Origin of the sequence: Microbacterium sp. UFMG61 (assembly GCF_015354505.1) — a bacterium.
In the GTDB taxonomy this organism is placed as follows: Bacteria; Actinomycetota; Actinomycetes; order Actinomycetales; family Microbacteriaceae; genus Microbacterium.
In genome coordinates, this window is sequence record NZ_JACAFP010000003.1 from 55,356 (window position 1) to 280,723 (window position 225,368).

The 225,368-nt window shown below is 67.9% G+C and carries 219 protein-coding genes and 2 pseudogenes (2 of these 221 cut by a window edge); 123 read left to right on the plus strand and 98 right to left on the minus strand.

The annotated features are described in order from the left end of the window. On the plus strand, positions 1 to 885 hold the 3' portion of the coding sequence (locus tag IXW21_RS03990) for a MalY/PatB family protein (protein ID WP_194762977.1). Its footprint begins 312 nt before the window's first position; 885 of the gene's 1,197 nt are visible here — the last part of the coding sequence; its start codon lies beyond the left edge, outside the window; the stop codon is at positions 883 to 885. 23 nt (positions 886 to 908) lie between these two features. On the opposite strand, the gene IXW21_RS03995 is transcribed toward IXW21_RS03990, so the two are convergent. The 3 genes from IXW21_RS03995 to IXW21_RS04005 form a co-directional block, all read right to left on the minus strand. Continuing rightward, on the minus strand, positions 909 to 1,295 hold the full coding sequence (locus IXW21_RS03995; RefSeq protein ID WP_194762978.1) for a type II toxin-antitoxin system VapC family toxin: 387 nt from the start codon (positions 1,293 to 1,295) through the stop codon (positions 909 to 911). Then, on the minus strand, positions 1,292 to 1,555 hold the full coding sequence (locus tag IXW21_RS04000; RefSeq protein WP_194762979.1) for a type II toxin-antitoxin system Phd/YefM family antitoxin: 264 nt from the start codon (positions 1,553 to 1,555) through the stop codon (positions 1,292 to 1,294). The genes IXW21_RS03995 and IXW21_RS04000 overlap by 4 nt, the downstream gene beginning before the upstream one ends. A gap of 360 nt (positions 1,556 to 1,915) precedes the next feature. Next, complete coding sequence (locus tag IXW21_RS04005) at positions 1,916 to 2,935, minus strand: G5 domain-containing protein (RefSeq protein ID WP_194762980.1); 1,020 nt, start codon at positions 2,933 to 2,935, stop codon at positions 1,916 to 1,918. Between the two features lie 320 nt (positions 2,936 to 3,255). On the opposite strand from IXW21_RS04005, the gene IXW21_RS04010 reads away from it, so the two are divergent. Genes IXW21_RS04010 through IXW21_RS04025 form a run of 4 tightly spaced genes read left to right on the plus strand, consistent with a single transcriptional unit; the run spans position 3,256 to position 6,152 of the window. Beyond that, positions 3,256 to 4,221, plus strand: coding sequence for a hypothetical protein (locus IXW21_RS04010; protein ID WP_194762981.1), 966 nt, complete (start codon positions 3,256 to 3,258; stop codon positions 4,219 to 4,221). A gap of 47 nt (positions 4,222 to 4,268) precedes the next feature. Beyond that, positions 4,269 to 4,814 (plus strand): hypothetical protein, encoded by a 546-nt coding sequence (locus tag IXW21_RS04015; RefSeq protein ID WP_194762982.1) that lies wholly within the window; start codon positions 4,269 to 4,271, stop codon positions 4,812 to 4,814. A gap of 52 nt (positions 4,815 to 4,866) precedes the next feature. Continuing rightward, positions 4,867 to 5,394 carry a PadR family transcriptional regulator gene (locus tag IXW21_RS04020; protein ID WP_194762983.1) on the plus strand — a complete coding sequence of 176 codons (528 nt, stop codon included), beginning with the start codon at positions 4,867 to 4,869 and terminating at the stop codon, positions 5,392 to 5,394. Next, a complete protein-coding gene (locus IXW21_RS04025; protein ID WP_194762984.1) occupies positions 5,394 to 6,152 on the plus strand; it encodes an alpha/beta fold hydrolase in 759 nt (252 codons plus the stop codon). The genes IXW21_RS04020 and IXW21_RS04025 overlap by 1 nt, the downstream gene beginning before the upstream one ends. 159 nt (positions 6,153 to 6,311) lie before the next feature. On the opposite strand, the gene IXW21_RS04030 is transcribed toward IXW21_RS04025, so the two are convergent. Beyond that, complete coding sequence (locus IXW21_RS04030) at positions 6,312 to 7,499, minus strand: MalY/PatB family protein (RefSeq protein WP_194762985.1); 1,188 nt, start codon at positions 7,497 to 7,499, stop codon at positions 6,312 to 6,314. A 162-nt stretch (positions 7,500 to 7,661) separates the two neighbouring features. On the opposite strand from IXW21_RS04030, the gene IXW21_RS04035 reads away from it, so the two are divergent. The 3 genes from IXW21_RS04035 to IXW21_RS04045 all read left to right on the plus strand — a co-directional run bounded on the left by IXW21_RS04035 (position 7,662) and on the right by IXW21_RS04045 (position 10,321). After that, complete coding sequence (locus IXW21_RS04035) at positions 7,662 to 8,390, plus strand: hypothetical protein (protein WP_194762986.1); 729 nt, start codon at positions 7,662 to 7,664, stop codon at positions 8,388 to 8,390. Positions 8,391 to 8,608: 218 nt separating this feature from the next. Further along, complete coding sequence (gnd, locus tag IXW21_RS04040; RefSeq protein WP_194762987.1) at positions 8,609 to 9,664, plus strand: phosphogluconate dehydrogenase (NAD(+)-dependent, decarboxylating); 1,056 nt, start codon at positions 8,609 to 8,611, stop codon at positions 9,662 to 9,664. A 198-nt stretch (positions 9,665 to 9,862) separates the two neighbouring features. Further along, on the plus strand, positions 9,863 to 10,321 hold the full coding sequence (locus tag IXW21_RS04045; protein ID WP_194762988.1) for a GNAT family N-acetyltransferase: 459 nt from the start codon (positions 9,863 to 9,865) through the stop codon (positions 10,319 to 10,321). A gap of 169 nt (positions 10,322 to 10,490) precedes the next feature. Here IXW21_RS04045 and IXW21_RS04050 read toward each other — a convergent pair whose 3' ends face one another. The 7 genes from IXW21_RS04050 to IXW21_RS04080 form a co-directional block, all read right to left on the minus strand. Further along, positions 10,491 to 11,297: an ABC transporter ATP-binding protein gene (locus IXW21_RS04050; protein WP_194762989.1), complete on the minus strand. Its 807-nt coding sequence runs from the start codon at positions 11,295 to 11,297 to the stop codon at positions 10,491 to 10,493. Positions 11,298 to 11,305: 8 nt separating this feature from the next. Further along, positions 11,306 to 12,193 carry an ABC transporter permease gene (locus IXW21_RS18520; protein ID WP_323742160.1) on the minus strand — a complete coding sequence of 296 codons (888 nt, stop codon included), beginning with the start codon at positions 12,191 to 12,193 and terminating at the stop codon, positions 11,306 to 11,308. A gap of 2 nt (positions 12,194 to 12,195) precedes the next feature. Further along, positions 12,196 to 13,200 carry an ABC transporter substrate-binding protein gene (locus tag IXW21_RS04060; RefSeq protein ID WP_194762990.1) on the minus strand — a complete coding sequence of 335 codons (1,005 nt, stop codon included), beginning with the start codon at positions 13,198 to 13,200 and terminating at the stop codon, positions 12,196 to 12,198. 63 nt (positions 13,201 to 13,263) lie between these two features. Then, on the minus strand, positions 13,264 to 14,985 hold the full coding sequence (atzF, locus tag IXW21_RS04065) for an allophanate hydrolase (RefSeq protein WP_194762991.1): 1,722 nt from the start codon (positions 14,983 to 14,985) through the stop codon (positions 13,264 to 13,266). Continuing rightward, entirely contained in the window at positions 14,982 to 15,713 is a 732-nt protein-coding gene (locus tag IXW21_RS04070) for a GntR family transcriptional regulator (RefSeq protein ID WP_194762992.1), read from the minus strand. Before IXW21_RS04070 ends, atzF begins: the two co-directional genes overlap by 4 nt. Positions 15,714 to 15,916: 203 nt before the next feature. Then, positions 15,917 to 16,717, minus strand: a complete 801-nt coding sequence (locus IXW21_RS04075; RefSeq protein ID WP_194762993.1) for a MerR family transcriptional regulator — start codon at positions 16,715 to 16,717, stop codon at positions 15,917 to 15,919. 26 nt (positions 16,718 to 16,743) lie between these two features. Then, entirely contained in the window at positions 16,744 to 17,664 is a 921-nt protein-coding gene (locus tag IXW21_RS04080) for a DUF2268 domain-containing protein (RefSeq protein WP_194762994.1), read from the minus strand. Positions 17,665 to 17,731: 67 nt separating this feature from the next. On the opposite strand from IXW21_RS04080, the gene IXW21_RS04085 reads away from it, so the two are divergent. Next, positions 17,732 to 18,280, plus strand: a complete 549-nt coding sequence (locus tag IXW21_RS04085) for an AAA family ATPase (protein ID WP_194762995.1) — start codon at positions 17,732 to 17,734, stop codon at positions 18,278 to 18,280. 15 nt (positions 18,281 to 18,295) lie between these two features. Here IXW21_RS04085 and IXW21_RS04090 read toward each other — a convergent pair whose 3' ends face one another. Together IXW21_RS04090 and IXW21_RS04095 are read right to left on the minus strand one after the other, a co-directional pair. After that, the gene (locus IXW21_RS04090; RefSeq protein WP_194762996.1) at positions 18,296 to 18,724 is read right to left on the minus strand and encodes a cytotoxic translational repressor of toxin-antitoxin stability system; all 429 of its coding nucleotides are present in this window, start codon (positions 18,722 to 18,724) and stop codon (positions 18,296 to 18,298) included. Further along, a complete protein-coding gene (locus tag IXW21_RS04095; RefSeq protein ID WP_194762997.1) occupies positions 18,717 to 19,142 on the minus strand; it encodes a type II toxin-antitoxin system prevent-host-death family antitoxin in 426 nt (141 codons plus the stop codon). Before IXW21_RS04095 ends, IXW21_RS04090 begins: the two co-directional genes overlap by 8 nt. A 157-nt stretch (positions 19,143 to 19,299) precedes the next feature. Here IXW21_RS04095 and IXW21_RS04100 point away from each other — a divergent pair, with 157 nt between their 5' ends. Beyond that, on the plus strand, positions 19,300 to 19,866 hold the full coding sequence (locus tag IXW21_RS04100; RefSeq protein ID WP_194762998.1) for a dihydrofolate reductase family protein: 567 nt from the start codon (positions 19,300 to 19,302) through the stop codon (positions 19,864 to 19,866). On the opposite strand, the gene IXW21_RS04105 is transcribed toward IXW21_RS04100, so the two are convergent. The 3 genes from IXW21_RS04105 to IXW21_RS04115 form a co-directional block, all read right to left on the minus strand. Beyond that, positions 19,842 to 20,261 (minus strand): FAD-dependent monooxygenase, encoded by a 420-nt coding sequence (locus tag IXW21_RS04105; protein WP_194762999.1) that lies wholly within the window; start codon positions 20,259 to 20,261, stop codon positions 19,842 to 19,844. The genes IXW21_RS04100 and IXW21_RS04105 overlap by 25 nt on opposite strands. Then, a complete protein-coding gene (locus tag IXW21_RS04110; RefSeq protein WP_194763000.1) occupies positions 20,242 to 20,991 on the minus strand; it encodes an FAD-dependent oxidoreductase in 750 nt (249 codons plus the stop codon). The genes IXW21_RS04105 and IXW21_RS04110 overlap by 20 nt, the downstream gene beginning before the upstream one ends. A 333-nt stretch (positions 20,992 to 21,324) precedes the next feature. Next, positions 21,325 to 22,473 (minus strand): nucleotidyltransferase family protein, encoded by a 1,149-nt coding sequence (locus IXW21_RS04115; protein WP_194763001.1) that lies wholly within the window; start codon positions 22,471 to 22,473, stop codon positions 21,325 to 21,327. Positions 22,474 to 22,963: 490 nt separating this feature from the next. Here IXW21_RS04115 and IXW21_RS04120 point away from each other — a divergent pair, with 490 nt between their 5' ends. Together IXW21_RS04120 and IXW21_RS04125 are read left to right on the plus strand one after the other, a co-directional pair. Then, positions 22,964 to 23,533 carry a TetR/AcrR family transcriptional regulator gene (locus IXW21_RS04120; RefSeq protein ID WP_228528158.1) on the plus strand — a complete coding sequence of 190 codons (570 nt, stop codon included), beginning with the start codon at positions 22,964 to 22,966 and terminating at the stop codon, positions 23,531 to 23,533. Positions 23,534 to 23,606: 73 nt separating this feature from the next. After that, a complete protein-coding gene (locus IXW21_RS04125; protein ID WP_194763002.1) occupies positions 23,607 to 24,017 on the plus strand; it encodes a DUF1428 domain-containing protein in 411 nt (136 codons plus the stop codon). Positions 24,018 to 24,023: 6 nt separating this feature from the next. On the opposite strand, the gene IXW21_RS04130 is transcribed toward IXW21_RS04125, so the two are convergent. Continuing rightward, positions 24,024 to 24,398, minus strand: coding sequence for a hypothetical protein (locus IXW21_RS04130; protein ID WP_194763003.1), 375 nt, complete (start codon positions 24,396 to 24,398; stop codon positions 24,024 to 24,026). A 32-nt stretch (positions 24,399 to 24,430) separates the two neighbouring features. Beyond that, complete coding sequence (locus tag IXW21_RS04135; RefSeq protein WP_194763004.1) at positions 24,431 to 24,742, minus strand: hypothetical protein; 312 nt, start codon at positions 24,740 to 24,742, stop codon at positions 24,431 to 24,433. Between the two features lie 59 nt (positions 24,743 to 24,801). Here IXW21_RS04135 and IXW21_RS04140 point away from each other — a divergent pair, with 59 nt between their 5' ends. Continuing rightward, positions 24,802 to 25,077: a hypothetical protein gene (locus IXW21_RS04140; RefSeq protein WP_194763005.1), complete on the plus strand. Its 276-nt coding sequence runs from the start codon at positions 24,802 to 24,804 to the stop codon at positions 25,075 to 25,077. 5 nt (positions 25,078 to 25,082) lie between these two features. On the opposite strand, the pseudogene IXW21_RS18645 reads toward IXW21_RS04140, so the two are convergent. The 6 genes and pseudogenes from IXW21_RS18645 to IXW21_RS18530 all read right to left on the minus strand — a co-directional run. Continuing rightward, a pseudogene (locus tag IXW21_RS18645) lies at positions 25,083 to 25,178 on the minus strand (short-chain dehydrogenase); the annotation flags it as partial. Between the two features lie 106 nt (positions 25,179 to 25,284). Continuing rightward, positions 25,285 to 28,080, minus strand: a complete 2,796-nt coding sequence (locus IXW21_RS04145) for a hypothetical protein (protein WP_194763006.1) — start codon at positions 28,078 to 28,080, stop codon at positions 25,285 to 25,287. 522 nt (positions 28,081 to 28,602) lie between these two features. Beyond that, positions 28,603 to 29,604: an SDR family NAD(P)-dependent oxidoreductase gene (locus tag IXW21_RS04150; RefSeq protein ID WP_194763007.1), complete on the minus strand. Its 1,002-nt coding sequence runs from the start codon at positions 29,602 to 29,604 to the stop codon at positions 28,603 to 28,605. A gap of 487 nt (positions 29,605 to 30,091) precedes the next feature. Next, positions 30,092 to 33,064 carry a Z1 domain-containing protein gene (locus IXW21_RS18525; protein ID WP_194763009.1) on the minus strand — a complete coding sequence of 991 codons (2,973 nt, stop codon included), beginning with the start codon at positions 33,062 to 33,064 and terminating at the stop codon, positions 30,092 to 30,094. Beyond that, on the minus strand, positions 33,061 to 34,038 hold the full coding sequence (locus IXW21_RS04165) for a PD-(D/E)XK motif protein (RefSeq protein WP_194763010.1): 978 nt from the start codon (positions 34,036 to 34,038) through the stop codon (positions 33,061 to 33,063). The genes IXW21_RS18525 and IXW21_RS04165 overlap by 4 nt, the downstream gene beginning before the upstream one ends. Positions 34,039 to 34,235: 197 nt before the next feature. After that, positions 34,236 to 34,394, minus strand: coding sequence for a DUF1156 domain-containing protein (locus IXW21_RS18530; RefSeq protein WP_323742161.1), 159 nt, complete (start codon positions 34,392 to 34,394; stop codon positions 34,236 to 34,238). Between the two features lie 99 nt (positions 34,395 to 34,493). Between IXW21_RS18530 and IXW21_RS04175 the strand changes: the two genes are divergently transcribed. From IXW21_RS04175 to IXW21_RS04200, 6 genes are all read left to right on the plus strand, one after another. Next, positions 34,494 to 37,556: a sigma-70 family RNA polymerase sigma factor gene (locus IXW21_RS04175; protein ID WP_194763011.1), complete on the plus strand. Its 3,063-nt coding sequence runs from the start codon at positions 34,494 to 34,496 to the stop codon at positions 37,554 to 37,556. Between the two features lie 24 nt (positions 37,557 to 37,580). Further along, positions 37,581 to 38,660 carry a DNA cytosine methyltransferase gene (locus IXW21_RS04180; protein WP_194763012.1) on the plus strand — a complete coding sequence of 360 codons (1,080 nt, stop codon included), beginning with the start codon at positions 37,581 to 37,583 and terminating at the stop codon, positions 38,658 to 38,660. Positions 38,661 to 38,682: 22 nt separating this feature from the next. After that, entirely contained in the window at positions 38,683 to 38,994 is a 312-nt protein-coding gene (locus IXW21_RS04185) for a hypothetical protein (RefSeq protein ID WP_228528159.1), read from the plus strand. Between the two features lie 4 nt (positions 38,995 to 38,998). Then, positions 38,999 to 39,310: a winged helix-turn-helix domain-containing protein gene (locus IXW21_RS18650; RefSeq protein WP_194763013.1), complete on the plus strand. Its 312-nt coding sequence runs from the start codon at positions 38,999 to 39,001 to the stop codon at positions 39,308 to 39,310. 63 nt (positions 39,311 to 39,373) lie between these two features. Beyond that, positions 39,374 to 39,511 carry a hypothetical protein gene (locus IXW21_RS04195; RefSeq protein ID WP_194763014.1) on the plus strand — a complete coding sequence of 46 codons (138 nt, stop codon included), beginning with the start codon at positions 39,374 to 39,376 and terminating at the stop codon, positions 39,509 to 39,511. After that, the gene (locus IXW21_RS04200) at positions 39,504 to 40,739 is read left to right on the plus strand and encodes a hypothetical protein (RefSeq protein ID WP_194763015.1); all 1,236 of its coding nucleotides are present in this window, start codon (positions 39,504 to 39,506) and stop codon (positions 40,737 to 40,739) included. The genes IXW21_RS04195 and IXW21_RS04200 overlap by 8 nt, the downstream gene beginning before the upstream one ends. Before the next feature lie 221 nt (positions 40,740 to 40,960). On the opposite strand, the gene IXW21_RS04205 is transcribed toward IXW21_RS04200, so the two are convergent. Next, positions 40,961 to 41,467 (minus strand): MarR family winged helix-turn-helix transcriptional regulator, encoded by a 507-nt coding sequence (locus IXW21_RS04205; protein WP_194763016.1) that lies wholly within the window; start codon positions 41,465 to 41,467, stop codon positions 40,961 to 40,963. A 90-nt stretch (positions 41,468 to 41,557) separates the two neighbouring features. Between IXW21_RS04205 and IXW21_RS04210 the strand changes: the two genes are divergently transcribed. The 3 genes from IXW21_RS04210 to IXW21_RS04220 all read left to right on the plus strand — a co-directional run bounded on the left by IXW21_RS04210 (position 41,558) and on the right by IXW21_RS04220 (position 43,560). Continuing rightward, positions 41,558 to 42,487 carry an NADP-dependent oxidoreductase gene (locus IXW21_RS04210; RefSeq protein ID WP_194763203.1) on the plus strand — a complete coding sequence of 310 codons (930 nt, stop codon included), beginning with the start codon at positions 41,558 to 41,560 and terminating at the stop codon, positions 42,485 to 42,487. 149 nt (positions 42,488 to 42,636) lie between these two features. Continuing rightward, positions 42,637 to 43,080, plus strand: coding sequence for a hypothetical protein (locus tag IXW21_RS04215; RefSeq protein ID WP_194763017.1), 444 nt, complete (start codon positions 42,637 to 42,639; stop codon positions 43,078 to 43,080). Positions 43,081 to 43,083: 3 nt separating this feature from the next. Then, positions 43,084 to 43,560 carry a hypothetical protein gene (locus IXW21_RS04220; protein WP_194763018.1) on the plus strand — a complete coding sequence of 159 codons (477 nt, stop codon included), beginning with the start codon at positions 43,084 to 43,086 and terminating at the stop codon, positions 43,558 to 43,560. Positions 43,561 to 43,628: 68 nt separating this feature from the next. Here IXW21_RS04220 and IXW21_RS04225 read toward each other — a convergent pair whose 3' ends face one another. Then, complete coding sequence (locus IXW21_RS04225) at positions 43,629 to 44,861, minus strand: McrC family protein (RefSeq protein WP_194763019.1); 1,233 nt, start codon at positions 44,859 to 44,861, stop codon at positions 43,629 to 43,631. Further along, positions 44,858 to 46,987, minus strand: coding sequence for an McrB family protein (locus tag IXW21_RS04230; RefSeq protein WP_194763020.1), 2,130 nt, complete (start codon positions 46,985 to 46,987; stop codon positions 44,858 to 44,860). The genes IXW21_RS04225 and IXW21_RS04230 overlap by 4 nt, the downstream gene beginning before the upstream one ends. 272 nt (positions 46,988 to 47,259) lie before the next feature. On the opposite strand from IXW21_RS04230, the pseudogene IXW21_RS18535 reads away from it, so the two are divergent. The 3 genes and pseudogenes from IXW21_RS18535 to IXW21_RS04240 form a co-directional block, all read left to right on the plus strand. Further along, a pseudogene (locus tag IXW21_RS18535) lies at positions 47,260 to 47,421 on the plus strand (DUF2510 domain-containing protein); the annotation flags it as partial. Positions 47,422 to 47,508: 87 nt separating this feature from the next. Beyond that, positions 47,509 to 48,123, plus strand: a complete 615-nt coding sequence (locus tag IXW21_RS04235) for a hypothetical protein (RefSeq protein WP_323742173.1) — start codon at positions 47,509 to 47,511, stop codon at positions 48,121 to 48,123. Between the two features lie 145 nt (positions 48,124 to 48,268). Then, positions 48,269 to 49,270: an Ltp family lipoprotein gene (locus tag IXW21_RS04240; RefSeq protein WP_194763022.1), complete on the plus strand. Its 1,002-nt coding sequence runs from the start codon at positions 48,269 to 48,271 to the stop codon at positions 49,268 to 49,270. Between the two features lie 60 nt (positions 49,271 to 49,330). On the opposite strand, the gene IXW21_RS04245 is transcribed toward IXW21_RS04240, so the two are convergent. After that, positions 49,331 to 49,702, minus strand: coding sequence for a PH domain-containing protein (locus tag IXW21_RS04245; RefSeq protein ID WP_194763023.1), 372 nt, complete (start codon positions 49,700 to 49,702; stop codon positions 49,331 to 49,333). A gap of 279 nt (positions 49,703 to 49,981) precedes the next feature. Further along, complete coding sequence (locus IXW21_RS18540) at positions 49,982 to 50,656, minus strand: DUF433 domain-containing protein (RefSeq protein WP_323742162.1); 675 nt, start codon at positions 50,654 to 50,656, stop codon at positions 49,982 to 49,984. 114 nt (positions 50,657 to 50,770) lie between these two features. Here IXW21_RS18540 and IXW21_RS04255 point away from each other — a divergent pair, with 114 nt between their 5' ends. Beyond that, a complete protein-coding gene (locus IXW21_RS04255) occupies positions 50,771 to 51,007 on the plus strand; it encodes a hypothetical protein (protein ID WP_194763025.1) in 237 nt (78 codons plus the stop codon). A 154-nt stretch (positions 51,008 to 51,161) separates the two neighbouring features. Here the strand turns inward: IXW21_RS04255 and IXW21_RS04260 are convergent, their stop codons facing one another. The 5 genes from IXW21_RS04260 to IXW21_RS04280 are packed head-to-tail and all read right to left on the minus strand — an operon-like array spanning position 51,162 to position 57,134. Continuing rightward, entirely contained in the window at positions 51,162 to 52,046 is an 885-nt protein-coding gene (locus tag IXW21_RS04260) for a metallophosphoesterase (RefSeq protein WP_194763026.1), read from the minus strand. Between the two features lie 37 nt (positions 52,047 to 52,083). Then, complete coding sequence (locus IXW21_RS04265; protein ID WP_194763027.1) at positions 52,084 to 53,106, minus strand: LacI family DNA-binding transcriptional regulator; 1,023 nt, start codon at positions 53,104 to 53,106, stop codon at positions 52,084 to 52,086. Beyond that, positions 53,103 to 54,986, minus strand: coding sequence for an iron ABC transporter permease (locus IXW21_RS04270; RefSeq protein ID WP_323742163.1), 1,884 nt, complete (start codon positions 54,984 to 54,986; stop codon positions 53,103 to 53,105). The genes IXW21_RS04265 and IXW21_RS04270 overlap by 4 nt, the downstream gene beginning before the upstream one ends. A 1-nt stretch (position 54,987) precedes the next feature. Further along, entirely contained in the window at positions 54,988 to 56,004 is a 1,017-nt protein-coding gene (locus IXW21_RS04275) for an ABC transporter ATP-binding protein (protein ID WP_194763028.1), read from the minus strand. Between the two features lie 41 nt (positions 56,005 to 56,045). Beyond that, complete coding sequence (locus tag IXW21_RS04280) at positions 56,046 to 57,134, minus strand: extracellular solute-binding protein (protein WP_194763029.1); 1,089 nt, start codon at positions 57,132 to 57,134, stop codon at positions 56,046 to 56,048. 343 nt (positions 57,135 to 57,477) lie between these two features. Here IXW21_RS04280 and IXW21_RS04285 point away from each other — a divergent pair, with 343 nt between their 5' ends. The 18 genes from IXW21_RS04285 to IXW21_RS04370 all read left to right on the plus strand — a co-directional run bounded on the left by IXW21_RS04285 (position 57,478) and on the right by IXW21_RS04370 (position 78,447). Beyond that, entirely contained in the window at positions 57,478 to 58,230 is a 753-nt protein-coding gene (locus IXW21_RS04285) for a DUF433 domain-containing protein (protein ID WP_194763030.1), read from the plus strand. Continuing rightward, positions 58,230 to 58,646, plus strand: coding sequence for a hypothetical protein (locus IXW21_RS04290; RefSeq protein WP_194763031.1), 417 nt, complete (start codon positions 58,230 to 58,232; stop codon positions 58,644 to 58,646). Before IXW21_RS04285 ends, IXW21_RS04290 begins: the two co-directional genes overlap by 1 nt. Positions 58,647 to 59,065: 419 nt before the next feature. Beyond that, complete coding sequence (locus IXW21_RS04295; protein WP_323742164.1) at positions 59,066 to 60,766, plus strand: ABC transporter substrate-binding protein; 1,701 nt, start codon at positions 59,066 to 59,068, stop codon at positions 60,764 to 60,766. A gap of 2 nt (positions 60,767 to 60,768) precedes the next feature. Then, on the plus strand, positions 60,769 to 61,743 hold the full coding sequence (locus IXW21_RS04300) for an ABC transporter permease (protein WP_194763033.1): 975 nt from the start codon (positions 60,769 to 60,771) through the stop codon (positions 61,741 to 61,743). After that, positions 61,740 to 62,738 (plus strand): ABC transporter permease, encoded by a 999-nt coding sequence (locus IXW21_RS04305; protein ID WP_194763034.1) that lies wholly within the window; start codon positions 61,740 to 61,742, stop codon positions 62,736 to 62,738. Before IXW21_RS04300 ends, IXW21_RS04305 begins: the two co-directional genes overlap by 4 nt. After that, a complete protein-coding gene (locus IXW21_RS04310) occupies positions 62,735 to 63,610 on the plus strand; it encodes an ABC transporter ATP-binding protein (RefSeq protein WP_194763035.1) in 876 nt (291 codons plus the stop codon). The genes IXW21_RS04305 and IXW21_RS04310 overlap by 4 nt, the downstream gene beginning before the upstream one ends. Then, the gene (locus IXW21_RS04315; RefSeq protein WP_194763036.1) at positions 63,607 to 64,503 is read left to right on the plus strand and encodes an ATP-binding cassette domain-containing protein; all 897 of its coding nucleotides are present in this window, start codon (positions 63,607 to 63,609) and stop codon (positions 64,501 to 64,503) included. Before IXW21_RS04310 ends, IXW21_RS04315 begins: the two co-directional genes overlap by 4 nt. Further along, entirely contained in the window at positions 64,500 to 65,807 is a 1,308-nt protein-coding gene (locus IXW21_RS04320) for an alpha/beta fold hydrolase (protein WP_194763037.1), read from the plus strand. The genes IXW21_RS04315 and IXW21_RS04320 overlap by 4 nt, the downstream gene beginning before the upstream one ends. Next, positions 65,804 to 67,246, plus strand: coding sequence for an aminopeptidase P family protein (locus IXW21_RS04325; protein WP_194763038.1), 1,443 nt, complete (start codon positions 65,804 to 65,806; stop codon positions 67,244 to 67,246). The genes IXW21_RS04320 and IXW21_RS04325 overlap by 4 nt, the downstream gene beginning before the upstream one ends. After that, on the plus strand, positions 67,243 to 70,152 hold the full coding sequence (locus IXW21_RS04330) for a beta-L-arabinofuranosidase domain-containing protein (RefSeq protein ID WP_228528160.1): 2,910 nt from the start codon (positions 67,243 to 67,245) through the stop codon (positions 70,150 to 70,152). The genes IXW21_RS04325 and IXW21_RS04330 overlap by 4 nt, the downstream gene beginning before the upstream one ends. Positions 70,153 to 70,261: 109 nt before the next feature. After that, positions 70,262 to 71,170 (plus strand): dihydrodipicolinate synthase family protein, encoded by a 909-nt coding sequence (locus IXW21_RS04335; RefSeq protein ID WP_194763039.1) that lies wholly within the window; start codon positions 70,262 to 70,264, stop codon positions 71,168 to 71,170. Positions 71,171 to 71,186: 16 nt separating this feature from the next. After that, positions 71,187 to 72,188 carry a proline racemase family protein gene (locus IXW21_RS04340; RefSeq protein WP_194763040.1) on the plus strand — a complete coding sequence of 334 codons (1,002 nt, stop codon included), beginning with the start codon at positions 71,187 to 71,189 and terminating at the stop codon, positions 72,186 to 72,188. Next, entirely contained in the window at positions 72,185 to 73,180 is a 996-nt protein-coding gene (locus IXW21_RS04345; RefSeq protein WP_194763041.1) for an ornithine cyclodeaminase family protein, read from the plus strand. Before IXW21_RS04340 ends, IXW21_RS04345 begins: the two co-directional genes overlap by 4 nt. Continuing rightward, entirely contained in the window at positions 73,167 to 73,871 is a 705-nt protein-coding gene (locus IXW21_RS04350) for a GntR family transcriptional regulator (protein WP_194763042.1), read from the plus strand. The genes IXW21_RS04345 and IXW21_RS04350 overlap by 14 nt, the downstream gene beginning before the upstream one ends. Beyond that, positions 73,871 to 75,037: an NAD(P)/FAD-dependent oxidoreductase gene (locus tag IXW21_RS04355; protein WP_194763043.1), complete on the plus strand. Its 1,167-nt coding sequence runs from the start codon at positions 73,871 to 73,873 to the stop codon at positions 75,035 to 75,037. The genes IXW21_RS04350 and IXW21_RS04355 overlap by 1 nt, the downstream gene beginning before the upstream one ends. Continuing rightward, positions 75,034 to 75,495 carry a (2Fe-2S)-binding protein gene (locus tag IXW21_RS18545; RefSeq protein WP_194763044.1) on the plus strand — a complete coding sequence of 154 codons (462 nt, stop codon included), beginning with the start codon at positions 75,034 to 75,036 and terminating at the stop codon, positions 75,493 to 75,495. Before IXW21_RS04355 ends, IXW21_RS18545 begins: the two co-directional genes overlap by 4 nt. Beyond that, entirely contained in the window at positions 75,488 to 76,987 is a 1,500-nt protein-coding gene (locus tag IXW21_RS04365) for an NAD(P)/FAD-dependent oxidoreductase (RefSeq protein WP_194763045.1), read from the plus strand. Before IXW21_RS18545 ends, IXW21_RS04365 begins: the two co-directional genes overlap by 8 nt. After that, positions 76,984 to 78,447 (plus strand): aldehyde dehydrogenase (NADP(+)), encoded by a 1,464-nt coding sequence (locus IXW21_RS04370; RefSeq protein ID WP_228528162.1) that lies wholly within the window; start codon positions 76,984 to 76,986, stop codon positions 78,445 to 78,447. Before IXW21_RS04365 ends, IXW21_RS04370 begins: the two co-directional genes overlap by 4 nt. Positions 78,448 to 78,783: 336 nt before the next feature. Here IXW21_RS04370 and IXW21_RS04375 read toward each other — a convergent pair whose 3' ends face one another. Further along, complete coding sequence (locus IXW21_RS04375) at positions 78,784 to 80,748, minus strand: glycoside hydrolase family 127 protein (protein ID WP_194763046.1); 1,965 nt, start codon at positions 80,746 to 80,748, stop codon at positions 78,784 to 78,786. 162 nt (positions 80,749 to 80,910) lie between these two features. Between IXW21_RS04375 and IXW21_RS04380 the strand changes: the two genes are divergently transcribed. After that, a complete protein-coding gene (locus tag IXW21_RS04380) occupies positions 80,911 to 81,429 on the plus strand; it encodes a hypothetical protein (protein ID WP_194763047.1) in 519 nt (172 codons plus the stop codon). A gap of 208 nt (positions 81,430 to 81,637) precedes the next feature. Here IXW21_RS04380 and IXW21_RS04385 read toward each other — a convergent pair whose 3' ends face one another. Then, positions 81,638 to 83,134, minus strand: coding sequence for a SulP family inorganic anion transporter (locus IXW21_RS04385; protein ID WP_194763048.1), 1,497 nt, complete (start codon positions 83,132 to 83,134; stop codon positions 81,638 to 81,640). An 85-nt stretch (positions 83,135 to 83,219) separates the two neighbouring features. Beyond that, a complete protein-coding gene (locus tag IXW21_RS04390) occupies positions 83,220 to 84,293 on the minus strand; it encodes a hypothetical protein (protein ID WP_194763049.1) in 1,074 nt (357 codons plus the stop codon). Between the two features lie 180 nt (positions 84,294 to 84,473). Between IXW21_RS04390 and IXW21_RS04395 the strand changes: the two genes are divergently transcribed. The 5 genes from IXW21_RS04395 (at position 84,474) to IXW21_RS04415 (ending at position 89,504) form a co-directional block, all read left to right on the plus strand. Then, a complete protein-coding gene (locus IXW21_RS04395) occupies positions 84,474 to 85,739 on the plus strand; it encodes a hypothetical protein (protein ID WP_194763050.1) in 1,266 nt (421 codons plus the stop codon). A 135-nt stretch (positions 85,740 to 85,874) separates the two neighbouring features. Next, positions 85,875 to 86,615, plus strand: a complete 741-nt coding sequence (locus IXW21_RS04400) for a Rossmann-like and DUF2520 domain-containing protein (RefSeq protein WP_194763051.1) — start codon at positions 85,875 to 85,877, stop codon at positions 86,613 to 86,615. Continuing rightward, positions 86,612 to 87,466, plus strand: coding sequence for a pantoate--beta-alanine ligase (panC, locus tag IXW21_RS04405; RefSeq protein WP_194763052.1), 855 nt, complete (start codon positions 86,612 to 86,614; stop codon positions 87,464 to 87,466). The genes IXW21_RS04400 and panC overlap by 4 nt, the downstream gene beginning before the upstream one ends. Beyond that, entirely contained in the window at positions 87,463 to 88,332 is an 870-nt protein-coding gene (panB, locus tag IXW21_RS04410; protein ID WP_194763053.1) for a 3-methyl-2-oxobutanoate hydroxymethyltransferase, read from the plus strand. Before panC ends, panB begins: the two co-directional genes overlap by 4 nt. Before the next feature lie 200 nt (positions 88,333 to 88,532). Then, positions 88,533 to 89,504: a hypothetical protein gene (locus tag IXW21_RS04415; RefSeq protein WP_194763054.1), complete on the plus strand. Its 972-nt coding sequence runs from the start codon at positions 88,533 to 88,535 to the stop codon at positions 89,502 to 89,504. A 503-nt stretch (positions 89,505 to 90,007) separates the two neighbouring features. Here IXW21_RS04415 and IXW21_RS04420 read toward each other — a convergent pair. Then, positions 90,008 to 91,216 (minus strand): MFS transporter, encoded by a 1,209-nt coding sequence (locus IXW21_RS04420; protein ID WP_194763055.1) that lies wholly within the window; start codon positions 91,214 to 91,216, stop codon positions 90,008 to 90,010. A 94-nt stretch (positions 91,217 to 91,310) separates the two neighbouring features. Between IXW21_RS04420 and IXW21_RS04425 the strand changes: the two genes are divergently transcribed. Together IXW21_RS04425 and IXW21_RS04430 are read left to right on the plus strand one after the other, a co-directional pair. Next, positions 91,311 to 91,616 carry an ArsR/SmtB family transcription factor gene (locus IXW21_RS04425; RefSeq protein WP_194763056.1) on the plus strand — a complete coding sequence of 102 codons (306 nt, stop codon included), beginning with the start codon at positions 91,311 to 91,313 and terminating at the stop codon, positions 91,614 to 91,616. 157 nt (positions 91,617 to 91,773) lie between these two features. Then, positions 91,774 to 93,117, plus strand: a complete 1,344-nt coding sequence (locus IXW21_RS04430) for an HNH endonuclease signature motif containing protein (protein ID WP_194763057.1) — start codon at positions 91,774 to 91,776, stop codon at positions 93,115 to 93,117. A gap of 20 nt (positions 93,118 to 93,137) precedes the next feature. On the opposite strand, the gene IXW21_RS04435 is transcribed toward IXW21_RS04430, so the two are convergent. Both IXW21_RS04435 and IXW21_RS04440 read right to left on the minus strand, forming a co-directional pair. Beyond that, positions 93,138 to 93,896 (minus strand): SDR family NAD(P)-dependent oxidoreductase, encoded by a 759-nt coding sequence (locus IXW21_RS04435; RefSeq protein WP_194763058.1) that lies wholly within the window; start codon positions 93,894 to 93,896, stop codon positions 93,138 to 93,140. Between the two features lies 1 nt (position 93,897). Beyond that, positions 93,898 to 94,173: a helix-turn-helix domain-containing protein gene (locus IXW21_RS04440; RefSeq protein WP_194763207.1), complete on the minus strand. Its 276-nt coding sequence runs from the start codon at positions 94,171 to 94,173 to the stop codon at positions 93,898 to 93,900. Positions 94,174 to 94,211: 38 nt separating this feature from the next. Here IXW21_RS04440 and map point away from each other — a divergent pair, with 38 nt between their 5' ends. Then, a complete protein-coding gene (gene map / locus IXW21_RS04445) occupies positions 94,212 to 94,982 on the plus strand; it encodes a type I methionyl aminopeptidase (protein ID WP_194763059.1) in 771 nt (256 codons plus the stop codon). A 52-nt stretch (positions 94,983 to 95,034) separates the two neighbouring features. On the opposite strand, the gene IXW21_RS04450 is transcribed toward map, so the two are convergent. Then, entirely contained in the window at positions 95,035 to 96,579 is a 1,545-nt protein-coding gene (locus tag IXW21_RS04450) for a glycosyltransferase family 2 protein (RefSeq protein WP_194763060.1), read from the minus strand. Positions 96,580 to 96,722: 143 nt separating this feature from the next. On the opposite strand from IXW21_RS04450, the gene IXW21_RS04455 reads away from it, so the two are divergent. The 3 genes from IXW21_RS04455 (at position 96,723) to IXW21_RS04465 (ending at position 101,251) form a co-directional block, all read left to right on the plus strand. Continuing rightward, positions 96,723 to 97,322, plus strand: a complete 600-nt coding sequence (locus IXW21_RS04455; protein WP_194763061.1) for a PadR family transcriptional regulator — start codon at positions 96,723 to 96,725, stop codon at positions 97,320 to 97,322. A gap of 24 nt (positions 97,323 to 97,346) precedes the next feature. Then, positions 97,347 to 99,035 (plus strand): ABC1 kinase family protein, encoded by a 1,689-nt coding sequence (locus tag IXW21_RS04460; RefSeq protein WP_194763062.1) that lies wholly within the window; start codon positions 97,347 to 97,349, stop codon positions 99,033 to 99,035. 140 nt (positions 99,036 to 99,175) lie between these two features. Beyond that, positions 99,176 to 101,251, plus strand: coding sequence for a BCCT family transporter (locus tag IXW21_RS04465; protein ID WP_228528163.1), 2,076 nt, complete (start codon positions 99,176 to 99,178; stop codon positions 101,249 to 101,251). On the opposite strand, the gene IXW21_RS04470 is transcribed toward IXW21_RS04465, so the two are convergent. Further along, positions 101,244 to 102,866, minus strand: a complete 1,623-nt coding sequence (locus tag IXW21_RS04470; protein ID WP_194763063.1) for an SDR family oxidoreductase — start codon at positions 102,864 to 102,866, stop codon at positions 101,244 to 101,246. The two genes, IXW21_RS04465 and IXW21_RS04470, sit on opposite strands and share 8 nt — an antisense overlap. A 92-nt stretch (positions 102,867 to 102,958) precedes the next feature. Here IXW21_RS04470 and IXW21_RS04475 point away from each other — a divergent pair, with 92 nt between their 5' ends. From IXW21_RS04475 to IXW21_RS04485, 3 genes are all read left to right on the plus strand, one after another. Next, a complete protein-coding gene (locus IXW21_RS04475) occupies positions 102,959 to 103,210 on the plus strand; it encodes a hypothetical protein (protein WP_194763064.1) in 252 nt (83 codons plus the stop codon). A 59-nt stretch (positions 103,211 to 103,269) separates the two neighbouring features. Next, the gene (locus IXW21_RS04480) at positions 103,270 to 103,440 is read left to right on the plus strand and encodes a CsbD family protein (protein WP_194763065.1); all 171 of its coding nucleotides are present in this window, start codon (positions 103,270 to 103,272) and stop codon (positions 103,438 to 103,440) included. Positions 103,441 to 103,543: 103 nt separating this feature from the next. Beyond that, the gene (locus tag IXW21_RS04485; RefSeq protein ID WP_194763066.1) at positions 103,544 to 105,145 is read left to right on the plus strand and encodes an MFS transporter; all 1,602 of its coding nucleotides are present in this window, start codon (positions 103,544 to 103,546) and stop codon (positions 105,143 to 105,145) included. Between the two features lie 44 nt (positions 105,146 to 105,189). On the opposite strand, the gene IXW21_RS04490 is transcribed toward IXW21_RS04485, so the two are convergent. After that, positions 105,190 to 105,747, minus strand: a complete 558-nt coding sequence (locus tag IXW21_RS04490; protein WP_194763067.1) for a MarR family winged helix-turn-helix transcriptional regulator — start codon at positions 105,745 to 105,747, stop codon at positions 105,190 to 105,192. Further along, positions 105,747 to 105,989, minus strand: a complete 243-nt coding sequence (locus tag IXW21_RS04495) for a hypothetical protein (protein ID WP_194763068.1) — start codon at positions 105,987 to 105,989, stop codon at positions 105,747 to 105,749. The genes IXW21_RS04490 and IXW21_RS04495 overlap by 1 nt, the downstream gene beginning before the upstream one ends. A gap of 119 nt (positions 105,990 to 106,108) precedes the next feature. Here IXW21_RS04495 and IXW21_RS04500 point away from each other — a divergent pair, with 119 nt between their 5' ends. The 4 genes from IXW21_RS04500 to IXW21_RS04515 all read left to right on the plus strand — a co-directional run bounded on the left by IXW21_RS04500 (position 106,109) and on the right by IXW21_RS04515 (position 108,669). Beyond that, positions 106,109 to 106,564: a MarR family winged helix-turn-helix transcriptional regulator gene (locus tag IXW21_RS04500; RefSeq protein ID WP_194763069.1), complete on the plus strand. Its 456-nt coding sequence runs from the start codon at positions 106,109 to 106,111 to the stop codon at positions 106,562 to 106,564. Between the two features lie 119 nt (positions 106,565 to 106,683). Further along, positions 106,684 to 107,016 carry a hypothetical protein gene (locus IXW21_RS04505; RefSeq protein ID WP_194763070.1) on the plus strand — a complete coding sequence of 111 codons (333 nt, stop codon included), beginning with the start codon at positions 106,684 to 106,686 and terminating at the stop codon, positions 107,014 to 107,016. Positions 107,017 to 107,019: 3 nt separating this feature from the next. Further along, positions 107,020 to 107,316, plus strand: coding sequence for a hypothetical protein (locus IXW21_RS04510; RefSeq protein WP_194763071.1), 297 nt, complete (start codon positions 107,020 to 107,022; stop codon positions 107,314 to 107,316). Positions 107,317 to 107,445: 129 nt separating this feature from the next. Beyond that, the gene (locus IXW21_RS04515; protein WP_194763072.1) at positions 107,446 to 108,669 is read left to right on the plus strand and encodes an MFS transporter; all 1,224 of its coding nucleotides are present in this window, start codon (positions 107,446 to 107,448) and stop codon (positions 108,667 to 108,669) included. Between the two features lie 116 nt (positions 108,670 to 108,785). Here the strand turns inward: IXW21_RS04515 and IXW21_RS04520 are convergent, their stop codons facing one another. Both IXW21_RS04520 and IXW21_RS04525 read right to left on the minus strand, forming a co-directional pair. Then, complete coding sequence (locus IXW21_RS04520) at positions 108,786 to 109,538, minus strand: SDR family NAD(P)-dependent oxidoreductase (RefSeq protein ID WP_194763073.1); 753 nt, start codon at positions 109,536 to 109,538, stop codon at positions 108,786 to 108,788. A gap of 127 nt (positions 109,539 to 109,665) precedes the next feature. Continuing rightward, positions 109,666 to 110,880: a trans-sulfuration enzyme family protein gene (locus IXW21_RS04525; RefSeq protein WP_194763074.1), complete on the minus strand. Its 1,215-nt coding sequence runs from the start codon at positions 110,878 to 110,880 to the stop codon at positions 109,666 to 109,668. 113 nt (positions 110,881 to 110,993) lie between these two features. Between IXW21_RS04525 and IXW21_RS04530 the strand changes: the two genes are divergently transcribed. After that, entirely contained in the window at positions 110,994 to 111,437 is a 444-nt protein-coding gene (locus IXW21_RS04530; protein WP_194763075.1) for an Lrp/AsnC family transcriptional regulator, read from the plus strand. A gap of 55 nt (positions 111,438 to 111,492) precedes the next feature. On the opposite strand, the gene IXW21_RS04535 is transcribed toward IXW21_RS04530, so the two are convergent. Together IXW21_RS04535 and IXW21_RS04540 are read right to left on the minus strand one after the other, a co-directional pair. Further along, positions 111,493 to 112,902 (minus strand): aldehyde dehydrogenase family protein, encoded by a 1,410-nt coding sequence (locus tag IXW21_RS04535; RefSeq protein WP_228528164.1) that lies wholly within the window; start codon positions 112,900 to 112,902, stop codon positions 111,493 to 111,495. Continuing rightward, entirely contained in the window at positions 112,902 to 113,954 is a 1,053-nt protein-coding gene (locus tag IXW21_RS04540; protein WP_194763076.1) for a homoserine dehydrogenase, read from the minus strand. The genes IXW21_RS04535 and IXW21_RS04540 overlap by 1 nt, the downstream gene beginning before the upstream one ends. Positions 113,955 to 114,243: 289 nt before the next feature. On the opposite strand from IXW21_RS04540, the gene IXW21_RS04545 reads away from it, so the two are divergent. The 3 genes from IXW21_RS04545 to IXW21_RS04555 are packed head-to-tail and all read left to right on the plus strand — an operon-like array spanning position 114,244 to position 117,660. Next, entirely contained in the window at positions 114,244 to 115,722 is a 1,479-nt protein-coding gene (locus IXW21_RS04545; RefSeq protein ID WP_194763077.1) for an amino acid permease, read from the plus strand. Beyond that, positions 115,719 to 116,849, plus strand: a complete 1,131-nt coding sequence (gene alr / locus IXW21_RS04550) for an alanine racemase (protein WP_194763078.1) — start codon at positions 115,719 to 115,721, stop codon at positions 116,847 to 116,849. Before IXW21_RS04545 ends, alr begins: the two co-directional genes overlap by 4 nt. A 37-nt stretch (positions 116,850 to 116,886) precedes the next feature. Continuing rightward, positions 116,887 to 117,660 (plus strand): IclR family transcriptional regulator domain-containing protein, encoded by a 774-nt coding sequence (locus IXW21_RS04555; RefSeq protein ID WP_056310396.1) that lies wholly within the window; start codon positions 116,887 to 116,889, stop codon positions 117,658 to 117,660. Here the strand turns inward: IXW21_RS04555 and IXW21_RS04560 are convergent. Both IXW21_RS04560 and IXW21_RS04565 read right to left on the minus strand, forming a co-directional pair. Next, positions 117,643 to 118,434 (minus strand): IclR family transcriptional regulator, encoded by a 792-nt coding sequence (locus tag IXW21_RS04560; protein WP_194763079.1) that lies wholly within the window; start codon positions 118,432 to 118,434, stop codon positions 117,643 to 117,645. The two genes, IXW21_RS04555 and IXW21_RS04560, sit on opposite strands and share 18 nt — an antisense overlap. 22 nt (positions 118,435 to 118,456) lie before the next feature. Continuing rightward, positions 118,457 to 119,482 carry a LacI family DNA-binding transcriptional regulator gene (locus tag IXW21_RS04565; protein ID WP_194763080.1) on the minus strand — a complete coding sequence of 342 codons (1,026 nt, stop codon included), beginning with the start codon at positions 119,480 to 119,482 and terminating at the stop codon, positions 118,457 to 118,459. A 196-nt stretch (positions 119,483 to 119,678) separates the two neighbouring features. On the opposite strand from IXW21_RS04565, the gene IXW21_RS04570 reads away from it, so the two are divergent. From IXW21_RS04570 to IXW21_RS04610, 9 genes are all read left to right on the plus strand, one after another. Then, positions 119,679 to 121,061 (plus strand): extracellular solute-binding protein, encoded by a 1,383-nt coding sequence (locus tag IXW21_RS04570; RefSeq protein ID WP_194763081.1) that lies wholly within the window; start codon positions 119,679 to 119,681, stop codon positions 121,059 to 121,061. Next, on the plus strand, positions 121,061 to 121,999 hold the full coding sequence (locus IXW21_RS04575) for a carbohydrate ABC transporter permease (protein WP_228528165.1): 939 nt from the start codon (positions 121,061 to 121,063) through the stop codon (positions 121,997 to 121,999). Before IXW21_RS04570 ends, IXW21_RS04575 begins: the two co-directional genes overlap by 1 nt. Before the next feature lie 8 nt (positions 122,000 to 122,007). Next, positions 122,008 to 122,841, plus strand: coding sequence for a carbohydrate ABC transporter permease (locus IXW21_RS04580; protein ID WP_194763082.1), 834 nt, complete (start codon positions 122,008 to 122,010; stop codon positions 122,839 to 122,841). 36 nt (positions 122,842 to 122,877) lie between these two features. Next, positions 122,878 to 124,386, plus strand: coding sequence for a glycoside hydrolase family 32 protein (locus tag IXW21_RS04585; RefSeq protein ID WP_194763083.1), 1,509 nt, complete (start codon positions 122,878 to 122,880; stop codon positions 124,384 to 124,386). A 135-nt stretch (positions 124,387 to 124,521) separates the two neighbouring features. Continuing rightward, positions 124,522 to 124,734 carry a heavy-metal-associated domain-containing protein gene (locus IXW21_RS04590; protein ID WP_079113876.1) on the plus strand — a complete coding sequence of 71 codons (213 nt, stop codon included), beginning with the start codon at positions 124,522 to 124,524 and terminating at the stop codon, positions 124,732 to 124,734. Further along, positions 124,731 to 125,693 (plus strand): heavy-metal-associated domain-containing protein, encoded by a 963-nt coding sequence (locus IXW21_RS04595; RefSeq protein ID WP_194763084.1) that lies wholly within the window; start codon positions 124,731 to 124,733, stop codon positions 125,691 to 125,693. Before IXW21_RS04590 ends, IXW21_RS04595 begins: the two co-directional genes overlap by 4 nt. A 69-nt stretch (positions 125,694 to 125,762) precedes the next feature. After that, complete coding sequence (locus IXW21_RS04600; protein WP_194763085.1) at positions 125,763 to 128,030, plus strand: heavy metal translocating P-type ATPase; 2,268 nt, start codon at positions 125,763 to 125,765, stop codon at positions 128,028 to 128,030. 70 nt (positions 128,031 to 128,100) lie between these two features. Then, the gene (locus tag IXW21_RS04605) at positions 128,101 to 130,221 is read left to right on the plus strand and encodes a heavy metal translocating P-type ATPase (RefSeq protein ID WP_194763210.1); all 2,121 of its coding nucleotides are present in this window, start codon (positions 128,101 to 128,103) and stop codon (positions 130,219 to 130,221) included. 152 nt (positions 130,222 to 130,373) lie between these two features. Further along, positions 130,374 to 131,858 (plus strand): radical SAM domain-containing protein, encoded by a 1,485-nt coding sequence (locus IXW21_RS04610; protein WP_194763086.1) that lies wholly within the window; start codon positions 130,374 to 130,376, stop codon positions 131,856 to 131,858. 109 nt (positions 131,859 to 131,967) lie between these two features. On the opposite strand, the gene IXW21_RS04615 is transcribed toward IXW21_RS04610, so the two are convergent. Genes IXW21_RS04615 through IXW21_RS04630 form a run of 4 tightly spaced genes read right to left on the minus strand, consistent with a single transcriptional unit; the run spans position 131,968 to position 136,067 of the window. Further along, a complete protein-coding gene (locus IXW21_RS04615; RefSeq protein ID WP_194763087.1) occupies positions 131,968 to 133,017 on the minus strand; it encodes an ABC transporter ATP-binding protein in 1,050 nt (349 codons plus the stop codon). Further along, positions 133,014 to 133,949: an ABC transporter permease gene (locus IXW21_RS04620; protein ID WP_194763088.1), complete on the minus strand. Its 936-nt coding sequence runs from the start codon at positions 133,947 to 133,949 to the stop codon at positions 133,014 to 133,016. The genes IXW21_RS04615 and IXW21_RS04620 overlap by 4 nt, the downstream gene beginning before the upstream one ends. Before the next feature lie 4 nt (positions 133,950 to 133,953). Then, positions 133,954 to 134,829 carry an ABC transporter permease gene (locus IXW21_RS04625; RefSeq protein WP_194763089.1) on the minus strand — a complete coding sequence of 292 codons (876 nt, stop codon included), beginning with the start codon at positions 134,827 to 134,829 and terminating at the stop codon, positions 133,954 to 133,956. Beyond that, a complete protein-coding gene (locus tag IXW21_RS04630; RefSeq protein ID WP_194763090.1) occupies positions 134,826 to 136,067 on the minus strand; it encodes an ABC transporter substrate-binding protein in 1,242 nt (413 codons plus the stop codon). Before IXW21_RS04630 ends, IXW21_RS04625 begins: the two co-directional genes overlap by 4 nt. 138 nt (positions 136,068 to 136,205) lie before the next feature. Between IXW21_RS04630 and IXW21_RS04635 the strand changes: the two genes are divergently transcribed. Together IXW21_RS04635 and IXW21_RS04640 are read left to right on the plus strand one after the other, a co-directional pair. Beyond that, positions 136,206 to 136,862, plus strand: a complete 657-nt coding sequence (locus IXW21_RS04635) for a TVP38/TMEM64 family protein (RefSeq protein ID WP_323742165.1) — start codon at positions 136,206 to 136,208, stop codon at positions 136,860 to 136,862. Further along, positions 136,855 to 137,496: a CDP-alcohol phosphatidyltransferase family protein gene (locus tag IXW21_RS04640; RefSeq protein ID WP_194763092.1), complete on the plus strand. Its 642-nt coding sequence runs from the start codon at positions 136,855 to 136,857 to the stop codon at positions 137,494 to 137,496. Before IXW21_RS04635 ends, IXW21_RS04640 begins: the two co-directional genes overlap by 8 nt. Before the next feature lie 31 nt (positions 137,497 to 137,527). Here the strand turns inward: IXW21_RS04640 and IXW21_RS04645 are convergent, their stop codons facing one another. After that, positions 137,528 to 139,018: a dihydrolipoyl dehydrogenase family protein gene (locus tag IXW21_RS04645; RefSeq protein ID WP_194763093.1), complete on the minus strand. Its 1,491-nt coding sequence runs from the start codon at positions 139,016 to 139,018 to the stop codon at positions 137,528 to 137,530. Between the two features lie 38 nt (positions 139,019 to 139,056). On the opposite strand from IXW21_RS04645, the gene IXW21_RS04650 reads away from it, so the two are divergent. Beyond that, positions 139,057 to 139,740 (plus strand): class I SAM-dependent methyltransferase, encoded by a 684-nt coding sequence (locus IXW21_RS04650; RefSeq protein ID WP_228528166.1) that lies wholly within the window; start codon positions 139,057 to 139,059, stop codon positions 139,738 to 139,740. 63 nt (positions 139,741 to 139,803) lie between these two features. Here IXW21_RS04650 and IXW21_RS04655 read toward each other — a convergent pair whose 3' ends face one another. The 3 genes from IXW21_RS04655 to IXW21_RS04665 all read right to left on the minus strand — a co-directional run bounded on the left by IXW21_RS04655 (position 139,804) and on the right by IXW21_RS04665 (position 143,213). Then, entirely contained in the window at positions 139,804 to 140,850 is a 1,047-nt protein-coding gene (locus IXW21_RS04655; RefSeq protein WP_194763094.1) for an NAD(P)-dependent alcohol dehydrogenase, read from the minus strand. Positions 140,851 to 141,025: 175 nt separating this feature from the next. Then, positions 141,026 to 141,463, minus strand: a complete 438-nt coding sequence (locus IXW21_RS04660; RefSeq protein ID WP_194763095.1) for a hypothetical protein — start codon at positions 141,461 to 141,463, stop codon at positions 141,026 to 141,028. Between the two features lie 421 nt (positions 141,464 to 141,884). After that, a complete protein-coding gene (locus tag IXW21_RS04665) occupies positions 141,885 to 143,213 on the minus strand; it encodes a DUF1254 domain-containing protein (protein ID WP_194763096.1) in 1,329 nt (442 codons plus the stop codon). A gap of 931 nt (positions 143,214 to 144,144) precedes the next feature. On the opposite strand from IXW21_RS04665, the gene IXW21_RS04670 reads away from it, so the two are divergent. The 3 genes from IXW21_RS04670 to IXW21_RS04680 all read left to right on the plus strand — a co-directional run bounded on the left by IXW21_RS04670 (position 144,145) and on the right by IXW21_RS04680 (position 146,415). Beyond that, entirely contained in the window at positions 144,145 to 144,738 is a 594-nt protein-coding gene (locus tag IXW21_RS04670; RefSeq protein WP_323742167.1) for an RNA polymerase sigma factor, read from the plus strand. Continuing rightward, positions 144,704 to 145,849 (plus strand): CU044_5270 family protein, encoded by a 1,146-nt coding sequence (locus IXW21_RS04675; protein ID WP_194763097.1) that lies wholly within the window; start codon positions 144,704 to 144,706, stop codon positions 145,847 to 145,849. The genes IXW21_RS04670 and IXW21_RS04675 overlap by 35 nt, the downstream gene beginning before the upstream one ends. Positions 145,850 to 146,016: 167 nt before the next feature. Continuing rightward, a complete protein-coding gene (locus IXW21_RS04680) occupies positions 146,017 to 146,415 on the plus strand; it encodes a hypothetical protein (RefSeq protein WP_228528167.1) in 399 nt (132 codons plus the stop codon). 300 nt (positions 146,416 to 146,715) lie between these two features. On the opposite strand, the gene IXW21_RS04685 is transcribed toward IXW21_RS04680, so the two are convergent. Next, complete coding sequence (locus IXW21_RS04685) at positions 146,716 to 146,979, minus strand: hypothetical protein (RefSeq protein WP_194763098.1); 264 nt, start codon at positions 146,977 to 146,979, stop codon at positions 146,716 to 146,718. A gap of 117 nt (positions 146,980 to 147,096) precedes the next feature. Here IXW21_RS04685 and IXW21_RS04690 point away from each other — a divergent pair, with 117 nt between their 5' ends. Both IXW21_RS04690 and IXW21_RS04695 read left to right on the plus strand, forming a co-directional pair. Then, positions 147,097 to 147,402, plus strand: a complete 306-nt coding sequence (locus IXW21_RS04690) for a hypothetical protein (protein ID WP_194763099.1) — start codon at positions 147,097 to 147,099, stop codon at positions 147,400 to 147,402. Between the two features lie 55 nt (positions 147,403 to 147,457). Continuing rightward, on the plus strand, positions 147,458 to 148,102 hold the full coding sequence (locus tag IXW21_RS04695) for a hypothetical protein (RefSeq protein ID WP_194763100.1): 645 nt from the start codon (positions 147,458 to 147,460) through the stop codon (positions 148,100 to 148,102). 62 nt (positions 148,103 to 148,164) lie between these two features. On the opposite strand, the gene IXW21_RS04700 is transcribed toward IXW21_RS04695, so the two are convergent. Beyond that, positions 148,165 to 148,728 (minus strand): hypothetical protein, encoded by a 564-nt coding sequence (locus IXW21_RS04700; protein ID WP_194763101.1) that lies wholly within the window; start codon positions 148,726 to 148,728, stop codon positions 148,165 to 148,167. 286 nt (positions 148,729 to 149,014) lie between these two features. Between IXW21_RS04700 and IXW21_RS04705 the strand changes: the two genes are divergently transcribed. From IXW21_RS04705 to IXW21_RS04715, 3 genes are all read left to right on the plus strand, one after another. Next, positions 149,015 to 149,899: a phosphotransferase gene (locus IXW21_RS04705; RefSeq protein WP_194763102.1), complete on the plus strand. Its 885-nt coding sequence runs from the start codon at positions 149,015 to 149,017 to the stop codon at positions 149,897 to 149,899. Between the two features lie 426 nt (positions 149,900 to 150,325). Then, positions 150,326 to 150,757: an ArsR/SmtB family transcription factor gene (locus tag IXW21_RS04710; protein WP_228528168.1), complete on the plus strand. Its 432-nt coding sequence runs from the start codon at positions 150,326 to 150,328 to the stop codon at positions 150,755 to 150,757. 2 nt (positions 150,758 to 150,759) lie between these two features. Further along, a complete protein-coding gene (locus IXW21_RS04715; RefSeq protein WP_194763103.1) occupies positions 150,760 to 151,737 on the plus strand; it encodes an SRPBCC family protein in 978 nt (325 codons plus the stop codon). Positions 151,738 to 151,841: 104 nt separating this feature from the next. Here the strand turns inward: IXW21_RS04715 and IXW21_RS04720 are convergent, their stop codons facing one another. Next, complete coding sequence (locus IXW21_RS04720) at positions 151,842 to 152,258, minus strand: DoxX family membrane protein (RefSeq protein WP_194763104.1); 417 nt, start codon at positions 152,256 to 152,258, stop codon at positions 151,842 to 151,844. A 46-nt stretch (positions 152,259 to 152,304) separates the two neighbouring features. Further along, entirely contained in the window at positions 152,305 to 153,051 is a 747-nt protein-coding gene (locus IXW21_RS04725; RefSeq protein WP_194763105.1) for a ribonuclease H family protein, read from the minus strand. 81 nt (positions 153,052 to 153,132) lie between these two features. On the opposite strand from IXW21_RS04725, the gene IXW21_RS04730 reads away from it, so the two are divergent. After that, positions 153,133 to 154,185: a mechanosensitive ion channel family protein gene (locus IXW21_RS04730; RefSeq protein WP_194763106.1), complete on the plus strand. Its 1,053-nt coding sequence runs from the start codon at positions 153,133 to 153,135 to the stop codon at positions 154,183 to 154,185. A 92-nt stretch (positions 154,186 to 154,277) separates the two neighbouring features. On the opposite strand, the gene IXW21_RS04735 is transcribed toward IXW21_RS04730, so the two are convergent. From IXW21_RS04735 to IXW21_RS04755, 5 genes are all read right to left on the minus strand, one after another. Beyond that, entirely contained in the window at positions 154,278 to 154,493 is a 216-nt protein-coding gene (locus tag IXW21_RS04735) for a hypothetical protein (RefSeq protein WP_194763107.1), read from the minus strand. A gap of 191 nt (positions 154,494 to 154,684) precedes the next feature. Beyond that, positions 154,685 to 155,014 (minus strand): hypothetical protein, encoded by a 330-nt coding sequence (locus IXW21_RS04740; protein WP_194763108.1) that lies wholly within the window; start codon positions 155,012 to 155,014, stop codon positions 154,685 to 154,687. Positions 155,015 to 155,066: 52 nt separating this feature from the next. Continuing rightward, complete coding sequence (locus IXW21_RS04745) at positions 155,067 to 155,390, minus strand: protealysin inhibitor emfourin (RefSeq protein ID WP_194763109.1); 324 nt, start codon at positions 155,388 to 155,390, stop codon at positions 155,067 to 155,069. Further along, entirely contained in the window at positions 155,365 to 156,429 is a 1,065-nt protein-coding gene (locus IXW21_RS04750) for a M4 family metallopeptidase (RefSeq protein WP_194763110.1), read from the minus strand. The genes IXW21_RS04745 and IXW21_RS04750 overlap by 26 nt, the downstream gene beginning before the upstream one ends. A gap of 60 nt (positions 156,430 to 156,489) precedes the next feature. After that, positions 156,490 to 156,963, minus strand: a complete 474-nt coding sequence (locus IXW21_RS04755) for a hypothetical protein (protein WP_194763111.1) — start codon at positions 156,961 to 156,963, stop codon at positions 156,490 to 156,492. Between the two features lie 100 nt (positions 156,964 to 157,063). Between IXW21_RS04755 and IXW21_RS04760 the strand changes: the two genes are divergently transcribed. After that, positions 157,064 to 158,581, plus strand: a complete 1,518-nt coding sequence (locus tag IXW21_RS04760) for an SDR family NAD(P)-dependent oxidoreductase (protein WP_194763112.1) — start codon at positions 157,064 to 157,066, stop codon at positions 158,579 to 158,581. Between the two features lie 385 nt (positions 158,582 to 158,966). On the opposite strand, the gene IXW21_RS04765 is transcribed toward IXW21_RS04760, so the two are convergent. After that, positions 158,967 to 159,305 (minus strand): winged helix-turn-helix transcriptional regulator, encoded by a 339-nt coding sequence (locus IXW21_RS04765; RefSeq protein WP_194763113.1) that lies wholly within the window; start codon positions 159,303 to 159,305, stop codon positions 158,967 to 158,969. 91 nt (positions 159,306 to 159,396) lie between these two features. Between IXW21_RS04765 and IXW21_RS04770 the strand changes: the two genes are divergently transcribed. Continuing rightward, positions 159,397 to 160,053 (plus strand): FMN-dependent NADH-azoreductase, encoded by a 657-nt coding sequence (locus IXW21_RS04770; protein ID WP_194763114.1) that lies wholly within the window; start codon positions 159,397 to 159,399, stop codon positions 160,051 to 160,053. A gap of 175 nt (positions 160,054 to 160,228) precedes the next feature. Here IXW21_RS04770 and IXW21_RS04775 read toward each other — a convergent pair whose 3' ends face one another. After that, positions 160,229 to 161,311 carry a sensor histidine kinase gene (locus IXW21_RS04775; protein ID WP_194763214.1) on the minus strand — a complete coding sequence of 361 codons (1,083 nt, stop codon included), beginning with the start codon at positions 161,309 to 161,311 and terminating at the stop codon, positions 160,229 to 160,231. Between the two features lie 28 nt (positions 161,312 to 161,339). Beyond that, complete coding sequence (locus IXW21_RS04780; RefSeq protein ID WP_194763115.1) at positions 161,340 to 162,089, minus strand: response regulator transcription factor; 750 nt, start codon at positions 162,087 to 162,089, stop codon at positions 161,340 to 161,342. 102 nt (positions 162,090 to 162,191) lie between these two features. Here IXW21_RS04780 and IXW21_RS04785 point away from each other — a divergent pair, with 102 nt between their 5' ends. Further along, on the plus strand, positions 162,192 to 162,794 hold the full coding sequence (locus tag IXW21_RS04785) for a M15 family metallopeptidase (protein WP_228528170.1): 603 nt from the start codon (positions 162,192 to 162,194) through the stop codon (positions 162,792 to 162,794). A gap of 54 nt (positions 162,795 to 162,848) precedes the next feature. On the opposite strand, the gene IXW21_RS04790 is transcribed toward IXW21_RS04785, so the two are convergent. Genes IXW21_RS04790 through IXW21_RS04805 form a run of 4 tightly spaced genes read right to left on the minus strand, consistent with a single transcriptional unit; the run spans position 162,849 to position 167,051 of the window. Continuing rightward, positions 162,849 to 163,673 (minus strand): glycosyltransferase family 2 protein, encoded by an 825-nt coding sequence (locus IXW21_RS04790; protein WP_194763116.1) that lies wholly within the window; start codon positions 163,671 to 163,673, stop codon positions 162,849 to 162,851. Beyond that, positions 163,670 to 164,683, minus strand: coding sequence for a hypothetical protein (locus IXW21_RS04795; RefSeq protein WP_194763117.1), 1,014 nt, complete (start codon positions 164,681 to 164,683; stop codon positions 163,670 to 163,672). The genes IXW21_RS04790 and IXW21_RS04795 overlap by 4 nt, the downstream gene beginning before the upstream one ends. Then, on the minus strand, positions 164,680 to 165,828 hold the full coding sequence (locus tag IXW21_RS04800; RefSeq protein ID WP_194763118.1) for a glycosyltransferase: 1,149 nt from the start codon (positions 165,826 to 165,828) through the stop codon (positions 164,680 to 164,682). The genes IXW21_RS04795 and IXW21_RS04800 overlap by 4 nt, the downstream gene beginning before the upstream one ends. Next, a complete protein-coding gene (locus IXW21_RS04805; protein WP_323742168.1) occupies positions 165,825 to 167,051 on the minus strand; it encodes a glycosyltransferase in 1,227 nt (408 codons plus the stop codon). The genes IXW21_RS04800 and IXW21_RS04805 overlap by 4 nt, the downstream gene beginning before the upstream one ends. On the opposite strand from IXW21_RS04805, the gene IXW21_RS04810 reads away from it, so the two are divergent. From IXW21_RS04810 to IXW21_RS04820, 3 genes are read left to right on the plus strand one after another with little or no spacing between them, the layout of a single operon-like run. Next, positions 167,020 to 167,949 (plus strand): WcbI family polysaccharide biosynthesis putative acetyltransferase, encoded by a 930-nt coding sequence (locus IXW21_RS04810; RefSeq protein WP_194763120.1) that lies wholly within the window; start codon positions 167,020 to 167,022, stop codon positions 167,947 to 167,949. The genes IXW21_RS04805 and IXW21_RS04810 overlap by 32 nt on opposite strands. Beyond that, on the plus strand, positions 167,946 to 168,917 hold the full coding sequence (locus IXW21_RS04815) for a hypothetical protein (RefSeq protein WP_194763121.1): 972 nt from the start codon (positions 167,946 to 167,948) through the stop codon (positions 168,915 to 168,917). The genes IXW21_RS04810 and IXW21_RS04815 overlap by 4 nt, the downstream gene beginning before the upstream one ends. After that, entirely contained in the window at positions 168,914 to 170,212 is a 1,299-nt protein-coding gene (locus tag IXW21_RS04820; RefSeq protein ID WP_323742169.1) for a glycosyltransferase family 2 protein, read from the plus strand. The genes IXW21_RS04815 and IXW21_RS04820 overlap by 4 nt, the downstream gene beginning before the upstream one ends. Before the next feature lie 21 nt (positions 170,213 to 170,233). Here the strand turns inward: IXW21_RS04820 and IXW21_RS04825 are convergent, their stop codons facing one another. From IXW21_RS04825 to IXW21_RS04835, 3 genes are all read right to left on the minus strand, one after another. Next, positions 170,234 to 172,780, minus strand: a complete 2,547-nt coding sequence (locus IXW21_RS04825; protein ID WP_194763123.1) for a DEAD/DEAH box helicase — start codon at positions 172,778 to 172,780, stop codon at positions 170,234 to 170,236. Between the two features lie 127 nt (positions 172,781 to 172,907). Beyond that, complete coding sequence (deoD, locus tag IXW21_RS04830; protein ID WP_194763124.1) at positions 172,908 to 173,621, minus strand: purine-nucleoside phosphorylase; 714 nt, start codon at positions 173,619 to 173,621, stop codon at positions 172,908 to 172,910. Positions 173,622 to 173,666: 45 nt separating this feature from the next. Then, on the minus strand, positions 173,667 to 174,335 hold the full coding sequence (locus IXW21_RS04835; RefSeq protein WP_194763125.1) for a DNA alkylation repair protein: 669 nt from the start codon (positions 174,333 to 174,335) through the stop codon (positions 173,667 to 173,669). Positions 174,336 to 174,438: 103 nt separating this feature from the next. Here IXW21_RS04835 and IXW21_RS04840 point away from each other — a divergent pair, with 103 nt between their 5' ends. Further along, the gene (locus tag IXW21_RS04840; protein WP_194763126.1) at positions 174,439 to 174,606 is read left to right on the plus strand and encodes a hypothetical protein; all 168 of its coding nucleotides are present in this window, start codon (positions 174,439 to 174,441) and stop codon (positions 174,604 to 174,606) included. Positions 174,607 to 174,621: 15 nt separating this feature from the next. On the opposite strand, the gene IXW21_RS04845 is transcribed toward IXW21_RS04840, so the two are convergent. After that, positions 174,622 to 175,656 (minus strand): FUSC family protein, encoded by a 1,035-nt coding sequence (locus IXW21_RS04845; RefSeq protein WP_194763127.1) that lies wholly within the window; start codon positions 175,654 to 175,656, stop codon positions 174,622 to 174,624. A 130-nt stretch (positions 175,657 to 175,786) separates the two neighbouring features. Here IXW21_RS04845 and IXW21_RS04850 point away from each other — a divergent pair, with 130 nt between their 5' ends. From IXW21_RS04850 to IXW21_RS04865, 4 genes are all read left to right on the plus strand, one after another. Next, entirely contained in the window at positions 175,787 to 176,242 is a 456-nt protein-coding gene (locus IXW21_RS04850; protein WP_194763128.1) for an SRPBCC family protein, read from the plus strand. Between the two features lie 175 nt (positions 176,243 to 176,417). Then, complete coding sequence (locus IXW21_RS04855) at positions 176,418 to 176,726, plus strand: hypothetical protein (protein WP_194763129.1); 309 nt, start codon at positions 176,418 to 176,420, stop codon at positions 176,724 to 176,726. Between the two features lie 68 nt (positions 176,727 to 176,794). Next, entirely contained in the window at positions 176,795 to 179,674 is a 2,880-nt protein-coding gene (locus IXW21_RS04860) for a helix-turn-helix transcriptional regulator (protein ID WP_194763130.1), read from the plus strand. A 77-nt stretch (positions 179,675 to 179,751) separates the two neighbouring features. Continuing rightward, entirely contained in the window at positions 179,752 to 179,955 is a 204-nt protein-coding gene (locus IXW21_RS04865) for a cold-shock protein (protein ID WP_056310329.1), read from the plus strand. Positions 179,956 to 180,154: 199 nt separating this feature from the next. Here IXW21_RS04865 and IXW21_RS04870 read toward each other — a convergent pair whose 3' ends face one another. From IXW21_RS04870 to IXW21_RS04890, 5 genes are all read right to left on the minus strand, one after another. Continuing rightward, positions 180,155 to 180,931 (minus strand): hypothetical protein, encoded by a 777-nt coding sequence (locus IXW21_RS04870; protein ID WP_194763131.1) that lies wholly within the window; start codon positions 180,929 to 180,931, stop codon positions 180,155 to 180,157. After that, a complete protein-coding gene (locus tag IXW21_RS04875; protein WP_194763132.1) occupies positions 180,928 to 181,602 on the minus strand; it encodes a hypothetical protein in 675 nt (224 codons plus the stop codon). The genes IXW21_RS04870 and IXW21_RS04875 overlap by 4 nt, the downstream gene beginning before the upstream one ends. Positions 181,603 to 181,705: 103 nt before the next feature. Beyond that, a complete protein-coding gene (locus IXW21_RS04880) occupies positions 181,706 to 182,887 on the minus strand; it encodes a hypothetical protein (protein ID WP_194763133.1) in 1,182 nt (393 codons plus the stop codon). Further along, the gene (locus IXW21_RS04885) at positions 182,884 to 183,180 is read right to left on the minus strand and encodes a hypothetical protein (protein WP_194763134.1); all 297 of its coding nucleotides are present in this window, start codon (positions 183,178 to 183,180) and stop codon (positions 182,884 to 182,886) included. The genes IXW21_RS04880 and IXW21_RS04885 overlap by 4 nt, the downstream gene beginning before the upstream one ends. Next, on the minus strand, positions 183,177 to 183,464 hold the full coding sequence (locus IXW21_RS04890; RefSeq protein WP_194763135.1) for an SAV_915 family protein: 288 nt from the start codon (positions 183,462 to 183,464) through the stop codon (positions 183,177 to 183,179). Before IXW21_RS04890 ends, IXW21_RS04885 begins: the two co-directional genes overlap by 4 nt. Before the next feature lie 186 nt (positions 183,465 to 183,650). Between IXW21_RS04890 and IXW21_RS04895 the strand changes: the two genes are divergently transcribed. From IXW21_RS04895 to IXW21_RS04920, 6 genes are all read left to right on the plus strand, one after another. Continuing rightward, positions 183,651 to 184,685, plus strand: a complete 1,035-nt coding sequence (locus IXW21_RS04895; RefSeq protein WP_194763136.1) for an iron-siderophore ABC transporter substrate-binding protein — start codon at positions 183,651 to 183,653, stop codon at positions 184,683 to 184,685. Positions 184,686 to 184,717: 32 nt separating this feature from the next. Further along, on the plus strand, positions 184,718 to 185,761 hold the full coding sequence (locus tag IXW21_RS04900; RefSeq protein WP_194763137.1) for a FecCD family ABC transporter permease: 1,044 nt from the start codon (positions 184,718 to 184,720) through the stop codon (positions 185,759 to 185,761). Between the two features lie 5 nt (positions 185,762 to 185,766). Further along, the gene (locus IXW21_RS04905) at positions 185,767 to 186,840 is read left to right on the plus strand and encodes a FecCD family ABC transporter permease (protein ID WP_228528172.1); all 1,074 of its coding nucleotides are present in this window, start codon (positions 185,767 to 185,769) and stop codon (positions 186,838 to 186,840) included. Next, positions 186,837 to 187,637: an ABC transporter ATP-binding protein gene (locus IXW21_RS04910; protein WP_194763138.1), complete on the plus strand. Its 801-nt coding sequence runs from the start codon at positions 186,837 to 186,839 to the stop codon at positions 187,635 to 187,637. The genes IXW21_RS04905 and IXW21_RS04910 overlap by 4 nt, the downstream gene beginning before the upstream one ends. Then, positions 187,627 to 188,583, plus strand: a complete 957-nt coding sequence (locus IXW21_RS04915; RefSeq protein WP_194763139.1) for a siderophore-interacting protein — start codon at positions 187,627 to 187,629, stop codon at positions 188,581 to 188,583. The genes IXW21_RS04910 and IXW21_RS04915 overlap by 11 nt, the downstream gene beginning before the upstream one ends. A 300-nt stretch (positions 188,584 to 188,883) precedes the next feature. Continuing rightward, positions 188,884 to 189,750, plus strand: a complete 867-nt coding sequence (locus tag IXW21_RS04920) for an alpha/beta fold hydrolase (protein ID WP_194763140.1) — start codon at positions 188,884 to 188,886, stop codon at positions 189,748 to 189,750. Positions 189,751 to 189,885: 135 nt separating this feature from the next. Here the strand turns inward: IXW21_RS04920 and IXW21_RS04925 are convergent, their stop codons facing one another. Then, positions 189,886 to 190,893, minus strand: coding sequence for a LacI family DNA-binding transcriptional regulator (locus tag IXW21_RS04925; RefSeq protein WP_194763141.1), 1,008 nt, complete (start codon positions 190,891 to 190,893; stop codon positions 189,886 to 189,888). 214 nt (positions 190,894 to 191,107) lie between these two features. On the opposite strand from IXW21_RS04925, the gene IXW21_RS04930 reads away from it, so the two are divergent. The 5 genes from IXW21_RS04930 (at position 191,108) to IXW21_RS04950 (ending at position 199,932) form a co-directional block, all read left to right on the plus strand. Beyond that, on the plus strand, positions 191,108 to 193,129 hold the full coding sequence (locus IXW21_RS04930; RefSeq protein WP_194763142.1) for a beta-galactosidase: 2,022 nt from the start codon (positions 191,108 to 191,110) through the stop codon (positions 193,127 to 193,129). A 166-nt stretch (positions 193,130 to 193,295) separates the two neighbouring features. Then, positions 193,296 to 194,522: a sugar ABC transporter substrate-binding protein gene (locus IXW21_RS04935; protein WP_194763143.1), complete on the plus strand. Its 1,227-nt coding sequence runs from the start codon at positions 193,296 to 193,298 to the stop codon at positions 194,520 to 194,522. A gap of 64 nt (positions 194,523 to 194,586) precedes the next feature. Next, a complete protein-coding gene (locus IXW21_RS04940) occupies positions 194,587 to 196,209 on the plus strand; it encodes an ABC transporter permease subunit (protein ID WP_194763144.1) in 1,623 nt (540 codons plus the stop codon). After that, positions 196,209 to 197,120, plus strand: a complete 912-nt coding sequence (locus IXW21_RS04945) for a sugar ABC transporter permease (RefSeq protein ID WP_194763145.1) — start codon at positions 196,209 to 196,211, stop codon at positions 197,118 to 197,120. The genes IXW21_RS04940 and IXW21_RS04945 overlap by 1 nt, the downstream gene beginning before the upstream one ends. Before the next feature lie 55 nt (positions 197,121 to 197,175). Continuing rightward, positions 197,176 to 199,932, plus strand: coding sequence for a glycosyl hydrolase 53 family protein (locus tag IXW21_RS04950; RefSeq protein ID WP_194763146.1), 2,757 nt, complete (start codon positions 197,176 to 197,178; stop codon positions 199,930 to 199,932). Positions 199,933 to 200,342: 410 nt separating this feature from the next. Here IXW21_RS04950 and IXW21_RS04955 read toward each other — a convergent pair whose 3' ends face one another. Both IXW21_RS04955 and IXW21_RS04960 read right to left on the minus strand, forming a co-directional pair. Continuing rightward, a complete protein-coding gene (locus tag IXW21_RS04955; RefSeq protein WP_194763147.1) occupies positions 200,343 to 200,945 on the minus strand; it encodes a GrpB family protein in 603 nt (200 codons plus the stop codon). 190 nt (positions 200,946 to 201,135) lie between these two features. After that, positions 201,136 to 201,978 (minus strand): alpha/beta fold hydrolase, encoded by an 843-nt coding sequence (locus tag IXW21_RS04960; protein WP_194763148.1) that lies wholly within the window; start codon positions 201,976 to 201,978, stop codon positions 201,136 to 201,138. Between the two features lie 95 nt (positions 201,979 to 202,073). On the opposite strand from IXW21_RS04960, the gene IXW21_RS04965 reads away from it, so the two are divergent. From IXW21_RS04965 to IXW21_RS04975, 3 genes are all read left to right on the plus strand, one after another. Then, complete coding sequence (locus IXW21_RS04965; RefSeq protein WP_194763149.1) at positions 202,074 to 202,637, plus strand: TetR/AcrR family transcriptional regulator; 564 nt, start codon at positions 202,074 to 202,076, stop codon at positions 202,635 to 202,637. Between the two features lie 423 nt (positions 202,638 to 203,060). After that, positions 203,061 to 203,855: a TspO/MBR family protein gene (locus tag IXW21_RS04970; protein WP_194763150.1), complete on the plus strand. Its 795-nt coding sequence runs from the start codon at positions 203,061 to 203,063 to the stop codon at positions 203,853 to 203,855. 31 nt (positions 203,856 to 203,886) lie between these two features. Further along, positions 203,887 to 204,159, plus strand: a complete 273-nt coding sequence (locus tag IXW21_RS04975) for a DUF1905 domain-containing protein (RefSeq protein ID WP_194763151.1) — start codon at positions 203,887 to 203,889, stop codon at positions 204,157 to 204,159. Positions 204,160 to 204,275: 116 nt separating this feature from the next. Here the strand turns inward: IXW21_RS04975 and IXW21_RS04980 are convergent, their stop codons facing one another. From IXW21_RS04980 to IXW21_RS05010, 7 genes are all read right to left on the minus strand, one after another. Beyond that, positions 204,276 to 204,947 (minus strand): response regulator, encoded by a 672-nt coding sequence (locus tag IXW21_RS04980; protein ID WP_194763152.1) that lies wholly within the window; start codon positions 204,945 to 204,947, stop codon positions 204,276 to 204,278. Next, the gene (locus tag IXW21_RS04985; protein WP_194763153.1) at positions 204,944 to 207,478 is read right to left on the minus strand and encodes an ATP-binding protein; all 2,535 of its coding nucleotides are present in this window, start codon (positions 207,476 to 207,478) and stop codon (positions 204,944 to 204,946) included. The genes IXW21_RS04980 and IXW21_RS04985 overlap by 4 nt, the downstream gene beginning before the upstream one ends. Continuing rightward, positions 207,475 to 208,122, minus strand: coding sequence for a K(+)-transporting ATPase subunit C (gene kdpC, locus IXW21_RS04990; RefSeq protein ID WP_194763154.1), 648 nt, complete (start codon positions 208,120 to 208,122; stop codon positions 207,475 to 207,477). Before kdpC ends, IXW21_RS04985 begins: the two co-directional genes overlap by 4 nt. An 84-nt stretch (positions 208,123 to 208,206) precedes the next feature. After that, a complete protein-coding gene (gene kdpB, locus IXW21_RS04995; protein ID WP_194763155.1) occupies positions 208,207 to 210,669 on the minus strand; it encodes a potassium-transporting ATPase subunit KdpB in 2,463 nt (820 codons plus the stop codon). A 1-nt stretch (position 210,670) separates the two neighbouring features. Next, positions 210,671 to 212,350, minus strand: a complete 1,680-nt coding sequence (gene kdpA / locus IXW21_RS05000; protein ID WP_194763156.1) for a potassium-transporting ATPase subunit KdpA — start codon at positions 212,348 to 212,350, stop codon at positions 210,671 to 210,673. After that, positions 212,350 to 212,439 carry a potassium-transporting ATPase subunit F gene (locus IXW21_RS05005; protein ID WP_056276367.1) on the minus strand — a complete coding sequence of 30 codons (90 nt, stop codon included), beginning with the start codon at positions 212,437 to 212,439 and terminating at the stop codon, positions 212,350 to 212,352. Before IXW21_RS05005 ends, kdpA begins: the two co-directional genes overlap by 1 nt. After that, positions 212,436 to 212,597, minus strand: coding sequence for a hypothetical protein (locus IXW21_RS05010; RefSeq protein ID WP_194763157.1), 162 nt, complete (start codon positions 212,595 to 212,597; stop codon positions 212,436 to 212,438). The genes IXW21_RS05005 and IXW21_RS05010 overlap by 4 nt, the downstream gene beginning before the upstream one ends. Before the next feature lie 315 nt (positions 212,598 to 212,912). On the opposite strand from IXW21_RS05010, the gene IXW21_RS05015 reads away from it, so the two are divergent. The 5 genes from IXW21_RS05015 (at position 212,913) to IXW21_RS05035 (ending at position 217,547) form a co-directional block, all read left to right on the plus strand. Continuing rightward, positions 212,913 to 214,286: an RNA polymerase sigma factor gene (locus tag IXW21_RS05015; RefSeq protein ID WP_323742171.1), complete on the plus strand. Its 1,374-nt coding sequence runs from the start codon at positions 212,913 to 212,915 to the stop codon at positions 214,284 to 214,286. Further along, complete coding sequence (locus tag IXW21_RS05020) at positions 214,283 to 214,639, plus strand: YciI family protein (RefSeq protein WP_194763158.1); 357 nt, start codon at positions 214,283 to 214,285, stop codon at positions 214,637 to 214,639. Before IXW21_RS05015 ends, IXW21_RS05020 begins: the two co-directional genes overlap by 4 nt. A gap of 127 nt (positions 214,640 to 214,766) precedes the next feature. Beyond that, positions 214,767 to 215,945 (plus strand): SLC13 family permease, encoded by a 1,179-nt coding sequence (locus IXW21_RS05025; protein WP_323742172.1) that lies wholly within the window; start codon positions 214,767 to 214,769, stop codon positions 215,943 to 215,945. Positions 215,946 to 216,159: 214 nt separating this feature from the next. Further along, positions 216,160 to 216,843, plus strand: coding sequence for a GntR family transcriptional regulator (locus tag IXW21_RS05030; protein WP_194763159.1), 684 nt, complete (start codon positions 216,160 to 216,162; stop codon positions 216,841 to 216,843). 2 nt (positions 216,844 to 216,845) lie between these two features. Then, positions 216,846 to 217,547: a GntR family transcriptional regulator gene (locus tag IXW21_RS05035; RefSeq protein ID WP_194763160.1), complete on the plus strand. Its 702-nt coding sequence runs from the start codon at positions 216,846 to 216,848 to the stop codon at positions 217,545 to 217,547. Positions 217,548 to 217,567: 20 nt separating this feature from the next. Here IXW21_RS05035 and IXW21_RS05040 read toward each other — a convergent pair whose 3' ends face one another. From IXW21_RS05040 to IXW21_RS05050, 3 genes are all read right to left on the minus strand, one after another. Continuing rightward, the gene (locus tag IXW21_RS05040; RefSeq protein ID WP_194763161.1) at positions 217,568 to 218,155 is read right to left on the minus strand and encodes a GNAT family N-acetyltransferase; all 588 of its coding nucleotides are present in this window, start codon (positions 218,153 to 218,155) and stop codon (positions 217,568 to 217,570) included. Positions 218,156 to 218,380: 225 nt separating this feature from the next. Further along, a complete protein-coding gene (locus tag IXW21_RS05045) occupies positions 218,381 to 220,345 on the minus strand; it encodes an APC family permease (RefSeq protein WP_228528200.1) in 1,965 nt (654 codons plus the stop codon). A 214-nt stretch (positions 220,346 to 220,559) separates the two neighbouring features. Next, positions 220,560 to 220,919, minus strand: coding sequence for a nuclear transport factor 2 family protein (locus IXW21_RS05050; protein ID WP_194763163.1), 360 nt, complete (start codon positions 220,917 to 220,919; stop codon positions 220,560 to 220,562). Positions 220,920 to 221,018: 99 nt separating this feature from the next. Here IXW21_RS05050 and IXW21_RS05055 point away from each other — a divergent pair, with 99 nt between their 5' ends. The 5 genes from IXW21_RS05055 (at position 221,019) to IXW21_RS05075 (ending at position 224,873) form a co-directional block, all read left to right on the plus strand. Continuing rightward, complete coding sequence (locus tag IXW21_RS05055; protein WP_194763164.1) at positions 221,019 to 221,717, plus strand: GTP pyrophosphokinase; 699 nt, start codon at positions 221,019 to 221,021, stop codon at positions 221,715 to 221,717. 166 nt (positions 221,718 to 221,883) lie between these two features. Beyond that, positions 221,884 to 222,159 carry a hypothetical protein gene (locus tag IXW21_RS05060; RefSeq protein ID WP_194763165.1) on the plus strand — a complete coding sequence of 92 codons (276 nt, stop codon included), beginning with the start codon at positions 221,884 to 221,886 and terminating at the stop codon, positions 222,157 to 222,159. Positions 222,160 to 222,292: 133 nt separating this feature from the next. After that, on the plus strand, positions 222,293 to 223,909 hold the full coding sequence (locus IXW21_RS05065) for a molybdopterin-dependent oxidoreductase (RefSeq protein WP_194763166.1): 1,617 nt from the start codon (positions 222,293 to 222,295) through the stop codon (positions 223,907 to 223,909). A gap of 38 nt (positions 223,910 to 223,947) precedes the next feature. Further along, on the plus strand, positions 223,948 to 224,436 hold the full coding sequence (locus IXW21_RS05070; protein ID WP_194763167.1) for a MogA/MoaB family molybdenum cofactor biosynthesis protein: 489 nt from the start codon (positions 223,948 to 223,950) through the stop codon (positions 224,434 to 224,436). Next, a complete protein-coding gene (locus IXW21_RS05075) occupies positions 224,433 to 224,873 on the plus strand; it encodes a molybdenum cofactor biosynthesis protein MoaE (RefSeq protein ID WP_194763168.1) in 441 nt (146 codons plus the stop codon). Before IXW21_RS05070 ends, IXW21_RS05075 begins: the two co-directional genes overlap by 4 nt. Positions 224,874 to 224,931: 58 nt before the next feature. On the opposite strand, the gene IXW21_RS05080 is transcribed toward IXW21_RS05075, so the two are convergent. After that, on the minus strand, positions 224,932 to 225,165 hold the full coding sequence (locus tag IXW21_RS05080) for a MoaD/ThiS family protein (RefSeq protein WP_194763169.1): 234 nt from the start codon (positions 225,163 to 225,165) through the stop codon (positions 224,932 to 224,934). Then, positions 225,162 to 225,368: the 3' portion of a cyclic pyranopterin monophosphate synthase MoaC gene (gene moaC, locus IXW21_RS05085; protein ID WP_194763170.1), read on the minus strand. Its footprint extends 273 nt past the window's final position; 207 of the gene's 480 nt are visible here — the last part of the coding sequence; its start codon lies beyond the right edge, outside the window; the stop codon is at positions 225,162 to 225,164. Before moaC ends, IXW21_RS05080 begins: the two co-directional genes overlap by 4 nt.

Below are 225,368 nucleotides of genomic sequence, written 5' to 3' on the forward strand. Positions count from 1 at the left end.
CTGCGTGTCGCCGTCGAGGAGTATGCGCCTGCGGGGTCGCCCGTGATCGTGCCGACTCCGGCATATATGCCGTTTCTGACATATCTTCCAGCCATCGGGCATCCGGTCATCGAGGTGCCCGGGGTCGAGGTCCAGGATCCGAGCGGTCGAGTGCGCTGGCATCATGACGTGCAGCGCATCGACGAGGCATTCGCCGCCGGTGCTCGCACCCTCGTGCTCTGCAACCCGCACAATCCGACCGGAACCGTCGTCGAGCGATCCGAACTCGAGGCGCTCGCCGAGATCGTCGAGCGGCACGGCGGGCGCGTGTTCGCCGACGAGATCCACGCGCCGCTGCGCTTCGACGGCCGCCCCTTCATCCCGTACGCCTCGCTGTCGCAGGCGACAGCCGCGCACACCGTCACCGGCACGAGCGCCTCGAAGGCGTGGAACATCCCGGGGCTCAAGACCGCCCAGCTGATCACCTCGAACGACGCCGATCAGCAGCTCTACCGTCGCTTCGGGTTCTCGGTGCAGCACGGCGCCGCGACGCTCGGCGTGGTCGCCTCGACGGCCGCGTATCGCGAGGGCAAGCCGTGGCTCGACGGTGTGCTCGACTACCTGTCGGAGTCGCGACGCACGCTCGGTGCGCTGGTCGCCGAGCATCTGCCCGGCGCGGTGTACCGGGAGCCGGAGGCCACCTACATCGGCTGGATCGACACGAGTGCGCTCGAGATCGACGGACCGCCAGCCGCGTTCTTCCGCGAGCACGCGGGTGTCGTGCTCACCGAGGGGGCGCTGCTCGGGCGTGGGTACGAGGACTTCGTGCGAGTCGTGTTCGCGACGCCGCGGCCGATCTTGCGCGAAGCATTCGCCGCGATGGGGGATGCGCTCGCGTCGCGCTGAGGTCGCTCAGGCCGACGGAGTCGCTACGCCGGAACGCGAGACGATGCCGGGATGCCGAGTCGAGTCGCTGCCGCGGCGAACTCGACATCGAACGTGAGGATGCTCGAGAGCGCGTCTCCGATCTCGATCGCTGTCGCGAGATGCAGCGCATCGAGGGTGCGCAGACCGCTGTGCATGTCCACCGCGCGTGTGAGGGTGTCGTCGGCGAGCGAGACAAGAGCGACCCTGTCGAGGAGTTCCTGCGCCGCTTCGGCACTGACCGAGCGGCGGTCGGCGACGGCGTGCAGCTCTACGGCCAGGAGTCGTGATGAGACGAAGGGGACGCCGTCGGCAAAGGCTTGGCGCACCGCATCGCTTCCGTCCTCCTCGATGAGTGCTTTGGCTGCTGCGGACGTGTCGAGATAGATCAAAGGCGATCGCTCCGGAGATCGTGCAGGATCTCTCGGGTGGTGCGGTCGGCGGTCGTCGGGGGCGTCAGGGGCGCGCCGGTCTTCGTCGGCAGAGAGACGCGACCGGATGACACGAGCCGCTCCCACGGGTTCTGCGACGGGGGGCTCAACTCGGCGATCGGGCGGCCCCGATCGGTGATGGTCAGGCGTTCGCCCGCGGCCACGCGAGCGAGGACCTTCGCGGTCTGCTGGTTCAGCTCAGTCTTCGACACCGTGGCCATTCTCCGATTCTACGCTCGAACTAGTAGAAGTAGTAGATCAACCACCGGCTTCGCGTCATTCGCTGACCACGACCGATGTCAACGGTGAATGGAGTGGGTTTCGGCTGATGCCGGAACCCACTCGGCATCCGGAATCGCCCTCACCCCGGGGTGATGATTCGTGCGAGGTCGATGAAGTACCGCATCCGGCCGTTGGCGGTGCGTTATCGACCCCGCACGCCCGCGAGGGTGCGCTTGTGGCCACGCATGGTGTCGGCGGTGCATCTTTGGCCTACGCGTGACGACCTGATCCCCGTGCCCCGTACTGCACCGCATCACTCTGCCCGCACCGCACCGCAGGGTGCGTCTCGGTATCCGCCGTCACTTGTCGCAGGCGATGCCGTCTCCGTCGCGGTCGAGGTCGTAGATGTCTGACCCGACGATCCGCACCGGTCCCTGCACGTACGCGGGACCGTCACCGCTGCCGCCCGCGCAGTCCACGTCGCTCGCGACGGGCACGCAGGCGTCCGCGTAATTCGGGTCGCATCCACCGGGCTGGGGCACCGCCGGGACCGGGGCGGCCGGAACCGGGGCCGCAGGAACGGTCTCGGGTGCCGGTGCCGGTGCCGACGCGACGGGCGCAGGAGCGGGCGCCTTGCTGCCGATCGCCGTGACCTCGTTCACCGGTGCGGTCTGCATGACCTCGCTGACGATCTCGCGCGCGGTCTCGACGCCGTCCACGACGGTCACACGGTAGGTGATGACCTTTAGCCCGTCGACGCCGGCGGCGACCAGTGCCGTCGCGCCCTGGTCGAGGTTCGGATCGTCGGTGGTGGTCGCCTCGAACGGCACGAGCACCTCTTCGGTCGCCGTCTGGAAGGTCGTCGGAATGGGAGTCGGCGTCGGGGAGGTCGAGGGCGTCGCGGTGGCGGTGGCCGTCGGCAGCGTCGCGAACGTCTGAGCCTCGGATGCCGTGGGCGTCGCCGTGCCCGTGCTGGCGCTCGCGATGCCGCCGCTGGTCACGAGCAGCGCGGCGACGGCGAGAGCGACGAATCCCGACGAGCGCGACCGCAGTCCGAGGGCGGGAGCCGGCCTGACCAGCAGCACGAACAGCGCCACGATGATCGCCGCGACGATTGCGAAGATCATCACGACGGGAGCGAATCGCCCGAGAATGCTGCCGACCACGAGCGATCCCGCGATGACCCCGGCGATGCGCCATCCGGTGCGGCGCTTCACGGGAGTCAGTTCAGCGGCGGGCGCAGGATGCTGATGCAGCTGCGACGTCGCCGCCGCCGCAGGTGACGGCGCGGTGGCTGCGCTCCACTGATGTCCGTCCCACCAGCGCAGCTGGTTCGGGTTCTCGGGATCGGGATGCCACGCGGCAGGCGGCTGAGACATGAAGGTTCCCCTCGACGATGAGGCGACGAATCGCCGGCGCCCCCAGAGCGCCTCGACCTGTATATCGGTTACGAGACGCACCGGACAAGTAACGATTCAATCGCGCTGGGCGTGACTGGTCATGCGTGCGGGGGCGATGAACCACCGGAATGGGCCTGTAGCGGTGCGCTAGTGACCCCGCACAGATGGGCCGGTGCGTTTGTGGCCCCGGCTTACCGCGCCTCGCGCCGGGAGAGGGGCCTCGATCCGGCTCCCGGCCCGCGACACGACCCGCTCGCGGTTCACCGCCGCATCCGGCATCCTGTGCCAGCCTGACTGTCATGACTGCCGACACCGCCGCCCACGCGGCGACGCCGCCCTCACGCTTGCTGCCGTTCCTCATCGGGGTCGGCGGCGGCGTCTTGGGACTCCTGCCGTGGATCCTCGGCGGGGCCCGACTGCCGCTGCAGAACCTCTGGGTGCTCTCGACCATGCCCGACGACATGCCGCTGGTGCTGCTGCCGGTGAGTCAGTACTACGTGATCGTGCTGTTCTCCATCGTGCTGCTCGGGGGCGTCTTCGCGGGCCTCACGCTGCGCATCGCCGCGCGCAGTCGCACGATCGCCGCATGGCCCGCAGCCCTCGGGGTGCTGGCGGTGCACGTGCTCGCGATCGTCGAGAGCTTCGGCATGACGGCATCCGGACTCGCCCTCGGCTCCGACCCCCAGGCCGTCATCTACCTCGCCGGACTGCTCGGCGGCACAGTCGTCGTCGCGGCCCTCGCCCAGCTCGCGTTCTGGATGACCTCACACCGGTCTGCGGGCGTCGCCGCCTTCGGCGTCGCGCTCGCCGCAGTGCCCTTCGGCGAATGGATCGGACGGTGGTTCCTCGCGTTCACGGGCGAAGTCTTCCCGCCGGTGTTCCTTCCTGCCGTGGTGCAGTGGGTTCCCGCGATCGTGGTCGGCCTCGCGCTCGTCTGGTGCGGAGTGCGTCCGCTCCCGCGACTCCTCGTCTGGGCGGCGTCGCTGCTGGTTCTGTGGCTGCTGCCGGCGGTGCTGATGTCGATCCTGTCGGCGCTCGGGTTCCGGCTGATCCTGGGCGACTTCCCCGAGATGGTCGCCCAGGGCGTCGGGATCTTCCCGGCACTGCTCGCAGAAGACGGCGTGCTGACGGTCGTCGTTGCGCTGGCGATCGCGATCGCCGGCACGATCGTGCGGATGCTGGTCGGGCGGAACGGCCGACGCGAGGTCGAGCGAGGGCATCCGGCCTCCGTTCCGCAGCGCGCGACCGGCCGCGAATCCGCATGAGCGCGCCCATCGCAGCGCGCGGAAGTACCTCCTGCCAGGATCAGACCATGCAAAGTTCTTCGCGTGGTTGGGTCGCCGTTCTCGGCGCCGCCCTGATCGTGTCCGTCTCGGCGGCCTGCACGCCGACCGGCGAGGCTGGTCCGCCGCAACCGCCGTCGCCGAGTCCGGCTCAGGTCACTTCCACTCCGTCCGCTCCCTCGAATGACGGGTCGACGTCGAACGCCTATCGCGATTCGCGGTGGCCCGGCGCGATCACGGATTTTCCCTACGAGATGCCGGCGGGGTACGGGTTCCCCGCGGAGGCTCCGGAAACGGGATTCGCGATGAGCACCTCATGGGGAGACGATGTCGCTTACGCATGGTGGGGATGCGCCGTGCTGCTGTCCGCGTGGTCGGCGGTCGACGCCGGCGATGTCGCCCAGGCGGATCACCTGCTCGCGCGCGTGAACGAGGCCGTGGCCGAGCGACCCGAGATGTTCCCCGGCTGGAGCTCTCCCCTCTCTCTCGACTGGGAGGATCCGGTCTTCCGAGAGGCCGGAGAGTCCGGTCTCTGTGCGGCGTGGTTCGAGCGCGAGGAGTCCGCTGAGGACTGAAACCCGCTCTTCATACTTGCATCGTCCTATATATGTGTGGTCATATATAACCATGCAGCTCCGTCACGCCGTGCTCGGCCTTCTCGACATCGCTCCGCAGAGCGGATACGACCTCGGTCGGGCGTTCGACGGGTCTGTCGCTCACTTCTGGAATGCCGACCAGTCGCAGATCTATCGCACGCTCGACCGGCTCGAGGCCGACGGTGCGATCGAGACCGAGACCATCCCGCAGCAGGGCAAGCCCGATCGGCGCGTGCACTCGCTGACCGACGGCGGGCGGGCGGAGCTGGCCGAGTGGCTGGGCACGCCGCTCGAGGTGCTGAAGCCCAAGGAGCCGTTCCTCGCTCGGCTGTTCTTCGCCGCTCCGCTCGGCGTCGAGGGCGTTCTGCAGCTGCTCGACGAGCGAGAGGCGGCGGTGCGCGCCGCCCTCGACCAGCTCCGCGCACTGCCGGCGGCGAGCGGAGACCTGGGGGCGGTGCTGCGCGCGGCGACGCTGGATGCCGGCATCCGGCAGGGCGAGGCGGAGTTGGCCTGGCTCCGCGCGACGCGCGCATCGGTCTCGGACCTCGAGGGCTCGTGATGAACCTCGACTACCCGATCGAGCACGGCGAGCGTGCGGGGGAATCGATCATCCTGCTACACGGCGGCAACGTCGGCAGCTGGATGTGGGAGCCGCAGGTCGCACGCCTCGCGGGTCGCCACGTGATCACGCCGAACATCATCGGCTTCGACGCGCGATCCGATGAGGCCTGGCCGGGCCTGGCGGGAGCCGCCGACGACATCGCGTCGATCATCCGCGAGCGGGCCGTCGACGGTCGGGCCCACGTCGTCGGTCTGTCGATGGGTGCGGTCATCGCGGTGCATCTGGTTGCGCGGCATCCCGATCTCGTGCGCTCATGCATGGTCACCGGAGCGATGATGGTGGGCGTCGACGGCATGCAGCGCCGTGTGGCCGAGCTGCAGTTGCGTGCCTGGGACCGGCGATGGTTCTGGCGGATGCAGGCGGCGATGTTCCGGATCCCCGCCGACGCGCGCGAGCAGTTCATCGCCGCCGGCATGGGCGTGAGCGCGCAGACGGCGCACGCGATGTACGGGGAGATCTTCGACGGGTCGATGCCTCCGGGCCGGTTCGACTACGCCGGGCCGATGCTCGCGATCGCGGGCGAGCGGGAGCCCCGGGATGTCGCACGGGCGTTCCCGGCGCTCACCCTGGCGATGCCGCAGACCCGCACCTGGATCGCTCCGCGGATGCGGCACGTGTGGAGCATCCAGGATGCCGATCTGTTCACGCGGACGATCGTCGACTTCGTCGACCGGGATGCGGTGCCGTCGGTCTGACGCCGGCTCGTGGGGTGAGCCGGGCGGGGTCGCTTTCGCACCGCACACGGCTGATTCGGGTGCGGAACTGGCCCCGCTCGGGGCCGCGGGTGCGGAACTGGCCCCGCTCGGCGGGCACGCGGGTAGAGAATCGACCCCGCAGGGGCCGTGGCGCGGGAGCTACGCCACGGGTGACGCGGCGACAGCCCGTTCGCCCAGCGCTCGGGCGATGCGCTCGACCGCCTCGATCATGACCGGCCGCGGCAGCGCGAACACGAAGCGCGTGTATCCGATCGCGGCCTCGCCGCACGCGGCGCCGTCCGTCATCGCGACGCCCGCGTGCTCACGGAACCACTCACCGAGGTCACCCGTGAGTCCCGTCTCGCGGAAGTCGAGCAGCGCGATGTAGCTGCCCTCCGGCACGATCATCCGCACGCCCGGCAGATTCTCGTCGACCAGCTGCGCCAGCATCCGCCGGTTGCCGTCGAGGTAGTCGACGACCCCGTCGAGCCAGTCGCGTCCGCCCGTGTAGGCCGCGATGTTGGCGATCACGCCGAGCGTCGAGGTGCCGTGTCCTGCCCAGAACCCGAGGCTCTCCCAGAGCTCGGCATCCGCGTCGTTCGACAGGATGACCTGCGCGCACTTGAGGCCGGCGAGGTTCCAGGCCTTCGAGGCCGAAGTCGCGGTGAGGGTGTGCGAGGCAGCATCCGCAGACACCGACGCGTAGGGGATGTGCTGAGCCGGCGCGTAGACGATGGGCGCGTGGATCTCGTCGGAGAACACCCGGCCGCCGGCGTCCGTCACGACCGCCGCGATTGCGAGCAGCTCGTCGCGGGTGGCCACGGTACCGAGCGGGTTGTGCGGGTTGCAGAGCACCAGCATCTCGCCGCCGTCGCGGAGCGCCTGCGCCACGGCATCCAGGTCCATGACCCAGCGGCCGTCGACCTCGATGCTCGGCACCTCGATGACCCGGCGGTCGTGCATGGGCGGCACGATCAGGAATGGCATGTAGGCGGGAGTCGGCACGATCACGGCGGACCCCGGAGTCGTGAAGTTCTCGATCGCCAGCTCGAACGCGGCGATCACATCGGGAACGTGGTGGATGCGGTCGGCGGGCACTTCCCATCCGTACGAGTCGGAGTACCAGCGCGATGCCGCTGCGGAGAGGTCCTTCGCGAGCTTCTCGGGCAGGTAGCCGGTGACGCCCAGGTCGAGAGCATCCTTCAGTGCCCCGCTGATCGCGGGCGCGAGGCCGAAGTCCATCTCGGCGACGAAAGCCCCGATCATGTCGGGGAAGGTGGTCCATTTGAGGCTGCCGGCGTTTCGCAGGTCCTGTTCGGTCAGCTGGTCGAAGGCGCCGGATGTCATGACTCAATCCTTTCACCCGGTGGGGTGTCGAGGCCCGCACCTGCATGCCCCGATCACACACGCATGCCGAGAACGGCGGATCGGGCCTGCATCCGTGATCTGAGCCTGCACCTGTCGCGCCCCGCCGAGAAACCGGCGGGATCGCGTCGATACGATGGGGCGATGGCGGATGCGTATACCGGCGACGAGCTCTCGGCCCGACTTCCCGCGGCACTCGCACGGCTGAGCGAGGTTGCCGAATACGACATCGAGCGGATGCGGGCGATCGCCCTCGAAGAGGGGCTGGAGCACTCTCCCCGCCCGCGGGCCGACGACCTGAGATCGCTGCGACTTCAGCACTCCGAGGACTCCGCCCGATTGGGCCGGCAGCTGCGCACAGTGATCTCGAGGACGCTCGGAAAGCCCACGGGCACCGACAAGGCCTACAGCTCGGGTCCGTTCATCTGCGAGCTGCGTGTCGACGACATCGTCACGGTGACGGCTCGCCCGCAGCGGTCCCTCGAATCCGTCGGCGCAGCAGTCGTCGCCTGGATGTCGGGTGTGCCGTTCGCGGATTGGGCCGCAGGGGACGGAGCAGGCATCATGCATCCGACCGAGCGGCTGATCCGGACGCCGCTCGTGCACGAGCGTCCGGGTCGCATCTCATTCGCCGTCGACCTGGGCGCGGGACTTCATCCTGCCGGTGTCGTCGTGAACGATCTGCCGCAGCGGCGCGCAGTGCTCGCCGAGTACTTCTCAGGACTGCTCGGCGAGGCCGAGGTTCCGCCGTACATCACCGAACGCAAGGCGTGGATGCGCGGCGCGCGCCAGCTGATGCTGGCCGGCTATCGCAGCGGGGGCAACCACTCGCTGACATTCATCCACGACGACAGCGGCACTGTCGCCTGGTAGTCGGATGCCGGGCTTCGGATGCCCGGCGCGCCCACATCGGGCGCGGGATGCGTGCGGGGCCGTTTCGGCATCCGGGGCCGGCTGTGGGGGTGCGCAATTGACCCCGCATCGGGGGGGCGGCATGGGGGCACACCCGCGCCACACCATTGAGCCGTCTCCGCACGCGTGCCAGGATTGCCCCGACTCGGCTCACCGGGGGCGGGGACGAAGGGAATCTCATGCAGCTGGCGATGATCGGACTCGGCCGGATGGGCGCCAACATCGTGCGCCGCCTCATGCGCGACGGACACGAATGCGTCGTCTACGACGTGAATGCGGATGCCGTGCAGGCGCTGGTCGCCGAGGGAGCCACCGGCGCGAGCACCATGGCCGACCTCGCGTCGAAGCTCGAGGCGCCTCGGGCCGTCTGGATGATGGTGCCCGCCTCGCTCACCGGAACCGTCGCCGACCAGGTCGCGGAGGTGCTCGACGAGGGCGACATCCTCATCGACGGCGGCAACTCGAACTACCGCGACGATGTGCGGCGGGCGAAGGCGTTCCGGGAGCGCGGCATCCACTACGTCGACGTCGGCACGAGCGGCGGGGTCTTCGGACTCGACCGCGGATACTGCCTGATGGTCGGCGGACCGGATGAAGCCGTGCAGCGCATCGAGCCGGTGCTGAAGACGATCGCTCCGGGTGTCGGCGAGATCGAGCGCACGCCCGGTCGCACAGGGGACCTCACGCCGGAGGAGCAGGGCTACCTGCACTGCGGTCCGTCGGGCGCGGGGCACTTCGTGAAGATGGTGCACAACGGCATCGAGTACGGCATCATGGCGTCGATCGCCGAGGGCCTCAATCTGCTGCACAACGCGGATGCCGGGGTGCGCGAGGCCGAGCATTCCGCCGAGATCGCCCCGCTCGAAGAGCCGGAGTTCTACCAGTTCCCCATCGACACGTCGAAGGTCGCCGAGCTGTGGCGCCGGGGTTCGGTGATCTCGTCGTGGCTGCTCGACCTGACCGCCGCCGCGCTGGCCGAGAACCCGCAGCTCGACGGTCTCGCCGGTCGGGTGTCCGACTCGGGCGAGGGTCGCTGGACGGTCAAGGCCGCGGTCGACGTGGGCGTGCCGGTTCCGGTGCTCGCGGCGTCGCTGTTCGAGCGCTTCGCCTCGCGCGACGAAGATCACTTCGCGAACCAGGTGCTGTCGGCGATGCGCCTGCAGTTCGGCGGACACCAGGAGCTGCCCGCCGGAGACGTGCTGGAAGCGGGTGCGCGCAAGGCGGAGTCCGACTGACCGAGTTGTCCCGGTCCGCCGAGCGAGGTCCGCGGAGATCCGCGTTCACAACTCAGCAAGAATCGGATGAGGCCGTGGGCTCGGCCCCGGAATCCCGCGGGACCGATGCGTCGGCCGACCCGTTCGTCCTGAGTTGTGAACCGGTCGACCCGCCGCCGCCGGCCCCAGACGAAGCCCCGGCCCGAGAAAGGCATCAATATGACCACCGTCACCCGTCGAGCCACCCCGCACGACGCCGCCTCTCTCGCCGAGATGCTGCACGCCTTCAACACCGAGTTCGACACCGAGACGCCGGGGGTCGAGACTCTCGAACCGCGGCTGCGGACCCTGCTGGCCGGACCAGCGACCTTCGCCGTGCTCGCCGACGACCCCGCCGCCGGTCTCGCGCTCGTGACCCTGCGCCCGAACGTCTGGTCCGACGGACCGGTGGCGCTGCTCGACGAGATGTACGTCGCTCCGGCGCAGCGCGGCAGCGGCGTCGGCAGCGCGATCCTGCAGCACATGGTCGAGATCTGCCGGGAGCTCGGCGTCGCGGCGATCGAGATCAACGTCGACGAGTCGGATGCCGGAGCGATGCGCTTCTACGAACGGCACGGCTTCAGCAACGGTGACCCGGACACTGGTGAGAAGGCGTTCTACTTCTACAGGTCGCTCTGAGACGAATTCGTCCGGCGGAGCCGAGCGAGACGAAACGTGGTGACGTGCCGAAGTCGGCTCGCCACGTTTCGTCTCAGTCGCCTGCGTCGTCTTCGGTCAACGGACGTCGGTCACTCATGACCGGCAGTCGCTGGACGAGCGGCAGGCACTCAACGACCGGGCACCGAACTCAGACGAGCGCAGCATCCACCCTGCGATCGTTGCCGACGTGCACGAGGGCGTCGATCCGGCGCTCGATCGCGTTGAACTCCGGTGAGTTCACGTCGCGCTCGCCGGGGAGGTCGACCGTCACGATCTCCCGCACGTGCCCCGAGTTGCCGTGGGCCGTGCCGCCCGCCATGACGAGCACGCGGTCACCGAGGTACACGGCCTCCTCGATGCTGTGCGTCACGAACAGCACGGTGATGCCGGCATCCCGCTGGATGCGCTGCAGCTCGTGCTGCATCTCGGTGCGCGTGAGCGCGTCGAGAGCGCCGAACGGTTCGTCCATGAGCATCACCGACGGAGTGTTCGCGAGCAGTCGCGCGATCGCGACGCGCTGCTGCATGCCGCCCGAGAGCTGGTGCGGGAAGGATGCCGCGACGCGGCTGAGTCCGACGGAGTCCAGCGCCGCGGTCGCCCGCTCCTTCACGACTGCGCGGGGGAGGCGGGCCTGCCGCGGGCCGTACTCGATGTTCTCGCGCACCGTCAGCCAGGGGAACAGCCCGTAGTCCTGGAAGACGACGCCCCGGTCGGGCCCGGGGCCGGTCACCTCCTTCCCGGCAACCGTCAACGACCCCTCGGTGATCGTCTCGAAGCCTGCGACCATGCGCAGCAGCGTCGACTTGCCGCATCCTGAGGCGCCGACGATGCAGACCACCTCGCCGGCCGCGACGGTGATGTCGACACCGTCGACGGCGGCGATCGGCGATCCGGGGTACCGCTTGCCCACACCGGTCATGACGATGTCGGCGGCGTGCTGGGGAGGAATGCTCATGCGATCTCTCACTTCTGGATCGGTCGGCGCCCGAAGGCGATGGCGAAGATGAGCGTGAGCAGGCGGTCGGCGATGAAGCCGGCCAGGCCGATGACGACCATGCCCACGATGATGAGGTCGGTGCGCGACTGCTCCCGGGCCTGGGTGATGAGCGCGCCGAGCCCGGTGCTGATGCCCACCGTCTCGCCGACGACGAGGATCACCCACGAGAGTCCCATCGCGATGCGCATGCCGCTGATGATCTGCGGCGCGGCAGCCGGGATGACGACCTTGTAGAGCGACTGCAGGCGGGGCGTGCCCAGCATCGCGGCGGCTTCGAGAAGGCGCCCCGGCACCTGGTGGACTCCGCTGATGGTGTTCAGCAGGATGGGGAACACCGCGGCGATGAACACGAGGAACACCGTGGAGCGGTCGCCGAAGCCGATGATCAGCAGGGTCAGCGGCGCCCAGGCTGTGACGGGGATCGGGCGGACGAGGTTGACGGTCGGCTCCAGCATGCGGAACAGGAGCTTCGACCGGCCCATCAGCACGCCGAGCGGCACGGCGATGACGACCGCGAGGCCGAAGCCCTGCAGCACGCGCAGCGCCGAGGCCCCGAGGTGGCCCCAGAGCGTGCCGCTGAACGAGTCGTCGTAGATGCCGCCGAAGGCGAAGTCCACACCCCTCACCGCGACCTCTCCGGGGGTGGGCAGGAACGTCATCTTGATGTCGAACGGCAGCGTCCAGGCGTTCTGCACGCCCAGGTGCCAGCCGATCAGCAGGAGGATCGGAACGGGAAGCGCGATGGCCCATCCGAGCGACACACGGCGGCGCGGCCGAGAGGTGCGGATGCCGTCGGGCTGCGTCTCGGTGGTCGCGACGCCCTGGGGCGGATCGGCGAGTGCGGTGGTCGTCACGATCACTCCGTCCGTGCGGTCTCGACGAAGCTGACGTCGGTGAGGAGGTCCTGGTCGGCCTCGGCCGAGACCTGGTCGAAGGCGAGCATCTCCTCGCTCATCGCGGCCAGCGTCGAGAGGTAGTCGGCGTCGAGGTCCCAGCGGGGCCAGATGTTCTCGATCGCCAGGTCGACGATCGCGGGGTTCAGGGCGAACTCCTCGACGAGGCCGTCGGCCCAGGCGGCGGTGTCGTCCGCCATGTGCTCGACCGCCGCGATGTGGGTGTCGACGACGGATTGCACGAGCTCGGGGTCGGACTCGATCAGGCTGTTGCTCGTGGCGAGCACGATGTTCGTCTGGCCGATCGGGGTGTCGTAGGCCGACATCAGCTCGTGAGCACCGCCCTCGATCGCGATCGACGGGCCGACCTCGGCCGAGATGAACGCGTCGATCTGTCCGGAGGCGAACGCGGTGGCCATGTCGGCGAAGGGCAGGTTGACGAGCTCGACGTCGCTCGCGGGGTCGATGCCCTGTGCCTCGAGCGTGCGCTTGAGGAGGATCTCCTGGGTGGCGCCCATCGGGAAGCCGACCTTCGCACCCTTGAGGTCATCCGGCGTCTCGATGTCTTTTGTGGCGACGATGCGGGTGCCGCCGTCGGCAGCGGAGGCGACGATGCGCACATCCTGCTTCTCGGCGACGCCGGCGATGACCGATGCCGCACCAGTCACGCCGAAGTCGACGGAGCCCGAGACGATCGCGTTCTTGATGTCGCTGGAGGTGTCGAAGAGCACGATCTCGACGTCGATGCCCTCCTCGGCGACCTCTTCGTAGAAGAAGGGGCTGAAGAGGTGGGGCTGCGCACGCAGCGTGCCGATGGTGACGGACTGTCCGCCGCCGTCGCCGCTCTCGGAGTCGGCGGACGAGGGCGACGCGGAGCAGCCGGCGAGCACGAGCGTCGCGGCGGCGAGCGAGGCGACGGCGAGCGACGGCGTGCGGAAGGACGAGCGGGAGGGGGTGCGGAAGGTCATGTGTTCTCCTGGTGGGGGCGAGGCCAGGACGGCTGGTGCAGGGACAGGGGCAGCGGGTCGGGGTCAGGCGTTGGCGGGGACGACGGATGCTGCGCGGTAGGCGCGCCAGCCGCCGAAGTCGGTGATGTCTCGTTCGGTGAGGTCGACGGATGCGGTGAAGCCGAGCACCGACGAGCCGTCGGAGAGCTCGATCTCGCCGAGTGCGAGAGGAGCGGCGATGCTGCGCAGCAGCGTCGACAGCGCGAGGGGCGACAGGCGCCACAGCTCTCCGGGGAGCTTGGCGCCCTCGGTGGAGCGGATGACCGCCGGGCGGTCGACCGCGCCTTCGACCAGCAGCATCCGGAACCTGTCCGAGGTGCGAACCTCGCCGACGAGCCGGGCGCCGAGCGCCTGCAGCTGCGGGTTGAGCGGTTCGCCGCTGAGGTGCGCGCCGAAGACGGCGACGTCGACGCCCGGGGCGTCGAGCGTGGCATCCGGCTCCGATTCGCCGAGCAGGCGGGCCGCGAGATCGAGCGCGACCTGGTCGTGGAACGTCGGCGTCACGATCGAGACGCCGAAGTGGCCCTCGCCTGCGACCTCACCCGTCGGCACGGCGACGGCGGCCATGTCCATGAGGTTCACGAAGTTCGTGAAGGTGCCGACGGTGCTGTTCACGCCGAGCGGGTCGGTCGCGACCTCGGCGACGGTCGGGTGGATCGGCGCGGTCGGGATGATCAGGGCATCCGTGCCGTCGAGCACGTCCCGAGCGAGCAGTGTCGCGGCGGCGACGGCCTGCTGGGCATCGATCACCGTCGTGCCGTCGATCTCTGAGGCGCGGGCGGCGATCGCGGCGACCGAGGGATCGGCATCCTCCGGGTGTGCCGCGAGGAAGGCGCCGTACGACCAGGCCCGCTCGCTGACCAGTCCGCCGCCGTAGAGCAGGCGGGCGGTGGCGAGGAACGGCGAGATGTCGATCGTGCGGGTCTCGGCGCCCAGCGCTTCGAAGCGGGCGATCGTCTCGTCGAACGCGGCCAGGACCGCCGGCGAGAGCGACGCGAGGTCGGCGCGTCGGGGCACGGCGATCACCGGTCGCGGCGGGGCCGCCTGCGGGGCGTCGAGCGCCCACGGTCGGCTCTTCGGGTCGGTCGTCGACGGGCCGGCGACGACCGACATCACCCGAGCGGCGAGGCCGGTGGTGCGGGTGAAGACCGAGACGGTGTCGTACGAGGGAGAGGCGGGGAGCACCCCGTCGAGCGGCAGCAGTCCGAGGGTGGGCTTCACACCGAGGATGCCGTTGAAGGCGGCCGGAACCCGCCCGGAGCCCGCGGTGTCGGTGCCGAGCGAGAAGTCGACGAGGTCGTGCCCGACGGCGGCGCCGGATCCCGAGCTCGATCCGCCCGAGACGCGCTGGGGGTCGAGCGCGCTCGTGACGACGCCGTAGGGGCTGCGTGTGCCGACGAGTCCGGTGGCGAACTGATCCATGTTGGTCTTGCCCACGAGGACGGCGCCCGCGTCGAGCAGCCGCGTGACGACGGTCGCGCTCTTCGCGGGGACCCGGGCGAAGGCGGGGTGTGCGGCGGTGGTCGGAAGGCCGGCCACGTCGATGTTGTCCTTGACGGCGAACGTCAGCCCGGCGAGGGGGAGGGATGCTCCCGCGGCGACGCGGGCGCGCACGCTCTCGGCATCCGCCTGGATCTGCTCGGCGCTGCGACGGGTGATCCAGATGCTGGCGGGCGCGGCGTCCAGCGCGGTCTCGAGCGCCGCGACGCTGGCTGCGACGGACTCGGAAGAGGAGAGGGAGATCATCGGTGCGGGTCCAATCCGTGGTTCATGTGGGAGATCTGCATGGCGCGAGCTGCGCGGGCCTCGACGATCGACTGCGACTGGCCGACGTGCGTGCGCAGGAAGTCGCGGGCTTCGCGGAGGCGCCCGGTGAGCACGAGCTCGAGGATCTCGAGGTGCTCGCTGATGGTCGCGTCGACCCGGTCCTGGGTGAGGTAGTCGTGCATGCGGATCGGGCGGATGCGGCGGTTCACGCGCTCGAGCGCTCCGACCAGCTCGCGGTTGCCCGCCGCTCCCAGGAGCGCGAGGTGGAAGTGCTCGTCGGCGTCGACGAAACCGGGATCGGGGGTGATGCCGGCCTCAAGTCGAGAGATCCAGAGGTCCTGCTCGGCGGTGAGCTGGGCACGCTCATGCGTGATCGTCGGGTCGGCGATGGCGCGATCGATGCCCTGCGACTCCAGCAGGATGCGCAGCTCATAGAGGTCGGTGAACTCTTCGAGCGTGGGCATGTAGCGGAACAGCGCACCGTCGCGCTTGACGAGGAGGCCGTCTGCTTCGAGCCGCGCCAGCGCGTCACGCACCGGTGTGCGGGAGAGCTCGAAACGCTCGGCGACGTTCTCCTCGGTGAAGCGGTGGAAGGGCGAGTACGCCGCGGTCAGCAGCTCGGCCCGTAGCTGCTCATAGACGCGGATGCGGGCGGGACGCCGGCGCTCGGAGCCCGGATCCTGCGATGTGGCCAATGATGTATCCATTGCTGGACATCGTTCGGTATCCATGTTTCGGCGGTGTATCTGCGTCGTACTCCCCGCGTTACGTTCTTCTCACATCCGGGGGCGTCCCCGGTCGTTGAGCGAGGCCCGCGGAGCAGTCTCCGTCCTGGGTCGTTGAGCGAGGCCCGCGGAGCGGCCCGAGTCGAAACGTGGTGAGTTTCCGAGATCGACTCCCGACGTTCGTCTCAGTCGACTGCGTCGTCTTCGCTCAACGACCGTGCGCTACCCGTGTCGAGCGCCCGGCGCAGCGCCTCCGCCGCGAACCGTGCCGCTGCGGCCGTCCCGAAGGTGACGTGGAACGCGGGGTCGCTCTCGTAGATGTCGGCCATGCCGAGAACCATCGCCCGAGAGTTCTCGGCATCCCCGGCGTGCGTGGGCGTTCCGGGGATCTCGGCGAACCAGCGCAGGTGCACTGCCGCATGCTCGCGAGCAGCCGGAGCATCCGGTTCGTGTCCTGCCTCGTGCAGCTCTCGCCACCGCGCGACGAGCGCCTCGGTGCGCTGTTTCCATTCGCGCTGCGCACGCAGCGACTTCTCGTGCCACCACTGGTTCGACGCGTCGAAGGCATCGCGCCCCCACCGCTCGACGACCTCCGATTCGTAGTCGTCGTTGAATCCCTGCAGCATCACGTCCATGCGCGGCTCGAGCCCCTGTTCGCGCATCGTCAGAGTGTGCTCGACCGCGGCGATGCGGCGGTCGACCGCATCCCGTTCCGCCGTCAGCTGGGCCAGGTGCGAGCGCAGTGCGGCGACTTCGCTCGTCGGCTGCGCCGGTGCGTCGAGCACCGCGGCGATCTCGGCAAGGCCCATGCCGGTGTCTCGCAGCAGCAGGATGCGCTGCAGCCGCGCGACCGCAGCAGGACCGTAGTAGCGGTAGCCGTTCGATCCGATGCGGTCGGGAGGCAGAAGCCCGATGCGGTGATAGTGCCGCAGGGTACGGTCGGTGATGCCCGCCCGTTCGGCGAGTTCGTTGACGGTCCACTCCATCGAGCGCTCCAAGGATCGGAAGGTGGTCAGGTGGTGCTCGGGTTCACCAACCCGAGCCGAGGCAGAGCGGTGGCCAGGATCTCGGATGCCGAAACGCGCACCGCCTCGGCCGCGCTGCGTCCCGTCGCGTCGCGGTACGCCTCGACGATCCGTGCGCCCGCCGCATACCCCGCACCGGTCGGCAGCCCGACGGGGGTGGAACCGAACAAGCGGGCGGTGGCGTCACCCAGCACCCACGCGGCGAAGTCCTGCATGCCGGTGATGTCGAGTCCGCTCGCGACCTTCGCCAGCACGGCATCGTCGGTGCGGGTCTTCTCGGCGACGAAGTGGGTATAGCCGGCATCGCCGTAGAGCTCGGTCGCGAACACGTCGGCAAGCCCCTCGGACACGACGTGCTCGCCGACCGTCACGGTCGCCGGATTCCACACGACCCCGCCGGGCGAGTAGCGCACGTTGTGGTGCAGCTCGTGCACCGCGATCGCTTCGAGTCGGTCGAGGACCTGAGGGGTGGGCCACAGGGTCAGGCTGATGTATCCGCTGATGCCGCCGAAGCCCGAGAGACCCTGCACCTCATCGATGAAGTGCCGGTTCGTCGGGTCGCCCAGCACCAACAGCACGGTCAAGTCGGGGACGGTCAGGTCGGGGACGGATGCCTCGAGCACGGCGACGCTGTCGTGCAACGCTGTCTCGACCCGACGCCAGGCCTCGGCCGCGATGAGAGCATTCAGCCCGTCGCGCAGCTGATCGATTCCGTCGTCGTCGTCGGCATCAGCATCGAACCCGAAGCTCTGGCGGTGCACGGCCGCCAGGTCGGGCCCGCCGGGGATGAAGTGGTACATGCCGGCCATCGGCTGCCACATCTCGCGGACGAGGTCGTCGCGTGACTCCGGGGGTGCGTCGAGAATGCGGGCGGTCGCTGTCGCGCTGTCGATCAGGGTGAGGGTCATGTCGATCGAGCGTAAACACTGACGCAGGGGCAGGGTCAACCCGTGGGGAGTGACGGACAATGAATCCATGCTGATCGCGATGGCCGGGCTGCCCGGCGCGGGTAAGAGTGCGGTGGCCGGCGAGGTCGCCCGTGCCCTCGGCTGCGCGCTGCTGTCGGTCGACCCGATCGAGGCGGCGATGTGGCGCGCGGGCATCGCCAGAGACCAGCCCACGGGACTCGCGGCATACGTCGTGGCCGAGGATCTTGCGCGCGAGCAGTTGTCGATCGGCAACGACGTCGTCGTTGACGCGGTCAACGACGTCGAAGCGGCGCGCGGTCAGTGGGTGTCACTGGCCGCAGAGCTCGGCCAGCCTCTGGTGTTCATCGAGGTCTTCTGCAGCGACGTTGATGAGCACCGTCGACGGCTTGAGGGCCGTCACCGCGGAATCGTCGGGTTCGCGGAGCCGACGTGGGAGTCGGTCGTCGAACGCCGGGTGGGCTTCGAGACCTGGACCGATGCTCGTCTGCGCGTCGATTCGATGAGGCCGTTGGAGGCGGGCGTCGCGGAAGTGCTCAAGTATGTCGCGAGGGTCGGTCGCGGTGAGCCGATCGCGGCGACCGGGAACGACCGGTAGACGGGCCGCGCGCGGTCAGCCCGCCAGGAGGTCTGCGTACAGCTGGGCAGCCCCCGCAGCATCCAGGGTGAGGATCTTCTCTTCCGCAACGCCCAGCCGGCTCAGTTCGCGCACGAGGTGGAGCGGCACCGTTTTGCGCGGCGCGACGATCTCGGGTGCTCCTCGGTCGGGAACGACGCTGTCGCGGGCGCAGCTCCAGAACTCGTTCGGGGTGACTTCGAGCTGCTGGCGCAGGATGTGCGCCCACATGCGTGCGGAGTAGTCCGTCCTGTCGATCGGGCGCGAGATGCGAGTGCGGAGGATGCGCCCATCCCACAGCCCGAGCTCGTATGTCCGGTGATGGGTGACCGGCTTGCCGGTGGACCCGCGAACGAGGTCCCACTTCTCGGTCGTGCAGAAGTCGTCGTGGTCTTCCCTCGTCGGGGTCGGATGCTTCTCACTCACCGCCGCGCTCGAACCACTCGAGGAGCTCGTCGTCGGAGGAGAGTTTGACGAGCTGCACCAGCGCCCAGTTGTCACGATGGTTGGGCGCGTGCTGCAGGCGGACCTCCCAATCCTCCGCGTACTCACGCAGCGAGTCCGCGAGGTCTGCGAGTGCATCGTCGACCGATGCACCCTCGGAGACGAACGGGCGACCCGACATCAGTGCGATGACGCGTCCGTCCTCCTCGGCGATCTCCACTCGCGGAGTCACCGAGCGGAAGAAGAACTCTCGAAGCCGGTCGGCCTGCATGACCACCGACACGGTGCCGTCGCGCGAGACGGTGACCGATCGACCGCGCTCTGCGGCGTCGAGCACGTCTTTGAAGTGCGTGCGGGCGCTCGAATAGCTGGGGTAGTCGACGACTGCGGGCTGACTCATGAGTTCTTTTCCGGTCACGGTCTGAGGTGAGCGTACGTCACGTACGTGACGTACGCAGTACGATACCCGACGCGGAACACGGAGATCCGGAGGAGGATGCAACTGTGCACAACTCGGCGGGATCCACCCACCGCCCGCATCGAAGGAGATCGGCGAGATGAGACCACTGCGCTATGCGATCAACGTCACGCTCGACGGCTGCGTCCACCACGAGGCAGGCGTTGCCCCCGACGAAGAGCTGATGCAGTTCTGGACGGCCGAGATGCAGCGGGCGGATGCCGTGGTCTACGGCAGAACCACCTACGAGATGATGCAGTCGGCCTGGCGCCGCCCGGCATCCGGGGTGTGGCCCGACTGGATGGAGTCGTGGGAGCATCCGTTCGCGGATGCCCTCGACCGCATCCCGAAGCACGTCGTGTCGAGCACGCTGGATTCCGTCGACTGGAACGCCGAGCTGGTACGCGGCGACCTCGGTGAGGCGGTGCGCGCCCTCAAGGCGCAGCCGGGTGAGGGGCTGTCGGTGGGCGGCGTGACGCTTCCTCTCGCGCTCGCCGAGTGGGGATTGATCGACGAGTACACGTTCGTCGTGCATCCGGTCATCGCGGGGCATGGGCCGCGGTTGCTCGATGGGCTGAGTGAACGGATGCGGTTGGAGTTGGTCGAGCGGCGAGAGTTCGGGTCAGGGGCCGTCGCGAACACCTACCGGACGGACCGGTCGGCCTGACTGCGGCGATACCGTCCGGCTCCGATCCACCCCGCGATGCTCAGCAGCGGGCCTGCGGCGAGCTGAGCCACCGGGTTGCCGAGCGCCTGGATTGCCCGCACCGGACCGAGCGACTCCTCGATCGCCGGCACAGCCCACTCATCGACTCGGGCTTGGTATCGCGCCACGGCCGAGTCGATGTCGGGCTCGGCGATCAGGGCGTCGGCGAGGGCTCCGGCTGAGCGGATGGCGGTCGACCCGGCGCGGCCGCCTGTGGGCGGCATCGCATGAACGGCGTCGCCGATCGCTGTGATGCGGCAGGGCCTCCACGGAAACCGCGGTGCCTCCGGATCGGCGGCGCGGAACGAGACCGCGGCCGTGCGGTCAGGGTCGGTGTCACGGATGACATCCGCCATCCACGGTGTCCACCGGTCGACGAGCGGCAAGGCCATGGCAGCGAGTTCGCCGGACGTGCCGGTCGATGGCGAGTGCGGGTCCGTGCAGCAGGTAGCGCGGGAACCCGGTGCGCCTCGTCAGTGGTGTCGACGCGGCGATGCCGACGAGGCCGGTGTCCGAGCTGGTGTCAGGGGCGAAGGATTGCAGGGTCGCCGAGCGCGCGCCGTCGGCCGCGACGACCAGGTCCGCGTCGACGCGCGATCCGTCCGCGAGAGTCACGGTCGCTCCGCCGCCATGGGTCTGCGCCGACACCACGGTCGACGAGAACCGTACGCGCTCGCCGAGGCCCTCGCTGGGGATCTGACGCAGGGCGCGGCGCTGGCACAGCATTCGGTCCTGTCCGGGTGGTTCGGGCGCCACGACGATCGGCCGCAGGTGCGAATCGGCGATGGTGAACTGCGAGAACGTCTCGGCGCCGTCGGAGACCGAACGGATGCGGTCGACCAGCGGCGCGGGAACGTGCCGCTCGATCACGGCGACCGCCTCGGGCGTGAAGACGATGCGGTAGCCGCCCGTGTCGGCCGAGTTCGCGTCGCGGTCGAGCACGATGACGTCGGCGTGGTCGCGCAGGGCCTGGGCGAGCACGAGTCCGCCGAGGCCGGCCCGCTCACGACGATGCGCATGAGTCCAGCTCGGCAAAGGATCCGCCGTGGAGCGACGCTCCGCCTCCGGCTGTTCGAATGCCAGCATCTAATTGAGAACTCGACCTCTCTCGCCCGGCTGCCTTTTCGCGTTGACGCCCTGCTCAGCGTCGAGGTGGTCGGTCCTGGTTCCGTTGGTCCTGGGCATCGTCGGCTCAGTCGCCCGCAAGCTCGTGCCGAGCCGACCGACGGGTGCTGAACAGCAATCAGTGCCACCAAAGGACGGATAGTGCGGGCCGACATGTGAGCACGCCACTCTTCGAGGCTAGGTGATCAATGCGCTAGTCGGCTGTAGCCGTCGTCCGAAGTGCCGTTTCGCCGTTGCGTGGCCCTCAGGCGCGACTCGCTGTCGTGACGACATATCTAACGATCAGTCGCACGCTTATCGCTGTCGTGTTCTCAATCGCCCGAGGATTTTGTGTGCGAATGTTCTCTCTTGAGGTAGATGGATCTTGAGGCCAGGCCAACGGCCATTGCGCTCTACCTTGGTGACTCTGCGCATGAAGACCTTTGGATCGCCGCGCGGGTTTAACCGTAGGCGCATCTCCATCAAGTCGGTCAGGCCCATGGGGGCGAGGACGCGTAGAGTTCCGCGATCCAGCTGCACGGCGACGGTGCTGGCCGTCTCGGGTGCTCGAGATATCGCCTCCGCAATATCGGCATATGGCGCGTGACCGTTCGGTATGTGCATGCGCGCCTGGTTCTTGATCGACCAGTCCAGATTATTGGCGACCCGAGCCAAGCGCTCGCGGGTCATCTGTTCGGAAGACCCACGAAGGTCATGAGGGTCGAAATAGATGACATCGATCTCACGGAGAGGGCTGAAAGTCTTGAACCCCTGCTTTGAGTCCCACACTGCCTCTCGAACGAAGCTTCCGACAATCCAATATTCTGGCCCAAGGATTGCGCTCACGGTCTGGAGTGCCGCAAGCCGTGTGGTGTCATATTGGAGTATCATGGCAAGCTCGGAAGCGTGTAGAGGAGACGAATCCGAGCTGCTCCCGAAGGAGAGTTCACCGCGCAGTCGCAATGGTAGGCGCCGATCACGCCCCGCCTCATGCTCTTTCTTCTTCTTGGCGTCGTCTTTCGCCTTGCGGTACTCGCGGTCCGTGTTAGGCGGGAGTGCGCCAAGAATTCCTTTGTAACGCTCGCCTGCCAATGCGAGATCATGGTGATCAAGTGTTGCGACTCCTGCATCGTGCAGGGCAACCGCGTCTTCCCAGTCGCGGATGAACTCGGTCAATACCTCGACGGACCTGAAGTGGCGATTTGCACGTTCGCCGTAGCGATAGATCAGGCCGAGGAGCGTCAGAACGAGAATCAGGAGCACGGCCAGGTTGAAAAGCATTTCAAGGATGGTCGTGTTTTCCATGCCTGGGATTAATTCCTTGCGCAGAAAAGGGGCGAGTTTTGATGGCCCCGCAAACCCGAGCACGGTTACGACCGTCGCCACCACCACGGTGACGATCAGGTATGCAATCTCCGCTCGTTGAGTTCGTGATGCCTTGTTCCCGTGAATCTGGCGCAGCACCTGAGATCTTCGCACATACTCAGCCACGCGCTGGCGGGGCACATCTTGACCATCAGCGACGCCGCGCCCGTCAACAACCAATGTCGGAGACCCATCCCTTGTGCATGCTCCGACTCTAGCGGCGCAGCACACGGGGGCTACGGGCTTCTCCGGCGGAGCTGCAGTCGAAAGTAGCATTGAGTGATACTGTCGAGCCCGCGGCAAAGGGTGGGCAGCGACGGCGCACGCGACCTTCAGTGACGGAGGCCGGCAGCCCATCCGTTCATACCTCGAGCCATTGAGCCATTGAGTTTGCTGTCCGCCAACGCACCAGCAGGCATCGAGCGCGGAGTCTTCAACGCCGACGGGCCCAGCGACTGATCTCGCCAGCCTCTTCGCGCAATCGCCCGTCGAGGCAGAGAGGAAAGTTGAGTCCGCGATTGGCGCGGGGCGGCAGGCGAGAACGCCGTCGCATACGACAGGGGATGCAAGGGTCGATACCCTTATCCTCATGCCCCGTCCCCGAAGTGAAGCCGCGCGCCAGTCCGTGCTCGAGGCGATGCGCGCCGCCGTCGTGGGTGGCTCGTACGAGGCTGTGACGATCGAGGGGCTCGCGGAGTCGGCCGGAGTCTCGAAGCAGACGATCTACCGGTGGTGGCCGTCGAAGGCGGCGATCCTCGGTGAGGCGCTGCTCGAAGGTGAGGTGCCTCTCGCGGATGCATCCGTTGCGACGAGCGACGACATCCGAGCCGACCTGCACTCCTGGTTCTCGGCCATGTCTGCCGGACTCGCGCGGCCCGAGGGGGTGGCGCTCGCCCGGGCGCTGATCGCGGTGACCGCGACCGACCATGAACTCGGGCTCGCGCTCAACGAGCGGCTCGCGGCGCCTATTCGCACGTGGGTCGCCGAACGTATCGCGCGCGGACAGGCCGACGGGCAGGTGCGGGCAGACGTGGATGCCGACGCGATCGCCGACCAGCTCATCGCCATGGCCTCGTATGCGGCGCTGATCGGTCAGCCGTTGAGTGCAGAGCGGGTCGAGGAGACGGTGACGCGGTTGCTGCGGGGGATTGCGCGGTAGGGAACGTCTGGTCGGGCGGGGTCGGCGATGGATGCCCTTGCCGTGTACTCGACGCCGAGGACGGGAGCTGAAGATGACATTCGCTGATATCACCGTCGTTCCGGTGGCGACCGAACGCAAGGCCGCGTACCTGGACTTCTCGAAGCGCATGGCCGAGGTGTATCGCGATCATGGGGCGATCAGCGTCGTCGACTACTGGCAGTCGAGCGAGTCAGCCGACCAGTCCGACTTTCACGCGGAGGGGGCGTCGTACGAATCGGGCGAGCTCAGGAGCATCGCCGAGCTGGCGGGCGCGAGCGCTGCGGAGTCGGTCGTGGTCACGGTGACGACCTGGCCGTCGCGCGAGACGCGTGAACGAGGGACCGCTGCCGTCACGCGGGATCCACGCGTGACCGAGACGCTCGATGAGGACCCCGTGTTCGACGGCGGGCGCGTGATCGCTGACAGCTTCGAGATCGCGATGAGCGTTCAACAGAGCGAGTGACGGGCGTCAGTTAGGGGTGCAGTGGGCGACCATCGCGTCGGTCGCCGTGCGCAACTGGGCGGAGGCCGCATCCATGCCGCTGACGTCGCCCGCGACGGCCTTCTCGCCTGCGGCGGCGAACGCGTCGATGCTGGTCGCCCAGTCGTCGCGAAGCGTGACGAACTCTGCGGGACCGTCGATGCCGCGGATCTTCTCGGCCACGGCTCTGACCTCGCCGAGCGCCGCCTGCGCGGCTTCGGGCGTCGGCGAGCTGAAGCTCTCGAGCACACCCGCCACCTGCACCGCCTGACCGGCGACCTGGCCACAGGCCGCGAGGGTCGACGCCTGCGAGCATCCGGAGAGCAGCAGGATGCCGACGGCGAGCGCGGGGAGCTTCTTCATGGGAGTCAGGGTAGCGAGGGGAGATGTGAGGTCTACTGCGAGCCGTGGACCACCCCGACGAAGGTGATGGGCTTGCCCGCGGCCTCTGCGTAGACGATCTCGCGGAGGGTGGATTCGCCGAAGTGCTCGCCGCGGTTCACGACTTCGACGCGGTCGGCCCGGTCGATCCGGCGCAGGTGCAGCTCGCTGAGCGCGGCCTTCTGCTCGTCGGTGATCGGGGTGTCGATTTCGGTCGGCATGAGGACGATGAAGCCGGCGCGTGTCAGTAACTGACTCAGCGCGCGCATGTCGTCGGCGTATTGCATGGAGCCGCAGATGCAGACGATCTCGGGGCGGGTGGGCATGGGGTCAGTCTGTCATCCGCTTCGTGGGTGCCGGGGGACCCGCGGTCTAGGCTCGGCTCATGAGCGAGCCCAGTGCGGAGTCGTCCCTGATCCAGCAGCGCATGGCATTACAGCGCCGCAAGAACTTCGCGCTCTACACGATCGTGTTCTCAACGGTCATGCTCGCAGGATGGGGCGTCGCGATCGCACTCGATCCGAGCGCGCTCTACCGATGGATAAGCCTGGTCATCTTCGGAGCAGGAGTGGGAGTCGGGATCTTCGAGCTGCGCAAGGCGCGTAGAGGGATAGAGGAGTTCGAAGGCCGGCATGGTCGCCATGCCGGCCTCCAAGACTGAGGTGCTTACTGCACCGACCATCCTCCGTCGGATGCGAGCACCGCACCGTTGATGTTCACGGCGTCGTCCGACAGTAGGAAAGCGAACGATGCGGCAGCCTCTCTTCGTGCAATTCACTTGGACTGGCTCCGCCTGACCCCTTAGGAACTGAGCTAGCCCGCCGACTCAATGGAGGTGTGGGATATCTAAAGACCACCTGGGCGACATCTAGAAGTACTCAGGAAATCGCGGATCTGCAATCGCCACATCCTCAGCTGTGTACCCGAGGAGGCCTGCGAGCACAGAGTTCGCGACCCCGCCGCCTGTTCGAGTGACAGCTGAGGCATTCTCGATGCCCGCCGCAGCGAGTTCCTCGGCGGTCGCAAACATCGGCGGTGGCTCCTGGTTTTCCGGGAGCACACGCACACAAACCTGAGCTCGCCCATCGCGGATCCAAAAGGTCGACGCGCCCCATGGGTACCAGCGATCGCTGGACGGTTTCCCCGAATTCAAGAGCACGAGCAATGAGTCGTCCCGATCTCCGAGGCTTTGCTCGAGCAGCCCACCGCGGACTAGCTCGTCCTCAAGATTACGAGCCGTTGTCATTTCGTTCTGAATTCGTTCGGCTAACTCTTTCTCGTCCAGAGGTATCGGAACGCGTGGGAGATCCTTATTGAACTGGCGTCCCTGCTTGATCAGGTCATCGATCGTCTCGACAACGGCCTCGTCGAGTTGAGTTACATCTAGGTGGGCTGTCCACCCAGCTAGTCGCTCCTCGGCCGAGATCAGACCCTGCGCACGCAAGCGCAACTCGATGAGCGGGTCCTCGAACAGCGGGACTTCCGATGCGACCGTGGCAACTACCGTGCGTGCGACGTGAGAGGTGGATATCTCGAAGACGACCGCTTCCATTCGCTCTCCACGAATGTCGACAATGAAACGTCGTCGTCGTTCGATTCCGAGTGCCGCCGCTTCATAGTCGCTCATGGATGACGCCAACCGGTCGGCGGAGACAGCACGTTCGTACAAGAGATCCGCGAACTCGGCCTGGCTCCGGATCATGACGGTTCGACGCTGGCGTTGACGATCCATGATGAGATTCTCAAGGCGAGCGTAGGGGACTCGCGACGCGGGCAGATCTTCGATCCGTTCTACCTGGATGTGATTTCGTGCAGAGGAGGACCGAATCCCCTCCAGGAGCGACGAACGGGCGGCGGTTCGCTCCGTAGCGTCATCAAAGTGCGCGACGACGGAGACAGGCTGATCATCGATTACGAGTACGATTCCTAGCCCGACCTTAGATTGGCTCCGCTGCGAATCCTCGTTCTTGGCGACAGAGTCTCGGAAAGTCGAAGCCAGCTCGGACAGCGTCGATCTCTGCAGAAATACCACTGCGCTGTCGAACCGCCCGAGGATTGGCTTGATGAAAGCCTCGAACGATCTCAAAGCGCGCCCCGGGACAAGCTCCAATCCGAATCGATGCTGGATCTCACCGATCAGCGTGGCGTAAGCGAAACCGCGCGGGATGACCGGTGCGGCAACCGAGACGTATGCATTCGAAGCAAGCTCGATCATGCCGCTGGCCCTCAACGCCTCAAGGTCGGCGATCGGGTCTCCGGTGTAAGAAAACCTGATTGCGGCGTGTGCCGCAATCTCGCGAGTGTGCGCAGCCGGATTTTGATCGGGTTCAATGAGTTCAATCATCGACGCGAGGAGGGCCAATTCATTGGTTTCCGTATTCAGAACACGGGAAACATCTGGATCTAGGTCTTCAGTACCGGCTGCGGCGAGGACCGCGGGTGTGCTCAGGGCGAGCCAAGACTCGACGCCCGACTGTTCGCGCAGACGTTCTTGGAGTGAGTCGAGCACCGTGATCGCAACGGCCTGCCGTTGTTTCGCGGTGAGGCGACTATTCCACAGATAGGCCCGGCGTCGGTCATGAAACCAGGCGACGCCGTCGGGGCGTCGGATGAAGACGCCCTCGTCGACAAGCTTCTGCTCGAAGACCGTTAGCTCCAGACTTGAGAGGCCAAGGAGCCCGGCGAGGTAGTCGTCAGGAGGCGGATCGCTGAATGCTGCGATCTGAATGATTCGCGACTGGAGGCCTGCGCCTACCCGGCGAAACGATTGTTCAAAGACAGACTGGAAGCTCCTCGGCGTTTCGATTGACGAGAGCGAGATGCCTGCCTTCACCAACCGGATCGCATCCTGAACGAACAGCGGGTATCCGTCCGAAATGCGGATCACCTGCGACCATTGGTTTCTCATGACGTTTTCGGCGATGAGCCACGCTTCAACATCTTCACGAGGCAGCGGGCCGAGCTCGTGAGGTTCCGCGTTTCGTCCTTCGAGTAGTCGCTGAAGCTCCTGCCCTTCGGGGTGTTGATCATTCGCAGTGACCACCATGCGGACGTTGCCACCGAGCTCGGTGGCCAACTCCACGAGCAGGTCACGGTCGTCCCGCCCCAGGCGCTCTGCGGCATCCATCCGAAGAACCAGCGTTCTCTCAGTAGCTACTGCGACATCTTGGACTAGGCGCCCGATTTCCTCAGCTGCATCAGCAATCGCGAACGCGGAGAGTTGGTCCTCGAGCAACGCGCGCGGAGAGAGCAGTAATTCGTCGACCACGCTACGAATCAGCGACGTAGCGTCTTTGCCAATCTTGGCCTCAATAATTTCGGTGGCCCTCGAGACGAGCAAACGACCGAGCTCTTTCTTCGCCCCGGTAGCGGCGCGAAGAACAGAGCCCTTCACGCTCTCCCAAACAAGGCGTTGGCGGGTCTCGTCTTCTGAGCTTTGCAGCAGACAGTCCCCTAGAGCACTTGCGATCGCATTCTGCAAAGAGCCAGCGGTGCTTCGAAGAACTTGCACGTCAGAAACCAGCTCAGCTTGTGAGGGAACCGCGCTCAAGCTCTCAAGGAAGGTGGACTTTCCGATTCCAGAGTCGCCGCGGACGAGGACAACACCGGTGCAAGACGACACAGCATCTCGATCCAACTGTCGACCATGTAGCTGCGCGGTCATATGCGAATCCGCCCAGGCGCACCGCCGGTGAGGCCGGGAGTCAATGTCGCTGGTGTGTCTCGGCCACTCGCGAGCGAGCGAGTCCGGGACTGTCCCCCGCTGCCCGAACTGGGCTGGCTCCTGACAGCCTTCTGTGCGCCGCGCACGAGTGCGACACAGGTACGCTTCCTGAGCCCTTCGATGCGGAAGTCGCCGAAACCGGCAACCAAATCTCTGACCATGTCTTCAACCGTAGAGGCGAGAGCAACGAAACCGACAGCACCTATATGAGGAGCTACATCATCGCTCGAAGGAAGGAGCGGGGTGTCCGAGCGTGAGCGGATTATCGAGGACCGCGGTGGTCCCTCGGAGTGTAGTCCGCAACACGAGGTTCGGACTCAAGGGTGTCGTTGTTCAGTTGCAGAAACCCCGAGCCAGGGGAATGCGGCGGATACTGAGGCGGTAATGCGCACGTGATCGCGGTCGGCCTGACTGGAAGATCGCCCCCGCCGTTCGGGCGGCAGGGGCGTAGTCATCGGGCACTCACTGCACCGACCATCCACCATCCGATGCCAGCACCGCACCGTTGATGTTCACCGCGTCGTCCGACAGCAGGAACGTGATCGATGCGGCGAGGTGCTCGGCGGTCGCGACCGTCGGGATCGCCTGCTGGAACGGGGCCAGTCGACCCGAGCCGTACTCCGACATGTTCGGGGGCATCGGGATGCCGGTGGCGACGCCGCCCGGTGCGACGGAGTTCACGCGGATGCCCTTCGGGCCGTACATGAACGCCGCGGACTTCGTGACACCGATGATGCCGTGCTTGCTGGCCGTGTAGGCGTTGCCCGACGCGTTGCCGCGCAGGCCCGCTTCGCTGGCGACGTTGAGGATCGAGCCGCGGCCGGCCTTCTCCATGATCGGAAGCACCGCGCGCATGAGCTTGAACGGGGCGGTTAGGTTGATGGCGATGACGCGGTCCCAGACGGCATCCGTCGTCTCGCCCGCGGGGGAGAAGTCGTCGTTGATGCCAGCGACGTTCGCGAGTGCGTCGATGCGGTCGCCCGCGGCGGTGATGACGGCGTCGATGGCGTCTTGCTTGGTCAGGTCGCCGGCGACGGTGGTGATGTCGGCATCCGGTAGCTCGGCCTTCAGTGAATCGAGCTTGTCGGCGGCGATGTCAGAGGCGATGACACGTCCGCCTTCACGGGCGATGCGGGATGCGGTGGCCTTGCCGATTCCGGATGCTGCGCCAGTGACGATCACGGTCTTGCCGGCGAAGCGTCCGGTGGTGGGCTTCTCGGTCCAGCCCTCGGACTCGTCGGCCTCGGGGATCTCGCCGCCGTTGGCTGCGCGGACGAGGTCGTCGACGACCGACTGCGGGAGTGCGCCCTGGCTCATCGCGACGAGCTGCTGCAGCGGTAGTCCGAGCACGGGGGTGAGGAGCTCGGGGTCGGCACCCGTCTGCTCGAAGAGTGCGCGGATGAGTGGCCCGCCGGTCGGGTCGTTCAGCCAGTCGCCGATGGTGGAGTGTGCGGTGAGGGCCATGAGGTGCTCCTTGAGGCTTGGTTTCGCAACGGTGCGTCTACTTACGGGTAAGCATACGCCTGAGTACGCTCGGAGGGTGCCTCGTCCGCACAGTGAGAAAGCCCGCAGGGCCGTCCTCGACGCGCCGCATACCGCACCCGCCTCCCGCGGATTCGAGTAGCGCAACTGCCTGGAAATCACGAGCCTGATTCCGCAGCAGCTTCGGCTCCCGATACGAAGGTTTGCGAACAAGTATCGTCGCGAACAGTAGACATTCATGCCAGAAGCAGCCATCGATGAGCACAGCCAGCCGCACCTTGGTGAAGGCGATGTCGGCGCGTTTTCGCGCGACGAGCACGCGGGCTCGAAGACGACGCGATATCGATAGCCATCCGGATAAAGCCGTCGACATATCCGGAGATCGGGCTTTGTGCTGGCGCGTTTGTTCGACCTCATTGGAGGTGAGACACCGTCCTAGGAAGCCCTGAAATCGGCTCGCCGTGCGGAGTCAGCTGGCGTCGATGATCGCCTCATTCTCCCGGCCATGATCGAGGACGCGAAAACCGATCCTTCCACGCGGTGCTGATGCGTACGGCATCGCAAGGGAAAAGAGCGTCGCCACGTCGCCCGGATCGAGAGGCGGAGCAGTCTTCGCGGTGTCCATAGCGAAGGTAAGAAGCATCGCCCCACGAGTCGGTGTGCTCATGCGTGCGGCCTCGGAGCCGCCCGGGGCCTTCTTGTTCCCCGCAATCCGTTCGATTGCTGCACGCTGACGGAAGGAGCTGCCCGAGAACCCTCCACGTTCGCGGCGGCTGCGCTTGATGAGCTGAAGCTCATGTCCGTCGATCATCGTCGTTCCGACACCCTTGAGCTCGGGAATAAGGACCATCCAGTCGTGAAGCTTGTCGGTGAGGATGGATTGCCGCATAAATTCCAATGTCGGCTCGAACGAGTAGTTTGGCGTCCATTCGAACTCGCTCAGAGCAGCAATCATCTCCGCGGCGCTGATGAGCGCGGTGCGCCCTTGGAATGTCCTCGTCTTAGGCTCGTCGCCAGCACGGCTTTCGACATACTCAAACTCGATCAGCTCGCTGAGGTTGGCGAGCCACGGCCGTACTGCTTCGAAATGCTTGGCATTGCGCGTAGAAGTACGCTCTGCCTGACGCGGGAAATCCTTCAGCTGGCCGCCATCCCCCTCGAAGTCCAGAACAGCGTTGTACATCTTGTTGGCACCGGTGGGTTTGAGCCAGGGAAGCTGCTGGAACACCAGAGGGGGAACGTCGATCGGCCTGACGAGCGGCCGACCATCCGCATCGGTCCCGGAGAATCGACGCAGTTGATCGCGGAATGCCTCCTCGTCCTGCACGATCGCAGTGAAAGCCTCGTACAGGTCATAATTCTTGCCGCGGGCGTCGGTGATGTTCCGTGCGATGTACAGTCGGACGAGATCCCGGTAACCCTTGCGGTAACCGAACCAGCGGCCCATCTGCATGAGCGTGTCGGCGGCCATCGCGCGGCGCCGATAATACGAGATGGTGAGCCCCTCAACTGTGAAGCCGCGGCTCAGTTTCGCGCCGCCGACCATGACTCGCCAGTAGCGCCCGGAGTTGAAGTCAGCGGCCTTGTACTCGCTGTCCTTGGCGCCGTTGACGATGACGACTGGGCTGCCCTTCGCGGTGATGAGATTGATCGCATCACCGATGTGCCTGGACTTCAGATCGTCGAACGACGACGGAAGCCCAGCGTCCCACTCACTGCGACTCGCATGTACCCGCGCGAAATCGTCTGTGTAGAGTCGACGCAAGCGCGCGAGGCCAGCTGGGCTGCTGTACTCCGCGGATTGCCATACGTCTTCGATCAGTCCGGCGAGCTCGGTGTGGTCGGCCTGCGCGACCGACGAATGGACGAGCATGGTGTGGTGGCGAAATTCAGTGCCAGGGACAGTCTCGCCTCGCCAAAGCTTGATCGCACCACTCAGCACAAATGCGTCGAGCGCGTCTCGGATTTCGCTGCGTTCCTCCTCTTCCGTCGTAGCCTTGAGGTTGCGTACGAAGGCCACTTCATTCGAGTTGGCCGCGGAGGCGATTTCGTCCTCTGGCAGCGGATCCAGATCGTGGAACGCCTTACCGCCCATGTAGGCAGGCGGAGGCTCCAGAGCGATGATGAAATCACTCGGGAAGATATCTTGGCTGTCCTCCGGGGAGACGAATACGTTGGCGAACGGTGTTGCGGTGTACCCGATGTACTGGGCGCGAGGCATCTCTGAGATGATCCGCGAGATCAGTCCGTTGATCGCAGTGCGGTCCTTCTCTTCCTTCGATTTAGATCTCTTTGGATTGGTGGTGTTCACCGAGGCCTGATCCGCCTCATCATCAATGATGAGAACCGGAATCTCCTTGAGGGAGGTGTGGACATCGTGAATATCGCGGAGGAGCTTCTCAAGGACCGACTTGTTCTTCTTCACCACGGCGAGACGAATATCCGTGCTGAAGAGGTTTACCGGGTCGAACAACGGCTTCGTGGGATCCTTCAACTCATTCGAGCTGCGGAAGTCGAGGGTATCGAGACCGGCTTTCAGCAGCTTGTAGTCGCCGGACGCTGAAGTCAGGCGCTTGATCGCGGGAATGTCCGGCCGACGGCTGATGTCGACGCCGTGACGGAGGAACTTGCCGTCCCGCCAATCATCATCGCCGGTTCCGATGTAGTCGACATCGCGGATGGCGTTCGCATCGTGTCGATCGCGCCCTCCGAGGATGTTTTCTTCCCCGACGAGCTCCTTGTCGATGCGGCGCTGGGTCTGTCCACGGAGCAGCTCGAGGGTCCCCGTCAGGACGATCACAAGACGATAGCCCGCATCCATTGCCTTTGCGACGATCCCTGTGAAGTTTGCAGTCTTCCCGCTCTGCACGTATCCGACGACGAGGCCCTTCGACTGGTATGACTGCGCGCCAGCGGGGTCAGCGAGCCTTCCCACGATGTCGTTGGTCGATTCGTCCAGATTCGCGATCGACTCCGGAGCCCAATTGTTCGAGGCGAGGACGCCCCGGTATGCATCCCAGTAGAAGCGGTGGGCGTCCCGGCGCTCCTGCGTGTACCAGGGTTCCCATGGTCCCGGGTTCTCGATCACGATGTCCTTTTGCGCGATGGTCGGGAACTGCTCGTTTAGGCTCTTTCCGGCATCTGCGCCGATACCGAGCCGTGTATATACGAGGATCCTGCGCGCTTCGCTCTTTGAGGGGGTGTCGTCGGTCCAATGCGCCTCGCCGACTGCATCCCATTGCGCGAGGCATGTGTGGGCCGACTTGCGAGCAGGAGCGTTTCCGTCCGCACCGACGATCGCGTCTATGATGGCTGCTTCGTCGGCGCTTTCATCAACGTCATCGAGCCAGGCGTTCACCTTTGAGAGCAGTTTCGACGGCCCCACGTCCCGCATGCCGTCGAAAACGGCGCGGACCGCCTGTTGCAGATTCTGATCGGTCACTTCGTTTCGTTCCTCTCACAGAGATCGCCCAGAGGGGCGGGGGCCGTTGACCATTTGAGATGGCTCACGTCGATACGGTACGACACGCCGCCGACCAGGCTTCTCTGTGGGACGACGGCGTCGAGCATCGTGGATGTGATCGCGGGGAAGTCGTTTTCGACGGCATAGGCCCGAGGAGTACTGCGCAGCTCGAATCTGTCCGTGTAGAGGTCGGCGGCGTCATCCGTCCAACCTGCGCTGAGCAGAGCCCGATCGAACGCCCGACGTCCGAGGTCGAGTCGCGTGCGGATCCGTCCGATCGCGTCGGGGAGCGTGAACGCTGCCGAAGAATCACCAGCGAGCGTGATCTGGATCGAAATGAGGAAGAGTGGACGCTCGAGACTTGGCTGCAGCTGAGTCTCGCTCCCAATAACGTGTACTCGTGCTTCTGATCGCGTCGTCTTCACCTCGGCCTCAAAATGTTCGAGGCCGAAATCGTGTTCCTCGGCCAACGGACCCAACCACGACGTGATCGCGGTGTCCTCGTCGGCGTTGAGCAGGAGATGTTCGAGCACGAGAAGCTCGCCGATGAGCCCGGCTTCTTTTTCGGCGGTGAGACGACGGCGTCCGCTGAGCAGTTCCCTTAGCCCTTCGAGTGATTCGTTCACAGCCATCTGGAACGAGACCCCGCCATCGAGCTGATCGACGATCGACACTATGAGCCCGTAGGCCTCGTAGTGCATATCCCGTGCGTCGATCGTCAGCCGGTACCAGTCGCCGCCGTGCCCGATGATGTTGATGCGCTCGACACCGATCCGTTCGTACCGAGTCACATCCGGTTCCGCCCCGGTCGCCGGACAGATGAGCCGGAGCTGCTGCCGGTTCGGATCGATTTCCAGGGTCGCCCCACGCGAAGTCCCGATGGGAAAGGCTACCTCGGCGCCAGCCGCGAAGTAGTCCTCGATCGTGTCTCGAGTCAGCTCGGGATCAGACATCATCGTCCCTCAGTTCCTTTTCTTGTCGTGCCGTCTCATCGCGCATTGCGGTGGTCAGTAGCTGGTTCCAGGTGTCGATCTCGGCCTTCTCGCGCGCGCCGAACTACGAACCCTCGAAGTAAGTCGAGTAGTGCATCAGCAGCAAAAAGCTGCGCGAAGCGCACGGCGGGGGCCGTCGCCAGCAGTCGGCGAGCCCACTAAAGATGCAGGGCCGACGGATGTACATGCCGAATCGACTTCTCGCGCGCGGACGGCGCATTGATGGCGTCGAGGGGCGGAGCGACCTCGATGAGCTTCTTCTTCGACACGACGCCCCCCTGTAGTGCGGAGGTCGCGGCGCGCGTTCGTTCGCGCACTTCCCCCTGTTGATGTTCCCTTTCTAGCCTATGGCTGAGTCCTTGACTAACGGTCGCAGCCTGAACCGAATGTCGTGCCCGTTCAGTACGATCAGCGGCATGGACGACTTCACCACGGCGGACGGATCAGCACCGGAACGAGTCGTGCTGCAACCGGACGCGTCCGTGCTCGATGCGGTGGGCCGTGGACACACTCTTACATCCGCACTCGCGGATCTGATCGACAACAGCATCGACGCGGGTGCTGGCTCGATCTCCATTATGTTCGTCGTGAAGGACTCGAAGATCCGGTCCATCCGCATCGCCGACGACGGCTGCGGGATGACGGCCGGCCAGCTCGCCGATGCCATGACCATCGGGCGGCGCAGGGAATACGGGACGACGTCGCTCGGTCATTTCGGAGTCGGTCTGAAGGGTGCGTCGTTCAGCCAGGCAAAAGTCCTTTCCGTGTATTCAGCGTCTGGCCACACGCCGCCAGCGGGGATGCGGCTGGCGAAGGGGCAGAGCGGGAACGGCATCGTCGCGGACATCATCGATGCTGAGTCTGCGGCCGGGATACTCCGACGCCGTGGCGTCGGTGCGCCAGGCACACTCGTCGAATGGACGCACCTCGAATCTGTATCCATAGCGACGAACATCCAGGAACGGAGGCGTTGGATCGAAAGGACTATTCTGCAGGTTCGCGATGAACTCGGACTGACCTTCCATCGCCTGCTGGAGGATGGCCGGGTACGGATCGAACTCGTAGAGATGGACGAAGACAGCGGTGAAACTGGTGCCCCTCGCCGAGTCAGGCCGATAGATCCATTTGACTTCGACCGCTGGGGCAGCAACGGTTATCCGCGTCGGCTGAGTGTGCAGTTGCAGGGCGGAGTCGTGATCCACGCGGATCTTTTCGTCCTGGCCCCAGGAGTCGAGAGCGGTCTTATCGGCAGATCGCGCCGCGAAGCACAAGGCTTGTACATCTACCGCCATGGGCGCTTGTTGCAGTCGGGCGGTTGGGGTGGCTTCCGCTTAGACCTCCCTCCGGACCTGCAGTTGGCGAGGATCGCGATCGACCTGGCGGAGGATGCGCTCGACGCGTTCGTCATAAACCCGGAGAAGCGTGGCGTCATCCTCCGCCCGAGCATCGTGCAGGGGCTGGAGCGAGCGGTCACCGACGGGGTGACCTTGCGGGCGTTCTGGGATGCGTGCCGTGATGCATGGACGCAGTCGAAGCGCCGAGAGATCAGGGCCAGACCCTTCGCCCAGCTTGGAGAAGGGGTCCCTTCGGCGCTCAGCGGGATCGTCGAGCAGACCGTAGGAGTGCGCGAGGACGACGACGCTGCCGTGTCGTTCGATTGGAAGCTGCTGGACCATGAACAGCTGTTCGTCTTCGACCCGCCCACCGGGATCATCTGGTTGAACGAGCGGCATCGAACTCGCCTGGAACAGGACGAGGGGAATCTCTCACTAATTAAGACGAGTCTGTTCTTCCTGCTGGAACCGCACGCCGGCAAGGAACGGCTTGCGGCGGCTACTGCGGAGCGGCTCGATGCGATGCAGGCCGGAATGGCTGCGAACGTGATCCCGCAGCGCGAAGCTCAGGAGGGTACGCGCGTGGATCTGCCGATAATCGGCGGCGATCCGGGATTACCGCGAGCGGTGGTCGAGCGCGCTGATCCGGACGAACCCTTGGCAGACCCGCGGGTAGCTCACGTGTACGTGTCGGGCGAAGCCTTGGACGACTTCATGAGAGGTGTTCGCAAGAACGCACTGCTCGAGGCTGAGGAAGAGGTCGCACTTGGTACCGCGATCGAAGCAGGACTCTTCGCACGTGAGCGGCTGCTGCAGCAGCATGGTGGTCGAGTGTTCGACCAGGCGACCCTCGACCTGGCCTTCGTCGAGCGTGAAGGGAAGCGAGCCCAGGACCGGATGGTGCTATCGAACGTCCGTCTCGTCATATCGATTGCGCGGAAGTATCAGTACAACGGGCTCGAGCTCGGCGATCTGATCCAAGAGGGGATCCTCGGACTGATCCATGCCGTGAAGAAGTTCGACTATGCGCAAGGGACGAAGTTCTCCACATACGGCACATGGTGGATCCGTCAAGCGATCACCAGGGCGCTTGCGGATAGAGGACGGATGATCCGGTTTCCGGTTCATATCGTGGAGAAGTTGCCCGAGATCAAGCAACAGTGGAACGAATCAGAGGGCAGTGCAACCGAGCGTCTGCACGCGGTCGCGGAGCAGCGCGCTGAGTCGGTCGGCGCGATTCGGGGGATCGTCAACAACCTCTACGAGCCGTTGTCGCTTGACTCGACTATCGCGGTCAAGGTGGACAGCGGTTCGTGGATGCCCATTCCCGTTGTCGACGTACTCACGGAGAGCGACGCGTTCGGTCCCGAAGAGTGGGCGGAGCGCTTTGACAAGGTACGCCGAGTCAATGATCTGCTGAGCGCATTGAGTGACCGCGAACAAGCAGTGATGCGGAAGCGATTCGGAATGGAAGACGGGGTCCCGCAGACACTGGATCAGATCGGTGATGCATTCGGCGTCACCCGGGAGCGGATCCGACAGATCGAGAAGAAGGCGATCGAGTCGATGCGTCGTTCTGCGGGGATCCTTCCACAGCAGAGCGAGGCGAGGGGCGCACGAAAGTCCAGAGACAAGGAGGTCGCTCCTGGGCGCGCTGCCGCGCCGAGAGTAATCAAGGGAGAAGCGGGAGAGGAAGCGCCAGTTCGTTTCGATGCCGCAGCGGAGGCCGCTCCGGCGGCGGAGCACACCGCGGTCCCTTGGCCGACGATGGTCAGAGTGTTCGGTCTCTATAGCGACGGATGGTCGATTGCGAGCATTGCCGATGCCGTCGACACCGCGGCCGACGACATCGCAGCGGCGCTTGCACGATGCGTGTTTGATCTCGACGAGGGCGACGTGCGGCCGCTGGCGAGTGAACACGCGCGCACGGCACTCGGCGAGCCTGAACGAGACCGCATTCATCAACTGCTCACGCAGGGGCTGACGCTGCGTGCAGTCGGCGATGTGACCGACATCCCTCTTCTGCTGATGGCATGGTCGATCCTCGACAGCGACGAGCGACCCCGACTGACGCGCCGCATGCTGAGTGCGATGCGGCCCCAGGAGGATGCGGCACACCTTGCTCGCGCCTCCGAGCTCAGCTGACCCGCACGGATACAATTCGAAACCGTGAGTACTATCCGCGTCATCGACCTCTTCGCAGGAGCCGGCGGGCTCACCGCAGGTTTCAAGCAGGCGTCGGCGCGCTTTACGACCGTGCGTGCAGTCGAGTGGGATCAGGCAGCCGCCGCCTCCTATGCTGCGACATTCGGCGAGGGGATCGTCTTCCCGGGGAGCATCCAGGACTGGTTGGAGAAGGAGGAGGTGCCGTCTGCGGATCTGATCGTGGGCGGACCGCCGTGCCAGGGATTCTCGACGCTCGGCAAACGGGACGCGGAGGACGAGCGCAACTCGCTGTGGCGCGAGTACATGGCGACGATCTTGAAGGCGCGACCGAAGTACTTCGTGGTCGAGAACGTCGCGGCATTCGCGAAGTCTCCGCAATACCGATTGTTCCTGGCGGAGACTCAACCCGGTGGTGAGCTCGAGGACTACACGTTCCAGCACCGGGTTCTGAACGCCGCCGACTACGGCGCACCACAGGCGCGCAAGCGGACAGTGATCATCGGGCACCTCCGCACTCTGGAGTTCCCAGGCTGGCCGGATCTCACGCACGAAGGAGCGCACAAGAGCGTCGAAGCGGCCTTTATTGAGGCGCAGATCCCGACGGACGTCGCGGGCATCGACTTCGTCGACGACCGCATGACCGAGTTCGAAGGCAAGCGCTTCGCGGGGCCGTTCGTGCGTGATGAGCTCCACCTGGGCCGGCGCTACACGCAACTGTCACTCGACCGATTCGCCACCATCGGGCCCGGTGGCAATCGCTTCGACATCGCGGAGAAGCGCCCGGATCTGCTTCCGAGATGTTGGGTGCACCACACTTCGGGTTCTGCGGACGTGATGGGACGGTTGCGGTGGAAGGACCCGGCGGTAACGATCCGCACCGAGTTCTTCAAGCCGGAGAAGGGGCGCTATCTCCACCCTGCCGCGGACCGTGCGATCACCCACTTCGAGGCGGCCGTTCTCCAGGGGTTCCCGCCCGAGCATAAGTTCGTGGGGTCGAAGACTGCGATCGCGAAGCAAATCGGCAATGCGGTGCCTATCCCTCTCGGCGAGGCGATCGCTCGAAAGCTGCTGGAGAGCTTCTGAGACCTACCGCTATGTTGTGACCATGGCGGAACGTAACGATCTCAAGGTCTGGGTTGTCGAGGCTCTTCGTCAACTCGGCGGAGCGGGAACAATTGTTCAGGTGTGCCAGCGCGTCTGGCAGATGCATGAGTCAGAATTGCGAGCCTCAGGAGATCTGTTCTTCACGTGGCAGTACGACATCCGGTGGGCGGCGCAGTACCTGCGCAACGTGGGCGTGCTCGTTGCCGTCGACAACAGCAGGACGAAGGACTGGTCGCTCAGCAGTGTCGGGAGGGCGATCGAGCTCGACGAAATATTCGCACCTTCTTCCCGAGCTGGCTCGAAGCGGCGATGACTCTATGGCGATTCCGCATGACAAGGAGATACAGGAAGCGCTTCTCCATCACCTCGCGAGATCGAACGATCACAGGTCGCACGCCCAGGAATGTTATGAGGCTTTGGCTCTCCTATTCCCAGAACTGACGATTGAGGAGAAGAAGGATCGATACAGATCGAGCATCAGCAAGTGGGCGAACAGAGTGCAGTTTGCTCGCCTCCATCTCGTCAATGGAGGCTACTTGTTCCGTGCTGGCGACGGGCCGTCACCAACTCGGGGGGTATGGATCCTGACGAGTGCTGGAGCGGAACGAGCAGGGCTCACTGCAGATTGACCGCACCTATGCTTACGCCAGTGCACCGGTCACGATCGAAGACATGCGAACAAAGGAGATCGAGTGTTCCTTCTCGATGACATTCTCGTGGCGAGCGCCAGCGATCTGACCCTCCCTTCGAACTGTGTCTTCGTGTCCCTGCGGAAGCCCGATGTGCTGCGGCGCCGGGCGGAGAAGATCGAGGCGGAGCACGATGCGTGAAATCGGAGCCTTGAGCCACGAGTCGCAGCGTTTGGCCTGGGAGCTTGCAGCGGCTCAGGTCAGGATGCGTCCATGGCTGACAATCAGCTGGATCGCACGACCGAAAGAAGGCTGGCATCTTGTGGTGCACGACGGTGCGACCGGCCCGGCCCTGCATTTTGACGACGAGGCAGGCCCGACCTTTGCCGGAAAGGCGGGCGTGCTCTCACTCGACTGGGACGATTTCGCCCAGACGGGTGACGCCTTCGGCTGGGCGGATGAGTGGGGCCCTGGTGCCCTACATTCAGAGACGACGCCGAAGATCGCCGTTTATGAGTTGCTGAGTGCATTCGTCACACGTGGCCCGGCGTGGTCGGTCCGGCCAGCGCGTTTTATCAAAAGTGACGAATCGCTCTCGGTATATACCCTTCTAGAAGCGTTTCCAACGGTCGATTCCGCGGTGGATTCGTACCTTGGCATGCTCGAAGTCCAGTTCCGCGAGGGGGAGCTGGCGGATCATATCGAGCACTGGCACGAACCACTGTGGCTTGTCGAAAAGGCAGGTGTTCCAGTCGCGCTGCTTGATGAATCCGGCCAACTGCACGTCTCGTCCACGGCGAACACCGAGCCGTCAGTGGTCGAGGTCCTACATGCCCTTTCCGAGCACGAACGAGAGGTCGCTCGACTTGCGGATGTGATCGCTGCAGCCCTCGGGAACGGCGATGCTTCCACGGGAGGGTCTGCCTCCGATTCCGCAGAATCTCCACACCGGACGGGCTGGCGGAAACTGCGTGTCTACATCGACTTCGGCTCGATCATGGCGCAGTCCGACTGGGGTGCGATTCGGCGCGCACGCGAGAGCGGCTTGCGGATCGAGGACACCAAGGTTCTGCGGGAGGTAGGTCGAGCGTTCGCCGACGCCTTCGGGCAGGAGTGGTGGTCTATAGGGCTTCCGGGTGCCATCGCTGGCGGTGTCGAGTGGACCTTATGCCTGGGCGACATTGACATTGGTGGGTCACGTGCGGATCTCCTTTACCTAGCGGGGTCTGATTCCTTCACGGGATACTTCTTCACTGGCGGTCGGTTGCTGATAGATCGACTGGGTGCTATGGACTGCGACATCTTCGTCACTCGTGGCATGGCCGCGCGTGACGAGGACGGCACTTCCGAGGTGATACAAGTCGGTTCGCGAGCTTTCGAGGACTGGCATGCCGTTGCGAGCCATATCCGGGAGTGCGTTCGTCGGTGATCTCGCGTACGCGAGAACGATGACGTCAGTGCTGGGGATGCGCGAAAGTGTCGAGGCCATTGAGGGTGCTTTCCGGGTTTTGGAGGAGCCGATGTCGGAGCCAGCCTTTGCGATCGCGGAGCCGCCACCTATGCGCTGCAGAGCCGCGGCAGACCGCAGCAAGAACGTGCTGGCGCTCCGGATACTTCGTCAGCGACGCCCTGACCTCACTCGGCACCGCGCTAGGTGGGCTTCGCCGCACGGTTTCTCGGTGCGGCACTCCGAGGCGGTTCCGACCGAAGATGTCCGCTCACCTGCGTCATCACCCGCGCAAGCATCTCCACATCCTCCGCGTTGAGCGACTCGAACAGATGCGTCTTCACGGCCTCAATGTGCCCGGGGAACACCTTCGCCAGCACGTCCCGCCCTTCATCCGTGATCGCGACGATGGTGCTGCGCTCATCCTCCGGTGACGGCCCGCGCGTTACGAGCCCACGCTCCTCCAACGACTGCGCCTGATACGTCAGCCCACTCCGGCTGTACACGACCCCATCCGCAAGGTCCGTCATCCGTTGTGACCCACCCGGAGCGTCGCCGAGCCGCGCGAGCAGCTGGAACTGCACATAGCTGAGCTTGCCGACGTCGCGCAGCTGCTTCTCGACCGCATGCCGCAGCAGGCTGCTCACCTCGGTGAAGGCGAAGTAGGCCGCGAGCTCCGTTGGGGAGAGCTGAGGGGGTGGTGTGCTCATGGATCCAGTATACGTGTTGCTTCGAATTCGAAGCAGTGCCACCTTCAACCTATTGCTTCGAATTCGAAGCCACTGACGAGAGGAAAGATCATAAAGGCAGTACGGTTCCACGAAGTGGGCGGCCCCGAGGTTCTGCAGTACGAGGAGATTGACCAGCCCATCCCGGGTGCCGGTCAGGTGCGGCTGCGGGTCGCCGCATCCGCGTTCAGCGCCGCCGACAACGGCATGCGAGCGGGATTCCTGCCCATCCCGGTCGTGCTCCCGCACATCCCCGGATACGACGTGTCAGGAACGATCGACGCCCTGGGCGACGGAGTCGATGGCTTCGCGGCGGGCGACGCCGTGATCGCGTTCCTGCCGATGGCGACCGACGGCGGAGCGGCGGAGTACGTCATCGCCCCGGCGGATGCGCTCGTCGCCGCACCGACAAGCGTGCCGCTCGCGGATGCTGCAGCCCTGCCGTCCGTCGCGCTGACCGCGCGTCAGGCGCTCTTCGACGACGGCGGCTTGGAGGCAGGGCGGCGAGTGCTCATCGTGGGTGCAGGCGGAGTCGTGGGCAAGTACGCGATCGCCCTGGCGAAGCGTGCGGGCGCCTACGTCATCGCGACGGCCAGCCCGCGGAGTGCGGATGCCGTGCACGCGGCGGGTGCCAACGAGATCATCGACCACACCAAGACCGATGTCCTGGATGTCGTCACCGACCAGGTCGACCTCCTGCTCAACCTTGCTCCGATCGAGCCGGACGAGTTCACCGCATTGGTGCGACTCGTGCGTGACGGGGGAGTCGTGGTGAGCACCACCGCCTGGATGGCGGCACCGGATGATGCTGAGCGTGGGGTGACGTCTGTGGTTGTGTTTGTTCGGAGTGATGCGGAGAAGCTCGCGGAGCTTGTGTCGCTGGTCGATAACGGAGCGCTCACTTTGGAGGTCACCCGTCGCATCCCGCTGACCGAGCTGCCAGCGCTGCACGCGGAAGCGACTGAGGGGCCGATCTCGGGCAAGGTGATCGTGATTCCGTGATGCCCGAGTCGCTGGCGCGATTAATCCTTACCCCTGGGAGCGTGGGGCCGTGTCGCGTTGAGTCGTGACCTCACCCTCATGGTGACCGATGGCCGCGCCGCTACCTCTGTGCTATCCTAGCTATAGGTTGACTATAGATTGGAAATAGCGTGGATAGCATCGAGGTTCGAGTAAACGTTCCGGTTCATCGCGAGGCAGAGTTCTATCGCTGGTTTGCGGATTGGAAGGAGAACGAGAAGCCCGATGCCGGGCGCTCCGATAGCACTGCGTCCCTTGATCCCGCTCTTGCCTGGTGGAGGTCGCTCACGCCGAAGGAAGCTGCGATCTGGAGTATCTGGGTTGACGCGGCACCGGTCATGGTGACGGCAGACGCGATCGTCCAGGAGCTCGGGCTCAAGGGTTCTCGCGAGATCCCGGGCGCGATCGCGTGGTCGAGCCGAAAGGGCAAGAAGGTCGGCTTCAAGGTTGACTGGCGATACAGAACTGACCCGGCGACTGGCTTGTCGATCTATGGTCTTGAGGATGTCGACTACGCTGCAGTCATTCGACAGGCGCGTGACGAGTCGGCGCTTTCCGCGCCCCGGGGGGTGTGAACCGTGGGGCAGTCGGAAGACGCCGGGGCGGAACTCGAAGCTCTCCCGCTTGATGCTGGAGTGGACGCCGAAGCCGAGGAACCCACCCGTTGCCTCTCGTTGGACCAGGCCCTTCTGCTCAGGCGCATCCCGTTGGAAAACCATGCGCTCATCCGACGAGCGGTCGCTCACCTCGGGATCGTCGAGTTCTACGGCACGTCGGGCTACATCCGCGGCGTGCGGCCGTCCGGCGGCCCCGATATTCGCATCGCTTCTGGCTGGAGCAACGGCTTTGTCTCGCAGGACGAGGTGGTGAATGCCCTTGGTGACGTGGAACGTTGGCCAAGTGGGCGTGCGCCAGGCAACCTCTGGGGCATCACGCATCCGAAACACGGCGTTGGTGGCTCCGGCGGTCCTCAATTCGGATCGAAGCGGGACTATGGCACCTGCCCTGAATGCACGATGGCTTTCCACGCCAATGGGACATGCGGATGTGAGTAGCCGCATTAGCCAGCCTGCTTGAGAGTCTGCGTAGACCCAGCCAGCAACTCGGCATCGTGGATTTCTCGTCAGGCCGTCGAAATGGAAGTGGTGTCAAGGAGATTCGCGACAACCAACCGCCGCCCGAGCTCCCCGATCCGCTGCACGAGTTCGTCCGGCGACCCACTCACGTCCACCGAGTGGGCGACGACCGTCGTCCCGGTCGCCGAGATGCGATACCGCCGCGGCTCGACATCACCAGACACATACAACAGATGCACTTCCGGAACGCCCGCTGTCACTGCGTACGCCAGCGCCTGGTAGACATCCGCGTTGGGCGGGGAGCCATCACTCTCACCCCAGACCTTGTACTTCGTGTCGGCGACGGTCACCACATCCCCGTTGCGGGAGATCACGATGTCGGGCCTCATCCCCACCTGGCCATCGGCATCCAACCGCCAGTCCGACACCTGCAGATCGACATCGAAGCCCTTAGGTTTCAGCGCCGACCGAAGCACGGAACCCACGAAGTCCTCGTACACCTTCGCGACATTCAGCAGGAACGTCGATCCACCGCGTGCGCCTTCTGCATGAGCCCACGATGACGCATCGATGATCCACTTCGATAGGCGCAGAGCCGGCTGGTAGTGGGCATTCAGTCGTGTCTGCCGCGGCAAGACGATCGGCCCGTCGGCGCGCAGGTCAGACACCTCGGAGAACAACGACAGAAGCGGCCCGAGTTCACGGACGATTCCTCGGGGAAGCTGCTCGAGTCTCGTGAGCGCACGCACCGCGGCTTTCACGATCCGGTTCTCGAGCACGTCTTCGGTGTAGTCGTCGTATGTGAGCTCCACCGGACTGGGGATGCCGGGGCGAGCCTTGAGCTGCCGAGCGATGTCCCACCGACCACGGATCACGGTTCCGGTCTCCTCGACCGGCACGTACCCCTTGAGGAGTCCCCGACTCGTGGCGTTCTTGACGGCCCCGAGCAAAGCAGCCGCAAGAGCGGCCGGTAGATCGTCCTCGCTCTCGAACTCGAAGGAGCCTTCGCGCACGGCGGCCTGCACGCCCGCATGAGAGGCCATGAAGATCAGGCTCCGCAGCGGCGTCTTGGGACGCACCATGAGCCGGACGTCGTCGATTCCCACCACTCCGACGCGTGTGACGTCGGTGACCCGCCAGACACCGGAGGTTGAGGTCGGCGAGACCCGGCAGAACTTCAGGCTCTGGAGTTCTGCCGCCTGAGCAGACGTCAACGCGACGAAGGTCTCGCCCTTCTCTGCGATCTCCTCGACCCGTACGGCATCCATCGAGGGGCTCATGCCTCCGTTGTCACGGACTCAGACCTCAGTGCGACGAGCAGCGCATCCAGACCGTACTTCACGTGTACATCGACGCCGGTACCGATGTGGCGCTCTTCGAGTAGCGGCAGGATGCTCTCGTCCCACACAGCACGCAGATCGTCCTCGCTGAGGTCAGCCGGGCTGAGAAGGTGGCTGGGCCCGATGCGATCCTCTCGATCGCGGATGCTCACGTTCAGCAGCTCGAACAGCGCCGCCACCGGCATGCTCTGCGGATGACGCTTCTGCCAGCGGTCGAGAATTCCCTTGACCGGCGACACGTCAGGATGCAGCTCGAAGAACGAGAACCGGCGACGCATCGCCGAGTCGAGAAGCGCGATGGATCGATCGGCCGTGTTCATCGTGCCGATGATCAGAACGTTGGCAGGCAGCGTGAACGACTTGCCGCCGTCGTCGCCCGACCCCGCGTAGAGAACGTCGATCGCATCATCGCGATACTCGAGCAGATAGTAGAGCTCGCCGAACACCTTGCTGATGTTGGCCCGGTTGATCTCGTCGATCATCAGCACGTGCGGCACGTCCGGGTTCTTGCGGGCTTCGTCCGCGATCTCACGAAGCGGTCCCCGCGTGAGCGAGAACGACAGCTGGCCAGCGATGTCGGTGACGGGTCGGTACCCCGCGAAGAAGTCCTCGTAGGTGTACGACGGGTGGAACTGGATGCGTTTGACGACGCTGCCCGGCTTGCCGAGCTTCTCTGCGAGCGCTCGGGCGACATAGGTCTTGCCGGTTCCGGGAGGGCCGTAGAGGATCACCTGCCCGCGGCGGTAAAGAGCGCTTGTCACTTTCGTCAGCCAGGCGGCGTCGAGGTGTGTTGATTCTGCGAGTCCGGCGACGTCGATGTCGGCGACGACGAAGCCTCGAGGGTCGGCATCGTCGGAGTCGTTCTCAGGCCTCATGTCCTCAGATGGAGAGGGGGTCGTGACAGCATCCGGGTGCCACCGGCTTCGAAGCGGCTCGTCGTACATACTGACCGCTTTGCCCGCCTTGGTCTGGAGCGCGATCTGGATGCCCAACAGATCGGCGTCAGGATCGTCGCTGAACTCGCCGCCGATCTCTCCGATGAACGCCTCCCTGATGCGTTGCCGATGATCGGTCGAGACAATCGGGCCGAAGTAGCCCGGATGCACGAGGTAGAGGAGCGCGTAGCGCTGCGTCGGGAAGCCCTTCTCGGGGGCCACCAGGTCGCGCCAGCGGTGAGGGTCTTCGAGGGCGGCGGCCTGATCGTCCTGGCTGAGCTCGGACCACGCCAGCAGCACGTCGAGAATCACCGTGATCGCGCGGTTGATGTGCGTCTGCATCCCTTGCCCGGGATTGAACGCTCCACCGCCGAAGGCCTCGTCGAAAATCTGCGGAATCTCCACGGGATGCCGCATGGTTTGCAGCATCGACTCAACGCGTTCACGTTTCTTCGCATGCCCGATGATCCATCCCACCGGAAGCGTCTGGAGGGCGATGACCTCCGCCATCAGAAGGCACTGGTCATCCGTGGCGTCAGCGAACTGTCGCGTGAGGTTGCCGGAGAATCCCTCGCCGGCCGTCGCCTCTGCTTCGTCCCAGATCTTGTGGACGGCGCGGATGTTGTCGCCGCTCCAGACCTCTCGCCCGGGCGCGAAGGCCGACATGCCGTTGCGCAGGCCCTCTTGCACGATCACTTCCGCAGCGGCGAGCAGCTTCCGCTGCGCGCTGTCGGTGCTGACCCAGCGTTCCGGCAAAGACCGTTCGATCTCGTTGCGCAGGCGGGCGCGGCCGAGTGCATAGTTACGCTGCGCCTCCAGGAGCAGCGCCGTGCCGGGGTAAGTTGCCAGCGCGGCGATGCCCTCCGCCGTGATCGCCCATTCGCCGACCCCCGAGGGATTCTTGCGAAGCCATCCAGACGCCACCAGGTCGGCACTCGACCAACGCCAGTCGTTCTCGCCGCGCGGACGGTTGTGAGCCTTCAGTTCCGACTCGTACTCGGTCAGCGGAACGCGTTCGAGAGTCTCAGCCCACAACTTCGAGATCGGGACGTAGTTCCCGTCCGGTGCCTGCGCGGCCAGTATCTCCAAGGTGGTTCTGGCGCGTTCGGCACGCCTCACGTCGTTACTCATCGTCGTCGTCCTAACGGCTCTACGGCGGCCAAGCGGTTCGGCGAGGACTCGACCGGAGGGCGTGTGGTCACGTCGACCTCAGTTCGTGGCCTCGGGATCATCCTGGCATGACGGGCAGAAGCGGGTGTCGCGGAGAGGCGCTGGGGACCGTCGGCAGCTGGGGTGTGCAAGGCGCAGCCGGCCGTCTTCGGGGATCAGCCTGCGCGTGACCGTGGAGATGACGTCCCCCATCTCGTCACCCAAACGTGACGTCAGAGACACCATGCGATCGCATGGAGTCGCTAGTGTCAGATCGAGCCCAACTGGGGGCGTCTCAGCAACATGGAGTCGATGTGAGCAACGTCCCCGCCGGGTGGTACCCGAGTCCCGAAGACCCGACGCAGGTTCGCTGGTGGGATGGCGTCCAGTGGACTGAGCATCGGGCTCCGGCGGCTGCTTCCGCTCCGACTCCCAGCGCACCCGCAGCGTCGCCGGCGCCGAGTACTCCTGCCTACCCTGCGCCGGCACAGTTTGGGTCGCCCGTGCCTCTTGCTCCGGTCGCCGCATCTGCGCCCGGAGCACCCGCGAGCTCGAAGAAGAAGTGGCTGATCGGTGGAGCGATCGCGGCCGGAGTGATCGTCGTCGGTTCTGTCGGCGCCGCCATCGGGTCAAGCGGCTCCAACCGTGTCGATGCCCCGCAGGCGAGCGCCGCCCCGGTGGTCGTCGAGACCGAAGAAGCCGAAGAGCCGACGCCGACCCCGACTCCTACCGCAACGCCCACGCCTACGCCCACCGTCACCCCGACGCCGGAAGTTCCGGTCGTCGACGCGGTGGCCTTCCGAGCGCAGGCCGGATCGCATCTCGACGACATGAATAAAGACCTCGACGACATGATCGTCACTGTGCAGGAGGACGGATTCTGGCGCCTGCTCAGCAACACCGGCGAACTGGCGTTCAATCTTGGCCAGCTTCAGGCTCTCGAGGTCCCGGCGAACGTCGCTGTCACCTGGCCCGAGTCACTGGTCGCTCTCGACGCGACCCTCGATGTGCTGACCGACGCGGTCTCCACTCAAGACGGCGCGACGATCCTCGCCGCCGTCGACACCGTGCGCGCGCAGGTCGAAGCGACGCGTGGAGTGGCAAACTCCGCGCAATAGGCTTCACGTCCGCGCAAGACGACGAGGCGCATGGACGCGACCGCCGACTTCGGCGGATGTACGAATCACCACCGCAGTACCGAAGGCCGTCGTCCCTTCGGCCTTGATCACGATGAGCCGGCGACGGCGCCGAAAGGGAATCAGAATGTCAGACCAGAACCCCGCGCCGGGGTGGTACCCCGCGCCTCACGCGAACAACGAGCTGCGCTACTGGGACGGTGTCCAGTGGCTCGAACCGCAGGCGCCGCCCGCACCGGTTGCGGCCGCGGAAGCTGAGACGATCGCCTTCCCGACCGCTCCGCTTCCCGCTGACGCTCCCACTGTGGCGCTTCCGTCCGCGGGGCACGTCACTGGCGCATACGGGGCGACCGGCGGTCCGGGGGTCCCGACCCCCGGCGGTGGCTCCAGCGCGCCGACCGAGTTCCCTGTGCCGACGCGCGTCTCGGAGCCGACGCCCGAGAAGAAGCCCAAGTCGAAGAAGGGCTGGATCATCGGAGGGTCGGTCGCCGCAGCCGTCATCTTGATCAGCAGCGTCGCCAGCGCGATGGGCGGCGGAGGTAACAAGACCGACGTCGCCGATGAGAAGCCCGCCGCGTCGACGGCGACGACGGTCGATGAAGAGCCGGCCGAAGAGCCGGAGCCCGAACCCGATCCCGTCGTGATGGTCGCCGTCCCCGACGTCACTGGACAGACGGCGACCGAGGCGCTGGCGACTCTGATGGCCGCAGGTCTCAACCCGCCCGTGCTGACAGCGCTCGCCGACCCGCTGGCGAAGGTGCTCTCGACGAGCCCCGCAGCGAATACCGAGGTCGAGGAGGGCACGGAGATCGCGCTCACGCTCGAGGAGAAGCCGGCGTACACGCTGGCTCAGCAGAACGCCATCAGCTCGGCGCAGGACTACCTCGAATACAGCGGATTCTCGCGCACCGGGCTGATCGGTCAGCTCGAGTACGAGGGTTTCAGCACCGAAGAGGCCACCTTCGGCGTCGACAACGCAGGCGCTGATTGGAACGCAGAAGCCGCGGAGACTGCTCAGCAGTACCTCGACTACTCGTCGTTCTCTCGGCAGGGGCTCTACGACCAGATGGCCTACGAGGGATTCCTTCCCGCTGAGATCGAGTTCGGTCTCGCCGCCGTCGGATACTGACTTACAACAAATCACGAACGGGCCCCGCTCTCTTCGCAGAGCGGGGCCCGTTATGAGTTGTCAGTGGGACTGCAGCACTGCCCAGGCGAGAAGACTGTCGATCCTGCGCACATCCGCGCCCTTCGACAGCTTCACCTTGATGTGTCCGGCGCGGGTCCAGAGCTCGATCTCAGAGTTCCAGTCGAGCTTGCCCGCGTTCTCTGACGACCACATATTGATCGAGCTGTACGGCAGCGAATAGATCTCCACCTTCTTACCCGTGATGCCCTGCGCATCGCGAACGATCAGTCGCTTCGAGGTGAACGTGGCGGAGTCTCGGAACGTCTTGAACGAGGTGATGGCCTGCTCGCCTTCAAGCAGCAGCTCGTAGACGTCAGGCGGGACGGGGATCTCCTGCTGAAGGGTCCAGGTCAGAATCGGTGCGGCTTCCATGCTCTGATCATGGCGGAAGCCTCGGATGAGTGTCGACGACCCGCCCTCAGTCGCCAACCGATGATCTCCTCGTTGTTGGCCTTAGAGGCCGAGGTGTAGAAGCTGATTGCTTGACCGCCCGTAGTCGCGCGGAGTTCTGCAAGGTCCGCATCCCCGAACGGTGCGATGAGAGGGTAGCGACGGTTTCGCTGCCGCGCGTCCCAGCCCGCGCCACGTAGACGAGCGATCAATATCTTGCTTCCCAGGGAGCGGTCCAGGAGGAAGCTCGCCGCGATCATGTCACGCAGCCTGAACAAGGAGAGATCGCAGCTCGGCCTTCTTCAGCCCGAAATCATCAGCCACGTCGGTCATCGCCTCTCCTGCGCGTACGCGACTCACGACATCTTCCACCCTGACGCCGAGCCGCGCGATCGTCGGCTGCCCGGAGTTGCGCAGAGGATCGACGATCACCTCCGCTCGTTCATAGGTCGGTAGCTGAACGAACTCGACGAATCCGTCGCGATAGCGGATGCTCTGCAGATACTCGGCGACGACGTCGCGGAAGACCCCCTGGTGATTGCGTACGACGACGAGTTCATGATCGCCGTTCTCGATGAGGATCTCGGCGCCGTCTGTCTTGAGCCGTTCGCTGAGGAGTGCGTTCTCCACTCCGAGTTCGTTTCTCAGAACATCGATGGCGGGACGGATGCGCGCCATGGGCAATCCCGCACGACGGAACGACTCGACGATGAAGCCTTCGGCCAACGCGTTGAAAGGCACCGTATATCCGCGCCCTTCACGTACTCCGGTGAGGATCGGGTTGCTGAACCCCCATTCGCCTTCGCGCCGTTGCTTGAAGCGATGTCCGTGGGCCCACCGAGCGAATGACGTCGCCGGCGCGTGAATGATTTGCGCTGCCTCCGTCACGGAGTAGATCGGCGTCGTGTGAGCCGAATCCGTCATCCGTGTTTGCATGCAAACAAGCTAGTTCACTCACCGGAGGTATCGCGCAGTACTTCGGCATCCGTTGCATCGGGGACAGCCTTCTTGCTGTCCCCAGCGTGCGGGACCGCGGGCCATCATCAACGCGTGGCCGGACAGGCTACCCTGGGGCGCAGAAGGGGCGGTGATGAGATGAAGAAATCGACGATACGGGTCTGGGGGTTCGTCGCGATCGGCTTGGCCGCAATCGGCTCAGTGGCGTCGTTCTCTGTCGTGCGCGCAGGTGGTGTAGACGGAGCCGTTTACCTCATCGTGAACATCGCGTTGGTCATCACCGGCCTGGTCCTTTTGGTGATGGCCGCCCGGAGTGCGGGACGAAACTAACAGTGCAGCGCCCGGCCAGTTTTTCTCGATCCTCGCGCTCGGGATGCCGACGCATCATTTCATGGGGGTCGCGGCGTGAAGTGAGCGGCGTGAACTGACTGCGCGCGTTTCGTCTCGCTCGGCTGCGCCGGGCTCGCTCAACGAACGGGTGGAACTAGACCCGCTCTCGCCAAGCAATTCCGCGCCCAGCAATCCGTCTCCCGGCCTCCTCCGCCGCGACCGGCTCCCCCACGTCCGCGCCGACCTCGAGCCCGACGACCGAGTGCACGATCGTCCCGTCATACACGTGCACGAGGTTGTAGCCCTGCGACGCATCATGCCCACGCGTGGCTCCGACCGGCTGAGCGAGATCCTGCCCGTACGCACTCGACGATGCAGCCGCCACCGGAATCCCGGCGAAGGTTCCGAACGACGGGTGATGCACGTGCCCCGACAGGATCCCCCGCACGTCCGACCCCGCCAGCACCGCAGCCAGCGCCGCCTGCTCGCGCAGCTCGACCGTGACCGCAAGGTCCAGCACCGTCGGCAGCGGCGGGTGATGGATCAGCAGCAGCGATCCCTCCGGCGCGGGCGTCGCCAGCTCCTCCGCGAGCCACTCCAGCTGTGCCTCATCCACCCGCCCCCAGTGCTCCCCGGGAACCGTTGAATCCAACACGATCACCCGCATCCCACCGAACCAGCGCACCTCGACAACGGCATCAGAAGATCCGCCGGCAAGCCCCAGCTCCGCCCGCATCGCCCCGCGCTCATCGTGGTTGCCCATGGCCCACACGACTTCACACCCCAGCGCATCCACCGCCGGCGACACCAGCTCCCGCAGCCGCCGGTACGACGACGCGTCTCCTCGATCCGCGAGATCCCCCGTGAACAACAACGCATCAGGACGAAGCCCCGAAGACACCAACCGGTCCAGCACCGAAGACAGGTTCGCATCGGCATCCGCCCCACTGCCGTACAGCGGCGCGCGTTCACCGGGAAGGTGCGTATCGGAGATGTGCACAAAGGTGTGCGATGGGCGAGAGTGTTCGGTGAGGATCATTTCTCTTCCAGTGAGACGACGAACAGTTACAGAAAAGTCAGACGGGAGCGGCGGTCGACCCGGGCACGAGAGTCCCGACGAACGGCTGCCGCACGGTCGGCGTGGAGTCGGCGTCAGAACTCAGAAGAAGCTGCATCGTCTCCACAGCCGCGGCAGCAACAGCCTCGACCGGAATCCGCAGCGTCGTCAGCCCCAGCAGGTCTGCACCGGGCAGGATGCCATCACACCCCGTCACGCTCACGTCGCCGGGCACAGACAACCCCGCAGCACGCAGAGCGCGCATGACCGCGAGCTGCCGGTAGTCCGATGCGCACATCACTGCCGTGGCCCCGTCGCGCACGGCATCCAGAGCCTCATCCACTCCATCGGTCGGCGCAGCCCCCGCAGACACCAGAGTCACCGACGCCCCGCCGTCGACCAGAGTCGCCGACATCGCCGATGCCCGCAGATGCTCGGCGAACGAGACATCCTCCGCGCCAGAGAGCACGACCACACGCCGGTGCCCGAGTGACAAGACATGCGAGGCCAAGAGACGCCCATGCTCCGGATCGTCATAGTGCGCGGTATGAATCCGCTCCGCCGTCTCGACCCGCCCCGCGCGTACGATCGGCACCTGGTCGGCGAACGGCTCGAGCTGCGCGGCCGTGATGCCACCGGTCGCGACGATCAACCCCGCCACCCGCATCCCGAGCAACCGGTGCAGCGCGTTCACCTGCTCGGCGCCCTGCACATCCGCGCCGATCGTCACAGTCACGAGGTCTAGGCCACGCCGGTGCGCCTCGTCCTGCAGCCGCGAGAACAGCAGACCGTAGGCCGGGTTGCTTGCGTCGCGCAGCATGAGCCCGACGGTTCCGGTGCGGCCGGCGGCGAGCTCGGCGGCCATCGTGTTGCGCACGTATCCAAGGCGTTCGGCGGCAGCGACGATGCGCTCCTGTGTCTCGGGAGCGAAACGCCCCTCGCCCTTCAGCGCCCGGGTCGCGGTCGCCCGGGAGACCCCGGCCGCCGCGGCCACATCGCTGATCGTCACCCGCAGTGCGGGCCGGTCACCCGTCGAACTCACGCGCGCGCCTTCTTGGCCTTGCGGGGCGCTCCGGCGCGCGAACCTCGTCCATACACGAGATACATGGTGACACCCATGATGATCATGAGCAGCACTGTATAGACGAACGTGATCGGCATCGCGTCGAGGTTGTTCTCGCCGCGCGTGCTTTCTTGGATCGCGACACCGAGCGGCTTGAACAGCGGGTGGTAGAGGAAGATCGCCGCGTCGTAGTCGTCGAGCAGGCTGTTGAAGTTCAGTGCCGTGATCGCCGCAGCGGTCGGCAGCACCAGCGGCACCAGCACCTTGCGGAACGTCGTCAGCGACTTCGCCCCAAGGATGCGCGAGGCGTCTTCGAGCGAGTCGGGCACCGACGCGAACCCGGCCTTGAGCAGGCGCAGCGTGAACGGGATCTTCACGCAGATGTAGGCGATGAGCAGCAGGATCGGCGTGCCGGTCAGCACCAGCCCGCCCACGATCGCCCGCGGCTCGTCGAAGGCGGTCACCAGAGCGAGCGCGATCAGCACGATCGGGAGGATCCACGGGATGTGCAGCACGTACTCGATCGCGGTGGTCAGCAGGTTGCGGTGCTTCTGCAGCATCCGCGCCACGAACAGCAGCCCTCCGACGACGACGATCGAGGCCACGGCGCTGTAGACGACGCTGACGATGAACGGACGGATCGCCTCGGCGCTCGAGAACACGGTGACGTAGTTGTCGAGCGTGAAGCTGTCGAGGGTGATCGACCCGGCGAGGATGCTGCGCGCATCGACGAACGAGAAGATCACGATCAGCACCACGGGGATCAGGTAGATCACCCACAGCAGGTACGCGATGACGTGCACGATGACGTTTGCGAACGGGTTGCGGATCCTCTGCTTCTGGATCGGCGTCGCCACCTTGGCAACCGAGAAGTACACGCCCGACTTCTCGAAGCGGTTCATGATCGCGAGCAGGATGATTGTCGCGATGCCGAGCACGATCGCCAGCAGCGCTGCGATGTCACGCGTGATGGGGCTGCGCGAGAGGTCGATGATCAGCGGCGCGACTGTCTGGAAGTCCGGTCCGCCGAGCACGAGCGGAGCCGTCAGCGCCCCGAGCCCGATGAGGAACGTCAGCACCGTGACGGCGAACAGCATCGGCTTCATCACCGGCAGCACGATGCGGCGCAGGATGGTCCACGTCGAGGCGCCCATGAGCTTCGCCGCCTCGATCGACGCGTAGTCGACCTTGCCGAGGGACGACGAGAGGAACAGCATGTGGTTCGTCGTGGTCGCGAACGTCATCACGAAGACCACGGCGAAGTACCCCGAGAACCAGTCGCGGTCCATGTCGGGCCACACGTTGACCATCATGTTCGTGAAGAACCCGAACCGGCCGTAGATGAAGTTGTAACCGGCGGCGAGCACGATGCCGCCGTAGATCAGGGTCGTGGCATAGCCGAGCCAGAGGATCTTCGCGCCGCGCACCTGGAAGTACTTCGTCACCAGCACGATGAACACACCGACCACGTTGACCGTGATCGACAGGGTGATCGCCAGCAAGAAGCTGTTGCCGAGCGTCTTCAGCGCCCGCTCGCTGCCGAACAGCTTCTCGACGGCGCGGATGCTGAACTGCCCGTCGGGGAAGAACGTGACCCCGAGCAGGGCCGCGTTCGGCAGCACGAGGAACGCGGCTGCGAACCAGATCACGATGATGCCTGTGATCCACGCGAGCGGCGAGCGCAGCATCGCCTTCACGCTGCCGGGCTTTCCTCTCTTGCGGGTCCGCGGTCCCGGCGTCTGACCCTCGACGACCGCGTGGGTCGTCAAGGAGCCGGCTTCTCCGGTCACGGCCGCTGACGGCGGGACCGCGGGGTCTGTGTGGTTCTGGGGTGTCTGCGGGTTCTGGGGCGTCGACATGTCACGCCGCCGGATACTGCAGAATCCAGCGGGGGTCGACGTCGACGCGCACCGCGTCGCCCGGGTTCCACTGTCGGGCGCTCGCCGCAGCCGGGACGCTGACGCGCAGCGCAGCATCCGCAGCCTTCACCGTGTAGACGCTGTGGCTGCCGTGGTACGTGCGATCGACGATGATGCCATCGAGCGAAGCGGATGCCGTCGAGCTGTCTCTCGCTTCGGCGAGGTGCAGCTTCTCGGGCCGCACATAGCTCTCGGCCGTGGCATCGAGCGCTGCACCGAGGCTCGTGATCTGCGACGGGCTGAGGCGGTTGTTCTCGCCGATGAAGCGGCAGACGAAGGGCGTCGCGCTGCGGTCGTAGATCTCCTCGGGAGTGCCGACCTGCTGCAGAGTTCCGGCATCCAGCACGGCGATGCGGTCACTCAGGGTGAGTGCCTCTTCCTGATCGTGCGTGACGTAGACCGTGGTGACACCGACCTCGTGCTGCAGGTCTTTCAACTGTTCGCGCAGCTGCACGCGCAGCTTGGCGTCGAGGTTCGACAGCGGCTCGTCGAGCAGCAGGATGCTGGGGGTCAGCGCGAGGGCGCGGGCGATCGCCACGCGCTGCTGCTGCCCACCCGAGAGCTCCGACACGTTCTTCTCGAGCTGGCTCGGCGCGAGACCGGTGCGGTCGGCGATCTCGTCGACGCGGCGGCGCTGCTCGGCCTTCGACGTCTTCTGGATCGACAGGCCGAACGCGATGTTCTCGCGCACGTTCATGCTCGGGAAGAGTGCGTAGTTCTGGAACACCATTCCCACGCCGCGCTTCTCACTCGGCACGCGCGTGACGTCGCGGCCGTTGATGTGGATGCGTCCGCCGGTCGGCTCGACGAATCCGGCGAGGGTGCGGAGAGCGGTGGTCTTGCCGCATCCGGACGGACCCAGGAGGGTGAAGAACTCACCCTCCCGGATCTCCAGATCGAGGTGCGAGACCGCGCGGTGATCGCCGAACGCGACCTCGACATCTTCGAAACGGATCATGCTGTCTTTCCGGCTAGGTGGTGAAGAGGGGTTGAGTGCGATCAGCCGATGTACTCGAGCGTGACCTTCTCGACCCAGGCCCCGAGGTTCTCGCTCACGAAGCCGAAGTCGATGTCCTGACGGTCGAGGGTGCCCATGAGCTCGACGACCTCGGGGTTGGCCTGCTCGACCGCGCCCTCGTTGACGGGCATCGCGTTGAACTCGGCCGCGAACTCGCCCTGCACCTCGGCGCTGCCGAACCAGTCGATGAACTCCTGCGCCTTGGCCTCGTTGCCGGTGCCGGTGATCTGCGCGATCTGCTCGGTGACATACGGCACGCCGTAGTCGGGAACGATCATGCCGGTCTTCGTGCCGTACTCCTCGTCACGCGCGGCGATGCCGCTCGAGGGCAGCACGCCGTAGTCGACCTCGTCACGCGTGATGCGGGCGTAGAGGTCGGTGCCCTGAACCGCCGGCGAGCCGTTCGCGTAGTACGACTCCACGAGCTCCCAGCCCTCGTCGCTGACGCCGAGGTCGCCGTCCTCGTCGAGGTGACGCGACAGCATGCTGGCGAGCATGAGCTGCGGGGTGGCCTCGCCGAGCGCCGGGTTGACCTCGTAGCGGCCGGCGTACTTCTCGTCGGTCCAGAGCTCCTCCTCGTCGGAGGGGGCGTCGGTGATGGTGTTCTCGTCATAGACGGTGACGATGGCCTGCTCGACGAGCGGCCAGAACGCGCCGTCGGCGGGGTCGCCCGCGTCGGCGGGAACCTCACCGCTCCACTCGGGCTCGTAGGCGGTGATCGCCTCTTCGGCCTTGAGCTGCTCGAAGAACATGTTGTTCAGACCGAACACGACATCGCCGACCGGGTTGTTCTTCTCGGCGATGATGCGGTTGGTGAGGTCGGCGCCGCCGAGGCCCACGATCTCGATGTCGATGCCGGCCTCGGAGGCCTGCTCGGTGATCCACTCACCACGGCCGTCGCTGTTCGAGTTCGTGTAGACGATGAGGGTCGCATCGGAGCCGCCGTCGCTGCTGCCGTCGCTGTCGCCGCCGTCGGATTCGGTGCTGCCGCCCGCGCATCCGGTGAGGGTCACGGCCGCCACGGCCGCGATACCCAGGAGAGACCAGCGCTTCTTTCGGATGTCGACCATGGTCGCCTTTCTCGTCATCGAGGTGTGTCTGATCTGACTGTACCCCGGCTTTGTGGTTTCTGTACAACGATTTGTGTGTTTCGTAGCCGCGTTCGCGCGACCGCACTCAAAGTAGGTGGCGGAGATGAACTGCGGGGGAGCGCGGGGTGAACTGTCGGAGGTGCGCGACGTTGGTCGCGGACAGTCGTCATGGATGCCGGTGTACTGCTTCGCGAGACGGTGAGTCCCCGCCTGGCAACGAGTCGACGAGTGGGTACATTCATCCCGTGCAACTCGAATCCCTCGCAGACATCGTCGCTGCGCTCACCGCATTCGGGGCGCGCTTCGTCGCGTCAGGGATCCGATGATGCGCGCGGCCCGGTTGCATCCTCGCGCAATCCCCGAGCTGTCGTCTGCGGCTGTCATGATTGACGCCATGGCCATCTCGATGCTCGACAGGGCGATCTACTCCTACGCGGACGTCGATCGCCTCGTTGGCCTGCATGGTGGTACCGCTCGCCGCTGGCTCGATGGTTACACGAGGGCGGGGAAGTTCTACGAGCCGATCCTTCGCGAAGCGTCGAAGGGAACCGAAGTCGTCACCTGGGGCGAGATGGTCGAAGCTCGACTTCTCGCCGAGTTCCGAAGCCGCGACGTCACCGTTCAGAAACTGCGTCCGGCGATCGAGCAGCTTCGGGAGCGGTTCGGACGGTATCCGCTAGCGCTCGCGCAGCCTTTTCTCGAAGTCGAAGGTCGAGAGCTCGTGCAGATCGTCCAAGAGCAGGTCGGGCTTGATCGATCCCTTCAACTCGTGGTGGTGCGCAACGGGCAGAGCATGCTCACTGCGGCGACCGAACGATTCAGCGACGCGGTGGAGTATGTGGACGGCGTCGCGGGAAGCATCCGACCCGATCCGCGCACCCCTTTCGTCGTCATGGATCCGGCGCGTACTTTCGGTCAGCCCGCGGTGCGAAACGTACGCACCGAGATCCTTGCCGGAGACTTCAGGGCCGGCAGTTCGCGCGACGAGCTCGCTGACCTCTACGACTTGACTCTCGACCAAGTCGACGAGGCATTGCGCTTCGAGCTCATCGTCGGCAGCGACCGAGCAGCGTGATGACTCCGTTCTCGCCGGTGTATTTCGCTGACGAGAACACGCTGGGTCTGGCGAAGGTGCTTCGGCGCTCCGGGCGAGAGGACTTCTTGTCTCCCGGGCATCCGGATCTCCCCGAAGTGCCCCTCGGTGCTCTCGATCTCGAGTGGATGCCGATCGTCGGGGAACGAGGCTTTGTCGTCGTGACGCGAGACAGACGCATCCGCACGCGACCCGCCGAGCTTGCCGCCTACCGCGAGCACGGAATCCGATCGGTGTGGATCGGTGCCAAGAGGGACATGCGACCAGACGAGCAGGCCGCTCTCTTTCTGCGCCACGAGGAGCGGATCGTGAGGGAGATCATCAAACGAGGGGCCGGGCCATGGGCGCTCTCGTTGACCGTGACCGGACCCCGTCCGATGCGCCTCGGCGAGGCCTGATCCACCGGGTGGATCACCGGATACCGATCCGCCCGTCATCCCCTGAGGCCCACACTCCGTAGCGAGACCCAGGTCCTGGCCGTGGGTTTCGCCACAGAAGATGGGTCTCGCCGGTTCGGTCTGTGATGCGGCTCGGTGTTCCCCGAGACCCACATCCCCTGACGAGACCCACGTCGTGCACCAGGGTCTCGCCGCAGAACATGGGCCTCGCCCGAGCAAGCCACCCACAGAACATCCCAGCTCAGCCCTCAAAACCCACCCAAAACCCCCGCGGCCCCGCATGACGATCCTGTTACAGAACGGCCGCTCCCCACAATCCTCGGCTAGAAAAGATCCACCAGTACAGTTGTACATTGCACTGTCATGGGGTTCTATGGAAACCATTCGCAATGGCGCAATCGACAGAAAGGTCTGGTCTCGTGACCGCATCTCGTAGGCTTCCCGCATTCATCGCCGCGGCCGCCGCATCCGCTCTGCTCGTCTCCGGTTGTTCTGCAGGCGGAGGCGGCTCCGATGCCTCCCAGCCCGGCACCGACGGAACGCCCCAGTCGGGTGGCACCGTGCACATGCTGCAGAACGCCGACTTCTCGTACCTCGACCCGTCGCGTGGGTTCGACGGCGGCGTCAACGCGTTCTACCGCCTGATCTACCGCGGCCTCACCATGCAGGCCGCCGGTGACGCCGACGACCCGAACAAGATCGTTCCCGACCTGGCCGAGAAGCTCGGCGAGGCGTCGGAAGACGGCCTGACGTGGACCTACACGCTCAAGGACGACATCTTCTTCGACGACGGCACCCCCATCACCTCCGAGGCCATGAAGTTCGGCATTTCGCGCGCGTGGGACCCCCAAGTCGGCATCGGCTCGCCCTACCTGCGTCAGGTCATCGACGCCCCCGAGGACTACCAGGGCCCCTACGTCTCGGGCGACCTGCCGACGATCGAGACGCCCGACGACAAGACCATCGTCTTCCACCTGAAGAAGCCGTTCCCCGAGTTCGACAACGTGCTCGCGCAGCCCAACGCCGTGCCGTTCCCCGAGGGCACCGGCGCCGGCGACGAGTTCATCAAGGACATCATCGCCTCGGGCCCCTACACGCTGGCCGAGTACACCCCGGGCAGCTCGATCGTTCTCGAGCGCAACGAGTACTGGGACGACGCGACCGATGACGTGCGCAAGGCCTATCCCGACAACTGGGAGTTCGAGATCGGCATCGACCCCGCCACGATCGACGAGCGCATGATCGCCGGTCAGAGCGACGACCAGAACGCGATCTCCGGCACCGTCAGCGCGGCCACCCTGCCCCGACTGCAGACCCCGCAGCTCAAGGACCGCGCGATCACGGCGGATGCCTTCTGCACGACCTACATGTCGATGAACACCACCAAGGCCCCGTTTGACAACGCCGACGTGCGCACCGCGATCAACTGGGCGATCGACCGCTCGGCACTGGTCAACGCGTCAGGCGGCACGCAGCTCGCCGACCCGGCGTACACGATCATCCCGCCGGTGGTCTCGAGCTTCAAGGACTTCAACCTGTGGGAGTCCGAGGGCGACAAGGGCGACACCGAGAAGGCTCAGGAGCTGCTCGACGCGGCCGGTCTCTCCGACGGGTTCGAGTTCACGCTCGACATCCGCTCGCAGCCGCTCATGCAGGGGCAGGCCGAGGCGATCCAGCAGGCTCTCGAGCCGCTCGGCATCACGGTCAACCTCAACGTGATCGACACCTCGATCTACTACGAGACCATCGGCACCCCGGCGCAGCAGAACGACGCTGCGATCACCGGTTGGTGCCCCGACTGGGCCTCGAGCGCCAGCACGATCATCCCGCCGCTGTTCGACGGACGGAACATCTTCGAGAAGGGCAACTCCAACCTCGCCCAGATCAACGACCCGGCCATCAACGACCGCATCGACGAGATCACCGCGATGACCGACGTCGACGAGGCGAAGACCGCGTGGGGCGACCTCGACGAGCAGATCATGGGTCTCTCGCCCATCGCGCCGCTCGTGTTCAGCAAGGGCATCTTCCTGCCGGGTGAGAACATCGCCGGCTACTACCCGAGCACCAGCCTGACGGACCTGACGATCATCGGTCTCAAGGACCCCTCGAAGGGCTGAGCATGACCTTCAGCTCGACATCGCTCGAGTCCGAAGCCACGCCGGCGGGGGACTCCAGTCTCGAAACGACACTGGAGTCACCCCCGGCCTCTGGCCGGCGGCTGCTTCGCGCGTTCCTGACCGACTGGGGAGCCATGCTCTCCAGCGCCTACATCCTGCTCATCATCCTGATGGCGATCTTCGCGCCGCTGCTGACGATGCTGAGCGGATGGGGCCCGTACCAGTTCGACCAGTCGGCGATCGACCCGAACCTCGGTGCCATCCCGATCGGACCCTTCGGCGGCATCAGCGCCGAGCACTGGTTCGGCGTCGAGCCCGGCAGCGGTCGCGACATCTTCGCCCGCATCGCCTACGGTGCCCGCGTCTCGATGACGGTCGCCCTCTCGGCGACGCTCCTCACCACGGTGATCGGCGTCGTGATGGGCCTGCTCGCCGGCTACTTCGGCGGACTCATCGATCTCGTGATCTCCCGCGTCATGGAGTTCCTGATGGCGTTCCCCGCCCTCATCTTCATGATCGCGATCCTCTCGGCACTCCCCGCCGACAACCGCGTCTTCCTGCTCGTGGTCGTCATCTCGCTCTTCGGCTGGCCCTACCTCGCCCGCATCGTGCGCTCGCAGACCCTCTCGCTCAAGGAGCGCGAGTTCGTCGAGGCCGCCAAGGCATCCGGTGCGACCAGCGTGCGCATCATCTTCCGCGAGATTCTGCCCAACCTGCAGTCGACGATCATCGTCATGGCGACCCTCGCGGTGCCCGGCTACATCGGCACCGAAGCGGGGCTCTCGTTCCTCGGCGTCGGTGTGGTTCCGCCGACTCCCAGCTGGGGCCAGATGATCGCCGCGGCGACCCCCTGGTACGCCGTCGACCCGATGTACTTCGTGATCCCCGGCGCGTTCCTCTTCCTCCTGGTGCTGTCGTTCACGACCCTCGGCGACCGCATCCGCACCATCGCCACCAGTGGGGAGGCCCGCTCATGATCCGCATCGTCGGCTCACGCCTGCTCGGCATGCTCGTCGTGCTGTTCCTGGTGACTCTGTTCACCTACGCGATCTTCTTCCTGCTCTCGGCGGATCCTGCCGTGCAGATCTGCGGCAAGAACTGCACGCCCGAGCGCATCGAGCAGATTCGCCTGAACCTCGGCCTGGACCAGCCCTTCTGGACCCAGTTCTGGGGCTACGTCGGCGGCCTGTTCACCGGCCGCACCTTCATGGTCGCCGGTGCCGCGGTCGAGTGCGCGGCCCCGTGCCTCGGCTACTCGTTCCAGACCAGCCAGCTGGTCGGCGACATGATCGTGCAGCGCCTGCCCATCACCGCGACCATCGCGATCGGCGCGGCCATCCTGTGGCTGCTCGGCGGTGTCGTGGCCGGTGTGCTCAGCGCGGTGAAGGAGGGCAAGTTCCTCGACCGGTTCTTCGCCGGGCTGACGCTCGGCTCGATGTCGATCCCGAACTACGTGCTCGCGCTCGCGCTGCAGTTCATCTTCGTGGTGGCGCTCGGCTGGCTGCCGTTCCCGCAGGCCGTGAAGTTCTCGGATGACCCGGTGCAGTGGTTCCTCAACTTCATCCTCCCGTGGATAGTCCTGGCGGTCGGCTATGCGGCGGTCTACACGCGCCTCACCCGCGCGAACGTGATCGACACCCTGCAGGAGAACTTCGTGCGCACCGCGCGGGCGAAGGGTCTGCAGCCGGGGCTCGTCTGGCGCCGTCACGCGCTGCGTCCGGCGCTGACCCCGATCGTCACGATCTTCGGAATGGATGTCGCGGGCCTGCTCGGCGGCGCCGTGATCACCGAGACGGTGTTCGGCCTGAACGGCGTCGGCAAGCTCACCGCCGATTCGATCACCGCCAACGACCAGCCCGTCATCATGGCCGTCACCCTGCTGTCGGCGTTCTTCGTGATCATCGGCAACATGGTCGTCGACCTGCTGTACACCGCGATCGATCCGCGCGTCCGGACGGGGGCCACCGCATGACCGACACCGAGAACACGACCTCGAACACCGGCCCGCTGCTGTCGGTGCGCGACCTCACGGTCTCGTTCCGCACGGCCCGGGGCCCGGTCAGCGTCGTGAAGAACCTCGAGTTCGACGTGCCGCGGGGCGGCGCGCTCGGCATCGTCGGCGAATCGGGATCGGGCAAGTCGATGACGAGCCTCGCGATCATGGGCCTGCTGCCCAAGGGCGGCACCGCCACCGGGTCGGTGCGGTTCGACGGCTCGGAACTGATCGGGATGCCGGAACGCGAGAAGCGTCGCATCCGCGGTGACCGCATCGCGATGATCTTCCAGGACCCGCTCTCGTCGCTGAACCCCTATTACAAGGTCGGCACGCAGATCGCCGAGGCGTATCTGTCGCACCGCAGCGGAGTCTCGCGCAAGCAGGCGCGCGCGGTCGCGATCGAGGCGATGGAGCGGGTGCACATCCGCGACGCCGCCCGTCGCGTCGACCATTACCCGCATCAGTTCTCGGGCGGCATGCGCCAGCGCATCATGATCGCCATGGCGCTGAGCATGGAACCCGACCTGATCATCGCCGACGAGCCGACCACCGCGCTCGACGTGACGGTGCAGGCGCAGATCCTCGACCTGCTCGACGAGATCCGCGCCGAGACCGGCGCGGGACTCATCCTCATCACCCACGACCTCGCCGTCGTGAGCGAGGTCACCGACCAGATCGTCGTGATGCGCGCGGGCGAGACCGTCGAACGCGGCGCGGTCGAGCAGGTCTTCAGCGACCCGCAGGCCGACTACACCCGGCGTCTGCTCGACGCCGTGCCGCGCATCGACGACGAGATCGGCGTGCTGCGCACGACCGAGATCACCGTGCAGGACGGGAGAAGCGCATGACAAACACCACGACACCCCTGTTCCGCGGCACCGACCTGGTGAAGGAGTTCGCCACGGGCTCGGCAGGGCCGCTCGGAAAGTCGAAGACCTTCCGTGCCGTCGACAACGTCTCTCTCGAGGTGCACCGCGGCGAGACGCTCGCCGTGGTCGGCGAGTCGGGCTCGGGCAAGTCGACCACCGCGCGACTCGTCGCCCGCCTGATGGATGCCACCAGCGGCACGCTCGAGTTCGAGGGCGCCGACGTCACCCGCGCGAAGGGCTCGGAGCTGCGGGAGTTCCGCGGCGCGGTGCAGGTGATCTTCCAGGACCCGTACTCGTCGCTGAACCCCAAGCACACCGTCGAGCGTCTGGTGACGGCGCCGCTCGTGTATCAGGGACGCAAGATCCCCGGCGGCGCGCGCGCCTTCACCCGCGAGCTCATGGAGCGCGTGGGCCTCAACCCGATGCACTCCGAGCGCTATGCCTCGCAGTTCTCGGGCGGTCAGGCGCAGCGCATCGGCATCGCGAGGGCGCTGGCCGTGCGACCCAAGCTCGTCATCTGCGACGAGGCCGTCTCGGCTCTCGACGTGTCGGTGCAGGCGCAGGTCATCAACCTGCTGCGCGACCTGCAGTCCGACGAGGGCTTCGGCTACCTCTTCATCGCGCACGACCTCGCGGTCGTACGGCAGATCGCGACCCGCGTGGCCGTGATGTCGCAGGGCGCGATCGTCGAGACCGGCATGCGCGACGAGATCTTCGAGCGACCCGAGCATGAGTACACGAAGACGCTGCTGCAGGCCGTGCCGCGCATCAATCCCGAGTGGGATGCTCGGCGCCGCACGGCCGAGGCGGCGCGTGCAGGTCAGAACCCGGATGCTGTCGCCGCCGCCTCGAGCACGGAGGAGACCCGATGACCCGCACGACGACGACCGCCACCCCGACGGCGCAGTACATGCTGCCCGGCATCCGCGTCCGCGAGTACCGCACGACGGCACCGCTCGACTGGCACGCCCCCGACGGCGAGACCATCGAGCTCTTCGTGCGCGAACTCGTCGACCCGGCATCCGACACCGCCGACCGTCCGCTGCTGACCTACCTGCAGGGCGGACCCGGCGGTGCGAACCCGCGCCCTCTCGGGCGTGACGGCTGGATCGACGAGGCGCTGAGCGACTACCGCGTCGTGCTCGTCGACCAGCGTGGCACCGGGCAGAGCACGCCGGTGGATGCCGCGATCGTCGCCGAGCGCGGCGATGCGGGCGGCGAGTACCTCGCGTGCTTCCGCGCCGACTCGATCGTGCGCGACCTCGAGCACGTGCGCACCTCGCTCTACGACGGGCGTCGCTGGGCGACCCTGGCACAGAGCTTCGGCGGCTGGATCACGATGACCTACCTGTCGTTCGCCCCCGAGGGGCTGACGGCGAGCTACATCTGCGGCGGAGTGCCCGGCATGCCCCCGCGGGCGAGCGAGGTCTACCGACGCACGTTCGACCGGGTGGAGGCCAAGACGGCCGAGTTCTACCGGCGCTTTCCCGACGACGAGGCCGCCGTCGCGCGCATCGCCGACCGGCTGGCCGCGGGCGATGTGCGTCTGCCCGACGGCGACCTGCTGACGGTCAGGCGCTGGCAGTCGCTGGGCATCGACTTCGGCATGAAGCCGGGTTTCGAGCGCCTGCACTGGCTCGTCGAGAAGGCGTTCGTGCGCCCCGGTGAGCTGTCGACGGGCTTTCTGCAGGACGTGATGGCGCTGTCCTCGAGCGCCGGCAACCCGCTCTTCTGGACTCTGCAGGAATCGATCTACGGCGACGAGCAGAGCGGCGCGACCGCGTGGGCGGCGCAGGCCGAGCGCGAGCGGCGCCCGCGGTTCGACGAGGCCCGCCGGCCGCTGCTGTTCACCGGCGAGATGGCGTTCCCGTGGATGTTCGACGAGGTGCGCCTGCTGCGCGGGTTCCGCACCGCCGTCGACCAGCTCGCCGCGAAGACCGACTGGTCGCCGCTCTATGACGCCGCGGCTCTGCAGAGCAACGAGGTGCCGGTGGCTGCGGTCGTCTACTTCGACGACATGTACGTCGACTCCGGTCTGCAGCTGCAGACGCTCGCGGGCGTCGGCAACTCGCAGTACTGGGTGACCAACGAATACGAACACGACGGGATCGGATCGGGCCGCACGCTGACGCGCCTGAGAGAACTCGTCCGAGACCGCGGAGGAGAGCGCGCATGAGCGACACGACCACCGGATCACGCCCGCCGTATGCGGGAACCCGTTACCCGAGGCTGGCTCAGATCCCCGCCTTCCGCGAGTTCATCGCGCAGGGCTGGGACGAGGTGCCCACACGCCCCGATCTGCCGGCCGGCACGGCCCAGGCCGCGGCCGAGCACCGCGAGCGCCTGAGCGCAGCGATGCCCGGGCAGACCCTGGTGCTGAGCTCGGGCATCGCCCCGGTGCGCAACGACGACTCGTCGTACGGCTTCCGCGCCGACAGCAGCTTCGTGTGGGCGACCGGCTGTCAGACCGAGGACGCGACCCTGGTGATGTGGGCGCGACCGGGCGGCCACGACGCCGTGCTCTACATGCCCGCGCCGTTCCGCCCCGGCGACGACGGCTTCTTCAGCAACGCACTGCACGGTGAGCTCTGGGTCGGCCCGTCGGCCGGCCTCGCGGAATGGGCCGACGAGCTGCAGGTGACGGTCGAGCCCCTCGACGCACTGCCCGCCCGCGCCGCCGACCTGCGCGGCGCGCTCGCCGCCCGCTCGGCCGCGGCGCTGGCCGCCGAACACGGCCTCGAGGTCTCGGCCGATGTCGAGCGCACCCTCTCGCGCCTGCGCATGATCAAGGACGAGTGGGAGATCGGTCAGCTGCGGCTGGCGATCGACGCGACCGTCGCGGGCTTCGCCGCCGTGGCCGCCGAGATCCCGCGCGCGATCTCTGACGGCCTGGGCGAGCGCTGGCTGCAGGGCACGTTCGACCGCCACGCCCGCACGCACGGCAACGGACCCGGATACTCGACGATCGTCGGCTCGGGTTCGCACGCGCCGATCCTGCACTGGGTGCGCTGCGACGGCCCGATCCACCCCGACCAGGCGCTGCTGCTCGACATGGGGGTCGAGGCCCGCTCGCTCTACACCGCCGACGTCACGCGCACGGTGCCCGCCGAGGGCACGTTCAGTGCGGCGCAGCGCGAGGTGCACGACCTCGTCGAGAAGGCGCACCGCGCGGGGCTCGCGCAGATCCGGCCCGGCACGCCCTACCTCGACTTCCACTTCGCCTCGATGCAGGTCGTGGCCCAGGGCCTGCACGACTGGGGCCTGCTGCCGGTCTCGGTCGACGAGGCGCTGTCGCCCGAGGGACAGCAGCATCGCCGCTACCTCGCCTGCGGCATCGGCCATCACCTCGGCCTCGACGTGCACGACTGCAGTCAGGCGCACTACGAGGACTACATGGGTGCGGACCTCGAGCCGGGCGTCGTGATGACGGTCGAGCCGGGCCTCTACTTCCATACCCACGACCTCACGCTGCCGCCCGAGCTGCGCGGCATCGGCGTGCGCCTCGAAGACGACATCCTCGTCACGCCCACCGGATCCGAGGTGCTCTCCGACGGCCTGCCCATCGACGCCGCGGGTGTCGAGGAGTGGACGCAGCGGCACCGGGCCGCGCGATGACCCGGGGCAATGCGATGGCGTGGGACGCCGCGGTGACGGGGAGCGCGGCGGTCGCGGGGAATGCGGGTGCTCGTTCTGACGAGTACCCGTCGGCCACCGGCATCCTCTCCTCAGCCCAGCTGCGCCCGTTCCCGCTCGACCGCGTGCGCATCGGCGACGACAGCGTCTTCGCGCGGGCGAAGAACCAGATGCTGCACCTGGCGCGCGTGTACCCGGTCGATCGGCTGCTGGCCGTCTTCCGCGCGAACGCCGGGCTCGACACCCGCGATGCGCTGGCTCCCGGCAACTGGGAGGACTTCGGACACCCGCGTGAGCAGGCCTGGGGCGAGCACGACTATCCCGGGCGCGAGAGCGCGCAGACGGCGAACCTGCTGCGCGGGCACTACGCCGGTCACTTCCTGTCGATGCTGTCGCTCGCCTACGCGGGGGAGCGCGACGAGACGCTGCGCGCCAAGGTCGACGAGTTCGTCGCAGGACTCGGCGACGTGCAGCGTGCGCTCGCCGCGACCGGCCGCTACTCGCACCCGGGCTTTCTCGCCGCCTACGGCGAATGGCAGTTCTCCCGCCTCGAGGACTACGCGCCCTACGGCGAGATCTGGGCGCCGTATTACACGACCCACAAGATCATGGCGGGCCTGCTCGACGCCTACGAGCTGACCGGCAACGTCGAGGCGCGCGAGATCGCCGCGTCGATGGGCCACTGGGTGGCGCATCGACTGACGCGGCTCGATCACGAGCGCATCCAGCGCATGTGGTCGCTGTACATCGCCGGCGAGTACGGCGGCATGAACGAGACGATGGCCCGGCTGAGCGTCGTCGCCGATGAGCCGCTCTTCCTCGACGTCGCTCGGCTCTTCGACCAGGACGACCTGCTCGCGGCCGGCGCCGAGCGTCGTGACGTGCTCACCGACATGCACGCGAACCAGCACCTGCCACAGCTCATCGGATACCTGCACGAATACGACCTCACCGGCGAGCGCCGCTACCTCGACGCGGTGCTGGGCCTCTGGGATCAGATCGTGCCCGGTCGCACCTTCGCGCACGGCGGCACCGGCGAGAGCGAACTGTGGGGACCACCGAACACGGTCGCGGGCGACATCGGTCACCGCAACGCCGAGACCTGCGCCACCTACAACCTGCTCAAGATCGCGCGGCACCTGTTCGCCCTCACCCGCGAGGCGCGATTCATGGCCTATTACGAGCGCGGGGTGCTGAATCACATCCTCGCCTCGCGCCGCGATGTCGACTCCGACACGAGCCCCGAGGTCGCCTACATGTTCCCGGTGAACCCGGGCACGGTCGCCGAGTTCGACAACATCGGCACCTGCTGCGGCGGCACCGGACTCGAGAACCACGTCAAATACCAGGACACGATCTTCTTCACGTCTGCGGATGCCGAGCTGTGGGTCTCGTTCTTCGTGCCCGCGACGCTCGACTGGCGCGAGCAGCACGCGACGGTGCGAATGCAGACCACGCAGCCGCTCGGCGGCGTGACCGAGCTGCGCATCGACGGCGACGACGACTTCGTCGACGGCACCCCGCTGACGCTCCGCATCCGTGTTCCCGAGTGGACCGTCGGCATACCGAGCCTGAGGGTCGGCGACGAGACGATCACCGCCGCGCTCGACGACGGCTACCTGGTGGTGCGCCGGCCGTGGACCTCGGGCGAGGTGCTGCGCATCGAGACGCGCTCGGCGCTGCGAGCCGTGTCGACGCCCGACGACCCGACCCTGCAGTCGATCGAGTTCGGACCCTCGGTGCTGGTCGCGCGATCGGCGGCGACGACCGCCCTCGACCTTCCGCTCGCCCAGCGGCGCCGACTCGACGGCTCGGTGCGCGCCGATGTCTTTTCCGCGCCCTCCGGCACCGATTCGGCGGATGCGGTCGAAGCCGCGCTGCGCGCCGACGGCGCCGTGCACATCGACGGCGTGCGGTTCGAGCCGATCTGGACAGGCAGCGACGAGCGGTATCACATGTACGTGCGCGCGGCAGGAGCTCGCATCGGGTTCGTCGGCGCCGAGACCGAGGTGCCGGTGCGCGTGCGGCACGACGGAACCTCGCTGCTCGACGACGTGTGGCGCGAGCCCCTGCCCCAGACGCGCGCCGAGTTCCTCGACCGGGTCGCTGCGACCGCCGCCGCGGCTCGCCGCGATGGGCTGCTCTCGCAGGACGAGCTCGTCGAGGTGCTGCGCGCCGCCGTCACGGCCGACGTCGACGGCCTCGGTGTGCACCCAGGCGGTGCGGTGCTCGAGAGCGATACGGACTCAGGTGAAGCATCCGGTGACACGGCGGCGGTGACCTGGCGTGAGAGCGTCGATGCCGACGGCATCCGCGTGGTCGACTGGATCGTGCCCCCTGCGCTCGCCGCGGCGGCGATCGCCCCGGCCGTCGCGATCACGACCGGAGTCCTGCCCGCACCCTCGGGCTGGTTCACCGAGGTCCCGATGATCACCGTGACCGCCGACGACCTCTCCGGTGCCACGGGTTCCGCTGGTCTGCGCGTCGAGGTGTCGCTGGGCGAGGGCGACTGGATGCCGTACACGGCGCCGTTCCCGCTGCCCGGTGACGGCGAGCACCGGGTGCGCGCGCGAGCGACGGATGCCTCGGGGGCGACGGGCCATGCGTCGCGCGAGGTGGCCGTCGACACGGGTGCGCCGGTATCGCAGGCGACCGTGCGCCGACTCGGATCGAGCGTCGAGATCACTCTGACGGCGACCGACGAGGTGTCGGGGGTCGAGCGTATCCAGTGGGAGGGGCCCGGCACGTTCTGGGCGACGTTCCAGGAGGCGTTCGTGCGTGCGCTCAGCGACGAGGAGCAGATCATCGAGTTCGCGGCGACCGATCGCGCGGGCAACGAAGAGGCTCGTCAGAGGCTGATTCTGCCGCCTCGGGGAGACGCCTCGTGATGAATCGACGCGGGTCGTGGACAGGACCAGCCTCGACCACTAACATTGCAATTGTACTCACCACTCACCCTGGTGCCGAGGGGCGCCGTAAGCACAGGAGTTCTGACTCATGACCGAAAAGAAGCCCTGGCACGGCGTCAATCTCGCCACGACCCTGCCGATCAATCCGGACTTCTCCGTCAACTACGACGCCTACGCCGAGCACGTCCGCTTCACGACCGACAACGGCGTGACGGGCATCATCCCCAACGGCTCGCTCGGTGAGTACCAGACGCTCACCGAAGAAGAGCGCAAGCAGGTCTACCTCACCGCCGTCGAGGCGTCGCCCGAGGATGTGGCCGTGATCCCCGGTGTCGGTGCCTACGGCGCGATGGAGAGCGTGCGCTTCACCGAGCATGCGGCCGAGCACGGCGCACCCGCCGTCATGCTGCTGCCCCCGAACGCCTACCGGGCGAGCGACGACGAGGTCGTCGACCACTACCGCCGCGTCGCCGCCGTGGGCCTGCCGATCCTCGCCTACAACAACCCGATCGACACCAAGATCGACCTGCGCCCCGAGCTGCTCGCGCGCCTCTTCGACGAGGGCCTGATCGTCTCGGTCAAGGAGTTCTCGGGCGACGTGCGCAACGCCTACGCGATCCGCGAGCTCGCACCGGGTCTCGACATCTCGATCGGCTCCGACGACGTCGTGCTCGAGCTCGGCATCAACGGCGCCGTCGGCTGGGTGGCCGGCTACCCCAATGCCATCCCGGCATCCACCGTCGAGCTCTACAACCTGTCGACCTCGGGCGACCCCGCCAGCTGGGCCAAGGCGCACGAGATGTACCGCGACCTGCACCCGCTGCTGCGCTGGGACTCGAAGACCTGGTTCGTGCAGGCGATCAAGCTGTCGCAGGAGGTCGCGGGAGTCGCGCCCGCCGGCATCACGACCCGCCCGCCGCGCCTGCCGCTTCCCGACGAGGTGCGCACGCGTATCATCGCCGACACCGAGGCCGTTCTGGCCAAGGGCTACCGCTGATCCGGAGACACATCTCATGCGAGCACAACGCGTCTTCCACGCCGTCGACTCCCACACCGAGGGGATGCCGACGCGTGTGATCGTCGGCGGCGTCGGCGTGATGCCGGGGTCGACGATGGAAGAGCGCCGGCAGTGGTTCATGGCGAACAGCGATGACCTGCGCCTGCTGCTGATGAACGAGCCCCGTGGACACAGCGCCATGAGCGGTGCGATCCTGCAGCCGCCGACGCGACCGGATGCCGACTTCGGCGTGCTCTACATCGAGGTGTCGGGCTGCCTGCCCATGTGCGGTCACGGCACGATCGGTGTGGCGACCGTGCTCGTCGAGACGGGCATGGTCCCGGTCGTCGAGCCGGTCACCACGATCCGCCTCGACACACCGGCCGGCCTCGTGATCGCCGAGGTGCAGGTCTCCGACGGGCACGCCGACAGTGTCACCCTGCGCAACGTGCCCTCGTTCGTCGTCGCCCTCGACCAGGTCGTCGACGTGCCGGGGCTCGGGGCCGTCGAGTACGACCTCGCGTTCGGCGGCAACTTCTATGCGATCGTCTCGCTCGAGCAGGTCGGGCTGCCGTTCGACCGCGCGCACAAAGACGAGCTGCTCGCGGCGGGCCTCAGCATCATGGAGGCCATCGAGGCGAAGGGCGAGCCGGTGCATCCGATCGACCCGACCATCCGCGGCTGCCACCACGTCTACCTGAAGGCGCCGGGGTCGACCGCACAGCACTCGCGACACGCCATGGCCATCTACCCCGGCTGGTTCGACCGGTCGCCCTGCGGCACGGGCACGAGCGCCCGCATGGCGCAGCTGCACGCGCGGGGAGAGCTGCCGCTGGATCAGGACTTCGTCAACGAGTCGTTCATCGGCACCAGCTTCACCGGCCGCCTCGTCGAGACGACCGAGGTCGCCGGCATCCCGGCGGTCATCCCGACCATCACCGGCCGGGCATGGGTGACCGGCACTGCGCAGTACATGCTCGACCCGAGCGATCCCTTCCCGCAGGGGTTCGTGCTGTGACCTCTGTTCCCGTCATCGGCGTCGAGGAGATCGACGCGGCGATCGACCGCCGTGGTGCTGTCGACGCCATCGAGGCCGCGCTGCGCGAGGGCGTCGACATCGAATCGGACGCCCCGCGCCTGTTCAGCCCGCTCGACAGCGGCGAGTTCCTGCTCATGCCGACCCAGTCGCCCGAGCACGCGGGCATCAAGGTCGTCACGATCGCCCCGCACAACACCGACCTCGGGCTGCCGAAGATCCAGGCCTGGTACCTGGTCTTCGACGCCGAGACGCTGAGCCCTCTCGCGATCCTCGAGGGAGCCCACCTCACCATCCTCCGCACGCCCGCGGTCACGGCGGTCGCGATCCGGGGGATGCTGCAGGCCGACCCTCGCGGCGCGAAGGAGAGCATCGACTCACTCGCCGTGATCGGGTCGGGTCCGCAGGCAGAGGCGCACGTGCGCACGCTCGTCGACCTCATGCCGGTGGGCGCCGTGAGCATCGTGGGCCGAACTCCCGGCCGCGCGGCCCAACTCGTCGAGCGGCTTCGGGGGAGCGGCATCCGCGCGGCATCCGCGACGCGCGACGAGGTCGGCGCCGCCGACGTCGTCATCGCCGCGACCTCGTCGAGCACCCCGGTGCTGAGCCGCGGTGACGTCGGTGATCACGCCGTGGTGGGGGCGATCGGCTCGCACGGCACCGCGCATCGCGAGCTCGCCGGCGATCTGGTGACGGATGCCGATCTGGTCGTCGAGGCGAGGGCCTCGGCCTTGCGCGAGAACGGCAACCTGCTGCAGGCCCGCGACCTCGCCGAATGGCAGGCAGGTGCGCAGCCCGTGACGAATCTGCGAGAGTTGGTGGCGGGTGCCTTCGTGCGCCGCGAGGCTCGACCGGCGGTCTACACGGGCGTCGGGATGAGCTGGGAGGATCTCGCCGTGGTGGCGCGGATCCTGAGGTCGGCGCAGAGCGCTGATGCATCGCCTCGGAGAGGGAACACAGATGTCCGGAACTGACACCCGCAGCCTCGTGCGGCTCAGCAAGCAGCCCAGCGTGCGCGACACGGTCACCCGTGCCCTGCGATCCGCCATCATCAGCGGTGAGATGCAGCCCGGCCGCGTGTACTCGGCACCGAGTCTCGGTGAGGAGTTCGGCACCTCCGCGACGCCCATCCGCGAGGCGATGCTCGACCTGGTGCGCGAGGGGCTCGTCGTCGCGATGCCGAACCGCGGTTTCCGCGTGACCGAGGTGTCGTCGCACGACCTCGCCGAGGTGACCGAGCTGCGCCTGTTCCTCGAACCGCCCGCCGTCGAGAAGGCGACGCCGCTGATCCCCGAGAGCGCGTTCGCCGAGCTGCGCAGCAAGGCCGACGACATCGTCGCGGCGGCCGAGAGGGGAGATCTGGTCGAGTACCTGAGCGCCGACAGCGACTTCCACCTGGCGATCCTGCAGTACGCGGGCAACGCCAGGCTCACGCAGCTGATCCAGTCGCTGCGGTCGCAGACCCGCCTCTTCGGTCTCGCCGAGCTGTACGAGCGCGGTCATCTCACGAGCTCGGCCAAGGAGCACCACACGATCATGGATGCCATCGAGGACCGAGACGCGGTGCGTGCGCGCGACCTCGTGGTCTCGCACATCGAGCACGTGAAGGGCGACTGGTCGGGGCACACGGTGGGCGAACCCCACCCCGCGGAGGCGAACGGCTAGTGGGTCGATCGACAGCACGCGCCGACGTCGTGATCGTCGGGGCGGGGGTCGTCGGTGCCGCGACGGCGTATTTCGCCGCGGCATCCGGCCTTCGAACCGTCGTGATCGAGCGCGGTTCGATCGCCTCGGGAACCAGCAGCCGCTGTGAGGGCAACATCCTCGTCTCCGACAAAGAGGTGGGACCCGAGCTCGAGCTGTCGCTGTACTCGCAGCGCGTGTGGCGCGAGGATCTCGCCGAGCACGCCGGCCTGTGGGAGTTCGAGTCCAAGGGCGGTCTCGTCGTCGCCGGCAGCGCGGGGAGCATGGCGGGCCTCACCGCGCTCGTCGCGCACCAGCGCGAGCTGGGCATCCGGGCCGAGATCATCGACGACAACGCCGGGCTGCGCGAGGTCGAGCCCTACATCAACCCCGCGCTCGTCGGCGGCGCGTTCTACCCGGACGACGCCCAGGTGCAGCCGCTGCTCGCGACGCATCACCTGCTGCGCCTCGCGGTCGAGCACGGCGCCGAGCTGCACACACGCACCTCGGTGCACGGCATCCTCACCGAGCACGGTCGCGCCGTGGGCGTCGACACGTCGATCGGGCGCATCTCGGCCGGAGCCGTCGTCAACTGCGCCGGACCCTGGAGCGGTGAGGTCGCCGCCCTCGCGGGCGTGCACCTGCCGGTGCTGCCACGACGCGGATTCGTGCTCGTCACCGAGCCGGTGCCGATCACGGTGCATCACAAGGTCTACGCCGCCGAATACGTCGGCGACGTCGCGAGCTCGGATGCCGGGCTGCAGGTCTCGCCGGTCGTCGAGGGCACTCCGAGCGGCACGATCCTGCTCGGCGCCAGCCGCGAGCGCGTCGGTTTCGACCGATCGTTCTCGGCCGAGGCGGTCGCCCGCATCGCCGCGAGCGGTCTCGGCCTGTTCCCGGCGCTACGCGACGTGGGTGTGCAGCGCACGTACTCCGGATTCCGCCCGTACTGCCCCGATCACCTCCCGGCCATCGGAGAGGATGCTCGGATGCCCGGGCTCTGGCACGCCGCCGGGCACGAGGGCGCCGGAGTCGGCCTCTCGGTCGGCACGGGCAAACTGCTCTCGCAGGCGCTGCGGTCGGAAGCGACCGATCTCGACTTGGCTCCCTTCCGCCCCGAACGACTCGAAGGGCTCGTCGCCGCATGACCCGCACGCGCATCGACGGCACCGACCCCGTGAACAGTGCTGGGTCAGGCGCTGGCTCCGGTGCTGGATCCGTCACCAGCATCGACTTCGACGGCACCCCCGTGCCGTTCACCCCGGGGCAGACGATCGGCGGTGCCCTCGCGGGCGCCGGCATCGTGTCGTGGCGCACGACGCGTCGCGACCACGCTCCTCGCGGACTCTTCTGCGGCATCGGGGTCTGCTTCGACTGCCTCGTCACGGTCGACGGTGTGCGCAGCCAGCGCGCATGCCTCGTCGAGGCGTGCGCAGGACAGGACGTGCGCAGCGCCGACCCGGACGAGCCGCTGCCGGTGTCGGAGTTGCCGGTGTCCGAGTTGCCGGTGTCGGAGTTGCCGGTGTCCGAGCTGCCGGTGTCGGAGTTGCCGGTGTCGGAGCTGCCGTTGTCCGACGGCCGGAGTTCGGAGGAATCGCATGACTGAGCAGAGCATCCCGGCATCCGAGCCGTCTCTCGCCGATGTCGCCGTCGTGGGCGCGGGCCCCGCGGGGCTGAGCGCCGCGGTCGTCGCGGCCGAGCACGGCCTGCAGGTCGTGCTGATCGATGCCGGGCGGCAGACCGGCGGGCAGTACTGGCGTCACCCCGACGAGCGTCATCGCGATGCGTTCTCGGCGCCCGAGCACACCGGTCATCACGACTGGGCGCACTACACCGACCTGCGCGAGCGGCTCGCGGCATCCGTCGCCTCGGGTCGCCTTCGTCATCTCGCCGCGCGCCAGGTGTGGCGCACCGACGCCTTCGACGACCGGGTGGCGCTGCGCACCAGCTCGGTCGCCGGCACCGACAGCCTGCCCCTCGCCGAGCGCACCACCTGGGCGCGACGACTCGTGATCGCGACCGGCGCCTACGATCGCCAGCTGCCCGTGCCCGGGTGGACGCTGCCCGGGGTCATGGCCGCCGGCGGAGTGCAGGCCATGCTCAAGGCCAACCAGGTGCGGGCCGGGCGTCGTGCCGTGGTCGCGGGCACCGGGCCGTTCCTGCTCTCGGTCGCCGCCGGGCTCGCCGAAGCCGGGGTCGAGGTCGTCGAGGTGGTCGACGCCAACGCGCTCTCGCGATGGGCGGCCACCCCGCTGCGTGCTCTGCAGGAGCCGGGCAAGCTGTGGGAGGGCGTGCAGTACGCCGCCACCTTCCTGCGACACCGGGTGCCGCTCCGCACCCGCACGGTCGTCACCGCCGTGCGCGGCAGCGGCCGGGCGAAAGAGGTCGAGCTCGCGCGGGTCGACGGGGCAGGACGGGTGCGTCCCGGGTCGTCGCGCACCGTGACCGCCGATCTCGTCGCGTTCGGCTGGGGGTTCACCCCGCAGCTTGAGCTCGCCGTCGGGCTCGGGCTGCGCACCCGCATCGACGTCGACGGATCGCTCGTGATCGACGTCGACGACGACCTGCGCTCGTCGGATCGTCTCGTCTTCGCCGCCGGAGAGGTCACCGGCATCGGCGGTGCCATCGCATCCTGCGCCGAGGGCGAGCTCGCGGGCGCAGCCGTCGCGCAGGATCTGGGGTTCTCGACCGATCCGCGACGCATGGCACGGCACCGCCGGCGCTTGCGGCGCGGACGCCGCTTCGCGATCGGCATGCATCGGGCGAGCCCCGTTCCCGAAGCGTGGGACGAGTGGCTGACCCCCGACACCCACATCTGCCGGTGCGAAGAGGTCACCGCGGCCGAAGTGACCGACGCCGTCGACGGCCTCCGCGCCGACGACGCGAGAGACGTGCGTGTCACCGCGCGCCCGGGAATGGGTCTGTGTCAGGGGAGGGTGTGCGGATTCGCGCTCTCGAAGCTCGTCGCCACCGGCACGGGAGGCGTCGTCGACGCCCCCGCCCTCGAATCCTTGACCAATCGACAGGTGGGCGTGCCCGTCTCGCTCGGCGACCTCGCCGCGCTGGTGCCGCACCACCCGAACCAGGAGGAGTCATGACCATGCACGACACGTCTGACGACAACGTGGACCAGATCATCGACCGCGCCGCGAGCGCCTCGGAGCAGTGGAAGCGCGCCATCATCGCGGAGCGCACCCGGGCGCTCGACGCCGTGGCGGATGCTCTCGATCAGCACGCCGACGAACTGATCCCGATCGCGCAGCGCGAGACCCACCTCGCCGAGGCGCGGCTGCGGGGCGAGCTGCGCCGCACCAGCTTCCAACTGCGCATGTTCGCCGAGATGCTGCCCGAGGGGCTCTGGCTCGACGCCCGCATCGACCACGCCGACGCCGACTGGCCGATGGGAGCCCCGCGCCCCGATCTGCGCCGTCAGCTCGAGCCGATCGGGGCGACGCTCGTGTTCGCCGCGAGCAACTTCCCGTTCGCCTTCTCCGTCGCTGGGGGCGACACCGTGAGTGCGCTCGCCGCGGGCAACGCCGTGGTGCTCAAGGCCCATCACGGGCATCCCGACCTCTCGGCGGCGACGGCAGCCGTCGTGGTCGATGCGCTCGCCGAGGTGGGGGCACCCGAGGGTCTCTTCCAGACGATCTACGGCACCGAGGCGGGTGTACGCGCGCTGCGCGCCCCCGGCATCAAGGCTGCCGCTTTCACCGGTTCGGTGCGCGGTGGACGTGCCCTGTTCGACATCGCCGCGAGCCGGCCCGAGCCGATCCCGTTCTACGGTGAGCTCGGCAGCACCAACCCCGCGTTCGTGACGCGGCGCGCGGCCGAACGGGATGCCGCCGGCATCGCCCGCGACTTCGTCGCCTCGGTCACCGGCAGCGCAGGGCAGCTCTGCACCAAGCCCGGAGTGCTCTTCGTGCCGGCGGAATCGTCGCTCGTCGCGGAGCTCGAAGCCCAGCAGCTGCCGGCTGCGACGCCGCTGCTGAACGGCGGGATCGAGAGCGGGTTCCGCGAGTCGGTCGCCTCGACGAGCGGGGTCGCCGGGGTGCGCACCCTCGGTGCGGGTGCGGACGATGCAGCCGACGCGCCCGCGGCCGTGCTGTTCGCCGCGTCGAGCCAGACGCTGCGCGCCGAGATGGACACCCTGATGAGCGAGATGTTCGGCCCCGCAGCGCTCGTCGTGACGTACGACGACGAGAGCGAACTGCTCGAGATCGCCGACCGCCTCGAAGGACAGCTCACCGCCACGATCATCGGTGAAGACGACGACGAGATCGCCGTCGACCTGCTGCCCAAGCTGTCGGAGCGGGCGGGGCGGGTGCTCTGGAATCAGTGGCCGACCGGAGTCTCGGTGACCTGGGCGCAGCAGCACGGCGGACCGTACCCCGCCACGACGGCGGTCGGCACGACCTCGGTGGGCATGGCCGCGATCACGCGGTTCCTGCGACCGGTCGCCTACCAGAACGTGCCCCAGGGCCTGCTGCCGGATGCGCTGAAAGAGGGCAACCCGCTCGGCATCGCGCGGCGGGTCGACGGCATCCTGGTCCTGCCCTGACCCGGCGGTGACTCTGACCTGACACGCACAGCGGGTGCCGATCCTCGGAACGGCACCCGCTGTGGTGTCTGGGTGCGGGGCGGCTCGGTGCGTGTGTGGCCCCGCCCGGTGTCGTCCCGCGTGCGGGGTCGTTTTCGCATCGCGTACGGCCGTTTCCGGGGTGTTTGTGGCCCCGCCTGGTGTCGTCCCGCGTGCGGGGTCGTTTTCGCATCGCGTACGGCCGTTTCCGGGGTGTTCTTGACCCCGCCTGGCGTCGATCGGTGGTCGCGGTGTGTTCTTGGCCCCGCACAGTGCACTCCAGGCAGTGCCTCGCACCGACCCCGTTCCGCCCACTGCTCAGACAGTCGAGGAAGGCATCCAGACCCGCATTGCCGTGCCGCCGTCGAACTCGGCGAACGGACGCAACTCGGCCTCGAAATCTTCGGATGCCGCACCATCGCGGTCGCGCGCGTACAGCGCCTCCCGGTCGGTGTGCAGCCTGCGGGCGGCGACCGTGAGCCTCGGCCCGAGCAGCCCTCGGCCCTCGTCCTCTGCACCCTCGGCACGCCCAGCCCCCGCACCCTCGGCACGCCTGGCCCCCGCAGCCCCGACAGCCGCAGCGCCGACAGGCTCGGCGACGGACGCCTCTGCGAGCGCATCCGTCCCGACCTCCAGATCGTCGACCTCGCCGACCGCGCAGTAGACGACCGGTCCGCGGCGCACGGCGACGGTGCCGCGCACCGCATCGATGCGCGGATGCGGGTGGATGATGTCGATCTCGACCGGCAGCTGCAGGTCGATCTCGGTGCCGTCGACCAGGGCGTCCTCGAGCACGATCCACCCGCCGTCGATGACAGGATCCACGGCTTCGCCGTTGCGGAGCAGCCTGACCTCTCGCCCCGACACCCACTCCGGCACGCGGAGGGCGAGCCGTCGGCATCCGTCATCGGCATCTCCCTGCACGCTGATGCGCGCGCGTCCGTCGGCCGGGTAGGCGGTGTCGATGGTGACCGATGCGCCGTGCGCGTGCAATGTGGCCGAGGCGTAGAGCACGATGTCGAGACCGTCCGCGCGTTCCGCGGCGAGGTGGTGCTCGAGAGTCGCGAACGTGCGCATCAGGTTCGGTGGGCAGCACGCGCAGCTGAACCAGCGCCGCCGCGCCGCAGGCGCCTGGCCGCCGTAGGGTCGTTCATCGCGCACCTGCAGCGGATTGACGTAGGTGAACGAGTCGCCGTGGGTCGAGATACCCGCGGCCACGACGTTGTAGAGCGCCGTCTCCGCAGCATCCATGAATCCTGCCTCGCCGGTCGCGAGGTACATCCGCCAGGCCCATCCGAAGAGGGCGACTCCCGCACACGTCTCGGCGTAGGCGCGATCCGGTGGCAGTTCGAAGGCCTCGCCGAAGGCTTCATCTTCGTGGCGGGCTCCCGTGCCGCCGGTGACGTACATGCGTCGCGAGACCAGGTCGTCCCACTGGGTGCGCATCACGTCGAGCATCTCGGGATCGCCGGTCTCGAGGTACAGGTCGGTGATGCCCTGGTTCAGGTAGAGCGCTCGCACCGCGTGACCGCGCATGCGGGTGGCCTGCAGGGCGGGCTGTTCGTCCTGGTAGTACTCGGCGCCGAACATCACTCCGCCGAGGAATCCGGAGCCGCGTCGGCGCACGAACGCGTCGGCCAGCGCGAGAGGCGCCTCGGCGCCGGTCGTACGGTGCAGCTCGACGAGGGCCGCCTCGATGAGCGGATGCCCGCAGTACTCGACCGCATCGTCGGCGCCGAGCCGAGCGACCGCGTGGTCGACGAACCGCTCGGCGATCCGCAGCAGACGGTCGTCGCCGATCGCGCGGTGCGCGCCGACCGCTGCCTGGACCAGGTGACCCAGGCAGTAGAGCTCATGGCCCTGGGCGAAGTCGCTCCACGGCCGGCGGTCGTCGCGGCGCAGATAGGCGGAGTCGAGGTAGCCGTCGTCCTGCTGTGCTCGCTCGATGAGGGCGACGGTGCGGTCGAAGAACTCCCGGCTGTCGGCATCCTCCTCGCGACCGAGCTCCCACGCCGCGGCCTCGAGGGTCTTGTAGATGTCGGAGTCGGCGAAGAGCATGCCGCGGAACTCGGCATCGGACTCGCCGGTGACGCGACGCAGGTTGTCGAGGTTGCCGTACTCCTCGAGCATCCGGATGCCGTGCGGCAGGGTGACCTGTCGATTGCGCCGATGCCACTCGTGCACGAGTCCGCGCTCGATCACAGGAGAGGAGCGCAGTGGGCGACGCAGTCCGTGCCTGGTCAGTCCGACCGGGGAGGGGGCTGTCGCGTCGGTCTCGGGCATGTCGTGGCTCTTCTCCGAGGCGCGGGCTGCACCTCTCGTCGCGAGTGCAATTGTACTTGTACCACCTCGATCAGACCAGACCAAGCAGAATGCCGTCATGCTCCTTCGCTACCCGCACGTGGCGGCGCTGATGAGTGCTGCTCCACACCTAGCGTCGAGCCGGTGAACCTCGGATCCCTCGCAGACATCGTCACCGCCCTCACCGCCATCGGCGCTCTCTTCGCGGCCATCGTCGGCGCGAAGCACGCCGCTCGACTCTTCGCCGTCGAGGCGAAACGCGACCAGAACGCCGCCGCTCGCGAGAAGCAGGCGCAGGCGAGCCGAGTGTTCGCGTGGGTCGCAGCTCGCATGGTCGACGGTGAGGCGGCGGCATACGGTGCGGTCGTCGTGAACTCGTCTGACCAGGCGATCTACGACGTGATGGTGCGGGTGGTGGGAGCGAACGGGGTGGAGCGGACCCCGATCAAGCTGGCCTTCCTGCCGCCTGGATCCTTCTACCTCGAAGAGAGCGTGAAGGCCTTCGCCTGGAACTACCCGTCTCGACTCCGATCCTTCGACGATGAGATCCGACCCCTGGCGAAGTCCAAGAAGCGATACATCGCCGGCATGTGGTTCCGCGACAGTTCGAACCTGAACTGGACGCGTGACGAGACCGGCATCCTCGTGGCGCAGCCGGTCTGAGGGCGTGCGCTGGTTCGGGGCGCGGTCTCGTGGCGAAACCCACGTTCCGTCATGAGACCCACGTCGTGCACGTGGGTCTCACCCCGAAAGGTCGGTCTCGGGGCGCTGGGATGCCTGGCATCCGGCGAAACCCACGTTCCGTCATGAGACCCACGTCGTGCACGTGGGTCTCATGACGGAAGGTCGGTCTCGGGGCACTGGACGCGCCTTACTCGAACCCGCCGGTCAGCCGCCCCCGCATCCGCTGGCTGCTCTCATTCATCCCGACGATCTCGACGGTCTTCCCGAGGGTGGCGTACTTCGTCTCGATCGCATCCAGCGCGGCGACCGTCGAGGCATCCCAGATGTGCGATCCGGTCAGGTCGATGACGACCTCTTCGGGGTCGTCCGAATACGAGAACAGCGTCGTCAGGTCGTTGCTCGAGGCGAAGAACAGCTCACCGGTCACGGCGTACGTGACGGAATCACCGGCAACAGTGCGAGACACCGACACGAAGTGCGCCACCCGCCGCACGAACAGCACCGAGGCGACGAGCACCCCGCCGACGACGCCGACCGCGAGGTTGTGCGTCAGCAGCACGAGAACCACGGTCGCGATCATCACGAACGTCTCGCTCTTCGGCATCCGCTTGAGTGTCGAGGGCTTGACGCTGTGCCAGTCGAAGGCTCCGATCGCGACCATGATCATCACGGCGACGAGGGCTGCCATCGGGATCGTGCTGACGAAGTCGCCGAACACCACGACCAGCAGGAACAGGAAGATACCGGCACAGAACGTCGAGATGCGGGTGCGGGCGCCGGATGCCTTCACGCCGATCATGGTCTGGCCGATCACCGCGCATCCGCCCATGCCGCCGAAGAAGCCCGACAGCATGTTCGCGACGCCCTGCGCCCACGACTCCCGAGTCTTGTTCGAGTGGGTGTCGGTGATCTCGTCGACGAGCTTCGCGGTGAGCAGCGACTCCATGAGTCCGACCAGGGCGACGCCGAGTGCGAACGGCGCGATGATGCCGAATGTCTCCCACGTCCACGGGATGTCGGGCAGGAACAGCGAGGGAAGGCTCTGGGGCAGCTCGCCCTGATCGCCGACGGTCGGCACGGTGAGGCCCATCGTCAGCACGACGGCCGTCACGATGATGACCGAGACGAGCGGAGCGGGCACGATCTTCGTGATCCTCGGCATCACGATCATGACGACGATTCCCAGCGCGACCAGCGGATACACCAGCCACGGCACGTCGATGAGCTGCGGGAACTGCGAGCTGAACACGAAGATCGCCAGCGCGTTCACGAAGCCGACCATGACGCTGCGGGGGATGAACCGCATCAGCTTCGCGACGCCCAGCACCCCGAGGATCACCTGGAAGATGCCCGCGAGAATCACCGTCGCGATGAAGTAGTCCATCCCGTACGTCGGCGCGACCGGTGCGATCACCAGGGCCACGGCGCCGGTCGCCGCGGTCACCATCGCCGGGCGTCCACCGAGGAACGCGATCGACACCGCCATGATGAACGACGAGAAGAGGCCCACCTTCGGGTCCACGCCCGCGATCACCGAGAACGCGATCGCCTCGGGGATCAGCGCGAGACCCACGACGAGACCCGCGAGCACCTCGCGCGTCAGCATCCGGGGACTCTTCAGCGCGTCGAGGACAGACGGTTTCGCCCGATAGCGGGCACGATCATCGACCGCGGATGCTGACATGGGGATGCTCCAGAGAACGCGGCCTGGGAGTGAGGCCGACGTTCCAGCCTAGAGCGGATGCGGGGGGCGGATGCGCTCACGTCTCTCAGCCCCGACGGCGGAACAGGTGCCAGCGTGAAGTCGGTGCGCTGTCGGCGTCCTTCGCAGACTGATCATCGTCCCACGCGAGGTAGACCGCCGCGTACCCGCGCGTGAGCCGTTCGAGGCGACGTGACGTGAGCGTGGCGGACACCCGGTGCAAGAGTCGTCGTCCCCACCAATCCGTCCGAATCCACAGCGCCGCACCATGAAGTGCGGTGGTCGTGAGGATGACCATGCCGATCGGCGCGCTGTCGCCCCTCGCGACGAAGAAGACCGCCGCGAATATGACGCTCGCAATTCCCGCCAGGGCGGCGAACGCTGTTCCGCGCCATGCCCGCGCCTGCGGTGAATCGGTCTTGTCAGCGGTCGAGAGCCACGCGAACGTCAAGATGACCGACCCGTACGAGGTGAGAAGGGGCACCACGATCCACTCGCCGGAGAGTGCGAACTGGGGGCCCCACAAGAAGACGGCCACAACCGTGCCGGCGATGGTCTGCACGGCGACAGGAGCAAGAATGAACAGGGCGATGATCGCCCACCACCATCGGGTCGTGTCCTCGTGCCAATTGCGGCCGAGCGCTTCGGTTGCTCTCGATTCCCGCAGCGCGAGATCCCTGTCGGCCTTCATGATCCGCATCTCGATCGACGCCGGAACCGGCGGGTCCAACCTCTCGGCGAGCACGAACGTCACGAAAGCGAGAAGCACTGCGAAGAGCACGGTCGACAGCATTTCCGGTGTCACGGCCACGACCGGCACCGCGAACATCAGCACGAACGTGAGTGCGACGCGAACGGCCCACGCGATGAGTCGAACGGCTTCGTCTCTTTCGGAACCGCTCGCGCCGTCCGCCCGCAGGCCGCTGAGAAGCGCGGGAATCGACGTGAAGATCAGAAGCTCCGGCGCATACATGGGCATCGCGAACGTGGATATCACCTGCAGCGATTCCGCGTAGGGCCCGCTCAAGGGAGGCATGCCGATGATGAAGACCGCGAACAGGATGGCGATGTTGCCCGCGCCGGCGAGGAAGAACCATGACGTGCTCCGGCGGAGGATGGACGGTATCGGGGAGGCGCTCATGCACCTTGACTACCAGTGGCGATCGACAATGCGGTCGGCGAGTCGAGGGGGAGTGCAAGCCCATTCCGGCATACGAGTCATGAGCCGGTCTTCTGCACGCCGATCTTTCTCATCTCTCTCGTCCACAGCTGCTGGGCCGCGCGTCTGAAAGCGTCCGCGCCGGTTCATAGCCTCGCTCGCATGACGATTCAGATTCCTGTCCGAATGCCCACCTTCATGCGCGTCGAGCTCACGGTCGGCGGACATCCCGACCTTGATCGCGCGATCGAGCTGCCCGCCCATTCACCACGAGGCTGGATCGTCGAGGCCTACCGGCTGAGCCTCGGACTCGAGCCTCACGAGAACTCTGACCACGACGGCATCGACCACTGTCACCACGAAGAGGCCTACGCGTATCCGTGGCCCTCGGTCCCCGGATCCGACGAGATCCCAGGACTGCCTCACGAGCCGGCTGTCCTCATCCGAACGATCGACACTCCGCCGATCGGCACACCGTGGCTCTCGGTTTCTTCCCTGTCGGATGCCTCGGACCCGCCGGCTACGGGGCCGTCATCCGGGTGGCTGACCGGGCAGGCGCCGTTCCGTGAGGACGACGTGAACCGGGAGCTGCTGCGCCGTCACGGTGTGGTGCAACCGTACTTCGACGACAGCGATCTGTGGTTCGTCGACCCCCGGCTGCCGATGCCGTCGCCGATCGCGACCCTCGCAGCACTGGTGACCCCCGCGCGACGGCTGGCGCTGCTTGCCCACATCGACGAGACCGACCTGCTGCGCACCGCCGCGCCGGATCTGCGCGAGGCGGAGTCGGCCTTGGTGCCGCTCACCCGGCTTCTCGACATGCTCGGCGCCGACGGGATGGAGCAAGACGCGGAGAAGGGGTGGATTCCGATGGCCGAGATCGGTCGGCTCGTGCATTCGCTCGGCTGGGACGCAACGGCCGCAGAGGCGCGGGAGCGAGGGGACAGGCTGGTCTCCTTCGCCCGGCGGGCGAAGCTGATCCGCCGCTTTAGAGGGAAGGTCGTCATGACGGCTCTCGCGCGGAAGGTGCGCGTCCCCTCGCCGCTCACACTCGATCGGCTCGCGGCGATGATCATGGCCACCGAGTCAGGGTGGCATGACTTCAGATCCACTCGCGTGCAGGCCGAAGAGGCGATCGCTCTGCTTGCGATCGCGGATGGGAGCGCGGTGCATCTCGATGGTCTTCCGGATCTCGTGATCGAAGGCTCCCGAGCGCTTGTCGAATCGGACGTGCGGGTCGAGCTCGACGACGGGGAGTCGCCGTGGGCGAGGCCCGCGCGCTCGCGAGCTGCGGGCGTGGGGGGTGAGATCGCCGCCCAGCTCGGCCTGCTGTCGGCGGCTGACGCACACGGCTTCGTCACTCCTGCGATGCGGGAGGTGGCTCGGCTCGCATTGGTGTCAGGATTCGCCCGTCATCACTATGCGTAATACGCTCAGGTTTCTCAATCTTTTATGCCAACAAGTATTTCAATCGGACTTGTCTTTCTGTTCTCAGATTTTGCTCACACGCCGACTCGGGCGGATACTCGACCCATCCACGCCCTACCGGGCGGAGGAATCGACATGCACAGCACCCCTTCTCTCGCCCCTGAAACGACCATCGCCATCGTCGGCGCCGGACGTCTCGGCGGCGTACTCGCACGTGCGCTCCGCACGGCGGGCTTCGTCGTCATCGGACCGCTTCGTCGGGACGACCGGGTTCCGGATGCCGACATCGCGCTGCTCTGCGTTCCGGATGCCGCGATTCCTGCCGTGGCCTTCGCCGTCAGGCCTCATGTTCAGCTCGTCGGCCATGTCTCGGGGGCGACACCGCTCGCGGACGTCGACTTCAGCATCCATCCGCTGCAGACGTTCACCGGTCGTGAGGCGCCGGTGGTCTTCCGGGGTATCGGTGTCGCCGTCGACGGACGCACCCCCGAGGCGCTGGCGGTCGCCGAGGAGCTCGCGACGGCGCTCGGTGCGCACCCGTTCCGCGTCGACGACGACCACCGCGCGGAGTATCACGCCGCCGCATCGTTCGCCTCGAACTTCGTTCTCACCGTGCTCGACGCGGCAGAGCGGCTCGCGGCCCCGGTCGGGGTGCACCGTGCGCACTTGGCTCCGCTCGTGCGGCAGACGGTCGAGAACTGGACCGCATCCGGGGCGGCGGCTGCACTCACCGGGCCCATCGTCCGCGGAGACGAAGACACCGTCGCGCGGCAGCGCGCGGCATCCGCAGAGTTCACCGACCTGTTCGACGCGCTCGCCGCAGCGACTCGAGACATCGCCCACCCGGGTACTTCCTCCGAGGAGAGACGCGCATGAAGATACTGCGAACGATCGCCGAGGTGCGCGCGGCGGTTCGCGCAGCCCGCGCCGAGGGCGAGACCGTCGGCCTCGTGCCGACCATGGGCGCCTTCCACGAGGGACACTTGTCGCTCATGCGACAGGCCCGCGCCGAGAGCGATCTTGTCGTCGTCTCTCTGTTCGTGAACCCGACCCAGTTCGGCGCGAACGAAGACCTCAGCACGTATCCGCGCGATGAGGCCCGCGACGCGGCGCTCGCCGAAGTCGAGGGCGTCGACATCCTGTTCGCGCCGGCCGCCGCCGAGATCTACCCCGACGGCTTCGCCACGAACATCCACGTCGCGGGAATCACCGAGGTGCTCGACGGTGCCATCCGCGGCGCCCATCACTTCGACGGCGTCGCCACGGTCGTCACCAAGCTGTTCGGCATCGTGACGCCCGACGTGGCCTACTTCGGCCAGAAGGATGCCCAGCAGGTGCTCGTGGTGCGTCGGGTCGTGCGCGACCTCGACCTCGACGTGCGCATCGAGGCGTGCCCGATCGTGCGCGAGCCCGACGGCCTCGCCATGAGCTCACGCAATGTCTATCTCGACGCGGATGCTCGCGCGCAGGCATCCGCGCTGAATCGGTCGATCGATGCTGCGGAGGCAGTCCTCGCCTCCGGACAGAACGATGGCGAGAGCATCCGCGCTGCTGCCGACCGGGTGCTCGCGGACGCGTCGATCGATGTCGAGTACCTGGAACTCCGGGATGCCGAGACGTTGCAGCCCGTGGACGCGGTCGAGCGTGATGCACTTCTGCTGGTGGCCGCCCGCGTCGGCGCCGCCCGTCTGATCGACAACCACCTGCTGAGAGGGGTCGCCTCATGAGCGCCCACGCCGCACCGACCACCCGCCTGACGCTCGGCGACATCGCGAAGAAGAAAGCGTCCGGCGAACCGATCGTCATGGTCACGGCGTACGACTACCCCAGTGTGCAGATCGCCGATGAGGCCGGTGTCGACATGGTGCTCGTCGGCGATTCCGGCGCGATGACCGTGCTCGGCTACGACAGCACCGTGCCCGTCACGACCGACGAGATGCTCATGCTCACCCGGGCGGCGCGCCGCGGGCTCACGAGGGCTCTGCTCGTGGGCGACCTGCCGTTCGGATCGTACGAGGCCTCCGACGAGCTGGCCATCGCGACCGCGCAGCGCTTCGTCAAAGAGGCGGGGGTCGACCTCGTCAAGATCGAGCGCGGGGGAACGACCGTCGAGCGTGCACGTGCCCTGGTGAACGCCGGCATCCCGGTCGTGGGTCACGTCGGCCTCACACCGCAGACCGCCACCGCACTCGGCGGATACCGCGCCCAGGGCCGCACCGCCGAGGCGGCGCTCGCCGTGATCGACGACGCCCTCGCCCTGCAGGACGCCGGAGTCTCGTTGATCGTGGTCGAAGCGGTGCCCTCGCAGGTCATGGCGGCGCTCGCTCCGCTGCTGCGGATTCCGACCATCGGCATCGGAGCGGGTCCGGATGCCGACGGCCAGGTGCTCGTCTTCCACGACCTGCTCGGAATCTACGATGGCCCCGCCGCGAAGTTCGTCAAGCGCTATGCCGACGTACGAGGCGTGTCCGTGGACGGTGTCTCGGCCTACGCCTCGGAGGTGCGCTCGGGGGCGTACCCGGCACCCGAGCACGGGTATGGCATGCCCGATGACGAGGCCACACGGCTGCGGGAGATGCTCGCGGCGCGCTAGCTTCCGTGCCGTCGGGCGCGGGCGGTGCCCGGGGTCCCGGTTGCGGTTGGTGCTATCCGGGGCAGGTCGCGCCGCAGGCATCCACTGTGGCATCCGCACGAGCCCGCAAGGCATTCCGAGATACCGCACGTCGGGGGAACGGGCCTCGATATCGTCCGCCGTGAGGCCCCGCGACCGCAGGGCGGAAGGCGAGTCCTGCAGTGGCCGATATCTTCACCGAGATCACGATCCAGAGTGTCTCGGCATTCATCGTAGGCGGCGCCGTCGCCGCGATTCCGCCGATCGTGCAGCTCGTCCGGCGCCGTCGCGGGCATGACGGGTCGGGTGTCGACGATGGTGGTGTGCCCATCTTCACCGGTTCGTCGCTCGAGGGTGTGACGATCGACAACAGCCGCCGCGTCGACAACAGCGACCACAGGATCGACAATCGCAGCATCGTCATCAACCACATCCGCGAGTCCGGAGGGATGAAGGATGCTGCGCGCGGCGGAGTACCCGACGACAGCATCTGGCTGATCGTCGTCGCGTTCGCCGCCGCAGCCGCGCTGTTCGCCAACTACTACCCGATCGTGAGCTGGTTCTCGCTCGGGGCCGGGGTGGGGTTCGCCGTGACCGCGGTGCTGAGTGTCGTGCGCGCGGTGCGATGGCAGCTGTGGGGACGCGGAGCGGCCATCGTTCTGACCGAGGCCGTCCTGGCCATCATCGCCGTGATCTGGACGTGGGTCGCGGTGTTCTCCTCCGAGCACGAGGGAGCGACGCTCGAGACGCTGCGTGCGCAGATGGCCGTCGAGGTCGCGCACTCACCGATCACGCCGGGACCGCTCGAATGGGTGCAGCGCCACATCCTCGCCCCGGTCGGAGCCTTCGTGGAGATCGCCTTCTCGGCCGGGCAGATGATCTTCCTGATCTCGCTGTTCGGGGCTTTCGTCGTCTCCTTCATGGTGATGCTGCTCGTATGGTCGCGCCTCTACGACTGGTACGTCTACCTGGGGTTCCTGTTCGGCGTGGGCAGTCGATGGGCGGCGAAGCGAGCGGAACAGCACAGGCGGCTCACGATCGCGGATCTGTGGATGATCCTGCTCATGGTCGCCATCGCGATCTTCTTCGCGAGCGGCGCCTTCGTGGGGCTGGCCGACGTCGGAATGCAGCCGCCCGCACCCGCGGGTGGTTGAGCGTCGGGCGCCTCGCTCTTCCTCGGTCTCGACTGCCGTCGGCCGCCGTCGGCCGCCGTCGGCTCCTCCGTGTGGGGCGGCCTTCCCCCTATTGGGCGGAACTCTGAGCCGTCAGCATCCGCCCATCGCGGAGTTCGCCGCCCATCACCGAGGCCCCGCCCATCACCGGGGCCCCGCCCATCACGGGGGTCCCCGCCGATCGCGGTGGCCGCCGCGGGCGCCAGCGCGTGGGAGGCCTTCTCCCTGTCGGGCGGAACTCTGGGGCGTCAGCATCCGCCCATCGCGGAGTTCGCCGCCCATCACCGAGGCCCCGCCCATCACCGGGGCCCCGCCCATCACGGGGGTCCCCGCCGATCGCGGTGGCCGCCGCGGGCGCCAGCGCGTGGGAGGCCTTCTCCCTGTCGGGCGGAACTCTGTGGCGTCAGCATCCGCCCATCGCGGAGCTCGCCGCCCATCACCGAGGCCCCGCCCATCACCGAGACCCCGCCCGCGAGCCCCGCGCGCTACTGCGCTCGGTGCACCCGCAGCACGAGTGCGATCAGCGCGAGCACGATGACGACCGCGCCGTAGCCGACGCACACGGTCTCGAGCCCGAGGGGTCCGACGAGGGTGCCGGCGATGACCGTCGGCACGCCGAATGCCGAGTAGGCGAGCACGTAGATCACCGCGAATGTGTCGGCGCGTTCCGTGGCGGGAATCCGCGGGGCGAGCGAGGCGACGACGCCCGAGAACGCGGTGCCGAAGCCCATGCCGGTGACGGCGGTCGCCGCGAGGTAGAAGGGGAGTGACGCCGCGCTCAGGGCGACGAGCGAGAGGGCGGTGCCGACCGCGAGGGCGGCGGTGCCGAAGATCACCGTCGTGCGAGGGCTGCGGTGGCGCATGATGAACGCCGTGATCGCGCCGACGCCGGCGAGCATCCCGACCGCGAGGCCCTGCCACGAGTGCGCCTCACCGCCGAGCTCGGTGTGCACGATGGTGGCGCCGAGCGACAGGAACAGTCCTCCGGTCGCCCAGCCGGCGATCACGGCGGGAGCGCCGCGCCAGAAGTCGCCGCGCACGCTGCCGGGGATCGAGAGCCGGAATCGCAGGGATGCCCACGCACCGGGTCGCCGCGGCGCCGTCTCGGGGGCGAGAAGGAACAGGCCGGCGAGCACCAGGTAGATCGCGGTCAGAGGTGCGAACACGTCGAGCAGCGGTTCGCCCGTGAGATCGAGGGCGATGCCGGCGAGGATCGCACCGAGTCCGAGGCCGATTCCGGGGCTCAGGGCGTTCCAGAGTGCGGCGACGCGGGCTTTTCCTTCGGGGGCGAGATCGAGCGCCGTCGCCGACAGGGTCGAGATGAGCACGCCGCTCGCCGCCCCCTGCAGGATGCGCGCGAGCACGAGGGTCGCCACAGTGTCAGCATGCCAGAACAGAATCATGCTCGTGGTGAGAAGCAGGAACCCGGCGATCGCGACCGGGCGGCGGCCGATGTGGTCGGAGAGCGATCCCGCGCTGAGCAGGGCGAGGAGGAGTGCGATCGCGTAGACGGCGAAGATCGCGCTGATCACGATCGAGTCGAACCCGATCTCGGCGGCGAGCACGGGATAGAACGGCGATGGAGCGCTCGCGCCGACCATCATCGCGATCTGGGCCACGATCGCGAGGGCGAATCCGAAGCGCGAGCGGCGGACGGATGCTGTCGCGACGGGTGTCGGGGCGGTCAGCGTCATGCGTGCTCCTGATGTCGGGGATGCCTGAGTTCGATAATCATCGAACTGTTGGAGCGTACTCGCCTTCGCGCGATTGTTCAACTATTCTCGAACCATGCCAGGCGACCTCCCGCACCCGGATCGCTCCGAGATCCAGCTGACAGACGTGCTCTTCGCGCTCAGTGACCCCGAGCGGCTGGCGATCACGAGGCAGCTCGCGGACGGTCCGCTCGATATGGCCGAGTGCCATGCCACCGATCCGAATCTGCCGAAGTCGACCAAGTCCCACTTCATGAAGGTGCTGCGCGAGGCGGGCGTGATCCGCAACGAGCCGAACGGGCGGAGGCGGATGCTCACGCTGCGTCGCGACGACCTGGATTCGCTGTTCCCCGGACTTCTGGAGTCGGTGCTCCGGGGGTAGGTCGGCATCGTTCTCGCGTGCTCGCGTGCTCGCGTGTTCGCGTGTTCGCGTGCTCGCGTGCTCCCGTGTTCGCGGCCTTTCTCGGGGCATCCCGAAGTTCCGGAATCCATTAGTACATATCTTCGAAACTCGGCGTGTACGCGGGTAAAATCGAGATATGTCGAAGTTGGTCGGTCTGCACGAGGCGATGTCCCGCCTCGATGAGGTGTGGGCGGATTCCAGCTCGGCGTCAGGTCTCTCCCGCGAGCAGTTGCTGGCGATGAACACCGCGATCGATGCGATGAAGCGGCAGTTGGATGCCGTGCACATCGACGTCGCCGCGCGCATCGCCTCGGAGTCGCGCGCTGAACTCGGTGCCGGTGGCCTCGCGAAGCAGCAGGGGTATCGTTCGGCCGCCAGGCTGATCTCATCGACGACCGGCATCTCGTTCGCTGAGGCCTCGAGAGTGATCAGGGTCGGCGAGGCGACTGCGCCGCGCGCTGATCTGCTCGGATCGCCGTTGCCGGCTCGGTATCCCCTCGTGCGCGCGGCTCTGCTCTGCGGGCGGCTCAGCGTGCAGGCTGCGGCGCTGATTCTTGCGCTTCTCGAGCGGTGCCGGGTCGCGGTCGGCACACAGAAGGTCGCCGAAGCCGAGAAGACCCTCGTCGACGCGGCTGTCGACCTGCCGCTCGATGACGTGCGCACGATCGTCGATCGGGCGGAGGGGTGGCTCGACCCCGACGGCAGCGCACCTCGCGACGAGGAGCGACGGTCGCGGCGATCGTTGACGATCTTCGAGCGTGACGGCATGGTGCATCTCAACGGGCGATTCCACCCCGAGGCTGCCGCACCCCTCGTGGCGGCGATCCGCGGGTACGTCACGGCCGCCTTCGCAGCGCGCAAGGACGAGCCGGCTGCTGAGTCGCCGGATGCCGATCGTCGCAGTGTGGCGATGCTTCAGGCCGACGCGCTGGCACTGTTCTGCGCACACGTTCTCGGCTGTCGGGATGAGCGGATGCCGCTGGCCGGCGCCACCGTCGTCGTGCGCGTGACCCTCGATGACCTGCAGTCCGGGTGCGGAACGGCCGAGATCGACGGTATCGGTCAGAAGATCAGCATCGGTGCCGCGCGCAGGATGGCGGCGAGCGGTGGGATTATACCCTGTGTGCTCGGCGGTGACAGTCAGATCCTCGACTGGGGCCGCGAGAAACGGCTCTTCACGAAAGCCCAACGACTGGCCCTCGTCGAACGCGACGGCGGATGCGCGATGTGCGGGCTTCCGCCCGAGATGACGAAGGCGCATCACATCAGGTGGTGGAGTCGAGACGCGGGGTCGACCGATCTGTCGAACGGCCTGCTGCTGTGCGAGACCTGCCATCACCGGATCCATGACAACGGCTGGGAGATCCGCATCGACGGAGTGGGTGTCGCGGCGAAGGTGTGGTTCCTTCCGCCTGCCTACGTCGACGCGGAGCGCCGGCCCCGGCTGGGCGGTAGGGCCCGATTCGATGTGGCCGCATGAGCGCCGTCGATGTCGTGTGCTCAGCGGAGATACGAGGCGCCGTTGAGGTCGAGAACGGCGCCCGATGCCCAGACGGCGCCCGGCGACGTCAGATAGGCGACGGCGTCGGCGACCTCGGAGGCGGTTCCCACACGGCCGAAGGGGCTCTGGCCTCGGATGCTCTCGCCCTGAGCGCCGGCGAGCTTCTCGGCCTGTCGTTCGGTCGCGATCATCCCGGGGGCCACGGATGTGACCGCGATGCCGTGCGGCGCGAGTGTCAGAGCCAAGGACTGGCCGAGCGCCTGCAGCCCGGCCTTCGTGGCTGCGTACGCGGGATGCTCGGCTTCACCGCGGAATGCTCCGCGCGAACCGATGTTGACGATCGCTCCGCCCCTGCCCTGGGCGACCATCTGCTGGGCGACGAGCATCGTCAGGTTCGACGTGCCGATCAGATTCACCGACACCATGCGCGACCACGATTCCTGCCAGTGCGCATACGTGGTCGTGTCGATGCGGTGCGCGTTGGCGCTGCTCGGTGCGATCGCGGCGTTGTTGACCAGAATGTCTATGGATCCGAGGGTGCTGACGGCGCTGTCGACGATCTGCTCCGCTGCGGCGGGGTCGCTCAGATCGCCGACCACCAGCGCGTGCCCGGTACCCGCGAGAGACGCCAGCGTCTCCTCGGCGGCTGCGAGATCGGAGCTGCAGTGCACGGCCACGCGATCTCCATGCCGGGCGAGAGTCTGGGCGATGGCGCGGCCGATGCCGCGCGAGCTTCCGGTGACGAGGGCGGTCGCCATGTCAGGACGCGACCTGCGTGCGACCGTCGGAGCGCGGAGGCTCGATCTCGGCCCAGACGGAGTCCAGTGAGAGATGCAGTACCCCGGCGACGGCGGCGATGGTCGAGAACGACGGAGTGGCGACGCGGCCCGACTCGATCTTGCGCAGAGTTTCGGGCGAGATGCCGGCATCGAGGGCCACGCTCAGCATCGACCGTGAACCACGCGCCCGACGCAACAGGGCGCCCAGGCGCTCGCCGCGTTCGACATCGGCGGGGGTGAGCGGAAGACGAACCATCATGTGCCCATACTAATACCGGGATAGTATTACCGGTCATGATCGAAATCCTCACCACGGAACAACTCCACAGAGCACGTGAGACGGGTGCGCTGGTCGGCTCGATACTCCAGAACCTCAAGCGGCGGGCTGTCGTCGGGGTGAACCTGCTCGACCTCGATCGGTGGACGAAGCAGCTCATCGAGAACGCGGGGGCCGAGTCCTGCTACGTCGATTACGCGCCGTCGTTCGGGCGCGGACCGTTCGGCCACTACGTGTGCACGGCGGTGAACGACGCGGTGCTGCACGGGATGCCGCACGACTACGTCCTCGCAGACGGCGATCTGCTGACGCTCGATCTCGCCGTGACGCTGCAGGGCGTCGCGGCGGACGCGGCGATCAGTTTCGTGGTCGGGTCGCATCCTGCCGCAGAAGACCTCGCGATGATCGCCGCGACGGAGCGGGCGCTGGCGGCGGCGATCGCGGCCGCACGGCCGGGTGCCCGCATCGGAGACCTCTCGCACGCGATCGGGACTGTGCTGTCGGCGGCCGGGTACCCGATCAACCTCGAGTTCGGCGGGCACGGCATCGGGTCGACGATGCATCAGGATCCGCATGTCGCGAACGACGGGCGCGCGGGGCGGGGCTACCGGTTGCGGCCCGGACTCGTGCTGGCGCTCGAACCCTGGGTCATGGCCGACACCGACGAGCTCGTGACCGATGCCGACGGGTGGACGCTCCGCAGCGCGACCGGATGCCGCACGGCGCACACCGAGCACACGATCGCGATCACCGAAGACGGCGCGGAGATCCTGACGCTGCCGCGCTGATCCTGACGCTGCCGCGCTGATCGTGACGGTCCCGCGCTGATCGCACCGGCCCTCAGCGTCCGCGCGAGCGGCTCCGCACCCGACGGGCGGCGCGGCCGGCGAAGTCCTTGAATCGGCCACCGGGCCAGACGCGGCGCAGCTCGACCGACCCGCCGCGGGTTGCGACCGGGGTGCACGTGCGACCGGCCAGCAACGGCGAAGGGCCGGCGCCGGCGAGGGTCGAGGCATCCGATTTCAGCGGTACGTCGAACGTCCACCCGGCCCTGCGCACCTTGGCGACGAGTCGAGCGCCGCGGGTCTGATCCGCCGGCCCGAACACTTTGAGGGGGTCTATCGCGAACGTCACCGAGGTCCGGTCCTGCAACGACGATGCGGCGATCCGGCGCTCGTCGCCCGTCGCGGTGTCGCGCAGGAAGAGCTCGATCTGATCATTGCCGAGCTCGCGACCCGCGAGCAGAAGGCCGGAGGGCAGATCGGCCCCTGAGAACGGCAATGACGTCAGCCGCCCCGAACCCGGTTCGAAGACGAGAGCGTCGGCGCCGTCGCGGGTGACCGCGACGCGAACCGCCAGATGCAGGCCTCCACCGCGAGACCAGCGCGCCTCCGTCACCTCTGCGCGGCATGTCATCTCGGATTCGAAGCGCGCGAACTCGACCAGATCGTCGCGGCGGTTCGCTCGCAGCAGCGCGGCACGGATGCGCTGCGGAAATGCCAGGCCGCCGTCGACGCCCGGCCCGAAGCGACGCTGCGCGAGAGGAGTGACGACGTCGAGGAGTCGAGTCCGGTACTCGGCGGGGTATGCGACCATGCGCTTGCCCGACAGTCGCTTGAGGATCTTGCCGCGGAACCAGTGCCGCAGCAGGCGGTCGCGCAGTCGGCCCGGCGCCGTGTACTCCTCGACGAGATCGAGCACCGCCCCGAGATGCGGGAAATACGACTCCGGGTCGATGCGCGACGAGCTGGCGCTGCCGGGCTGCTTGACCCACGCGTAGCAGGGCTCACTCGCGAAGATCGAGATCGTCTCGGCCTCGAAATACGCCCGCATCACAAACAGGTGGTCCTCGAGGCGCACCTTGCCCTCGGGGAAGCGGATCCCGCGATCGCGCAGGAAAGCGGTGCGGAACATCTTGTGCGGCGTGAGCATCTCGAGCAGCGGGTCCTCGCCGAGGCGCGCGTTCGGCACATCCCGGCGGAAGATCCTGCTCGGCAGTCGGCGACCGATCCCGACCTCCTTGCCGACGACCACATCCGACCCGTGGGCATCGGCGAAGTCGCACAGTCGCTCGAGAGCGGAGTCGAACAGCCAGTCATCCTGATCCACGAACTGCACGTACGTGCCACGCGCCGCCTCGACGCCGCGGTTGCGGGGCGTGCCCGGCCACCCGGAGTGCGGCAGATCCAGCACCCGCACGTACGGCCGGTCGGCGGCGATCGCCGCGAGCTGCTCGCGCGTCGCGTCGCCGGATCCGTCATCGCACAGCAGCACCTCGAACAGCGACGCGTCGAGAGTCTGCCGATCCAGCGAGGCGATGAGCGCGTCGATGGCCTTCCCGGGCTGGAAGACGGGAACGACCACACTCACACGCAGATTCGACATCTTCGGTAGTCAAACACCGAGACCTGTGGAGCACACGGGGGTTGCTTTCAGGCACGCGTGCGTGAAAAAGCTCGAATTCCCACCCCGCACACAGCCTTAACGATATATCGTTGACTATCGCTCACCACTCCAGGGAGGTCACCATGAACAACGCATTCCCCTCGAACCCCTTCGGCGGATCCGGCTTCGGTGCAGGCTCCGGGGGTCCCGCATCCGCGATCTTCGATGCCATGGACCAGCTCCGCAAGAGCTTCGAGAAGTCCTTCGAACAGCGCCCCAGCGGCGGATCGCGCATGGCCAAGGGAGACGTCCGCACCGCCGTGCTGTCGCTGCTCGCCGAGAGGCCCATGCACGGCTACCAGATCATCAACGAGATCGCCGAGCGCAGCGGCGGATCGTGGAAGCCCAGTGCCGGCTCGGTCTACCCCACCCTGCAGCTGCTCGCCGACGAGGGCCTCATCGAAGCCGAGGAGCAGAACGGTCGCAAGACCTACTCGCTCACCGAGGCGGGCCGCGAGGTCGCGGTCGAGAGCACCGAGACCCCCGCGCCGTGGGAGTCGCAGCCCAAGGGCGAGAGCCTGCACGATAACCCCCGATACAGCGCACTCCCCAAGGCGGGTGTCGACCTCGCCGCCGCCGCGGCTCAGGTCGGACGCAGCGGCAGCCCCGAGCAGGTGCAGCAGGCGGTCGACATCCTCGACGAGGCCCGCCGTAGGCTGTACACGATCCTCGCTCAGGACTGATCGCACACGACCCAGGGGACACACATGACGGATGCCGCGGCGCAGGGCGCCCATCGCGCCCGATACCGCCGCATCCTGTCGTTCGCGGCGCGCGAGTTCATCAAGATCTGGTGGTTCGAACTCGTGCTGCCGCGCTTCGGCATGACGTCGATCGCCGAGCGCACGCGCGGCCCGCGGATGCAGCGTTTCGCGAAGCGCTTCCACGTGCTCGCCGTCGAGCTCGGCGGCCTCATGATCAAGGTCGGACAGTTCATGTCCTCGCGCCTCGACGTGCTGCCGCCCGAGATCACGAAGGAGCTCGAGGGACTGCAGGACGAGGTGCCCGCGGTGCCGTTCGCCGACATCCGTGCTGCCGCCGAGGCCGAACTCGGACATCCGCTCGAGCAGGCCTACGCATGGTTCGACGAGACGCCCGTGGCCGCAGCATCCCTCGGGCAGGCGCACCGCGCGCGTCTCGCCGCGCAGGATGCGGTCGACACCGGTCTCGGCAACGTCATCGTCAAGGTGCAGCGCCCCGGCATCGACGAGATCGTCGCGGTAGACCTCGCGGCGCTGCGTCGCGTGGCCCGCTGGGCGATGCGCGTCAGGCTCGTCAGCGACCGGGTCGACGCCCCCGGCCTCGTCGAGGAGTTCGCCGAGACGAGCCTCGAGGAGATCGACTACCTGCATGAGGCCGCGAGCGCCGAGCGGTTCCGCGAGAACTTCGCCGCGGATCCGCGCGTCGACGCCCCCGAGATCGTCTGGGAGCGATCGACTCGTCGCGTGCTCACGCTGTCCGACGTCACGGCGATCAAGATCAACGACACGGATGCTCTGCGCGCGGCGGGCATCGATCCGGCCGCCGTCGCCGACGCGTTCGCCGAGGTCATGTTCGACCAGGTCTTCACGCACAGCTTCGTGCACGCCGACCCGCACCCGGGCAACATCTTCGTGACGCCCGAGGCGGCATCCGACACCGGGCAGAACTTCCGTCTCACGTTCATCGACTTCGGCATGATGGCCGAGGTCCCCGACAACCTGCGCGACGGACTGCGGATGCTGCTCATCGCGGTGACCGCGCGAGACAGCCGCGGACTCGTGAAGGCGGCGCAGGAGATCGGCGTGCTGCTGCCCTCCGCCGACACCGCCGAGCTCGAACGGGCGCTCCGGGCACTGTTCTCCCGCTTCGGCGGCATGGGCTTTGCCGAGCTCGCGACGGTCGATCCGCGCGAGTTCACGGACTTCGCCGACGAGTTCGGCGACATGGTGCGCTCGCTCCCGCTGCAACTGCCCGAGAACATGCTGCTGCTGATCCGCGCGGTGTCGCTGACCTCCGGCATGTGCTCGAGTCTCGACCCCACCTTCAATGTGTGGGACGCCGCCGAGCCCTACGCCGGTCGGCTGCTGCGCGACGAGTCGGGCAACCTCATGCAGGACATGGCTCAGCAGGCCATGGAGACCGCCGCCGTCACCTACCGTCTGCCCAAGCGCATCGACGCGATCATCACCCGCGTCGACGACGGCAACGTCACGTTCGACACATCGGCCCTCGAACGCCGGCTCGACCGCCTCGAGGGCATCGCCCGCCGCATCGGATCCGGCGTGCTGTTCGCCGCGATGCTCGTCGGGGGAGCGCTGCTCCTCCCGTCGATCGCCCCCCTCGGCATCACCCTCCTCTGCGTCTCGGCGCTGCCCCTCTTGCACTCGGTCTTCGGCGGACGTCGCCCGCGCTGACGGCGAGCGGACCCGCTCGGAAAACCCGGAGCATCCGGCATCCGCGCGGCGCGTCCGAGCCCGACGCGCCGCGGATCGACCGAGTGATCTGGGTTTTCCCGCCACAGCCGCAGAATGCCGGCATGGGAGAATGGGTTCCCATGGACACTCCGGACGATAAGACGCCCCCGAGGAACGACGCTCCGAAGACCTCCACCGCCGCGATCGGGCAGGCCGCCAAGGCCACCGAGGCCGCCCAGAAGATCGTCCGTGACATCGTCGCCGTCCCGCCGCGCGGCGTGCATCCGGCGCTCGTCCCGGGCGTCTCGGTCGAGGAGACCGGCCGCACGTACCGCACCGACAAGCTCGTCTTCGGAGTCGCTGCCGCTCTGACCGTCGCGTTCATCGCGTGGGGCGTGTTCGCGGGCGACAACCTCTCGGGCACCACCTCGACCGTGCTCGCCTGGGTGGTCGAGTACTTCGGCTTCTTCTTCACGACGATCGCCACCGTCATCCTCGTCTTCATGCTGTTCATCGGCTTCAGCCGCTACGGGCGCATCCCGCTCGGCCGCGATGACGAAGAGCCCGAGTTCTCGATGTTCTCGTGGATCTCGATGCTGTTCGCCGCGGGCATGGGCATCGGCCTCGTCTTCTGGGGTGCCGCCGAGCCGCTCACGTTCTTCGAGAGCCCGCCGCCGGGCACGGTCGAGGCCGACACGCTCGACGCGATGCACACCGCGCAGGCGCAGGTGCTCTACCACTGGGGCCCGCAGGCCTGGGCGTTCTACGCGCTCGTCGGCGGCGCGATCGCCTACGGCGCTTTCCGCCGCGGACGCACCCCGCTGATCTCGTCGATCTTCGCGCCGCTGCTCGGCGAGGGCCGCACCGCCGGACCCCTCGGTCGCACGATCGACATCTTCTCGATCATCGTCACCCTGTTCGGCACCGCCGCCTCGCTCGGCCTCGGCGCCCTGCAGATCGGCCACGGCGTCGAGATCGTCAGCGGCATCGGCGAGCTCGGCAACGGCGTGCTCATCGCCGCGATCGCCGTGCTCACCGCGTGCTTCATCGCCTCGGCCGTGTCCGGAGTCTCGAAGGGCATCCGCGCACTGTCGAACATCAATGCCGTCGTCGCGCTGCTGCTCGCCTTCTTCGTGTTCTTCGTCGGCCCGACGCTGCTCATCCTCAACGTCATCCCCTCGGTCGCCGTGCAGTTCCTCGGCGACCTGCCCGAGATGGTCGCCCGTTCGGCGTCTCAGGGCGACGAGGCGCAGATGTTCCTCTCGAGCTGGACGATCTTCTACTGGGCCTGGTGGATCTCGTGGTCGCCGTTCGTCGGCATGTTCATCGCCAAGATCTCGCGCGGCCGCACGCTGCGCCAGTTCGTGTCGGTCGTCATCGTCGTACCCGCGGTCATCTCGCTCGTCTGGTTCGCGATCTTCGGCACCACGGCGATCCAGCAGCAGATGGACGGCGCGAACCTCACGGTCGACCCGCCCGAAGAGGTGCTCTTCGGCGTGCTCGAGAACCTGCCGTTCCCGCTGATCACGAGCATCGTGCTCATCCTGCTGATCGCGATCTTCTTCATCACCGGGGCGGACTCCGCCTCTCTCGTGATGGGAACACTGTCGCAGCAGGGGCGGCCCGAGCCGTCTCGGTGGGTCTCGGTCGTCTGGGGTGTGCTGGTCGGAGTCATCGCCGCCGTGCTGCTCGTGTCGGGTGAGGAGGGCAGCGGCCTCAAATCGCTGCAGAACGTCACGATCATCGCGGCGCTGCCCTTCGCGGTCATTATGGCGTTCATGATGGTCGCGTTCATGAAGGACCTCCGTCGCGATCCGATGATCCTGCGCGAGCGGTATGCCCGCATGGCTGTGCGCCACAGCGTCATGTCGGGGCTCGAGGAGTACGGCGATGACTTCGCGCTCGTGCCCGTCGCCTACGACCATTCGGAAGACGACCTCGACTGGATCGACGAGGCCGACGTCGACGACAGCCTCGCCGAGGTCTACGCGACCGCGACCGAGGCCATTGACATCATCCCGGACGCCGGGACCAGGGCGGATACCAGGGCCGAGTCGGATTCGGATGCCACGGCGGATGCGGAAGCTACGGCGGATGCGGATGCCACGGCGGATGCGGATGCCACGGCGGATGCGGATGCCACGGCGGATGCGGATGCGGGAACCGTGGGGGGTGCGGCTGCCGGTGCGGATCCCGGCGCTTCCGACCTCAGGTGATGGGCGTCGTCGTCTCCGCCGCAGGCTTCCGCTCCTCGTCCGAATCCACCACCTCGACCGGCTCCGCCGCGGCGTCGGTGATCCGGGCGGCCATGCCCGCGAAGATGAAGCCGTGGAACGGTAGCACGCCCAACCAGTACAGGCGTCCGGCCAGTCCGCGGGGGAAGAACACCGCGCGCTGCTCGTAGCGCGCCCCCGCGCCGTCGGGCAGTGCCCGCAGCTCGAGCCATGCCTCGCCCGGCACCTTCATCTCGGCGCGCAGCCGCAGCAGTCCGCCGCTCGCGGGCGATGCCTCGGTCTCGCGACCCGGCTCCTCGACGGCCTCGACGCGCCAGAAGTCGATCGCATCGCCGACGCGCGCCGCCGTGCGGCTGCGGCGCCCCCGGCGCAGTCCCACGCCGCCGACCAGGCGGTCCATCCACCCGCGCACGGCCCACAGGAACTTCGACGAGTACCACCCGTTCTCGCCGCCGATGCCGATGATCACGCGCCACAGCCCGTCGACGGGGGCCTTCGTGCGCAGTGATCGGGCGTCCGTGAACACTGTGCGTCCCGCCCACTCCGGGTCGCTCGGCAGCGGATCACTCGGAGCGCCCGAGACCTCGGCATCCTGCCAGCTCGTCTCGATCGTGTCGGCATCCACGCGTCCCAGAGCCATCGCGACCGCCCGCCGATACGGGGTGAGTCCCTTCTCGGGCCTCGGGATGAGGTCGTCGACCGCGTGGTCCTTCACGATGCACTCGTTCTGCAGCGAGGCGACCAGCGGGCGGGCGATCGAGCGCGGCACCGGCGTCACGAGGTTCACCCAGTGCGAGGCGAGTCCGGGGGTCAGCACCGGCAGCGAGGCGATCGCGCGCTGGCGGAGTCCGGCCTCGAGGGCATAGCCGTTCATCATCTGCCCGTAGCGCAGCACGTCGGGGCCGCCGATGTCGACCGCGCGATTCACGGAATCGTCGACGCGGGCCGCGCCCAGCAGATAGTGCAGCACGTCGCGCACGGCGATGGGCTGGATGCGGTTGCGCACCCACTTCGGTGCGGGCATGTACGGCAGCACGTCGGTGAGGTGGCGGATCATCTCGAACGAGGCCGACCCCGAGCCGATCACGACGCCGGCCTGCAGCACGAGCGTCGGCACCCCGGACTCGAGGAAGATCTCGCCGACCCGCACCCGCGAGCGCAGGTGGGGCGAGAGCTTCGCGTCGTCGGGATGCAGTCCGCCGAGATAGACGATCCTGCGAACACCGGCCTTCGCCGCGGCATCGGCCACCGTCGTCGCCGCCCGCTCGTCGCTCTCTTCGAAGCCCTTGCCCGCGGTCATCGAGTGGATCAGGTAGTACACGACGTCGACGTCGCGCATGGCCTCGGCCACGGCATCCGCGTCGTCTGCGGATCCCTCGACGATCTCGCAGTCCGAACCCCAGGGGAAGGATGCCGCGCGCGCGGCGTCGCGGGCGAGCAGTCGCACCCGGTAGCCGGCGTTCACGAGCCGGGGTGTGAGCCGCCCGCCGATGTAGCCGGTGGCGCCGAGCACGAGGGCGCGAGGTGCCAACCCGTCGTCGCGGGGGTGTGCGCGGAGGGCGTCTTCGTGCCCGGTGGGCTGGGTGAGCTCGGTCATGTTCCCGAGCGTAGGCGCGAAGCCTGAGTTTTTCACTAGGTTGGTATATGACTAGTTCATCTAGTAATCTTCTGCCCGAGGAAGGTGATGACATGACCGTGACGACGGAGACCCGCACGAGAACCCGCCGTTCCGCGCGCCCCACGCTTCTCGCGCCGGACTCTGCCAGCCTCGCTCCGGTCTCGGCCCGAGACGCCGTCGGGCGCTCGACCGGTATCGAACCCGTCGCGATCGGCGTCGCCCGCTCACCCCTGTGGACAGCGCTCGGCATCGCGGGACTCGTCTCGCTCATCGCGGCAGGGTCGCTGCCGCTGATCGCCGACCTCCTGTCCGTGCCGCTCTGAGGCGCCGGAAGACCAGACAAGACCACCCAGACCACCGTTGGAAGAGAGAAAGGCCCCCCATGGGACTCGATGACAAGATCAAGAACGCCGCCCAGGACCTCACCGGCAAGGCGAAGGAAACCGTCGGCAAGGTGACCGACAACGAGAAGCTCGAGGCCGAGGGTCGCGCCGACCAGGCCAAGGCCAGCGTCAAGAAGGCCGGCGAGAACGTCAAGGACGCGCTCAACTGAGAGCCGTCACAGTGTGCGGGGAGGCGACGACTGTCGCCTCCCCGTCGTCTGTTCCCGCACGTGGTCTCGCGCGGGAGCGAAAGAGGGAAGAAGGCAAGGCGCCATGTCGGAAACCGTGAAGAAGGACTCCCTGTGGAGGCGCCTCGGGCGCCGCCTGGGACTCGTCAAGGATGATGAGCTCCGTCGTCTCACCGTCGACGACGTGACGGTCGTCGATCGGCCGATGCTCCGCCGCGCGGTGGCCGGCACCGTGGTCGGCAACCTCATGGAGTGGTACGACATCGGGGTCTACGGATACCTCGCGGTCATCATCGGACGCGCGTTCCTGCCGGATGCCTCGGCCGGCGCGCAATCGCTGTTCTCGCTCGGCGTCTTCGCCGTGACCTTCGTCGCCCGCCCGCTCGGCGGCATCGTGCTCGGTCAGCTCGGCGACCGCATGGGCCGCCAGCGCGTGCTCGCGTTCACGCTCATCATGATGGCCGCCGCCACGTTCCTCATCGGTGTGCTGCCCGACTTCTCGGTCATCGGCGTCTGGGCGCCCATCCTGCTCATCGTGCTGAAGCTCGCGCAGGGCTTCTCGACCGGTGGCGAGTACGCCGGCGCCACGACCTTCATCACCGAGTACGCCCCCGACAAGCGGCGCGGCTTCTACGCCTCGCTGCTCGACCTCGGCTCGTACATGGGCTTCGCGATCGGTGCCGCCTTCGTGTCGATCCTGCAGCTCACGCTCTCGGCCGAGGTCATGCAGGGCTTCGCGTGGCGCATCCCGTTCCTCGTCGCCCTGCCGCTCGGACTCATCGCGATCTACTTCCGCCTCAAGATCGAAGACACCCCGGCCTTCCAGGAGGCGCAGGATGCTGCGCAGCGCGCCTCCGACGACGCGAAGGAGTCCGCGGATGCTCCGAAGGGCGTCATCGCGCTGATCCGCGCCTACTGGCGCGAACTGCTGACGGCCTTCGTGCTCGTCGCCGCGGCGAACACGGTCGGCTACGCGCTGACCTCGTACATGCCGACGTACCTCACGGGAACCCTCGGCTACGACGAGGTGCACGGCACGCTGCTCACGCTGCCGGTGCTGATCGCGATGGCACTCAGCATCCCGCTCACCGGAAAGCTCTCCGACCGCATTGGCCGCAAGAAGGTGCTGTTCATCGGATCGGTCTCGGCGATCGTGCTGGCCGTGCCGTCGTTCCTGTTCATGATGCACGGCGAGATCTGGTCGACCCTGCTCGGACTCGTGCTGCTCGCCTTCCCGGTGACGTTCTACGTGGCGAACCTCGCCTCGTCGCTGCCCGCGCTCTTCCCGACCTCCTCGCGCTACGGCGGCATGGGCATCTCGTACAACCTCGCGGTCGCCCTCTTCGCCGGTACGGCTCCGGTCGTCATGGAGGCGCTCGTGCAGCTGACCGGCTCGTCGCTCGCCCCGGCGTTCTACGTCATCGGCACGTCGATCGCCGGCTTCATCGCCGTGGTCGTGCTCAAGGAGTCGGCGCGCAGGCCCCTGCCCGGCGCGATGCCGAGCGTGCAGACCATCGAAGAGGCGATCGAGCTGGTCGAGACGCAGGAGGAGAACCCCGACCTCGACCTCGACGAGCTCTTCCCCGAGCGGCTCGAGAACGCGAAGTATGCGGCAGAGCTCGCCGAGCAAGTGCAGCAGCAGGCTCAGGCAGCCGAGCAGGCAGAAGGTCAGGCAGAGAAGGCCTGACCGATCCGTCGGGGACCGGTCGTTCTTCGGCCGGTCCTCGGCGGCTACTCGCCCGCGCCCTCTGACTCCTCGTGCGAGCGGATGACGTCGCGAAGCTCCTGGTCGAGATCCGATGCCTCCTCGATCGCCGAGGTCATGCCGGCGAGGAACCGCGTGACGATCGCGCGCTCCGCATCGCTCATCTCGTCGACGAGCGCGAGCATCCGGCGGTGCATGGCCCCCAGGGTCTCGCGCACCTCGTCGTCGCTGCTCACGGTCGGCACCACGACGCCGGCGCGGCGGTCGGTGGGGTGCGGCTCGCGGCGGGCGTGGCCGCCCTTCTCGAGGCGGTCGATGAGGGTGGTCGTGGAGGCTGTGGAGATGTCGAGCACGCGGGCGAGATCGATCGGACGCACGATGCGTCCGGCGCGCTGCTCACGCAGCAGGAAACGCAGTGCGATGAGGTCGGTCTCGTTCATCCCCATCGACGCCCGGGTGCGCGCGCGCATCGCGGTCTCCGCAGCGCGATAGCGGCGCAGCATGTTCAACACGTCGACGGTGCTGGCGGTACTCGATTCGGGGTACCAGTAGCCGGATCTGCCGAACTCTTCCGGAGCGGTCATCATGCCACCTCGCCCTTGTCGCTCAGGCCCTCGTGCTGTTCGCGCTCGAGCATCTCGATCGCGCCCGATTCGACCTCGGAGGGCACGATCTGCAGGATGCCCCCGGTGATCGCATCGTGTTCTGCGGTGACGATCTGGTCGAGCCGCCACTCCGGAATGGAGGGGAAGCGCTCGCGGAGACGTTCGAGCATCTCGGCGTACAGGATGTACCCCGCCTCCTCGAGAGTGAATCGCTCGATCATGACGTCCTTTCCGACAGGAATCCATCTTCGCATCCGAACGTCCGGAGTCGTGCATTGCATTTGCTAGTCTGACTCGTTACGCGTCTTTCGAGTAGCATGGAAGGGTCAGGGGGTGACGAATGGCCGGTACAGTCCGCGACGCCACGCGCACGATCACGTCGGATCTCATCATGAGAGTCGACGAACTCCGTCGCGCCGAAGCGCAGTTCGCACGACGCCTCTCCGCCGTCCGTGCTCCGAACGACACCGACCGCGAGGCCATGCGCTTCATCGCGGAGGCCACCGACGACGCGCCGGCGACGCCGGGTGGGCTCGCCGCACACCTGGGCGTGAGCACGGCGGCGGTCACGAGCATCCTCCGTCGACTGCAGGACCGCGGGCAGGTCGTGGTCGCGCAGCACCCGAGCGACGCGCGATCCAAAGTGCTCCGCCCCTCGCTGCGTGAAGCGGATGCGGCAGCCGACGACCTGACGCAGCGCATCGAGTCGATCGCGAGCGAGTTCACCCCTGATCAGACCGACGTCGTGGCTCGTTTCCTCCGTCGTCTCACGGAAGAGATCAACGACCTTCCGTGACGCCGATCGACGTCTCTGTTAATCCGCCTTTGCTAAATAGCTAGGTAACCTAGTAATCTTTCTCTGAAGCCATTCGCTTGCGGTCCCCGCTGACGAATCGTCTGCGATGAGGAGGAATCATGGGTTACCTGTCCTACGGAAACACGACGACGCCGATCGAGATCGGTGACGAGCTGATCGCTCACCTGCGCACGGTGATCGTCACTAAGCTCCGGCGCAACGAGTCCTTCCCCCTGACCATCGAAGCCTCGTCGGGGGTGGCCGAGACGCTGTGGATCCACGCGTCGATTCCCCTCCGCTTCGTCATGGAAGAGGACGATCACTCCCTCGACCGTTCGCTGCTGGTCTCGATGATGAATGCCGCGAACTCCGCCCGCGGGCTCGATCTCACGACCGACGAGTTCTCATCCGCACTGCAGGTCACCCGCGGTCTGCACGCCCTGAGTGCATGAGCCATGTCGACACGCATACGCAAGGCCGCGAAGGCGGCCGCCAGCTCGACGGCTAAGAAGGTCGGAGCATCGGTCGCACCGCGCGGCCTCTGGGTCGAGGTCGATCCCGGATTCCACGTCGGCAACGATCGGCGTCAGTTCCTCGGGTCGATCACCGGGACGCCGGGCGAGGGCTTCAGCGCCTTCGGGCCGAGCTCGGAGTTCGTCGGCCGCTTCGACGAGCTCGACGAGGCCAAGGAGGCCGTCATCATGGCGGCCGGCGCGATGGCATCGTCGATCGCTCCGGAGTCGCTGGTCTAGGTCCGATCGAGAACCGCATCACCACGCGAACGCCGCCCCATCGGGGCGGCGTCTCTGCGTTCGGTGCGCTGCTCCTGCTGTCCGCGACCTGGTTCCTGAGCCCTCGAGGTTGCGTGTACGATCGTACGCATGACTTCCGCCGAATCGATTCGACGACCAGCTCCCGACCGGGCTGTGCGGCGCGCGCGCATCGCCGTCTCGGCGCTGTTCCTCACCAACGGCGCCCTCTTCGCCAACATCCTTCCGCGGTATCCCGAGATCAAGTCCGCGCTCGGCCTCGACAACGTCGGCTACGGTCTCGCGATCGCCGCCTTCCCCGCGGGGGCCATCGCCGCAGGTCTTCTGGCTGCGGTGCTGATCCGACGGTTCGGCTCGGCCAAGATCGCCGTCATCGGCACGGTCGCCACGGGGCTCGGTCTGCTCGCTGCGGCGCTCGCGCCGTCCGGCATCCTGTTCGCCCTGGCGCTGCTGCTCGGTGGAGCGTCCGATGCCATCACCGACGTCGCGCAGAACGCGCACGGGCTGCGCGTGCAGCGTCGGTTCGGTCGCTCGATCATCAACTCGTTCCACGCGATCTGGTCGATCGGCGCGGTGATCGGTGGGGGAATGGCCGCCGCCGCGATCGCACTGCAGCTGCCTCTGGGCGTGCACCTCGGCATCTCGACGGCCGTCTTCGCGACCGTCGCGATCACGGCGCTCGCGTTCTGCCTGCCCGGGGGCGATGAAGAGGCGGATGCCGAGGCGACCGCCGATCCCGTCGAGCTGCAGGCGGCCGTGCGCCGGGGCATCACGCCGCGCATCGTGTTCGCGGTGATCGCGCTCACGCTGATCGCGATGGCGGGGGCGATCGCCGAGGATGCCGGCAACTCGTGGGCGACGCTGTATCTGTCGGAGTCGCTCGGGGCGGCGGCGGCGGTCGCGCCTCTCGGCTTCATCGCCCTCGTCGGAGCGCAGTTCATCGGGCGGATGCTCGGCGACGGCATGACCGACCGCTTCGGCCAGCGCGCCGTCGCCCGGGTCGGCGGCCTCATCGCGACGGCCGGCATGACGCTTGCGCTGCTCTTCCCCAGCGTGCCGGGCACGATCGCGGGCTTCGCGGCCGTGGGCTTCGGCATCGCGACGCTCATCCCGGCGGCGATGCACGCGGCGGATGAGCTGCCGGGACTGCGGGCCGGTGTCGGGCTCACGATCGTGTCGTGGCTGCTGCGGCTCGGGTTCCTGCTGTCGCCGCCGTTCGTCGGGTTCATCGCCGAGAACGAGAGTCTGCGCGCCGGGTTGATCGTCGCTCCCGCGGCCGCGTTCGTCGCGGTGCTGCTCGCCGGAGTGCTCGAGGGTCGCAAGCCACGGGGCTGAGTGGTGACCCCCGCGCCGGATGCAGGACGAAAGAACGGATGCAGGGTGAGATCGGTGATCTCGCTCTGCATCCGTTCGTCCGGCACGCGTGCTGCGATGCGTGCGGCGACTGAGCCTCAGAGGGCGGTGTAGCCGCCGTCGACGAGGTGGTAGCTGCCCGTGATGAAGCTGGCGGCGTCGCTGGCGAGGAAGGCGATGAGGTTCGCGACCTCGTCGGACTGGCCGAGGCGTCCGATCGGGTGCTTGCTGATGAGGAAGTTCTTGGCCTCGTCGCCCATGGTGGCGAGCAGCGGGGTGTCGATGAAGCCGGGGCCGACCGAGTTCACGCGCACGCCCTGCGCCGAGTACTCGAGGGCGGCCGACTTGGTCATGCCGACGACCGCGTGCTTCGCGGCGACGTAGGCGGGGGAGTTCGCGAAGCCGACGCTGCCGAGGATCGACGCGATGTTGACGACCGAGCCGCCGCCGTTCGCGAGGATCGAGGGGATCTGCGCCTTCATGTTGCGGAAGACGGCGTTGAGGTTGATCGAGATGACCTTGTCCCAGGCCTCGTCGTCGTATTCGGCGGTGGGGGCGGATGCTCCGCTGATGCCGGCGTTGTTCACACCGATGCGCAGCGGGGCGAGCGTGTTCGCGAGCTCGATCGAGCTGGCGATCCACGCGGTGTCGGTCGCATCACCGACGGATGCCTCGGCGGTGCCGCCGGCGGCGCGGATCTCGTCGACCACCGCGTTCGCATGCTCGGCGTTGAGGTCGTTGACGACGACGGATGCGCCGTTCTGAGCGAGCAGCAGAGCGGTCGAGCGTCCGATGCCGCTGCCTGCTCCCGTCACGATCGCCGAGCGGTTCGAGACGTCGTACTGAGCCACGAGTGGCTCCTCTCCCGGACGGGCGCGGTGCCGGGAGATCTTCTCGGACGGTCCGTCCTTCTCTCCAGCCTACGCCTGTCGGAGCGGGATGGATGCGCGTGAATGGATTTTTCTCGGCTCCACTGCTCTATCGCGAATCGGTGCCGAAAGTGAGATCCAGGGCTTCGGAGAGGTCGGCGGCCAGGTCGTCGGCATCCTCGAGGCCCACAGAGAGACGCAGGTGTCCGAACTCTCGGAACGGCGCCGGGTACGTGGCGACACGGCCGCCCTCGGTGCCAGTGTGCACGATGAGCGAGTCGTCGTGACCGAGGGAGAAACCCGAGGTGATCAGTCGGAGGTTCGCGACGAACCGGTTCTGCACGTCGGGGGAGCCCGTCACGGCGAACGACATCATTCCACCGAAGCCGCGCCCGCCGAACTGCCGCACGGCGAGAGCGTGATCCGGATGCGATTCGAGGCCGGGATAGTAGATGTACTCCACTCGGGGGTCGGCCTCGAGCATCTGCGCGATCTGCAGCGCCGACGAGAAGTGCTGACGCAGGCGCAGGGGCAGGGTGACGGTGCCGCGCTGGATCTGCCAGGCGTTGAAGGGCGAGATGATGCCGCCGACGTCGACCATGGCGTCGGCCTTGATCGCCTGGATGAGATCGCGCCGCCCCGAGACCGAGCCGCCCATGGCGTCGCCGTGCCCGTTGAGGTACTTGGTGAGGGAGTGCACCACCAGGTCGGCGCCGTCGTGGATCGGTCGGTAGAACGGCGGCGGCGAGAAGGTCGAGTCGACCATGAGGATGGCGCCTGTGGCGTGGGCGATCTCGGCGACCGCGCTCACGTCGGCGACCTTGGTGGTCGGGTTCGCGATGGCCTCGATGCACACGAGGCGCGTCTCGGGGCGCATGGCCGCCCGCACCGCGTCGAGGTCGCTGATATCGACGAAGGTCGCCTCGAGGCCGTAACGCTGGGGCAGCAGCTCGGTCCACAGCCGCCAAGTGGCCTCGTAGACCACATCGCTCACGACCACATGATCACCGGCGCGCACATGGGTGAAGAACACCGCGTGCAGGGCCGCGACTCCGGAGGCGAGTGCGACCGCCTCTTCGGCGCCGTCGAGGGCGGCGAGCTTCTGCTCGAGTGCCGCCTGGTTGACCCCGGTGTTGCGGGTGTACAGCCCGGGTGCGGTGGCCGACCAGCTGATCTCGCTCGGGTCGTCGGGCAGCTGGTACGAGTTCGCCATCACGAGAGGTGTGCGCAGCGCCAACGTCGAGTCGAGTTGATTGCCTGCATGCACGGCCAGGCTGAGGTCGGACAGCGTGTGCAGATCCTTGCGGTCGGGTCGAGCGCCCATCGTGACTCCTTCGTTCCGCACCGTCTTCCAGTGCCGACTTTCACTCTAAGGTGCATAATAGACACACGCAATTGCTAATCGTGCATGAGCTTGCACTGTCTCAGGAGGTCTCGATGGAGCGGCTTCATCTCGATCAGATCGATCGTCAGATACTTGCGGCGCTCACCGAGGATGCCCGCATCCCGCTGGTCACCCTTGCAGCCCAGGTGCATCTGTCGCGCAACGCCGTCAAGCAGCGCATCGAGCGGATGGAGCGCCAGGGCGTCATCGGCGGCTACAGCGTCGTTCCCGGACGTGCTGGCGGCTCGCCCGTCTCGGCCATCGTGCTGGTCTACCGCAGCGATCGTATGCGCGGGGGTGGCGTCGCCTCGGAGATCGCCCAGATTCCCGAAGTGCGTCGGTGCGATGTGCTCTCGGGTGACTTCGACCTGCTGGTGACGCTGGAAGCGGAGTCGATGGATCGCATCGGCGAGATCTGGGAGATGCTCGCAGCGCTCCCGGGAGTCGCGAACACCGTCACAGCGGTGTCGCTGACCCGGGTGGTCGACCGGGCGTGACCTCGCAGAGGGGCAGGGCATCCCCCGCGGACCCCTTCCCCTCCGCGAGGAGATCTCAGGTGGTGATGCAGGTGACCTTCGGCTGGGTCATCTCCTCGTACGCGAAGCGCACGCCTTCGCGCCCCATGCTCCCGTACTTCGAGCCGCCGAAAGGCATGCTGTCGATGCGGTAGTCGGAGGAGTCGTTGATCATCACGCCTCCGGCGTCGAGCGCTTCGGCGACTCGCAGCGCGCGGGTGATGTCCGACGTGAACGCCGCGGCATGGAGGGCGTACTCGATGCTGTTCGCCTCGGCAATTGCGTCGTCCTCGGTGTCGAACGGAGTCAGGACAACGATGGGGGCGAAGGCCTCCTCGTTCCAGACATCGCAGTGGGGCGAGACGTTCTCGAGAGCGGTCGGCCAGTACACCGAGCCCTCGCGTCGGTGCCCGGCGAGCACGCGCGCCCCCGCCCGCACGGCGTCGTCGACCACGCGCTCGGCGTGCGTCGCCGCAGCGACCGAGATCATCGGACCCACGTCGGTCGCCTGGTTGACGGGGTCTCCCGCGCGAAGCATCGAGGTGCGAGCGGCGAAGCGGTCGCGGAACTCGGCGTACACGGAGCGCTCGATGAGGATGCGCTGCGCGCCGACGCAGTTCTGCCCCGCAGCCCAGAATGCGCCGGACACGCAGGCCTCGACGGCGGCCGGGATGTCGGCATCCGCGAAAACCAGCACGGGGGCGTTGCCGCCCAACTCCATCGCCAGCCTCTTGAGACCCGCGGTGCGGGCGATCGCCTCACCGGTGGTGAATCCTCCGGTGAACGACACCATGCGGATGTCGCGCACGGCGACGAGCGCTTGCGCCACGTGCCGGTCGCCGTGGACGACCGTGATGATCTCGTCGGGGAGTCCTGCCTCCAACAGCACGTCGACGAGGAACCGCGCGGTCAGCGGGGTGAACTGCGACGGCTTGAGGATCACGGCGTTGCCACCGGCGATCGCCGGGCCGATCTTATGGGCGACGAGGTTGAGGGCGTCGTTGTAGGGCGTGATCGCGAGGATCACCCCGAGCGGCTCTCGTGTGTACCAGCCGCGGCGATTCGCGGAGCCCTCGTAGGCGTCGAAGGGAATGACCTCGCCGTCGAAGGCGCGAGCGGTCTCGGCCGAGAGCGAGATCGTGGTCACGGCTCGCTGCACTTCTTTGCGCGCCTGAGTGATCGTCTTCCCCGCTTCGCGGACGATGAGGGTCGCTGCCTCTTCGGCGCGGCCCTCGAGGATCCGCGCTGCGCTATCCAGGATCCGGTGCCGCGCAAATCTCGACAGGTCGCCCGAGAGAGTGGCGCCGAGCCGCGCGCGCGACATGATCTCGTCGACATCGTCGACCGAGTGCTGGGCGAGGCGGGCGATCACCTCCCCGTTGTACGGGTCGAGCACCTCGAGAAGCGACGCCTGCGTCACAGGAGCCTCCATGGCGGGCGCGCTCATCACGCCGCTCCGACGAGTGACGCCTGCTGCGCGTCGATCGCGATGATGTCGGACAGCAGCGCGTAGGCCGTCTCGAGGCGTCCGGCGCCGGGGCCGGACATCGTGACGGTGCCGAGCAGGTCGGTCGTGAACGCGATCGCGTTGGTCGCTCCGGAGATGCCTGCGAGAGGGTGGTCGGCGGCCAGCGAGAGGGGCTGGACGGATGCCGTCACGGCGCCCGACTCGTCGCGGGTGATCGTGCCGAGGAGCTTCCAGTGCTCGCCCGCCGCCGCTGCCGCGATCACATCGCTCGCGGTGATCCCGCTGATGCCGACGCGAGAGACGTCGGCCGTGGTGATCTCGGCGCCGAGCAGCTCATTGGCGAGGATCACGACCTTCAGCTGCACGTCGGATCCTTCGATGTCGGCGGTGGGGTCGGCCTCGGCGTAACCCAATGCCTGAGCCTCGGCCACGGCATCGCCGAGCGACTTGCCCGACTCCATCTGGCCGAGCACGAAGTTGCTCGTGCCGTTGAGGATTCCCTGGATGCGGCTGATGCGGAGTCCCTTGAGCGTCTGCTGTGCCAGTCGCAGCACCGGAGTGCCGCTCATCACAGAACCCTCGTACTCGAAGCGGGCGCCGTGCTGCTCTGCGAGCCGGTTGAGTTCGGCGCTCGCGAGTGCGACGGGCCCCTTGTTCGTGGTCGTGACGCTCTTGCCGCTCTCGAGGGCGGCGCGGACGTGCGAGATCGCAGGTTCGCCGTCGATCGGGTTCGTGTAGGTCGCCTCGACGATGATGCCCGCCGTCGTGGTGCGGATGACGTGGTCGTTGCGAGGATCGACGTCTCCACCCGGCATCCCGGCGAAGGAGGCATCCCCTGTCATCGCGAGCACGGCTCCGAGGTCGATGCCGTCCTCCTGCATGAGGGAGCCGAACCGCAGATCCGTGATCGCCACGACTCTCAGGGTGAAGCCGAGATCGTCGGCGAGGTCGGAGCCTCGGTCGTGGATGATCTCGGCGAGGGCGCGGTTGACGCCTCCGAAGCCGATGAGGGCGAGGTCGTGGTGAGTCACCGGGGTTCTCCTTCTCTACGTGGACTGTCGCCGGCGTCGCCGCGCTGACATGTGTCCATCCTCAGCGCGCGTGGTGTCTGTGCGCGCCTGTCAGAACGGCAGCGGGAGTGGGCGGAATGGCAGCTTCTCGCCCGGAATGTCGGCGGTGGCGCATGCGGGGGCCAATCCGCAGATGTGCTCTTGCGCACCGGATATCTGAGGAGATAGTGTCCCCGCAGATCACAACAGAAATGCGTCATTGGCACATAGATGTGAATATGATGCACATACAACCCGATTGAGAGTTCCGATGACGCCTCTTCCCGGCGAGAAGCCCCTCCCAAACGTCCTGCCGAGTACGACGGCCACCCAGGTGCCGCTGCGTCGGCTGCAGCGCACCATGGATGCCCGTCACCTGATCATGATCGCGCTCGGCGGGGTGATCGGCTCGGGGCTGTTCCTCAGCTCCGGCTACACGATCTCGCAGGCCGGACCCCTCGGCGCGATCATCGCGTATCTGATCGGCGCTTTCGTCGTCTACCTCGTCATGGCATGCCTGGGCGAACTCGCGGTCGCGTACCCGGTCTCGGGTGCCTTCCACATCTACGCGTCGCGGTCGATCGGCCCGGCGACCGGCTTCACCACCGCCTGGCTGTACTGGCTCTGCTGGGTGGTGGCGCTCGGATCCGAGTTCACGGCATCCGGCATCCTCATGCAGCGTTGGTTCCCCGGGGTTCCGGTGTGGCTGTGGTGCCTGATCTTCGCCGCGGTGCTGTTCCTGCTCAACGCGATCTCGGCTCGCGTGTTCGGCGAGGCGGAGTTCTGGTTCTCGCTCGTCAAGGTCATCGCGATCGTCGGCCTGATCGTGCTCGGCGGCGCGGCGATCTTCGGATTCACACCGCTGTCTCCAGAGCATCCGCCGGCACTGCTCTTCAGCAACTTCGAGACTCCCGGCGGCCTCTTCCCGAACGGATTCAGCGGTGTGATCGTCACCGCCCTCGCCGTCTTCTACGCGTTCAGCGGCTCGGAGCTGATCGGTGTCGCCGCCGGCGAGACGAAGGACCCCGCCAAGAACATCCCCCGTGCCCTGCGCTCGACGGTGCTGCGCCTCGTGGTGCTCTTCGTCGGGGCGATCGCCGTCATCGCCGCGATCCTGCCGTACGACCAGGCCAGCGTCACCAGCAGCCCGTTCGTCGACGTCTTCCAGTACGTCGGCGTCCCCTACGCCGCCGACATCATGAACTTCGTGATCATCACGGCGCTTCTCTCGGCCGGCAACAGCGGACTCTTCTCCTGCGCGCGGATGCTGTTCTCGCTCGCCGAGGAGGGTCACGCCCCGAAGGCGTTCACCCGCCTCACCCGGCGGGGTGTGCCGCTCATCGCGCTCAGCGTCAGCATCCTCATCGGTCTCGTCTCGCTGCTGACGAGCGTGATCGCGGCCGGAACGGTCTACCTGGTGCTCGTGTCGATCGCCGGATTCGCGGTCGTCGCGGTGTGGATGTCGATCGTCGCCTCGCAGTTCTTCCATCGCCGCACCTTCGTGCGCGAAGGAGGACGCGTGCAGGATCTGGCCTACCGCACGCCGCTCTACCCCGCGCTGCCGATCGTCGCATTCTCTCTGCTGCTCATCTCGATCATTGCGATCGCGTTCGACCCGAACCAGGTGGCCGCGCTCTACTTCGGCATCCCCTTCGTCGGTGCCTGCTACCTGTACTTCTGGTGGCGTCACGGTCGCCAGGGCGTACGTGATGTCGTGCAGGATCACGAGGCCGAGTCCGTCGAGGCATGACGGCTCCGTCGTCCGCGGCGGGGTGGGTGGAGATCGACCGGAACGCGATCACGCACAACATCCGCACGATCCGCGCAGAGCTCGGCGAGGAGGTCGGGTTCTGCGCGGTCGTGAAGGCCGACGCCTACGGGCACGGGATCGACATCGTCGCACCGCTGCTCGTCGCCGAGGGGATCGCGATCGTCGGGGCGGCCTCGAACGACGACGCCGCCGCCGTTCGTGCGGCGGGGTTCGTCGGGCGACTGATGCGCGTGCGCCCCGCCGGGCGGGAGGAGATCGACGACGGCATCCGCTTCGGCCTGGAGGAATGGGTCGGCGGAGTCGAGCACGCGGGAATCGTGGGAGTGACCGCGGCGGCGCGGGGGGTCAGGACTCGCGTGCATCTCTCGCTCAACTCGACCGGGCTCGGTCGCGACGGCATCGACCTCGGTGAAGCCGGGGGCCTGGATGCCGTGACCGCCGTTCTCGCAGACCCGCACCTGGAGGTCGTCGGCCTGTGCTCCCACTTCCCCTGCGAAGACGCTGCCGATGTGGCCGAGGGCGCATCGCGCTTCGACGAGGAGACCCGTGTGCTGCTCGCCGGAACGCATGCGTATGATCGGATCGCGCGGCATTGCGCGACCACGTTCGCGGCACTCACGGTGCCCGAGTCTCGGTTCGACCTCGTGCGCATCGGCGCGGGGCTGTATGGCGACTCCGACACGGTCGGCGGCGCGCTGCGTCCTGCCATGCGGGTCGTGTCGAGGATCGCGGCGATCAATGCCTATCCGCGGGGCAGCACTGTGGGATACGAGCGCTGGCACCGTCTCGACCACGATGCGCGTCTGGCCGTGATCCCTCTGGGATATGCCGACGGAATCCATCGCAGCCTCAGCGGCACCGGCGAGGTGCTCGTGCGGGGCAGACGTGCACCGATCGTCGATCGGATCGCCATGAACAGCTTCCTCGTCGATGTCTCGAGCATCCCGCGTGCAGCGCCGGGAGACGAGGCGGTGCTGTTCGGCCGGCAAGGCGACGAGGTGATCGCCCCGGCCGATGTCGAGCGGTCGCACGGTCACATCGCTGCCGATCTCTACGTCGCCTGGGGGCGGCTCCTGCCGCGTCGTCCGGTCGCGGCCGCCGGATAGGATTGCCGTGATCTCGACCCGCACGAAGGAGCAAACGATGGCAGCCTCATCTTCGCTCGTCCAGGGTCTGAAGCTTCTCGATGCCTCGGTCTCCCAGGAGCGCCGCGCTCGTCCCGGACTCAATGCCTCCCGTCTGGCGGAGGCCACCGAGATCGAGCGCAGCCGGGTGTCGCGGCTCACGCAGGAGCTGCGCGCACGGGAGCTCCTCAGTCGCGACGACGACGCGCTGTTCTCGGCGGGGCCGGAGTTCTTCCGCACCGCTGCCGTTCTCAACGCACCCTGGTTGCGGGCCTCGCGAGCCGCGCTGCGGGCGCTCGCCTCGCAGCGAGGTGTCAACGCCCTGATCACGATCGCCGATGGCGCGCGCGGTGTATTGCTGCGCTGCGAGAGGTCCGCCGATGGGTTCGATCGCTCCATCCGTGAGGGGCTCGTCACACCGATCTGGTGCACCGGTGCGGGCCGGGCGTTGCTTTGGGATCACACGCTCGAGCAGCTCGAGGCGCTGCTCGAGGACGTGCAGTTCGTCGGGGTCGGTGGACCGACAGCCGCTCGTTCGACGCGCGATGTGTGGGCGCTGCTCGAACGGGACCGCGAGGATTCGCTCGTCGCCGCGGCGGAGGAATACGACGAGGGCATCGACGAGTTCGCCCTCCCCATCCGCAGCAGGGGTGAGGTCATCGCCTCCCTGGCTGTGCGTGGCAGGCACCGCCCCCAGGGGATCACCCGCGACACGCGGGCCCTGCTCACGCACTTCGCCGGCGAGCTCAGCGCCGCAGCCGGCGCCGATCAGCCCTCACGCGAGAACGGCTGACGGGGCGCCGAGTTCTCGGGAGAGCTCGGCGGCAGCCCGGGCACATGCTTCGCCGCACGTCGCCGTGCGCTCCGCCATCACGTCGCGCGTCCCGATCACCTGGACCGCGGCGACGACCTCGCCGCGGTGGTCCCACACGGGAGCGGCGACCGAGTAGAGACCTGGCTCAGCCTCCTGGTCGACGATCGCGAACCCTCGGCGCCGATCGTCGTCGAGCCGTGAGAGGAAGTCGTCGATCGACGTAGGGGTGTTCGGCCCCTGAGGCGAGAAGTCGGTGGCGCGGAACACCGCGCGGATCTCATCGGCGGAGGCGTCCCACAGCGTGGCACGGCCGGCGTCGCTGCAATAGGCAGGGTAGGCGCGTCCGATCCACGACCCGATCATGCGCGAGTCGGCGGGAAGGCTCTCGAGCATGGTGAGCGTCGTGTCTCCCTGCAGCACGCTGAGGAAGGCGGCTTCGCCGAGGCGCGACGACAGGTCTTCGAGCACCACCAGGCCGTGCGTGCGCAGGCGCTGTGCGCTCAGTTCCTGGGCGGCGGCGTACCATCCCCACGCGAGGGTGAATGAACGGTCCGCCGCTCTGGTGACGAGGCCCGAGCGCTCCAGGCTCGCCAGCGTGCGCGACACCTGTGAGCGCTCACGACCGAGGGAATCCGCGATCACGCTGACCGTGGCCGGTCGGAGGTCGCGGGTGAGCGTCGCCACGGAGGAGAGCACATCGAGCCCTCGGCCCATGCTGCTCGACGAGGGAGGTCTCGGCGTGGCTGGTGGCATGGAAAGAGGTTACCGCTGTGCGTCAGCCCAGAGAGCGGATCGAGGCGCGCTCGACGACCGGCATCGGGATCAGCACGGCGTCGAGCGGGCGCTCGCCGAGCAGCATCTCGACCGCGGTGCGCCCCATCACGTCGTAGGGGAGTCGCGCGGTCGTGAGTCCCGGTCGCTGGAAGCCGGCGAGCTCTTCGTCGTCGAAGGAGGCGACGGAGATGTCGTCGGGCACTCGAAGCCCTCGCTCGGCGATCGCCTGATACGTGCCGAAAGCCACTCCGTCGTTGCCGGCCAGGATCGCCGTGAGGTCGGGGTGAGCGTCGAGCATCTGCAGCGTGCGCGAGTATCCGATATCGGGGTTCCACTCGGGGACGTCCATGATGAACGGATCGACGCCGGCCCCGGCGAAGGCGGCGCGGATGCCGTCGAATCTCGGGCCGATGGTCACCGAGTGCCGGGGAGACGACACCGCACGCGGGTTGTTGCCGATCACGCCGATCCGGCGGTGGCCGGCATCCGTGAGCAGGCGCGCCATCGCATGGCCGGCGGTCCGCTCGTCGGGGAGCACGGAGGGATGCCCCGTCGTCGACGTGCCGTTGACGATCACGACCGGCACGTCGGCGGGGGTCTCGGGCACCTCGATCATGCGGGCGCCGAGGAGCCCGATCAGGATGCCGTCGACCCGGCGGTCGATCATCGCCTGGATCTCGTCGGAGATGGTCGCGTCATCACCCTCCGTCTCGGCGATCAGAACGGTGTGGCCGTGCTCCTTCGCCGCGGACAGCAGGCCGCGGATCATCTCGGAGGCATAGCGGGTCACGGTGATCTGATCCGAGATGAATCCCAGAGTCTTCGTCTTGCGGAGGCGCAGACTCTGGGCGGCGGGATTCGGCCGGTAGCCGAGTTCCTCCGCTGCTGCCCGCACCCGGCGTGCCGCGTCGGCGGAGAGACGTGAACCCGGTCGGTCGTTCAGGATCATGCTCACGGCGGTCTTGGACATGCCCGAGAGCGCGGCGACGTCGGCGAGCGTCGGCCTGCGATCGACGTTCTTCGGCACCGGGTTCCTCCTGTCGTGACATCTCCAGCTTAGGCAGTGCATGCGGCACCCCGGAACCACGCTGGTTGAATTGATTTAGCAAAATCGTTGCGGCCCTCGATCGACGATGCTAACCTCGGCGATGCTGAATCAATTTAGCTTCATGGGCGGGACTCGATTCCCTCGCTCTGAAGTCATTCACTCAGGAGAGAACATCGTGGTTGATCTCACTCGCAGGGCTCTGCTCGGCGCGATCGGTCTGGGCATCGTGGGCACCGTCGTCTCGTGGCCGAGACTCACCGGAGCCGACATCCCCGGCCGCGGCACAGACACTCTGACCGTCGCCCTCTTCGGCACCGCGCAGGACGCCGTGGCGCGTCAGGCGCTGGTCGACGGCTTCCAGCGCAAGCACCCCGGCATCACCGTGCGCATCGTGGCCATTCAAGGACAGGACTGGAGCGAGTACTTCGCGAAGATCCTCACGATGATCGCCGCGGGCACGCCGCCCGACGTCGTCACGGTCGCGACCGAGGGGGCGCAGCTCTTCGCATCACGCCTCGCGCATCCTCTCGACGAGTATGTGCGCCGCGACGCGTCGGAGATGCAGGAGTACTTCGACGACGTGAACCCGACCCTCATCGAGGCGTTCATGTACCAGGGCAGCCTGTTCCAGATGCCCGACAACTTCAATGCGGCGAACGTCTTCTACAGCACGACGGCGATGGACCGCGCGGGGCTGGAACGCCCCGCCGACAACTGGACGCTGGAGGACTTCCTCGGCACCGCCCGTGCGATGAAGAAGAGCGCTTCGGGGCAGTTCCTGCCGTACTTCTGGAACAACCGGCTGTGGGGCGGCGTCGTCCCCTGGCTGTACGTCAACAACACCAGCTTCCTGCACGAGGAGAAGGCGAGCGGCGGCGACTGGCTGTGGGACCGCTTCTATCCCGACCAGGCGGCCCGCAGCGGCGGCTACGTGTGGAAGCAGGCCGACGCGCTCAACGAGCACGCGATCGAGAGCTTCTCGGTGCTCGAGCGCATGGTCTCGGAGGGGCTCGCCGCGAACCCCGCACAGGGTGGCGGAAACGAGCTGGTCTCCCTGTTCTCCACGGGCTCGGTCGGGATGACCCCCGCGGGAGGCTTCTGGGTCAGCGGCCTCGAAGAGGCGGGCGTCGCGAACGACGCCTACGACGTGACCTACTTCCCGAGGATGGCGGGGCAACGGCACCAGTTCGGGGCGGGCGGCTACGCGATCATGGAGACCTCGCCCCGCAAGGACGAGGCATGGGAGTGGCTCAAGTACTGCGTCTCGGTCGAGGGCATGACGATCGCCCACCCGAAGCCCGACTCGTCACTCCCTCGTCGCTCCCTCAACGCCGAGCTCTATGGCGCGGGGGTGGGGCCTGCGCACTGGGAGGTCTTCTACGACACTCTCGACAAGTTCCCCGACACCGGTCCGATGCCGGCGCCTCCGCAGCAGGCCGCCGTCGAGTCCGCTCTGCTCAAGAACGTGGTGTCGACCATCACGAACGGCCCATCCGGCGTCCGCCGAGGGCTCGAGACCATGCAGCGAGATCTCGAGCTCGCGCTGGGGGGAAACTGATGTCCGAGAACACCACCCGCACTCTCACCGTGCCGCCGGGATTCCGGCGCGAGACCGGCACGGTCGCCCGCTCGGGACGATCGATCATCTGGTGCTTCCTGGCGCCCACCCTCATCGGGCTCGGGCTGTTCAACTTCGTCCCGATCATCGGATCGTTCGTCCTGGCCTTCTTCCGCTGGGACATCATCTCTGACCCGGTCTTCGTCGGGTTCGACAACTTCGTCGATCTGGCGGCCAACCCGACGGTGAGCGTGTCGTTCCTGAACACCATCGGCTTCGTCGTCGTCGCCGTCATCCTGCAGCTCGGGGTCGCACTGGTGCTCGCGGTGCTCGTGCAGTCGAAGATGCCGAACTGGCTGCGCACCTTCTTCCGGTCGGCGCTGTTCTTCCCGCTGATCCTGTCGGCGGCCTCCGTCTCGCTGATCATGGCGTACCTGTTCAACCAGGAGTTCGGCCTGGTGAATCAGACGTTGAACCTGATCGGCATCGCGGATGTCGGGTGGTTGACGACCGGACTCGGCGCGAAGGTCGTGGTGCTCCTGGTCTACGTGTGGCAGAACTTCGGGTTCACGTTCCTGCTCTTCATCGGCGGGCTCGCCGCGATCCCGAGTGAGGTCTATGAGGCATCCGCCCTCGACGGTGCGGCGGGATGGACCCAGTTCCGGATGATCACGCTGCCTCTGGTGAGTCCGACGCTGCTCGTGGCATCCGTCATGGCGATCATCAACGCCCTGCAGATCTTCGACCAGCCGTGGGTGCTGACCCGCGGTGGCCCCGGTGACGAGACCCGCACGGCCGTGATGGTGATCTACGAGTCCGCGTTCCGACAGCTCGATTTCGGTGGAGCGTCGGCCATCGGCATCGTGCTGACCCTTCTGATCATGCTCGTCACGGCCATCCAGTTCCGGCTGAGCCGCCGATTCGTCTTCTACGGGTGAGGCCCATCATGACAACGACAGTGGTTACGAAGCGCTCCTGGCTCTACACGCTCGGCACGGGCGGCAAGTTCGCCCTGCTCGGACTCGCGGCACTACTGACCCTCGGGCCCGTCGTCTGGACCCTGATCACGGCGCTGTCGCCGACCGACAGCGTGACCAAAGAGGTCAACGTGGGTTTCGGAGCCTTCGCCGACGTCTTCACCAAGATCCCGATCTGGCTCTACGCGTGGAACAGCGCCCTGGTGGTGCTGCTGGTCGCCGCCGGCCAGATGCTCTCCGCCGCGATGGCCGGCTACGTCTTCGCGAAGTTCGAGTTCCGTCACAAGAAGCTGATGTTCGCGCTGATCCTCGCGACGATGATGGTTCCGCTGCAGGTGACGATCGTCCCCGTGTTCATGCTGGTGAGGGGCATGGGGCTCGCCGACACCCTCCTCGCTCTCATCGTGCCTGCGCTTCCCACCGCTTTCGGCACGTTCCTGATGCGGCAGTACTTCATGGGCATCCCGACCGAGCTGGGTGAGGCCGCGCAGCTCGACGGGGCCGGGCCCTGGCGCACGTTCTTCGGCGTCTATCTGCCGCTGGCCACCCCCGGGCTCGCGATCGTCGGCATCCTCGCCTTCAACTATCACTGGAACGAGTTCTTCCGACCTCTCATCATGACCATCAGCGATCAGAACTTCACGCTGCCACTCGGCCTGGTGACGCTGCAGGGCAACCTCGGCACCGGCAGCGTCTCGACGGTGCTCGCCGGTGTGATCCTCTCGATGATCCCCGCACTCCTGGTGTTCTTCTTCGGGCAGAAGCCTCTGCGCGAAGGACTCACGGCGGGCGTCGGCAAATGACGCACGCCCCCATCAAGTAGAAAGACGACTGCCCCGGTGACCCCCACTGACCTTCCCCCGGTCCGCACCCTGAGCCCACGACTGCACTTCGCTCCGCGCAACAACTGGATGAACGATCCGAACGGTCTCGTCTTCCACGACGGTCTGTACCACCTGTACTTCCAGTACAACCCGCAGGGCAGCGAGCACGCCCACCTCAGCTGGGGCCACGCGACGAGCACCGATCTCGCGCGATGGACCGAGCACGAGCCGGCGATCCTCTGGGACGACACGGAGCAGATCTACTCCGGCTCCATCGTGGTCGATCACGGCAACACCTCAGGGTTCGGCACGGCCGAGGAGCCTCCGCTGGTGGCGCTCTACACGGCGGCCGCGAACGGGCACCAGGCGCAGGCTCTCGCGTACAGCACCGACGGCGGATACGTCTGGACGAAGTATCGGGGGAACCCGGTGCTCGACCGGGGCACGAGCGACTTCCGCGATCCGAAGGTGTTCCGCTACGACGACGGGGGCGAGGGCTACTGGGTCATGGTCGCGGTCGAGGCGGAGGACCGCCAGGTGCTGTTCCACCGTTCCGACGACCTCAAGACGTGGACCTATCTGTCGTCCTATGGTCCGGCCGGCCCCGTCGGCGGGGTCTGGGAGTGCCCGGACATGTTCAGGCTGGCGGTCGACGGCGATGAGGACGATGCGCGGTGGGTGCTGCTCATCAGCCTCAACCCGGGAGGCATCGCCGGCGGCTCGGGAACCCACTGCGTCGTGGGCGAGTTCGACGGCACGACCTTCCGGCCGACTGCGCCCCTCCCGACTCCCGCGCCCGAACTCCTGGTCGAGCGCAGCCAGTCGCGTGACGAGCTCGAGGCGTTCGGCTGGATCGACTTCGGCCCCGACTGCTACGCCGGCGTCACGTTCGACGGCCTCGCCGCGCACGAACGCACGCTGATCGCCTGGATGGACAACTGGCGGTACGCCGGCAGCATCCCGCACGATGACTCATCCGAGTACCGCAGCGCGATGACACTTCCCCGCAGGCTCTCGCTCACCCGCGACTGCAGCGGCGCGGTGCGTCTGCGGCAGGCGCCGGCGATCGAGGTCGGGGCCGACGAGATCACCGAGCTCGGCTCGCTGACGGGTCGTGTCGCTGTGGATGCTGGGCTGCCGGATGCGGTGCGGATCCGAGTCACGGCGACCTTCGGAGACGCCGACAGCGTCGAACTCCGCATCGGGGCCGGGGATGCCGGCGAGGTCGTCATCCGGCAGAGCCACGCGAGCGGGCGCATCGACGTCGTTCGCCCCGACGTGGTTCCGCCTGCGGGGGTGGGCGGGTCGATGTCGATGCCCGTCGCGTGTGCGGGCGAGGTCGCCTGGGAGATCTGGATCGACGCGCTGAACGACCGGGTGGCATCGCTCGAGCTGTTCGCGGAGGACGGCGATCGGGTGCTCACCGCGTTGATCCCCGCCTCCTCGCGTCGCGCCTGTTCGCTGGCGGCCGTGGGGGGAACGCTGCGCGAGGTGCGCGTCGCCGTCGCAGAGGAGGCGTGCTGAGGTAGCGGCACCGGCCTCGCGCGCGACAGCTGCGGTCGCGCGAAGTCATCGACCCATCGCGGAGGAATACCCCAAGAGGGTATACGCTTGTTCTCAATACCCCCCAGGGGTACTAGAACGAGGGATGGAGACATGATGACGAAGAACGAGTTCCAGGTGACGGGCATGACCTGCGGGCACTGCGAGATGTCGGTGCGCGAAGAGGTCTCCGAGATCCCCGGCGTCGAAGACGTCCAGGTGAGCGCCCAGACCGGAAAGCTCGTCGTCACCGGCTCGACGTCGGTCGACGATGCGCAGGTCCTGGCCGCCGTCGCAGAGGCAGGCTATTCGGCGGTGCGGACGGCATGAACGCCGGCGCACGGCTCGGCCTCTTCGGGGCGGGCCTCGTGGTGGCGTTCGGCGCGGCCTTCGGGCTCGCCGGCGTCATCGTTCCCGCGAGCGCGGTCAGCGACTGGACGAAGGGTGCGGAAGTGGACGATCACAATGGTCACGCCGAGAGTGCTGTCGGCGCGGATGACGCGGCGAGTGCCGCTGCAGACGACCTGAAAGGCCTGTCGCTCGGTCTCGACCGATATGTGCTGTCGCCGATCGAGGCGCCGGCATCCCCGGGCGAACCCGGTGCACTGGCATTCCGGATCGAAGACGCCGCCGGCGTCCCCGTCACGGACTACGCGACGGCGCACGACAAGGATCTGCACCTGATCGTTGTGCGCTCAGACGGGAGCCGGTTCCGACACGTCCATCCGGTGCTCGACGAGGCCACGGGAACGTGGTCGCTTCCCTGGGAGTGGACAGATGCCGGAACCTACCGCGTCTTCGCGGACTTCACCCCGGCCCAGGCGGATGCTGCGTCGCTCACTCTCACGCGCACTGTCCAGGTGGCGGGTGAGTTCGCACCCGTCGCGCCGCAGCCGACCCGCGTCGCGGAGGTCGATGGCTTCACGGTCTCGCTCGACGGCGACCTCGAAGCAGGAGCGGCGAGCGATCTCACTGTGACGGTCGCACAGGACGGTCGCCCGGTCACCGCCCTGGAGCCGTATCTCGGCGCGTTCGGACACCTCGTGGCGCTGCGCGACGGCGACCTCGCGTATCTGCACGTGCACGCCGCGGGTGATGAGCCCGAAGCGGGCGAGACGTCGGGGCCCGAGATCGCGTTCGCCGCAGAGGCCCCGACCGCGGGGCGGTACCTGCTGTACCTGGACTTCCAGGTGGACGGCACGGTGCACACGGCCGAGTTCGTGCTCGATGCCGCTCAGGCGCAGGGCGTGACCGAAAACGAGGGCGATTCGCACGACGACGGGCATTGACCGTCAGCCGTCGCCCCTGCCGCAGCTGATCGCTGCGGCCCACAGATGCAAGCCAGAGAAGGAACGAACATGAGCACGTCAGCACCTGCGAACGCAGGGACCGGAGTCGAACTGGAGATAGGCGGCATGACCTGCGCCTCCTGCGCGATGCGGATCGAGAAGAAGCTGAACAAGCTCGATGGTGTCGTGGCGACCGTCAACTATGCGACCGAGAAGGCGAAGGTCACCGTGCCGGACGGGTACGATCCGGCGGCGCTGATCGCAGAGGTCGAGAAAACGGGGTACTCGGCGTCGATCCCCGCACCGAAGGGCTCGAAGAACGATGCCGCCTCCGCCGGTGAGGGCACCGCAGACCCTGAGCTGCGGTCGCTGCGCAACCGCCTGATCGGTGCGATCGTGCTGACGGTGCCGGTGATCGCGATGGCCATGATCCCGGCGCTGCAGTTCACCTACTGGCAGTGGGCCTCGCTCGCACTCGCGGCCCCGGTGATCCTCTGGGCGGCGTGGCCGTTCCACCGGGCCGCATGGATGAACCTCAGGCACGGCACCGCGACGATGGACACGCTCATCTCCCTGGGCACATCGGCCGCATTCCTGTGGTCGCTCTACGCGCTGTTCTTCGGCACGGCCGGCACCCCCGGCATGACGCACCCGTTCGAGTTCGCACTGGCCCCCTCCGACGGGGCCGCGAACATCTACCTCGAGGTCGGCGCCGGCGTGACGATGTTCATCCTCGCCGGACGCTACTTCGAGAAGCGGTCGAAGAAGCAGGCGGGTGCCGCGCTGCGCGCGCTGCTCGAGCTCGGCGCGAAGGACGTCGCCGTGCTGCGCGGTGGCGTGGAGACGAAGATCCCGGTCGAGGATCTGCGGGTGGGAGACCAGTTCGTCGTGCGGCCGGGCGAGAAGATCGCGACCGACGGCGTGGTGGTCTCGGGCACCTCGGCCGTCGACGCATCGATGCTCACCGGTGAAGCGGTGCCGGTCGAGGTCGCCGAGGGCGACACCGTCACCGGCGCCACGACCAACGTCGGCGGGCGGCTCGTGGTTCGTGCGACCCGGATCGGCTCCGACACCCAGCTGGCGCAGATGGCCCAGCTCGTCGAGGACGCTCAGACCGGGAAGGCCGAGGTGCAGCGTCTCGCCGACAGGATCTCGGGCGTCTTCGTGCCGATCGTGATCGTGATAGCCGTCGTCGCGCTGGGCGGCTGGCTCGGCGCGGGGTTCCCCGTGAGCGCGGCATTCACCGCGGCGGTGGCCGTGCTCGTGATCGCCTGCCCGTGCGCGCTCGGTCTCGCGACGCCCACTGCGCTGCTCGTCGGCACCGGGCGCGGTGCACAGATGGGAGTGCTCATCAAGGGGCCGGAGGTGCTGGAGTCGACCCGCAGGATCGACACCGTCGTGCTCGACAAGACCGGGACGGTGACCAGCGGCAGGATGACGCTCGTCGACGTGGTCGTCGAAGCCGGCACCGACCGCGCGGAACTCCTGCGGCTGGCCGGTGCGCTGGAGGATGCCTCGGAGCACCCGATCGCCCAGGCGATCGCCAAGGGTGCGACGCAGGAGGTCGGGACCCTGCCGATGCCAGAGGACTTCGCGAACATCGAGGGCAAGGGAGTGCAGGGGATCGTCGACGGTCACGCCGTGCTCGTCGGCCGGGATTCGCTCCTCGCCGAGTGGTCGCAGACGCTGAGCCCCGAGCTCGCGTCGACGAAGGCCCGCGCCGAGGGCGAGGGCAAGACGGTCGTGGCTGTGGGCTGGGACGGCCAGGCGCGCGGCATCCTGGTCGTGGCCGACACGGTGAAGCCCAGCAGCGCCGAAGCGATCGCTCAGTTCACGGCGATCGGGTTGACCCCCATCCTGCTCACCGGAGACAACGACGCGGTCGCCAGGCGGATCGCGGCCGAGGTGGGCATCGACGAGGTCTTCGCCGAGGTCCTCCCGAAGGACAAGGTCGACGTCGTCACGCGGTTGCAGCGCGAGGGCAAGACCGTCGCGATGATCGGCGACGGCGTCAACGACGCCCCCGCCCTCGCCCAGGCCGACCTCGGCATCGCGATGGGCACCGGGGCGGACGTCGCGATCGAAGCATCCGACATCACCCTGGTCCGCGGAGACCTGCGCAGCGCGGTCGACGCGATCCGCCTCTCGCGCAGGACGCTCGGAACCATCAAGACCAACCTGTTCTGGGCCTTCGCCTACAACGTCGCGGCCATCCCGGTCGCCGCGCTCGGAATGCTCAACCCCATGCTCGCCGGCGCGGCGATGGCACTGTCGAGCGTCTTCGTCGTCGGCAACAGCCTGCGCCTGCGGGGGTTCCGGAGTGTCATCCCGCGGTGACCCGGGCGATATCGCGCACCCCGAAGAGAGACACTGAGATCCACACCCGACACGGGAGACAGCGTTCATGATGAGCACGCACCACGCCGAGGGAAGCGCCGGCGACCAGCACGTCACTCACGATCACCACGCTCAGGACGCAGACGGAGGTCACGAGGGACACTCCGGGCACGAGGGACATGCCGGGCACGAGGGGCACGGTGGTCACGCCGGGCACGGCGACCACGTCGGCCAGTTCCGGCGCCTGTTCTGGATCGACCTCGTCATCGCGGTGCCGGTGGTGGCGTTCTCGCCGATGTTCGCGATGATCTTCGGCTACGAGGTCGCCGACTGGGCGCGGTTCATCTCTCCCGTGCTCGGCACCGTCATGTACGCGTGGGGCGGATGGCCGTTCCTCTCGGGTGCGATCGGCGAACTCAGGGCGCGCACGCCGGGGATGATGCTGCTGATCGCCCTCGCGATCACCGTCGCGTTCTTCGCCTCGTGGGGCGCGACCCTCGGGATCCTCCACCACGAGCTCGAGTTCTGGTGGGAGCTCGCGCTGCTCATCGTCATCATGCTGCTGGGGCACTGGATCGAGATGAGGTCGCTCGCGCAGACGACCTCTGCGCTCGATTCCCTCGCCGCTCTGCTTCCAGACGAGGCCGAACGGATCGACGGCGACGAGATCGTCACGGTCGCACCCGCCGACCTCGTTGTCGGCGATGTCGTCGTCATCCGCCCCGGAGCGAGCGTTCCGGCCGACGGTCGCATCATCGACGGGACCGCCGCGATGGATGAGTCGATGGTGACGGGCGAGTCCCGCCCCGTCACCCGCACGACGGGCGACACGGTGACTGCGGGCACGGTCGCGACCGACTCGGGACTGCGAGTCGAGATCACCGCCACCGGCGACGACACCGCCCTCGCTGGCATCCAGCGCCTCGTGGTCGACGCGCAGAACTCGTCGTCGCGGGCGCAGCGCATCGCCGATCGGGCAGCCGCGCTGCTGTTCTGGTTCGCCCTGGTCTCGGCGGCACTGACCGCTCTCGTGTGGACTCTCGTCGGAGATCCTGACGCCGCCGTCGTGCGCAGCATCACCGTGCTCGTCATCGCCTGCCCGCATGCGCTCGGTCTCGCGATCCCCCTGGTCGTGTCGATCGCGACAGAGCGCGCTGCCCGGGGCGGTGTGCTCGTGAAGGACCGCCTCGCGCTCGAGAGCATGCGCACCGTCGATGCCGTGCTGTTCGACAAGACGGGCACGTTGACGAAGGGCGCCCCGACCGTGACCGCCGTCGAACCGGTCGGTGGCATCGACGCCGATCGCCTGCTCGCGCTCGCCGCATCCGCAGAGGCCGACAGCGAGCATCCGCTGGCTCGCGCCATCGTGCGTGCCGCCGAAGACAGAGGCCTGACGCTGTCGAAGGCCTCGGGCTTCACGTCGTCTCCGGCGGTGGGAGTGACCGCCACCGTCGACGGCAGCGAGATCCGTGTGGGCGGGCCGAAGCTCCTCGACGAGGTCGGAGGCCGAGACATCGCCGCCGCAGACGCATGGCGAGGCGAGGGCGCCATCATCCTGCACGTGACCGTCGACGGGCAGGTGGCGGGAGGGCTGAAGCTCGCCGACGAGGTGCGCCCGGAGTCTCGCGACGCTGTCGACGCACTGCACCGTCTCGGAGTCGAAGTGGTCATGATCACCGGAGATGCCGAGGCCGTCGCAGAAGCCGTGGCGGCGGAGCTCGGCATCGACCGGGTGTTCGCCGGGGTGCGCCCCGAAGACAAGTCCGCGAAGGTCAAGGAGCTGCAGGCCGAGGGCAAGAAGGTCGCGATGGTCGGCGACGGCGTCAACGACGCCCCCGCTCTCGCTCAGGCCGACGTCGGCATCGCGATCGGCGCCGGCACCGACGTGGCCATCGCCTCGGCCGGAGTGATACTCGCGAGCTCCGACCCCCGCTCGGTGGTCTCCGTGATCGAGCTCTCCCGTGCCGCCTACCGCAAGATGACGCAGAACCTCTGGTGGGCGGCCGGGTACAACCTGATCTCGGTGCCGCTCGCCGCCGGCATCCTGGCGCCCGTCGGATTCGTCCTGCCCATGTCGGTCGGAGCCGTGCTGATGTCGCTGTCGACGATCGTCGTCGCTCTCAATGCGCAGCTCCTGCGGCGCATCGATCTGTCTCCCGATGCGAGCGTCCGGGCCGTTCTGGGGCGGTGAGGAACTGATCGCAGAGATGTCGTGACATCTGTGCGGCAGTGCAGACGTTGGTGCGAGAATCGGATGCAATCCGAGATCGGTTCGGCGTCGAACAACTCTCGGACATCGAGCCCGTCGACGGTGCGGACGCTCGCCTGGTCGAGAGGAAGCCCATGGGACTCGCACAGACACTCAAGCGGATCGAGCTCGAGACGCGCCCGATCCATCCCGAGACCCGCCGCGCTCTCGCCATCCGCTGGTCGGAGCTGCCCGAGCACGCGAAGACGCCGAACCAGCTGCTCGGCCGCTGTGCCGTCGGATGCGAGGGAACGCACGGCGTCTTCCCCAAGTGCAACCTCACGTGCTCGCCCTGCTACCACTCGGCTGACGCCAACAAGGTGCGCATCGACGGCGACCACACGATTGACAACGTCGCGCGTCAGATGTCGTACCTGCGACAGATCCGGGGCCCGCGGGCCCACGCGCAGCTGATCGGCGGCGAAGTCAGCCTGTTGTCGGCTGAAGATCACGCGCAGGCGCTTCTCGCCATGCGCGCGGTCGGCCGCGAGCCGATGTCGATGACCCACGGCGACTTCGAATACGACTACCTGCTCGATGTGGTGCTCGACGAGGATCGAAAGCCGAGGTTCGACAAGGTGTCGTTCGCCGCTCACTTCGACTCGCTCATGAGGGGTCGCACGGGTGCGGTACGGCCGCACAGCGAGGCCGAGCTCAACCCGTTCCGCGAGAAGTTCGCGCAGATGTTCATCGACCTCAAGCGCGATCATGGCGTCGACAGCTACCTCGCGCACAACATGACCGTGACGCCGTCGAATGTCGACGAGGTCGAGCAGGTCACCCGCGACGTGCTCGAGATGCCGTTCGACATGATGTCGTTCCAGCCCGCTGCCTTCATCGGCGACGACCGGCGCTGGCGCGAGGACTTCGGCGAGGTCACGATCGACGCCGTGTGGGAGCGGATCGAGGCGGGCGCGGGGCACAAGCTGCCCTGGCAGGCCACCCAGTTCGGCGACCCTCGGTGCAACCGCTCGACGGTCGGCGTGCGTGTCGGCGGCGGGTTCGCCGCCCTGCTCGACCCCGACGACCCGAAGGACATCGCGGCGCGCGACCGATTCCTCGACCACTTCGGCGGCATGATCTTCGGCGGCATCCCGAAGCCGGTGCTCGTGGTGAAGGTCGTGCGCGCGATCGCCGGCCACCCGGGCGACATCCCTCCGCTCATCGGTCTCGCCCGCCGCGTGCTCCGGCGCGCCGGTGGACTGCGCCGGGTGCTGCGTGAAGCGCGCCGCGGCAAGGTCTCGTTCAAGACGTTCGTCGTGCACAACTTCATGGATGCCGAGCAGGTCGACCCCGCATGGAAGCTCATGGAGCAGGGCATCGTCGCCGACGACCCGCTGCTCAAGGAGACCCAGGAGCGCCTCGGCTCGTGCATGTACGCGATGGCGCATCCGGAGGACGGGCGCCTGGTTCCGGCGTGCGTGCAGCACTCGGTTCTCGACCCGATCGAGAACATCGAGCTGCGTCGCCTGCTGCCACTCCCGTCCGTGCGCGACGGCGCTGCGCCGCAGGTCGTCTCGCGTCCCTCCGGTCTCACGGGCGTCCGCGAGACGGGGACGGCCCGCGCCGCGACTCACTGAGCCGTGTCGGTCGCCGAGCCGGGCCTGTCGCCGGGCCGTGTCGGTCGATGATGGCGCCTCGGGCGTCGGGATAAGCCGGCGACGATGTGCGCCGCGGCGATCGTGAGCGTCAGCCGGCGACGACGTGCACGGCGGCCGTCGGCAGCAGCAGGCGGATCCGATCGCCGAGCTGGCAGCGTTGTGTCGGAGGCGCTTCGGCGTGCAGCAGGGCGTCGCCGCAGCGGACGGCGATCTCGGAGCGCGCGCCGGTCACCCGCACCGATTCCACGACTCCGGCGATCGCACCGGCATCCGCGGGGCCGGCGCCAGCGTCGAGAACGGCCACATCCTCCTGCCGGATCACGAGGGTTCCGATCCCCGACGGTATCTCCGCAGGCACAGGCACGGCCCCCAGCGCACTGTGATGGCGGCCGCCGCGCACCTCTCCGGCGATCTCGTTGCGTCCGCCCATGAGCTGAGCCGCTCGCAGGTTCTGGGGTCGGCGGTACGCCTCGACCACGGTGCCCTCATGCAGGAGCTCGCCGTGTTCGAGCAGGGCGATGCGATCCGACGCCCGCGCCGCCTCGTCGCGGTCGTGCGTGACGAGCACGATCGTGGGTGAGACCGTCGCGCGCACGGCGTCGAGCAGGTCGTGCATGTCGCTGCGGAGCGCGGGATCGAGGGCGCTGAACGGCTCATCGAGCAGCAGCACGGCGGGTTCGGCGGCGAGCGCCCGTGCGATCGCGACGCGCTGCTCCTGGCCGCCCGACAGTTCGCCGACCCGGCGGTCTCCGAATCCGGGCAGCTGCACCATCTCGAGGTACTCCGCGGCGCGGGAACGCGCGGCACGGCGACTCATGCCCGACACGCGGTCGGAGAACGCGACGTTGTCGAGGATCGTGAGGTGGGGGAACAGCAGCGATCGCTGGAAGACCATGCCGACTCCGCGATGCTCCGCCGCGACGCCCGCGACATCGGTTCCGCCGATGCGGACGGCTCCGGCATCCGGCGTCTCCAGCCCCGCGATGACCCGCAGCAGGGTGCTCTTGCCCGAACCGCTGGGTCCGAGAACGGCCGTGCAGGTGCCCGCCGCCACGGTGAGCGAGAACCCGTGCAGCGCCGGGGTGGGCGAGCCGGGGAATCTCTTGTCGAGTCCGTCGAGGACGAGGTCGGCGCTCACGCGGATGCTCCTGATGTCGTGCGGCGGGAATCGGGGGTGATCGCAGCATCGGAGCGCGACAGAGCGGACGACGGTCGGCGCCTCCGGGCGGTGGACCGGCCGGAGCCGCGCAGCGCCAGCACGGCGACGAGCAGCAGGACCGGGGGGATGACGGCGCTGAGCGACATGACGGCGACGGCGGCGTCGTTGCCGAGGCCTGCCGCGGCGCTCGCGACGATCAGCGGAAGGGTGACGACCTCGCCGCCGCCGACGATCACCGTCACGATGTAGTCGCTCCAGGCGACGAGGAACGCGAGGAACGCGGCGCGAGCGAGCGCGGGAGAGATCATCGGCAGGTGCACGCGTCGGAGCACCTGCGTGCGGGAGGCGCCGAGCAGTCGCGCCTCGTCCTCGTACGACAGGTCGTAGGCGCCGTACGCCGTGCGCATCACGAAGGTCGTGTAGGGCAGTGCCAGCACCACCAGCACGAGCACCACGCCGATGAGCGGGGGGATGTACGCGCGCAGCAGCAGCACGTTCACGCCGAGCACCGCGGCGAACGGCGGCAGGGCGATGGGGGCGAGCAGCAGCGCCGAGACCGTGCGGGGGAAGGGGACGGTGCCGAAGGTCAGCGCTCGCGCCGCGAGCGCGCCCAGCGGGGTGGCGATCGCGGCGACGACGAGCCCGAGCAGCACGGACCGGGCGAAGCCCGGAAGCAGGCCGAATCCCAGCGCATCCTCGATGCCCCGCACGCCCCACGCCGTGGGCAGCGGCGAGGGGAAGGACCAGCCGTCGGCGAACGCCCAGAGCACGAGGGGCAGGAACGGCAGGGCGAACCAGATCACCAGCAGCGCGGTGAGGGCGAGGCGGATGACGCGACCGATGCCGCGGGGCGTGGTCAGAGCGCTCGGCGCGGCGCGGCGCTCCTTCGTCGTGAGACTGGTCGACGGCATGCGTTCACCGCCAGACCGCGGTGCGTCGCAGCGCCGCGAAGGTGAGGGCCACGACGGCGAGGGAGATCGCACATGTGACGAGAGCGACCGCTGCCGCTTCGGGACGAGACGCCAGCGAGACGCCCTGGAAGAGTCGCACGGCCAGCACGGGCAGCGGTTCGGGATACGTCCGGCCGAGCAGCCAGGCCACCTCGTACGATCCCAGGGCGTAGACGAAGCTGATCGCGGCGCAGATGACGATGGTCGGCGCGGTCAAGGGAAGGAGCACATGGCGGAAGCGGCGCCACCGGCCGGCGCCGAGCAGAGCGGCGGTCTCGTCATAGGTGGCGATACGGGTCGCGAGGGTGCCGGTGACCACGAGCGCGACGAACGCCGACTCCTTCCAGGCGAACTCCGCGATCACCGCACCCCAGAGCGGACCGCCGACCCAGGGCGCCCACTGCTCGGGCGGAATGCCGAGCAGTCGCGGCAGCACCCCGGCATCCGAGAGCAGGAGTCCGATGGTCGCGGCTCCGATGAGATGAGGCACCGTCACGGTCGTCGCTCCGAGGGCGGTGAGCAGGCGGCTGCCCGCCCGACCGGAGGCGATGACGACCGCGGCGGCTGTGCCGACGACGACGGCGATGACGGTCGACACCGTGGCGATGGCGATCGATACACCGGTCGCTGCGAGAAGGTCCTCGGGATGCGCGGTGAAGGCGTCGACTCCGGGTGTCACGGGCCCCGCTATGGGCATGAGGCCGAGCGCCTGCAGCAGAGTGGCGGTGATGCCGCCGCCCACGACGAGCAGCGTCACGGCTGCGGCGGGGAGCACCAGCAACGCGCCGCCGAGGAGCTGACGAGCGCTCCCCGGGCGGCGCGCCACCGGCGCGAAGCTCATCGGTCGAGCACGCCGGTGCGCCAGCCCTCATCGAGGGCGGGGACCCACTCGGCCGCGAGCTCCCCGTGCGCGTTCTCCGACAGCACCTCGTAGCCGGGCACGACCGGCGACTCCGGGAGGGCGTCGAACAGGGCGCGGTCGGCATCCGACAGGCTCTCGATGTCGAGCACCGTGAACTGGCCCCACACATCGGGCTGCGCCTTCGCCACCTGCTGCTCGACCGAGAGGGCGACGTTCGCGACGACCATCGCGCCCGCGGTCGAGTCGGAGTTGGCGGGCAGGCCGAGGAAGCTGGCGTTGCCCACGGTGCCGTCCTCGAGCGGCAGCACCTTCGTCCCGGCCGGGTAGGTGCCGTCGGCGACGAGATCGGTGAGCGTCGCCGGGCCGTAGGTCATGGTGATGTCGATCTGGCGGTCGGCGAAGAGCTGTCCGAGCTCGGCCTCGTTCGCGGGATACGTGTCGCCACCGCGCCACAGGCTCGGGGCGAGCTCGTCGAGACGCTCGTAGAGGGCGGGGCTCAGCTCGTCGAACGCCTCGTCCGAGTACTCGGCGGGCACCTCGTCGGCACCGCCGGAGACACTCGCCAGGACCTCGCGTACGAAGACCGATCCGGTGAAGTCCGGGGGAGCGGGATACGTGAAGCGGCCGGGGTTGGCCTCGGCCCACTCGAGCACTTCCGCGAGAGTCGTGGGAGGGTCGGAGATCGCCTCGGCGTTGTAGGCGAGCGTGAACTGCGCCTTGTGCCAGGGCGCCTCGCAGCCGTCGACGGGGGTGCCGAAGTCGGACTGCAGAAGGGGGTCATCCGGGTCGGTCGCTGCCATCGACGGCAGCAGATCGGTCCAGCCGCAGAGCCAGGCATCGGCCTCCTTGCCGGTGCGGAAGTTGTCGCCGTTGACCCAGATGAGGTCGACCGTGCCGTCTTCGCGGCCGGCCTGGATCTCGGTGAACACGCGGTTCAGCGCATCGCCGGTGTCGGTCACGGGCACCCGCTCGAGCGTGACGCCGTACTCCGCGACGGCAGGAGCGAGGATGTCGTCGACGTAGGCGTTGCCCTGATCGTCGCCGCCGTACATCCACAGCTGCACGGTCTGGCCCTCGGCATCCGCGAGCACCGCGTCCCAGTCGTCGTAGGTCGTCGAGGCGCTGCTGTCGGGAGCAGCGCAGGCGGTGAGGGCGATCAGCGGTGCGGCGAGAGCGAGGGCCGCGCTCCTCCGATATCGGCGTCCGGTGCTGCTCATCGGGGTTCCTCGCTTCGGAGTCGGTGTATCGGCATATCGCGCCGGGCTAGGGTATAGGAGTCGGGGAGGATGCCTGTGGACGCTGGTGATTCGCGTGTCAGAGTCGCCCCCTCGAAGCGGTCGGCGATCGTCCGCCTCGTGCTTCTCCTTCTGTTCGTCGCCCTCGTCGGAACGGTTGGGTATTTTCTCGCCCCGACCGACCTCGAGGCGGTGCGCGACTGGGCGGCCGGGCTCGGCCCCGGCGGTGCGCTGCTCTTCGTGGTCGGATACGCCGCGCTCACGCTGACGCCCGTGCCCAAGAATCTGCTCACGATCGCGGCAGGGCTCGTGTGGGGCTTCTGGCTCGCTCTCGTGCTCGTCTACGTCGGAGCCCTGCTGGGCGCAGCAGCGTCGTTCGTGATCGGTCGGGCGCTCGGCAGGGAGGCCGTCGAGCGTCTCACGGGAGCCCGGGTCGCGCGCCTCGACGCCGCTCTCGCGCACCGCGGACTCCTCGCGGTGCTCGGGGCGCGGCTGGTGCCGATCATCCCCTTCACGCTCATCAACTACGGCGCCGGCCTGACGGCGGTGCGACGCCGCGACTACGCGCTGGGCACGGCCATCGGCATCCTGCCCGGGTCCGCCGCGTATGTGGCACTCGGCGCGTTCGGGCTCGAGCTCGGGCCGCCGTTCTGGATCGCCGTCGCCGTGCTGGGCGTGCTCATCCTCGGCGGTGTCGTGGCGGCGACGATCCTGCGCCGACCCAACGGTGAGAGCCCCGCATCCGAGCTGAAGAACGGCAGCGACGACGATGCTTGACCGTTCTCTGCGATCCGTGCTCGCCCGGCCACTCGAGGCGATCGCGGCGGCCCTCGACCGCCCGGGGATCACCCCCGATCGGCTGACCGTACTCGGACTCGCGCTCGGCATCGCCTCCGCGGTCACGGCCGGGTTCCAGCTGTGGGGGGTTGCTCTCGTGCTGTGGCTCGTCTCACGCATCGCCGACGGTCTCGACGGCACCCTCGCCCGACGCCGTCAACGGCAGGCGGAGGCGGAGGGCCGGGAGTCCACACCCTCCCACGCAGGCGGCTTCCTCGACATCACCGCCGATTTCGTCGTCTACGGAGCGACCGTCGTGGGCGTCGCCTTCGGTGCCACGTCGCAGTTCGGCGCCCCGTGGTGGCCCTTCCTCGTCGTGCTGCTCGTGTACTACGTGAACGGCACGGCCTTCCTCGCCTTCTCGTCGATCGCCGAGCGCACCGGTCGCACGATCGACGACGGGCGGTCGCTGTCGTTCCTCGGGCGGATCGCCGAGGGCACCGAGACCATCGCGGTGCACGCGCTGTGGCTCATCCTGCCGTTCTGGGCGTGGCAGATCGCCGTCGTGTGGGCGCTCTTCGTGGCCGTGAGCGCTGTGCAGCGCATCGTCGTCGGCTATCGCAGCCTGCGCTGAGCCGGGCGGGGTGAGGCAGGGGCGGGCAGGCTCAGGCGCGGCGGCGGCGCCGTCGGGCGAGAAGGCGGATGCCGAATGCGACGACCCCGCCGCGGAGGCCGCGCTGCGCCTCCTTCACGACCGCGTTCCACCCGGCGTCGGAGTAGCTCGGGTAGGCGTGCATCGTCGTGGCCAGCGTGCGCACGTTCATGCCGGTCTTCACCGCCACGGTGTACTCCGCGAGCGATTCTCCTGCGCGCGGCCCCACGATCACGGCCCCGGTGACACGGCCCCGCCGATCGACCACGATGCTCGTGAAGCCGTCGGTGTGCCCGTCGGCGATCGCCCGGTCGAGATGAGCGTGGGAATGCACGATCACACGCATCCCCTGCGCGCGAGCAGCATCGGGCGTGATGCCCACCGCCCCGACCTCGGGAGAGGTGAACGTGATGCGGGGCACGACGTCGACGTCGGCCCTGCGTGAGAGCCCGAGCACCGCGTTCGTCGCGGCGACGCTGCCGTACATGCCTGCGGTGTGCGTGAACCGCGGCAGCGGCGTGACATCTCCGGCGGCGCGGATGCGGGGGTTCGATGTGCGCAGGGCGACATCGACGTCGACGGCGCCGTGCGGGTCGAGCCGCACACCCGCCGCCGACAACCCCAGACCCGCGGCTTCGACGCGGCGCCCGAGTGCGGCGAGCGCTCGATCGAATGCGACCTGCGTTCCGTCGCTCAGTGTCGCGGTTCCTGACGGGCAGGGATCATCGTCGGACCCGGTGGACTCGAACGCGCTCACGGTCGTGCCGAGACGCACGTCGACGCCGTCGGCACGCAGAGCTGCGAGGACGACGGCGCTCGCCGCGGCATCCTCCTTCGGCAGCAGTCGATCGCCGCGGTGCACCAGCGTGACCGCGCTGCCGAGCCGTGCCATCGCCTGCGCGAGCTCGCATCCGATGGCGCCGCCGCCCTGCACGAGCAGACGTGGGGGCAGCTCGGCCAGCTCCCAGAACGTCTCGTTCGTGAGCACGTCGATCGCCCCCTCACCCTCGACCGACGTGCGCACGGGTGCGCTTCCCGCCGCGATCAGCGCGTCGCGGAAGGCGATGCGCTCGCCGTCGACCACGACCGAGCGGGGGCCGTCGAACCGCGCGCGCCCGACGAGCGTATGGATGCCGTCTCGGGTGAGCGTCTCGGGGGAGTCGACGGGCTCGATCTCGCGGATCGCGGAGTGCACGTGCCGCATGACCGCGGCGAAGTCGACGTCGACCGCGGTCGAGGTCACGCCCAGGTCCGCACTGCTGCGCGCGGCGTGGGCGGCGGCGGCCGAGGCGATGAGCGCCTTCGAGGGGACGCATCCGGTGTGCAGGCACTCGCCGCCGAAGCGGTGGGCCTCGATCAGCAGCACGTTCGCACCGAGCGCGACGGCGGTGCGGGCCCCGACGAGCCCGGCGCTGCCGGCCCCGATCACGACCAGATCCCACGTGCGTGCGCCGGCTTCGCGGGCCGTGAGGGCGCGCGCGGGTCTGCGAGAAGGAGTGCTCATGCCTGAAGCCTAGAGTGGACGCGGAGGCGGGAGGCCGGATGGCTGCACTGATGCGGCGGTACAGCGCGGGCGCGCGCTGGTACGACGTGCTCTCGGGTGAGCGCCTGGTGTATCGGGCCGGGCGGCAGACGGGGATCAGGCTGCTCGCACCGGGATCCGGCGAGGTCGTCATCGATCTCGGATGCGGGACCGGGCTGAACTTCGCACCCCTGCTGGCGGCGACGGGGCCGTCGGGGATCGTGATCGGCATCGATCGCAGCGCCGAGATGCTGGCGGTGGCCCAGCGGCGGATCGACCGGGAGGGCTGGAGCGACAGGGTTCGCCTGATCCGGGCGGATGCTGCAGAGCTGCGGCCAGAGGATGTGGCCCGAGCCGTGACCGACCTGCGCGGCGACGGTGACGGACGAGCGGATGCTGTCTTCGCGACGTACTCGCTCAGTGTGATCACCGAGCGGGAAGAGGCCTGGCGTCGTGCGCGGGCGTGTCTGCGCCCCGGCGCACGGGCGTGCATCGTCGACATGCAGCCGCCGCACGGCGTCTGGCGGGTGCTCTCACCGCTGGCGCGTCTGGCCTGTGCGACGGGCGGAGCCGACATCTCGGCCAGGCCGTGGCGGATGCTCGAGCGCGATGCCGTCGACCCGTCGTCGGTGCGGCGTGCCGAGCGCAAGGGCGGTCATATCGTGGCGGTCGCTGCGACGCTCGCGAGCGGTTCGCCGCTCTGACCAGGTCTCGGGGTGTGACCGGAGCGCCGTGCGGTGGTGACCCGACCGCACGGCGCTCGTCGGTCAGGGGACGATGACCGCGCGGCCGCGGATGCTGTTCGCGGCGAGATCCTCGTAGGCCTTCGGGCCGTCGTCGAGCGAGTAGGTCTCGGTCTGCACGTGGATCTTGCCGGCGCGTGCGAGGTCGAGGACCTCGATCAGCTCGGAGCGGGAGCCCCAATACGGGATGCGCACGGCGGCGTCGTAAGCGATCGAGCCGAAGCCGAGCGACATGGTCCCGCCGCCGATGCCGACGATGGTCACGTCGGAGTCGAGTGCGGCGACGCTCTGCGCCAGGGCCATGGTCGGGTTCGCACCCACGAAGTCGAACACCGCGTTCGCCCCCAGTCCGCCGGTGATCTCGCGGATCTTCTCCGCTGCGGAGGCGTCGCTGATCAGCACGTGATCGGCGCCGACCTCGGTGGCGAGCGCGAGCTTGGTGTCGTTCACATCGAGAGCGATGACGGTGGCGCCCGAGATCGCCTTCAGGATCTGGATGCCGACGTGGCCGAGCCCGCCGGTGCCGATGACCACCGCGAAGGTGCCTGCACCGAGCTTCGGGAGTGAGCGCTTGATCGCGTGGTACGGGGTGAGGCCGGCATCCGTCAGCGAGACGTTCTGCACGGGGTCGAGGTCGCCCAGCGGCACGAGGTGGCGGGCGTCGTCGACGATCATGTACTCGGCCATCGAACCCTGGCTGCCGAGACCGGGAGGGCGGATGCCCTCGGCAGCGGCGTTGGTGCAGTAGTTCTCCATGCCCTGCGAGCAGTTGTGGCAGCGACCGCAGCCCCAGGGGCCGTAGACCGCCACGGCGTCGCCGACCTTCAGCGTCGAGTCGACGCCCTCGCCGATCTCGTGCACGATGCCCGCGCCTTCATGACCGAGCGTCAGCGGCAGCGGGTAGCTCTGCTCGAGGTAGTCCTTCTCGGGGAGGCCCATGACGTAGTCGTCGGAGTGGCGGACGCCGCCCGCGGTGACCTTGAGCAGCACCTGGCCGGGGCCGGGCTTCGGAATCGGGATGTCGACGACGACGGGGGGCTTGCCGATCTCGACATAGCGGAGAGCTTTCATGGTGTCTTCCTTCCAACAGATCGAGTGGTCTGCCGCGCGGTGCGGAAGGCGGGAACGCTCGACCCTGCCATATCGATTATCGGCCCGGGGGCGGGTCGTAGACGATGCTCCGGCAACCGACGGTGGAAGGTCGCGCGTGCCGATCACGCGCCGAGATGATGCTCTCGTCGCAGATCTACGGCACCCACTCGTCGGATGAGAAGTCGAGGCTGATGTTCACGGTGCTTCCCGACGTCGTCGCAAACACTGACACGGTGCGCGGGTCCCAGATGTTTCCAGGGACCAGCAGCTGTGGGGTGGTGCCCATCTCGGCGGCGAGGTCATCAGCGGACTGACCGGCGGGCGGGCGCACGGTGACGTTCAGTGTGCATCCGCCGCTTCCGCAGCCCTCGCTCTCGCCGAGGATCTCGGCTCCTGCGGGGAGCGGGATCACCGACGAAGGTGGGACATCGCCTTCGTCCGCCATCACGAACAGCCAGGCCACACGCCCTGCGTAGAACAGCAGGAGCACCACGGCGACGGTGATGAGAATGGTCCACGTCACGCGGCGTCGTGTGGTGCGTCTGGCATGAGTCTCCCAGTCGTCCTGGTCGAAGGTCCGGGCCTGTTCCATGGCGAGAGTGTATCTACGTTCGATGTCGTCGTGGAGGACGACCCCGCCGAACCTTCCGCAGCTGAGCGGGAGAGAACAACACCAGCGATCGCCAAGCCTAAGCCGAGCCCAAGCTCCTTGGGAAACACTGTGCAAGTACGAACCCGAGCCCGAGCATGACCGCTCCCGCGGTCAGAAGGGCCGCGTGAGCTTCCTGCGTATCGCGCAGCGTCATGTGGCTCACGCTATCGAACCCACTCACCGCATCGCTCGGAAAGGAGGACGCAGCGATCCCACGCCGGAAACGATCGTTTACGGCGCGATCCGGTCTGGAGTCCCGGAACGGGGTCCGTTAACGTTCACCGGAATCCCGATACGCCGGGGGTTTTCGGTCGGCTACTGAACCGGCATGGGTCCGGCGCCGTGCGGTAGTTCGGTTGGCCTATCTCTTGATGATCTTCGGCGGGGTGAAGTCTCCGGCAAGGGTTTCGGTGGTGGGCGAGTAGAGCCGGAGCATCGGGGCGAACGCTCCCTGTGGTGCGGGTAGCCAGTTCGCTTCGCGCTCGGCCCCTGGAGATGCGTGCTGAATGTAGATGTCGAGTGAACCGTCAGGGTTGACGATCAGTGGGTCTCGGTCGCGAATCACGAATCGGTTGAGGGGGTTCGGGACCTGGAAGCCGTCGCCGTCGTACATCGTGAGGGACCAGAAGGCGTCCACGCCGGGCTGTTGGCCGGCGTCGAAGTGGAGCACGTAGTTGTGCTCCCCGGTGAATGGTTGACCGTCGGCATCGACGAAGGCGTTGGGGTAGATCGCGTCCTCGGGCAGGTTTGCTCCGAGCCCGGCCATTGCGACAAGGGCGCGCACGCGATACGAGGTGCCGTACGTCCCGAACGACTGCTCCCAGTTCCACCCGTTTCGCACGATCCCGATGCTGGCTTCGGTCATCGCTTTCACGAGATCCTGCAGGGCCGTGTCTCGAGCTGCCGAGACGGCGGCAGTAGCAGCATCGTCCAGCACCGCAGGGTTGAAGTCCTCGCCTGGCACGATTCCGATGGCGCGCATCCGGTGCAGGATCGGGTAGTCGTTAGCGTGCGGCGGGTTCTCTTTTAGCAACTCGGCAAAGAGTGTGAAGAACTCGACGCTGCTGAGCGCGTTCACCTGGTCCAGTGGCGGTGTCACATCATCCACGCTCGGGTCAACGGGTGCCGCAGAAGGCGTGCCTGATTCCTGGCCGTACGCGTCCATACGGGTGATGCGGTACTGGTCCTGGATGCGGTGGACTTCCGCGAAATCGTCGGGGCCGTTGCTCTGTGTACGACCCATGACCCAGACATGCGGCGTCGGTGCGACTATCAGGTCGAGTCCGCTGGGGACTTCGCCGCTCCACGCGGGTGGCGCGATGAGGAAGTCGCGACCTTCACCGAGGGTGTTTCGGCTGCCGGGAACGGCGAAGATGTCCGTCCACATGTCGAGCATGGGCGTGAGGTAGTACCGGTCAGGCGCATCGGGCGTGTGCAGAATCACAGGTCCGTCTCGGAGATCGAGCCACGCGAACGAGTAGAGCGTGTCGAAGTTGAAACGCACGACGTCCTTGGATTCTGCTGCGGGGTATTCCCGGGCGTGTGCGAACTGGTTCGCCGGTGCCCGCAACAACGCAGTATTCGCGTCCGGGACGTTCGTCATCTGGCGCCGCGTGAACTCCATCGTCACGAGCGGGTACGCGTACAGGTACGCGTCGACGGCAACCTTGCTGAGATCGAATTGCGACATTAAGTTTTTCCCCCTGGGTCCCTGATACCTCGAAGCCTAGGGTGAACCGCGCCCCGAAGGCCACCGTTTCGAATGGCGCAGCCCGCAACCACTGGTGTCAGAGAGGTGCGCGCCTGGCCTGCCGGAAACGATTGTTTACGGCGCGATCTAGTGCCTGCCTAGGAGTTCCCGTCACAAACGTTCGCCGCAACCGCCAAACGGCAATGGCTTTCGGCTGATCTCGGACTGTCCCGCTCGTCTCTGCCCCGTCCGGGGTAAGAGGCGACGTTGGTAGACAATTTGGGCGGTTACCAGGCGTAGACGTTCTCGGAGATCTTGACCGCTCCTTCCGGTGCGTGAACACCGTCGACTACGACTTGGTACTTGCCTGCCACACCGTCGACCCCGACCGTGCCGCCACCGCAGCCCACCACCCACTCATCCTCGCCTGCGTCCGCGACAAGACAAACGGTTGAGTTTTCGAGGCCGCGAGCGAGCCAGAGCGAAGTGCCCGCATGCTCCCCGACGTAGCGACTCGTCGACGTCGTCATACGCATAGTCCGTGAGTTCCGGCAACTCATCGCGGCTTTCTCTTTCCCCTTCAAGGTCCGAGAATCCGACGGGGTCAGTACTGCAGCCAGAGAGAAGCGTGATCGACGCGAGAACCAGAGCTGTCGCAGAAGCGTAACGGGGGCGAGACATGGCCCCCCATCTTGGCTCACCACAACCAAGAGCACCACAGGTCGACCGCCAGGCAGCCGATAACGGTCGTTTGCGGCGCGAGCGAGTTGCTCGCCTTCAAACGGCTGCCGATATCGTTCTCCGAAACTCGCTTTCGGCGGAAGTTTTCGGCGGTGTTGCGTTTGGCCAGAGCCGTGCCGTGAGCGTCAAACGGGGATCGTGTCTTGCAGGATTGGTGTGAACCGAATCCAGGGAATCGAGCAATACGGATGTGAGCCCCGATAACGAGGTGATTGAACGCTCGGTCCTCGAGCCAGCTGTCTTCGAGACGGTGTATGCCCGGCATGCGACGTCGGTGTATCGCTATGTAGCGCAACGGCTAGGCGATCACGCGGCCGAGGATGTGATGTCCGAGACGTTCCTTGTGGCGTTCGACCGACGTTCGGCCTACGACGTGACGGTGCCGAGTGCAAGGCCATGGCTGCTGGGCATCGCGACGCGGCTAATGCACAAACACGCCCGCCTGGAAGCCATCGCGTGGAAAGGCGTGTCCGCGGAGCTCGCCGCGCAGATCACGCCGGACTTCATCGAGCAGGCCGGCGCACGCATCGATGCTGCACGGCTCACTCGACGGTTGGCGAAGGCCCTGCGGCGATTGCCAGAGGTAGACCGGGACACCCTACTGCTCTACGCATGGGGAGATCTCGACTACGTGTCGATCGCGGACGCCATGCATGTGCCGATCGGGACCGTGCGCTCGCGACTCAACCGCGCGCGGCGAAAGCTGCGCCGGGCGGCTGTACTCACATCTACCGAACAGGAGACGGATCATGGACGAGCTGACGCTGCTCCGCAACACGCGTGATGACTCACGTGAGCCAGGCCCTGAGGTGTTGGCTCGAGGACGCGCTGCCCTCGCCGCACGGATCGATGGCGAGACACCTGTGGCGCTCTTCGCGCAGGTGGGCGAGAAGACCACGTTCCGTCCGACACCTGCGCGTCGCCGTCGCACGGTCGCGTGGGCGGGGTTCTCCGTTCTCGGTGCGACGAGCGTGGCTGTCGCACTCGTGGTGACCAACGTCCTGGGGGTTGCTGGCTGGAACGGCGGAGCCGATCCAGCAGCGGCGAGTGCGCTCCACTCGGCGGCCCTTGCAACCATGGAAGTCAGCGATCCCATCGTCGGACCCGGCCAGTATCTGTTCATTCGCACCGATGGTGCTTTCGGTGCCGTCGGAACTCTGGAAGAGGACGCCGAGAAGATTCAAGCAAACGACGGAAACATCCTGCCCGAAGACAACGTTTCCATGATCGACAGCTATCACGACGAGCTGTACGTACCGGCTGACCGTGACGATGACTGGGTATGGATTCAATGCGGACGGCGGCCACTCCAGACGTTCGGTCCCAGATCAGAAGCTTTTGCCAGCGAACAGGCCGCGAGCTTCTACGAGTACGATTCGAGCGTCATCCGGCAATTCCCTGGAGGAATCGGCCCCGATGGGCGCAGCGTCGTCGGGTACCAGACCCTGACGGACACGAGCGTCAACGACGACGCACTCCCGCGTGACCCGGCCGAGCTCCTCAGCAAGATCTACGAACTGAACGGCAACGCTGGACAGTCTCGCGATGGGGAGGCGCTCGAGTGGATCAGAAGCGCCCTCTATCGAGGGACCGCGCCTGCCGAGTTCAGGGCAGCGCTGTACAAAGCGGCCGCACTGATCCCAGGCGTGGCGATCACGGATCAGCAAGCGACCTTGAATGGCATCACCGGCATCGCGATCGGACGGCTCGAACCGGCGAACAACGTCCAATACGACATCATCATCGACCCCGAGACCGGACAATACATCGGCGAACGAGAGGTCACACTCACCGCATACGCCAGCTTCCCCGCAGGGACAGCGACGAGCTGGACTGCCGTGACGACGTCGGTCGTCGACGCTGCGCCCACCGATATCGCGACCTGCGATAGATAGGCAACGGACATGAACCTCTACGGAATCAACCCGAGCGCGCTCCTCCTGCCTCCCACCCAATCCATCGACATCACGCCGGCCCTGTACGGGGTTCCTATCGATGTCTCTCCGACCGGAACCCTTCGATGAGCGCGACGAGACCACGCGCGACCATCATGCGATGCTTCTTGGCGGCTTTCTCCCTAGGGATCGTCGGTGTGCTCGGGACAGGTTGTTCTGTCGACGCCATGCTCTGGGGATCGGACGGCTCGCAGGTCATCGAGACAACGGAACGAATCATCGATGCTGCCTCAGAGGGAGACGTTGACACCTACGTGTGCGCGGACAGCGCGCCGGAACTCCGCGATCCCGAGGACTGGGAGGGGCTCTCAGCAGAAGAGCCCGGAGTGTTCACGCCCGAGTACTGGCCCGAGCAAGCGCCACTCGACCCATCGTGGAGCATCAACCTCTCTCTCCCCGCAGACCGCGTGAACCCCGGCGAGGAATACCCCGGCGACATCTTCTTCCGGAACACAGGCACCGGCCTCTGCCTCGTCGCGGTCGCGTGGTGGACCGTCGAGGAATAGGCGCACCTGGCCGGCCCCCACGAGCCGCGCGGGCGGATCAGCGGGCTTGAGACGAAATCGCGGCGACCGGCCACGTACCGCACGAGTCGTTGTGAGGGAGCGCCACATGTCACTAATCGACCGATATCTTGCCGATTCGGATCCAGCACCCGACGTCGTCGATCCGCCGGAAGGGTGCGCCAGAACTGAGTCGCTGGAGGTTCCACCTGGCCAGGGTCGGATTGGCCAGTGAATCACCCTGAGATGCAACCCTCGCGAACCCTAACGGCAAAGCAGGGAGTCGAGAGGTTGCGCGCCACGCTACGACTGTTTGCCGGCGTCGGGCCCGTGCGTGGCTTCGAAGGCGCGCACCTTGCGGCGGTAGTCGAACCAGAGCTTCACGCCGTACAACGCGAGCGCCAGTGAGAATACGAAGACGACCCAGTCGAGAACTTCGGTGGGGTCAAGTCCTATGCCGCGGAGCACGGCCAGTGCGCCGAAGCCGGTCATTGTGAACAGTGAAGTCAGACGCAACCGTCCGAGCGCGAGGCGCTGCTGGATTAGCGACGGCGCGGGCTTGCTCATGGGGCGAGCTTATCTGCACGGCAGAACACCGGCGCCTGGGCTGATCGCCCGCACTTTTTGAACCGGCCCGGGAGCCGTCAGCCCCCGGGCTGCCGCGATCTGTGATTGGGTCACACCATGACATCCCACCGTTCCGCGCGCATCGACTACACAAGCCAGTGCACCGTGATCATCACCTACAGCGACGGCAGCCGTTCGGACCGTCTGGTTTACGAGCGGCCGCAGCCACAGATCCCAGCCGGGCCGCTCAGCACGTTCGATCGCATTCGCCTCTCTCAGTTCCCAACCGACGACGAGCTGACGATCGAAGCGAAGAGAATCTTCGCTGATATGAAGCTCAACAACCGCATCGGAAAAACGGCATCGCTGGACTCAGTGTTCATTGCCAGAACCGCTGTGGCGGCTAGGGAGATGGGCCTGTAGTCGATGTGCTAACCACGCTCGCTGCAGATCGGATCGCCGTCACTATGGTGGTGGTGTGAGTACTGACGAGTCCGAGATCAAGGCGATGCAACGATCCCTGTATGGCAGGGGCGGAGTTGTCACGAAAGAGCAGCTAGACAAACTTGCCTCTCTCGAAGGAAAGCCCACCCCTCGTGTCAACGACGACTTGTCGGAGGAGACCCCGTCAGCTGAGGGCACGACCGAAACCCCTCGGGCGGTCGATTCTTCAACTGTTCCAGACCGTAGGTCGGCAGATGCCGCGCAGTCGCCCCTGGCGTCTACACAGAACACGAGCCGTAGGAGTAAGTGGGTGGTGGCGGCCGTCGGCGCTGGCATGCTCAGCGTCGGTCTGGGAGTGGGGCTCGGGGTTGGTATCGTCGCGACGAAAGCTCCCCTCGCGCATGCGGTGCCCCCATCTGCGGCCATGTTCGACACGGAGAGCGTCGTCTACTTCGGGGAGGTAGAGCAGTCTCGGGTGTGGGCGGCACGCGATCACGAGGGGAACCGCTGTGTGATCGCCGCGGTCGCCTCGGGTGAGGGGGGAAGCGTGGCATGCGAGGCGGATAGTTCGACCGTAGTTCTTTCCGTTCCAGACGAGGAGACCAACACGACTGTGCGCTACGTGATGTCGTTCACGAGCGATAGTCAATTGCCGTCGCTGGCTGCTTTTCGAGCCTGACTGGACACACAGAGCGGGTGCACCGGCTGTTGCCGATGCACCCGCTGTGCACGATTACTTCATTACGAGCGTGTGATCTTTCCGACCGTAACTGCTGACGAGAACACGGTCGTGTTGCCAGGGGTTGCGAAGTAAGCCTGAGTCAGGTTCGTGCCGTACCACGCAGTCGTGGTGTACGCGCCGGCCGAGATCTTGAAGGCCGCGCCCCACGTCCCGTTGTACACACCCGTGCCGCGGAAGCAATAGATCGCCTGTCGACCACCGCCGGCCTGAACGTAAAGTTTGGCCGGGTTATCCAGGCACTTCATGTCGATAGCGCGCGCGGCCACGGGAGCCTCCTCGGAGGGACGGGCCGCGATCTCAACTCCGGACTCGACGTCGAAAAGGATCTCCAGTGGAGCACCGGTCGCTGCCCCCTCAGCAATGAGCTCCTGGACCTCCTCAGGGGTCTGCGTCTCAGCAAGCGCGAACAGCTCCTCCCGCTGCTGAACATCTTCCTGAGACAGTCCGGGGATCTGCTCAACCTCGATCCCACTGTCGTCTGTGGATGCCGATGCGGGCGCGGCGACAAGGGCGCCTGCAAGCACGATGGCTGCAGCCGCCGACAGAACGTGACGAATCTTCATACTTCCTCCGGTCGTTCGTCGTCTCCGAGAAGCGGAGACTGATTGCTCGTTCAACCTATGAGAGAGAGGTCGGCTCTGTATGTCCCCCAAACGGGCGACACTTCCTCCTTGTGTCACGCGTCGGTCGCCGAAAACGATCGTTTGTGGCTCGATCAAGCTAATCGCGTTCGAGCCCCTACCGATATCGCTCTCCGCAACGTGCTTTCGGCGGACGATTTCGGTGCCCTTTCCGGGGATTATCGACGACTGTCGCAAGCTCGCGGGGTCGTCGAGTTAAGCTGGCGCGATGGCTGCTGCTTCCGAAGAGATCACCGCTCTATTGGTTCGAACCCTCGTGTCGGAGCAATTCCCTCAGTGGTCGGAGCTGCCGATCCGCCCGGTGGAAGTTCAGGGGTGGGACAACCGCACCTTCCGGCTGGGCGATCGAATGAGTGTCCGCCTCCCGAGCTCTGACGGCTACGTCCCCGGCCTGGTCAGGGAGCAGCAAACTCTCGCGATCCTCGGCGCGAGCTTTCGTGTCGCAGTCCCCCGCGTGGTGGCGACCGGAGCCCCCTCGGCGGAGTTCAAGCGACCTTGGTCCGTTCGCGAGTGGATTGAGGGGCACACTCTGGAGGCAGTCGAACCACCCGAGCGAGAGACAGCCATCAGTACTTTGGGCGACGCACTTAGGGAGCTGCAGGGATGCGGCACAGCCGGAGGCCCATGGGCGGGAAGGGCCTCTGCTTACCGAGGCTGTCACATCAGTGCGGTTGCCGAGGACGTTCAGGCCCTGCTCCCACTCCTGGACAGCCGCCACGCTGAGGGATGTCGCGCACTCTGGGATGCCGCCGTACGCACAGTGTGGACCAGGCCGCCGGTGTGGGTGCATGGCGATGTCGCTCCAGGCAACATGTTGTTCGATAGCGGCGGCCAATTGGCCGCGCTCATCGACTTCGGGCAGGCGTGCGTTGGTGATCCGGCTTCCGACCTGGGCTTCGCATGGTTGAGTTGCAGCCTTCGCGAACGTGATCGACTGCGGGAACGGCTGGAGCTGCCAGAGGATGCCTGGTTGCGAGGAGCTGCGTGGGCGCTGTGGAAGGCCCTCATCAGTTCTCCCCATGACGTGCTTGCGAAGTACGGGCGCCAGCGTGATGCCGTGCTGAGCGACGTGGCCTTACTGACGATGGGATAGGACGACTCTCGTTCCCGGCACGCCGAAAACGATCGTTTACGGCCGGGTTCCCGTGGTGGTGGGTGGGAGGCGCGACACGCCGAGAGTCGACCCGCCGTAACCCCCCGCCGAAACCGTAGGGAACCAAAACGGGTGGTGTATGGGTTTCGGCGCGCGCTCCGTCAACCAACATCCCGCCCGTATCCGGATCGAAAGTTTGCCTTCGACCGTCGTCGCGCATGAGTCCGCCTGACGATCTGACTTCCCCCGCGATCCCAGCTGGCTTCATCACCGGTGCGAATTGACCCGACCCCAGCGCTCTGCTTCAGATCGGACTCAGTCCGGGTCAGCCTCGTGTGGTCCGATGTAAAGCGTCTAGTCCGATCTGAAGACGCAACTCACGGAACCCCTTGACATCCGCTCCACTCAGGCATAACGTACAACCAAATGGTTGCACAAAGAGAACTGAGCGAAGCGGAGGTCGACCGTGTGTTCCACGCATTGGCGACGTCGACCCGGCGCGACATCCTGCGCCGGACGATCGAGCGGGAGCAGTCCGTCTCGACCCTCGCCTCCGAATACGAGATGTCGTTCGCCGCGGTGCAGAAGCATGTCGCCGTGCTCGAAGCGGCTGATCTCATCGTCAAGCGCGCCGAGGGACGCGAGCGGCTCGTCCGCGCGAACCCCGAGATGATCGCCCGCGCCAGGGCGCTCCTCGCCCGATACGAAGAGCTGTGGCGGTCGCGCATCGCCCGACTCGACGACCTGCTGGCCGGCCCTTCGACAAGCTCAGGGACCCAGAGCGTGGGCTCAGGGACCCAGGGGGCACCCGACACCAGCGACACCGCAGAAGATCCACGAAACGAAGAAGGAGTCTGACAATGCCTGTCACCGACGTCGTCACCGATGCCGAGAACCTCACGATGACCGTGGTCGCCGACCTGGCGGCACCGATCGAGCGCGTGTGGGACGCATACACCGATCCCCGTCAGCTCGAGCGCTTCTGGGGTCCTCCCGGATGGCCTGCGACCTTCACCGCGTGGGACCACACCGTGGGCGGCAAAGCCAACTACACGATGAACGGACCTCGCGGCGAGAAGGCCTCGGGAACGTGGGAGTTCCTGCGCATCGACTCCCCGCACAGCTTCGAGGTGCTCGACGCCTTCGCCGACGAAGATGGCACGCCCGACGCGAACCTGCCCTCGATGCGCATGGTCTTCACGTTCGAGTCGACCGCCGAGGGCACGCGCATGGTCAACACGAGCCACTTCGCGACCGCCGAAGCGCTCGAGCAGGTCGTGGCGATGGGCGCGGTCGAGGGCACCACGCTCGCGATGAGTCAGCTCGACGCCGTGCTGCAAGACCTCCGCGACTACGCCCAGGGCAAGGGCACCCGGGTCGAGCTGCTCGACGACGTGCACGTGCGCATCACTCGCCTCGTCGAGGGACCGCGTGACCTGGTCTGGAAGGCGCACAACGACCCCGAGCTCATGAAGAAGTGGCTGCTCGGACCCGACGGGTGGGAGATGACCGAGTGCGTCGTCGCGACCGAGGTCGGCCAGACGTATCGCAACTCGTGGGCGCCCGTGGGCAACACCGAGGGCCAGCCGTTCGGCTTCGAGGGGGAGGCGCTGCTGATCGATGCTCCGCGGCGCTCGGTGCAGACCGAGCGGATGATCGGGATGCCGGTCGAAACGCTGAACGACCTCAACCTCTATGAGGAGGACGGCGCGACGCTGATCACGCTCTACATCGAGTACCCCGACAAGGAGACGCGCGACATGATCCTCGCCACCGGCATGGCCGACGGCATGGAGACCTCGTACGCACGCCTCGAGCGGGAACTGCTCACGGTCTGACGTTCACGATTCAGCATGAGGAGGCGGTTCTCTCGAGAATCGCCTCCTCTTCTGTGCTCTCGCCCACGCTCATGCTGAATCGTGCACGAGCAGCGGCTACGAGGTCAGAGCGCGGCCTTGCGATCGGCGCGGCGTGCGCTGCGCGTCGACCAGATCGCCAGCGCGATGAGCACCGGCTGGAAGAACAACCGCACGAAACGCTTCATATCGGTGTCGAGACCGAAGGCATCGCGGTGTTCGACCCACTGGGCGATGTTGCCCGGGAACACCGCGACGAAGAACAGCGCGGTGAGGATGCCCACCAGGCCTCGCCGCTTGCGGGCGACCAGCAGGGCGGCGCCGAGGCCCACCTCGACGACACCCGACGCCAGCACGGTCACATCAGGATCGAGCGGCACCCAGTCGGGCACCTGCGCCTGGAACTCCTCGCGCGCGAACGTCAGATGCGAGACGCCGGCGAAGACGAGGAAGGAGCCGAGGAAGACCCGACCGATGGTGCGTGCGACATTCTTCTTCGACATGGTGCGAGTGTACGCGGGGGACCTGTCGAGGCAGCCCGGCGGTCGGTCAGATCAGGCGGCGGAGTGCCTCTTCGATCGAGATGCCCTGCGCCTCGGCGCTGTCGCGCAGGCGCGCGTGCTCATCGCTCGAGAGCGCCAGGCTCACGACGATCGGATCGTCGATGGGGGCGTCGAGGCCGTCGAGCAGGTCGGATGCCTCGGCCCAGAGCGGTTCGGCGACCGCCGTCGCGGAGGGCGACGCGGCAGCCGCGGGAGTGCGAGCCGACCTGGATGCCGGCGCGGCCGCAGCGATCGGTGCGGATGCGGCGACTGCTGCCCCGGCATCCGTCGCCATCGTGAAGCCGGGGCCTCGGCGCGGCTCCTGCTTCGCCTGGTAGGCCTTGGCCGCGGCGTTCGCTCGCTCGTCGGCAGCCTCGTTGAGAGGGTGACCGGCATGCCCCTTGACCCACGAGAACTCGACGTCGCGCCCGCGGATCGCCTCGTCGATGCCTTCGAGAAGGTCGCGGTTGAGCACGGGGCCGCCGTCGGACTTGCGCCAGCCCTTGCGCTTCCATCCCGGCATCCACTTGGTCACCGAATCGATCACGTAGCGGCTGTCGCACTCGATCATGAGCTTCTCGGAGACGCCCGCCGTCGCCTGCAGCAGCTCGAGCACCGCCCGCAGCTCGCCCTGGTTGTTCGTGCCGTGCGGGGAACCGCCGGCGGCCCAGTTGGCGTCGTCGATGTACCAGGCCCAGCCGTTGGGGCCGGGATTGCCCAGGGCGGAGCCGTCTGCGGCGGCGGTGATCGTCATCCCTCAACCGTAGCCGCGGCGGCCGACATGGCCCGCCTAGGCGACTTCGCGTCTGCCGCGCTGCCGACATAGTGTGGGCGGATGCCTACCGACTTCGCATGGGATTCCTGGGTCGGCACCGCGGCGGCGCTCGCCACCGCGCTCGTCGTCGCCGCCGGCGCTCTCGCGCTGCTCGCTCTGGTCGCAGCCCTCGTCAGCCGCAGGGTGCCGTGGGTCCGCGACCTCGCCAGACGGGTGCGCAACGCCATGATCGCGACGACGGCGGTGGTCGCGATCTGGATCGCCGTCGCGACCACCGAGCCCGCGACGCAGACGTGGTGGCCGGCGGTCTCGAGGCTCTTCCTGATCGCGACGATCCTGACGGGGTCATGGTTGCTGGCCGCGGCGGTCTCGTTCGGTTTCGAGCGCCTGATCTCTCGCGAAGAGACCCTTCTCGTCGGGCCGGAGGCGCGGCGTCGACGCACCCAGCTGCTCGTCATCCATCGTCTGGTGCTCGTCACGATCGCCGTGCTCGCGCTGGGGACGGTGCTGTTCACCTTCCCCGAGATGCGCGCCGTGGGAACGAGTCTGCTCGCCTCGGCCGGCATCGTGAGCATCATCGCCGGCCTCGCGGCCCAGTCGATCCTCGGCAACCTGATCGCCGGAGTGCAGGTCGCGTTCACCGATGCGATCCGAGTGGGCGACGTGGTCGTCGTCGAGGGCGAGTGGGGGCGGATCGGTGAGATCAACCTGTCATATGTGGTCGTCTACATCTGGGACGAGCGACGGCTGGTGGTGCCGTGCAACTACTTCACGACGAACCCCATCGAGACGTGGACGCGGCGTTCCGACAAGATCCTCGGCACGGTCTACCTCGACCTCGACTGGCGTGTTCCGATGACCGAGCTTCGCGCGGAGTTCCAGCGCATCATCGAGGCGTCACCGGCATGGGACGGACGTTCGTCGAGCGCGGTGGTCACCGACACCCAGGGCGGCTTCGTCACCGTGCGGCTCGTGATGTCGTCGAAGGACTCCGACGACCAGTGGACGCTGCGCTGCGAGGTGCGCGAGAAGCTCATGGAGTGGCTGCAGCGCGAGCATCCCGAGGCCCTTCCCCGCACCCGTGTCGACCTCGCCGCGGCGCGCGCGGACTGACCGTCCTGACGACCCTCCCCCTTCGTTCGAATCGCTTACTTTGCAGTTTTCCGTGGCGCAGAACTGCAAAGTGAGCGATTCGAAATCAGGTGTCAGTCCTCGGCGGGGGATTCTGCGGCAGGGGGCGCGGGCGCGACGGGGAAGACGATCGACGTCACCGAGCCGCCGGACTCCAAACCGATGCCGAGCGACAGCGGGTCGACCGTGGGAGTGGTCGGAAGCACCTCGGCCTCCGACCGATCGAGGGGCTCGGAGGGCAGTGCCCACTCGTTATCCTGCTCTTCGGGACGCTGCTGGAAAAGACCCATGGGCACCATTGTGACCCCGGTGGGCGCTCAGCGGATGCTCGATGGGCCTGATTCACACCGGATTGCCCGATTCGGGCGGATAGCCCGGGATCGCCCGATTCGCCCCGGATTGCCCGATTCGGGCGGGATCGTCGGGGTCGCCCCGGATCGTCCGATTCGGACGGATGCCGCCGTTCGGGCGGATGCCGCAGTCAGGTCACACGACGGAACGTGAAGTACCCCGTCACTGCTCCGTGGTTCACGACGCCGGTGCCGGTGCTCAACATGCGCGCCGAGGTCGTCGCGCCCGACTCCACGAAGGTGTAGCCGGTGTGCTCGAGGCGCCAGCCGATGCCCTCGACCTCGCCGAGGAAGTAGCCGACGCTCTCGTTGCTCGTGAACGTGTTGTCGGCCGACCCCCACGACGACGCCTCGCCGGTGAGGCGGCTGACCTCGACCTGCAGGTGCAACAGCACATCGCCGCGAGTGTGCGCGTCGCGGGCGAGGCCGAGCAGCCGTGCCGCTTCGTCAGTTGTCAGCATGATCTCCCCCTCACGCCGACGTCGTCGCGCCGGCTCGCTCCCAGCGTAGGCGTCAGTCCACCGGTGCGGCAGCCTTCGCGGCTGCGCGCACGGCGTCGACGAGTTCGCGCCACGGGCCGTCGAGCGCCGAGTCGGGCAGTTCGCGTTCGAGCTTCTGCGAGGGCGTGTGCACGCGGATCAGCCAGACGAACCGATCGGCTCCTGTCGACGCGTCGCCGTCGGCATCCCACGGGCAGCTGTCGACCATCGTGAGCCACTCGGGAGCATCCGCCGGGTCGGGTTCGACCCGCCACTGACGACGGACGCCGGCGATGCCGCCCGTGCGCACCACCGCGATGACGACCTGTCGGTCACTCGGTGCGGGGGACTCGCTCATCTTCATAGACTCCCACGGTCGACCACGCGCGTCGAGCGGCTGTCGCAGTGGCGTCGTCGATCGCGGATGCCGCAGCGACCGTCGCATCGGCGAACTCGGTGAAGTTCGCGGTGCTCGAGAGTCCGCCGGTCAGGGCGCGGTACCAGACGGTGCCCGCGGTCTCCCAGGCGTTGCCGCCGAGGTCGATCGCGAAGAGCGCGAAGGCACGGTTGGGGATGCCGGAGTTGATGTGCACGCCGCCGTTGTCTTCTGTCGTGCGCACGAAGTCGCTCATGTGGGCGGGCTGCGGATCCTTGCCGAGCTCGTCGTCGTCGTAGGCCGTGCCCGGCTCGATCATCGACCGCAGGGCCTTGCCCTGCACAGCATCCGTGAAGATCTCCGCGCCGATGAGCCAGGTCGCATCGGCCGCACCCTGCTCGAGCAGGTACTGCTCGGTGAGGGCGCCGAAGACGTCGGCGATCGATTCGTTCAGTGCCCCGGGCTGGCCCTGGTACTCGAGGTTCGCGGTGTACTGCACGACGCCGTGCGCGAGCTCGTGACCGATGACCGTGGTCGACCGGGTGAAGCCGACGAAGACCTCGCCGTCGCCATCGCCGAACACCATGCGCTCGCCGTCCCAGAACGCGTTGTCGTAGTCGACCCCGTAGTGCACGGTCGCATCGAGAGGAGCCCCGGCGCCGTCGAGCGAGTTGCGGCCGAACGCCGTGAGCAGCATCTCGAACGTCGCGCCGAGACCGTCGAACGCCTGGTTCACCGCGTCGTCGGCGACGGGGTCGTCGTCTTCGCCGCGCACGACGGCGCCCGGGAGGGTCTGCGTATTGCCCGCGTCACTGATCGTGCGGTTGGGGGCGTCGGAGAGCTCGGCGACCAGGTCGCCGTTCTCGTCGATCGACAGGTCGAGGCGGGCGCGGAACGGCGGTCTGCCGGCTGTCAGGGTCTGTCGGGCGGCAGCGGCGGCGCCCGGGTACCGGCCTGATTCGGCCAGGCGCGCGAGCAGGTAGGAGGGGACGATTCCGCGGGGTTCGGTGTGGCTGCTCATGGTCAGACCCTACGCTGGGGGTCCGACGTTCGGGCAGATCGGCGGCGCAGTTCGACGCAGTCAGGCTCGGGTGATCTCGACGACAGTCGTGCGCATCACGCCGCCGCCGACCGCGACCTCGAAGCGCACCGGCATACCGGGGTGCGCCAGGGAGAACCAGAAGGACGCCACGGGGCCCCCTGGTTCGTCTGCCGTGTCGTACCGTCGGCAGTCCAGGGTGCCGAAGGGAGTCTCGAGCGTCTCGGTCGACACGCTCGTGCCGTCGGTGGGGAATGCCGCGTGGGCCTGGAGCTCGGCCCAGGTCACGCGGCTCGAGACCACAGCATCCGGGTCGTCTGTCGCCCAGCGTTCGAGCGTCGCACCCTCGGCATCGGTGTCGCGGAACCGGTTCATGCGCTCGCCGACGGTGCCGTCCGGGTGTTCGATGCGCAGGCGGATCGTCGTGCCTGAGCCGGTCTCCTCACGGATCTCGGCGGCGGTGAACGGCGTCGGAAGGATTCCGGGGCCGAGGATGTGCGGATCGTTGGTGTCCATGCACCCATTCTCCGCCGTTCGCCGTTCAGAGCTCAGCCTGGTTCAGAGGCCGCCGAGGCTCCCAGGAAAAGACCGCGCGATCTCGCGTAAAATCGGCCCAATGACCGATGCATCCGACGCCTCTTCCGACCTCGGACCCGGCATCGACCCCGACGACCTCGCCACGACGCTGCGGGTGCTCTCGGAACTGCATCAGATCGACAACGAGCATCCCGACTTCGTCGCCGTGCGTCACGCGACCGCCGCGATGTTCAAGGCCGTCAAGCGGGTGCGCCGCAAGGAGATCCGCGACGCGATCGCCGAGGCCGACAAGGCCGTCGTAGCCCGCACCGCCACGGGCGCTCCCGACCGCATCGACGACGAGACCCGCGGCCACGACCTCGCGACCAGTGTCGTCGACGCCCCGATCGCCGGCGAGCTGCTCAAGCCCCGCAACTGCTACATCTGCAAGCAGCCGTACACGGTGGTCGACGCGTTCTATCACCAGCTCTGCCCGGACTGCGCGCGCTTCAGCCACGGCAAGCGCAACGCCCGCACCGACCTCACCGGCAAGCGCGCACTGCTCACCGGAGGTCGCGCCAAGATCGGCATGCACATCGCACTGCGTCTGCTGCGCGACGGCGCTCACACCACGATCACGACGCGCTTTCCGCGCGATGCCGTGCGCCGGTTCTCGGCCCTGCCCGACTCTTCCGACTGGCTGCACCGACTGCGCGTGGTCGGCATCGACCTGCGTGATCCGGCCCAGGTGATCGGTCTCGCCGATTCCGTCGCGGCGCAGGGCCCCCTCGACATCCTGATCAACAACGCCGCGCAGACCGTGCGCCGCTCGCCCGGCTCCTATTCACTGCTGGCGGATGCCGAGCTGCAGCCGCTTCCCGACGGACCGCTGCCCGAGATGGAGACGTTCGGGCACACCGCCGACCCGCATCCGCAGGCGCTGCAGGCATCCGTCGACGCGCATCCGCTGTTGTCGGTCGCGGCTCTCGGCGGCACCGTCGCCGAGCAAGGCGGCCAGGCGCTGACCGCCGAAGACCTCGCGCGGCTCGCGATGGCCCCCGGTTCGTCGTCGCTCGAGAAGCACGCCGACGGCACCGCGATCGACGCCGGCGGGCTCGTGCCCGACGTCAACCGCACGAACAGCTGGGTGCAGTCGGTCGATCAGGTCGATCCCCTGGAGATGCTCGAGGTGCAGCTCGCGAACACGACCGCGCCGTTCCTGCTGATCAGTCGGCTGCGCGCCTCCATGGCCGCCTCGTCGTCGCGTCGCAAGTACGTGGTCAACGTCTCGGCGATGGAGGGTCAGTTCTCGCGCCGCTACAAGGGACCGGGGCACCCGCACACCAACATGGCGAAGGCCGCGCTGAACATGCTGACGCGCACCAGCGCGGGCGAGATGCTCGAGACCGACGGCATCCTGATGACCGCGGTCGACACCGGCTGGATCACCGACGAACGGCCGCACTACACCAAGGTGCGCCTCGCCGAGGAGGGCTTCCACGCCCCGCTCGACCTCGTCGATGGAGCCGCCCGCGTGTACGACCCGATCGTGCGCGGCGAGGCCGGCGAAGACGTGCAGGGCGTGTTCCTGAAGGACTATGAGCCCAGCCCCTGGTGAGTCCGGTCGGGTGAGGCCTCTCGCGTGAGCATCCGGCTGACGATTCCCCGGGTGGCTGGCTGATGGGGCATTCTGGTCAGCCAGGCGGGATCCGGTCAGCCGTGTGGGCAGGTGGGGGCCCGGGCACGGGTGAGCCCGGCCGCGGGTGGGCCCGGCCACAGGTGGGCCCGGCCACGGGCGAGGGCGGCCACGGGTGGGCCCGGCCGCGGGCGAGGGCGGCCACGGGTGNGCCCGGCCGCGGGTGAGCATCCGGCTGACGATTCCCCGGATGGCTGGCTGAACGGGTCGTTCCAGTCAGCCAGGCGGGGATCCTCCAGCCATGTGGGCTGTGGGCTGTGGGCTGTGGGCTGTGGGCTGTGGGCGCGAGGCGACCACAGAACCGGGATCAGCGCGCGCGGATCTCGAGATTCTCGGACGCCCAGGTGCCGAGCTGGTCGAGGATCGGCAGCAGCCCGCGGCCGCTGTCGGTGAGCGAATACGAGACCGTCACGGGTGGGCCGGCGTCGACGGCGCGCGCCACGAGTCCGGCGTCGGTGAGCTCGGCGAGTCGGTCGGAGAGCACGGTGTCGCTGATTCCGACGACCGCGCGGCGCAGGGCGACGAAGGTCGAGGGTCCGCCACCGAGCGACGAGACGATCATGCCGTTCCAGCGCTTGCCGAGCACGCTGAAGGCGAGTGTGACGGCGGCGTCGCACACATGACGTTCTTCGTCGACCTCGGACATGCCTCCAGTGTACCTGTGCTACGTTAACCCAAGTCGCTAAGAAAAACAGAGCGACTAGGAAAAGCAACGCTCAGAACCGAAAGGTACGGTCATGTCCCTGTTCCGCCTGGATGCCAGCATCCTTCCCGCGTCGTCCGCCAGCCGCTCGCTCGCCGACCTCGTCGAAGCCGAGTGGACCGCATCCCACCCGGACTCGACCGTCACTCGCCGCGATCTCGCCGCAGACCCCGTGCCCGCGACGGCCTGGGCGGATGCCGTCACCGGCGGCTTCGTCGACGAGGCGCAGCGCACCGACGCCCAGCGCGCCGCTCGTGCCCTCGGCACCACCTTCGCCGATGAGCTGATCGGCGCCGACGCGCTGCTGTTCGCCGTGCCGCTCTACAACTACGGAGTCTCGCAGCACTTCAAGACCTGGTTCGACCTGGCCTACACCGACCCGCGCATCGACCCGCAGGGCACGGCGCTGCGCGGCAAGCCGGCCACGCTCGTCACCGTGCTCGGCGGCAACTACGCTCCCGGAACGCCCAAGGAGGGCTGGGACCACTCCACCGCATGGCTGCGCCGGGTGCTCGAAGACGTCTGGGGCCTCGACCTGCGCATCGTCGAGCGTCCGTTCACCCTCGTGGGCGTGAACCCCGCACTCGACGCCTTCGCCGACACCGCCCGCGAGCTCAGGGAGAACGCCGAGCAGTCGGCGCGCGCCTACGGTCGCGAGCTTGCCGCACTGCGGGGCGACCGGGTCGCCTGACCCCGCGGAGGGCTCCCGCGCGTCGCGGCGTGCCCGCGCTGAGTCGGCACTTGTTGTCGCAATGCGGTCGGGGGAGCGGCAACAGGTGCCAACTCAGCCAGCACGAGCACGAGCACGAGCACCAGCACGAGCACGCATCCGTGATCTGAGCTGCACCTGCACATGCGGGTGCAGCTCAGCACCCGGGGCGATAGGGCGGATGCGGCAGCCACACCGTCACGTTCAGCCCGCCGCCCTCGCGCGCGGTGAGCACCAGAGAGCCGTCGTGCGCCAGGGCGATGCGCTGCACGATCGCCAGGCCCAGGCCGACCCCCACGTGATCGTCGCCGCGCGTACGCTCGGCGCCGCGCTGGAACGGCTCTGCGAGCACGCCGACCCGGTCGGGCGGCAGCACGCTCCCGGTGTTCTCGACGACGAGTGCGACGGCCTCGGGCCGCACATGGCTGCGCACGATCACGGAGCCGCCCTCGGGGTCGTTGTGCACGATCGCGTTGTGCACGAGGTTCGTGATCAGCTGCTGCAGAAGCGCCGACGACCCGAACACCACGGCCGCGCTTCCACCGACGTCGATCGTGACGCCCCGACGCTCGGCCAGGGGCAGCAGCGTCTCTGCGGACTCCTCTGCCAGGAGCGAGAGGTCGACCGGCGACTTCGTGAAGGCCCGGCGGTCGGCGCGACTGAGCATGAGCAGCGCCTCGGTCAGCTCGATCGCCCGCGCGTTGACCTCGTGCAGCCGGCCGATCAGCGCGTCGACGTCGCGATCGGGGTCGGTGCGGGCGACGTCGAGCATCGCCTGCGAGATCGCGAGGGGGGTGCGCAGCTCGTGCGAGGCGTTGGCGGCGAACCGTTGCTGCTCGGCGATGTGCGCCTCGAGCTGTTCGAGCATCGAGTCGAACACGTCGGCCAGATCGCGAAACTCATCGCGCGGACCCGTGAGGGACACGCGGTGCGACAGCGATCCCCGAGCCGCGAGCTGCGCGGCGCGGCCGATGCGGTCGAGCGGGGCCAGCATCCGTCCGGCGATGATCCATCCGCCGGCCAGCCCGAGCGCGAGCAGCACGATCATCGCCACGACCGCGGCCGGGATGAACGCGCGGATGAGGTCAGACCGATTCGGCACGAACAGGCCGCTCTCGGTGTGGATCTGCACATCGGGCACGTAGCGCAGCAGATAGAGGGCGACCGCGACGAGCAGCCCGACGCCGGTCACGACGACCACGGCCGCGTAGCTCAGCGTGAGCTTCCACCGTGCGCTCATGCCGCGTCGCCGGGGTTCGCGTATCGGGTCAGCCATCCGCATCCGCTCCGCCATCCGCATCGGCATCGGCATCCGCTCCGGCATCGGCATCCGCTCCGGCATGCGCATCGGCATCCGCATCCGCGCCGATCCGGTACCCGACACCGGGCACCGTGAGGATCAGCCACGGCTCGCCGAGCCGCTTGCGCAGCGACGAGACCGTGATGCGCACGGCGTTCGTGAACGGATCGGCGTTCTCGTCCCACGCGCGCTCGAGCAGCTGCTCGGCGCTCACGACACCGCCGTCCGCATCGACCAGCACCTCGAGCACCGCGAACTGCTTGCGGGTGAGTGCGACGTACCGGCCGTCACGGTAGACCTCGCGGCGGAACGGATCGAGCCGCAGCCCCGCCACCTCGAGCACCGGCGGGCGGGCGCGCTGTCGTCGGCGGTCGAGCGCTCGCAGGCGCAGCACCAGCTCTCGCAGCTCGAACGGCTTGGTGAGGTAGTCGTCGGCGCCGAGCTCGAACCCGCTCGCCTTGTCGTCGAGTCGATCGGCAGCCGTGAGCATGAGGATCGGGATGCCGCTGCCCGACGCCACGATCGAGCGCGCCACGTCATCGCCGGAGGGGCCGGGGATGTCGCGGTCGAGCACGGCCAGATCGTAGGAGTTGATGCTGAGCAGCTCGAGCGCCGTGTCGCCGTCGCCCGCGATGTCGGCCGCGATCGCCTCGAGCCGCAGTCCGTCTCGCACGGCCTCGGCGAGATACGGCTCGTCCTCGACGATCAGCACGCGCACGGCAGGACTCCCATGTGCTCAGAGCTTACGCAGGGGCGCATATCGGGAGCATATGCAAAAGCACATACGCCGTCGCAACAGGCGCCCTCCTTGACTGAGGACATGAACTCACGCACTGCCTTCACCCGCCCCGGCGTCGTCGCGGCCGTCGCCGTCCTGATGCTCATGGGGCTCATCGTCGCATCGCTCGTGCTGCTCGGGCAGCAGGCGGATGCTGCGGCCTCGCCGCCCGTGACGCGCGAAGCGCTCGGCGAGGGCGACGGGATCATCCGCGCGGAAGGCGCCGTGTCGGTGCACGACGACGTGCCCGCCGTCTCGAACCTCGACTCCGATCTGCTGGCGGCCGTGCGCGCGGCCGCCGACGCTGCCGCGGACGACGGCGTGCCGATGCACGTCAACAGCGGGTGGCGATCGGTGTCGTACCAGCAGGTTCTGCAGCAGGAGGCGGTGGAGCAGTACGGCTCTGCCGAGGAGGCCGCGCGCTGGGTCGCGACTCCGGAGAACTCCGAGCACGTCTCCGGCGATGCCGTCGACCTCGGGCCGCTGACCGCGCAGGACTGGCTCGCGCAGCGCGGCGCCGAGTTCGGGCTCTGCCAGATCTACGCCAACGAGCGCTGGCACTTCGAGCTGCGGCCGGGGGCGGTCGCGAACGGGTGTCCGGTCATGTACGACAACCCCACGACCGATCCGCGCACCCAGCGCTGACGACGGGCAGGTCCATGCGACCAGGTCGATCTCGGTCGCACGCAGATCCTGTCGTCAGTACGACGTGCGGCGGTATCCGCTCCCATGGGGCTCGACGGCGCCCGCGGCGACGAACTCGTCGATCCAGCCACCCATCGGCCACTCGCCCCAGCGCTCCGCGAACAGCGCACCGTTCCGGAGGATGTCGTCGAGGTGCCGCCACGGGGGAGAACCCGCGGGATGCCACTGGTGATAGGCATGCGCCCCGCCGACCCACTGCAGCGGGATGCCGAGCGCTCGCGCTCGACGCCCGAGGTCCGTGTCCTCCGCGCCGTACCCCTCGTAGCGCTCGTCGAACCCTCCCAGGCGTTTCCACGTGGTGGGTGTCACGGCGAAGGACAGCGACCAGAACAGGTCGTAGTCTGCGGGGCCGGCGGACTCGACGACGCCGGTCGCGGGGTTCGGACGCACCGGATGCGGATTCGTGGCGGCGCCGAGCTCGTCGGGGGACGACGGTCGTTGCACGCTCCTGAGGTAGGTGACCGGTCCGCAGAGCAGGCCGTCGGGGTGCGACAGCGATGCGGCGGCGTACCGGTCGAGGAGTTCGGGCCCGGGAAGGCAGTCGACATCGAGGAACACCAGGAGGTCTGCGCCGCGGGCGAGTGCGACTTCGGCGGCGGCGTTGCGCGCACCTCCGACCCGCATGCCCGCGCGCCCCGGAGGCACGTGCACGTGCAGGGCGCCGTCGAACGCGGGCGGCGCTGACTCGTCGAGCCAGGCCTCGATCCGCACGATCTCGTGTCTGCGCGTCGAAACCTCGCGGAGGAAGCGGCGCTGGCGGTGCAGATGGGCGAGCCTGTTCTCGGACGCGGCTGTGATCACGGCGATGCGGTCGGTCACGACGCGACCTCTCGGATCGCTCCGGCAGCCCGCGCGGCGGCGCCGGCGACACCCCACCCGGTCCAATCGGGTGTCGAGTCCGCGGCCCGCTCGACGAGTCCGACGACCTGCGACGGCGTCGACTCGGCAGGGCCCGTCCACGCGTAGCCGCCGGACTGCAGCACGTGCGCGGTGTGCTCCTGCTCGCCGAACGGTCGGTCCTGTGAGAGCACGACGGCGCGGGCTCCGACGGCCGCGAGGTCGGCCACGCCGTTCTGGCCGGCGGCGCTGACCACCACCGTCGCTCGACAGAGCATCGGCCAGACGTCGTCGACCCGGTCGTCTGCCCGCGCGCCCGCGGTCTCGACCACCCAGCCCTGCGCCGTCAGCAGGTCGACCGTCTCTGCGAGCTGCGGCGGATCGAGCGTGCGGCTGAGGAAGAGCACCCGTCGCACGTCGTGATCGTGTCCTCGGTCGCGATCCCGTCCGTCGTACCGCGAGATCGCTCCGACGTGACGCACGCGATCGAGGTGGCCCTGCAGAACCTCGACGTGGATCGTTCCGGGCGCCCACGGCGCCACGATCCGATCTGCGACGTCGTAGCCGAGCAGATGCGGGGAGTCGATGCGGTCGCCGGGTTGCGCGAACACCACCGTCGGCACGCCCATCAGGCGCACGAACGCGGTGACCTCGACGCTGACATCGATGACGAACGCCGACACGGGGGTGCGGGCGATCCAGTCCGCGATGATCGCGAGGCGCTCCTGGTGACCGGGGTGTCCGATGGGCGCCCAGTGCAGCGCGCCGCCGGCCGTGACGTCGCCGAGTTCATGGGCCTCGCGGCGCACACCGTCGGATCCGACCACGGGATCGGCGTCCGCAGGCAGACGGACCCAGGTCGTGCGGTCGTCGAGGTCCTCCGGCGCGGGGAGGCTCGAGAAGACTGTGACCTCCTCGTCGAGATGACGGCGTATCGCCTGCATCCGTGTCACATGTCCCCATCCGTGATGGTGCACGTACCAGCCGATCATGCGCCGACCGCTTCGACGGCTCTGGTCTCGTCCGACATCAGGACGGGACTCTGGGCTGCGACGGCGAGCACGCGTTCGACCTCGCGGTGGCGGCGGGAGAGCGAGTGGCGGGCAGCGGCCGCCGCGCGCACCCGATCGCGGAGCACGCTCGACGCCGAGTCTCGCGCGAGCGCGCGCGCCGCCTGCGAGAGGGCGACGACGTCTCCGGCGGGGACGACCGAGCATCCGGGCAGCCCGGCGAGGACTTCACGTGCGCCTCCCGCGTCGAAGGCGACAACGGGCGTGCCGGTCATCAGCGTCTCCGCGAGCACCAGTCCGAAGGGCTCCGACCAGACGGGCGTGACCAGCGCGACCGCGGACGCGCCGACGAGGGCGCACAGCTCGGGCTGGCGCAGCGGACCGACGTAGTCGATCCCGTCGCCGAGGAGCGGCTCGACTTCGCGCGCGAAGTACTCACGATCGCCGATGCGACCCGCGATCCGCAGCCGTGCTCCCGCCAGACGGGCGGCCCTGATCGCGAGGTGCGGCGCCTTCTCGGGCACGATGCGCCCGAACCACACCCAGTCGTCGCCGCCCTGACCTCGCTGCCACTGCGCGCTGTCGACGCCGTTCGGGAAGACGAAGGCGTCGACGCCCTCTGCCGACCAGGCGCGAGCCGTGTACTGGCTCACCGCGAGGAAGCGGTGCGGAGCCGACGCCGGCAGCGAGCGCGCCGCCTGCACCATGTCGGGGAGGGGCGGCGTGTGCAGGGTCGTCAGGACGGGCACACCGGCATCCCTGCTCCACAGGATCGGATCTCCGTGGAGGCTGTGATTGTCGACCACGTCGACGCGGTCGAGCGGATCGCTGATCCGCTCGCGGACGCGGGCGAAGGCATCCGACATCCGACGGCGATGGCCGGCGGGGTTCTCGGTGTCCGACGCGTCGCGGTCATGATGCCAGCGGGGGCTGGGCAGGTGCAGATCGGTGGACGAGCTGAGGAAGTCCGACCCCTCGGCCGCGCACAGGTCGACGTGATGCCCGCGACGCCGCAGCCACCGCACGCGGTTCCAGACGACGGCCTCGAGGCCGCCGGCGTGCGGCTGACGGAGAGGATGCCGCTCGGGTGCGACCACCAGCACGCGCAGACGCCTGCCGGCGCTCATGCCGAGACCTCGGCGATCGCGTCGGAGTAGAGGTCGGCGTGCGCGTCGCGGACCGCACGTCTCTCCTCGAGCCGTTGCGTCCGGCGCGCCAGGAGGTGGTCGTGCTCGAGCGCGGGAGATGTGCGCCGCGCATTCCCCGACCACGCGATCGCATCGGCCAGCGTGCGCGGGTCGTGGAGGTCGACGACGCGGAACTCGGAAGGATGCTGCGATCGGATGTGTCCCACGTCGGTGCCGGCCACGCGCACCCCCAGGTCGTAGCTGAGCTCCACCCATCCCGAATGGGTCCCGTGACGGTAGGGCAGAACGAACAGGTCCAGTCCGCCCAGCCAGGCCTCGACCTCCGCGTCGTCGAGGTACGGGGTGCGGCGCACGCGCACGTCGCTTCGGCCCTCGGCGGCCGCGACCACGCGCTCGGCGGCGCGCTCGTCGCGCACACGCTCGTTCAGGAACACCTCGACCTCGGCATGGCGGCCCGACTCCGTGAGCAGCCGCACCGCATCCCGAGCCGCGATGACCGCGTTCTCGGCATCGATGTTCGGCCGTAGATCACGCAGATGGATGCCGACGCGCACGACGTCGTCGCGCGAGCGCCCGCTCTCTCGGGGAGCAGCCTCTCCGAGCAGCGTCGGATGGGGGAGCACCAGGCTCGGGCGGCCCCATCGACGCTCGATCTCGGTCGCGGCGGATGCCGTCAGCGTCACGAGCCGATCGGCAGCCGGGACGATGACGTCGAGGAGCGTCCGATACGGCTCCTGGTCGACGATCTGCGGATTGTCGAGATCGTGCACCGTGAACACCACGGGCCTGTCGGCCCGTCGGGCCGCATCGAGGCCCGCTCGGAGCTCCTCGGGCGAGAACGACTCCAGGCCGAAGTGCACGTGCAGCAGGTCGTAGTCAGCCGCGTGGGCGCTGAGCCACGGCGCGGTCATGGCCACCGGAGGCCACCACTGCCCGGACGGGGCGCCGGGCACCGGAGGGTCGGGCAGCAGTGCGACCCGGTGCGGGTCGGTGATCGCGTGGACGTAGGGGTGGGAGGAGGGGACGGAGGCGACCCTTGTGGGCGCGGCGGCTGTGTCGATGAGAGTCTTCCTTGCAGGACTGAGCGCTCCGTATTCACGAATCGCACGGACGGAGGCGCAGAAATGCAACGGGGTTAAGCGGGAAAGGGCGCAGGTATACCGTCGAAGCATGACCCCCCTTCCCCCTGACGTCACGACCATTGCGCCTTCCGGGTCGGCGGTGCTAGGACGGCGGCTGCACTATGGAGAGTTCTACGGTCTCGCCCCTCTGCCCGAGAGTTTCGGCGTGGTGCTCGGCAACTGCCAGGCCGAATCGCTGCGGCTCGTCATGGACGCCCCGGAGCGACGATTCATCCGCGTCCCTCCGGTGCACGAGATGACCGCGGAGGACGCTCGTCTCCTCCACGATCTGGTGCCGCGAGCGCACACGGTCGTCACGCAGCCTGTGCGCGACGACTACCACGACCTGCCGCTCGGCTCGCGGCAGGTCGCTGCGGCGACCTCTGCACGAGTGCTCACCGTTCCGCCCGTGCGGTTCGCGGGGCTGCATCCGTTCCAGGCGGCGATCCGCGTTCCCGGGGTCGAGGAGGATCCGCCCGTCGTGGCGTATCACGACGTCCGCACCCTCGCGGCGGCGGCCGGCATCGCGGTGGCGGCGTCGATCTCCCCCGGCGCCGTGCGGGGCATCGGCCACTCCTCGATCCAGGTTCTGCGCGCACGCGAGGCCAGCGCCGACATCCGGGTCTCCGATCTCTTCGACGACGTCACCTCCGACCATGCGCGCACGGTGAACCACCCGGGCAACGCGGTCTGGCTTCCGCTCGGCGCGCGCGTGCTCGATGCACTGGGCGACGCGGACGGACCCGTCGACCCGGGGCATCCGCTGCTCGCTGCCGTCCGCGCGCCGCTGCGTGCCGAGGTCGTCGAGGCGTGGGACCTGCCCGACGAGCCGCGGGACGGATGGATCGTCGAGGGCGAGGTCATCGACGATGCGGAGGTGCGCTCCGCCCACGCCGCCTGGTACGCCGCGCATCCCGCGTTCGTCGCCGCCGCGGTCGAGCGCCTCGCTCCGCTGCTCGCCGTCTGGCGCGCCGCATGACCCGTCCGCCGCTGCTCCTCGTCCACCCCGGCGATCACGGCGTCGCCGTGTACGCCCGCGACATGGCGTCGGCGATCGGCGGCCTCGCCGAGGTGCTTACGGTCTCGCCGACAGGGCTCGCCGCGCTGCCGGACGGGACCCCGGTGCACGCCCATTTCACCGACCGACTCTGGGGTGCTTCCCCCGAGGAGGCGTCGCGGGAGTTCGCCGCCCTCGCCACCCGGCTGCGTCTGAGCGTGACCCTGCACGACGTGCCGGGGGAGTCCGACGGCGAGCAGAACCGGCCCCGGCGGCGGGCGGCCTACGCGCTCGTGGCCTCTGCCGCCCACGGAGTGGTCGTGAACAGCGAGCACGAGCTCGCGCTGCTGGGCGAGGAGGACGTGTGGACGGGACCGGTCACCCCCATCCCGCTGCCCGTCGAACTCCGGACACACGCAGAACCGAGGCGCTCGGACGGGTCCGTCGGGGTGCTCGGGTACTTCTACCCGGGCAAGGGGCACGACGAGGCGGCGGATGCGGCCGCCGCGGCCGGGATCAGCAGGCTCACCGTGCTCGGGCGGGCGTCCGACGGCCACGCCGGCGAGCTCGAGACCTTCGTGCGCCGCGCCGCCGGTCTGGGTGTCGAGGTCGACGTCACCGGGTGGCTCGACGACGACGAGATCGCTCGACGCGGACGCGCGGTGTCGGTCCCCGTGATCGCGCACCGACACATCTCGGCATCCGGCTCGCTGGCGTCGTGGATCGGGTGGGGCCGTCGCCCGGTGGCCGTGCGCAACCGCTACATCGACGAGATGGCGACGCTGCGGCCGGGCACGCTGACCGTGGTCGACGAGACCGACCTCGCCGGTGCGCTGCGCGAGGCGGCGGCGCACCCCGGCTCGACCTGGCACGGCCTCGAGCGGCTGCCGCACTCGCGCGCCGACGCCGCGCGCGCCTACCTGCGCCTGTGGGAAGAGCTTCACCCGTGACCGAACCGTGGGTCGTCGGCAACGGATGGGACGCGGTGGACGACGTCGTTCCCGACCCCCTGCCTCGTGTCTCGGTGATCGTCGCGCATTACGACCAGCCCGCCGAGCTCGCCCGCACCCTGCATGCGCTCGCCGCCCAGGACTATCCGCCCGGGCTGCTGGACATCGTGGTGGCCGACGACGGCTCACCCGGCGACGTCGATGTGCCGGCGGGGGTGACGCTCGTGAGGCAGGAGGACCGCGGATTCCGTCTGGCCGCCGCGCGCAATCTCGGCGTCCGCGCGAGCACCGGGGAGGTGCTGTGCTTCCTCGACGCCGACACGTCGCCGGAGCCGGGATACGTGCGCGCGCTCACGCGGCTCCCCGCTCTGCTGCCGGAGGCGGTCGTGGTGGGGCGGCGCCGCCATGCCGACTTCTCCGACGTCGCGCCGGACGTGCCGGTCACCCGGGCCGCCGCCGGTCGCGAGCTGCCGGAACCCGCCTGGCTGACCGAGGAGTACGCGCGGAGCCGCGACCTGCTCGACGCCGACGACCGCTCCTACCGGTTCGTGATCGGAGCGGTCATGGGCTGCTCGCGCCGCCTGTTCGACGAGGTCGGCGGGTTCGACGAGACGTTCACGACATATGGCGGCGAGGACTGGGAGTGGGCGCACCGCATGTGGCAGGCGGGAGCGCTGCTCGCACACGTGCCGGATGCGGTGGCCTGGCACGACGGCCCGGAGTGGGCGGATCGCGACGGCTCGGGGGTGGACCGCGCCAACGCCCAGACCTTGCGGCTGCAGTCGACGATCCCGGTGTCCGGCTCTGCGCCACGGGCGCTGTGGGCGGGGGAACCGGACCTGCTCGTGCGTGTGCGGGGACAGCACTCCGCGGCGGCGCTGTTCATCGCCGCCGACTCGGTGCTCGAGGCCTTTCCGCGAGCGCGGCTGATCCTCGACGACGTGCCGGCCGTGCTCGCGGGCGATCCGCGTGTCTGCGCCGCGGGAGAGGATACCGACGCCCGGGTCGTCTGGGAGATGCACCGTCCCGTCGTCGTGCTCGAGAAGACCTGGATCATCGAGCTCGTCCGGCGTCTCGGCACCGGCGACGTGGGTTCGGTCGAGCTCCTCGCAGAGGACGGATCGTCGATCGGGACGCTGCGTTCCCGCCGCGCCACCCGTCGCGCGGCTCGCTGGCGCGTGGAGCACGGGTTCGAGACCGCACGGATGCCGGCCGACGGCGTGCACGCGCTGCGAGCCGATCCGCGGGTCGAGGCCTGGGTCGGCGGATGGGGCGGCGTCGAGTCGTTCTGCTGAATCGCCGAGCCAGGCGACGCGCTAGAGCCGATCCACTCCCGTGACGGTGACGACCGCGGCGCCCTCCTCGTCGGAGGCGGCGAGATCGACCGTGGCCGAGATGCCCCAGTCGTGGTCGCCGGCGGGGTCGTCGAGGATCTGGCGGACCGTCCACTCGGTGGCGCCTTCGGTGAGCAGCAGCAACTGCGAGCTGCGGGCGTTCGCTCCGGTGAGGATCTCGTCGTGATCAGCGAAGTAGCCGTCGAGCGCGTCAGACCAGGCATCCGCGCCGAAGGAGGGGTCGAGCTCGGCGAGGGACGCGACATCTTCGCGCGCCGCGAGTTGCACACGGCGGAACAGCTCGTTGCGCACGAGGGTGCGGAAGGCGCGCGTGTTCGACGTCAGGCGCTTGGGTGCCGGCGGGACGATCGGCTCCTCGTCGGGATCCTGCAGCACTCCGTTCATGAGTTCCTCCCACTCGTCGAGCAGGCTCGAGTCGACCTGGCGCACGAGTTCACCGAGCCATTCGATGAGGTCGCGCAGATCCTCGTCTTTCGCCTCTTCAGGAATCGTCTGCGAGGCCGCGCGATACGCGTCGGAGAGGTAACGGAGCACGACTCCTTCGGAGCGCGCGATCTTGTAGAAGGCGACATATTCCCCGAACGACATGGCCCGCTCGTACATGTCGCGCACGACGGACTTCGGATGCAGCTCGAAGTCGCGGATCCACGGCTGCGCCGCACTGAACGTCTCGAAGGCCGCGCTCAGCAGCTCGTCGAGGGGCTTCGGATACGTGACCTCTTCGAGCAGCTCCATGCGCTCGTCGTACTCGATCCCCTCGCGCTTCATGGCGGCGACCGCCTCGCCGCGTGCCTGGAACTCCTGCTGGCCGAGGATGGCCCGCGGGTCGTCGAGCGTCGACTCCACGATCGAGATCATGTCGAGGGCGTACGACCCGGTGCCCGCCGTCACGTGCTGGGTCCCTGTCCTGTCCGGGGTCCCTGAGCCTGTCGAAGGGTCGAGCAGCTCGAACGCGGCGAGGGCGAACGGAGACAGCGGCTGGTTCAGCGCGAAGTTCGGCTGCAGGTCGACCGTGAGGCGGATCTCGCCGTCTTCTGTCTGCTCCACGACACCCGACTCGAGCAGTGTCCGGTAGATGCCGATCGCGCGCAGAGCGAGCTCGCGCTGCCTCGTCCGGGGTTCGTGGTTGTCATATACCAGGGCGCGCATATTGCCGAAGACATCGCCGCCGCGACCGATCACGTTGAGCATCATCGCGCTCGTGATCTGCATGTGCGAGGTCAGTGTCTCTGGTTCGGCATCGATCAGTTTTCGGAACGACGGCTCGCCCCACGAGACGAAGCCGTCGGGCGCCTTCTTGCGCACGATCTTGCGCTTCTTCTTCGGATCATCGCCGGCCTTCTTGATCGCGGCGACGTTCTCGCTCTCGTGCTCCGGAGCCTGCGCGACGACGGTGCCCGCGGTGTCGAAGCCCGCCCGCCCCGCTCGGCCCGCGATCTGGTGGAACTCGCGGGCGCTGAGGTGGCGCATCCGCGTGCCGTCGAACTTCGTCAACGCCGTGAGCAGCACCGTGCGGATCGGCACGTTGATGCCGACGCCGAGAGTGTCGGTGCCGCAGATCACGCGCAGCAGGCCGCGCTGCGCGAGCTGTTCGACCAGGCGGCGGTACTTCGGCAGCATCCCGGCATGGTGAACCCCGATGCCGGCGCGGAGGAAGCGCGAGAGGGTCTTGCCGAACGCGGTCGTGAAGCGGAAGCCGCCGATGAGAGCTGCGATCTCGTCGCGCTGCTCACGCGTGGCGACCTTGGTGCTCGACAGCGCCTGGGCCCGCTCCATCGCGGCGGCCTGCGAGAAGTGCACGACATACACGGGGGCCTGTCTGGTGCTCAGCAGGTCGTCGATCGTCTCGTGGATCGGCGTCGTCTCGTAGAAGTAGTGCAGCGGCACCGGGCGTTCGACGCCGGTGACGGATGCCGTGTCCCGGCCGGTCCGGCGGGTGAGGTCGCTCGACAGCTGCGACACATCGCCGAGGGTCGCGGACATGAGGATGAACTGCGCCTGAGGCAGCTCGAGCAGCGGCACCTGCCACGCCCATCCGCGGTCGGGGTCGGCGTAGAAGTGGAACTCGTCCATGACGACCTGGTGCACCGCGGCATCCGTGCCCTGGCGCAGTGCGAGGTTCGCGAGGATCTCGGCCGTGCAGCAGATGATCGGAGCGTCCGCGTTGACCGAGGAGTCGCCCGTGATCATGCCGACGTTCGACGCGCCGAACACGTCGACGAGCGCGAAGAACTTCTCGCTCACCAGGGCCTTGATCGGGGCCGTGTAGAACGAGCGGCGGCCCTCGACGAGTGCGGCGAAGTGTGCGCCGACCGCGACGAGCGACTTTCCGGTGCCGGTGGGGGTCGACAGGATCAGGTTGTTGCCCGAGACGATCTCGATGACCGCCTCGTCCTGCGCGGGATAGAGGCTGATGCCGGTCGACTCGGCCCACTCGACGAACGCCGTGTACACGGCATCCGCATCGGATCCGTCGGTCAGTGTGGTCGGGTCGAGGATCGCAGGCATGGTCTGTCGATCATCCCACCTTCGGCACGGGCGAACCTCGTGCAGTACTCAGCAGGGAATCGTCCGATGCGGCCGAGATCACCGGATTCGAACGGTCAGCACGATCTCATGCTGAATTGTGAACGCGTCAGACCGACGTCGCGGCGCGCAGCGCGATGCGGATCATGTCGCCGAACGTCTGCTCGCGCTCCTGCGCGGTGGTCTCCTCGCCGGTGACGATGTGATCCGACACCGTGCAGATGGCCAGGGCGCGGCGCTCGTAGTAGGCGGCCAGGGTGTACAGGCCCGCCGCCTCCATCTCGACACCGAGCACGCCGTGCTTCACGAAGGGCTCGGTGAGCTCGGGGCGAGTGCTGTAGAACTGGTCGCTCGAGAAGAGCAGCCCCACGTGCACGGCCGAGTCCAGGGGCTCCGCCTCGCTCGCCTCGACCGCCGCACGCAGCAGGCCGAAGTCCGCGACGGGCGCGTAGTCGAGACCGTGGAAGCGCACGCGGTTGATGCCGGAATCCGTGCAGGCGCCGTTGGCGATGATGATGTCGCGCACCTTCAGCTTCTCGGTCAGCGCACCGCACGATCCGACGCGCACGATGGTCTGCACGCCGTACTCGTCGAACAGCTCGTTCGCGTAGATCGCCATCGACGGCTGGCCCATACCCGAACCCTGAACGGACACGCGGTGGCCCTCCCAGGTGCCGGTGTAGCCCAGCATCCCGCGGGTCTCGGAGTACAGCTCGGCACCGTCGAGGAAGGTCTCGGCGATCCACTTCGCCCGCAGCGGATCGCCGGGGAACAGGACGATGGGGGCGATCTGACCGGGCTCTGCGGCGATGTGCGTGCTCATGAATTCAGCGTACTGACGCCACTGATGAGGAACCGACGAGGATGCTCAGCCCTCGCGGCGCCGCACGATCTCGCCGATCCACGCCGGAGCGAAGGGCGAGGTGCAGCCCGGAGCGGTGGGATAGTCGGCCAGCACCTGCAGGCGCTCACCGATCTCCAGCGCCCTGGGGCGCAGCTCGGGGTGGAAGATGCCGATGTTCGCGAGCGTCTCGTTCATCGCCCACTGCAGGCGCTTCGGTGCATCCTTCAGATCGCGTTCGATCAGGTCTAGCAGGTGGTCGAGGTCGAGGCCTTTGGCGTCCTTCGCCACGCGGACGGTCGTGAGCGACCACGCCGCGGCGGAGACCGTCGGGTCGGAGTCGTCGAACCAGCGCAGACGCAGTTCTTCGGCGAGCGGCGACTTCTTGGCGACGTAGTTCACGAACCAATCGTTGACCTTCGGTGGTCGGGTCTCGCGCAGCATCGCATCGAGTTCGTCGGCGGTGAACTGCTTCGGTGTGCAGATGAGCAGGGCGAGCAGACGAGGGCCGGTCTCGCCCGTCGCCCACAGCTCCTTCGCGAGCGGCTGGTCCGTCTTGATGCGCTTCGCCACCCCGCGAAGCCGACTGAGGTTCATGCCGTGGTCGTCGCCGCGCTTCTCGTTCGCGGCGCGCATCGTGGGATCCTCGATGGCGGCCAGCTCGGCCAGCGCTTCAGCGACGGTGGTGTCAGACATGAGACCAGGGTAGGCCTCGGGGCTTGTCAAGGCCCGGGTCTGTTCGCGGGGACAGTCGTAATGTCTCACCCACGCAGTCCGAACATCGACGAGAGGAACGCGCATGAGCACCGACAGCAACGACATCAGCACCGAGCAGTCGCCCGCAACCGAGGAGAACGACAACCTCGGCGCCGAGGACAACAAGGGAGAGCCGCCCACGGTCGTCCCGTCCGATCCCGCATCCGACGATGACGGCGATGTGCTCGCCGACGACCCCGACGAGGACTGACACCGGGCCCGGCGCTCAGTCCTCGTCGACGAGCTCGCCGCGGATGCGCCGCAGGTCTTCCATGAGCGATCCGATCAGGATCCAGTGCGTCGATGCCGGCGGCCTGATCACGAGCGGTGCCGTGAGCGCGGGGATGGCCGAGGTCAGGGTGTCGGGCTCCGGCGCCACGTCGGCGATCTGCACGGCCAGTCGCACGTCGTGTCCGGCGCGGCGCAGCTGCTCGGCGATGGCGGCGACCGCCGGCTCCTGGCCGATCGAATCGTCGTAGTGGTCGAAGTAGGCGCGGGTCATGCCGATCGTCTGCGTGACGATCGGTGAGAGGCGTTCGAGCAGCGCGCGCATCTCGACGAGTTCTTCGCGATGCGTCGACCGTCGCGGGTTCAGGGTGAGCGACTCCTCACCGGCCTCGATCGCCGCCTCGGCCGCATCCTTCATCGGCCGCAGCAGCCGCGCCTCGAGCATCATCTCCTGCAGCCTGGCCGGGGTCTGCGGTTCGGGCAGGGCGTCGGCCAGCCGGTCGAGGCTCGCGGCGAGCTCCTTGCCGAGCATGCCGAGGTCGCGGCGAGCAGGGGCGACGAGCACCGGCGGCACGATCAGTGCATTCACGACGATGCCGATCGCCACGCCGATCAGGGTCTCGACGATGCGGGCGAGCGCGTAGTCGGGCGTCGATCCGAGCGCGAGCACGAGCATCGCGGAGATCGCGACCTGGTTGCCGGTGCCGGGCGTCGCCCGGAGCGCCCACGCGACGAGCATCGCGACGACGATCGCGAGCAGCACGATCCAGCTCGGCGATCCGAGCAGCAGGCCGAGCAGGACGGCGATCACGACGCCGACGATCACGCCGATGCTGCGCTCGAGCGCCTTCGACAGCGACTGGTTGACGCTCGGCTGCACCACGAGCAGTGCGGCGATCGCAGCGAACACCGGCAGCTGTCCCGGCACGACCCAGCCCGCGAGCAGCCACGCGGCGATCGTGGCGGCGGCGGACTTCACCACCTGCAGCAGGGGTGAGCGCTTCGAGGCGCGGATCGCGGCGTGGATGCGCATGTCGTCAACGCTACTCGGGTGGCGTTCACCGGAAGCGCCCGCGTTCGACCGAGATGTCAACCCCGTCGCCAACGTTCTCGACCGGGCGCTGAATGGGATGACACGAACGACGAGCAGTGAGGAGCATCCTATGGTGCAGATCATCGAGACCATCGACGTCCACGTTCCCATCGACGTCGCCTACAACCAGTGGACCCAGTTCGAGAGCTTCCCCCAGTTCCTCGACGAGGTCGAGTCGATCGTCCAGATCGACGACACGCACAACAGGTGGACCGTGAAGGTCGGCGGCGCGACGCGTGAGTTCGACGCCGAGATCACCGAGCAGCACCCCGACGAGCGCATCGCCTGGAACAGCCTGGGCGGCGACACCGAGCACGCGGGAGTCGTGACCTTCCACAGGATCGAAGACCTCACGACCCGCGTGACCGTGCAGATCGACTGGGAGCCCGAGGGGCTTCTCGAGAAGGTCGGCGCACTCGTGGGTGCGGGATCGCACGCGGTCAAGAAGGATCTGAAGAACTTCAAGGAGTTCATCGAGAAGCACGGTGCCGAGACCGGCGCCTGGCGCGGTGACGTGAAGGCCTGACACTCGTCAGGCGAGAGGTCCGAACGGCGGTCGTCCCCGTCGCCGTTCGGGCCTCGTTCCGTGTGCGGGGCGAACGCGCGAGTAGGTCGTCGAGCGCACGAAGATAGGGCATCCGCCCGATGTTCCTCGGGCACCTCAGAGCGGAGTGTGGAGACATTCCGACAGAGGAGATGTCATGTACGAACACCCCTATCTCGCCTACACGGTGAGCGAGCACGACCAGGAGCAGATCCGGCAGGCCGCCGACCGCCGGTTCTTCCTCGAAGAGCACGCCGATCAGATCGTCCCGCGGGCCGCGGGTCCGATCCGCCGGCTCGGGCAGCGGATGCGGCGCGCGCTCACCGGTGCTCGCGGCACCGACACCGGCGCCGGCGCGCGGTCTGTCGCGCTCGGCGCGCGTTCGGCTGATATGCGCGGGCCGGATGCGTCCGCTGCCGCGGTGAGGCGCCCGCCGGCCGGGTGCGAACCGGCCCCGATTCGGTGAGTTCCACTCCGCCGACGACGGAGGCAGAGACCGCCCCGGATGTCGGAGGGGAGTGGGACGATGAGTCCATGCCCCCGTCTGCTCCGAGCACCGTGATGGTCGGCCGTGAGTCCGAGCTCGCGATCGTGCGCGGACTCTTCGGGCGGGCCGTCGATGGCACGCCCACGGCGGTGCTCGTCGAGGGTGAGGCCGGCATCGGCAAGTCCCGGCTGCTGCGCGAGTTCGGCGACGAGATCGCCGCCCGCGCCGACGTCCACGTCGGGTGGTGCCTCGACCTCGGCGCATCGCGCACGCCCTTCGGGCCGCTCACCGGCATCCTGCGATCGATCGTGGCGCGCCTGGGGGCAGATCGTGTGCGCGAGGAACTCGGGGTCGGGGTCGAGGCGCTGGGCATGCTCCTTCCTGAGCTCAACCCGACCGAGCGCTCTCAGACCAGCCCCGACCGGCTGCGCGACGCGATCGCGGCCCTCATCGAGGCCGCCGCCGAGCACGCACCACAGGTACTCGTCGTCGAAGATCTGCACTGGGCCGACGAATCGACCCTCGCGCTCCTCTCTTTTCTTCTGCGCGCGCTGGCCCACGGTCGCATCCTCCTCGTCCTCACCTGCCGTAGCGACGACGTGCGCCGCGGCGACGCCGTGAGCCGCTTCATCGGCGAATCCACCCGCGGCCGTCTGCTCGAACGGGTCGCGGTCGAGCGGCTCGAGGCGTCGGCCGTCCGAGAGCTCGCCGAGTCGATCACGGGTGAGACTCTCAGCGATGCCGCGCTCGACCGCATCCACGAACGGGCAGAGGGTGTGCCGTTCTTCGTCGAGGAGCTGGCCGGATGCTCGGCAGGACCGCTGCCCGGGTCCCTGCGCGACCTGCTGCTGGCTCGGTTCGACCGCCTCGCAGACGACGCGAGACGCGTGGTGCAGGTGATGTCGGGCGCCGAGCGGCCACTGTCGCACCCCCTCGTCGCGCAGCTCGCAGGGCTGCCCGAGGATCGACTCGACGACGGCATCCGCGAGGCCACGCTCAGCGGCATCCTCGTGGTGGTCGACGACGACTATCGCTTCCGCCATGCCCTGCTGCGCGAAGCGGTGCATGACGACCTGCTCCCCGGTGCGAGAGCGCGCCTGCATCGCGCCTACGCCGAGGCCCTCGAGGCGAATGACCACGACGGCGCGGATCCGGCTGCGCTCGCGTACCACTGGCAGCTCGCGCAGGACGCCCGGCGGGCGCTCGCCGCCGCCGTCACCGCGATGCTCGACGCCAAGTCGCGCTTCGCCTTCGCGAGCGCGGCGCGCTTCGGCGAGCTTGCGCTCGACCTGTGGATCCAGGTGCCCGACGCGGCGAGCATCGTCGGCGTCGAGCGATTCGAGCTGCTGCGCACCCTCGGTTCGGTGCTGCGCAACGCCGGCGACGGAGAGCGGGCGCTCGCCGTGGTCACGCTCGCACTCGGCGAGGTCGACCCCGAGACGGTCGACCCGCGCATGCACGCGCGGCTGCTGCGCGACAGGGCCTACTACCTGATGAATCTCGGCCGCGCCGGATCCATCCCGCTGCTCGAGCAGGCGCTGGCCACCCTCGAGGGGCGGGTCGCCGACGATCGTCTGCGGGCATCCATCCTCAACCAGCTGGCCAGCAGGCACATGATCGCGGGACGCCTCCAGACGGCGATCGCGCTGGCCACGGAGGCGGGGGAGCATGCCGAGCGTGCAGGCTCCGACGACGAGCAGTCGATCGCTGCGAACGTGCGCGGCGGTGCCCTGGCCCACCTCGGCGATCTCGAGGCAGGACACCGGGAGTACGCGCTGGCGCTGCGCCTGGCGAAGGGCACGAACGCCGAGATGCGGTATCGGGTCAACTACTCCGACCTGCTCGGGCTGCTGGGGCGCTATGACGATGCGATCCGCGTCGCCGAAGACGGCTTGGCTCCGGCCCGAGCCTTCGGCGTCGAACGCACGACCGGCGCACTGATGACACAGAACATGGCGGTGCCGCTGCTCGAGCGGGGTGAGGTCGAGCAGGTCGAGGAGATCCTGGCGCGCGAGCTCGCGCAGCGCACCCTGCGCATCTCGCACATGTACTCGACGATGACCCGCGTGCGGGTGCTGGCCTGGCGGGGCCGTCATGAAGAGGCCGCCGAGATCCTGCGCGAATGGCGCCCATCGTTCGAGGAGACCGGTCGGGTCGAGCGGCAGATCTGGTACGACGAGGTCATGATGCGCGTGGCGGTCGCCGCGGGCCGCGGCGACCTGGCGCATGCGCTCGACGAGGTGAGACGGATGCTCGCCGATGACGGGCCGGTGTTCCTGCACCAGCGGCGCCTGCTGCTCGAGGCGGCGTGGATGATCGCCGAACTCCGGGCCTCGGGGTCCGACGTCGGCGACGCGATCGGCGAGGTGCGCGGTGCCTGGCTCGGACAGCCCACCCCGCTGCTCGGTGACGCCTGGGGGTCGATCCTCGAGGCCTTCCTCGCGCCGTCGATCCCGGGCCTGCAGGCAGCCGTCGCCCTCGCCGACCACGACGACGTTCCCGTGACCTTTCGTGTGACCACCCGTCTCGCTCTCGCGCGGCTGCTCGTCGACGCCGGAGATCGCGCGGCTGCCACCCCCGTGCTCGCCGCAGCGCTTCGCGAGGCCGAACGCCTCGGACACGTGCCGCTGACGCGGTTGGTCGGGGCGTTCTCCGCGGCGTCCGGCCTCGCTCCGGCATCCGTCTCCGAGCATTCCACCGCCGGTTCCGTCCCGCTCACCGCACGTGAGCGGCAGGTGCTCGCGCTGATCGCCGAGGGGCTGAGCAACCGGCAGATCGGCGAGCGGCTCTTCATCAGCACGAAGACGGTCAGCGTTCATGTGTCTGCCGTTCTGCGCAAACTTGGTGTCGGCACGCGCACAGAAGCGGCCGTGATCCAGAAGAAGTCGGAGTTCATGGCCAACGGTCAGCCCGCCGTGGTACGTTGAGCGAGCGCGTATGTCGGACGTTCCGACACGGCGTGGGCCGCGCAAGCGGCCGTTTGAAAACAGAAAGTAGAAAACACATGGCCACTGGCACTGTGAAATGGTTCAACGCGGAAAAGGGCTTCGGCTTCATCGCTCCCGATGACGGCACGGACGACCTTTTCGCCCACTACTCGGCAATCGCCGGCTCCGGTTTCAAGGAGCTCCGCGAGAACCAGAAGGTCGAATTCGACGCTGAGCGTGGCCCCAAGGGCATGCAGGCGGCGAACATCCGCGCTCTCTGAGCGCGCGCTGACTTCCTGAAGCCGGCCGGATCCTCACGGATCCGGCCGGCTTTCTTTGTGCCCCGGGTCTTCGTGCGGCGCGACAGGCGCGGGCGGGTCAGTTCCGCATTCGCGTTCGATGTGAGGTCGATTCCGCACCCGATTAGCCGGTCGGGGGTGCGCAACCGACCCCGCTGGGCGGCAGGGCTCGTCGAGGTGCTCAGTCGTGCGCCGGGGCGGAGCGCTCGGGGCCAGGGGGTTCGGTTCCATCGGGTGCCGCATCGAGCAGCAGGTCGCCGAGGATCACGTCGCCGATACGTCCACGAGCGACGGGATGCTGCGCGCACCGGTTGATCAGCTCGACCAAGACGGTGTGATCCGTGCGCTGCAGGCGGGTGTCGAGCACAAGCGTGTCTCCCGAGGACAGCGTCAGGGTGAGGCGCTTCCGGTCGCCGACCACGCTGGCAATCGCATCCCACTCCAGAGCGCGGCGGGGAAAGAGCGGTGCGGCGGCAGTCAGTGCTCGCGCGTCGAACAGCAGATCGACCGAGCGCAGCGCGGCGATCAGGCGCCAGAGCGCATACCCGACACCGACGAGCGCGAGCGCGGCGCTCAGGTTGTACGACAGGCGTCGGCTGAGCCCCTCGGCAGCGGCCATCCAGGCATACAGCGTGAGCGGAATCGCGCTGACGACGAGAAGAACTGCGGCATAGATGCCGGCCTTCCGGTGCGAGGGAGCCGAGATCGCTCCGGACGATGTGCGCACATGGACACCGCCGGAAATCGACGGTTCGCCGACTGCCAGAGCCCACAGCAGCGCCATGATCACGAAGCAACCGCCGAGCAGCGCCTTGATGACGGCCTCGTTCTCGAAGCTGACGGCGAGGAGGGCGACGGCGCCGAGCCCGTAAAGAGGCACCCTGAACCCTCTCGTCGAGGTGAAGGACGGCCGGTGAGAGGCCAGCCGGTCGATCGTCGTCTCGCGCAGGATGCTCATCGTGATCTCCGTGCTCGAGCGGTCGGGGGATCGCCGGGGAACGAGCCGTGTGGTGCAGCCTCGGCGAGCAGGTCGTCGAGCACCGCATCGCCGATGCGTGCGCGGGCCCCGGGAAAAGCGCTGCATCGATCGACGAGCGCGCGCAGCACTTGTGGATCCGAGGCCTGGTGTCCGATGGGGAACGACGCCTCTGTGCCGTCTGACAGCAGGAGCACGAGGCTCGTGTCGGTGCCGGTCGTGAGCTCGATCTCGTCCCACGAGATCAGGCGCGACCTGCGCACCGGAGAGGAGAGGTGGACGCCCTCGGCGTCGAGTCGGAGGTCAGTCGAAGTCACTGCTGCGATCAGACGCCACGCGGCGAAGAAGAAGCAGCCGACGGCGATGAGGAAGATACCGCTGGTGCGTCGGGGAAGGTCTCCCGGGGCGGCGAGCGTGAAGGCATATGCGAGGCCGGTCGCCGCGGCGACGAGCAGAAGCGCGAGGAGCCAGATGATGAGGAGTCGTCGGGAGCGGGCGGTGATCGTTCCGCTCGCGGTGAGCACCTCGACCTGTCCGGGATGGTTCGAGGGGCGCAAGGCGCCGGCCGCCAGTGCCGCCATGGCAACCAGCCCGATCACCAGCACGACACCGAAGGGGTTGTCTCCGGTCGCGACGACCACAGCAGCCGCCACCAGCAAGAGTATGAGGAGTGACAGCTTCATCACGTCTGTCCGCCACTGCCGCCGGCGCGCGTTCGCGTACTGCGCCACCACGACAACGCGCCGACGCCGACTTTCAGTCACTGTGGCTCAGGGTCTCGGAGACGTCGTAGAACCAGTCGCCCACGGATTCGCCCATGTCGCCCGCGATGATGAACCCATCGGCGACGAACTCGTAGATCCCTTCCTTCCACGTGGGCGCGACTGTCCCCCACACCTCGGAGGCGGCCCAGCCCACGAGGGCCGCACCGCCGGCTCCGAGTCCCACAGACGCGATGGCGGGGAATGCGAGCATGGCGGCGACCTCCGCTCCCACGACGCCACCGAGCGCGCCTCCCGCCCATTCGACCGCGACGTCGAGCGGGGCCTCCCCTTCGGCGATGTCCCAGACACCGAAGACGACGTCGCCGGCGGGTCCGGTGACCTCCAACACCCTGCGACCATTGGTGAGGAACTCCGAGAAGGTCTCGAAGTCGTCGCCCCTGGCGTTGAACGTGTCAGGGAGTCCCGCCGCGAGTTTCTCCTGAAGTCGTGCTCGCAGCGCGGGATCGTTCGTGACTCCCGACTTGCGCACCATCTCCGATGCCAGATCGTGGTAGTCCTTCGCATCGGCTTGCAGTCTGGCGATTCTGCTCGTCCAGTCGATGTCGAGATAGGTGGCGCCCCCATCGAGGATGGTGCTGGCGCCCTCGCGAAGCGTCGCGCGTATCTCCTCGGCGCTGACGGTGTCGGATATGCCGGCGGCCAGGGCGACGAGGTTCTCGGAGATCCAGATCTCGTGGTCCGCGTGCCAGTCGACCACGTCACGTTGCATACGTCCATAGTCCCGCTCGAGCCGCTGGTGGAGCTGCCAGTCATCCCAAGACGGATCGTCGGTCGTCTGCGGCACCGCGCCCACCCAGACCGAGCGGAAGACCTCGTCGCCGACCACGCGAAGACCGATCTCCTGCGCGTGCTGCAGATAGCCGTCGAAGTGCTCGCGCATCCGTTCGATCCTGCCGGCGAACACGTGCATCGCCTCGGCGAAGGGGCCCGCTATCTCGGTGATCTCCCTGGCTGCCTGCACCAGGTCGAAGGAGATATCGATGAATGCCGTCGCTGACGCGCCCTGCCAATAGGTCGAGGTGTTGATCGCGTCGTCACCGCTGACGAGGTCGCCCTCCGATGCCGCCTTCTCGGCGGAATGGCGCATCCACTCCGCGGCGCCGCGGATCGCGGCGGGGTCACCGCCGACGCGGATCGCGAAGCTGGCGGTCACAGCGGTCCCACCGCATCCGCGATCTTCTGCAGCTCCGCTGCGGTCGTCTCTTCGTTGGTGATCGTCTCCGCAGCGACGTCTCGAAGAATCCCGGCGATCATCATGTAGCTCGATCCGAAAGGCTCGAGCATCGACGTGAGGCGGGCGATGACGTCGGCGATGGGTATCGAGCCTTCGCCTCCGTCGACGGCGGCGGGGAACGTGCTGAGAGCCGTCTTCGTCAGTTCCACGACTTCCTCGAGTTGCGCCGCGTTGGCGTCGAGTCGCTCGGAGTCGACATCGATCCGGCTCATGCGGCACTGCCCGAGGTGCGGGACCCCGCGATCTGCGGGTCGATGAGGACCCGCGAGACGTTTCGGCTCGCCGCTTGCCGTTCGAGGTCGGCGATACGGACGAGCATCCATGGCTGGGCCGAGCCCAGCTCACGATGAAGCCGATCGAGCGCGGAGTATGCGGCGATAGCCAGCTGTCCGTTCCGAAGCCGCCTCAGTTCGATCTGTGCTCGGCTCTCTTCATCGATGCTGCCGATGGGTACATAGACGACCGGCGGTATCGCGTTTCCAGCGACGTATTCCATGAGTTCCCCCTCAGGCTCAGATCGAGGGTAGCGCCGCGCTTGTCGGCATCGACCTCGCCGGGATATGCCGCCCGTCGTCGATCCCGAGATGAGGCTTGCCTAACTTTCTGTTAGATTAGGCCAGGCTTACCAAAGCCCGGTGCTCCTCTGCGCCGCAACCCCCACCCGAACCCGAAGGGACCGCCTGTGCGCACTTCCCGTCTTCTCGCCGCCGTCGGCACGGCCGCCGCGATCGCTCTGAGCCTCGCAGCCTGCGCCACGCCCGCCGCCGACACCGGCTCCGACTCCGCCGCGGGCAACCCGGCCGACGACAGCGCCTTCCCCGTCACGATCGAGCACGTCTACGGTGAGACCACGATCGAGTCCAAGCCCGAGCGCGTCGCGACGATCGCGTGGGCCAACCACGAGGTTCCGCTGGCCCTCGGCATCGTGCCGGTGGGCATGAGCAAGGCGACGTGGGGCGATGACGACGACAACGGCATCCTGCCTTGGGTCGAGGAGAAGCTCGAGGAGCTCGGCGGCGAAGAGCCCGTGCTGTTCGACGACGGTGACAGCATCGACTACGAGGCCGTGGCCGACACCGCGCCCGACGTCATCCTCGCCTCGTACTCGGGTCTGACGCAGGAGCAGTACGACCAGCTGTCGAAGATCGCTCCCGTCGTCGCGTACCCCGAGGTTCCGTGGGGAACGACGGTCGACGAGATGATCGAGATGAACTCCCAGGCTCTGGGTCTCGAGGCCGAGGGCGAGGCTCTGATCGAAGAGCTGCAGGCCGACGGCGAGGCCGCGCTCGAGGAGAACAGCATCCTCAAGGACAAGAAGGTCCTGTTCGCCTACATCGACCCGACCGACCTGAGCCAGATCGGGTACTACACGGCTGCGGACACGCGCCCCGGCTACCTGCACGACAACCTGGGGCTGCCGCTTCCGGAGATCGTCGAGGAGAACGCCGACAGCGAGGAGTTCTACCTCTCCGTCAGCTCCGAGCAGGCCGACAAGTTCGCTGATGTCGACCTGTTCGTGACCTACGGCGACGAGTCGCTCATCGCGACGCTGCAGGCCGACCCGCTGCTGTCGAAGATCCCGGCCATCGCCGAGGGTCGCATCGCGATCCTTCCCGACGCCACCCCGATCGCGGCCTCGGCGAACCCGTCGCCGCTGTCGATCCCGTGGGGTCTCAGCGACTACCTCGCCCTTCTGGCAGCACCGCTCGCGCAGTGATCCCAGGCGTCACCGCCTGATCTGACCCGCTCGTGACCGCTGTCACCGTCCCCACGCCGGGCACCGCAGACCTGCGGCGCCCGGCGTGGGCGCGCACCCTCTGGCTCCTCGTCGGAGTCGGTGTGCTGCTCGTGCTCTGCATCCTCTCGGTCTCCTTCGGCGTGCGCGCCGTGAGCATCGACGACATCGTCGCGGCGCTCGCGGGTCAGGATGACACGCTGGCCCAGGCCGCGATCATCAAGCGCCTCCCGCGCACCGTGCTCGCGGTGCTGGTCGGTGCGGCTCTCGCGCTCTCCGGCGCGACGATGCAGGCCGTCACCCGCAACCCGATCGCCGACCCCGGCATCCTCGGCGTCTCGAACGGCGCCTCGCTCGCCGTCGTGCTCGGCCTCGCCTTCGTCGGCCTGACGAACCCCTACGGCCAGATGGCCCTCGCGATCGCCGGCGCCGCGGTCGCTGCGACCTTCGTCTACACCGTCGGCTCCCTCGGCCGAGGCGGTGCGACGCCGCTCAAGCTCGCCCTGGCCGGAGCCGCGACATCCGCCGCCTTCGCCTCCCTCATCAGCGCCATCATGCTTCCCCGCGTCGACCTGCTGCAGGCCTTCCAGTCGTGGCAGATCGGTGGCGTCGGCGGCGCCGAGTGGCCGCGCATCGCGATCACGGCACCCGTGCTCGCCCTCGGCGCCCTGATCTGCATCGCGAGCGCCCGCGGCATGAACTCCCTCGCGCTCGGCGACGACATGGCCAAGGGGCTCGGCGAGCACGTCTTCCGCACGCGACTGATGTCGGCCCTCGGTGCCGTGATCCTCGCCGGCACCGCGACCGCCATCGCAGGTCCGATCGGCTTCGTCGGCCTCGTCATCCCGCATGTCTGCCGGATGCTCATCGGCACCGATCACCGCTGGCTGCTGCCGTTCTCCGCCATGGCGGGGGCCGCGCTGCTGCTCGCGAGCGACATCGTGGGCCGTGTCATCGCGCCCTCGTCGGAGGAGATCCAGGTGGGCATCATCACCGCGATCATCGGTGCACCGTTCTTCATCTGGATCGTGCGTCGTACGAAGGTGCGTGAACTGTGAGCACCATGAACCGTCCCGCACGTTCGCAGATGACGCCGCCGGCATCGGGCAGCGCACAGGTCGCCGCCGTCATCGCGGGGCGTCGCGCTCGCCACCGCAGGCACGCGGTCGCGACGATCGTGCTCGGCGTGCTCCTGCTCGCGCTGTTCACGGTGGCGCTCATGATCGGCAACACGTTCTACTCGATCGACGAGGTGATCCGTGTGATCCTCGGCGAGACCGTGCCCGGCGCCTCGTTCACGGTCGGCGAGCTCCGTCTGCCGCGCGCGGTGCTCGCGATCCTCACCGGCCTCGCGTTCGGCATGGCGGGCGTCACGTTCCAGACGCTGCTGCGCAATCCGCTCGCGTCGCCCGACATCATCGGCCTCTCGAACGGCGCCGGTGCCGCGGCCGTCATCGGCATCGTCGTGCTGTCCCTCAACGGCCCGGTCGTGTCGCTCTTCGCGCTCGGAGGCGCGCTGCTCACCGCGGCAGTGATCTATCTGCTGTCGATCAAGAACGGCTTCGCCGGCACCCGACTCATCCTCATCGGGATCGGCGTCGCGGCGATGCTGCAGAGCGTGACCTCGTACATCCTGTCGCGCGCCGCGAGCTGGGACATCCAGACCGCGATGCAGTGGCTGACCGGCAGCCTCAACAACGCCTCGTGGGAGCGCGTCGTGCCGCTCGCGATCGCCGCGGCCGTCATCGTGCCGCTCATGCTCTCGCAGGGGCGTGCGCTCGGCGCGATGCAGCTCGGCGACGACTCGGCGTCCGGTCTCGGCGTGCGGGTGAACCTCACGCGCGTGCTGTTCATCGTCGGAGCGGTCGCCCTGCTCGCCTTCGCGACTGCAGCGACCGGACCGATCGCATTCGTCGCGTTCATGGCCGGGCCCGTCGCCGCGCGCATCACCGGGCCGGGAGCCAACCTGCTGGTGCCCAGCGCCTTCGTCGGCGCGGTGCTCGTGCTGGCGAGCGACCTGATCGGACAGTTCGCGCTCGGCGAGCGCTACCCGGTCGGCGTCATCACGGGTGTGCTCGGCGCCCCGTACCTGATCTATCTGCTCATCCGCACCAACCGCTCGGGAGGCTCCCTGTGACCGAGGCGCACACCCTGACCGCTGACTCGGTCACCCTCGCCTACGGCGACCGCACCATCATCGAGAACCTCGACCTCGAGATCGCTCCGGGCAGGATCACGACGATCGTGGGCGCGAACGGATGCGGCAAGTCGACGCTGCTCCGCTCGCTCGCCCGCCTGCTCTCGCCGACCGCGGGGCAGGTCGTGCTCGACGGCAAGTCGGTGCACGCGCGCCCGACCAAGGAGGTCGCGCGTGTGCTCGGCCTGCTGCCGCAGTCGCCGATCGCGCCCGAGGGCATCGCCGTCGCCGATCTGGTGGGCCGCGGACGGCATCCGCATCAGAAGATCCTCTCCCGCTGGAGCGCGCACGACTACGAGGTCGTGGCGGATGCTCTCGCGGCGACCGGCACGACCGAGCTCGCCGACCGCAGTGTCGACGAGCTGTCGGGCGGCCAGCGCCAGCGAGTGTGGATCGCGATGGCGCTCGCGCAGGAGACCGACATCCTGCTGCTCGACGAGCCGACGACGTTCCTCGACGTCGCACACCAGGTCGAGGTGCTCGACCTGCTCACCGACCTGAGCGTCTCGCGCGGCACCACGATCGTCATGGTGCTGCACGACCTGAATCTCGCCGCGCGGTACTCCGACGAACTCGTCGCGATGAAGGACGGCCGCGTGCATGTGGCCGGTACCCCGCACGAGGTCGTCACCGCGCAGCACGTCGAAGAGGTCTTCGGCCTCGCCAACCAGATCACCACGGACCCGGTCTCCGGCCAGCCGATGGTGACCCCGATCGGAAGGCATCATGTCCGCTGAGACCACCACCGAACGCCCCACCTACGTGCTGGCCCGCGCCGAGGTGCGCGGAGTCGCCCGGGTGTCGCCGAACTTCGTGCGGGTGACGTTCGGGGGCACCGAGCTCGGCGAGTTCGGCACCCCGGGTGACACCTATGACTCGCGCATCAAGATCGTCTTCCCGCCGGCATCCGGCATCCTGCCCGATCTCGACCGTGAGACCGACGACTGGTGGGGGTCGTATCTCGCCGTGCCCGAGGCCGAGCGCGGCTCGATGCGCACGTACTCGGTGCGCGACCTGCGTGTCACCGATGCGGGCACCGAGCTCGATGTCGACTTCGTGCTGCACCTGGCACCCGGCCTCACGGGGCCCGCGTCGCGCTGGGCCGATGCGGCCGCCGTCGGTCAGGAGCTGTTCATCGTCGGACCGCGTCGCGGAGTGTCGGCCGCCGATCATCACGGCGCCGAGTACGAGCCCGGTTCCGCGGCCTCGGTCGTGCTGGCCGGCGACGAGACGGCTGCCCCGGCGATCGCCCGCATCCTCGAAGACGCGCCCCGTGATCTGCGCGGAGTGGCCTTCCTCGAGGTGCCGTCGCCCGCCGACGTGTTGCGCATCGACGTGCCAGCGGGGGTCGAGGTGCACTGGCTGCCCCGCGATCTCGGTGAGCCCCACGGTGTGCGGCTGATCCCCGCCGTGCTCGGATACCTGGGTGACGCGGATGCCGGCGACGAGATCGCCGTGACCGACATCGAGTCCGAGGACCTGCTCTGGGAGACGCCCGACTACTCGGGCCTCGGCGAGGAGATCGCGGCGACGGATGCTCCTGCTGAGCGCTACTTCTGGATCGCCGGCGAGAGCGGTGTCGTGACGACGCTGCGCCGCCACCTGGTGAAGGACCTCGGCATCGACCGCGGCCAGGTGGCCTTCATGGGCTACTGGCGACACGGCGTCGCCATGCGCGGCTGAGGGTGCCTGCGCCTGCGCCTTTGGTTCGCCTGCGCCTTTGGTTCGCTGCGCTCTGGTTCGCTGCGCTCTGGTTCGCTGCGCTCTGGTTCGCTGCGCTCTGGTTCGCTGCGCTCTGGTTCGCTGCGCTCGCAACGAAGGAGATCTCTCGGAGCGAAGGACTGCATCCGACATCCTCAGCGCCGTGAGGTCTCCTTCGCTAGGGGAGTTGCCCATCGGCCCGGCGACAGTCGCGCCGGTGGCGAACTCGGGCGCCGCGCCGTAGCATCCCAGTGGAATCAGTCGACGGCGAGGAGGCCCCCGATGACGCAGCACACGCTCGAGCTCCCTGAGGTCGATCTGGTCTACGACGTTCATGGGCCGCTGCCGTCGGCGGATGGTCTTCCTCCGCTGATGATGATCGGTCAGCCGATGGACGCGAGCGGATTCCAGGCGCAGGTGGCTCTGTTCGACGATCGCACCGTCGTGACCTACGACCCTCGGGGTCTCGGGCGCAGCACGCGCAAGGACGGTGGACAGACGAACGAGCCGGAGGTTCAGGCGGAGGACGTCCACGCGATCATCGAGGCGCTCGGCGTCGGACCCGTCGACATGCTCGCGAGCAGCGGTGGGGCGGTCACCGCGCTCGCTCTGGTCACGGCCCACCCGCACGACGTGGCGACGCTGATCGCGCACGAACCGCCGATCGACAGTGTGCTGCCGGATGCCGATGCGGTGCATCGAGCCCGAGTGGCCTACACCCGGGCATATCAGGAGAGGGGATGGGGCGCCGGAATGGCGGCGTTCGTCGCGATGACCTCGTGGGAGGGTGAAGTCACCGACGAGTTCCTCGCCCAGCCTGCGCCCGACCCCGCGGCCTTCGGGATGCCGACCGAAGACGACGGCACGCGAGACGATCCGCTGCTGTCCGAACTCTCATGGGCGGTGCCGCTCTACGAGCCGGATCTGGAGGCGTTGAGGGCCGCGCCCACGCGGATCGTCGTCGCAGTCGGGGAGGAATCGCTGAAGGTCTACACCGGTCGCACCGCGATCGCTCTTGCCGAACAGCTCGGCCAGCAGGCGACGGTCTTCCCCAGCCACCACGGTGGGTTCATGGGCGGCGAATTCGGCTATGCCGGCCAGCCCGAAGCCTTCGCCGCGAAGCTCCGCGAGGTGCTCGACCGGGCTTGACCTGGTCCTGGTCCGTGCGAGGGACTCGCGCGCAACGGAGGAGATCTCACGTATCGAAGGACCCCATCCGGCATCCGGTCCTTCGCTGTATGAGATCTCCTTCGGAGCGGGAGCGGGAGCGGGACCCAGATCTCGCTACGCGCTCTCGCGCACCACGAGCTCGGTGTCGAGGACGACCGAGCGAGGGGATGCTCCCGCGATGACCTCGAGCAGCACGGCGACCATCTGCGCGCTGATCTGATCCCACGGCTGGCGCATGGTGGTGATCGGGGGCTCGTGGGTGGCGGCGAGGCCCGAGTCGTCGAAGCCGGCGATCGCGATGTCCTCGGGCACCCGGCGTCCTGCGCGGCGGGCGGCGGCGATGGCCCCTGCGGCCATCCGATCGGAGGCGGCGAACACGGCGTCGACGTCATGCTCGAGCATCCGGGTCATGGCGGCCTGCCCTGATTCGTACGAGTAGTCGCCGACCTCGACCAGCGATTCGTCGAACCGATCGCCGAGCTCTTCGCGGAACCCGACCAGGCGGTAGCGCCCGCCGGGGGTGTCGTCGGGGCCCGCGATCATGCCGATGCGACGGTGCCCCTGTGCCACGAGGTGCGCGGCCATCGCGCGGGCGGAGGCGACCTCGTCGACGGAGATCGTCGAGAGGTCGCGCTCGTGACCGAGCGGCAGGCCGCAGCACACGGTGGGGATGCCGACCTCGATCAGCTGATCGAGCAGCGGGTCGGATTCGTGCGACGAGATGAGCATGACGCCGTCGACGTGGCCGGCGCTGAGGAACTGGGCGACGCTGGCGCGCTCGGCGGGTGTTCCCGCCACGAGCAGCACCAGGGTCATCGACCTCTGGGCGAGGGCTTCGGCGGCGCCGCGCAGCAGCAGCGCGAACGTCGGGTCGTCGAACAGCAGCTGCTGCGGCTCGGTCAGCAGGAAGGCCAGCGAGCCGGCGCGGCCGGTCGCGAGGCTGCGCGCATGGTGGTTGGCGGTGTAGCCCGTGGCGAGGATCGCCTCTTCGACCGCCTGCCTGGCGTCGGGGGACACCCAGTGCCCGCCGTTGATCACGCGAGACACGGTGCTGCGGGATACCCCCGCCTGCACCGCGATCTGGCGGATCGTCGGCTTGCGCCGCGCGCTGTCGTCACTCATCGGTGTGACTCTACAGACAGCATCCCGTCCAGTGGTAGTCGAAACTGGGACCGGTCTCAGTTCGGTAACGACGGTTGTGATCGGTCATCAGCCTGGGGTAGAACTGAGACCGGTCCCAGTTACGTCTCATGAGACAGGCTGAGACCGGTCCCAGTCGAAAGAGCGACAGCACGTCGGGACCGCACCACGACCGCACCGACCCGATGGAGTGCCGATGACCTCCCCCCACGCCTGGCCCGACCTGCGCGGAATCGCCTATGGCGGCGACTACAACCCCGAGCAGTGGTCGCCCGAGACGTGGCGTGAAGACGTCATCCTGATGCGCGAGGCCGGCGTGAACCTGGTCAGCGTGGGCATCTTCTCGTGGGCGCTCATCGAGGTCGCCGAGGGCGAGTTCGACTTCGCCTGGCTCGACGAGCTGCTCGACCTGCTGCACGAGAACGGCATCAGTGTCGACCTCGGCACCCCGACGGCATCCCCGCCCGCCTGGTTCTTCGCGAACCACCCCGAGGCGCACGTGATCGACCGCGAGGGTCGCACGATGGGCTTCGGCTCCCGCGGTATGGCGTCGCACTCGTCGCCGGCCTACCGCGAGGCGATCGTGCGGATCGCGGATGCTCTCGCGGCGCGCTATGCGCAGCATCCGTCCGTGGTGCTGTGGCACGTGCACAACGAGTACGGCGTTCCCGTCGGCGAGGACTACTCGCCGAACGCGGTCGTCGCCTTCCGGCTCTGGCTCCAGGAGAAGTACGGCTCGCTCGAGGCGCTGAACAGCGCGTGGGGCACCGCCTTCTGGGGGCAGCACTACTCGGCCTGGGAGCACGTCGGTGCCCCGGCCATCGCCCCGAGCGTCGTGAACCCCGCGCAGCGCCTCGACTTCGCCCGCTTCACGGATCACCAGCTGCGCGCGTGCTTCATCGCCGAGCGCGACGCGATCCGCGCGCACGCCGACCAGCCCGTCACGACCAACTTCATGGCCAACCAGAGCTGGACGACGGATCTGTGGGCGTGGGGCCGCGAGGTCGACATCGTCTCGGACGACCACTACCTGTGGGCTGCCGATGAAGACGCGCACATCGGTCTGGCGATCGCCGCCGACCTCAGCCGCTCGGTCGGCGGCGGCAAGCCGTGGATCCTCATGGAGCACTCCACCTCGGCCGTCAACTGGCAGCCGCGCAACATCGCCAAGCGCCGCGGCGAGATGAAGCGCAACTCGCTGACCCACCTCGGGCGCGGTGCCGACGGCATCCTGTTCTTCCAGTGGCGGGCCGGTCGCTCGGGCGCCGAGAAGTTCCACTCCGCGATGCTGCCGCACGCCGGAGCGGAGTCCCGTGTCTTCCGCGAGGTCGTCGATCTCGGCGCAGCGCTGGGCCGACTCGACGAGGTGCAGGGCACCACGGTGAAGGCCGACGTGGCGATCCTCTGGGACTTCGAGTCGTTCTGGGCGCAGGACCTGGAGTGGCGTCCGTCCGAGGACGTCACGCATGCCGCCCAGGTGCGCCGCTTCTACGAGCAGCTCTGGCGCGACGGCATCACGGTCGACTTCGCCCTGCCGGGCCAGGACCTCTCGGGCTACCGCCTGGTCGTGGCCCCGGCTCAGTACATGCTGAGCGCCGCGGATGCCGCGAACCTCACGGCCTTCGTGAACGACGGCGGCACGCTGCTGGTGTCGTTCTTCTCGGCGATCGTCGACGAGAACGACGCCGTGCACGCCGGTGGCTTCGTCGCCCCGCTGCGCGACGCGCTCGGGCTCACGATCGAGGAGTTCCTGCCGCTGCGCGAGGGCGAGAGCCACGGACTCGACTGGGTCGATCACGAGGGCATCATCGCCGACGTCTGGCAGGAGGACATCGCGCTCGACGGAGCCGAGGTCATCGCGAACTTCGCGGGAGGCCCCGGCGAGGGCGAGCCCGCGATCACGCGGAACACGCACGGCTCGGGCACCGGCTGGTACGTCGGCACTCGACTCGATGCCGTGGGCATGCGCGCTCTCCTGCACGAGGTCTATGCGGATGCCGACATCGCGGCGTCCGGCATCGCCGAAGGCCTCGAGGTCATCACGCGTCACGGCGCCGAGGCGGTCTACCGCATCGCCGTGAACCACCGCGACGACGATGTCGAGCTCGAGGCCTCGGGCGTCGAACTGCTCACGGGCGCCGAGATCTCGGGTGCCCTCACCGTCGCCGCCGGCGGCGTCGCCGTCATCCGCACCAGCACTCCTCCGGCGGGTTCGTGAGCCTGTCGAAGGGCACCAACTCCTTCGGTGGGTTCCTGAGCCTGTCGAAGGGCGCCAACTCCTTCGGTGGGTTCCTGAGCCTGTCGAAGGGCACCAACTGAACACCCACTCACCCCGGTCGCGATGGCGCGAAGCGCATCGTCGGCCACAACAGATAGGAAAACGCATGCGCAAGCACATCGGAGTCGGCGCACTCGCTCTGTCGGCGGTCGTCCTCCTGGCCGGCTGCTCGGCCGGCGCTTCGGAGGGCGGCGACGACGCGGCATCCGGAGACGGCGCGGAACTCGTCATCTGGACGGATGCCGAGCGCGAAGCCGCGATCACCGCAGCCGCCGAGGCCTTCGAGGAGGAGACCGGCGCCACGGTCACCCTCGTGCAGAAGAACTTCGAGGACCTCCGCAACGACTTCATCGCCCAGGTCCCGACCGGCGAGGGTCCCGACATCACGGTGGGCGCCCACGACTGGCTCGGTGCACTCGTCGCCGCCGGCGTCGTCGACACGATCGACCTCGGCGACAAGGCGTCGGAGTTCGAGCAGGTCGCCCTCGACGCCATGACCTACGACGGCCAGCTCTACGCACTGCCGTACTCGCTCGAGACCATCGCCCTGATCCAGAACGTCGACCTCGTCGGCGCCGACGCTCCGGCCACCTGGGACGACTTGATCGCCAAGGGCGTCGCTGCGGGAACGGAACGTCCGGTCGTGATTAACACCGCCGGAGAGACCGGCGACGGCTACACGATGTACGGGTTGCAGACGTCGTTCGGCGCCCCGGTCTTCGTGCAGGACGACACCGGTTCGTACACGAGCGAGGTCGGCATGGGCGGAGCGCCCGGCGAGGCGTTCGCGACCTGGCTCGGCGCGAACGGCTCGACCGGCACCGGATACATCTCGACCACGATCGACTACGACATCAACAACGAGCTGTTCGCGTCGGGCAAGGCGCCCTACACGATCCAGGGTCCGTGGGCGATCAGCGCGTTCGAGGGTGTGAACCTCGCCGTGAACCCGATTCCGTCGGCGGGTGGCGAGGCCGCGGCTCCGTTCGTGGGCGTGCAGGGCTTCTACCTGTCGAGCAAGAGCAAGAACGCGCTCCTCGCTCAGGAGTTCCTCACGAACTACCTCGGTACCGAAGACGCGCAGCGTGCGCTGTACGAGGCCGATCCCCGCATCCCCGCGTGGTCGACGCTCGCCGACGAGGTCTCGTCCGACCCGATCACGGCCGGCTTCGTGGCCTCGGCTCAGGGCGGCGTTCCGATGCCGTCGATCCCCGAGATGGGATCGGTGTGGGACCTGTGGAACGCCGCGCAGGTGCAGATCATCAACGGCGCCGACCCCGTGTCGACGTGGAACACCATGGTCGCCGACCTCGAGACGACGCTCGCCGGTTGATCCTGCCGGATGGGGAGGGGCCCGAACCCCTCCCCATCCCGCGATCCGCAGACAGGACGCACACATGACGATCCAGGCACCGCCCACCGAGGCGCCCACCCCCGTGGTGAAGCCCTCGCGCGAATCCCACGCCCGCCGTTTCCGCGGTCTCGGCTGGGGATTCCTCATCAAGCTCGCCCTCATGGCGCTGGTCAACGCCTTCGGCATCATGACGGCCATCTCGGCCTGGAGCGCCGAGTCGTGGATCGTCCTCGGCGTGGTCGTTCTGCTGGTGATCATCGCCGACTGGGTGTACTTCACCCGCCGGGCGCTGCCCCTGAAGTACCTGCTGCCCGGGCTGATCTTCCTGCTCGTCTTCCAGGTCTTCATCTTCGGCTACACGGCCTACATCGCCTTCACGAACTACGGCACCGGCCATGTCGGCACGCAGGAGCAGGCCGTCGAGGCCGCGCTGATCCAGGGTGAGCGCCGCGTCGAGGGGTCGGCCGACTATCCGCTGTCGATCGTCGAGCGGGGCGGCGAGCTCGGCTTCGCGATCGTCGACGACGACGGCGACGTGCGCGTTGGCTCGGCCGATGAGCCGCTGGCCGCGGCATCCGGAGCCGAGGTGGGCACGACCGGTGCTCCCAGCGAGGTGCCGGGATGGACGGTCATCCCCCGCGCGACCGTGCTCACCGACCCCACGCTCGGCGCGACGATCAAAGACCTCCGGGTGCCCGTCTCGGACGACCCCAACGACGGGTCGATCCGCACCCGAGAGGGATCCACGGGCTCGGTCTACGAGCCGACTCTGGTGTGGGATGCCGAGGCGCAGACCATCACCGACACGCAATCGGGCACGGTCTACTCGGCCACCGAGCTCGGCGCATTCGTCGCCGAGGACGGCACAGCGCTGCCGACCGGGTGGTCGGTGAACGTCGGGTTCGCCAACTTCCTGAAGCTCTTCACCGACGCGAACCTCGCGGGCACCCTGCTGAGCGTCACGGTCTGGACCTTCGCGTTCGCGATCCTCTCGGTCGTGCTGAGCTTCGCGGTCGGACTCGGTCTCGCGATCGTCTACAATGACCCTCGCGTCAAGGGGCGTCGGTTCCTCCGTGCGCTGTTCATCCTCCCCTACGCGTTCCCCGCGTTCATGGCCGCGCTGCTGTTCCGCGGCATGTTCAACGCCGAGTTCGGTGTGATCAACGACCTGTTCTTCTTCGGATCCAGCATCAACTGGCTCGGCGACCCGTGGCTCACCCGCGCAGCCGTGATCTTCGTGAACGTCTGGCTGAGCTACCCGTACTGGTTCCTCGTCTGTACCGGTGCGCTGCAGTCGCTGCCAGGCGAGACCCTGGAGGCCGCTGAGATCGACGGCGCGAACAAGATCCAGCGATTCCGGGCGATCGTGCTGCCGCTGCTGCTCGTCTCGACCGCGCCGCTGCTGATCGCCTCGTTCGCCGTCGCGTTCAACAACTTCACCGTCATCTACACGTTCAACAACGGCGGGCCGGCGATCGCCGGGGCGCCGTACGCACTCGGCTCGACCGACATCCTCGTCTCCGCCATCTACGACGTCTCGGGCGTCTCGGGTGGTGCGGCCGACTACGGCCTCGCGAGCGCCCTGTCGATCGTCGCCTTCATCGTGGTCGGTCTCATCTCGGCGCTGAGCTTCCGACAGACCCGCAAGCTCGAGGAGTACCAGTGATGAGTGAGACCAGGGTCATCGTGACCGGTTCCCCGAAGGATGCCCAGGCTGCGCGCGCGGGAGCGCGTCGGCGTCGGTGGTGGAGCGATGTCGGGTGGAAGTACATCCTCGCCGTGGTCGTGCTCTTCTTCGCCGCATTCCCCCTCGTCTACGTGCTGTCGGCGTCGCTCAACCCGAACGGCAGCCTCGCGGCATCCAGCGCCCTGTTCAGTGCCTTCGACCCCGCGAACTACATCGCGCTCGGCGAATCGCGCTACTGGGTCTGGTTCGGCAACACCCTGCTGATCGGCGGGGTGACCGCGGTCGGCTCGGTGCTCATGGGCGCCTGTGGCGCCTACGCGTTCTCTCGCTTCCGCTTCAGCGGGCGACGGGCGAGCCTCACCACGCTGCTCGTGCTGCAGATGTTCCCGCAGGCGCTCGCCTTCATCGCGATCTTCCTCATGCTGCAGACGATCGGCGACGTGGTTCCGGCACTCGGCATCAACTCGAAGATCGCCCTGATCTGCGTGTACCTGGGTGGCGCGCTCGGCGCGAACACGTTCCTCATGTACGGCTTCTTCAACACGATCCCCGTCGAGATCGACGAGTCGGCGAAGATCGACGGGGCCAGCCACGCGCAGATCTTCTGGCGGCTGATCATGCCGCTGGTCGTGCCGATCCTCGCGGTCGTCGCGCTGCTCGCGTTCCTCGCGGCCTTCGGCGACTTCATCCTGTCGAAGATCATCCTCACCTCCGAGGACAACTGGACCCTCGCGGTCGGCATGTACCAGTGGGTCTCGAATCAGCTGACCTCGCGCTGGGGGCTCTTCGCCGCCGGTGTCGTCGTCGCCGCCGTACCCGTGCTCGCGCTGTTCTTCTCGCTGCAGAAGTACATCGTGGGCGGGCTCACCCAGGGATCCGTCAAGGGCTGATCCTCCTCTCCGGTCCCTGAGCTTGTCGAAGGGCCACACTGCTCGAAAGGCCGTCATGCACCGTCGCACGCGTTCCCTTCTCTCCACCGCCCTGGCCACGGTCACCGCCGTTGCCCTGATCGGGGTGGCGCTGCCGGCCTCGGCCGCGCCATCCGCGCTCGTCTCGTCCGCTGCGGTCGAGCCGGTGGATGCCACCATCACCGTCCCCCGCGTCGAGAACCTGCCCGATGGCTTCATCGGCGGCGTCGACGTGTCGTCGGTGCTGTCGCTCGAGGAGTCGGGGGTCGTGTTCCGTGACGCAGACGGCACCCCGGGCGACCTGTTCGAGATCCTCGCCGACGCCGGTGTCACCGACGTGCGCGTGCGCGTCTGGAACGACCCGTTCGACGCGAACGGCAACGGCTACGGCGGCGGCGATGTCGACGTCGACCGGGCCATCGAGATCTCGCAGCGCGCGACGGATGCCGGACTCGGCGTGCTCGTCGACTTCCACTACTCGGACTTCTGGGCAGACCCCGCCAAGCAGCAGGCCCCTAAGGCGTGGGAGGGGATGACGGCCGATCAGGTCGCCGCCGAGGTCGGCGTCTTCACCCGCGACGCGGTGCGACGCCTGGTCGACGCGGGGGTGGATCTGCGCATGGTGCAGGTCGGCAACGAGACCAACGGCGGGGTCGCCGGAGTGCGTGGCTGGGACGACATGGCGAAGGTGTTCTCGGCCGGTTCCGCCGCCGTGCGCGCCGAGGCGCCCGACACGCTCGTCGCCCTGCACTTCACGAACCCCGAGCGCGCCGGGTTCTACGCCGACGTCGCTGCGCAGCTCGACCGCCGCGACGTCGACTACGACGTGTTCGCGTCGTCGTACTACCCGTTCTGGCACGGCACCCCGGCGAACCTCACGGCCGTGCTCTCACACGTCGCCGACACGTACGGCAAGAAGGTCATGGTCGCCGAGACCTCGTGGGCGTTCACGCTCGACGACGGAGACGGCCACGGCAACGTGATCGACCTGCCCTCCGAGGCGACGCAGTATCCGGTGAGCGTGCAGGGTCAGGCAGACGCCGTGCGCGCGGTCGTGCAGGCCGTCGCCGACGTGGGCGAGGCCGGCATCGGGGTGTATTACTGGGAGCCCGCGTGGCTGCCAGTCGGGCCTCCGGCGCAGCTCGAGCAGAACAAGGTGCTGTGGGAGCGCGACGGATCCGGATGGGCGTCGAGCTTCGCCGGCGAGTACGAGCCGCATGATGCCGGCCAGTGGTTCGGCGGATCCGCATGGGACAACCAGGCTCTGTTCGGGTTCGACGGCACGGCATCCGACGCGCTGAACATCTTCTCGTACGTGCGCACCGGTGCTCAGGCTCCTCGTGCCGTCGAGTCGGTGCAGCCCGCCGCCCTGTCGCTGGTCGAGGGCGATGCCGTCGAGCTGCCGAGTGAGGTCACGGCGCTCTACAACGACGGATCATCGGAGCAGCAGGCGGTCACCTGGTCGCCGGGTGCGGAGTTCATCGAGGGCGTCGGCGAGTACACGATCACGGGGACGACGGATGCCGGTCTCGCAGCCACTGCCACTGTCACCGTCTCGGCACGCAACTACCTGCAGAACCCCGGTTTCGAGGACGCCGATACGAGCATGTGGCGGGCCACCGGATCCGGTCTGAGCCTGCGTGCGTGGGACGACCCCCACAGCGGCACGCACTCGGCGCACTTCTACTCGGCATCCGCGTACTCGTTTGAACTCGCGCAGACCGTGACGGGGCTTCCCGCCGGGTCGTATGTGGCGCGGGCATCACTGCAGGGTGACGGCGAAGGCACCGACGGAAAGGTCGCCCTGTCTCTGTCGTCGTCTGCCGCGGGGGCGCCGGCGGCCTTCGCTCTCGACGGCTGGCGCGTGTGGTCGACGCCGACGACTCAGGCGCTGCAGGTCGGAGCCGACGGCACAGCCGTGGTGCGGGTCGCTGCTGCCCTGCCTGCCGGGGCGTGGGGCACGATCGACGACCTCGAGCTCGTGCGCGAACCCGCGGTCGATGCCGACACCTCGGTGCTGCGGGAGCGGCGGGATGCTGCCGCCGCCCTCGACCTGGCGGCCTATGTCGAGTCGTCGACGGTCGCGGTGCCCGGAGCGATCGGCCGCGCCGACATCGTGTTGTCCGCGGCGAGCCCGAGCGCGTCCGCCGTCGCCGGGGCGCTGAGCGCGCTGGATGCCGCGCTCGACGCGCTCGTGCTGAAGGACGCGGCGACGGCCGCGCCGGCCCGAGGCGTGCTGTCGCACGACAACGGCCACGACACCGGACTCCTCGACGGCGACTTCACCGTCACCATGAACCTGTGGTGGGGGTCGAACGCCACGAAACTGCGGCTGTTCGAGAACGGGGTGCTGATCACGACCGTGCCGCTCACGTTCGGGGGCACCGCGGCGCAGACGTCACAGGTCGCCGTGGCCGGCAAGAAGAACGGCACATACGTCTACACCGGTGAGCTCGTGAACTCCCGCGGGACGACCGCAGTGCAGCCCGTCACGGTGAAGGTGAAGGATGCTGCTCCCGGCACACCCGTGCTCTCGGCCGACAACGGGGACGGTGACGGCTCGTACACGCTCACCGCCGACATGTGGTGGGGGACGAACGCGACGTCTTACCGCCTCTACGAAGACGGCGTGCTGATCTCCGAAGGCGACATGGGTGCGAACAGCCCTGCCGCACAGCGCGTGGCCGTGCCGGTCGCCGACCGTGCGGTGGGGAAGCACACCTACCGGGTCGAGTTCGTGAACGCCGGCGGCAGCACTCAGAGCAAGCCGCTCACGGTGTCGGTCAAGCGCTGACGGCATCCGGGGTTCGGCATTCGAGGTCCGACATCCGGTATCCGACATCCGGTGTCCGGCATCCGGTGTCCGGCATCCGGTGTCCGGCGTCTGCTGGCCTCTGGCCGTCGTTCCGGTCGCAGTTCGTGCCGCCCGCGCTCGGTGCTCGGCGTTCCGGTCGCAGTTCGCGCCGCTCCGAGTATGGCGCGACGGCACAGACTGCGACCGGAACGAGAGCGAACGTCACGAGAGCGAACGTCACGAACTGCGACCCAAACTGGCGGCGCGGGCATCCCGAACTGCGACCTTCACTGACGCGGCGAGAGCCCGGCATCCTGAGGCGGATACCGGGCTCTCAAGGACTGCATCCGGCATCCGCTCTCTTGCCACGGGAGGCCTCCTTCGGAGCGGGAGCGGGAGCGGGAGCGCGTTCAGCCGCGGGCGGCGGCCCAGCTCTCGAACTCCGACTGCACGAGGTCGAAGAAGCCCGTCTTCGCCCGCGTGTAGTCGTCGTAGTCGGGCTTGCCGATCTGCTCGACGCTGAGTCTGCGCTTCTCGGCCGCATACCGGTCGCGAGCCTCCGGGACCGCGCGCAGCCAGTCTCGGAACCAGACCGTATAGAGGCCCCAGGGTGAGTCGGAGCGCCGGATGTGCAGGATCGCCTGCTCGCCCTCGTGCCAGAACAGTGACTTCTCCCAGACAGCGGGATCGACAGTGACCGAACCGCGTGGCTGATCGCGATCGACGCCGGGGGAGTCGGGGCGTGATCCGCGCGCCCTCACATAGCCGAGCGGTTCTAGTCTGCGACAGAGGTCGACGTCGTCGGGGAGCGGAGAGATCCGCAGCTGCAGATCGAGGAGCGGTTTGGCAGGCAGCCCCGGGACTGAGGTCGAGCCGATGTGGTCGAGGGACACGGCCTCGATGCCGGAGAGACCGTCGAGGGCCGGGAGCAGCGTCGAGAGCATCCGCCCTGCGCGATGCATCCATTCGTCCTGGTGCTCGACCAGCGCTGCCGGATTGGTTCCATCGCTCATCAACTCACGCTAATCGCTCCGGTTGCGGTTCGTGTCGCCGGCTGTGCGAGTCATCTGTTCCGGTCGCAGTTCGTGCTGCTCCGAGCCGAGTCGGGCGACACGAACTGCGACGGGAACGCGAGGCGACTTCGCGTACGCAGACGGATGCCGCGGCATCCGGTTCGGGTCCGGATGCCGCGGTGGTCGCTGATTACTTGCTGAGGAAGTCCTTCAGCGCCGCGTTGACCTCGTCGGCGTGGGTCCAGAGCAGGCCGTGCGGGGCGCCCTCGACCTCGACGTACGTCGCTGCGGGGACGGCCTGGTGGAAGCGGCGAGCCGTGGCGTCGATCGGGAGGATGTTGTCCTTGGTGCCGTGCAGGATCAGGGTCGGCTTGCCGGCGTCGCGCACCGCCTCGACATCACCGCGGAAGTCCTCGATCCACGATGAGACGACCGCGTAGGCCGCGACGGGAGCGCTGCCGATCGCGACGTTCCAGCTGCCGGTGACGGCCTCCTGGCTGATGCGCGAACCGAGGTTCTCGTCGAGGTTGTAGAAGTCGTTGTAGAACTGCGTGAACCAGGCGAAGCGATCGCCCTTGGCGGCGGTCTCGATGCCGTCGAAGACGTCCTGCGGCACGCCCTCGGGGTTGTCGTCGCGCTGCACGAGGAAGGGCTCGAGCGAGGCGAGGAAGGCGAGCTTCGCGACGCGCTCGTGGCCGTACTTCGCGACGTAGCGAGCGAGCTCTCCGGTGCCCATCGAGAAGCCGACGAGCACGACGTCGCGCAGGTCGAGGGTCTCGAGCACGGTGTTGAGGTCGGCGGCGAACGTGTCGTAGTCGTAGCCGGCGTTCACCTTCGACGATCCGCCGAAGCCGCGGCGGTCGTACGTGATGACGCGGTAGCCCTGGGTGAGGAGCTCGCGGGTCTGGCGCTCCCAGCTGTGTCCGTCGAGCGGGTAACCGTGGATCAGGACGACGGGCTGACCCGATCCCTGGTCTTCGTAGTAGAGCTCGATCGGGGCGCTGTTCTCGTTTCCGACGGTGATGTAACCCATGATCCTGATCCTTTCGGTTCGGTGAGAACGATCGTTCTCACCTGATGTCTCCCACTGTAGAGAACGGTCGTTCTCATGTCAAGTACACTGGGATCATGACCGATGGAACAGTGCGTGAACAGATCCTTGCGGCGGCCGATGAGCTGTATTACCGCAAGGGCTACGCGGCTGTCGGCATGGATGAGCTGCGGGCCGCGGCCGGCGTGTCGCTGCGCAAGCTCTACGCCCTCTTCCCGTCGAAGACCGACATCGTGACCGCCGTCCTCGCGCGAAAGCACGGGGAGTGGGAGACCGGGCTGACCGGCGCGGTGGCGGATGCCGGTGCCGATCCGCGCGATCGGCTGCTCGCCGTCTACGGGTACCTCGAGGACTGGTTCTGCACCGACGACTTCCGCGGCTGCGCGTTCATCAACGCGTTCGGCGAGCTCGGCGGCACGAACCCCGAGGTAGCCCGGATCGTGCGCGAGCACAAGGCGTCGTTCCAGAAGTACATGGCGGGTCTCGTGGTGGACGCCGGGGCCCCGGCATCCCTCGCCGCGCAGCTGTCGATCCTGGCGGAGGGCGCCCAGAGCACCGCGGCCATCGCCGCCGACCCGCAGGTCGCCGTGCAGGCGCGCAATGCCGCCGAGGTGTTGATCGACGCGGCCGTCGCAGCCTGACGCGGGCGCCTCACCGCCTGCGGCGTGCACCTCGTGGGGCGGAACTCTCCGTGTTGGGCGGACGGATGCTGGCTGAAAGGCCGCCCGACGCGGTGTCGGCCGCCCGACGTGGTGCGCCGTCCACCGTGGAGTGGGCTGCTTGGGGGCGGGTGTCACCGGTGTCTGCACCTCGTGGGGCGGAACTCTCGGTGATGGGCGGAGGGATGCTGCGTGAGAGGCCGCCCGTCACGGTGTTGGCCGCCCGACGCGGTGGCCGCCCGACGCGGTGCGCGGCCGACGCGGTGTTGGCCGCCCGACGTGCCGAAGGCCGCCCGACATGGAGCGTCAATCACGGTGCGCCACGTTTGTCTAGCCCGGCTAGCTGTATGCCTTTCTAGTGTCAAGGGTCTGTGCAAGGTTCTCTGCCGCTCGTAGCGTGCGAGCATGGAATCCCGGACGCAGGACATCGCCCGCCAGTCAGTCGTCATCGCCTCGGCGACCTTCATGCTGATCGCCGCAGCCGTCGGATCCGGCGCCTTCGGCGGCACATCCGTGAGTGAGCTGCAAGACGGAGCGCTCTCCGCCCAGGGGTCGTATCTCGCCCCGGCCGGCCCCGCCTTCTCGATCTGGACGCTGATCTACATCGGGCTCATCGCCTACACGGTGTGGCAGGCCCTGCCGGCGCAGCGTTCGGATGACCGTCAGCGCGCGGTCGGTGGATGGATCGCCGCATCGATGGTCCTCAACGGCCTGTGGCTCGTGACGGCGCAGTTCCTGTCTCTTCCCCTGACGGTCCTCATGATCGCCGTCCTGCTCGCGACGCTCGCCCGCGTCATCGTGATCCTCGGCCGCAGCCGTGCCCGCAGCTGGCCCGAACGCATCGTCGTCGACGGGGCGAACGGACTGCACTTCGGGTGGGTCACCATCGCGACCGTCGCGAACACGGCTGCCTGGTTCACGCAGATCGCCCCCGCGAGCTGGGAGGACCAGGCCGAGATCTGGGCCGTCGCCGTGCTCGCCGTGGTCCTCGTGATCGGCGTCGCCAGCGCACTCGTGACGAAGCGCCTGGCTCCCGCTCTGGCCACTGCCTGGGGGCTGAGCTGGCTCGCCGTCGGACGCCTCACCGATGAGCCCGAGAGCACGGTCACAGCGATCGCCGGAATCATCGTTGCTGTCGTGCTCGTCGCTGCCGGCATCGTCGGTGGACTGCGCCGGTCTCGAGCCGACGTCGCCGCGTGACTCCCCGCGCAGCTGTGATTAGTCTGGGCTCATGACTGCGGATCAGAAGACGTTCGAGGCGCCGATCGGCGTCGAGGTCCAGGGCGAGACGTGGAGCTGCGTCGAGATCCCCGGGTCCGCTGACTTCTTCGGCACGGGCAAGACGGTCCGGGTCGACGCGCTGATCGACGCGGTGAAGCTCGAGAACGTCGGCGCGATGGTCACGGGCACCGGCGGCCACATGGTGTCGCTCAACGCGAAGGTGCGGAAGGCGCTCGGCAAGGACATCGGCGACACGGTCGCGGTCACCATCACGAAGCGTTGAGCACACACCCCGTTCAGAACTCAGCATGGATCTGGTCGGCGACGCCGAACCCCTCTGTCTCCGGGCCTCGGATCCGTGCTCGTGCTGAATCGTGAACGCCGACCGTCCGGACAGGCTCAGACCACGAGCCGGTAGCCCATTCCCGACTCGGTGAGCAGATGCACCGGGGTGCTGGGCTCGGCCTCGAGCTTCTTGCGCAGCTGCGACATGTACAGCCGCAGGTAGCCCGAGTCGGAGACCTGCTCGCTGCCCCAGATCTCCTTCAACAGATCCTGCCGCGTGACCAGGGCGCCGGGATGCCGGGCGAGGTGCTCAAGCATCCGCCATTCGGTCGGTGTCAGGTGCACGCGGGATCCGGCGCGGGTGACGGTCTTGGTCGCGAGGTCGACCACCACGTCGCCGAACCCGACGGTCGATTCCCCACCGGCGGGCGCCGACCGACGAGACAGAGCGCGCAGTCGGGCGAGCAGCTCATCGACCTGGAAGGGCTTGGTGACGAAGTCGTCGGCGCCGGCATCCAGCGCCTCGACCTTGTCGGCCGAACCCGTGCGGCCCGAGACGACGATGATCGGCACGTTCGTCCATCCGCGCAGCGCCTGGATCACCTCGATGCCGTCGAGTCGTGGCATGCCGAGGTCGAGCATGATCAGGTCGGGATGCGTCTGCGCGGCGGCGGCGACGGCGGCGGCACCGTCCGAGGCGACGACGACGTCGTATCCGTGAGCGGCGAGCGTGATCCGAAGCGCTCGCACCATCTGCGGGTCGTCGTCGGCGATGAGGAGCTTCACTCCGTCTCCTCCTGCATGAGATCGGGGTCCCCCGCCAGCGGCAGGGAGATGACCATGGTGAGACCACCGCCGGGGGTGTCCTCGGGTGTCAGAGTACCGCCCATGCCCTCGGCGAATCCGCGCGACAGCGCGAGGCCGAGGCCGAGGCCGGTGGTGTTGTCGGTGTCACCCAGGCGCTGGAACGGCTGGAAGATCTGGTCGCGCTTCTCGGCGGGAACGCCCGACCCGCGGTCGATCACGCGGATCTCGGCGCGCTCGCCGAGTGCGCTGGTCGACACGATCACACGAGTGTCGGGTGGGGAGTGCCGATGGGCGTTCGCGATCACGTTCACGAGCACGCGCTGCAGCAGCACAGGGTCGGCGGACACGGCGGGCAGGCCACCGTCGAGCGCGAGTTCGACGTCGGACGGCCCGAGCCCGAGCTCGTCGACCGCCGCGAGCACGGGGCCGGCCACATCGAGGCGCATGGTCGAGACGGCGAGCACTCCGGCCTGCACGCGACTGACGTCGAGCAGATCGGTCACGAGCGACGACAGCGTCGCAAGGCTCTCGTCGGCGGTCGCGAGAAGCTCCTCACGATCGGATGCCGACAGCCCGTGCGCCCCGCGGAGCCCGCCGATCGCCGCGACGGCAGAGGCGAGCGGGCGGCGCAGGTCGTGACTCACCGCCGAGAGCAGAGCGGTGCGCACCTGGTCGGTCTCGGCGAGCGCCACGACCTCGCGCGCGGTGGCGCGCAGGTCGGTGTGCTCGATCGCGGCGGTGAGCTGGGCGACGATCGCGTCGAGCAGCCGTCGCGCCGGGGTGTCGAGAGGTTCGCCGTGCAGCTCCAGCATCCCGAGCGCGCCGTCGATGCCCACGGGCACGGTGGTGGCCCGACCGTCGGCCACGGGCTCGCCGTCGCTCGCGAGCACCTCGCCGTCGGGGGCGAGCAGGCGCACCCCGCTGAGGCCGAACGCCTCGCGCGTGCGGCTGACCAGCGCGAGCACGGCGTTGTCGCCACGCAGCACGTTGCCGGCCACCGCGGCGAGCAGCTCGGCCTCGGCGGCGGCACGCTGCGCGGTGCGAGCACGGCGGGCGGCCTGGTCGACGATGATGCTGACGAGGATGGCGATCACGACGTACAGCGCCAGGGCGAGCACGTGCAGCGGATGCGCGATCGTGATCGTGAAGATCGGCGACACGAAGAGGAAGTCCAGTGTGATGCCCGACAGTACCGCCGCGAAGACCGCGGGGCGCACCCCTCCCACGAGCGCCACGATCACGACGAGCAGTTGGAAGGCCAGCACCTCGACCGTGATCGACTCGGGGCTGCGGAACGCGAACATCGCCCACGAGAGGAGCGGTCCGACGACGAGTGCGATCGCGAAACCGAGCAGTTGGCGCCGCCATCCGAGCGCTCCGCCGGTGATGCGGGGGAGCGCGACGCGTCCGCCCGCGGCGGCGTGCGTGACGATGTGCACGTCGATGTCGCCCGAACGGCGGATGACCTCTGACCCGATGCCCGGTCCGGTCAGGGCTGCCGCGAGGCGTCCCCGACGACTGACGCCGATCACGAGCTGCGTCGCATCCGCTCCCTGCGCGAACTCGACGAGGGTGCCCGGGATGTCGTCGCCGATGATCTGGTGGAAGCTGCCGCCGAGCGACTCGACGAGCGTGCGCTGGGCCGCGAGAGCCCCGGGCGTCTCGTCGCGGAGACCGTCCTGCGCGGCGATGTGCACTGCGAGCAGTTCGCCGCCGGCCGAGCGGGCGGCGATGCGGGCGCCTCGGCGCAGCAGCGTCTCGCCCTCGGGTCCGCCGGTGAGCGCCACGACCACGCGCTCGCGCGCCTGCCAGGTGCCCTCGATGCCGTGGTCGGCGCGGTAGCTGCGCAGCGCGCTGTCGACCTCATCGGCGAGCCATAGCAGCGCCAGTTCACGGAGCGCCGTGAGGTTGCCGAGGCGGAAGTAGTTCGACAGCGCGGCGTCGATCCGCTCGGCGGGATAGACGAGTCCGGCCGACAGCCGGTCTCGGAGCGACTGTGGGGCGAGGTCGACGACCTCGATCTCATCGGCCGCGCGCACGACGGCATCCGGGATCGTCTCCTGCTGGGCGATGCCCGTGATCTTCTCGACCACCGCGTTGAGCGAGTCGATGTGCTGCACGTTGACCGTGGTGACGACGTCGATGCCCGCGGCCAGCAGCGCGTCGACGTCCTGCCAGCGCTTCGCGTTCCGCGAGCCGGGGGTGTTCGTGTGCGCGAGCTCGTCGACCAGCGCCATCTCTGGATGCCGTGCCAGCACCGCATCCAGATCCATCTCGCTCAGCGGCACGCCCCGGTGCTCGTCGACCCGCCGAGGGACCTCGGGGATGCCGATGGTCTGCGCGGCCGTCGCCGCGCGCCCATGGGTCTCGACGATCGCGATCACGACGTCGCGGCCCTCGCCGAGCAGCCGTTTGCCCTCGGCGAGCATCTCGAACGTCTTGCCGACACCTGGGGCCGCGCCGAGCAGCACGCGGAGTCGCCCGCGAGTGCCGTGGCGCTCTGCCGTCATTCGCCCTCCCGCTCATCGAGCGCGAGATTGAGTTCTGCGACGTTGATGCGCTCGTCGCCGAGGAATCCCAGATCCCGCCCTTGAATCCTAGACTCCACGAGGTCCTCAACCTCCTGTTCGCTGAGGCCCCGCTCGTCCGCGACGCGCGGCACCTGCAGCAGGGCGTAGGCGACGCTGATGTGCGGGTCCAGGCCGGAACCGGATGCCGTCACGGCGTCGGCCGGCACGGCATCCGGGCTCACGCCCTCGCGCTCGGCGATCGCCGCCCTGCGCTCCTCGATCGCGGCGACGAGGTCGTCGTTCTCGGGCCCGAGGTTGCTGCCGCTCGAACCGCGGCCGTCGTAGCCGTCGCCGGCGGCCGACGGGCGTGACTGGAAGTACTCGGGCAGCGCCTCGCCGTCGGCAGTGCCTGTGCTGAGCCCCGTCGAAGTGCCTGTGCTGAGCCCCGTCGAAGTGAAGGACTGCCCGATCAGCGAGCTGCCCTTGTCGTCGGCGAGCGGCGAGCCGTTCGCCTGGAAGGGCAGCAGCAGCTGACCGATGCCGGTGACGACGAGCGTGTAGCCGACGCCGAGCACGAGGGTGAGCACGAGCATCGCGCGGACGGCGACACCGGCGGTGCGAGCCGCGGTGCGGGAGGAGGACATGGGATGCCTTTCAGGGAAGTCGGGAGGGTGAGCCCTTCGACAGGCTCAGGAACCCGTTCGTGGATCGCTGAGCCTGTCGAAGCGTCAGAAGCCGGGGATCAGGGTGATGACGAGGTCGATGAGCTTGATGCCGATGAACGGCGCGATCACACCGCCCAGGCCGTAGACGAGCAGATTGCGCTGCAGGATCTGCGAGGCGCTCGCCGGCCGGTACTTCACCCCTCGGAGCGCGAGCGGGATGAGGAAGACGATCACGATCGCATTGAAGATGATCGCGCTGGTCACGGCGGATGCCGGCGAGTGCAGCTGCATGATGTTGAGCGCCGCGAGCCCGGGGAAGACCCCCATGAACATCGCGGGGATGATGGCGAAGTACTTGGCGATGTCGTTCGCGAGCGAGAACGTGGTGAGGGCTCCGCGGGTGATGAGCAGCTGCTTGCCGATGCGCACGATGTCGATGAGCTTGGTCGGGTCGGAGTCGAGGTCGACCATGTTGCCGGCCTCCTTCGCCGCCGACGTTCCCGTGTTCATCGCGACGCCGACATCGGCCTGGGCGAGGGCCGGGGCGTCGTTGGTGCCGTCACCGGTCATGGCGACGAGCCGACCGCCCTCCTGCTCGCGCTTGATCAGCTCGAGCTTCTGCTCGGGCGTCGCCTCGGCGAGGAAGTCATCGACACCGGCCTCCTTCGCGATCGCGGCGGCGGTCAGCGGGTTGTCTCCGGTGATCATCACCGTGCGGATGCCCATGCTGCGCAGCTCCTCGAACCGCTCGCGCAGGCCGTCCTTGACGATGTCCTTGAGGTGCACGACGCCGAGAATCCGGCCGGTGCCCTCCTCTCCCGGGACCTCGGTCCCGGGATCGGCCGCGGCCTCGGCCGCTTGGCTGGACATTCCCCGGTTGGCTGACTGCTCGACGGCATCCGTCCAGCCATCCGTGATCTGTTCAGCCATCCGGGGCGAAGAGTCGGCGACGGACCCGGCGACCCGGTCATCGGCCCTTGCCACTTGGCTGGATATTCCCCGGTTGGCTGACTGCTCGACGGCATCCGTTCGGCCATCCGGGATCCGTTCAGCCATCCGGGCCGAAGAGTCGGCGACGGATCCGGCCGCGAACTTCACGGCGACCACCAGAGGCGTCCCGCCGCTCGAGGCGACGCGGTCGGTGAGAGCGGTCAGCTCCTGGGTCCCTGAGCCTGTCGAAGGGCCGGAGTCGAGGCCCATCCACGCGCTGACCGCCGAGCCTGCGCCCTTGCGGATCTGCGTGCCGTCGGCCAGGTCGAGACCCGACATGCGGGTCTGCGCGGTGAAGGGCACGATGACCGCATCCGCCGGTTCCTCGACGCGGATGCCGTGCAGCGTCGCCAGCTCGACGATCGACGCGCCCTCGGGCGTGGGGTCGGCGAGCGACGAGAGGGCCGCGATGCGCAGCAGCTCCTCGGCCTCGACATCCGACAGCGGCAGCACCTCGTGCGCCTGGCGGTTGCCGTAGGTGATGGTGCCGGTCTTGTCGAGCAGGAGGGTCGTGACGTCGCCCGCAGCCTCGACGGCGCGGCCCGACATCGCGAGCACGTTGCGCTGCACGAGACGGTCCATGCCGGCGATGCCGATGGCCGAGAGCAGGGCGCCGATCGTCGTCGGGATCAGGCAGACGAGCAGGGCGATCAGCACCGGGATGCTGACGGGCGACGCCGCGTACGACGCGATCGGGTTGAGCGCGAGAACCACGACGACGAACACGATCGACAGGCTCGCGAGCAGGATGTTCAGTGCGATCTCGTTCGGCGTGCGCTGACGGCTCGCCCCCTCGACGAGCGCGATCATGCGGTCGACGAACGTCTCGCCCGGCTTCGAGGTGATGCGCACGACGATGCGATCCGACAGCACGCGCGTGCCGCCGGTGACGGCGCTGCGATCGCCGCCCGATTCGCGGATGACCGGGGCGCTCTCACCGGTGATGGCCGATTCGTCGACGGTCGCGATGCCGGCGACGATGTCGCCGTCGCCGGGGATCAGCTCTCCCGCCGTGACGATCACGATGTCGTCGCGCTGCAGCTCGGCCGATGAGACGTCGACCGTCTCGGGCGCTTCGACAAGCTCAGCGACCCAGCCTTCTCGGGTCCCTGAGCTTGTCGAAGGGACGACCTTGCGGGCCATCGTGCTCGTGCGGGTCTTGCGCAGGCTCGCGGCCTGGGCCTTGCCGCGCCCCTCGGCCACCGACTCGGCGACATTGGCGAACAGCACGGTGAGCCACAGCCAGATCGCGATGCCCCAGGTGAACGGCGCGGGCACCGGGGTTCCGCCCGAGTCGGCGGGGCCGCCGAGGAAGGGCTCGGCGATCGCGAGCACCGTGGTGAACGCGGCGCCGACCCAGACGAGCAGCATCACGGGATTGCGCACGAGCGACGCGGGGTTCAGCTTGCGCAGCGCGCCGGGCAGAGCCTGGGTCAGCTGCGCCCAGCCGAACGAGCGCGGCGGTGCAGCCGGGGCGGATGCCGACGCATCCTGCTGTTCCGACGGTGTCTCCGAGGGGGTGGTGGTCATGGTCATGTCAGACGAGTCCTTCAGCGAGGGGTCCCAGTGCGAGCACGGGGAAGTAGGTGAGTGCCGTGATGATGACCGCGACGGCCGAGAGGAGGCCGACGAACTGCGGTCGGTGCGTGGGCAGGGTTCCGGTGTTCTCCGGCACGCGCTGCTGTGCGGCGAAGGATCCGGCCAGGGCCAGCACGAGGACGATCGGGATGAACCGGCCGAGCAGCATCGCGACTCCCAGTGCGGTGTTGAACCACGGGGTGTTCGCGGTGAGTCCGGCGAAGGCCGAACCGTTGTTGTTCGCGGCCGAGGTGAAGGCGTAGAGCACCTCGCTCATGCCGTGCACGCCGGGATTCAGGATGCTGGTCGCCTCGACGTCCGCCCGGATGCCGGGGATCGCGAAGCTCAGCGCCGTGCCGACCAGCACGAGGGTGGGCGTCACGAGGATGTACAGGCTCGCGAGCTTGATCTCCTTCGGCCCGATGCGCTTGCCGAGGTACTCGGGGGTGCGGCCGACGAGCAGTCCGCCGACGAACACCGCGATGATCGCGAGCACGAGCATGCCGTAGAGTCCGGAGCCGACGCCGCCGGGGGCGACCTCGCCGAGCATCATGTTGAGCATCGGCATCATGCCGCCGAGTGCCGTGTACGAGTCGTGCATCGAGTTGACCGCACCGGTCGACGTCAGGGTGCTGGCGCTGCCGAACAGGGTCGAGCCGAGGATGCCGAAGCGCACCTCCTTGCCCTCCATGGCGGCACCCGCGAGCTCGGGGGCGCTGCCGCGGCCGGCGAGTTCGAGGGCCGAGAGGGCGAACGTCGAGATGAGGAAGATCGTGCCCATGACGGCGGCGATCGCGTAGCCCTGGCGGTTGTCGCCGATCATGCGGCCGAAGGTGCGGGGGAGCGAGAACGGGATCACGAGGATCAGCAGGATCTGCAGCAGGTTGGTCCATCCGGTCGGGTTCTCGAACGGATGCGCGGAGTTGGCGTTGAAGAAGCCGCCGCCGTTGGTGCCGAGCAGCTTGATGGCCTCCTGCGAGGCGACCGGTCCGCCGGGGATCGTCTGCGTGCCACCCGAGACCGTGGTCACATCGGTGAACCCGGCGAAGTTCTGCACCACTCCGCCTGCGATGAGGGCGATCGCGGCGAGCAGGGCGATCGGCAGCAGGATGCGTCCGAGGCCGCGGATCAGGTCGACCCAGAAGTTTCCGATCGTGGTCGAGCCGCGACGGGCGAGGCCGCGGATCAGCGCGACGGCGACCGCCAGGCCGACGGCGGCGGAGACGAAGTTCTGCACTGTGAGACCGGCGAGCTGCACGGTGTAGCCCATGGTCTGCTCGGGCGAGTAGGACTGCCAGTTGGTGTTCGCGACGAACGACGCGGCGGTGTTGAACGCCAGGCCCTCGGGCACAGCGGGGAGGCCGAGCGACTCGGGCAGGAACGCCTGCAGCCGCTGCAGTCCGTAGACCAGCAGCAGGCCGACGACGGAGAACGCGAGGACGCCGCGCGCGTACGCCCGCCAGGTCTGCTCGGATGCCGGGTCGACACCGATGAGGCGGTAGAGGCCCCGCTCGACCTTCAGATCACGCGGGGTGCTGAAGACGTGCGCCATGTAGTCGCCGACCGGACGGTACAGCAGCACGATGGCGACGATGAGCACGGCGGCCTGCAGGATGCCCAGCCAGATGTCGGCGCCCATCAGAACTTCTCCGGGGCGACGAGAGCCACCACGAGATAGACGACGGCGGCCACGGCGAGGGCGGCGGCGATGATCTCGAAGACGATCACAGTCGCTCCACCCCCTTCGCGACCAGGGAGACGAGGGCGAACAGCGCGAGAGTCAGCGCGATGTAGATGATGTCGAGCACGAGACTCGATACAACTCCCGTGCCGGGACCGATATGACGATCCTCACGCTTTGCGTACGGCGATAGACGGGGATGCATGCGGGATGCTCACATCTCGAGCTCGTGAGAACTTTTTCGTGCCTCGGTGTCGCATCCGGACGTCGGCGTTCGTTGTTCGGGTGAGAGGCCACCGGTCCCGGTGGCTCGACGACACGAAAGACGCGGTGTGGCTGTGTTGAACGACCCGATGGTGGCGAGCCTGGTCTACCGGCTCGAGGCAGAAGAGGCAGAGCAGCGCATCGTACGACAGCGCGCAGCGCTCGAGCACCCGGGACTCATCCGGCGACCGTCGCTGAGGGCTCGCGCTCGCCGTCTCTGGCCCCGCAGCCCTTTCCGCGCGAGGGGGGAACCGGGATGATCGTCCTGACGGCGGGCCCGGAGTGGAGCCTTCTCGACCGAGCGGACGGAGAGAGCGCCGATGACGCGGAACCGGAGCAGGACAGGGCTCTGCCGATGAGCCCCGATGTCGGAGCGCGGGTCACGCAGGTCTACCGCGACGAGTGGGCGCGCATCGTCGGTGGACTCACCCGACGGTGCGGTGATCTCGATCTCGCCGAGGAGATGGCTGCCGAGGCCTTCGCCGCTGCCGCGGAGCTCTGGCCGGATCAGGGGATTCCGCCCAACCCCGCCGGGTGGATCACGACCACGGCCTATCGGAAGGCCATCGACCGGCTCCGGCGGGAGTCATTGCGCGATGCCAGGCACCGGGAGGCTCTCATGCTGCAGGATCCCGAACCGCCGGAACCCACCGGCGCCATCGACGACGACCGCCTTCGACTGCTCTTCACCTGCTGTCACCCGGCGCTGTCGCTCGAGGCGCGAGTCGCGCTGACCCTGCGGATCGTCGGAGGCCTCACCGTCGAGGAGATCGCGCGGGCGTTCCTCATCCGGGAACCCGCGGTGCGGCAGCGCATCACCCGGGCGAAGGCGAAGATCACGTCCGAGGGCATCCCGTACCGGATGCCTTCGGGCGAGGACCTTCCGGCCCGGATCGACGGCGTGCTCGCGGTGCTCTATCTGATCTTCAACGAGGGATACTTCGCGTCGGGTCCCGGCGTGCCGGCGCTGCGCGGAGAGCTGACGACCGAGGCCATCAGGCTCGCTCGACTGCTCCGAGAGCTCCTGCCCGATGACGCCGAGGTCGCCGGTCTGCTCGCGCTGATGCTGCTCAGCGAAGCGCGCGCAGCGGCGAGAGTCACCGCCGAGGGAGAGCTGGTGAGGCTGGACGCACAGCACCGCGCGGCGTGGAATCACGAGCTCATCGGGGAGGGGCTCGAGCTTCTCGAGGCACCGCTCCCGGTGACCCCGGGTCGTCATCGGCTGCTGGCCGAGATCAACGCGGTGCATGTGCGAGCGGCGGACGCCGCCGACACCGACTGGGCGCGCATCGTCGACCTCTATGAACGGCTCGAGCGCATCGACCCCAGCCCTGTCGTCACCCTCAGCAAGGCGGTCGCCGTCGCAGAGCGGGACTCACCCGACGAAGCGCTGCCGCTCGTCGAGCAGCTGCACGACGCGCTCGACGACTTCCACGGATTCCATGTGGCGCGCGCCGAGCTTCTGCGGGCCGCGGGCCGCAGGGCAGAGGCTCGCGACGCGTATGGCCGCGCGATCGCACTGGCCGGCAACACCGCCGAGATCGACCACCTGACCCGGCGCCGCGATGAACTCGCGGCGCCTGACGCACCCGGAACCGCCGGGACCGCACCGAACGGAGAGAGCAGATGAGCAACAAGTACCTCGTGATCCACATGACAGACCCGACCGGCGGCACGATGGCGCAGGACGAAGACCAGCGCATGCTGGGGGAATGGGCGCAAGAGGGCGACGCCGCGGGACGACTCGGCGAAGGCGCTCCGGTCGCGGGCCGTGAAGAGGCGAAGTCGGTCGCTGTGCGAGACGGCAAGGTGCTCGTCACCGACGGACCGTTCCCCGAGTTCAAGGAGTGGTTCGCGGGGTACGACATCGTGACCGCCGCCACGATCGACGAGGCCGCGTCCTTCATGGCGAAGCATCCGACCGCCGTGATGGGGCGGGTGTACATCCTGCCGGTGGTGAAGCTGCCCTGGGACGAGGACTGAGGCCCGCTGCCGACCCGGGCATGACCGAGGTCGCGGTCGCAGTCGGTGCCGCTCGTTCGACCACGCGGCGACACCGACTGCGGCCGGAGCGAACCCGCGGCCTGTCGCGGCGATCTACACTCAGCGAGTGAGCGCGACCCGACGGTGGCTGGGGCCGGGGACGATCATCGTCCTCGCGCTGGTCGTGGCTGCTGCTGTCTGCCTGGTCACGGGGCTGCTGCCACAGGCGGATGCCGAGGAGCTCGGCGCCCGCATCGCCCCCGTGCTGGGGTTCGTCGTCGCGATCACCATCGTCGCCGAACTCGCCCGAGACGCGGCGGTCTTCGACGTCGTGGCGCAGCGCCTCGCGCGGTGGGGCCGCGGCCGGGTCGCGCTGCTCTGGGCATCCGTCGTACTGCTCGCGGTCATCAGCACCGTGTTCCTCTCGCTCGACACCACGGCTGTGATCGTGACCCCTGTCGTGGTGGTCCTTGCGCAGAGCGTCGGACTTCCGCCGCTGCCGTTCGCGCTCGTCACGGTGTGGCTCGCGAACACGGCATCCCTCGCGCTTCCCGTCTCGAACCTCACGAACCTGCTGGCCGCGCGCGCGATCGGCGATGACCCGTTCGCGTTCCTCGCCCTGAGCTGGGCGCCGACCCTCGTCGGCGTTCTCGTTCCGGTGGCGATCCTCACGGTCGTCCATCGCCGCACGCTGTTCGGCTCCTACCGTCCGCCCGGCGGCGCGGCGGCATCCGATCGCGTGCTGTTCTGGGGAGCAGCCGGCATCCTGCTCGTACTCATGCCCCTGCTCGCTCTGACGCACGATGTGTGGATCCCCGCGACGATCGCGGCTGTGCTGCTCGTCGGGCTGTTCGCGGTGCGGCGACGCCATGTGCTGCGACCCTCGCTCGTGCCCTGGCAGGCGATCGGTCTTGCGACCGCGCTGTTCGTGCTCGTCGAGACCGCTCATGCGAACGGCCTGCTCGCGTTCCTGTCGTCACTGCACACCGATGGTCACGGCCTCGGCGAGATCCTGCGGCTGGCTGCGGTCGGCGCGCTCGCCGCGAACGGCATCAACAACCTGCCCGCCTACCTGGTGCTCGAACCCTCCGCCGGCGACCCGGTCGCGCTGATGGCGCTGCTGATCGGCGTCAACCTCGGACCGCTCATCACGCCGTGGGCCTCGCTCGCGACGCTCCTGTGGCACCACCGGGTGGTGTCGCTGGGGGTCGAGATCCGCTGGTCGCGGCTGATGCTCTGGGGTGCAGCCGTCGCGGTGCCGACCGTCGTGATCGCGACGCTGGCTCTGTCTCTCGTCTCGGGCTGAGTCCGGCGAGCACGGCAGGCATGCCGACGGGGGAGGGGAAAGGGCAGCGACCCAGGTCTAGGGGATCTGGGGAAATCCAGGCGCTGATAGGGGAGTTGCGCCGTCTGTGAGTCGCTGCCCCGCATCTCGACGCTACGCACACCCGCGATAATTCGCTGAAACTTCAGTGCCCGATGTGTAGTGCACCGATGTATTGCAGGCATAAAGTGTGCCCGTGGACGATGTCAGCGCTCCTCTGCCGATCCGGCCGCGGCAGCTCATCCGCGACCAGGTTTTCGCCACGCTCGCCGAGGAGATCATCGACGGGGTGCGTCCGCCCCTCGAAGAGATCCGCGACCAGGACCTTCAGGCCGAGTACGGCATCTCTCGCACACCCATCCGCGAAGCCCTGAACCGCCTCGCCGACCTCGGACTGATCGAGGTCAGCACGAACCGGTTCACGCGAGTCGCTCCGGTCGACCTGAACGCGCAGGCCGAGCGGGTCGAGACCGCGGTCGCCATGATCGGCTACTGCGCGGCGAAGGCCGTGCCGACTTACACCGACGAGCAGGTCGCGGCGATGGAGGCCCACATCACCGGCATCCTCGCCACGGATCTCGCCTGGACCACGAACCGCGAGGGGCTCGCGCTCTGGTACGCGCTGTGGGCCGAGCTCGTGCTGAGCGCCCGCAACCAGACGATGGTCGACATCCTCGACGGCCGCCTCGCGATGCACCTCACGAGGACGGTGCCGGATCAGCCGGTCGCCGACGACCTCGAGGTGTACATGCGCGCCTCGCTCGAGCAGCTGCGCGCGCTGCTGCACGCCCGAGACGGTCAGGGCACACGGGCTCTCATCGAGCAGCTGTTCCTCCGCTCGGTGATCGAACCCCTTCGGGCCGAAGCCACGGCGGAGTGATCATGCCCGACGAGCGCATCGACCGGCTGCTCTCCACCCGATTGCTGGGAGGGTCGGGCGCTGCGGTACCGCTCGTCAGCTCCCGATCGGATGCCGTCGTCGACTCGCTCGCACGATCCATCGAGTCGGGAGAGCTCGGTCCCGGCGATTCGCTCTCGGTCACCGCTCTCGCGCACCGGCTCGACGTCGCCGCGGCGACTGTGCGCTCGGCCCTGATCGCGCTGGATGCCATGCACCTGGTCGAGCATCGTCCGAACCGCGCGTCGGTGGTCGTGACGCCCACGAGCGCCTGGTTCGTCGCGGTCGCCGCGGAGTGCTCCGGCCTGTCGATCGCCGCCGCCGACCTCGGCATCGTCGCGGCGACGGATGCCGAGATCGAGAGCTTCACCGTGAGGGCCGACGAGGTCGCAGCGCTCTGGGCCGAGGAGGGGCAGGATCAGGTCGTCGGCGCCGAAGGGCTCTGGGACCTCCTGCACATGCTCGCCGAGTTCTCGCGCAACCCCTACCTCACCGACCTGCACGCCTCGAAGCGCACGGCGCTGGTGTTCGGCATCCGCTCGCTGAGCCGGTCGCGCAACCCGGCGATGCTGAGGTCCGCCGTCGACGCTCTCGTCACGGCGGCGCGCGAGCGCGACCGCCACGAGGCCGTCGACATCGTGCGCGACCTGTTCATCTTCGTGATCGACGGGGTCACCGAGCTCTGAGCCTGCAGCGCCACTGATTCTCAGTCGTGCCACTCCTCGGCGAGGATGCCGTAGTTCATGCCGTCGAGCCACTCGCCCGAGCGATGCAACGCCGTCTTGCGGCTGAACTCCTCGCGCCGCATGCCGAGCCGCTCCATCAGTCTCCACGACGGCTCGTTGTCGGCGAAGCACCCGGCGTGCACCCGGCGAAGCCCCAGCGGGCCGAAGCAGACGTCGATCACCGCGCGGATGGCCTCGGTCGCATAGCCGCGTCCGGTGTAGCCGGGATCGAGCACCCAGCCGAGCTCTGCCTCGACGCCCTTCGCCTCGTCGGCGACCTCGAGCTGCGCCCACCCGTCACCGATCCTGATCATGACGTCGCCGACGGGCACCGGGGCCTCGCCACTTTCCGGCGGCAGCTCAACGATGTACATCGAGGCCAGGCGATCGGGATCGAGATAGCGCTCGCGGAACGCCTCGATCGTGTCGGGTGCGAGCCCCAGCCAGCGGTTCACCTCGGGCAGGCGTCGCCACTCCCACATCGCGTCGACGTCGGATGCGGTCATCGGGCGGATCTGCAGTCGCTCTGTGCGGACGGGCCAGACGTCGGTGTGTGGCGGGGTGGTCATCGCCTCAGCCTATTCAAGCGCCCGAGCCGTCGATGCGTCCCTTCGACGGGAGGCGCCAACTGACGCACCCGCGTCGCCGCGCTCCGCGACCCAGGCAACGCCGTCAGGCGGCGGTGCCGAGACCCACCTTGCCGACCGAGACCCACCTCGCCGGACGAGACCCACCGCCTGCACGTGGGTATCGTCCGAGAAGTTGGGTCTCGCCGGAAGGTTGGTACTCAGGCCTCAGTTCTCGGGCGGACCCTCGGGCCGGTGCGCGCGACGCCCCTGCACGACCACCGGACGCCCGGCTCGCTCCTGGCCGGGCAACGGCCGCGAGCGGCGACCGTAGATCAGTTCCGACGAATCCAGCAGCCACGGCACGAGCGTGATCGTGACGCCGTGCACGAGCATCAGCTGATTGGCGAGACGGCGGGCGCGACGGTTGTGCAAAAAGGTCTCCCACCAATGCCCCACGATGTACTGCGGCAGGTAGACCGTGACGACGGATGAACCGTGCTTCTCGCGGTACTGCGTGATGAACTGCGAGACCGGCTGCGCGAACGAGCGGTACGGCGACTCGACGATCACGAGCGGGATCGGCACCAGGTGGTCGGCCCAGTCTTTCTGCAGCTGGGCGGCATCGTCGGATGCCACGGCCACATGCACCGCGAGCGTCTTGCCGTGCTTGGCCGCGACCGCGTAGTCGATCGCCTTGACGACCGGCTTCTGCAGCCGGTTGACGAGCACGATGGCGAGGTCGCCCGTCGCACCGAACCTCGTCGTGTCGTCGATCGCGATCTCGTGCTCGACGTCACGGTAGTAGCGCTTGACGCCCATCATCAGGAAGGCGAGCACGGGGATCGCGAAGAACACCAGGTACGCGCCGTGCGTGAACTTCGTGATCGTCACGATCAATAGCACGGTGACGGTCATCGCGGCGCCCACCGAGTTGATGAGCAGGCCGACCTTGGCCGAGCGGCGGTCGGATGCCGAGGCGCCGTCGATTCCCGGCCCGGGGCTCTTCTCGACCGGGCCGCGCAGCACGCGCCGCCAGTGTCGCACCATGCCGATCTGCCCGAGGGAGAACGACACGAACACGCCGATGATGTAGAGCTGGATCAGAGTGGTGAGCTTCGCCTGGAAGATCACCAGCACCGCGATCGCGGCGATGCCGAGCACGATCATGCCGTTCGAGAACACGAGCCGGTCGCCGCGGGTGTTGAGCGACTTGGGGGCGTAGCCGTCGCGCGCGAGCACCGATCCGAGCAGCGGGAAGCCGTTGAAGGCGGTGTTCGCGGCGAGCAGCAGCACGCAGGCCGTCGCGGCCTGGATGATGAAGAACAGGATGCTGCCGCCGCCGAAGGTCGCCGAGGCGATCTGCGCCATGAGGCTCGGCTGCGGGTTCGAGCAGTCGAAGCCGATCAGGTCGCACGGGTTCTCGGCGTAGTGCACACCCGAGATCAGCGCGAGCGCGGTGAGGCCGGCGAACAGGCACGCGGCGATCGAGCCCATGAGCACGAGTGTGGTCTGCGCGTTGCGCACCTTCGGCGTGCGGAACGCCGGCACGCCATTCGACACGGCCTCGACGCCGGTCAGGGCGGAGCATCCGCTCGAGAAGGCACGCAGGATCAGCAGGATGACCGCGGCCTGCCCGAGGTCTTCGGAGTGCACCGCGAACTCGGCGCTCGAGGCGACCGGGGCATCGCCCAGGAAGGTGCGGATCAGGCCCGTCACGATCATGAAGCCGACCGAGCCGATGAACACGTAGGTCGGGATCGCGAACACGAGCGACGCCTCGCGCACGCCGCGCAGATTCACGAGGATGATCAGGATCACGAAGCCGACGGCGAGCTCGACGCGCAGCGGGTCGAGCCCGGGGACCGCGGAGATGATGTTGTCGACACCGGATGCCACCGACACGGCGACCGTCAGCACGTAGTCGACCAGCAGCGCAGCCGCGACGATGACACCGGGGATCTCGCCGAGGTTCTTCGATGCGACCTCGTAGTCGCCGCCGCCCGAGGGGTAGGCCTTGATGAGCTGGCGGTAGCTGAGCACCACGACGATCAGCAGCACGACGACCGCGACAGCGACGAGTGGGGTGAAGGACAGGAAGGTCAGCCCGCCGATGAGCAGGATCATCACGAGCTCCTGCGGTGCATAGGCGACCGAGCTCAGAGCATCCGACGCGAAGATCGGCAGCGCCATCTTCTTGGGGAGCAGCTGATCGTCGACCTGAGCACTCGTCAGCGGGTCGCCGATGAGGATGCGCTTGACGCGGGGCGGGGCGTCCGTGAAGTCACGGGTTTCATCTGACACGTCGGGCGACTTTACGCCTGCACACGCGTCCCTTACGTGATCCTCACGGAATCCCTACGGGCGCTCGGGCGTCCCTAACGCAAACCTCACGGCCCAGCCCCGGTCAGTTCTGGTGCGGGCGCGGCATGTACCACTCCGTGAACTCCGTCGCTCGTCCGTCAGCATCCAGCCGGACGATCCACAGATTCAGATAGTCGCGCTCCGCGGGATACTTCGTGCGTCCCTCGATCACGACGAAACCAGCATCCTCTCGGACGATCCACCACTCGAACGTCCACGTGTCAGGGGCGTCGAGATCCTCGAGCCAGCCGGCGACGATGTCGGCCCGGCCGACGCGAGGTTCGGAATCGGGATTGGTCAGATACTTCGCGTCGTCGCTGAAGAGCGCCGCGATCTGCTGGGGATCGTTCGACCTCCACGCCTCGACGTATGCTGCGGTCCATTTCTCTCCGGGGGTGGTCATGTGCTCCGTTCTAGACCGGGCCTCCGACATCGTCAAGGTGCTCGACTCTCATCGACGATCCACAGCCACTTCCGATCACGGACGGATAACGTCGAAGACATGACGTCCCTTCAGGTCACCGACGACGCGATCCAGCAGACTCGGGAGCTCCGTGACGAGTTCCAGCGCTTCCTGCGCGAATACGAGTTCGGGATGCGCGAGGTCGAGACCAAGATCTCGATCCTGCGTGACGAGTTCACCCACCACCACGCGTACAACCCGATCGAGCACGTGAAGAGCCGGCTCAAGACTCCCGACAGCATCGTCGAGAAGATCGCCCGTAAGGGAATCGTCGAGCCCGACTTCGAGCGCATCCGCTCCGAGATCACCGACATCGCCGGCGTGCGCGTCACGTGCAGCTTCGTCGCCGACGTCTACCGCCTCTTCGACCTGCTCACCGCGCAGGACGACGTGACCGTCGTCACGGTCAAGGACTACATCGCCACGCCGAAGGACAACGGCTACAAGAGCCTGCACGCGATCATCGAGGTGCCCGTGTTCCTGTCGACCGGAGCACTGTCGGTGCCCGTCGAGGTGCAGTTCCGCACGATCGCCATGGACTTCTGGGCCAGCCTCGAGCACAAGATCTACTACAAGTTCTCGAACCAGGTGCCCTCGCACCTCGTCGAGAGCCTGACGGATGCGGCCGAGGCCGCCGCCGAACTCGACAGCCGTATGGAGCGTCTGCACCGCGAGGCCCACGGCGTGCCGCAGCGCCAGCTCGCACCCCCGCCACCCCCGCACGTCGTGCAGGTCTGACGTCGGCTGCCGCCTTCCGCGTTCACGACTCCGCAGAGAAGGGGCGTTCCGGCGGCGGATGTGGGTGCTGCGGCTCCGGTCGACCCGTTCATGCTGAGTTGTGCACGCCTTGTCGACGACACGGTCGGTGTTGCGCGGGGCAGGGGCGGCCTGACACCATCAGCAGGTGGTCAGTACAGCGGAATCCCGGTCTCTTGACGCCGATCAGGCGGTCGATCTCGACGAACTCGCCGGCCTCGACCGTGGTCGGCAGCGCTGCGAATGCGATCACGGCGACGATGAGGCGTATGCGGCGTGCGGTCGCAAGGCCAAGTGGCGCGTGAGCATCGACTGCGATTGCGGCGAGAACCATCCGCGCACGGTGGAGATCCTCTGCTCACGGTGCCTGCGCACGCTGCGTCAGACCCAGGACCAGGATTCGATCACCGCGCGACCTCTCTGAGCGGTCTCCTCCGACCGACTCCGCGAACCCTGATTCCATCCGTTCCGCGTCCCGCTCCGAACAACCCTCGACCACAGCGACGCCGGACCACAGCCGACTCCGGAACAGTGCTGCGGCGAACGAGGAGCAGAGCATGTCACAGCACGCAAAGCCACGCAGCAAGGGACGCCGTTTCTTCTTCTGGGCAGCCCTCGCGGGCCTCATCAGCGGTGCCGTCTTTCTCGCTGCCGCAGAGCTCTTCGCTCTGATCTTCGCCCGATCGGCGAGCCCGATCCTGGCGATCGGCGGGTTCGTGATCGACATCGTGCCGCAGCCGTTCAAGGAGTTCGCGATCGCGACCTTCGGCGAGTACGACAAGATCGCCCTGCTCGCCGGGCTCGGTCTGGCCGTCGTGATCGCGTCGGCGATCGGCGGCATCCTGCAGTTCGTGCGACCACCGCTCGGAGTCGTCGCTCTGGTGATCGCGGGTGCCCTCTCGACCGCAGCCATCGTGACGCGGGCCGGTGTGACGCCGCTCGCCTTCCTTCCTCCCGTGCTCGGCACCATCGCCGGCTCGATCATCATTGTGCTCCTGGTCCGTCGCCTGAGGGCGTGGCGCACGTCGGTCGCGCCGGTCGGCGTTGACCGTGTCGACGACGGAGATGCGGATGCGGATGCTGATGCGCCCGCGATCGCGAAGCCGATCGGGCGTCGACAGTTCTTCCTGCTGGCGGGCATCGCGGGAGCATCCGCCGTGATCGTCGGCGTCGCCTCGCGCGCGGTGAGCATGACGGTGGCGTCTGTCGCGAACATCCGCGAGGCCCTCAAGCTCCCCTCGCCCGGCACGAAGGTCACCGTGCCCCAGGGCGCCGAGCTCGACATCCCGGGCCTCAGCACGCTCTTCACCCCGAACAAGGACTTCTACCGCGTCGACACCGCGCTGACCGTGCCCACGATCGATCCCTCGACCTGGCGCCTGGTGATCGACGGCATGGTCGACCAGCGCGTCGAGATGAGCTTCCAGGACATCCTCGACATGGGCGTCGACGAGTACGCCATCACGCTGACCTGCGTCTCGAACGAGGTCGGCGGCGAGCTCGTGGGCAATGCGATGTGGCTCGGTGTGCCGCTGCGGGACGTGCTCAAGAAGGCGGGCGTGAAATCGGGTGCCGACATGGTGCTGTCGAAGAGCGTCGACGGATACACCGCCAGCACGCCGCTCTCGGCGCTGACCGACGACAACCTCGATGCGATCCTCGCGGTCGGCATGAACGGCGAGCCCCTGCCGCTCGAGCACGGCTTCCCGGTGCGCATGGTGGTCCCCGGCCTGTATGGATACGTGTCGGCGACCAAGTGGCTCACCGAGCTCAAGGTCACCACGTTCGAGAAGGACGAGGCGTACTGGACGCCGCGCGGCTACAGCGCCGAGGCGCCGATCAAGTTCTCGTCGCGCATCGACACCCCCAAGCTCGGATCGGCTGTGGATGCCGGAAAGATTCCGATCGCCGGCGTCGCCTGGGCGCAGTCGGTGGGCATCGAGCGGGTCGAGGTGAAGATCGACGAGGGCGACTGGACCCCCGCGACGCTCTCGACCCCGATCAACGAGGACACCTGGGTGCAGTGGTTCCTCGAGTGGGATGCCACTCCCGGGACGCACTACGTGGCCGTGCGCGCGATCAACAAGAACGGCGATCTGCAGATCGAGGAGCGGGCAGCCATCGCCCCGAACGGATCGTCGGGCTGGCAGCGGTCGCTCGTGCGCGTCAACTGAGCCGTGCGTCGGATCGGGGTGCGCCCTAGGGTGGAGCCATGACGTCGCTGCCCGCCTGTGTGATCACCGTGTCGGATCGATCGTTCGCGGGGGAGCGGGAGGACCGGGGCGGCCCGATCGCCGTGGGCCTGCTGCGGGATGCCGGGTGGCACTGCCCGGATGCCGAGATCATCGCCGACGGCGTCGAGTCCGTCGCGGATGCTCTGCGCAGGGCCGTCGCGCGGGGCGTGCGCCTGATCGTGACCACGGGTGGCACGGGTGTCTCGCCGCGCGACCAGACCCCCGAGGGGACGCTCAAGGTCGTGACGCGTGGGGTGCCGGGCATCGCGGAGGAGCTACGGCGCTCCGGGCTCGCCGACACTCCGCTGTCGATCCTGTCGCGTGGCGTCGCCGGCGTCGTCGACCCGGCGGGCGCGCTGGTCGTGAACCTGCCGGGGTCGACCAGGGCGGTCGCGTCAGGAGTGCCCGTCGTGCTGACCGTGGCGCGACATGTCGTGGACCAGACCGATGGAGGAGACCACTCGTGAACGATGTACGGATCGCTGCGATCTCGGAGCAGAAGCTCGACCTCGACGCGCATCTCGCCGCCGTCGACGACCCCGCGCTGGGGGGAGTCACGACTTTCATCGGTCGCGTGCGCGACAACGACCCCGATGCGCAGACGCCGGTCGTGGGACTCGAGTACAGCGCGCACCCCGACGCCGAGGCGGCGCTGCGGCGCATCGCCGAGAAGGCGGCGGCGGATGCTGTGGGCGACGAGCGCGTGGTCGTCGCGGTGAGCCACCGTGTGGGGCACCTCGACGTCGGCGACGCCGCGGTCGTGATCGCCGTCGCCGCGGAGCACCGCGCCGAGGCGTTCGCGGTGTGCCGTGCGGTCATCGAGGACATCAAGACCGAGCTGCCGGTGTGGAAGCGCCAGCTCGAGTCCGACGGGACGACGGCGTGGAAGGGTATCGGCGGCTGACACCGGCCGCGGCCTTCCGGTCGGCCTTCCGGTTCTGGAAAGCCGCCGGGCGGTGCTCTCAGCCTCCGGCGAAGGGCGGCAGCACGTCGATCAGCTCGGCGCCGCCGAGGGGGCGGTCGTCGTCGCTGCGCACGCCGTCGACCATGACCGCGCAGCGCGGCAGGATGTCGGCCAGGGCCGGGTGCTCGGCCACGACGGCCGCGCGGAGCGCCTCCAGCGTCGTCTCCTCGCGATCCTCCGCGTCGACTCCCGCGGCCTCGGCGGCGGCGGCGAAGTAGCGGATCCGAGTCATAGCGATTCTCCTTCGCGCACCCAGTCGCCGGAGCGTCCGCCCGACTTCGCGACGATGCGCACGTCTTCGATGACCACAGACCGGTCGAGGCCCTTGATCATGTCGACGATCGCGAGAGAGGTCACCGAGACGGCCGTGAGTGCCTCCATCTCGACGCCCGTGCGATCGGCGGTGCCGACGGTCGCCTCGATATGCACGCCGTC

Bases quoted from the DNA above. Each gene is read 5' to 3' on its own strand.
- IXW21_RS04000 (WP_194762979.1), bottom strand. From the start codon at position 1,555: ATGGCCACGGTGTCGAAGACTGAGCTGAACCAGCAGACCGCGAAGGTC.
- IXW21_RS04005 (WP_194762980.1), bottom strand. From the start codon at position 2,935: ATGTCTCAGCCGCCTGCCGCGTGGCATCCCGATCCCGAGAACCCGAAC.
- IXW21_RS04010 (WP_194762981.1), top strand. From the start codon at position 3,256: ATGACTGCCGACACCGCCGCCCACGCGGCGACGCCGCCCTCACGCTTG.
- IXW21_RS04015 (WP_194762982.1), top strand. From the start codon at position 4,269: ATGCAAAGTTCTTCGCGTGGTTGGGTCGCCGTTCTCGGCGCCGCCCTG.
- IXW21_RS04020 (WP_194762983.1), top strand. From the start codon at position 4,867: ATGCAGCTCCGTCACGCCGTGCTCGGCCTTCTCGACATCGCTCCGCAG.
- IXW21_RS04025 (WP_194762984.1), top strand. From the start codon at position 5,394: ATGAACCTCGACTACCCGATCGAGCACGGCGAGCGTGCGGGGGAATCG.
- IXW21_RS04030 (WP_194762985.1), bottom strand. From the start codon at position 7,499: ATGACATCCGGCGCCTTCGACCAGCTGACCGAACAGGACCTGCGAAAC.
- IXW21_RS04035 (WP_194762986.1), top strand. From the start codon at position 7,662: ATGGCGGATGCGTATACCGGCGACGAGCTCTCGGCCCGACTTCCCGCG.
- gnd (WP_194762987.1), top strand. From the start codon at position 8,609: ATGCAGCTGGCGATGATCGGACTCGGCCGGATGGGCGCCAACATCGTG.
- IXW21_RS04045 (WP_194762988.1), top strand. From the start codon at position 9,863: ATGACCACCGTCACCCGTCGAGCCACCCCGCACGACGCCGCCTCTCTC.
- IXW21_RS04050 (WP_194762989.1), bottom strand. From the start codon at position 11,297: ATGAGCATTCCTCCCCAGCACGCCGCCGACATCGTCATGACCGGTGTG.
- IXW21_RS04060 (WP_194762990.1), bottom strand. From the start codon at position 13,200: ATGACCTTCCGCACCCCCTCCCGCTCGTCCTTCCGCACGCCGTCGCTC.
- atzF (WP_194762991.1), bottom strand. From the start codon at position 14,985: ATGATCTCCCTCTCCTCTTCCGAGTCCGTCGCAGCCAGCGTCGCGGCG.
- IXW21_RS04070 (WP_194762992.1), bottom strand. From the start codon at position 15,713: ATGGATACATCATTGGCCACATCGCAGGATCCGGGCTCCGAGCGCCGG.
- IXW21_RS04075 (WP_194762993.1), bottom strand. From the start codon at position 16,717: ATGGAGTGGACCGTCAACGAACTCGCCGAACGGGCGGGCATCACCGAC.
- IXW21_RS04080 (WP_194762994.1), bottom strand. From the start codon at position 17,664: ATGACCCTCACCCTGATCGACAGCGCGACAGCGACCGCCCGCATTCTC.
- IXW21_RS04085 (WP_194762995.1), top strand. From the start codon at position 17,732: ATGCTGATCGCGATGGCCGGGCTGCCCGGCGCGGGTAAGAGTGCGGTG.
- IXW21_RS04095 (WP_194762997.1), bottom strand. From the start codon at position 19,142: ATGAGTCAGCCCGCAGTCGTCGACTACCCCAGCTATTCGAGCGCCCGC.
- IXW21_RS04100 (WP_194762998.1), top strand. From the start codon at position 19,300: ATGAGACCACTGCGCTATGCGATCAACGTCACGCTCGACGGCTGCGTC.
- IXW21_RS04105 (WP_194762999.1), bottom strand. From the start codon at position 20,261: ATGGCGGATGTCATCCGTGACACCGACCCTGACCGCACGGCCGCGGTC.
- IXW21_RS04110 (WP_194763000.1), bottom strand. From the start codon at position 20,991: ATGCTGGCATTCGAACAGCCGGAGGCGGAGCGTCGCTCCACGGCGGAT.
- IXW21_RS04120 (WP_228528158.1), top strand. From the start codon at position 22,964: ATGCCCCGTCCCCGAAGTGAAGCCGCGCGCCAGTCCGTGCTCGAGGCG.
- IXW21_RS04125 (WP_194763002.1), top strand. From the start codon at position 23,607: ATGACATTCGCTGATATCACCGTCGTTCCGGTGGCGACCGAACGCAAG.
- IXW21_RS04130 (WP_194763003.1), bottom strand. From the start codon at position 24,398: ATGAAGAAGCTCCCCGCGCTCGCCGTCGGCATCCTGCTGCTCTCCGGA.
- IXW21_RS04135 (WP_194763004.1), bottom strand. From the start codon at position 24,742: ATGCCCACCCGCCCCGAGATCGTCTGCATCTGCGGCTCCATGCAATAC.
- IXW21_RS04140 (WP_194763005.1), top strand. From the start codon at position 24,802: ATGAGCGAGCCCAGTGCGGAGTCGTCCCTGATCCAGCAGCGCATGGCA.
- IXW21_RS04145 (WP_194763006.1), bottom strand. From the start codon at position 28,080: ATGACCGCGCAGCTACATGGTCGACAGTTGGATCGAGATGCTGTGTCG.
- IXW21_RS04150 (WP_194763007.1), bottom strand. From the start codon at position 29,604: ATGGCCCTCACCGCACACTCCACCATCGGCGACTGGCTGAACGACCCG.
- IXW21_RS04165 (WP_194763010.1), bottom strand. From the start codon at position 34,038: ATGTCTGATCCCGAGCTGACTCGAGACACGATCGAGGACTACTTCGCG.
- IXW21_RS04175 (WP_194763011.1), top strand. From the start codon at position 34,494: ATGGACGACTTCACCACGGCGGACGGATCAGCACCGGAACGAGTCGTG.
- IXW21_RS04185 (WP_228528159.1), top strand. From the start codon at position 38,683: ATGGCGGAACGTAACGATCTCAAGGTCTGGGTTGTCGAGGCTCTTCGT.
- IXW21_RS18650 (WP_194763013.1), top strand. From the start codon at position 38,999: ATGGCGATTCCGCATGACAAGGAGATACAGGAAGCGCTTCTCCATCAC.
- IXW21_RS04200 (WP_194763015.1), top strand. From the start codon at position 39,504: ATGCGTGAAATCGGAGCCTTGAGCCACGAGTCGCAGCGTTTGGCCTGG.
- IXW21_RS04205 (WP_194763016.1), bottom strand. From the start codon at position 41,467: ATGAGCACACCACCCCCTCAGCTCTCCCCAACGGAGCTCGCGGCCTAC.
- IXW21_RS04225 (WP_194763019.1), bottom strand. From the start codon at position 44,861: ATGAGCCCCTCGATGGATGCCGTACGGGTCGAGGAGATCGCAGAGAAG.
- IXW21_RS04230 (WP_194763020.1), bottom strand. From the start codon at position 46,987: ATGAGTAACGACGTGAGGCGTGCCGAACGCGCCAGAACCACCTTGGAG.
- IXW21_RS04240 (WP_194763022.1), top strand. From the start codon at position 48,269: ATGTCAGACCAGAACCCCGCGCCGGGGTGGTACCCCGCGCCTCACGCG.
- IXW21_RS04245 (WP_194763023.1), bottom strand. From the start codon at position 49,702: ATGGAAGCCGCACCGATTCTGACCTGGACCCTTCAGCAGGAGATCCCC.
- IXW21_RS18540 (WP_323742162.1), bottom strand. From the start codon at position 50,656: ATGCAAACACGGATGACGGATTCGGCTCACACGACGCCGATCTACTCC.
- IXW21_RS04260 (WP_194763026.1), bottom strand. From the start codon at position 52,046: ATGATCCTCACCGAACACTCTCGCCCATCGCACACCTTTGTGCACATC.
- IXW21_RS04270 (WP_323742163.1), bottom strand. From the start codon at position 54,986: ATGTCGACGCCCCAGAACCCGCAGACACCCCAGAACCACACAGACCCC.
- IXW21_RS04275 (WP_194763028.1), bottom strand. From the start codon at position 56,004: ATGATCCGTTTCGAAGATGTCGAGGTCGCGTTCGGCGATCACCGCGCG.
- IXW21_RS04280 (WP_194763029.1), bottom strand. From the start codon at position 57,134: ATGGTCGACATCCGAAAGAAGCGCTGGTCTCTCCTGGGTATCGCGGCC.
- IXW21_RS04285 (WP_194763030.1), top strand. From the start codon at position 57,478: ATGATGCGCGCGGCCCGGTTGCATCCTCGCGCAATCCCCGAGCTGTCG.
- IXW21_RS04290 (WP_194763031.1), top strand. From the start codon at position 58,230: ATGACTCCGTTCTCGCCGGTGTATTTCGCTGACGAGAACACGCTGGGT.
- IXW21_RS04300 (WP_194763033.1), top strand. From the start codon at position 60,769: ATGACCTTCAGCTCGACATCGCTCGAGTCCGAAGCCACGCCGGCGGGG.
- IXW21_RS04305 (WP_194763034.1), top strand. From the start codon at position 61,740: ATGATCCGCATCGTCGGCTCACGCCTGCTCGGCATGCTCGTCGTGCTG.
- IXW21_RS04310 (WP_194763035.1), top strand. From the start codon at position 62,735: ATGACCGACACCGAGAACACGACCTCGAACACCGGCCCGCTGCTGTCG.
- IXW21_RS04315 (WP_194763036.1), top strand. From the start codon at position 63,607: ATGACAAACACCACGACACCCCTGTTCCGCGGCACCGACCTGGTGAAG.
- IXW21_RS04320 (WP_194763037.1), top strand. From the start codon at position 64,500: ATGACCCGCACGACGACGACCGCCACCCCGACGGCGCAGTACATGCTG.
- IXW21_RS04325 (WP_194763038.1), top strand. From the start codon at position 65,804: ATGAGCGACACGACCACCGGATCACGCCCGCCGTATGCGGGAACCCGT.
- IXW21_RS04330 (WP_228528160.1), top strand. From the start codon at position 67,243: ATGACCCGGGGCAATGCGATGGCGTGGGACGCCGCGGTGACGGGGAGC.
- IXW21_RS04335 (WP_194763039.1), top strand. From the start codon at position 70,262: ATGACCGAAAAGAAGCCCTGGCACGGCGTCAATCTCGCCACGACCCTG.
- IXW21_RS04340 (WP_194763040.1), top strand. From the start codon at position 71,187: ATGCGAGCACAACGCGTCTTCCACGCCGTCGACTCCCACACCGAGGGG.
- IXW21_RS04350 (WP_194763042.1), top strand. From the start codon at position 73,167: ATGTCCGGAACTGACACCCGCAGCCTCGTGCGGCTCAGCAAGCAGCCC.
- IXW21_RS18545 (WP_194763044.1), top strand. From the start codon at position 75,034: ATGACCCGCACGCGCATCGACGGCACCGACCCCGTGAACAGTGCTGGG.
- IXW21_RS04365 (WP_194763045.1), top strand. From the start codon at position 75,488: ATGACTGAGCAGAGCATCCCGGCATCCGAGCCGTCTCTCGCCGATGTC.
- IXW21_RS04370 (WP_228528162.1), top strand. From the start codon at position 76,984: ATGACCATGCACGACACGTCTGACGACAACGTGGACCAGATCATCGAC.
- IXW21_RS04375 (WP_194763046.1), bottom strand. From the start codon at position 80,748: ATGCCCGAGACCGACGCGACAGCCCCCTCCCCGGTCGGACTGACCAGG.
- IXW21_RS04385 (WP_194763048.1), bottom strand. From the start codon at position 83,134: ATGTCAGCATCCGCGGTCGATGATCGTGCCCGCTATCGGGCGAAACCG.
- IXW21_RS04390 (WP_194763049.1), bottom strand. From the start codon at position 84,293: ATGAGCGCCTCCCCGATACCGTCCATCCTCCGCCGGAGCACGTCATGG.
- IXW21_RS04395 (WP_194763050.1), top strand. From the start codon at position 84,474: ATGACGATTCAGATTCCTGTCCGAATGCCCACCTTCATGCGCGTCGAG.
- IXW21_RS04400 (WP_194763051.1), top strand. From the start codon at position 85,875: ATGCACAGCACCCCTTCTCTCGCCCCTGAAACGACCATCGCCATCGTC.
- panC (WP_194763052.1), top strand. From the start codon at position 86,612: ATGAAGATACTGCGAACGATCGCCGAGGTGCGCGCGGCGGTTCGCGCA.
- panB (WP_194763053.1), top strand. From the start codon at position 87,463: ATGAGCGCCCACGCCGCACCGACCACCCGCCTGACGCTCGGCGACATC.
- IXW21_RS04420 (WP_194763055.1), bottom strand. From the start codon at position 91,216: ATGACGCTGACCGCCCCGACACCCGTCGCGACAGCATCCGTCCGCCGC.
- IXW21_RS04425 (WP_194763056.1), top strand. From the start codon at position 91,311: ATGCCAGGCGACCTCCCGCACCCGGATCGCTCCGAGATCCAGCTGACA.
- IXW21_RS04430 (WP_194763057.1), top strand. From the start codon at position 91,774: ATGTCGAAGTTGGTCGGTCTGCACGAGGCGATGTCCCGCCTCGATGAG.
- IXW21_RS04435 (WP_194763058.1), bottom strand. From the start codon at position 93,896: ATGGCGACCGCCCTCGTCACCGGAAGCTCGCGCGGCATCGGCCGCGCC.
- IXW21_RS04440 (WP_194763207.1), bottom strand. From the start codon at position 94,173: ATGGTTCGTCTTCCGCTCACCCCCGCCGATGTCGAACGCGGCGAGCGC.
- map (WP_194763059.1), top strand. From the start codon at position 94,212: ATGATCGAAATCCTCACCACGGAACAACTCCACAGAGCACGTGAGACG.
- IXW21_RS04450 (WP_194763060.1), bottom strand. From the start codon at position 96,579: ATGTCGAATCTGCGTGTGAGTGTGGTCGTTCCCGTCTTCCAGCCCGGG.
- IXW21_RS04455 (WP_194763061.1), top strand. From the start codon at position 96,723: ATGAACAACGCATTCCCCTCGAACCCCTTCGGCGGATCCGGCTTCGGT.
- IXW21_RS04460 (WP_194763062.1), top strand. From the start codon at position 97,347: ATGACGGATGCCGCGGCGCAGGGCGCCCATCGCGCCCGATACCGCCGC.
- IXW21_RS04465 (WP_228528163.1), top strand. From the start codon at position 99,176: ATGGACACTCCGGACGATAAGACGCCCCCGAGGAACGACGCTCCGAAG.
- IXW21_RS04470 (WP_194763063.1), bottom strand. From the start codon at position 102,866: ATGACCGAGCTCACCCAGCCCACCGGGCACGAAGACGCCCTCCGCGCA.
- IXW21_RS04475 (WP_194763064.1), top strand. From the start codon at position 102,959: ATGACCGTGACGACGGAGACCCGCACGAGAACCCGCCGTTCCGCGCGC.
- IXW21_RS04480 (WP_194763065.1), top strand. From the start codon at position 103,270: ATGGGACTCGATGACAAGATCAAGAACGCCGCCCAGGACCTCACCGGC.
- IXW21_RS04485 (WP_194763066.1), top strand. From the start codon at position 103,544: ATGTCGGAAACCGTGAAGAAGGACTCCCTGTGGAGGCGCCTCGGGCGC.
- IXW21_RS04490 (WP_194763067.1), bottom strand. From the start codon at position 105,747: ATGACCGCTCCGGAAGAGTTCGGCAGATCCGGCTACTGGTACCCCGAA.
- IXW21_RS04495 (WP_194763068.1), bottom strand. From the start codon at position 105,989: ATGATCGAGCGATTCACTCTCGAGGAGGCGGGGTACATCCTGTACGCC.
- IXW21_RS04500 (WP_194763069.1), top strand. From the start codon at position 106,109: ATGGCCGGTACAGTCCGCGACGCCACGCGCACGATCACGTCGGATCTC.
- IXW21_RS04505 (WP_194763070.1), top strand. From the start codon at position 106,684: ATGGGTTACCTGTCCTACGGAAACACGACGACGCCGATCGAGATCGGT.
- IXW21_RS04510 (WP_194763071.1), top strand. From the start codon at position 107,020: ATGTCGACACGCATACGCAAGGCCGCGAAGGCGGCCGCCAGCTCGACG.
- IXW21_RS04515 (WP_194763072.1), top strand. From the start codon at position 107,446: ATGACTTCCGCCGAATCGATTCGACGACCAGCTCCCGACCGGGCTGTG.
- IXW21_RS04525 (WP_194763074.1), bottom strand. From the start codon at position 110,880: ATGGGCGCTCGACCCGACCGCAAGGATCTGCACACGCTGTCCGACCTC.
- IXW21_RS04530 (WP_194763075.1), top strand. From the start codon at position 110,994: ATGGAGCGGCTTCATCTCGATCAGATCGATCGTCAGATACTTGCGGCG.
- IXW21_RS04535 (WP_228528164.1), bottom strand. From the start codon at position 112,902: ATGAGCGCGCCCGCCATGGAGGCTCCTGTGACGCAGGCGTCGCTTCTC.
- IXW21_RS04545 (WP_194763077.1), top strand. From the start codon at position 114,244: ATGACGCCTCTTCCCGGCGAGAAGCCCCTCCCAAACGTCCTGCCGAGT.
- alr (WP_194763078.1), top strand. From the start codon at position 115,719: ATGACGGCTCCGTCGTCCGCGGCGGGGTGGGTGGAGATCGACCGGAAC.
- IXW21_RS04555 (WP_056310396.1), top strand. From the start codon at position 116,887: ATGGCAGCCTCATCTTCGCTCGTCCAGGGTCTGAAGCTTCTCGATGCC.
- IXW21_RS04560 (WP_194763079.1), bottom strand. From the start codon at position 118,434: ATGCCACCAGCCACGCCGAGACCTCCCTCGTCGAGCAGCATGGGCCGA.
- IXW21_RS04575 (WP_228528165.1), top strand. From the start codon at position 121,061: ATGTCCGAGAACACCACCCGCACTCTCACCGTGCCGCCGGGATTCCGG.
- IXW21_RS04580 (WP_194763082.1), top strand. From the start codon at position 122,008: ATGACAACGACAGTGGTTACGAAGCGCTCCTGGCTCTACACGCTCGGC.
- IXW21_RS04590 (WP_079113876.1), top strand. From the start codon at position 124,522: ATGACGAAGAACGAGTTCCAGGTGACGGGCATGACCTGCGGGCACTGC.
- IXW21_RS04595 (WP_194763084.1), top strand. From the start codon at position 124,731: ATGAACGCCGGCGCACGGCTCGGCCTCTTCGGGGCGGGCCTCGTGGTG.
- IXW21_RS04600 (WP_194763085.1), top strand. From the start codon at position 125,763: ATGAGCACGTCAGCACCTGCGAACGCAGGGACCGGAGTCGAACTGGAG.
- IXW21_RS04605 (WP_194763210.1), top strand. From the start codon at position 128,101: ATGAGCACGCACCACGCCGAGGGAAGCGCCGGCGACCAGCACGTCACT.
- IXW21_RS04610 (WP_194763086.1), top strand. From the start codon at position 130,374: ATGGGACTCGCACAGACACTCAAGCGGATCGAGCTCGAGACGCGCCCG.
- IXW21_RS04620 (WP_194763088.1), bottom strand. From the start codon at position 133,949: ATGCCGTCGACCAGTCTCACGACGAAGGAGCGCCGCGCCGCGCCGAGC.
- IXW21_RS04625 (WP_194763089.1), bottom strand. From the start codon at position 134,829: ATGAGCTTCGCGCCGGTGGCGCGCCGCCCGGGGAGCGCTCGTCAGCTC.
- IXW21_RS04630 (WP_194763090.1), bottom strand. From the start codon at position 136,067: ATGAGCAGCACCGGACGCCGATATCGGAGGAGCGCGGCCCTCGCTCTC.
- IXW21_RS04640 (WP_194763092.1), top strand. From the start codon at position 136,855: ATGCTTGACCGTTCTCTGCGATCCGTGCTCGCCCGGCCACTCGAGGCG.
- IXW21_RS04645 (WP_194763093.1), bottom strand. From the start codon at position 139,018: ATGAGCACTCCTTCTCGCAGACCCGCGCGCGCCCTCACGGCCCGCGAA.
- IXW21_RS04650 (WP_228528166.1), top strand. From the start codon at position 139,057: ATGGCTGCACTGATGCGGCGGTACAGCGCGGGCGCGCGCTGGTACGAC.
- IXW21_RS04655 (WP_194763094.1), bottom strand. From the start codon at position 140,850: ATGAAAGCTCTCCGCTATGTCGAGATCGGCAAGCCCCCCGTCGTCGTC.
- IXW21_RS04660 (WP_194763095.1), bottom strand. From the start codon at position 141,463: ATGGAACAGGCCCGGACCTTCGACCAGGACGACTGGGAGACTCATGCC.
- IXW21_RS04665 (WP_194763096.1), bottom strand. From the start codon at position 143,213: ATGTCGCAATTCGATCTCAGCAAGGTTGCCGTCGACGCGTACCTGTAC.
- IXW21_RS04675 (WP_194763097.1), top strand. From the start codon at position 144,704: ATGGACGAGCTGACGCTGCTCCGCAACACGCGTGATGACTCACGTGAG.
- IXW21_RS04685 (WP_194763098.1), bottom strand. From the start codon at position 146,979: ATGAGCAAGCCCGCGCCGTCGCTAATCCAGCAGCGCCTCGCGCTCGGA.
- IXW21_RS04690 (WP_194763099.1), top strand. From the start codon at position 147,097: ATGACATCCCACCGTTCCGCGCGCATCGACTACACAAGCCAGTGCACC.
- IXW21_RS04700 (WP_194763101.1), bottom strand. From the start codon at position 148,728: ATGAAGATTCGTCACGTTCTGTCGGCGGCTGCAGCCATCGTGCTTGCA.
- IXW21_RS04705 (WP_194763102.1), top strand. From the start codon at position 149,015: ATGGCTGCTGCTTCCGAAGAGATCACCGCTCTATTGGTTCGAACCCTC.
- IXW21_RS04710 (WP_228528168.1), top strand. From the start codon at position 150,326: ATGGTTGCACAAAGAGAACTGAGCGAAGCGGAGGTCGACCGTGTGTTC.
- IXW21_RS04715 (WP_194763103.1), top strand. From the start codon at position 150,760: ATGCCTGTCACCGACGTCGTCACCGATGCCGAGAACCTCACGATGACC.
- IXW21_RS04720 (WP_194763104.1), bottom strand. From the start codon at position 152,258: ATGTCGAAGAAGAATGTCGCACGCACCATCGGTCGGGTCTTCCTCGGC.
- IXW21_RS04725 (WP_194763105.1), bottom strand. From the start codon at position 153,051: ATGACGATCACCGCCGCCGCAGACGGCTCCGCCCTGGGCAATCCCGGC.
- IXW21_RS04730 (WP_194763106.1), top strand. From the start codon at position 153,133: ATGCCTACCGACTTCGCATGGGATTCCTGGGTCGGCACCGCGGCGGCG.
- IXW21_RS04735 (WP_194763107.1), bottom strand. From the start codon at position 154,493: ATGGGTCTTTTCCAGCAGCGTCCCGAAGAGCAGGATAACGAGTGGGCA.
- IXW21_RS04740 (WP_194763108.1), bottom strand. From the start codon at position 155,014: ATGCTGACAACTGACGAAGCGGCACGGCTGCTCGGCCTCGCCCGCGAC.
- IXW21_RS04745 (WP_194763109.1), bottom strand. From the start codon at position 155,390: ATGAGCGAGTCCCCCGCACCGAGTGACCGACAGGTCGTCATCGCGGTG.
- IXW21_RS04750 (WP_194763110.1), bottom strand. From the start codon at position 156,429: ATGAGCAGCCACACCGAACCCCGCGGAATCGTCCCCTCCTACCTGCTC.
- IXW21_RS04755 (WP_194763111.1), bottom strand. From the start codon at position 156,963: ATGGACACCAACGATCCGCACATCCTCGGCCCCGGAATCCTTCCGACG.
- IXW21_RS04760 (WP_194763112.1), top strand. From the start codon at position 157,064: ATGACCGATGCATCCGACGCCTCTTCCGACCTCGGACCCGGCATCGAC.
- IXW21_RS04765 (WP_194763113.1), bottom strand. From the start codon at position 159,305: ATGTCCGAGGTCGACGAAGAACGTCATGTGTGCGACGCCGCCGTCACA.
- IXW21_RS04770 (WP_194763114.1), top strand. From the start codon at position 159,397: ATGTCCCTGTTCCGCCTGGATGCCAGCATCCTTCCCGCGTCGTCCGCC.
- IXW21_RS04775 (WP_194763214.1), bottom strand. From the start codon at position 161,311: ATGAGCGCACGGTGGAAGCTCACGCTGAGCTACGCGGCCGTGGTCGTC.
- IXW21_RS04785 (WP_228528170.1), top strand. From the start codon at position 162,192: ATGAACTCACGCACTGCCTTCACCCGCCCCGGCGTCGTCGCGGCCGTC.
- IXW21_RS04795 (WP_194763117.1), bottom strand. From the start codon at position 164,683: ATGATCGGCTGGTACGTGCACCATCACGGATGGGGACATGTGACACGG.
- IXW21_RS04800 (WP_194763118.1), bottom strand. From the start codon at position 165,828: ATGAGCGCCGGCAGGCGTCTGCGCGTGCTGGTGGTCGCACCCGAGCGG.
- IXW21_RS04810 (WP_194763120.1), top strand. From the start codon at position 167,020: ATGACCCCCCTTCCCCCTGACGTCACGACCATTGCGCCTTCCGGGTCG.
- IXW21_RS04805 (WP_323742168.1), bottom strand. From the start codon at position 167,051: ATGGTCGTGACGTCAGGGGGAAGGGGGGTCATGCTTCGACGGTATACC.
- IXW21_RS04815 (WP_194763121.1), top strand. From the start codon at position 167,946: ATGACCCGTCCGCCGCTGCTCCTCGTCCACCCCGGCGATCACGGCGTC.
- IXW21_RS04825 (WP_194763123.1), bottom strand. From the start codon at position 172,780: ATGCCTGCGATCCTCGACCCGACCACACTGACCGACGGATCCGATGCG.
- deoD (WP_194763124.1), bottom strand. From the start codon at position 173,621: ATGAGCACGCACATCGCCGCAGAGCCCGGTCAGATCGCCCCCATCGTC.
- IXW21_RS04835 (WP_194763125.1), bottom strand. From the start codon at position 174,335: ATGTCTGACACCACCGTCGCTGAAGCGCTGGCCGAGCTGGCCGCCATC.
- IXW21_RS04840 (WP_194763126.1), top strand. From the start codon at position 174,439: ATGAGCACCGACAGCAACGACATCAGCACCGAGCAGTCGCCCGCAACC.
- IXW21_RS04845 (WP_194763127.1), bottom strand. From the start codon at position 175,656: ATGCGCATCCACGCCGCGATCCGCGCCTCGAAGCGCTCACCCCTGCTG.
- IXW21_RS04850 (WP_194763128.1), top strand. From the start codon at position 175,787: ATGGTGCAGATCATCGAGACCATCGACGTCCACGTTCCCATCGACGTC.
- IXW21_RS04855 (WP_194763129.1), top strand. From the start codon at position 176,418: ATGTACGAACACCCCTATCTCGCCTACACGGTGAGCGAGCACGACCAG.
- IXW21_RS04860 (WP_194763130.1), top strand. From the start codon at position 176,795: ATGCCCCCGTCTGCTCCGAGCACCGTGATGGTCGGCCGTGAGTCCGAG.
- IXW21_RS04865 (WP_056310329.1), top strand. From the start codon at position 179,752: ATGGCCACTGGCACTGTGAAATGGTTCAACGCGGAAAAGGGCTTCGGC.
- IXW21_RS04870 (WP_194763131.1), bottom strand. From the start codon at position 180,931: ATGAGCATCCTGCGCGAGACGACGATCGACCGGCTGGCCTCTCACCGG.
- IXW21_RS04885 (WP_194763134.1), bottom strand. From the start codon at position 183,180: ATGAGCCGGATCGATGTCGACTCCGAGCGACTCGACGCCAACGCGGCG.
- IXW21_RS04890 (WP_194763135.1), bottom strand. From the start codon at position 183,464: ATGGAATACGTCGCTGGAAACGCGATACCGCCGGTCGTCTATGTACCC.
- IXW21_RS04905 (WP_228528172.1), top strand. From the start codon at position 185,767: ATGAACCGTCCCGCACGTTCGCAGATGACGCCGCCGGCATCGGGCAGC.
- IXW21_RS04915 (WP_194763139.1), top strand. From the start codon at position 187,627: ATGTCCGCTGAGACCACCACCGAACGCCCCACCTACGTGCTGGCCCGC.
- IXW21_RS04920 (WP_194763140.1), top strand. From the start codon at position 188,884: ATGACGCAGCACACGCTCGAGCTCCCTGAGGTCGATCTGGTCTACGAC.
- IXW21_RS04925 (WP_194763141.1), bottom strand. From the start codon at position 190,893: ATGAGTGACGACAGCGCGCGGCGCAAGCCGACGATCCGCCAGATCGCG.
- IXW21_RS04930 (WP_194763142.1), top strand. From the start codon at position 191,108: ATGACCTCCCCCCACGCCTGGCCCGACCTGCGCGGAATCGCCTATGGC.
- IXW21_RS04935 (WP_194763143.1), top strand. From the start codon at position 193,296: ATGCGCAAGCACATCGGAGTCGGCGCACTCGCTCTGTCGGCGGTCGTC.
- IXW21_RS04940 (WP_194763144.1), top strand. From the start codon at position 194,587: ATGACGATCCAGGCACCGCCCACCGAGGCGCCCACCCCCGTGGTGAAG.
- IXW21_RS04945 (WP_194763145.1), top strand. From the start codon at position 196,209: ATGAGTGAGACCAGGGTCATCGTGACCGGTTCCCCGAAGGATGCCCAG.
- IXW21_RS04950 (WP_194763146.1), top strand. From the start codon at position 197,176: ATGCACCGTCGCACGCGTTCCCTTCTCTCCACCGCCCTGGCCACGGTC.
- IXW21_RS04955 (WP_194763147.1), bottom strand. From the start codon at position 200,945: ATGAGCGATGGAACCAATCCGGCAGCGCTGGTCGAGCACCAGGACGAA.
- IXW21_RS04960 (WP_194763148.1), bottom strand. From the start codon at position 201,978: ATGGGTTACATCACCGTCGGAAACGAGAACAGCGCCCCGATCGAGCTC.
- IXW21_RS04965 (WP_194763149.1), top strand. From the start codon at position 202,074: ATGACCGATGGAACAGTGCGTGAACAGATCCTTGCGGCGGCCGATGAG.
- IXW21_RS04970 (WP_194763150.1), top strand. From the start codon at position 203,061: ATGGAATCCCGGACGCAGGACATCGCCCGCCAGTCAGTCGTCATCGCC.
- IXW21_RS04975 (WP_194763151.1), top strand. From the start codon at position 203,887: ATGACTGCGGATCAGAAGACGTTCGAGGCGCCGATCGGCGTCGAGGTC.
- IXW21_RS04985 (WP_194763153.1), bottom strand. From the start codon at position 207,478: ATGACGGCAGAGCGCCACGGCACTCGCGGGCGACTCCGCGTGCTGCTC.
- kdpC (WP_194763154.1), bottom strand. From the start codon at position 208,122: ATGTCCTCCTCCCGCACCGCGGCTCGCACCGCCGGTGTCGCCGTCCGC.
- kdpB (WP_194763155.1), bottom strand. From the start codon at position 210,669: ATGACCATGACCACCACCCCCTCGGAGACACCGTCGGAACAGCAGGAT.
- kdpA (WP_194763156.1), bottom strand. From the start codon at position 212,350: ATGGGCGCCGACATCTGGCTGGGCATCCTGCAGGCCGCCGTGCTCATC.
- IXW21_RS05010 (WP_194763157.1), bottom strand. From the start codon at position 212,597: ATGCATCCCCGTCTATCGCCGTACGCAAAGCGTGAGGATCGTCATATC.
- IXW21_RS05015 (WP_323742171.1), top strand. From the start codon at position 212,913: ATGATCGTCCTGACGGCGGGCCCGGAGTGGAGCCTTCTCGACCGAGCG.
- IXW21_RS05020 (WP_194763158.1), top strand. From the start codon at position 214,283: ATGAGCAACAAGTACCTCGTGATCCACATGACAGACCCGACCGGCGGC.
- IXW21_RS05035 (WP_194763160.1), top strand. From the start codon at position 216,846: ATGCCCGACGAGCGCATCGACCGGCTGCTCTCCACCCGATTGCTGGGA.
- IXW21_RS05040 (WP_194763161.1), bottom strand. From the start codon at position 218,155: ATGACCACCCCGCCACACACCGACGTCTGGCCCGTCCGCACAGAGCGA.
- IXW21_RS05045 (WP_228528200.1), bottom strand. From the start codon at position 220,345: ATGGCGCTGCCGATCTTCGCGTCGGATGCTCTGAGCTCGGTCGCCTAT.
- IXW21_RS05050 (WP_194763163.1), bottom strand. From the start codon at position 220,919: ATGACCACCCCCGGAGAGAAATGGACCGCAGCATACGTCGAGGCGTGG.
- IXW21_RS05055 (WP_194763164.1), top strand. From the start codon at position 221,019: ATGACGTCCCTTCAGGTCACCGACGACGCGATCCAGCAGACTCGGGAG.
- IXW21_RS05065 (WP_194763166.1), top strand. From the start codon at position 222,293: ATGTCACAGCACGCAAAGCCACGCAGCAAGGGACGCCGTTTCTTCTTC.
- IXW21_RS05070 (WP_194763167.1), top strand. From the start codon at position 223,948: ATGACGTCGCTGCCCGCCTGTGTGATCACCGTGTCGGATCGATCGTTC.
- IXW21_RS05080 (WP_194763169.1), bottom strand. From the start codon at position 225,165: ATGACTCGGATCCGCTACTTCGCCGCCGCCGCCGAGGCCGCGGGAGTC.